Genomic DNA, 227,101 nt, shown 5'->3' on the forward strand with positions numbered 1-227,101 from the left:
GGACGGTGACGGTGAGATTGTCGTCCCGGCGGCCGAACACCGGGTGACTGCCGACGTGCACGACGACGTACAGGTCGCCCGCCGGACCGCCGCGCTCGCCCGGTGCGCCCTTGCCGCGCAGCCGGATCCGCTGGCCGTCGCTGACACCCGCCGGGATGCGCACCTGCATCGTCCGCGAGGACTTGGCCCGGCCGCTGCCCTTGCAGATGTCGCAGGGGTTCTCCGCGATCAGGCCCCGGCCCTTGCAGTCCGGGCACGGGTCGGTGAGCGAGAAGCCCCCGCCGCTGCCCCGGGCGACCTGCCCGGTGCCGACGCAGGTCGGGCACACGCGCGGTGTGCCGTTCTTGTCGCCGGTGCCCGAACAGCCCTTGCAGGCCTGCTGGGAGGACATCCGCAGCGGGACCGTCGCCCCCTCGATGGCCTCGGTGAAGCTCAGGGTGACCTCGGACTCGATGTCCTGGCCGCGCCGGGGCTGGGTGCGCGTGGTGCCGGTGCCGCCGCGGTTGAACAGCCCGCCGAAGACGTCACCTATCCCGCCGCCGAACCCGCCGGCGCCGGCCTGGCCGCCCTGCCCGCCCTGGCCGCCTCCGAAGAGGTCACCCAGGTCGAAGTTGAACGACCCGGCGCCGCCCGCCCCCGGACCCGGCCGGAAGCCTCCGCCGCCGAAGAGCGACCGCGCCTCGTCGTACTCCTTGCGCTTCTTGGGGTCGCCGAGGACGTCGTTCGCCTCGGAGATCTCCTTGAACCGCTCCTCCGCCTTGGCGTTGCCCTTGTTGGCGTCCGGGTGGTACTCGCGGGCGAGCTTCCGGTACGCCTTCTTGATCTCGGCCTCGGTGGCGTCCTGAGGCACGCCGAGGACCTTGTAGTAGTCCTTCTCGATGAAGTCCTTGGTACTCATCCCCGACGTCCCTCCTTCCTTGCCCGCCGGGGCGGCCCGGCAGGTCCTGCCTGCCCGGCCCGCCCCGGCTTCCTCACGCCCGCTGAGGCGTCAGCCCTCCTGGGGGCCACCGGTCTCCTTTTCGTCCGCAGCCGCCTCGGTCTCCTCCTCGGCCGGCTTGCCCGGCTGGGCACCCGGCTGCGGCTCGGCCACGGCCACCCGCGCGGGGCGGATGGTGCGCTCACCGATGCGGTACCCGGGCTGCAGAATCGCCACGCACGTCGTCTCGGTGACGTCCGGGGCGTAGGAGTGCATCAGGGCCTCGTGGATCGTCGGGTCGAAGGGCTCGCCCTCCTTGCCGAACTGCTGCAGGCCCATCTTCGCCACGGTCGCCTCCAGCGACTCGGCGACGGACTTGAACCCGCCGACCAGTTCGCCGTGCTCCCGTGCGCGACCGACGTCGTCGAGCACGGGCAGGAGCTCGGTCATGAGGTTCACCACGGCGACCTCCTTGACCGCGATCCGGTCGCGCTCGACCCGGCGGCGGTAGTTCTGGTACTCGGCCTGGAGCCGCTGGAGGTCCGCGGTGCGCTCACCGAGCGCCGTACGCACCTGGTCCAGCTGGGCCACCAGCCCGGCATCGGGACCCGAGTCCCCGGCCGGGGCCGCCGCCTCCTCCGCGGAGGGGGTGGCGGCCTTCGGCTCGGCGTCGTCGGCCGGAACGCCTGAGGGGACGTCGGGCTGCTGCGACTGTTCGTCGAAGCCCGGGGTCTCCTCGGTCACGCCGCACCGTCCTTACGCTCGTCGTCCACGATCTCGGCGTCGACCACGTCGTCGTCCGCCCTGGCCCCGCCGGCACCCGCGTCGGCTCCGGCGCCGCCCGCGGCCTGGGAGGCCTGCGCGTCGGCGTACATGGCCTGGCCCAGCTTCTGCGAGACGGCGGCGACCTTCTCCGTGGCGGTGCGGATCTCGGCGGCGTCGTCGCCCTTGAGCTTCTCCTTCAGCTCGGCGACGGCGGCCTCGACCTCGGTCTTGATCTCGCCGGGAACCTTGTCCGCGTTGTCCGCGAGGAACTTCTCGGTCTGGTAGACGAGCTGCTCGCCCTGGTTGCGGGACTCGGCGGCCTCGCGGCGCTGGTGGTCCTCCTCCGCGTACCGCTCGGCCTCCTCACGCATGCGGTCGACCTCGTCCTTCGGGAGCGAGGAGCCGCCGGTGACGGTCATCTTCTGCTCCTTGCCGGTGCCGAGGTCCTTCGCCGTGACGTGCATGATGCCGTTGGCGTCGATGTCGAAGGAGACCTCGATCTGCGGGACGCCGCGCGGCGCCGGGGGCAGACCGGTCAGCTCGAACATACCGAGCTTCTTGTTGTACGCCGCGATCTCGCGCTCGCCCTGGTAGACCTGGATCTGCACCGACGGCTGGTTGTCCTCGGCCGTGGTGAAGATCTCGGAGCGCTTGGTCGGGATCGTGGTGTTGCGTTCGATCAGCTTGGTCATGATGCCGCCCTTGGTCTCGATACCGAGGGACAGCGGGGTGACGTCGAGCAGCAGGACGTCCTTGACCTCGCCCTTGAGGACACCGGCCTGGAGCGCGGCACCGATCGAGACGACCTCGTCCGGGTTGACGCCCTTGTTGGCCTCCTTGCCGCCGGTCATCTCCTTGACGAGCTCGGCGACGGCGGGCATCCGGGTGGAACCACCGACGAGAACGACGTGGTCGATCTCGGACAGCGCGATGCCGGCGTCCTTGACGACGTTGTTGAACGGCGTCTTGCAGCGCTCCAGCAGGTCCGCGGTCAGCTGCTGGAACTGGGCGCGGGTCAGCTTCTCGTCGAGGTGCAGGGGGCCCTCGGCGGAGGCGGTGATGTAGGGCAGGTTGATCGTGGTCTCGGTGGACGCGGACAGCTCGATCTTGGCCTTCTCGGCGGCCTCACGGAGGCGCTGGAGCGCCATCTTGTCCTTGCCCAGGTCCACACCGTGCCCGGCCTGGAACTGCTTGACCAGGTAGTCGACGACGCGCTGGTCCCAGTCGTCACCACCGAGGTTGTTGTCACCGTTGGTGGCCTTCACCTCGACGACGCCGTCACCGATCTCCAGCAGCGAGACGTCGAACGTACCGCCACCGAGGTCGAAGACCAGGATGACCTGCTCGTCCTTGTCGAGGCCGTACGCCAGGGCGGCGGCCGTCGGCTCGTTGACGATGCGCAGCACCTTCAGGCCGGCGATCTCGCCGGCCTCCTTGGTCGCCTGGCGCTCCGCGTCGTTGAAGTACGCCGGGACGGTGATGACCGCGTCGGTCACCTTCTCGCCCAGGTACGCCTCGGCGTCCCGCTTCAGCTTCTGGAGCACGAAGGCGCTCATCTGCTGCGGGTTGAAGTCCTTGCCGTCCAGGTTGATCTTCCAGTCGGTGCCCATGTGGCGCTTGACCGACCGGATGGTCCTGTCGACGTTGGTCACGGCCTGGCGCTTGGCCACCTCACCGACCAGCACCTCGCCGTTCTTCGCGAAGGCGACGACGGAAGGCGTGGTCCTGGCGCCCTCAGCGTTGGTGATGACGGTGGGCTCACCGCCTTCCAGAACGCTGACGACGGAGTTAGTCGTGCCCAGGTCGATGCCGACCGCACGTGCCATTTCGATTCCTCCAGCTGACTTGAGTGGAACAGACTCAAGCATGCCTGACGTCCGGCGCGGGGTCAACAGAGCTGAGTCGGGCAGACTCAACTCTTATCCGCTCCTTACGCGCAAGGAAGAGCCGGCCTGCACACCCGGGACATCGGCACCCGCACGGGAACGGCGCCGAGGCGGGCGGACACGGGGCCTCGAGCCGGCGGCCCACGAACACAGGCCTACGGACACAAGTGTGCGGCACGGATATAAGTTAGTGACGTATGCCCCGATTTACGGGGCGTGATGCGGTCACCTCCAGGGCACCTCCCAAGGCAACCCTCAGCGACTCAGATCACCCCGCGCCCGACTACAGTGCGGCCGGAGATAGGGGTAGTCTCAGACGGACTGCATAAGTTACCGCTTAGTAATGTCGGGAATCCCGTGGCAGGAGCCCCCCGACCAAACCCTCGCAGGCCCGAGGAGCCCCCATGCAACTCGCCGCGATCATCGTGTCGCTGGCCCTGGCCGTGGTCGGCGCTGCCCTGCTCGCACGCGCGACCGGCCAGTTCGTCCGGTACTTCAAGCTGGGCCAGCCGGTCCCGGCCGGCACCCGGACCGACAACCCCTACCAGCGCAGCGTGACCCTGGTGCGGGAGTTCCTCGGCCACACGCGCATGAACCGGTGGGGCGTCGTCGGCATCGCCCACTGGTTCGTGGCCGTCGGATTCCTGACGCTGCCGCCGACCCTCGCCCAGGCGTTCGGCCAGCTCTTCCGGGCCGACTGGACGCTGCCGGTGCTCGGCGGCTTCCTGCCGTTCGAGATGTACATCGAGTTCATCGGCGTGATGACGGTCCTGGGCATCCTCGTGCTCATGGCGATCCGGCTGCTCAGCCTGCCCGGCCGCCCCGGCCGCAAGTCCCGGTTCACCGGCTCGAAGATGGGCCAGGCCTACTTCGTCGAGTACGTCATCCTCACCATCGGCCTCGCCATCTACGTGCTGCGCGGCCTGGAGGGCGCCCTGCACCACGTGGACGGCTACGAGGCGGCGTACTTCGCCTCGTACCCGCTGGTGCTCGCCTTCAAGAACCTCGACGTCGGCACCCTGCAGAACCTGGTCTACCTGACCGCCATGATCAAGATCGGGACCTCGTTCGTCTGGATGATCGTGGTCTCGCTCAACACGAACATGGGTGTGGCCTGGCACCGCTTCCTGGCCTTCCCCAACATCTGGTTCAAGCGCGAGGCCACCGGCGGCACCGCGCTGGGCGCCCTGCAGCCGATGACCTCGGGCGGCAAGCCGATCGACTTCACCGACCCCGGTGACGACGACGTCTTCGGCGTCTCCCAGGTCGAGCAGTTCTCCTGGAAGGGCCTGCTGGACTTCTCCACCTGCACCGAGTGCGGCCGCTGCCAGTCACAGTGCCCCGCCTGGAACACCGGCAAGCCGCTCTCCCCCAAGCTGCTGATGATGTCGCTGCGCGACCACGCGCACGCCAAGGCCCCCTACCTGCTGGCCGGCGGCGGCAAGACGATGGAGGGCGAGGAGAAGGCGTCCGCCGAGCAGCTCAAGGACGTGCCCGCGGCGGCCCTCGCGGAGGCCGAGCGCCCGCTGATCGGCACCCTCGAGGAGAACGGCGTCATCGACCCCGACGTCCTGTGGTCCTGCACCACCTGCGGCGCCTGCGTCGAGCAGTGCCCCGTCGACATCGAGCACATCGACCACATCGTCGACATGCGCCGCTACCAGGTCATGATCGAGTCCAGCTTCCCCTCCGAGGCGGGCACGATGCTCAAGAACCTGGAGAAGAAGGGCAACCCCTGGGGCCTGGCCAAGAAGCAGCGCCTTCAGTGGCTCAAGGAGCTCGACTTCGAGGTCCCGGTCGTCGGCAAGGACATCGAGGACCTCACGGAGGTCGAGTACCTGTACTGGGTCGGCTGCGCCGGCGCCCTCGAGGACCGCGCCAAGAAGACCACCAAGGCCTTCGCCGAACTCCTGCACATCGCGGGCGTCACGTTCGCGATCATGGGCGGCGACGAGAAGTGCACCGGTGACTCCGCCCGTCGCCTGGGCAACGAGCCCCTGTTCCAGGAGCTCGGCATGGAGAACGTCTCCGCGCTGAACCTGGCCTTCGGCGAGGAGACGGACGACGAGGGCAACGTCACCGAGGAGTCGAGGAAGCCCAGGTCGGCGAAGAAGATCGTCGCCACCTGCCCGCACTGCCTCAACACCCTCGGCAACGAGTACCCGCAGCTCGGCGGCGACTACGAGGTCATCCACCACACCCAGCTGCTCCAGCACCTGATCGACGAGGGCAAGCTGATCCCGGTGACCCCGGTCGAGGGCCTCGTCACCTACCACGACCCGTGCTACCTGGGCCGGCACAACAAGATCTACACGCCGCCGCGCGAGATCATCGCCAACGTCCCGGGCCTCAGGAACGAGGAGATGCACCGCCACAAGGAGCGCGGCTTCTGCTGCGGCGCCGGCGGCGCGCGGATGTGGATGGAGGAGCGGATCGGCAAGCGCGTCAACGACGAGCGCGTCGACGAGGCCCTCGCCCTGAACCCCGACATCATCTCCACTGCCTGCCCGTTCTGCCTGGTCATGCTGACCGACTCGGTCAACGGCAAGAAGAACGACGGCAAGGCGAAGGAGTCCGTCCAGGTCGTCGACGTCGCCCAGCTGCTGCTGGAGTCGGTCAAGACGCCGCTCGACCCGGCCGGCGAGTCGGAGACGGAGAACGCCCCGGAGCCGGAGCCGGTGAAGTAGGCGCGAAGCACGTACGCGCGTAAGCGCGGAGCAGGCACGAAGCAGGCACGAAGGGGCCGCCCGGCAGGGCGGCCCCTTCGTCATGTTCACGTACGCTCCGTCCTGCGGAGGACCGCACCCCTCCGCAGGACGGAGAACGGAGCTGACCGCCCCTTAGGGGATGTCACATCTCGGCCGCAAAGGGGGCCCCGAAACCCCGGGCCCGGCCCACCACACCCCCGGAGCAGGTACGTTCGACGACGTGGCTGGATTCAGGATCGGACGCGGCCGGGACAACAACGGCGCTCCTCACGCGCAACCGCAACAACCCCCGTACGGACAGCAGACGCCGCCGGGGCCGTCGTACGGCTCCCCGCAGGCGCCTCAGCCGTACCCGCCCCAGCAGCCGCCCTACGGCAGAGGCGGCCACAGCGGCGGCGGCAACGGCGGCGGCTGGCCACAGGTGAACCGCGGTCCGGGCGGTCCGGGCGGCTACGGCGGCCATCACCGCCCCGGCGCCGGCGGCGGCCACGGCGAACCCGAGTACTTCGGCGACGGCGGCGCGTACCCTCCCGGCCCGCACGCCCCGCACTCCCCCCACGCCCCGCACGACCCGTACGCGGCCAACAACCCGGGCCACACCCAGGCCTTCTCGGTCAGCGGGGACCCCTACCTGCAGGGCGGCGGGACGCACCACGGCGGTGCCCCCGAGCCCGTGCCCGGCCCGGTCGGCCCGCCCCTGCCCTGGAAGGCCCTGCTCAAGGGCATCGTCACCGCCCCCGACCAGACCTTCCTGAGGATGCGCGACTACACGATGTGGGGCCCCGCCCTCACCGTGACCTTCCTCTACGGTCTGCTGGCGATCTTCGGCTTCGACGGCGCCCGCGAAGAGGCGATCGACGCCACCCTCACCACCGCCATACCCGTCGTGCTGATGACCGGTGTGGCCATGGTGATCAGCTTCCTCATCCTGGGCGTGGTCACCCACTCCCTGGCCCGCCAGCTCGGCGGCAACGGCGCCTGGCAGCCCACCGTCGGCCTGTCCATGCTGATCGTGGCCCTCACGGACGCCCCCCGCCTGGTCCTCGCGATGTTCGCGAGCGGCGACGCCACCTTCGTCCAGATCGTCGGCTGGATCACCTGGGTCGCGGGCGGCGCGCTCCTCACCATGATGGTCAGCCGCTCCCACGACCTCCCCTGGCCGAAGGCCCTGGGCGCCTCCGCGATCCAGCTCCTGGCCCTGCTCTCCCTGGTGAAGCTGGGCACGCTGTAACAGCGAACGGCACCCACGACACGGCACGAAGGGGCTCCCGACCCGGGAGCCCCTTCTTCGTCCCGGCCCGAGCACATGGCGGGTCCGGGCAAGCGAGCCCGCCCGCGACGAAGACACCACCGCGCGCGATACCGAGCACGACGTCCGGCCGGTACCCGTCGTCCACGACGGCCTGGGCGAGCTCACGCACGGCCACCCCGAACTGCTCGTGACCGAGGGGTCCTCCCGCCGCGGAGGGCTCTCTGTCCGCCCGCGCCTACACCTGGGTGCGGTGGAAGTTGAGGAAGGCCCGCGAGGCCGTGGGCCCGCGCTGCCCCTGGTACCGGGAGCCGTACCGCTCACTGCCGTACGGGGCCTCGGCCGGCGAGCTGAGCCGGAACAGGCACAGCTGGCCGATCTTCATCCCGGGCCACAGCTTGATCGGCAGCGTCGCGAGGTTCGACAGCTCCAGGGTCACGTGCCCGGAGAACCCAGGGTCGATGAACCCGGCGGTCGAGTGCGTGACCAGCCCGAGCCGCCCCAGCGAACTCTTCCCCTCCAGCCGCGACGCGAGATCGTCGGGCAGCGAGATGATCTCGTACGTACTGGCCAGCACGAACTCGCCCGGATGCAGGATGAACGGTTCGTCCCCCTCCGGCTCCACGAGCCGGGTCAGCTCCGCCTGCTCGACGGACGGGTCGATATGCGGGTACCGGTGGTTCTCGAACACCCGGAAGAAGCGGTCGAGGCGCACGTCGACACTGGACGGCTGCACCATGGATTCGTCGTAGGGATCGATCCGTACCCGCCCGGAATCGATCTCGGCCCGGATGTCCCTGTCTGAGAGAAGCACGCCCCGAGGATACGCAAGGCGCGCGGACCGGCCACCATCGCCGTCCCACGCGCCCACGTCCTGTTGACCCTGGCGGTCCCCCGTGCCCTCGCTTACCGCTTCTGGTACGCGACCGGCACGACGCTGCGAAGCCGCGCACAGCGCGGACACCGCAAGAGCCGGCCGGGGCCGAGTCGCTCGGCCTGCTGCATCGGGAACGAGGCGGCGGTAAACACGTGCCCATCGGCACAGCGGACGACGGTGCGCTCCATCAAGTCCAAGAGTCCCTTCCCCAAGAGCCGCGCCTGGCTTCCTGCCCTGACGCCAAAGGCACATTACGGGATCAAAGGGACGACCCTCCAGGCGGCACTCCGACCCCGCCCGGCCCTCACCACACCCCCACCGTACGCCCCAACTCCGGCCCCCCGTACCCACTTCCGCACCTCGAACGCCACCAGGCCCCCGGGACCTGAAACACCGGGGACCTGCCATGGGGTAGAGTGACCGAGCATCCGGTCACCGGTCGATTCCGGTGGTCTGGATCACGCGCGGGTGTAGTTTAATGGTAGAACATCAGCTTCCCAAGCTGAGAGCGCGAGTTCGATTCTCGTCACCCGCTCCACGCAAAACCCCCAGGTCAGCGACCCGGGGGTTCTTTGTTGTCCAGACCGGTGGGCAACTGCCGCACCACAACCGAACCATTAGCCCGCCGACGGCTCCTCCTTATGGTGCGTACGGTCGTCGTTGTGGTGCTTCGCACGTTCGGCCCGTACGAGGTCGTCGAGCCCGGCGGTGACCCTCACGGCCGGGCCTCGTACCAGTGGATCAGCGCCGCCTGACCGGGGTCGTCCGGCGTCTCCGCCGACTCGACGGTGAGCGGCTCAGCGACCGGTCGTCCCGTCGGCCGTCATCCGGTGCCAGATCTCTTCCACCCGTTGCCGCAGAGTGGGGACCAGTTCCACGTTGTCTCCGCGTTCGGCACTCTGCAGGAGTTCGGTGATGACCACCAGCTCCGCGAAGCGTCCGCCCTCACTGTCGAGAACGGTGGAAAGTTCCCGGCGGACGCGCTCGGCGGTCTCCGGCATCGTGAGGCTGTAGGCGTGCAGGAGGGCTGCATCGTAGCCGGCCGGGGCGGTGCCCCAGCCTTCCCAGTCCAGGATGCCGAGTTCGGGACCGGCGAGGTTGGCCCAGTGCAGGTCACCGTGTGCGGTGGACCATGCGGGAGGCGTCGTGGGGACGGGCCCGCCGAGGAAGGCGAGGTACTTCGGCATGGCGCGGTCCAGGTATGCCTGGCGTACGGCCGTACGGTCGGTGCGGACCATCGGGAGACAGGCCAGGGCCGTGCGCAGATCGTTCCACCAGGCGGTCGTCAGGGAGGGCACTGCGGTGACGAGTGCGGGGGTGGGCGACACGGTTTCGCCAGCGACGTGGTCGTACAGCTCTGCCTTGTACGCGTTTCCTCCCTCCTTCCACTGTCGTACGAGACGCAGACGAGGGCGTGGCACCTGTCGGGGCACCAGCCGTTCGGCGTCCTCCGGCCCTGTCCACAACTTGCCGCTCGCCTTGTCCACCGGGCTGTGGACGACACGCAGCCACCCTGGCCCGTGAGCCCCGGTGACGGGTCGGCCCAGCGTGCGTCCCCTCCACCCCCACGCCTCCTGCGGCCCTTCGTCGGACGGCCGTGTGCCAGGAACCGCCCCAAGGAGGCCGCACGCCACGGTATGGGCCCTCCGCATGCGCGCGGCGACCTCGAGGTCGTCAGGTTCCGAGGACATCGATGACCTTTCTCAGGCGATCGGGCGACAAGGGCTCGCAGACCGCAGCCCCCAGGGCATCGGCCCAGTGTGCCGGTGTGCTCGACGACAGCAGGACACGCGACACCCCGGGGGCCGACAGGGCGACCAGGAGCGCGGCCTGCGCTGCGGATGCGGCAGGGGCGATGAAGCGCACCAGTTCCTCCGTCATCGCTCCGAGGAGTTCACCGCCTCCGAGCGGGGCCGACGCGAAGACGTCGAGCCCCGCTTCCCGTGCCTCCACCAGTGCTCCGCACCCGGCGAGCGCGTCCGCCACCACGGCGAGTCGAATGAGTGAAACCGGGAACTGCACGGCTCGGAAGTGATGCTGTGGCCCGCCCACGGTTTCCGCAAGTGCCGTGAGTTCCGGGATGGTGAACATGCCGCTCGACAGGCCCGCCCAGGTGGCGACGCCGTAGCCGCCGACCCTGCCGGCGTCCGCCATGCTCTCCAGTTCCTCGAATGCCTCGGCCAGCGTCCGCGACAGATCGGCCCGGTCCGTCCGGCCGTGCTCCGGATTGTGGACGAAGACCAGGTCCGGGACGCGACCGAGGCAGGCACGACTGCGGGCGAGCTGCCAGGCGATGCAGGGACGTGCCAGGCAGTGGCCTTGATCGCGGTCGTACAACGGCACCCCGGCGTTCCGAGCGGCCCGCCGGTCGGCGTCGGGCACGAAGCCGACCTTGGTCGAGACACGTACCTGTGGACACGCCTTGAGGACCAGCCGCAGAGATGCCTCGGCCGTACCGGACGCGTAGTTCGGCGCCGTGTCGATCCATGTCACCCCGGCGTCCACGGCCGCACCCACCGACTGCGACACGTCACGACACCGATACGTCCCGGCCGCCAGACGGGCGCTCATCCGGCCCGTCCCACGGCCGCGACCTCGCCGTCCACCAGCTCGCTCACGAGGTGCGCCACCTGCCCGACGCGAAGTCCGGCCGCTCGGGCGAGTGTGTCCAGGCGGTGGTGGCCTCCGTCCAGAAGGAGGGACAGCACAGGTGCGGCCTGCGGGGAGAAGGCCCATTCCTCTCCCCCTGCCGTCAGCACCGGGTGGCCCTCCCCGTCGCTGTGCAGCCGGGCGCGAGCGGTTACCAGGTGTACGACGAGAGCGGGGTCGGGCGGTACGCCCTCGACGTACGGCAGTGAGGGCACCAGGCGGGCCCGGTCGGTGGCGTCCCGCATGCCGAGGAAGCGGTCGAGCAGCGTCCCGTCCTCGAACTCCTTCATGACGAGGTCGCCGAGGGACCGTACGAAGTCCGCCTTCTCTTCCTCGGTCCCGAAGCGTGGCAGGTCGCTGCGCACGGTCGTTTCACGGCACAGGTTCTCGGAGAGCCACTGGAGAAGGTCGGCGCCGGTAGTCGTCTGCATGCCGCAGGTGAGGTGGAGGGAGTGGACGCCTTCGGAAGCGGCGACCGCGTGCCACCAACCGCGCGGCAGGTACAGCATGTCTCCTGCTTGCAAGACCAGTTCGACGAGCGGCTCGTTCGGCGGCGGTTCGGGGACGTCCGTGTCACGGTGGAGCGGAGCTCGCCTCGTGGGGCCGTGGATGCGCCATCGTTTGGCGCCGTCGAGCTGGAGGACGAGCACATCGTGGTCGTCCCAGTGGACTCCGAAGCCTTCCTCGGGGGTCCAGGAGGCGTAAGCATTGACCTGGATGCCGGTACGCAGATGTCGTTCCAGTTCCTGGGCGAGGTGGCCGACGGCCGGGTGCAACTCGTCGATCGCGTCCAGGACGAGAGTGGCGCCCTCGGCAAGGTGGCGGTGCAGTTCGGCGGGCTTGAGCCGGTGCCACACGGTGCTGCGACGAGTGGTGACCGGCACCGAGTAGGCGTGTTGAGGCAACGCCTCGCCGCCCGCCGAGAGGCGCAGGCGGGGCGGTTCGAGCCGGTGGTGGGTGAGCAGGGCGTTCAGGTCGTCCCAGCCGAGCAGGCCGGCGAAGCGGCCCGGCTCACCGGGGAAGTGGCGGTAGGTGCGGCCGTACACCTGGGCGAGGAAGTCCTCGCCCAGGCGCGCGACCACCGCGGATACGTCGGTGGTCATCGGTTGCGGCCCTTCTCAGTCGTTGCCGTCGGAGCGGCCGGTGGAACCGCCGTCCGAGGGCTGTTCGGCCCGCGAACGGGCGGCGGCAATCCGGCGACGGGCGACCAGCAGGCCGTGGTCCTCCTGAGCACCGTTCGTGGTCACGTTCTGCTCGGGCATGGTTGTGTCTCCTTCGGTGTTGGCGGAAGCGAGCCGGTTGCCCGCTCCCTGGATGTGGCGTCTCCGGCTGCCCCACCAGACGGTGGAGTCCCAGTCGGAGGCGTCTGTAGCTGATGGAGGACACGCGCGTCCCAAATCAGCTGGTCAGGTGGTCAGGTGGCGGTGACATGCGCGCGGGAGCCGCTGAGCACGCCGCATCCCGGTTCGGCAACCGCCACCGGCCGCGGTGCGCCCTCGAACGAGGGATCGTTTACACATGCGGCGGGAGACGGACGGGAAGGCGAGGTTGAGCAGCCGCCGATCTCGAACCAGACCACTTTTCCGTCCGTGGTCGGCCGGGAGCCCCACGCCTGGGCAAGACCGTCGACCAACTGCAGTCCGCGCCCACTCTCCTCGTCCAGGTCGGCCGGCGCCCGCTGCGGGAGAAGGCCGCTTTCCGCATCCTCGGCTTCCAGGCGCACACAAGTCCCGTTCCAGCTCACCGTGACCCGGCAGCCCTCCCCCGTGTGCACCACGGCGTTCGCGATCACCTCACCGGCCAGCAGCTCCAGCGTCTCGACTGCCTCCTCCGCAAGTGGCAAGTCCCAGTCACGGACGATCGCGACAACCCTGCAACGAGCGGAAGACACAGCGCCGGTGTCGGACGGGACATGGAGGGACGAGGACTTCGGGGCGAGTGTTCGGAACGTCATGGAGGGCGAACCTTCCTGGCTGTGTGCGTCGGAGTTCCACACAACCGCCCCCGGCCGACAACGCCCAGAGCACAATGGACGCACCAATGCGGCATCCGTGCGTCACTCTCACGCCTCACCTGGGAAGCCGCGCAGTCGTACGTCCCTGGCAGGGCAGGCGAAACGGGGAGACAGCGTCATGGCGCACCACCGCAACGGCCTCGCAGCACGCCGCCGGACCGTGGGCCTCACCCAGGAGGCTCTCGCCGAGCACATGCAGGTGGACCGCTCCACCATCACCCGCTGGGAATCAGGCCGCACCGCCCCACAACCCTGGATGCGCCCACGACTGGCCCGCCTTCTGCGCGTCGACGCCGAGGGCCTGAACGACCTGCTGACCGCACGGTTGCCAGGCCGCACGCAGGAACAAGAAGCTCTCGAATACGTGATGCTTCACCCGGGCCGCATCGACCTGCCGGCCGTCGCCGCACTTCGCACGCGCTTCTACGACTGCGCCGCTCGCTACGACCGTGTGCCTTCGGCCGGCCTCATCGCAGAAGCAGCAGCACAGCTCAACCGCATCGACCAGCTTGCCGCCGGCTCCGCCCGCGGACGCGTCCAGAGGGAACTCCACGCTCTGCACGCCGATGCGTGCACTCTCATGGGGCAGTTGGTCTGGGACGCCTCCCAGCGCCGCGACCACACCACCGCGAAGACGTACTACGAGCAGAGCGCCGACCTCGCCCGCCACCTACGGGACACCACGCTCGAAGCCCACGCCTTACTGCGCACCTGCTACGTCGCGCTGTACGGCGCACACGACGCACAGGCCGGGCTCGCGCTCGCGGAGCAAGCAGCCGAAACCGCCGAGCGCACGAGTCCCGCCCTGACCGGACTGGCACTCCTGCACGTCGCCGAGGCACACGCCATACTGCGGTCGGCCTCGGACTGCGAACGCGCTCTCTCCAGCGCAGAACGTCAACTCGCCCATGCGGACGGCAGCGACGCCGCCGCCGACCTGGTATCACCCACCCAGTTCGGCCGCCTCGCAGGCTCCTGCTACCTCTCCCTCGGAGACCACCGACGGGCCGAAACCCTGCTGACCAGCACTGCGGAGAAGCTACGGGACAGGCGAAAGTCACGCGCGATCGTGCTGGGGAACCTTACGCTCGCCCGTATCCGTCAACACGATGTCGAGGCGGGGGTGGCCAGCCTCACCGAAGCCATCACCGAGCTGGAGACCACACGCGGAGGCGGAGGCATGAACATCGTCTTCGGAGCCGCTCGCGAACTGCGCCCCTGGCGCCAGGAACCCCTTGTCGCAGAGGTCCACGACAGACTGCTCGGCCTGATGACGGCAGCGTAGGAGAGAGAAGGAGACACCGGTGGCAGCCAACTCCCTGGACCACGCCAAGCAGGCGGTACGCACGCAGGTCTGGGACGCCCTGACCGCCGCGGACGCCGTCCACGACCCTTCCGTCCACGGCCGCATCCCCCACTTCAAGGGTGCCGAGGAAGCCGCTGCCCGACTCGCGGGGCTTCCGGCCTGGCAGCGTGCGGGGGTCGTCAAGGCAGTACCGGACAAGGCCCAGCTTCCGGTCCGGGCACGGGCCCTGAAGGAGGGCAAAACCCTCTACATGGCGGTACCGAGGTTAGCCACCCCCAAGCCCTTCTACCTCCTGGACCCGGCCACCCTCACCGTCCCACCCGCCGAGGCCGCAGCAAGCCGCACCGCCGCCACGATCGCCCCCACCGTCGAGGTCGACGCCCTCCGACCACTGGACCTGATCGTCCTCGGCAGCGTCGCCGTCCACCGCGACGGCGCCCGCATCGGCAAAGGCGCCGGCTACTCCGACATCGAGTTCGCCCTGCTCACCGAGGCCGGCCTGGTGACGCCGGAGACCCTCGTCGTCACCACCGTCCACACCCTCCAGGTGACCGACACCCCGATCCCCACCACCGAGCACGACGTCGGCGTCGACCTGATCGTGACCCCCGACGAAACCATCACCTGCCCGAACCCCCACCGCCCCTCAGGGATCGACTGGTCGGCCCTCACGGCAGAGAAGATCGCTGCAATCCCGGCGCTCACGGCTCGACAGGGCACCTGACGACCTGAGCGGATAGCGCCCGATCCCTGTGCCACAACCTCCCATCCAACGACTGAGTTACAACCTTCTTCACGAGTTCAAGGCCCGCGCACGGCGCGGGCGCGCGCCGCCTTGTCGGCGGGGCCACCGCCCTGTCTTCGCCAGCGGCGGCCCCGCCCGGCGGCGCGCTACGTGCAAGCGGGCAAGGGCGGGACGTCATCCGCGGGCACAAGATGTGCCTCCGGCGGGGGATCGGCCGACACCGGGATGGAGGGGGCGCCGTACGCGGGTGCGGGTCCGTAGGGGTGTGCGCGGGGATCTCCCATCCCGTCCACCGTCGCCCCAGGCGAAGCCGAGCAGACGCGGCCCCTGGCGTCCAGGTCGTTCGTACAGTGGCGCGCTCCACCTGGACGCCAGGAACCACGCCCGCTCCACATGCGTGTGGGTCGACGGCGGACGGGATGGGAGCCGGGGAGAGTGGTGGGTGAGGAAGTGGGCGGCTAATTAGTCGCGCTTGGGCCAGATCGGGCCCTGGTCGGTCCAGATGACGCCTTTGTTGCGGCACAGGCAGAAGGGGTGGCCGATCGGGTCGGTGTAGACCTGCCAGCCGTAGCCGTTGGGGCCGATGAAGTCCTGCCTTAGCGTCGCGCCGAGGTCGAGGACGCGGCGCTGCTCGGGCTCGATCTCGTCCACTTCGAAGTCGAGGTGGAACTGCTTGGGGTGCTCGCTGTCGGGCCACTGCGGAGCGCGGTAGTCGTCCACCCGGATGAATGCCAGCTCGATCTCGCCGAACTGGATGCCAGCCCAGTCCTCGGAGCTGCCTTCCTTGATCGGGCGGCCCGTCACCTCGGAGTAGAAAGCCGCCAGCTTCATCGTGTCCGGGCAGTCGATAATGAAATCGGTGAGTCGCAGCATCCCGCGATCTTCTCAGAGACTCTGTACTGGGGAGTGCGGTACCGCAGAGAAGTACAGCAACCGTGCCGACCGCAGGCAGTCGTCTCAAACCGCTGACGGCCGAGTGACCAGGCCGGATGACCTCAGCGACCGCCCCGCCCGTAGTTCGCATCGAGGGGGCCGTGCCAGTCCCGTGCCAGATCGGGCGGGGCACCGCGGGGAACACCGGGGACCAAGACAGAAGCCGGCTACAGGTCGAGACCGCCCCACCCCAGGTCAGGCGAGCAATCGCCCCTGGGGCACCCAGGCTTCCCGAGCTGAGAGCGCAAGTTCGATTCTCGTCACCCGCTCCACGCGAAACCCCCAGGTCAGCGACCCGGGGGTTCTTTGTTGTCCAGACCGGTGAGCGGGTGCCGCACCACAACCGCACCGTCAGCCCGCCGACGGCTCCCCCCTGTGGTGCGCACGGTCGTCGGTGTGGCGCTTCGCACGCCCGGCGCGCACGAGGTCGTCGAGCCCGGCGGCGGCCTCCCGCTGCTGCTCCTCGTCGGAGTCCCGGTAGATCAGCGCCGCCTTCTCGGAGGACTGGCCGGCGCGCCATCGTGTCCCGGAGGGTGGCGCCCGAACGGGTCGACAGGGTGTGTCCGGTATGACGGAGGTTGTAGAAGCGGAAGCCGTCCGGGAGACCGGCGACCGCACGAGCCCGGCGCCACTTCCGCCGGAACGGGGTGCGAGCGGGTTCGAGGGTGGTGGCGAACCGGCTCGTGTTCCTCGGTGTCCGCGTGGGGTCGGGGTGTGGCGTCCCACTGCTGCCCGGCCGGCGTGGTGCTCCGGCGGGCCGACAGGGCGGCGTGGCCGGCCTGCCACCGCGCGGTCAGGCGGGTGGCCGTGGCCGGAAGGCCTCCGGTCCTGGGCGGGGGCCGGTGGTCAGCCGGAGGGCTCCTGCGGGGTCAGTGCTTCCGGTTGCGCCCGTGGCTGGGGCACGACGGGGCACGCGTGGTCCGACTGCGTCATCGCCCATCCGTCCCCGAACACATGGAGGCTGCTGGGCGCGGCGGAACGGCGCGCGGTGTCGCCGTCGGCTTCCGCGTCGGCGCGGGGGACGGCGGTGGGGACCGGCGAAGCCGCGTGGTTCACCGTGCACGTCAGCTGGAGCATGGCCCGACGGCTCAGCGGAGCCGTCTCACCGGGGAGTCTGACGAAGAGGATGCCGCTGTCGATCGCCACCCGTGGCGCGTCCGTCAGGCGGGGCAGCTCCGTGGTGGCCGTCGCGGTCTCGTTCGCAGCCGACGCCTCGAACAGCAGGTGTACGACGGCCTCGAGGTCCCCGGCGTCGTCGATCCGGTGGGGATAGGACATCAACTCCCCGTCGCGCAGGAAGAAGAGGGAGATGGTGGCGGGCGTCGAGGGTGGTGTCGGACTGGGGGAGAACATGCCGCTCGCCGGCGCACCGGTCTCGATGACACCGGACGGGGGGACTCCGCACGCCGTGAGCGCGACCGCGGCCACGGCCGTGAGCCCGGACAGCAGCGCTGCCGTCCGCGAGCCCCTCAACGGGTGCCCCCGTCGGCCTCGGTGTCGGTGTCGTCGCGGTGCAGCGGGAGTTCGACCGTGAACACCGCGCCGCCCCGGGGCAGGTTCGCCGCCCGGATGCGCCCCCCGTGCAGGCGCACGTTCTCCGCCGTGATGGCCAGACCCAGCCCGTTGCTCTCGCTCCTGGCCCGTGAGGTGCTCGCCTTGTAGAACCGCTCGAAGATGTGCGGCATGGCCTCCTCGGCGATCCCCGGTCCGTTGTCGGTCACCTCGATGACGGCCCACGCCATGCCCGCCCCGTCCACCCGTACCCCCATGGTCAGCCGCACGGGCGGCTCTCCGTGCCGCAGCGCGTTGCCGATCAGATTGGCCGTCACCACGTCGAGTCTGCGCGGATCGACGCGCGCGCGGAGCTCACCCGGTCCGGGCAGCCGGGTCTCCACCTGCTCCTGCCGCCACCGGGAGGCGACGGTGCGCCGTACGGACTCGGCCAGGTCGATCTCGTCCCGGTTGAGTTCGGCCGCCCCCGCGTCGAAACGGGAGATCTCCATCAGGTCGTTCACCAGTCCGCTCAGCCGGTTCGTTCCCTCGCTGATGAGCCGCAGCGCCTCACCGGTCTCCCCTTCCCCCTCCAGGTCCAGCACGTCGGTGACCGCCGACATCGCCGCCAGCGGCGTGCGCAGTTCGTGGGAGACGTCCGCCACGAAGCGGCGTCCCTGGGCCTCCAGGCGACGCAGCTCCCGTACGGTTCGCTCCAGTTCGGCCGCCGTCTCGTTGAAGGACTGGGAGAGATCGGCCAGTTCGTCGGAACCGGTGACGTCCAGCCGTACGTCGAGGTGCCCCGCGGCCATCCGGCGCGTTGCCCGGCGCAACGCCCGTACGGGTCGCAGTACGCCGCTCGCGGCGAGCAACGCCAGGACGACGGCGAGGCACAGGGCCACCAGGGTGGCTCGCTCGATGCCGCTGACCATGGCCTCGACGTACCCCTCCTCGGTGGTCTGCGGGACCTCCAGATACATCACGAACCCGGAGAGCCTGGGCTCCGTGCCCTCGCCCGAGGTGTACGTGACGGGCATGCCGACGACGAGACGAGGACGCCCGTCGACGTTCATCCGCTGGAACACCGCGACACGTCGGTCCCGGACGGACCGGAGCATTTCGGGGCTCAGCTCGACGAAACCGGCGCTCGGCGCGTAGGCGCGGTGGCCACCGTACGTGGCCATGATCCGCCAGTCCGACGAACGGTTCGCGTACAGCACCTGGTCCACCGCGAACTGGAGGTCCGACCGGTCCGGGGCCAGGGGGATGCTGGGCGCGACGGCGTCGACGCTCGTACGGAACCGGTTGATGACGGAGTCCTGGCTCTGCTGGAGCACCCCCGTGCGCGCCTCGCGGAAGGCGAGGGCCCCGGTGCCCAGGGCGCTGGCCACGGCCACCAGGACGAAGGACGCCAGCAGGCGGGGGCGCAGGCCGCGCAGGGGGAGCGGGATGCGCGCCAGGGCCGCCCGGAGGAACCGCCGGGGGCCGGCCCCCGGGCCGGCGGCGGGGGTCTCGTCGGCCGTGGGGGCCTCGGGCACGGCTCTCCGCGTCCCGGCGACCTTCCGCATCCGCGCGGTCCTCCACGTCCGCGTGGACATCCGGTCGCTCATGAGGTGCCGAAGCGGTAACCGAATCCGCGTACGGTCTGCACGTAACGGGGATTCCTGCCCTCGCCGAGCTTGTTGCGCAGTCGCTTCACGCAGGCGTCCACGAGCCGTATGTCGCCGTGGTAGCTGTGTTCCCAGACCGCTTCCAGCAGTTGCTGTCGGCTGAACACCTGGCCGGGCGAGGCCGACAGGGTCAGCAGCAGCCGCAGTTCGGAGGGGGCGAGGGTGACGGGTTCGCCGCGGTGCGTCACCACGAGCCCGGCACGGTCGACGACCAGCTCGCCGTGCGTCTCCGCCCGGGGACGGGTGCCGTCCGGCAGTGACGCGTCCTGTCTGCGCAGTACGGCCCGTATCCGTGCGTCGAGCACCCGGGCCTGCACGGGCTTCACCACGTAGTCGTCCGCACCGGTCTCCAGTCCCACGACCACGTCGATGTCGTCTCCCCGGGCCGTCACCATGATGATCGGCACCTGGTCGCGGTCCCTGATCCGGCGGCACACGTCCAGGCCGGAGATGCCGGGCAGCATGAGATCGAGCACGACGACGTCCGGCCGGAAGGGGAGGAGCTGTTCCAGCCCTTCCTCCCCCGTTTCCACGGCGAAGACCTCATGCCCCTGGTGCCGCAGACCCAGTTGGACGGCCCTGCGGACATCTTGGTCGTCTTCGACGATCAGGACCCGTGGCATTTCGGCAGTGTAAGCAGGCCGGACGAGGTGACCGTCCCGAGGAAGGCCCCTCTCCGCCCGCCGTTACACAACGATCACACGGGCCGGGGAGCGCGGGGCACCGTTACCCTTCCGTGACAGTGCCGGCTCATCGCGATCATCTGGAATCACCAGATTGAGCTGCCATGCATTCGGCACGACAGCGGCAGTCCGCACCCCCCACCGGCAGCACCGCGGCCGGTCACCGCGCCGGCCGCCGGCGCCGGTCCTCCCGTCGCCGGGGACGGCCGCGCCACCGGGGCCGGAACCTGCTGATCGGCCTGCTGGTGGCCGCCGGCCTACTGGGCCCGGCGGCGTATTTCCTGGGAGGCGGGCGGAGCGACGCGCCGAGCGGTGCGCCGCAACCGCGGAGCACGCACGTCACCTCCACTCCCACTCCAACTCCCACACCCACCCCCACACCCACACCGACCCCCTCCCCCTCCGCGAGCCGGACCGAGATCGACGTCCCCCCGACGGGCAGCGGGACGTTCGTCACCGCGCAGGCCGGTGGGGAGGCGGTGGGCAGCGGCTCCCGCCTGGTGCGCTACGTCGTGGAGGTCGAGATCGGCCTCGACATCTCGCCGTCCCAGGCGGCGAACGAGATCGCCGACATACTCACCGCCCCGCGGGGCTGGACCCACGACCCGGACAACGCGTTCCAGCTGGTGAGCGCGGGATCGCCGCACGACATCACGATAAGGATCGCGACACCGGCGACGGCGGACGCCCTGTGCTGGGCGGGCATCCAGCAGGACACCGGAGGCGAGTACAACTGCGAGGTTCCCGGAGGGGTGGTGGTGAACCTCAAGCGCTGGGTCAAGGGCTCGCCCACCTTCGACGGACCGATCCATGACTACCGGGCGCTGATCATCAACCACGAGATGGGGCACTTCCTCGGTCACTCGCACGTGACCTGCGGGGGCGCCGGGCAACTGGCCCCCGTGATGATGCAGCAGATCAAGGGCCTGCACGGCTGCGTCGCCAACGCCTGGCCCTACGACGAGAAGGGTGACCTCGTCACCGGGCCGCCCGTATGACCGGCGCCGGTCCCCGAGCCGGCCGTCACGGCGGTCGGCCGTTACAGCTCGGTCATGTACCGACCCCAGCTCCATGAACTGCCGGCACCACCGTGGACTCCGCGTTCTCCCACGCCCGCAGAATCCCCCGCCCTCCCGATCGGACGGAAGTAAACGACTCGCTCCCGCACTGCCCGGAGACTGGCCGCGACGGCGGCGGTGAGCCTGCTGCCGCTGCTGGCGGCCTGTGGCACCGGAACCGACACCGACACCGGCTCGGAGTCCCACGCGTCGGACGGTGAGAAGACCACGGCCGGATCGTCGGGGCAGCTCGACATTCCCGCCGACGCGAACGCCGACCTCAAGAAGCAGTACCTCTTGGAGAACGCGATCGCGGCCTGCATGAAGAAGCAGGGGTTCACCTACACCCCCGTGGCCCCCGAGGACCCCACCGCCTCCTGGACCACCGACGGGGCGGACTACGCGCTGACGAAGGAGTACCGGCGGAAGTACGGCGAGGGCGTTCCGCAGCGTCGGTGTGCTGACCATGTATTGCTCCGCCAAATGCGCCTCAGAAGGCAGGCGTTCACCGGGCTTGAGCCGACCGGTGGCGATCCGGTTCCGGAGGTCATCGGCGATGGCGTCGCGTCGTGAGGGCACGGGCGGGGTCACCGCCTCTCACTCGCACGAGCCGCAGGGCGACGAGCCAGGTCCCCGTGTGGATGGTCAGCAACTCGCCCGAGTCGAAAACGAGTCGTTTGGCTCCGCCGGGCAGTTGGAAGAGGTCGGTCACCCGGCACTGCTGGCCCCCGACCTGGATGACGTCGCCGAGCTGCACGCTGGTCGAGGTGATCTCGACCGGGGAGAGCACCGCGCCGCTGAGTGCCGGCCCCCTCACCGTGCCGCCTCTGTCGGTACTGGGCACTCGGCGATGGTGTGGCACGAGCAGTCGCAGGCTTCGTAGATCACCGGCACGTCGACCGGTGCGGCGACCGGGGACGACTCCGCGCAGGCGTGGTGTGTGCCGATGCGGCAGGAGGCCGACCGGTAGGAGTCGGGCCCCGGTTGGGTGGTGTGGGGCTGTTGGCGGGACGGCATCAGCGGTCACCCGCCGAGGCGTACCAAGGGCCGGCGAGGGGAGCGCGGCTCATGGCCGCCGAGCGGTGCCGTGCTCGCGCCTCACTGGCCAGTACGTACGGGCGGACGAGCGCCGTTTCCTCCCCCACGAGAACGCCCGTGTGCTCGCGGTGCCGACGCAGGAACAGCACCGCGCCGTAAGCGACTTCCGGGGACACAGCCACCGGCCACGCAGGTGTTTCGGAGCGGCGGTGCCGACCCTTGTGGCGGTACCGCTCCCTGAGGCGCGAGGCGGTACGGCGGATACGATTGAGCACGGTGTTCAGCCCCTATCGCTGATGACCCGGTCCCCCGACGTCGCCCGTCGCGGGGACCGTTTTGTGTACGACCGCCCAGAGGGTGCGGTCGTTCGAACTGGTGGCGAGAAGGCCGAAGCGGTCGGTATCGGCCAGCGCTTCCAGGACCTCCCGCCATGACTCCGCGGAGAGTGGTTCCGGCACCTCCGCCTCGATGGCCGTGCAGTCATCGCGCTCCTCCACGCGCGTGGCGAGCCCGACGGCCGATAACCGGGCTGCGATGGCCTCCGCGCGCTCCTTGGAAGCAGGCACAGGGCAGCCCTCCGGTTAGCGACGATCACTTTGAGTAAAGCTAGTTAACTAGGTTAGAGCTAGTGGACTAGATTTTCCATATGTCTGAGCAACCGCCCTATCTCCGCATCGCCGACGAGCTGCGGCGGCGGATCGCAGAACACGAGTGGGAGCCGGGGGACCGACTTCCCTCCCGCGCCCAGATCGGCCAGGAGTACGGCGTCGGCGACAACGTGGTACGCCGGGCACAGGAATTGCTGATCTCCCAAGGTGTGCTGGAGGGCCGCGCCGGTTCCGGCACCTACGTCGCCGAGCCACGGCAGCGCGTACGGGTGGTCCGGTCATCGGCGCGCGAGCAGCCCAGCGGCTCGCCGTTCCGGGCGGACATGAAGGCCGTGGGCAGGCAAGGCGACTGGGAGAGCCGGACCGAGGCCAAGGTCCCGGCGCCGGCGGAGATCGCCACGCGTCTCGGTATCGCCGAAGGCGAGCTGTGCGTGCGGACGACGTACGAGTTCCTGGCGGACGGCAGGCCGGTGCAGCTGTCGACGAGTTGGGAGCCGTACGACCTCACCGCCGGCACTCTCGTCGTTCTGCCCGAGGGAGGCCCGCACGCAGGAGCGGGCGTCGTGAACCGCATGGCCGCGATCGGCATCACGGTCAGCCACGCCGTGGAGCAGCCGGAGCCGAGGCAGGCGACCGCCGAGGAGGCGCCGTTGCTCGGCGTCCAGAAGGCTGCCCTGGTCACGCACATCCGGCGGACGTACTACAGCGACGACGGTCGCCCAGTGGAGACGGCGGACATCGTGGTGCCCGCGGCTCACTGCGAGATCGTCTACGAGATCCCGATCAACCGGTGATGGCGCCATACGCGAAGGGAGCGGTAGATGGGCCGCCGCAGAGGGCCCCGTAAGGACACCGCAGTCGTGACCGCGACGGTGCGCGAGTGGAGCGACGAGGAGGGTTGGGGTGTCCAGCGTTTGGCTGCAGTCGCCTACCGTGCCGACTGGCCGGGTCAGCGCGTGGGCTTCGCGACGTGCCCCAGCGCGACGATCCCGATTCCGACCACGAGTAGCGACGGCGAGCCGAGATTCCAGCTCACCAGCATGAGCAGGGCTCCCGCTCCCCACAGCCTCGGTTGCCGCACCAGCCCAGGGAGCCACTGCCCCGGCATACGGCCGAGAAGCAAGGCGTGCACTCCCAGGACTGCCCATGCGATGGCCGCAACGACCATCACCAGGCCAGCGATCATGAACAACATCCCCACCCCTTGGGCTGTCCCCGTCTCGTCGGCAGCTTCTCAGGCTGCCGGAACAGGCGCCGTCGCTGTGCCGGCGACCCCCAAGGGACGCGTTCTCTGTACGTGTTGCATCTGCCGGATGCCGCTAGTGGGTTGGCACGGGTGCGACCGGGCGGACCGCGGTGAAGTCCTGGAGTTCGTCGCGGGTGGCGGAGAGCAACAGCAGCCACTCGTCGCAGCCCTGCCACGGAGAGAGGTCGCCGCCGCCTCCGCGCACCACCCGCGGGCCGTCCCCGGTGCGGGAGCGTGCGTCCGCGGGCGCGTCCGTGAAATGCGGGATCCACACGTCGGCGCAGATTTCGTTCGCCGACCCCATCGCCGCCAGCCCGAAGGCGTTCTCGGCCGCAGCGGTGCGCTCCTCGTCGGAGAAGTCGTCGAGCACCTGGTCCTCGTCCGGCCTCCCGTCCCCCCGGAAGGTCAGGGTGGTCGTACCTGCCCGGGCCGCGTACTCCCACTCCGCCTCACTGGGCAGCCGGAACGGCAATACTTCGAGCAGGTCGTCCAGGTCGTCCTCAAGCCGGGCCGTTCTCGAATCCGATTCGGCGAAGCTGTCCTCGTACTCGGGCAGCCAGTGCCGTACTTGCGCCACCGTGAGCGGATGCCGGGCGATCAGGAACGGCTCGACCCGCACTTCCCGCACCGGCCGGGCCCGGTCAGCGCTGGTGAAGAACGCGTCGAGGTCGTCATCGGCGCCGTCGACCCGCTCGATGGCACGAACCGCGTCCAGTTCCGCGTCGGACAGGCCCATCCGGAACGTCCCACCGGGAACAGCCCGGAAGACCACTCCGGAAGGGGTGTGCCGCCAGGCCGGTCGGCCGGCCACGATCTCTTGAGCCCACATGGTGCCGGACGCTAGCAGCCGGGCATCCCGGTTGAAGGAGGGGATCAGGAAGGGAGTGTGGACGACTGGTCCCCTCCTGGGCGCCGCAGCGCTGCACCACTACCGCACCAGATCGATCGGGGAACAGCGGGGAACCACGGTGAAGACGGTCGAGCCCAGAAGGAGTGAGGGCCGTACGTTCGTCCAGCTCAGCGCTCGAACCGTCCACGAACGATCGCAGCTTCCCGAGCTGAGAGCGCGGGTTCTGTTCCCGTCACCCGCTCCATGGAGAAGGCCCAGGTCATGCGACCCGGGCCTTCTTGCCGTCTGCTGTGGTCAGTGGTCGCGTGCCGGATCCGTGCCGGGAGGATCGGCGGACGCCTCCGTCGCGGCCGTGGTCCTGGCCTTCCGAACCGTGGCGTCAGTGAGCCGGTGCCTCACCAGGCCAGGGCGTCGGCCATGGTCGACTGCCAGTACGTGACTCCGATCGAGTCGTCCACGTACACGCCCTTCGCGGGGAGTGACGGGCGGGCGGTGCCCGCGCCGTCGTTGAAGAAGACCTGGAGGGACTTGGTCGTGTAGCCGTGGGAGCCGCTGCCGTCCGCGGCCGAGAGGAGGACGCCCGCATAGCCCGACTCGCCGGGGGCCAGCGTGACCACCGCCTGCGGCTTGGAGTCCTCGAAGGCCGGCGGGACGGACTGGGCCTCGCCGAACCGGACCGCCGGATAGCCGATGAGGTCGCAGTTCTTCGAACCGGTGTTGGTGACCGTGAGGAGAAGGTGGTTCAGGGGGCGGGAGACCTCCGTGGCGGTCATCCGGGTGGAGGTGCTGGAGCAGGGGGTCGAGGCGGACACCGGGTCCTTGGAGCCCGCGGAACCCGACGAGCCCGTGGCACCCGTGGTGCCGCTCGAACCGGCCGCGCCGCCCGCCGAGTCTCCGGAGACCCAGCCCGCCGGTTCGGTCTGCCCCGCCCCGGTGGAGGTTCCCCCGCTCGCCGCGGGCGAGGACGTGGGCGCCGACGTGGATGCGGATCCCGCCGCTGCCCCCTCGTCGTGGACGCCCTCTCCGTTGCTGCACGCCGTCAGCGTCAGCGCGGCGGCCGCGAACGCGGCGGCGGCGAACACACGGGTGCGGTGGGTGCGTGTGGACATGTGGTCCCCCTTGGGCAGTACGTGTCGTGGCAGGGGCCGTTCGCCCGGATTCGGGGAGCGGCGTGCTTGGATGGCCCCAGCTTGTGCGGTGATCCGTCCCGACTGCCACGACTGCCGGGGAATCCGGGACGCTGGAACGCTTGCAACGGCTCTGACCTGGGGGAATGACCTCCCCCTGGGACGGGGGTCCGGGATGTGGGGAGGGAACGGAAGCATGGCGGGAGACGAATTCTCCGAGCTGTTAGGGCGGTTGAAGGAGCGGTCCGGGCTCAGTTACGGGGTGCTCGGGAAGCGGCTGCACACGAGCGCGTCCACACTTCACCGGTACGTCAACGGGGACGCGGTGCCGACGGACTACGCGCCCGTGGAACGGTTCGCGCGGGTGTGCAAGGCGACGCCCGAGGAACTGGTGGAACTGCATCGGCGGTGGGTACTCGCGGATGCCCGGCGGAGGCAGAAGGCGGGCGGGGCCCCTGCCGAGAAGGAACCGCGGGCACGGACAGCGGCGGAGGCCGGAACCGGGGCAGCGGAGGCCGGGGCGGCGGCCGGGGCCGGTCCCGAGGGTGAGCGGCGATCCGCGGCGAAGGCTCCCGTGGCGCGGCGGCGTACCGTCGTCCTCGCCGGGGCCGCCGCCGTCGTGTCGACCGCGCTCGTGGTGAGTCTCGTGCTCAGCGACGGTGGTGACGACCCGGGCGGGAAGCGGCCGGTGGGAGCTGCCTCCCGGTCCGTCGGCTCCGGCGGCGAAAGCCCCGGCGCCCCCGAGTCGGCCGACGCGAAGGGCCGGTCGGCCTCGCCGTCCGCCTCGCACAGTGCCACTCCCACGACGTCCGGCTCCGCCTCCGCCTCCGCCTCCGCCTCTGCCTCTGCCTCTGCCCCCGCCTCCCGGAACGGTGCGGCCGGGGCGGCCCGGGGCGGCGATTCCGAGGACGGGGCCACCGCGCCGACCGTCGCCGTCAATCCGTACAAGTGGGAAGGGCCGTGCAGCCAGCACTACCTGATCGACCGGAAGCCCGAGCAGGTGCCTCCGCCGCCGGGTGAGCCGGACGCGCGTGGGTGGGTCACCGCGCTGGGCGGGGTCGCCGGCGGGCAGCAGATGCTCGCGCTGACCGTGCAGGGCACCGGGAGGGCCACCGTCGTCCTGGAGGAACTGCACGTGCGGGTGGTGGAGAAGAGCGCGCCCCTCGCCTGGAACGACTTCACGATGGGCGTCGGGTGCGGTGGTGACGTGGAGACGGCGGCCTTCGGGGTGGACCTCGACGCCGGGCGGCCCGTGCTCTCCCCCCGGGCCGGTCAGCGGGACTTCCCGTACAAGGTGAGTGAGTCCGATCCCGAAGTCTTCTACGTCTTCGCGGACGCGCGGGCGCACCATGTGAGCTGGTACCTGGAACTGGCCTGGTCCAGCGGTGACCGGCGGGGCACCGTACGCGTCGACGACCACGGCAACCCCTTCCGGACGAGCGGGAACGCGGGACGGCCCGCGTACACCCATCCGCTCGGTTCCTCCGAGTGGGGGCGGGACGAGGAGAACCGTTCCTAGAAACCGAGCGGGAGTGAGTCCTGGTGCCAGGGCTCGTCCTCACCCGCCGACGATGCCCGACCGCCAGGCCCACGCGGCGATCTCGACGCGGTTACGGGCGGGGAGCTTGGTCTGCACGTTGCCCAGGTGGGTCTTCACCGTGCCCACGGAGATGGACAGTTCGGCGGCGATCTCCGCGTTGGTGAGACCGGTGGCCACGAGCCGGACCACGTCCGTCTCGCGCGCCGACAGACCGGACCGGCGAGCGGATCAGGGCCGCGCTCGCCTCCTCCGCCCAACCGGCCAAGAGCCTCCCCGTGTTCGCGCAGGGCACGAGCCGTACGGACCTGAAGCAGGCCATCGACCGGCAGGTGACCGCCGGCCCTGCACTGAGCTTCGGCACCACGCAGTGGCCACACACCGACGACAAGCCTGTCACCAGGGAGATCACCTACCGCGACGACGGCGACCGGCCGGACAGCCTCACCCTGGCCACCGAGGCGTCCGGTGAGAACGGAAAGCGCGCCCGCAGAGGGCATGTTCGAGGTCCCGCCGAAGCGACTCACCGTCCCGGCGGGCAGTGGCTCGTCGGAGCCTTCCAGGACCCGCTCACCTCGGAGTGCCTCGACGACGACCGCTCTCCGGTCGCACAAGGTGGCCCCGTGCCGAGGCATGACAGGCACAGCCCGACGCCGTGGAACGACCCCGAGCAGGACAGAGGTCAGCCATCCATGTGCAGTCGCGATGACTCTCCTCAGTCGACCTACGCGTCGACGAGCCCCAAGCGCGGAGAAGGCGACACGAGCACGGCGCTTGTCCACCCCGCGACGTCGTGCCCACAGCGTGCCCTTCAGAGCGGACAACCACGGTCAACAGCGGTGCCGGCAGGCCCTCACACCTGCCGCAGTACAACGAATCTTCCCAGGGCAGCAGCCATGCGGCCGCGCAAGCGCCGTCGCTTCCCGAGCTGAGAGCGCGAGTTCGATTCTCGTCACCCGCTCCATGCTCAAGGTCCAGGTCAGAGACCTGGACCTTGTTGTCGTGCGCGGTGATCACTTGCCGCGTGCCGGATTCGTGCCGGAAGACTTCTCGGTTGCCTTCTTGACGGCCTGGAACCGGGACGCCGACGCCTACACGCCGCTGCGCTTTCCCGGCCAGGACGTCGCCCCCGAGACCCGGCCGCCCTACAACGCCCACCGGCACTACGCCCCGGAGACCGTCCGCTACGTCACGCCCGCCCCCCTGGGCCTACGTGCACAACCCGCTGCAGTGGGCGGGCCCGATCGCGGCCGGCCACCGCGCATGGCACACCCGCCAGGTCTTCCGTGGTGCTCCGCGCCCTGCCGTGCCGTTCTGACGGATCCGCCACCACACCTGGCTCATCCTCTGGACGTCAGTGCCTCGTGCGACGCAACAGCACACCTAGCCGTAGACCACCGACCACGGGCGGGGGGCCTCGTCCGGGAGGCGCGGGAGGCCCTCGCGTCTCGAGGTTGCCGTGTGGTCGCGGGCCAGGACGTCGGCCGCGAGTTCCGCGAAGCGGCGGGCGGCCGGGTGGGCTCCGCGGCCGACGGGCCAGGCGCCGCTGATGCGCAGGGTGAGGGGTCGGTCGGCCAGTGGCCGCCAGGCGACGCGGGGCTCCTTGCGGGCCATCGGCCCCTGATCGAAGGCGACTCCGCGGCCCGCTGTCACGAGGGCGAGCAGGAACTCGGGGTTGGACGCATGCCGAAGGCGGCCGGGTACGAAGCCTTCGGTGCGGCACACGTCGAGGATCCTGTCGTACCAGCCGGGTGCGTGTGCCCGTGGGAAGAGCACCAGGTCGTGGCCCGAGAGGTCACCGAGCGTCACCTCCGGCATCTGAACCAGCGGCGAGGTACGCGGCAGGACGATGCCCAGGTCCAGCAAGATCTCGGGGCCGAGTCGCAGTTCGGTGGCGTCGACGGGGTGGTGCACGAGCCCGACGTCCAGCCCTCCGGAGGAGAGCAGCCGCACCTGCTCCTCGGTGGTGACCTCCTGCAGGTCGACGGAGAGCCCCGGAGCGTGCTCCGCGCAGGCGGTCAGCAGTGCGGACAGCACGGCGGCCGTGGTGTCGGGCGGTACGCCCGCGCGGAATGTGCCGAGGCCACCGTCGGTGGCACGGCGGGCCAGCGCGCGCAGCCTCTCCTCCCGGGCGAGGAGTTCGTGGGCCTCCTCCAGCAGTGCCGCCCCGGCGGCGCTCAACCGGACGCCGCGCTGCGAGCGGTCGAACAGCTCTGCACCGAGCTCCTTCTCCAGCCGACGTATCGCCTGGCTGAGCGGCGGCTGCGCCATGCCCAGCCGCTCGGCGGCCCGGCTGAAGTGCAGCTCGTCGGCCACGGTGACGAAAAGACGCAGGTGGCGCAAGAGATCCACGGTCAGGATCGTATGCGAGGCCGCGGTGAGAGGGCTCCATGATGATGTGTTCGCCATCACCGGGGACTCCCATGATCGTCCGGACAACACCTGGCCGGCCAGGCCGACCACAATCCGGTGATCGGAACGAATCGACGGCAAGGGGTAAACAGTGATCGAGGAACGGATCCGGCAGGTCTTCACCGGTGCGGGCGCCGAAGGGCAGCTGCACGTCCTCCCCCTTCACGTGCGCGCGGGGGCCGCTGGGGAGGCCGACGCGGAGCCGGGTGCCCATGAAGTCGCCGTGGGCGCCGACGCCCCCGTCGTGATCGCCTCGATCTTCAAGGTGCTGCTGGCACTGGAGTTCGCCCGGCAGGTTGTCGCCGGCCAGCTCGACCCGCGGGAGCGGGTGCGGGTGACCGCGGCCGACCGGCTCGGCGGCTGGGGCACCGCCGGCTGTCTGGACGACGTCGAACTGTCACTGCGCGACCTGGCCCACTTCGCGATGTCGGTCAGCGACAACACGGCGGCCGACCTGTTGCTGGCCCGCATCGGCCTGGACACCGTACGACTGCTCGCGAAGGAACTCGGGATGGAACGGACCCGGATCGTGGGCGGCCCGCGCGACCTGCTGGAGTCGATGCTCGCGGAGGTCGGAGCGCGCGACGAGCGCGAGTTCGCCGTCCGCTACCCCGCCCTGCCGGATGACCGCAAGAGACGGCTGGCCGTACTGGACCCCCGCCACACCACGGCGAGCACACCCCGCGAGATCACCCGGTTGCTCCAGCTCATCTGGAGCAATGCCGCCGGTCCGCCAGAAGCCTGCGCGTTCGTAAGGGACTTGATGGGACGCCAAGTATTCCGGCACCGTCTGGTGTCGGGCTTCCCGGACGACGTCACGGTCGCGGCCAAAACCGGAACCCTGCCGGGGCTGCACATGGAGGCGGGCGTCGCCCGCTACCCCGACGGCGCGCACTACGCGATCGCCGTCTTCGCCCGCACCCACGACCTGGCCGCCTCCCGCCCCACGGTGGACACCGCGATGGGTAGAGCCGCAGGAATCGCGGTCGGCTACCTCCGGGAAAGCGGCAACAGCCGGTGACCAGGCCACATATGCGTTCGCGTATCACTCAAGCCGAATTCTGGTCTTGGACAAGGGAGTTCACGCCCTGATCTCCTGACGCCATGACCCAGAACACACATGTCACGGACAGGTTGGACGTACCCTCCCACCGCGGGCTCGACCGTCGTACGGTGCTGCGCGGTGCCGCGCTCGGCGCGGCCTCCCCGTTGATCCCGGCCACGACCGCCACCGCCTCGGCCGGGAACAGCGGCCGGGGCCGTGGCCCAGCCGCCGGTTCGGTGTCGTTCCGCTGGCTCGGCACCGCCGGCTGGCGTATCGACGTGGGCGACCGGACCGTACTCTTCGATCCGTATCTCACCCGCTTCCCCACGGGCCTGTTCAACGGGGCTTTCGACCCGCGGACCCCCCTGCGGACCCGGCCGGAGATCGTGGACGCGCACATCGGCCGCCCCGAACTCGTCCTGGTCAGCCACTCCCACTGGGACCACCTCGCCGACGTGCCTCACATCGCCAGGACCACCGGCGCCCGCGTGGTCGGCACCGAGACCACGTACCACCTGCTGGTCTCCCTGGGGGTGGACGCGGGACAGATCTCCGTGGTGAAGGGCGGCGAGGTGCTGGACTTCGGGGGGATCACCGTCGAGGTCGTGCCGAGCCTGCACAGCCGCAACAAAAAGTTCTCCTACTTCGCCCCGGGCACGCTGAACGCCCCGCCCACGACGGTCCCGAGCACCATCGCGGACCTGCCCGAGGGCGACACCCTCGCCTTCCAGGTGACCGCCGGGGTCGGCGGCCCGTCGGCGTTCCTCATGGGAGCCAGTGACTTCTCCGAGCGGGCAGTGCGTGGCCTGTGCCCCGACCTCGCGATGATCGCCGTGCCCTCCAGCACGGTCACTCCCCGCTACGTGCCCCGACTGCTGCGTGCGCTGGACACTCCCGGCGTCGTCGTACCCGTCCACTGGGACAACTTCGAAGTGCCTCTGAGTAGTTCACCCGTACGGGACCCGGCGATGGATCTGGACGCGTTTCTCACCCAGGTCGAGAAGGTGTCCCCGGCAGCGCGAGTTGTCCTCCCGGACTACCGGACCGTGTACGACAGCGACATGCGCCCCGCAGGGGAACAGCAGGCCGGTACGCCATGAATGCGTACCGTTGCAACGGCACCGCTCAGCCGGTCTGCGAGCCGAGATGCTCCGAGCACGGTGAGGACCACACCGACACCGTGCTCCTCAACTTCGCGGCGCCGTGCCCACAGCGTGCCCGTAAGAGCGGACAACCACGGTCAACAGCGGCGCGATCGGCTTGAGCGACCGCACCAAGAAGAGACATAGGGGCAGGTCAGAACCACTGAACCCCTGGAAGCGCCATCGTTTCCCAAGCTGAGAGCGCGAGTTCGATTCTCGTCACCCGCTCCACGAAAACCCCCACGTCAGCGGCCTGGGGTTCGTTTTTGAGGGCGGTGTGCCCTCTACGTCCCCGCGTGGACATACGCCGCCCAGATGTGCGGGCGGTCGGGGATGCGGCGGCGCAGTTGTCGGACCCTGTCGTGCAGGGCGGAGGCGGCGCTGGGGGTGTCGGTGGCTGTTGCACGACGGTAGAAGTCGCGGGTCATGTGGTTCGCGTGGGTGCTGTCGATCTTCCACAGGGTGCCGACCGCGGTGGGGAAGCCGGCCACCACCGACTCGCGTGCCGACATGATGGAGATACGCGATCACAGTCACACGGGTGTCAACCCATGCAACCGCCGGGCCGGCCGAGTCGGACACGAACCTCAGCGGGATGACAGGGAGCGGCCCACTGATGCACGCGTGGGCCGCTCCCGGCTCCTCAGGCGGGCCCGGGATCGAAGATCTCGTGTCCACCGACCCGGCGCCAGATGACGTGCGGCTCACCTTCGCGGAGTTCATCTCCGTACTGCCAGGTGGCACGCCCGTCGGGAGCCCAGGTCATTTCCATGACCGGGCGCTCTCCGTCAGGGAGCCTGACTCCCTGAACCGGCTTGATCCGGAGGCCGGGCCGAAACTGCCCCGTCGCACCGTCCGGTACGAACTTGTTCCGGACGGTGTCCGCGAACCTCTCTCGCTCCTGCGGAAGGAGCTTCTTGAAGTCGCGGTCGAAGCGGGCAGTCGTCGCGAAAGTCGGCAATGGGCCTCCCAGGGGGTCGAGGTCAGCTCTCCTTGTCGAGGTGCGCGAACATGTCGTCCACGTCCTCGTGGCGGGTCGTGCGCCCAGCCGCGATGTCCTCGCTGGCCTCGCGCTCACCGGCCTGCCACCGCTCCGTCCAGAACCATGCCTGGTCGGTGCGGATCTTCCTCAGTCCGTGAACCTCGACGACGCCGGCGTCGTTGATCTCGAACTCGATCTCGTCACCCGGGGAGACCCCCAGCGCCTCGCGCACGCCTGCGGGCAGCGTCAACTGCCCCTTGTCACGCACGCTGGCCTGGAATGTAGCCGCAGCCATGGATGACCTCCCACTCTCACCTTCCATGTCTCCTTCGCTACCCAGGCTACCCAGGATTTAGCCAAATCACGACTCTCCGACTTTCCAACTTTCCCACATTCTGCCATCGCTGGCAGTAGTCAGGCAAACACGCCCCCTGTGGGCCGGCTCCTGTTTCGAGGCTTGGCTCCGCTCCTGATGACGGACGGTTCGCGTGCGCCGGCTAACGGTCCCAGGCGTGCTGTCCAGAGACGGTGACAGGCCCTGAACCCCTCACCCCCGTGAGAAGCCCGCACGCCACACAAGTGACAGCCCACGTCCAGCAGAAGCGCTCGCACCTGGCGGAGCAGCACACGCATCAGGCTGCCCGCCGGTGGAGATCAAAGTCAGCCTCACACATGAGGCTTCCTGTGATCTTCCGAACCAGTACAGAGGTCAGTCATCCCTGTGCAGTCGCGACCACTCCACTCGGTCGACCTGTGCGTCGACGAGACCCGAGCAGGGAAACGGCGACACAAGCACAGCACTCGTCCTGCGGTGTCCGGGTGAGTGCCGGCGTGGCCGCGGAGCGCGTCGTGGCCCTGGCGTGGGCGGGGCTGTCGTGGGCGGGGCTGTCGGGTACTGCGGTCGTGGTAGCCGGGAATTGCTGCGCGGGGACGATGCGCGGGGGGCCGTTGCCGGGCGATGGTGAGGTCATGGAACGGAGCCGTGTACCGGTTGTGCCGGCCGGACACCGGCCCCGTGGACGGGGTGATCGCCACCCCTGCACGAAGGGACCTGCCATGTTCACTGCCTCCCGGGATTGCCGCATCATCGGTGACCTGCTGGAAGGACACGCCCTCAACGTCCTGGACCCCGGTGAGACGAGCGCGGTCCGCGCCCATCTGGCGGCCTGTGCCGAGTGCCGGGACGAGCATCACTGTCTCGCGGCCGTGGCCGCGCACCTGTCCTGTCTTCGCAGGGCCCTGGCGGACGGCCCGGGCCGGCCGCGGGCGTCGTCCCCGTCCGGGGCGGCCGGCTGCGGCCGTGGTTCGCGGCATCGTCGCCGCCGACACGGTGCGGCCCGAGGGGCTCCGGCCGCTTCGCTCACGCTGTCCCAGTGGGTGAGCCGGCTTGCCTGTGTCAGGTGAGCGGCCGGGCCGTGGGCGGGTCCGTCCGGGCGGCGTACTTGCGGTGTGCCGCCCGGGCGGGCCGGGGGAGGGGGTTCACCGCGGACCGCGGCGGACGCCGGCGGTCCCTGGTGGTGTACCCGTCCAGGGGGATCCTGTGTGTGCCCGGTGCGGGGCCTCCCGCGCCGGGCACCGCCGTCTCGTCGGGGCTGCCCGGTGCGGTGGTGGTCGCCCTGTCTCACGGGTGGCCGAGGACGCGCTGCGAGCGGCCGGCAGCACTGCCGGGCGATCAAGGTCGGCTCCGGCTCGGGCGTAGGGCGGTGGGTCTGGTGCCGAGGGCTTCGGTGAGGAGGTCGGCGGGCGGCTTCCGCGGCCGCCCGCCGAGGTCTACGACAGCATGCCGCCCGCCGTCGACGACGTGGAGGGCGGGATGTCCACGCCCTCCGCTCGGACCGGTGCAGATGCCGGTGAAGGGGGCGGATGGGTGAGCAGAAAAACACGAAGGGGCCTGGCACCGGACACGCCACCCCATGTGCCCGCGATCGGCCCGCGGCGACAGGCATCATGTCCCTGGCCTGCTCGCGCGGTGGCGCGTGGGACCTGTTGACCAGAAATCGAGCACGGGATGGATCATGCTGGACAGTCCTGCCTCCACTCCGCGCGGCCGTGCGGAGCACGGCGGGGCGCGCGTTGTGGCCGGAGCTCTTCTCCCGGCCGATGCCGGGATCCACGTCTATGAGGCCACCGACGCGGACGTGCCCTTCCTCTTGCCCCGCGGACCGCGGCTGGGCTGGGTCGTGGGAGGACTCACCGCGTTGCTGACCACCATCGGCTACATCGTCACCCGTGCCACTCCCATCCCCACCGACGAGGCCGACTACGGCAACTGGCTGGAACCCCTGGGCGTCTGCTCGTTGGTCATCCAGGGCATCATCGTCGTCATGGCCGCCGTGGCTCTGAGCGGGCCCGCCCCGGTACGGCCGGGCCACCTCGCCCAGGAGGCGAGGTCGATGACACCCGGCCTCCGGCCCGATGACCCAGGTTCCGGTCCGCCGGACGAGCCGCCCACATCACCATGAACAGAGCCCGCTACGGGCGGCGGACACGTCTCCAGGACGCTCGCACGGACCCGCCGACCGGCCTCAGGTGCACAGTGATGCCCGCCTGAGGCCAACGTCAGGTCTTCGCCTTCATCGAGACGTTCTGCAGGAACGTCACCCTGCGGACGGCAACACGGCACGTCACGGGCCCGCCCACGCGCTCGAGCGTCCCGTCCGTCACCCGGCAGTACGACGGGAATACCGGTCTGACCTGATATGTCAACGAACGACACGCTGCGACCGAGGGTGAGCAAGTGTCGGAAAAGTCCCCCGGACGGCGTATCGGCGCATCAAGTCCACTACAGAAAAAGCAATCTGATTACACGTCAGCACACCATGACACGGCATACGAGCACCCCCTGTGACCTGATCGGAGTCAATCTGCCGACTTTCCCCCATGTCCCGATATGACAGATATGAGGAGCAGTCAGTACGTTCATCACAAGTCGGCCGCCCGGCCGATCCACCGAGATCAGGAGAAACACGTGATGATCACCCGTCCCACCGTCGTCACCGCGGCCGTCGCGGCCGCCGCGGCCCTGGCCGCCACCGGTATCACCTACGCCTCGGCGTCCGCCTACGAGCCGGCCCAGGCCGTCCCCGCGGTCCAGCAGGCGGCCGCCCCCGCTGCGGCCCCCCTGGGCGGCGACTCCGGCAAGGGCAACGAAGGCAAGGACAACGAGGACCGGGACTACGAAGGCAAGGACTACGAAGGCAAGGACCACGGAGACCGGGGCTTCGAAGGCCGGATCCACATCAACGAGCGTTCCTACTCGGCCCACCCGGGCGACTGCATCACCGTCGTGAGCGGCCTGGGCTCCCGCAGCCTGAACATCCGCAACGACAGCAAGAGGACCGTCGAGGTCTTCCGCGGAGCCACCTGCGACAACGGCGCCCCCATCGCCACCGTCGGACCGCACAGCTCCAGCGACGGCGTGCACCCCCGCCGGGTCAAGGACAGCGTCTTCGTCAAGAACGGAGTGGTGGGCAGCTTCCGGGTCATCGGCCACCACTTCGGTGGACACGGCGGACGCTGACCCAACCGCCACCCCGGCACCACACAAGGACCCCGGCCCGCTGGAATCGGGCCGGGGTCCCTTTGCAGCATCCCACCCCGAACCCACGCTTTCACACCCGCCCGGGCACCCCATCGTAAAACCGGACAGCAACGCCCTGCCAGCCCAGCCCCACCACACCGACGCACTCGAAACGGCCCCGAAGAAGTCGGAGCGACCCTGCAGGCGCGCAGGTCACGGCGGGGTGACGACGCCGGCTGGGTACACGACCGTACGCAACGAAGCTCCGTCGTGCAGGCGGCCTTCCCAAGCCCCCCGCACGCAACGGAGCTTCGATGTGCCCTCACTCCTCCACCATCCGCCCGGCCAGATCGCCCGCTCATCAGCACCGCGCGACCGGCCGCCGACGCGGCCGGCCCGCGGCACAGACACACCAAGCCTCACCCGTTCGTGGTAGTCCTGCTGATCGCGTGCTCCGCCGTCGTCACCGGAGCGAAGACGTTCACGGCGATCGGTGGGCGGCGACAAAGGCCCCGCAGGACGTCCTGGCCCGACTCGGCGCCCGCACCACGGTGGCCCCGGCCGTACGTACCCCCTCCAGTGGTGCGACCACCCACCGAGTCATCAAGGACACCTGCCCCGGCGGCCTGGCCGACCTCCTCGAGTACGATCCGGCCGGGCCCGACACCCGCGCGTCGACCGCCTTCAGCGACACACCGAAGGCCGCTGTCACGTCCTCACAGCCCCGCCCCGCCACCGACGCGGCCACCGCCCTCAGCCGCAGGGCCTCCTGCGCCGACGGCGACAGATGCCGCGCGTCCCCCGCCAGGTCGCTCACACCCGTCCGACGCCCCGGAACCCGAACCGTTTCTGATCAAACTGCCGAAACTGGCTGCATGAGGCGTGGCTCCCGCTGGACGAACACGTCGTCCAGCTCTGGATCCCGCAGATCAAAGCTCTGGACGACCGGTACAAGGCCGCGACCGTCGACGACGGCCAAGCACTCGACCAGTTCCACAGGTTGCCCGGCCCCGACATGCGGGGGTGGCGCCACCCCCGCATCCTCACCGGAGACCTCGGACATTCGCTTCGCTCGGCCGGTGCCATCGGCACCGGTCCGGACACGGCATGACCCTCAGCTTCGCGGGATCACGGGACAGCGCTTACCGGGTTCCTCGCAGAAAGTCCCGGGGTTCACGCCGGGGATGAATGCATCTCGTGACTGCTCTGACGTGCACCGTGGAGACGCCTTTGCGGCTGTTACCCAGAGGGAGACGCCGGTACAACGTGCCTGTCAGCCTTTTGGTCGTTCCGCTCCTTGATGAGATGGAATCGCAGTAGCGTCACGGTTTGTGCAGCTTCGCTACAACTACCGCGCCTACCCCGACGCCGCCCAGCGCCATGCGCTGGCGCGTGCCTTCGGGTGCGCCCGGGTGGTGTGGAACGACTGCCTGCGCGACCGCAAGGAAGCGCACGCGGCCAGGCTGCCGTACGTGACGTCGGCCGAGCTGTCCCGGCTGCGCATCACGCAGGCCAAGCGCACCGGGGAACGCACCTGGCTCGCCGACGTCTCCGCGGTCGTCCTGCAGCAGTCCCTGCGGGACCTCGATGCCGCCTACCAGAACTTCTTCGACTCGCTCACCGGTAAGCGGCGGGGCCGCAAGGCCGGGCCGCCCCGCTACAAGTCGAAGAAGGACACCCGGCAGTCGATCCGCCTCACCACCAGGCCTCCACCCGGATCATCCGCGACAACCAAGCGGTGTATGTGGAGGACCTCGCGGTGTCCGGCCTCGGCCGCACCCGGCTGGCCAAGTCGGTGCACGACGCGGGATGGTCCGCGTTCACCCGGATGCTGCAGTACAAGGCGGCCCGGCAGGGCCGCACCTTCGCCAGGGTGGGCCGGGCTTTCCCGTCCTCCCAAGTCTGCTCGGCCTGCGGATTCCGGGACGGGCCCAAGCCGCTGCACGTCCGGGAGTGGGCGTGCGGGGCGTGCGGGACGGTGCACGACCGCGACCACAACGCGGCCCGCAACGTCCTGGTCGAGGGACGCCGGATCGTCGCCGCCGGACGGGCGGAGACACCAAACGCCTGTGGAGCGCCGGTCAGACGGGCACCCGTGCCCGCACAGCGCGGTGAAGCAGGAAGCCCCCCGGAAGGGTCGGACGAGCCAGGCCGGAATCCCTGGACCTCAGGCCAGGGAGCACGTCAAGAGCTCTGAGACTGTCCGAGCCGGCGTCTTCCGCTTCATCGAGGTCGAGTACAACCACACCCGTCTGCGCAAGCACCCCGTCCACGGGTACGCCACCCCCGCTCGAAACCAGGGAACTGACGACGCAAAACCTCGCCCCCGCAGCGTCACCACCCGTTGTCCGTGACCAGGGGGAACGTCACCCTGCGGACGGCAACACGTCACGTCACGGGCCCGCCCACGCGCTCGAGCGCCCCGTCCGTCACCCGGCAGCACACCGGGAATACCGGTCTGACCTGATCTGTCAACGAACGACACGCTGCGACCGAGGGTGAGCAAGTGTCGGAAAAGCCCCCCGGACGGCGTATCGGCGCATCAAGTCCACTACAGAAAAAGAGATCTGATTACACGTCAGCACGCCATGACACGGCATAAGAGCACCCCCTGTGACCTGATCGGAGTCAATCTGCCGGCTTTCCCCCATGTCCCGATATGACAGACATAAGAACCGGTCAGTACGTTCATCACGAGTCGGCTGGCCGGCCGATCCCCCGAGATCAGGAGAAGCGCGTGATGAATACCCGTCCCACCGTAGTCACCGCGGCCGTCGCGGTTGCCGCGGGCCTGGCCGTCACCGGTATCACCTACGCCTCGGCGTCCGCCTACGGGCCGACCCAGGCCGCCCCCGCGGTCCAGCAGGCAGCCGCCCCCATGATCCAGCAGGCGGCCGTCCCCGCCATGGCCCCCCTGGGCGGCGAATCCGGCAAGGGCAACGAAGGCCGGGGCAACGAAGGCCGGGGCTTCGAAGACCGAGGCTTCGGAGACCGGGGCTTCGAAGGCCGGATCCACATCAACGAGCGTTCCTACTCGGCCGCCCCGGGCGACTGCATCACCGTCGTGAGCGGCCTGGGCTCCCGCAGCCTGAACATCCGCAACGACAGCCGGAGGAGCGTCGAGGTCTTCCGCGGAGCCACCTGCGACAACGGCGCCCCCATCGCCACCGTCGGACCGCACAGCTCCAGCAACGGCGTGGTCCCCTGCCCCGTCGAGGACGGCATCTTCGTCGAAAACGGAGTGGTGGGCAGCTTCCGGGTCATCGGCCACCACTTCGGCGGACACGGCGGGAACGAAGGATTCGGCGGAAACAACGGATTCGGTGGACACGGCGGACGCTGACCCAACCGCCACCCCGGCACCACACAAGGACCCCGGCCCGCTGGAATCGGGCCGGGGTCCCTTTGCAGCATCCCACCCCGAACCCACGCTTTCACACCCGCCCGGGCACCCCATCGTAAAACCGGACAGCAACGCCCTGCCAGCCCAGCCCCACCACACCGACGCACTCGAAACGGCCCCGAAGAAGTCGGAGCGACCCTGCAGGCGTGCAGGTCACGGCGGGGTGACGACGCCGGCTGGGTACACGACCGCACGCAACCAAGCTCCGTCATGCCGGCGGCCTTCCCAAGCCTCCCAGCACGCAACGGAGCTTCGATGTGCCCTCACTCCTCCACCATCCGCCCGGCCAGATCGCCCGCTCATCAGCACCGCGCGACCGGCCGGCCGACCGGCCGCCGACGCGGCCGGCCCGCGGCACCGACACACCAAGCCTCACCCGTTCGTGGTCGACATCGTCCAGGTTTTCCCCAACCCCGACGCTCTCGAACGCCTCACCACCGCCGTCCTCATCGAGATGCACGACGAATGGACCGCCTTCCCCCGCCGCCACCTCCCCGAAGGCAGCATGGACAAGATCTGTCCCGACGAAGATCAACCCGGCGCCTTTACACCCCCCAGGGACATGACCAAGCCTCCCGCAGGCCCGCACGTCAGCTCGCCGTCCAGACTTCGGACGCTTTCAGGGGTTCCGCCGCCTCGAAGAACGGATGTCAACGGCGTCCTTGGCCGGCCAAGGGCCGCGACGTATGAGGCGTAGGCATCGACGCGTCGACCGAGTTCGCCGAGGAGGTCCACGCACCGCCGCTGCTGCCCGATCGTCGGATAGCGCACGGGAAGGTGGCCCAGAGCCGCAGAGCTCAGTGAGGGGGCCGCCGTGGCTGCGGCGCGGTGGGACATCCACTCGCGCGCGTGCCGAAGGCCCAGGTAGGCGTGGAGGTACAGAGGATCGATACCGGCATCCGCGCGCACCCGCAGACGCGTCACGTTCGAGCTGAGCAGCCATCCGGTCTGCGGGCCGGAGACCAGCGCGGGTTGTTGCTGCGCACCCGTGCGCACGCAGACGATGTCGTTCGGGAGCAGCTCGAACTTCTTGAAGCGCTCAGCCGTCCTCCACGACACGCGGTCCCGGGGTTCGTCCGCGATCTTCCCTCCGGCGAGGTCCTGCGGGAAGACGAGCGGAACACCGACGTCCGCTGTGCGTTCCCCCGCTGGAATGCGGGTGTACGACGGACCGGCCTGGATCTCGCACAGGTCCTCGAGAACTGCCTCGTTCCAGTCGCTGGGCCCCGGACCCGTGCGGTAGCCGCTGTTCGTTCCCACCGCCCGCTGCTCCGGCAGGCGAAGCATGTCCGTATTCCTTGCCGCCGCATCACTGGCTTCGCGCAGCTGGGCCGCAACGGGAGCAGCGCCGTAATTCCCGCCCCCCAGGTAATCGGCGGGGCGCAGCGAACACTCCTCGCCAAGGACTTCCGCACGTGCCGCGACGACAGCCGAGAAGCCCCGGTCGAGAGCACGCACCGCGTACTCCTCACCGTCCGGGCACTGCTCTCCGTCGAGCCACGGGCGGACCACAGCCGTGATCGCGTCGCGATCCGTGTCCCGCAGCACGCGCCGACGCCGGCCTTTCACCCCCAGCTCCTGGGCATCGACGAACAAGATGTCTTCTCGCACCGGATGCTCGGCGCGTCGCGGCACCCACGGAGGAAACCGGCACGGGTGTCGCGGAGAACAGATACGACGGCAGCGTGATGACGCATTCCACGGCCCCCCTGCGGACCAGGGCGCGGCGGATCCCGCGCTCGGCGATGTTCACCGAGTTGCCCGCCTTCACCGGCATGACCATCACTGCGCGACTGCCGGGTACCAGCGCACCGAGGACGTACTGCACCCAGGCGAAATCGTCATTGCCCTGGGGTGGTGGTCCGTACGGCCGGTCTCCCGTACGGCGCCCGGGGCCAGGCACGTCGCTCATATTGGACGGAGGGTTCGTCAGCACGACGTCAGCGCCGTGCTCGTGGTGCGGCGGCCATCGGCCGGACCGGGCGCTGGTCAGCTTCGGCCGCACGCCGAGGTGGAGAAGGTACGGACTCGCGACCGCCTGCAGCCGACCGTCGAGAGTCTCGCCGTACACGGTCCCGCGTGCGTCTCCGATGTGCCGGTACGCAGAGGACTCACCTCACCGTCACCCTGCCCGGCACCCAGGTGACGGAGCTCCGCAGGCTGGTGCGGGTCGCGTCCGTATCCCGTTCGCGTCGGAACGCCGACATGTGGGCCGAGCGGCCGTGCCGGGAACAGCCGGTCCGGGCGGCGCTGTTGCATCGACCGGGGCGCCGGCGCCGCGCGGGCGGGGGACACGGAGACCACGAGGTCGTCCGCCCCACCAGGATCCGGGCCCCGGAATCGCGGTACGCCCGCCGCGCTCCTTGGACCAAGACGTATCTCCGCAGGAGGACTGTTCCATGACTGACCGGCCCTTGACGCTCATGGCAGTACACGCCCACCCCGACGACGAGGCCACCGGAACCGGAGGGGTCCTCGCGCGGTACGCGGCGGAAGGCATCCGCACGGTTCTCGTGACGTGTACCGACGGCGGTTGCGGTGACGGGCCGGGGGGTGTCAAGCCGGGCGATCCCGGGCATGATCCGGCGGCCGTCGCCTTGCTGCGCCGTCAAGAACTCGAGGCGAGCTGTGCCGTCCTGAAGGTCAGCGAGCTGGAGACGCTGGACTACGCCGACTCCGGGATGATGGGCTGGCCGGGCAACGACGCCCCCGGATCCTTCTGGCGGACCCCCGTCGAGGAAGGCGCCGCCCGGCTTGCGGAACTCATGCGGCACTACCGACCCGACGTGGTCGTCACCTACGACGAGAACGGCTTCTACGGCCACCCCGACCACATCCAGGCCCACCGCATCACGATGGCGGCGCTGGAGATGACCACGCTGACACCGAAGGTGTACTGGACCACGATGCCCCGCTCGGGGATGCAGCGGTTCGGCGACATCATGCGCGAGTTCCATGAGGACGTGCCGGAGCCGGATCCTGCCGAGGCCGCCGCGATGGCCGAGATCGGCCTCCCCGACGACGAGATCACCACGTGGGTGGACACCGCCGCGTTCAGCGGTCAGAAGTTCGATGCGCTGGCCGCGCACTCCAGTCAGGGCGAGAACATCTTCTTCCTCAAGATGGGCAGGGAGAGGTTCGGTGAGTTGATGGGCACGGAGACCTTCGTACGGGTCAAGGACGCCACCGGCGCCGCCGTACCCGAGAACGATCTCTTCGCCGGACTGCGCTGATCCACCCGTCCGACCGGCGGCCGGGAAAGCCCATCGGCCGCCGACACCGCACGGCGCGATCGAGCGGGACACACGGAGTCGCCGTCCGTCGCGAGCTTTCCGGCGCGGTCGGTCTCGGTGACCGAGCTGTCACCCGTGACCTCGGCGACGAGCGGCGCCCCGTACGGCTCGTCGCCGCACCACGCGGTCGTCGTGACGTCGCGCCGACGCCGGCACCACTTCGAGCGTCGTGGGACTCGGACGTACTTCTCCGACAGCGCCTCCGCGCGACCCCAGCCGGGCCACTCGTCCGCAGCCGCAACGTCACATCGACAGCTGGTCCCCGTACGAGGCGGCCCGTGCGCGGTGTCTGGAGCTCGTGATCCCGACACTGCGGGCCGGGAGCTTCTTCCCTCTCCGTCCGGCCCACCGCGGACGCGGTCCGTGGCCCTCCCTCAGCGCATACGTCCCAGCACCTCCCGTACCCGCCGGGCGTCCCGGATCCGCTGCTCGTACGTCGCGCCCAGCACCAGCAGCAGCAGCCCGGCGAGCGCGGGAGGCAGCCAGCGGGGGAGCGCGCCCGCCAACGGCATCAGGTAGGGGGCGAGTTGGTGCAGCGCGTCCAGTAGGAGCACGCTCCCGCCGAGGACGAGCGGCGCCTGGAGCCGGTGGCGGGCACCCAGCAGGGTGAGGACGAGGGCCGCCGTGCCGAGCAGCAGGGGGCGCGGCCAGTCCGTGTCGGTCCACGCCGCAAGCAGGCTCGGCACGAGCGTCACCGAGAGCCCGGGACCGTAGGCCGTCCACGACGAGGCCTCGGGGTCCCGGCGGCGCCGGACGAAGCCCACGACCAGCGCCGGGACGGTCACCGGCAGGGTGTACGCCTCCGGGGTGCCCACGTCCCACGACCCGAGCCGCACCCAGGTGGCCAGCACGAACAGCGCGGCGGCCGCGTACCCGGCCGGCCGGCGGTCCGCGCGCACGGCGGTGCCCGCGGCGATCACCCCGCACAGGGCCAGTACGAGGGCCAGCACGGGTGCGTCGGTGACGGCCAGTCCGATGGCCAGGAGCCCCGCTACGGCGCCCGTGGCCTCGACCGGAACGGCGGCCCGCGGGACCCGCGCCGCGAGCAGGGCCGCGGCGGCCGGGACGATCAGGACCAGCAGCGCCGTGTGCGCGGGCGGCCGGCCCGCGGCGGCGCCCACCGCACACGCCAGGCCCGCCGCACCGGCCAGGGACGCGCTCGCGCAGACGGCGGTCAGACGCCGGTGCGCGGCGGCCACCGCGAAGATCCCCGTCAGCGCGGCGAGCACGGCCAGGGTCGCGCCCTGGGAGGCGAGCGAGAGGAGCACGAGGCCGGCCGCGGTGAGCAGGGAGAGGAGGACGGCGGTGCGGGACGTCGGCGTCCGGCGCGTGCAGGCCGCCACGGCCAGCGCCGCCACAGCCGTCAGACCCTGCGCGAACAGCCCTGCCGGGTAAGGCAGTTTCAATGTGACCGGGAGGATGAGCGCACTCGCCCAGACCAGGACCACGGCACCGGCCGCGGCCTGGTCGCGCCAGGCCGTGGTGGCGCGGGCCGTCCCGGCCAGAACCGCCGCGACGACCGCGAGCACCAGCGGCGCGGCCGCCGCGTCCGCCGGCCAGGGCGCCCAGACCGTCACCGCGGCGCGCAGGTCCGAGGGCGCCCCGGACCAGACCCGTCCCGTCCACCCGACCGGTCCCAGCAGCGCCACGACGACCAGGGGCAGTGCCCACACCACCGCCAGGGCCTGGACGGAGGCCGACGCCCGGGCGACACCGCGCCGCACGGGTTCGGGGAGCGGAGCGCGGACGGCCCACAGCAGCCCGACCCCGCAGGCCAGATAGCCGGGCACCGTCCACACCCCGGGCAGCGACGCGCGCGGGACGCCACCGAGCGCCGCGACCAGGAGCAACCCGCCGGTCACCGCGGCGCCAATGGCATGGCCCTGCTGCGGGACGCGCCATGCGGCGTACAGCGCGATCGCCGCCGCAAGGGCGAGCAGCGCCCCCGCACGGGCGGCGACGCTCAGGCCGTCGGCCTCCCAGGAGAGCACGCAGGCCGCCGCCACACCCCAGCCGCCCGTCCCGTACGCGCCGACGGCGGCGGCGATACGCAGGGACCTCGCGGACGTCCGGAGCGCGACGACCGTGTCGAACGCGGCCGTCAGCAACAGCGCGGCCGTGATCGCGTACGGACCCGCGCCGGCTGCCACCACCCCCAGCAGCAGGGGGAACTGGGCGGCGGCCAGCGCCGCGGGGAAGGGGATGCGCAGGGAGCCGAGTCCCCTGCCGTATCCCCACCACACCCCGGCCAGAAGCGCCGCCGCAACTGCTGCGTACCCCGTGCCGTCGGTGGCCGTCAGCGCGACCTCGTGCAGCGCGTACGCGTCGAGCACCGTCAGCGCCAGACCGAGGCCCGCCAGCGCCTCCGCCGTCGAGCGCAGCCCGCGCTTCAGCAGGGGCACGGGAGCGCCGAGCACCGCCACCGTCACCGTGGCCAGCACCGCGGACCGCCCGGCGATCCCCAGGTGCCCCCAGCTGACCAGGGTGAACGCGATCGCGGCGACGGTCAGCAGGACGCCACCGAGGACGAGGAGCACGTTCTGCACACGGGGCGCGGTGGTCTCGGGCCGCCGCGGTACCGGTGGAGCGGGCGGGAGGGCCGGCTGGAGGAGACCGATCAGCTGGGCACGGCGGGCCAGCAACTGGGCCCGGCGGGCGTCGAGTTGCCACAACTCCGCGTCGAGGGTCCGCAACTCCTCGGCCGGTGGTGGTAGGTGGGTCATGCCGTGGAGTGTGGCGCGCGCCATGCCGCGGAGCATGAGTGAGCGTACTCAGGTCCGTACTCAGGTCCCGCGCGGCGAAGGCCCCGGCCTGCGGGTTCGCCGCATGGACCGGGAGCACCACCGCTACCGCTTCCGCGGCGTGGGGACGCTGCCCGTACCGGCCGCCCGCGCGTACGCCGCGCTGGAGCGGGCTGAGAACCGTCCCCACTGCTGACCGCCGCCTTCGCCCGGCTGGGACCGGGAATCGGCGCATGCGCGAAAGTGCTCCCCGACGGGCTGTCCTGTCGAAGCCCCGGTTCAGTGGCCTGGGGCTTGTGCTCTGCCGGAGGTCCTCCACCGGTCTCCAGCCCGCCGGGTACACGCAGGCCGGACGTGTCGGCGATGGTGATCACTCGGCCGCTCCGGCATGCGGATCGGAGCCTGTCCCCGCGACGGTCCGCGTCGGTTCGTGCGGCGGAAGGGCGCCGGTTCACCTCGTGAGGGGGAGCGGAAGTGCGTCGGTGTACGCGTTCGCCGGCTTGGCGATCTTCTCCACGGAACGGGCGTCGAGCGCGGCGGGTGCGGAGTTCGTGCCCAGGGTTCCGCCGGGGTGCCAGGTGCCCGTGACGGCCACCCAGGTGTTGGCCGGCGGGGCCGGGGTGCGGTGGATCCGCACCTTCACGGACTGGGCGTCCGCCGCGCAGCAGGAGATGACGAGCCGGTTCAGGTACCAGCTGTCGCCCCGCTTGTCGGAGGTGACGAAACCGGTCAACCGGACCGTACGCCCGTCGATGGCCTGGGTGCGGTCCTGCTGCACGCGGCGGATGAAGTCCGAAAGGGTCATCGGAAGCGGCGAGGTCGCGGGCAGCGGGTCGAGGTCGTCCTCGTGCGTGATGGCCTTGGGCGGTTGGCGGGCGGCGGTGTACGCGCCGAGAGCGGGCGGAGCGTAGAACAGCAGGCTCAACGCCGGAAGGAACAGCAGCCACGCGGCACGAGGTGCGCCGGAGTGGCTGTGCCCGTGGCCGCTGTCGTCGTGGTCCGCGTGTTCGTCGTCCTCGCGCCGTCGCACGTAGGACACCGCGTCCGCCACGCCGAGCAGGATCAGCAGGACGCCGGAGGCGATGAGCAACGGGCGCATCCCCTCCTTGACGTACCGCAGGTACAGGTCGGTGAACAGGGACACGCGCAGCAGGCCGATGCCGCTGAGGACGAGCAGGGTCGTCTGGAGCGGACGTCTCACAGCAGTGCTCCTCCGATCAGCCCGCTGAACAGAACCGCCACGACCGCGGTGGCGGCGGAGAACCGGATCGCGAAGGCCCTGCCGAAGGTACCCGCCTGCAGGGCGATCAGCTTCATGTCGACCACCGGACCGACGACCATGAACGCCAGCTGCGCGACCGGCGAGAACCCGCTCAGCGAGGCCGCCACGAACGCGTCCGCCTCCGAGCACACCGCCAGCACGATCGCCAGCCCGGCCAGGAACAGCACCGACAGCCAGAGCGAACCGGAGAACGCGTCCAGCACGGAACGGGGCACCGTCACGTTGAACGTGGCCGCCGCCATCGCACCCACCACCAGGAAACCGCCCGCATGCAGGAAGTCGTGCTGGAAGCCGACCCGGAACTCCCGCCACCGGCTGCCACCCGCCTGATGCCCGCTGTGCCGCACGACCGGCTTCAGCCACTCGGCCCGCCCCAGCCACAACCACAGCCAGCCCATCACCCACGCCGTCCCCAGCGAGGCCAGCAACCGGGCGGCGACCATGGCCGGGCTCCCCGGGAAGGCCACCGCTGTGGCCGTCAGCACCACCGGGTTGATCGCGGGCGCCGACAGCAGGAACGCGAACGCGGCCGCGGGCGTGACGCCCCGCCCGATCAGACGGTTCGCCACCGGAACCGACGCGCACTCGCAGCCCGGCAGCACGACTCCCGCCGCACCGGCCACCGGCACGGCGAACACCGGCCGCCGCGGCAGCACACGGCTGAACACCCGTGCCGGCACGAACGCGTTGATGGCGCCGGACAGGGCCGTACCCAGCAGGAGGAAGGGCAGCGCCTGGACGGTCACGGCAAGACAGACGGTCCGCCACGCCTGCATCACAGGCGTCTCCAGCCACCGGCCCCCGAGGTAGAGCACCACGCCGGGAACGGTGGCCGCTCCCAGCAACAGAAGCGGCCAGAACCGGAGCCAGCCGGGAACGGCGTCGTCCCCCACCGCTCCGCCCGCCTCGGCGGCCTCGGCCTCCCCGGCCCGTTCTTCTGTTCCCTGCACGCCCACCCTGCCTGCCAGATGTTCCGATCAACATAACGGGCGCCGCCGCACACGGAATCCGAACGCGCCAAGCCCAGCGAGGACACACCCCGCCGTGTGGCCGGTGCGGGCAGGCTCGGCGGTTCCGTCTCACTTCAGTCGGCATACCAGGGCTTGCCCACTCCTCCTGAACGCCCGCTACGCTGAACCGACTTGGGCACGCCGACCGTGACCTGGCGGCACGTCCGGCCAGGTGTGGGCCGAGGTTGGTCCGCGTCGGCGGGCGGCGGGCGGCGGGCGGCGGGCGGCGGGCGGCGGCAGTCAACGCGGCACGAGATGCCCGAGCCCGGGTCGAGGCGTGGGTTCGGCCGGGACTCTCCATCTGCGGAAGGCAGTGATGGTGGACGGTGGTTGGGCGGGGTTGGTGGTTGCCGTCGTGGGCGTGGTGGGCACGCTGGGAGCGGCTTTGCTGACGCAGAACCGCGCAGATCGCACAAAACGCCTGGAACTGCAGGCCGCTGCGGAACAGCGACGAGAAGAACGCCGGCACGCCGAAGCGCTGCTGCAGACGGAGCAGGCTCAGGCACGCCGGCGCGAGAACCTCGAGCTGAGGCGCAGGTGCTACATCGGCCTGAACACCGCTTCCCGGCAATTCCTGACGGCGATGACCAACTACCTGCACGCGCTACGGCACGACGTCGACGAGGACGTCGACGCGTCGCTGGCACAACTGGAGACCAGCCGAGCTGCCTATCGGGACAGCTACTCGGAAGCCCAGATGATCGTTCCGCGCCCGGTGCTCGATGCGTCCAGCGTCGCCAAGACCCGGTTGAACACCGCATACGGAAAGATCAAGCAGCTCGGGCCCTCCCTGTCCGGACGTACGGCCGAGCTGCAAGCCCTGGAGGACGAGCTGCACCAAAAGGTCTGGCCCTACGTGGGGGAGCAGAAAGGTGCCATGCGAGCCGACTTGGGTATCGAATCCGACAATTAGCGCAGACATCGAGGGCGAGGCACCGAGCGGGTACGTCCCGGCCGTCTCCGCGACCGGGCCGGACGCGGCGGTGCGGGGGCTCCCCGCCGGCCGGGGCCGAACCGGCCATGACGCACACGGGTGGGGGTGGCCCGCGACCGCGCGGCACGTGGTGGCGGGAGGGAGCGATCACGGCGGTGGCGTTCGCGCTCTGTCTGCTCGGCGGGGAGCCACTCCCCTGCCCTGGTGCGTACGCACCACAGGCCGAACCACACCGGGGCTCGACCTGAAGTCCGGTGACCCGGGTGGCCGGGGATTCCGGTCCGCCGACCACGTCGGACTCACCTTCCGGCGCCCCGGGTGAGGGAGGTCGCCGGAGACGGCTCGAGAGCTGATTCCCAGCCGCACGCGCAGGGCCTCGCGGCCCCCGCGAGTCGGCACCACGTACGCGCAGGGCCCGGCTGCTCGCGGGCACCCGTGCCCACAGCGTGCCCGTACGAACGGACAACCACGGTCGGCGGCGGTGCGGCACACCCCTCCCCACCGCCTCGGAGGGACGACATCCGCGCAGGTCAAAGGCGTGGACCCCGTCCGGGAGCCGTCGCTTCCCCGGCTGAGAGCGCGAATGCGGTTCTCGTCACCCGCTCCGGAGAGCAACTCCAGGTCAGCGGCCTGGGGTGCGTTGTCGTCCAGCCCGGTCGAGGGCGGCGCCCCTTTACGTGCCCCAGGCCGGCGGCCGTCCTGGGCCGCCCGGATGACGGAACCCTTGCGCCCGCCAGGGAGCGGTCAGCGGTGCTCGGGGTTGTCCGCGTCCGGGCGGCAGCCGGCGTCCCACTGCGAGCGCTGGTTGCCGTGGGCGGGGACGCCTCCGGCGCGCTTCAGCAGGGCGGCGAGGTGCATCAGGTTCCAGGTCATGAAGGAGGTGTTGCGGTTGGTGAAGTCGTTCTCCGGGCCGCCCGAGTCCGGGTCGAGGTACGAGGGACCGGGGCCGGCCGCGCCGATCCAGCCGGCGTCCGCCTGGGGCGGGATCGTGTAGCCGAGGTGCTGGAGGCTGTAGAGGATGTTCATGGCGCAGTGCTTCACGCCGTCCTCGTTGCCGGTGATCAGACAGCCGCCGACGCGGCCGTAGTAGGCGTACTGGCCCTGGGAGTTGAGCAGCGAGGAGCAGGCGTAGAGACGCTCGACGACCTGCTTGGTGACGGAGCTGTTGTCGCCCAGCCAGATCGGGCCGGCGAGCACCAGGATGTCGGCGGCCATCACCTTCTCGTACAGCCCGGGCCAGGCGTCGGTGGCGAAGCCGTGCTCGGTCATGTCCGGGTAGACGCCGGGGGCGATGTCGTGGTCCACGGCGCGGATCAGGTCCGTGGTCACGCCGGCGGCGTCCATGACGGCCCGGCTCCTGTCGATCAGGCCCTGGGTGTGGCTGAGCTGCGGGGACGGTTTGAGGCTGCAGTTGACGTAGAGGGCGGTCAGGTCGTCGTAGCGGTACGGGGTGTCGGTGGAGGGTGAGGCCGTCATGGGTGACAGCCTCTCGCACGGTTTCCGGTTCGCCCCGGTTTGACGCACCCGCGTACGCCTTGCGGAGTCGTGGCGTACGGGCGCGCTCCCGTGGTGCGGCGCCGGTGCGGACCTAGCGTGGCCGTATGCGCGTACTGGTCACCGGCGGTGCCGGGTTCATCGGGTCCCATGTCGTCGCCGCGCTCCGGGAACGCGGACACGAGCCGCTCGTGTTCGACGTGCGGGAGGATCCCGGCGCCGACGTGCGGGACCCGGCAGCCGTCGGCCGTGCCCTGTCCGGTGTGGACGCCGTGTGCCACCAGGCCGCGAGGGTCGGGCTCGGCGACGGGGTCGCCGACGCGGCGGAGTACGTCTCGCGCAACGACCTGGGCACCGCCGTGCTGCTCGCCGCCATGGCGGAGGCCGGCGTCGGGCGCCTCGTGCTGGCCGGGTCGATGGTCGTCTACGGGGAGGGGCGGTACGCGTGCCCGCGGCACGGAGCCGTACGGCCCGGGCCGCGGGCCGTCGCCGACCTCGACGCGGGCCGGTTCGAGCCCGCCTGCCCGGTGTGCGGGGGCGACCTCTCCCCCGGCCTGGTCGGCGAGGACGCCCCGGCCGACCCCCGGAACGTGTACGCGGCGACCAAGCTCGCCCAGGAGCACCTGGCCGCCGCGTGGGCCCGCTGCACCGGCGGGTCGGCGGTGTCGCTGCGCTACCACAACGTGTACGGCCCCGGGATGCCCCGCGACACCCCGTATGCCGGTGTCGCCTCCTTCTTCCGCTCGGCGCTCGCCCGGGGTGAGGCACCGCGCGTGTTCGAGGACGGGCGGCAGCTGAGGGACTTCGTGCACGTCCGGGACGTGGCGGCGGCCAACGCGGTGGCGCTGGAGGCGGAGGCCGCCCGGGGCGTGCTCACGGCATACAACACCGGCAGCGGTGAACCGCACACCGTCGGCGAGACGGCACGGGCGCTGGCCGCCGCGTACGGCGGGCCCGAGCCGGTCGTCACCGGTGAGTACCGGCTCGGGGACGTACGGCACATCACCGCGGACTCGTCGCGGCTGCGGGCCGGGCTGGGGTGGAGGCCGGAGGTCGGTTTCGAGGAAGGCATGGCGGAGTTCGCGCGGGCCGGAGCGCGAAGGGCGTAGGACCGCGGTGGGCCGGTGGCGCCGCCCGCGCTCAGGGAGCGGCGGCGGAGGGCACCGCCTCGAAGCGGCACCCGCCGGGAGCATGGCGCGCGGTGGCCCGGCCCTGGTGCGCCTCGACGATCCCGCCCCGGTGCGCCTGAGCGATCCCCCGAACACCACCCTGACTCCGGAAACCCTCGTTCCGTACGGAGCGGAAGTCCGGTATGCCCGGTTCGCTTTCGTAGGGTGAGGCCGTGACGACGCCTCCTGCGGACGTCGACGTGGTGCTGCCCTGCCTGAACGAGGCCGAGGCCCTTCCCTGGGTGCTCGAACGGATCCCGCCGGGCTGGCGCGCGCTCGTCGTCGACAACGGTTCCACCGACGGCTCGGCCGAGGTCGCCCGCGCGTGCGGCGCGACCGTCGTGCACGAGCCGCTCCGGGGCTTCGGCGCCGCCTGCCACGCCGGGTTGACCGCCGCCACCGCCGACGTGGTGTGCTTCTGCGACGGCGACGCCTCCCTCGACCCGTCGCTCCTCGTCCCCTTCGTCCGCGAAGTCCGGGCCGGCGAGGCCGACCTGGTGCTCGGCCGACGGCGTCCGCGGGGCCGGGGCGCGTGGCCCGCGCACGCCCGCGCCGGCAATCTGGCGCTCGCACGGATGCTGCGCCGCCGCACCGGGCTGCGCCTGCACGACCTCGGACCCCTGCGCGCCGCGCGCCGCGCACCCCTGCTCGCCCTCGGCCTCACCGACCGGCGCAGCGGCTATCCGCTCCAGATGGTCGTCCGCGCGGCCGACGCCGGCTGGCGGATCGCCGAGCACGACGTGCCCTATCTGCCGCGCACCGGTGCCTCGAAGGTGACGGGCACCTGGCGCGGCACCTGGCAGGCCGTACGGGACATGAGCCGCGTGTTGAACGAACCCCCCGGGCGCGGGGAGCCCCCCGCGCCCGGAGGAGGAACCGTCCGTTGACCACGCTCCTCGTCATCGCCAAGGAGCCGCGGCCGGGCCGGGTCAAGACCCGGCTCACCCCGCCGTTCACGCCCGGTCAGGCGGCTCAGCTGGCCGAGGCGGCCCTCGCGGACACCCTGTACGCCGTGGCGGCCGCACCCGCCTCCCGGCGCGTCCTCGTCCTCGACGGCGCCCCCGGTCCCTGGCTGCCGCCCGGCTTCGACGTCGTACCGCAGTGCGCGGGCGGGCTGGACGAGCGGCTGGCGGACGCCTTCGCGCGCTGCGACGGTCCGGCGCTGCTCATCGGCATGGACACCCCGCAGGTGACGCCGGAGCTGCTCACCGTGGACTTCGCCGACTGCGACGCCCACTTCGGCCCGGCCGAGGACGGCGGTTTCTGGGCCCTCGGGCTGGCCCGCCCCGATCCCGCCCTGCTGCGGGGCGTGCCCATGTCGACCTCGGTGACGGGAGCGGTCCAGCGGGACCGGCTCCTCACCGCCGGCCTGCGGGTGCGCGACCTGCCGCCCCTGCGCGACGTCGACACCGCCGCCGACGCCCACGCCGTCGCCGCCCTGGCCCCGCACGGCCGCTTCGCCGCACGGCTGGCCCGATGCACTGCGGCCGCGGGACCGGATGCGCGGCCGGTCACGGGGTTCGGCTCGCCGCCGGCCACGGGGCCGGACTCCCCACCGGCCGGCCGACCGGACTCCCCACCGGACTCCTGACCCGCCGCGAAGTCGGCTCCGCCCCCGGCCGCACCCCGATGAGCGCCCCGCCCGCCAGCGCCCGAGCGGCCGCCGCCCCGCACGCCGACCGCGGCCCGCTGTTCCCGCACCGCGCCGACGTCCGGCTGCTGCCGCTGAAGAGGGAACGCCGACGCTCCGGGGCCGACGTGGTCGACCGGGACGTGCTGAGCTCCGGGACCGCCCCGGTGGACGTCGAGGAGCACCCCCCAGGTACAGGTCGTCGGCCTCACCGACGCCGGCGGAACCGACGCCCTCTCCCCCTGGGTGAGGCTCGGCACACGGGTGCTGCTCCGGTCCCCACAGGACTGGTCCGGCCGGTCAGTGGACGGCCGGCGGACGGCGCTGCGCCGCCCTGCGCAGTCGCCGCAGCCGCAGCGCCAGCAGCAGCGCCGAGCCGCCGAAGAGGACGGCGGTGAGCAGCAGCCAGCGGGGGAGGAACACGTCCACCGACAGCCCGGTGCCGAGCCGGTAGCGCCGCTCCACCCTGCCGCTGATCAGCGGGAACCACACCAGAAGGAGCAGCCCGGAAAGGGCCGCCGGTACGCGCACGTACAGCACCCACTCCCGGCGCCGGACCGCACCGAGCCCCCGTACGGCCGCCCGGTCCGCGGCCGTGTACAAGGGCAGCAGCACGAGGTCGTGCAGCAGCGCCACCCCCACGAACCACAGCGCCACGCCGAACCAGTCGTCCGCGAGCAGCCGCACCCCCGCGTAGGCGGCGAGCGCGAACGAGCAGGCGAGCAGCAGGAGTTGCAGGGGGCTGCCGATCGGAACGCGCGGAAGCCGCCGAAGTCGTGGCCGAAGCCGTAGCCGAAGCCGTGGAGGCATCACAGGTCTCCGAACGTCATCCGGGCCACCCACTTGGTGTTGAGCACACCGGGCGCGGCGGGCACGATGATCCGCGCCGGGTGGCCGTGGTCGAGGGACAACTCCTCGCCGTTGACGTACAGGGCGAGCAGGGAACGCGGGTCGGCCACCTGGTTGGCGCGCAGGGCGGCTTTCCGGAAGGCGCCGCTTCGCTGGAGGGACTCGACGAACACGTCCGGCGGATCGTCGTACCCGACGAGCGCCGCGAGATCGCGCAGCCGCACCCCGCGCCACCACTGGTCCGACGTCGACCAGCCCTCCACACAGGCGATGGGCAACGCCGCGCTGTACAGGGGGAGCCGGAGCAGCTCGTCCCGGCGGAGGCGGACGGTCCCCGTACGTCCCGTGACGACGAGCCGCCACGCGTCCCGGCCCGTCTCCGCCGCGTCGATCCCGGCGTACGCGGCGGTCTTGTTGATCTGGAAGCCGTTCGGGCCGCTGCCGGGATCGCCGCCGCCGTGCGGTGCGAGGAGGGCGGTGCGCCGCAGCGGACCGTCGAAGTTCTGCCCCACCGTGGTGGCGAACAGCAGCAGCGAGCCGCCCCCGACGCACCACAGGGCGCCCCGCCGGGAGACGGTCGGCTCGGCGGGGCGCGGGGACACCAGGTCGTCCCTCTCCTCCCGCAGGTGCCGCAGATTGCGCAGCGCCATGGGCATCCTCAGCAGCACGTGGACGACGAACGCGGCGAAGAACACCCACGCCCCGTAGAAGTGCAGCGTGTAGAAGGAGCCGGGGAAGACGTAGTCGAGCTGGATGTTGAGCACACCGGTCACGAACTGGAACAGTGCGCCGCCCACCAGGAGCAGCAGCGAGATCCGCTCCAGGGCGTGCGCGAGCGAGCGGGCCGGCGGCAGCGTGAACAGCCTCGGCACCACGGACCACAGCTTGGCGAGCAGGACGGGGATCAGGGTGATGCCGAGGGTGACGTGGACGCCCTGGTTGAGCCGGTACAGCCAGTGCGGGTCCGTCGGCCAGGCGAAGAGGTAGAAGCCGAGGATCCCCTTGCTCGGCGTCTTGTCGTTCACGGGCGACAGGTCGGGGTTGTAGGCGGCGTACGAGACCAGGCCCGTCACGAACAGCACGGTGATGCCGGCGAGCAGGACCAGGCCCAGCACCGAGGTGAACCGGGGACCGCGCAGGGGACTGCGCCAGAAACCGGGCGAGGAGGGAAGCCGTGGGGCGTCGGGGTCGCGCATGTCCCGACGGTAGGCCGGAACCATCCCGCGAAAGGCGTGCGACTCGGGACGAAACGCCGACATCGGGCCCGGTCGGCGGTCCGTGACCGGCCGCGCGGCCTAGCGTTCCGGTGTGAACCGCACCCCGCCCTCCGCCGAGCCCGGCGCAGCGCACTCCGGCGTGCCCCGCGGCCCGAGCCGTGACCTGTACGCGGCCGGGGCCGCCGTGCTGCTCGTGACGGCGGCCGTGCTGGTCGGCCGCCACATCCAGGGGACCAGCCGTACGCTGTTCGCCGACTGGCCCCCACTGCTGGCGTCCTGGGAACCCCACCTCGGCCCCGGCACTCCGGCGGCCGTCCTGGTGGCGATCACCACCGTGGCGTACGGCCCCGCCCTCGCGGCCCGTCTTCCCTGGCGGGCCCTGGTCCCCCTGACGTGGGGCACGGCCACGGCGTGGACCTCCTCCCTCGCCCTGGTCGACGGCTGGCAGCGGGGCATCGCCGGCCGGCTCACCACCCCCCACGAGTACCTCCAGGTCATCGACCGCTTCCACGACATCCCGGCGGCGCTGCGGGGCTTCACCCGGCACATCCTGCTCGGCTCCCCCGACCACTGGCCCGCCCACATCGCCGGCCACCCGCCCGCGGCCCCGCTCACCTTCGTCCTGCTCGACCGGATCGGGCTGCGGGGCGGGGGCTGGGCCGGGGTGTGGTGCATCACCGTCGGGGCGACGGCCTGCGCGGCCGTGCTGGTCACGGTCCGCGCCCTGGCCGACGAGGAACTCGCGCGACGGGCGGCGCCCTTCCTCGTCCTGGCCCCGGCCGCCGTGTGGATGGGCACCTCGGCCGACGCGTACTTCGCGGCGGTGGCCGCGTGGGCGGTGGCGCTGCTCGCCCTGGCGGTCACCGGACGGTCCCTGTGGCGGGCGGGGGCGTCCGGGCTGCTGTTCGGCCTGGCCTGCTACCTGTCGTACGGCCTCACGCTCGTCGCGCTGATCGCGGCGGCGGTCCTGGTGCTCGGCCGGCACGGGATCCGGGGACGCCCCGCCCTGCTGGTGCCCCTGCTCGCCGGACTGGCGGTGGTCCCGACGGCGTTCACGCTCGCCGGGTTCGACTGGTGGGAGGCGTACCGCCTGCTGGTCACGCGCTACCACCAGGGCGTGGGCGACATCCGCCCCTACGGCTACTGGGTGTGGGCCAACCTCGCCTGCACGGTGCTCGTCACGGGCCTGGCGACGGCGGCGGGCCTGCGGCGGACCGGTGCGGTGCTCGTCCGCCACCGCCGCGGCGCCCCCGGCCGGGCAGCCGAGGCCCGCCTCGCACTCCTCGTGTCCGCCGCCCTCCTCGCCCTGCTGGTCGCCGACCTGTCCGGCATGAGCAAGGCGGAGACGGAACGCATCTGGCTTCCCTTCGCACTGTGGCTGCTCCCGGCGTGCGCGTTCCTCGCCCTCCCCCGAGGTCCCGGCTCCTCCCCCAAGTCCTCGACTTCTCCCCCAAGTTCTCGACTTCTCCCCCAAGTTCTCGACTTCTCCCCCAAGTTCTCGACTTCGCTCGAGCAGGGGGGACCCCCGCGAGCAGGGGGGACCCCCACGAGCAGGGGGGACCCCCACGAACAGGGGGGACCCCCACGAACAGGAGGGGCCCCCGTCCGCGCCTGGCTCACCGCCCAGGCGCTGCTCGCCCTGCTCCTCAACCACCTGCTGCTCACCCGGTGGTGACCGCCTCCGAGGAGCCGGAAGCCCGAGGCCATGACGATCACCGTGACGGCCCGGGACGACTGTCGAGGCCGTGCCCCGTCCGTGCCCGTCAGGGCGGACAACCACGGTCGGCAGCGGTGCGACCAGACTCATGAAACAGCGGCAACGCAGGTCAGCGCTCATCCGGCCGTCCAAGCCCCGTCGCTTCCCGGGCCGAGGGTTCCGAAGCCGGCGTCACGGGCCGGACGCCGCGGTTGATTCCGGTCGACGGCACACGGCGGCAGCGCGGCCGAGGCCGGTGAGGGTGCGGTGGAGGCAGCCCGTATGCACGGCATCCCTCACCGGTCCCTGAGACAGCCGACGTACTCCACGCCCGGACCGGCCTCGATGACACCCGCAGCCACGCCGCGCAACTCCTCCAAACGCTGCACGATGCTCACCGGGAAGAGTGGCGTGGACAGGCCATCGCACCAGGAGTCCCGGGGGGGGTGTCGCACGACATGGCGGCACGGGGCAGGTGTACAGGGCCACGGGAGACGGGCCTTCGCTTCATCTCCAAGGGCCCGTCAGGTGGCGTCCGCAGTGAGCGTGTTGCGCCTTTAGGGGGAAACCGCCCCGGGATGCGGCGCGCCTCGCCCCGGAAAAAACTGTGGGCGTGGTGCTCTCTCCGGCTTTCTCCCGCTTGTGCGATCGAGGTTCCCGATGAATCCGAGTCATGCTGCCCGCCCACCCCACGGAACGGGGCACCGGCCTGCCCCGCCCGGCCCGAGCGGACACGGCAAGGCCTGCGCGCGGCGGGGGCGGATACGGCTGGTGCTGGCCTGCTCAACAGTGAGCATGCTGCTCACGGGCTGCTTCGCCGCCGGCCACACCGCAACCGGTGACCGGTCCGGACGCCCCCTGACGCAGAACCAGACACCCGTGACGCCGGTCAACAGCAAGCCGGCCCAAGCACCGCCGGGCCTCCCCGGCACGCGGACGCCGGCCCCGACGGATGTGGGCAACGCACTCACCCGTCTGCTCGAACCGATTCGAGCACAGAGCGGCACTCAGGTGTCGGTCGCCGTTCTGGAGCCCAGGACCGGCCGACGGACGGTGTACGGCTCACAGACACACGTCACCGCGAGCCTGGTGAAGGTGGACATCCTGGCGGCACTGCTGCTGCGTGCCCAGCACGAAAGACGGTCGCTCACCCCGTGGGAGACGTCCACCGCCGCCTCGATGATCCAGAGCAGCGACAACGACTCCGCGGGCGCCCTGTGGCGACGTATCGGCGGCGGCCCAGGACTCACTGACGCCAACAAGACCCTGGGGCTGACCTCCACCCAAGCAGGACCGGATGTCCACTGGGGCCTCACCCGCACCACCGCGGCAGACCAACTAACCCTGTTGAACGCCGTGTTCGCCGACACTTCACCGCTCAGCACATCCTCACGCCGGCTGATCCGGACCTTCATGGGGCACATCGACGCCGACCAGGACTGGGGAGTCTCCGCGGAAGGCAGCCGTTGGCAGCTCAAGAACGGCTGGCTGCAGCGCTCCCACTCGAAACGCTGGGTGATCAACAGCATGGGACGAGTAGAGGCACACGGGAGCACGTTCTACATCGTCGTCCTCTCGCACGGCAGCCCGAGCATGTCCCACGGCATCTCCACGGTGGAGCGAGCGGCGCGAACAGCCGTACACGCCCTGTACAGCACCGCCCCTCCTGCGCCCCCGATCATCCACTGACCGTCCAGGGGGGTGCGGGAATTCGCGGGGTCTGCCGCGGTACGGCGAACGCCGGGCACCCGGCACGGCGGCAGGATCAGCAGGCCTGCCACCTCCTGGGCGCGGGCGGCGACGACGCCGTGGGATCGAAGGTGCGCTGTATCGCTGACCTGTCTTGGCGCGTATGCAGGCATACACGATCGGTCAGGCGGCCCGGCTGCTCGGCGTGAGTGCGGACACCGCGCGACGGCGGGCGGACGCGGGCCGGGTGGCGACCCGTCGGGACGAGGGCGGCAAGCGGCTCATCGACGGGAAGGACCTCGCCGCCTTCTCCGTGGAACTCGCCCGGAGCGGGAGCGGCGAGGAGGACGTGTCCTGCACATCGGTCCGCACCGGCTGGTGTCACTGCTGACGCGGGAGGCCGTGGAGGAACTGGCACTGGAGGTGGGGGTGGAAGCCACCGCCCGGGTGAAGTCCACGAACGTGCACATCGACCGCGTCTGAGCGAAGCCTCCCCGGCCCACCTGCCCACCGAGTCGGACGCTCTGCGTCCATTCGACGAGGGATACGGCGGGGCCGGGGACGTGGTGGAGCAGACCCGCGCCGAAGACGCTGTCCACCGTGCCGTCGGCTGCGCGGGACTGACTCACGGGCTACCACCGCACCCGGCCACCCTTCCCCTGTAAACGCACATGCCAAGCCAGGTGATGAAGTGCCCGGCTCATGCAAAGCGACAAGAGGCTTTCGCCTGGCATTTGCGGCATTATCATCCACGTGTGCACAGCTACCGGATCGGGGACGCGGCCGCCCTGCTCGGCGTCAGCGCCAGCGCCAGCGCCGTGAGGCGTCCGGCCGACGGCGGAGCACCCGCCGTCGCACGCGACGGGACGGGTCACCGGATCCTCACCGGCGCGGCCCCCGCGGCGTACGTCCGGCAGCAGCACCCCGCCGAGCGGGAGTCCGCCGGTTCCCCCGCCCGCAACCGGTTCACCGGCATCGTCACCGAGGTGCTCCTCGACGACGTGTCGGCCCGGGTGGTGGCGCCGGTCAGCCGCGAACCGGTGGAGGAACTCGGGCTGGAGCCCGGTGTTCCGGCAGCCGCCGTGATCAAGTCGACCGACGTGGTCGTCGAGAGACCGTGGACAAGTCCGTTCAGGACATGAGGAAGTGGGACCCGTGATGATCCGTTCCGCGCGCCGGACCCGCCGGATGCTTCAGGTGACCGGCGCGGGCGCCGCCGCCCTGCTGGCCCTGAGCGCCTGCTCGTCGTCCGGCTCGGACTCCGGCGGGAAGCCCGAGAGCTCCGCCGCGGCCGGCGGTGCGGACAAGGTGTCCGGGACCGTGAACGTCTTCGCCGCGGCCTCGCTGACCGAGAGCTTCACCAGGATCGGAGAGGCGTTCGAGAAGGAGCACCCCGGCACGAAGGTCGTCTTCAACTTCGGCGGCAGTGACTCACTCGCCGCGGGCCTCACCAGCGGGGCCCCGGCCGACGTGTTCGCCTCGGCCAGCCCGAAGACGATGCAGGTGGTCACGGACGCCGGGGACGCCGCCGGAACCCCTGCCACCTTCGTCCGCAACCAGCTGGAGATCGCCACCCTGCCCGGCAACCCGGACAGGATCTCCTCCCTCAAGGACCTCACCGGGGACGATCTGAAGGTCGTGCTGTGCGACAAGGCGGTGCCGTGCGGCGCCGCGGCCCAGAAGGCGCTGACCGCGGCCGGTCTCGAGCTCACCCCGGTCTCCTACGAGGAGGACGTCAAGGCCGCCCTGAACAAGGTGGTGCTCAAGGAGGCCGACGCCGCCGTCGTCTACAGGACCGATGTGAAGGCGGCCGGTGAGAAGGTGGAGGGCGTGGAGTTCCCCGAGTCGGCCGAGGCCGTCAACGACTACCCGATCACCCTGCTCAAGGACGCACCGAACGGCGAGGCCGGCAAGGCGTTCATCGCACTGGTGCAGTCCGCCGCGGGCCAGAAGGTCCTGACCGAGGCCGGGTTCACCGCGCCGTGACCTCGCCGCGCAAGGCCGGTGCGGTGGCCCGACTCCGCACGGGCGGGCCGCGGCGCCGTCCTCGGGCAGGTGCGCAGGTCCGGGGTGGTGTTCCCCTGCCGCTGCTCGTGCCCGCACTGATCGGGCTGGCGTTCCTGCTCGTCCCCCTGATCGCCCTGCTGATCAGGGCCCCCTGGCCGAGCATGCCCGAGCTGCTGGCCAGTACCGCGGTGTGGCAGGCCCTGCGGCTGTCCCTCGTCTGCGCCACGGCGGCGACCGTGGTGAGCATGCTGTTCGGCGTACCGCTGGCCTGGCTGCTGGCCCGGGTCGAGTTCCCCGGACGCGGTCTCGTACGGGCCCTGGTGACGCTGCCGTTGGTGCTGCCGCCGGTGGTGGGCGGTGTCGCCCTGCTGATGGCGCTGGGCCGCAACGGGGTCGTGGGGCAGTGGCTGGACTCCTGGTTCGGGATCACCCTGCCGTTCACCACCGCGGGCGTCGTCGTGGCCGAGGCGTTCGTGGCGATGCCGTTCCTGGTCATCAGCGTCGAAGGCACCCTGCGGGCCGCCGACCCCCGCTTCGAGGAGGCGGCGGCCACCCTGGGCGCCTCCCGCTTCACCGCGTTCCGCCGGGTCACGCTGCCGCTGATCGCGCCCGGCATCGCGGCCGGTGCCGTCCTGGCCTGGGCACGGGCGCTCGGCGAGTTCGGTGCGACGATCACCTTCGCCGGCAACTTCCCCGGCCGTACCCAGACCATGCCGCTGGCCGTCTACCTCGCCCTGCAGAACGACCCGGAGGCGGCCATCGCCCTCAGCCTGGTCCTGCTCGCCGTCTCCATCGCCGTACTGGCCGGACTGCGCGACCGCTGGATGACCGCCTCATGACCGGCACCGAGAAGACGACCGCGCACCCTGCCACGGGTACCGTCGCCCAGGGACTCGACGCGCGGCTCGTCGTCGAGCGCGGCGCCTTCCGCCTCGACGTGGCACTGACCGCGGCCCCCGGCGACGTGGTCGCCCTGCTCGGACCCAACGGCGCCGGCAAGACGACCGCCCTGCGGGCCCTGGCCGGTCTCGTCCCGCTCACCGGCGGACACCTCAGGCTCGACGGCCGGGAGCTGGAGCGGACACCGCCGGAAGCCCGTCCGGTCGGGGTCGTCTTCCAGGACTACCTGCTCTTCCCCCACCTGTCCGCGCTGGACAACGTGGCCTTCGGCCCGCGCTGCCGGGGCGCGAGCAAGGCACAGGCCCGCGCCCAGGCCGCCGAGTGGCTGGACCGCATGGACCTCACCGACCACGCCGCCGTCAAGCCCCGCCGGCTCTCCGGTGGCCAGGCCCAGCGCGTCGCCCTCGCCCGCGCCCTGGCCACCCGCCCCCGGCTGCTGCTCCTCGACGAACCGCTCGCCGCCCTCGACGCCCGCACCCGCCTCGACGTCCGCGCCCAGCTCCGACGCCACCTGGCCGGCTTCGAGGCCGTCGCCGTACTCGTCACCCATGACCCGCTGGACGCCATGGTCCTCGCCGACCGCCTCGTCGTCGTCGAGAACGGACACGTCGTCCAGGAAGGCACCCCCGCCCACATCTCCCGCCACCCGCGCACCGACTACATCGCCCACCTGGTCGGCCTCAACCTCTACCGGGGCCAGGCACGGGGACACACCGTCCGCCTCGACGACGGGCCCCCCGTCGCCACGTCCGAGAGCCTCACCGGACCGGTCTTCGTCGCCTTCCCGCCCAGCGCGGTGACCCTGCACCGGGAGCGTCCCACCGGCTCCAGCGCCCGCAACGTCTGGCGCTGCGAGGTGGCCGGACTGGAGACCCACGGCGACCAGATCCGCGCCGACCTCACCGGCGAACTCCCGCTGGCGGCCGACCTGACCGCGGTCGCCGCCGCCGAACTCGACCTGCACCACGGCGCCACCGTCTGGGCCACGGTGAAGGCCACCCAGACCCACGCCTACCACGCCTGACGCATCGGGCCGAGCGGGAGCCCGGAACACGTCAGCACGCACCGGCGAGGTCGGAGCAGCGGGCAACCCGGTGCACCACGGTTCAGCTCGGTTCCGGCTCCGGCTGTGGTTCCGGCTGCCGTTCCGGCTCCGGCTGCGGATCCGGTTCCGGTTCCGGTTCCGGTTCCGGTTCCGGCTGCGGCTGTCGCGCCGGTGTGTCCCTCGGTTCCCACGCCGCGGTGGTCCGTACGTAGCCGTGGACCACGGAGGCCATCGCCAGCATGAGCAGAGGGCCTGACACCCACGGATACTCGGCCATCCGCGACGGCAGGAAGCGATAGGACAGCAGCAGCGCGGCGAAGACCGTCGCTCCGTAAGCGGCCAGTCGGACCCCTGCCCGGTCCCAGCCCCGGTCGAACGACCGCAGAGCCGCCTCGATCGTGAGCACGAACACCACGCCGGCGATGAGGTCCACGCCGTAGTGGTAGCCGAAGCCCAGCGTCGCGGTGAGCGTGGCGATCAGCCAGAACGTTCCTGCGTACCGCAGGGCGCGCGGGCCCTGCCGGGTGTGGAGGAAGAGCGCGACGGCCCACGCCGTGTGCAGGCTGGGCATGCAGTTCCGCGGGGTGATCCCGTCGAACGGCATGGGGTGCGGGGTGTCGATCGGCGGCGGCGTCCGCGGCCACAGGTCGGCCACCGCCCAGTGCTCGCTGGACGGGATGTCCGGCGCCCACAGGCTGACCGCCGCCCAGTACTCGGTGCCGGTGCCGTAGGCGAAGAGCGGTCCGACCACCGGGAAGACCATGTAGAAGGCCGGCCCGAGGAGGCCGATCACCAGGAAGGTGCGTACCAGGTGGTGGCCCGGGAAGCGGCGCTCGGCCGCCACCCCGCGCAGTTGGTACAGCGCGACGACGACCGCGGCCACCGCGAGCTGGCCGTAGACCACGTCGAGGACGTTGAAGCCGATGGGGCCGGTGGCGGTGACGATCCGGCCCACCAGCCACGACGGATCGCCCAACGCGTGATCGGCCGTCGCCACGTACTGGTCGAGCACCATGGGGCGGGTCTTCGAGGTGAGGAGCAGCCAGGTGTCACCGGTCTTGCGGCCGGCCACCAGCAGCAGACCCAGCCCGACGCCCTTCAGCAGCAGGACACGTTCCCGGCCGGTGCGGCGGGTGACCGCGATGACCGCGTGACCCAGGATCACCCACAACGCGCCGTTGCCGAAGGGATGGCCACCGGTCGTCCCGGCGTCCACCGCCCACCGGACCAGTGAGAAGGCGATGTCGATACCGATCGCCGCGCCCACCGCGATGAACCGCTGCCGCCAGGTGAGGACCACCGCCGTCAACGCCATGGCGGCGTACAGCAGGCCGCCCGACTTGGGGGCGACCACCACTTCTCGCACCTGGGTGGTGATCGGCCCCGGCAGGCCGTGGCGACGCGCGGCGAACTCCAGCAGGATGAGGAATCCGAGGGCCGCGACACCCGCCACGGCCCAGAGTCTCGCCCGTGGTCGACGCCCCGCGGAAAGCGCGGCCCTCCGGCTTATTCGAGAAACGTCCTGCGGTGGCATGTGTCTCACTTCTTGGCTGGTCCGTCAGATGTCGGTCATGTCAGGGCGGGTTTCGCTCGTCGTCTTCCGGCCGGAACCGCTTTCCCTTCACGAAGCGCTGCCCGTCGAAGCAAGACGGAAAGATCACAGCCCGGGTTGCGACGGGTCCGTCGTCACCGTCGCCCCACCTCTCGGTCCGACGCGATCGCGCCGGTCAGGCCCTCGACGGGGGTTCCGGTCTCGTCCCGGATCGGGCGGACGGCCTCGACACGGCGACGCCGGGACACACGTCCACGCCCCGGGGAGGACACACCATCCCAAAGGTGTGAGCACTTCGGCCACTACTGTCCTGATGCCGCTCATCTGAGCGCTTGAGTGACACCTGCCCGCCGACTGCTCACGGTTTTCGGCACGGTACCCGTATCGGGGCCCACAGCCTCAGGCCGCGGGAACCTCCCCCCACCACCCGGAGGGACACCGTCCCCCTCCCCACCCGATCCTGCGGGAACCACGGTGACGAGCGGGTGAGCGCAGCCCGTAGCCGTAGCCCGCAGCCCGCGCGCGTCCTCGAAGAGCATGTCGATGGTGGAGCTCATCCGCTCCTGCGCACGCCCGGTGTCGCCTCCACCGTTTCCTCGGTCACGGACCGGGGCGGAGAGCGGTGGTGGGTACAGGGGAGCCGGGGGCAGGGAGCCGGGGCAGGGAAGTCGGGGGCGGGGGTGCCGGGCGGGCGGCCTACGACGTCGTCGGTCACCCGGTTCGCCTCGTCACCGTGTGCCGGTGACCGGGAGGGCGAAGCTCAGTCGGTAGCCGCCGTCCGGGGTGGGGCCGCAGGTGACGGTGCCGCCGAGCAGCTCGGCACGCTGGCGCAGGCCGACCAGGCCGTGGTGGGCGCCGGGAAGGGAGAGAGCGGGACGCGTCGGCGGTGAGTTGGTGACGGTGACACGGACCGTTGCGTGCTCGTGGCGGATGCGAACGACCGCTGTCGCGCCGGGGGCGTGCTTCCGCACGTTGGTCAGCGCCTCCTGGACGGTGCGGTAGACGGCGCGCTGGACCGGCGGTGGCAGACCGTCCGGCAGGTCCGTCCGCAGCTCGGTCTCGATACCGCTGTTGTCGACCAGCCGCCGGAGATCGGCGAGCGAGGGCTGCGGGACCAGTTCCACGGGATCGCCCCCGGCGGTGCGCAGGACGCTGACCATGTGCCGCAGCTCTTCCAGCGTCTGCACACTCAGCTTCCGGATCGTGGCCGCGGCCTGCCGGACGTCGGTGTCGCGGCTGCCGACCTGGAGTGCCCCGGCCCGCACCGCGATGAGGCTGACCTGGTGGGCGACGACGTCGTGCATCTCGCGGGCGAGGGTCGTGCGTTCCCTGGCCAGCACGGTCTGGGCGGTCAGCTGCCGCTCGTGGTCGCGGGCCCGGGAGATCTCCGCGAGCCGCAACGACAGATCGCGCCGGGCCTGCACGAGCTGACCGAGGAAGACCGGGGCGGCCGCCGTCGCCGCCGTGTAGCCCATGGCGATGAAGGTCGACGGTGCCGAGAAGTCGAATCCCGGCGAGGGCAACGAGACCAGATCGCTGAAGGTGAACGCCACGGCGCAGACGACCAGCAGAGTGCGGCCACGGGTGAGCGAGGCGAGCGTGTACAGCGCGGCCAGGGCGGCGAAGACCGAGTCGGAGAGGAGAACGGCGGGAAGGGTGAGCAGGAACGTCAGCCTCGGCAGGCGCCGGCGCAGGAGAAGGACGAACGCGGCGACCAGGGCGCAGACCAAGCGCAGCGGCTCGGAGGCGTCGGCATGGACCCAGACATCGAGCAACGCCACCGCGACGAGGGCGGCGTCCAGCAGGGGGGCGGGCGGGCGGCGGGTGCTCATGCTCCCTCCCGGTCCCGCGGGGTCCTGAGGAAGCCGGCGCGTTCCGCGAGCAGGGCGGCCTGGACGCGGCTGCCCACCTCCAGCTTGGTGAGGACGGCGCTCACATGGTCCTTGACCGTGCCGGTGCTCAGATGCATCCGTGCGGCGATGTCGGCGTTGGTCAGGCCCTCGGCGACGGCTGCGAGTACGGCACGCTCGCGGTCGGTGAGCCGGTCGAGGCTGCGGACGGCCGCCTGCTGCGGGCCGGCGTTCAGGTAGCCGTCCACGACGGTTCGGGTGACCTCCGACGACAGGACGGTGCCGCCGGCTGCCAGAGTCCGCACCAGGGAGGGCAGCTGCTCCGGGTCGGTGTCCTTGAGCAGGAAGCCGGCGGCGCCCGAGCGCAGTGCCGCGGTGACGTACTCGTCCATGCCGAACGTCGTGAGCATGGCCACCACCGGAGGGTGCGGCAGCGCGCGCAGGTCGGCCAGGACGGTGAGGCCGTCCACGTCGGGCATGCGGATGTCCAGCAGTACGACGGCGGGGCGTCGCTCCTGTGCCGTTCGGACCGCCCGACCGCCGGAAACCGCCGCCACGACCTCGATGTCGTCCGCCGCCTCGAGGATGTGCTGGAAACCGGTACGGATCAGCGCCTCGTCGTCGACCACCATCACCCGGATCATGCGTGCTCCACTCGCCGTCGGGCCCCACTGTCCGATGCGTACCCACCACCGGGCGCGCTTCCCGGTGCCGGGACCGACAGCCGCCGGGTGGCGGGGGTGTTCCAGCCGGTCGGCGGGACGGCTCTGGACAGGTGCCGGATGGGTTCACCGGCGGCGGTGCCCGACTGTGGAGGCAGCGGGCAGTACCTCGTCGCAGAAGGGAGAGCAGCCGGATGTCGATCAGTCTGACGTTCCTCTGTCCGGTCGCCGGGGACGACACGGGCCGGCCGATCTTCGATGACCTTGCGGCGCGCGAGCGCGGCCCGGTCGGCACAGACGTCGTCGGAGCGGTCCCGACCCGGTACTCGACGGCCGTCCGGGCGCCTTCCCTCCGCTGCGCGCGGACCGCTCACGCTCTCGCCCTCACGACCGAGGTGGAGCCCGCGCTACGCGACTTCGACTACGGCGAATGGCGCGGCCGCAGCGCCGCCGAAGTCGCCGTCACCGATCCCTACGGGCTCTCCGCCCTGCTGACGGACCCGGATGCCGTACCCCACGGGGGCGAATCCGTGCGCCGATTCTGCCGACGGATCGCGGACTGGATCGACGGCCTGCCGCCGCACGCGGGACACGTGGTGGCCGTCACCGAGCCGGCCGTGGCCCGGGCCGCGCTGGTCCACGCCCTGTCGGCTCCGGTGACCGCGTTCTGGCACATCACGGTGGGGGCGTCGGTCACGGTGTGCCTGTCCTCCCGGAACGGCCGTCGGCACGTGCGCCCCGGCCCCACGCCGCGGGTCGAGCCGGGTGGTTTTCGGGCAGCCCCCGCGGCAAGGCGTCGGCATCGCCGCAATCCGCTGAGCGTCGCGCTCGGCTCGGCGACTCCCGACTCGTACCCGTAGCCCGCCCACAGCCCGCCCACAGCCCGCCCACAGCCCGCCCGTGAGGCGATACCCGGCTCCGGGCCCGGCAGCTCACGGGCAAGCGCCCTCGCAGGTCAGGAAGTACGTCCGAGCAAGTTCATCCGTCCGTACCCGTGCACGATCACCGGTTCCGACCGTCGCCCACATGCCCCCGGTGCTGACGTGAGAACCGGTCGCCCGCGGGTACTCGGGGGTGAGCGGCGGTGAGCGTACCGCCCACGCCACACGGAAGGGTGGTTCCACGGCGCAGCAGGTCCCCGAGACCAGCGAGGCCATGACGAGCGCCCCGGCGACCGTCGAACTCAGGCCTCGGTGACGGCTGTGACCCGGATGACGCGGGACCAGGACGTCGGTGCCGTCCTGGTCACCGAGGGCGAGTGGTCGCACCGGCCCGCAGGCACATGGCAGACGAGCACCGAGAGGAGCGTGCGCCATGACGACTCCTGATCCCGATCCCAGGCGGACCCCGGGAATCAAGCCGGGCGGCGGTGTGTCCCCCGGTGAGACACCACCCGCCGAAGGTGGCATCTCCGGTATCTCGTATCCGGAGCCGCACGAACTGCGCAAGGGGTGGGGGCCGATGGCGCTCGTCCTGATCATGGTGGTGGTGGCGCTGGTGGCGATCGGACTGATCGCCATGGTGGTGTCCCTGGTCACGTAGCACTTCGGTTGCCGGTCGGCCCCGGCGGCCGAGCCGCTCGGCCGCCGGGGTCGACGGATCTGTCCGCTTCAGGAAGCCGGCTGAACGCCGAAACCGGAAGCCGGGGCCCGAGCGGCCGGAGACCCGCCGCCCGGCGCCCCCGATCTCCGCACGTACCCGCGCCGCCGTCGGCCCTACGCCATGGTTCAGCTTCCGACGGGTGAATCCAGCCGCTCGGTGGCCGACTGTCGGCCTGACAGCGGGAAGGTCATTCTGCACACCGATCATCGATGAGCACGGAGCGTCCCCATGCCGAAGTTCCTCATCCAGGCCACCTACACGTCCGAGGGTGCGAAGGGCCTGCTCAAGGACGGCGCGAGCAGCCGCCGCGCCGCCGTCGACCAGGTCGTCACCGGCCTCGGCGGGGAGGTCGAGGCCATGTACTTCGCCTTCGGGGAGAGCGACACCGTGATCGTCGTCGACTTCCCCGACGCGGTCTCCATGGCCGCCGTCAGTCTCGCCGTCAAGGCCAGCGGCGCCCTTCAGACCCGGGCCACCCCGCTCCTCACCCTCGACGAGGTCGACGAGGCCACCCGCCGAGAGGTCACCTTCCGCGCCCCGGGCAGGTAGCCGGAAGCCACGGGTGTTTCCGGTGAGACCCGGTCCCTCCCTCGGCGACCGAGCGCCCGGGTAATTCGCCGGCGCGCGTCGGGCGGATTCCGCACGCTGTCACCGTGGGAGAACCTCAGCATCAGATCCGCGCCCGCTCCACCGGCTCCACAGTCGTCGTCTACCAGGCGTACCGACCGGAGATCGGCCTGCCCGCAGCCCGCGAGGGCCGCTTCCCGGCGGCCTGGAAGCGGGACCGGATGACGTGGATCAAGCCGTCCTTCCTCTGGATGATGTACCGCTGCGGGTGGGGGACCAAGGAGGGGCAGGAGGTCGTGCTCGCGGTCGAGATCACCCGTGAGGGCTTCGAGTGGGCGCTGGAGCATGCCTGCCTGTCCCACTACGAGCGTGGGCTGCACGCCGACCGGGCCGCCTGGAGGCGGGAGTTGAAGCGGGCTCCGGCGCGGGTCCAGTGGGACCCCGAGCGCGATGTGCACCTGCGGCCGCTCGCCCACCGCTCGCTGCAGCTCGGACTCGCCGGTGAGGCGGCACGCCGTTACGCGGACGAGTGGACGGTCTCCGTCACCGACACCACCGCCCTCGCGCACGAGATCCACGGGCTCGTGCGGGACGGCGACCTGGAAGCCACCCGGCGGCTTCTTCCCCACGAGCCGCCCTACCCCGTTCCCGAAGGGCTCCTGGAACACCTGCGGCCATGCGTGCGGTCGTCGGCCGAGACGTCCGTCATGGTCCGGAGCCGGGTGGTGTCGTAGGAGCCCCGCTCGTTACGTCCGGTGTCGCGGGGTACTCGTGGGGCACCGCTGCCGGTGGATGTGCGTGCAGCGGGCCACCCGCCCCCGATGCCGGAGCGATCGTGAAAGCACTCGTCGTCAACCGCACTCTCAAGCGGTCCCCCGAGCCTTCCCACACCGAGGCACCGGCCTCCGTGGTCGCGGAGCGGCTCTCCGAACAGAACGTGCAGGTCACATCCGTACGGGCCGTCGACCTGGCCATCGCCCCCGGTGTGGCCACCGATGCCGGCGACGGCGACGAGTGGCCCCGGGTCCACTCGAAGCTCCTGGATTCCGAGATCCTGGTCATCGCCTCGCCCACCTGGCCGGGCCGGCCGTCCTCGGTGGCGCAGCGCGTCCTCGAACGCATGAACGCGATGATGTCCGGGACGGACGACGCGGACCGCCCCGTCGCCTACCACCGCGTGGCCGGTGTGGTGGTCACCGGGAACGAGGACGGCGCGCACCACGTCATCAGCGAGATCTCCGGGGGCCTCGCCCACATCGGTGACACGATCCCCGGCCAGGCCTGGACGTACTGGCACCTCGGCCCCGGTCCGGGGCCCGACTACCTGGACGAACAGCGGGGCCGCGACTGGGCGCACAGCATTGGTCACGCCATGGCCGACAACCTCCTCGGTGTCGCGCGGGCCCTGTCGGCGCTGCCCCTGCGGGCAGGTGGCTGAGGGAGGCACCCATGACAGTCCCCGTGCCGGCCTCCGTGTCGGCCGAATCCCGCACCGCCGCCCCCCGTCTGCGCCACTGGGTCCCCAGAGGCGTGTACGCCCCGCAGACCGACACCGGGCTCCTGAGGCGGGCGTTGCGTCGCGAGCGGATCACGGGAGAGACGGACGTGCTGGACCTCGGCACCGGAAGCGGCCTGCTCGCGGTGGAGGCGGCCCGGCTCGGCGGCCGGGTCACCGCGGTCGACATCTCGTGGAGGGCGCTCGCCACCACCTGGTGGAACGCCCGGCTGAACGGCCAGTCCCTGCGGGTGCGCCACGGCGACCTGGCGACGGCCGTGCCCGGCCGCCGCTTCGACCTGGTGATCACCAACCCGCCCTACGTGCCCACCCCGGGCACCGCGCCGCCGCGGGGCCCCGCCCGGGCCTGGGACGCCGGTTCGGACGGCCGGCTGCTGATCGACCGCATCTGCGACAGCGCGCCGACGGTCCTGCGGCCGGCCGGGACGCTCCTGCTCGTGCACTCGCACCTGTGCGGTGTCGACGACACCCTGACCCGGCTGGAGGGGGCCGGTCTGCGCCCGGAGGTGGTCGACCGGACCCGGCTGCCCTTCGGCCGGGTGCTGCGCTCACGGCTCGCCTGGCTGCGCGAGCAGGGTCTGGCGGCCGACGGAACGACGGAGGAGCTGGTGGTCATCCGTGCCGAACACGCCTGAACGCCCCCGCCGCGTCCGCGTCCAGCGCGACGGGCCGCTGCTCATCGAGGGGCCGGTCGAAGTGGTGGGCGAGGACGGCGAGGTGATGGTCTCCCAGCGCTTCACCGTGGCCGTCTGCACCTGTCGCCGGAGCCGCATCTTTCCCTGGTGCGACACCAGTCATCGGCGCCGCTGCAAGCCCTCCGGCCCGGGCTCCCGTACCGAGCGGAAGGAGGGCGAGGCCCCGTGACCGGCTCCGCGTCCCGGCGCCGGCTCCGGCTGCTGTCTCCGCCGCTGCCCGAGCCGCGCGGCCCGCTCTCCGCCGCGGTGACGGCCCTGCTGCGGGGCGCGGACTCCGGGAGTCCGGCCCCTGGGAGTACGGCCCCCGGGAGTGTGCCGTCTCCCGAGCGGTGTTCCGCCTACGGCGACGACCTGCAACTCGCCCTCTACATCCTCTACGAACTGCACTACCAGGGCTTCCAGGGCGTTCCCGACAGCCTGGAGTGGGACGGTGGCCTGCTGGCCTGGCGGGGTGCGCTCGAGCGTCGCTTCCTGGGCGCGCTGCGCGCGGACGTGCCGGTGGACGCCACGGACACGGCCCGGCAGGCGCTGGACGAGCTCCAGCTCGAACCGGTCGGCGACGACGGCGGTGTCTCCCACTTCCTCCGCGACGAGGGCGGCCTCGGCCACCTGCGTGAGTACGCCGCGCTGCGCTCGCTGTACCACCTCAAGGAGGCGGACCCGCACGCCTGGGTCCTCCCGCGGCTCCACGGGCGGGCCAAGGCCGCCATGGTCGCCGTCGAGTTCGACGAGTTCGGTGCGGGCCGCGCCGACGAGATCCACGCGGAACTGTTCGCCGACCTCATGGAGGACCTGCGGCTGGACACGGCGTACGGCCACTACGTCGACGCCGCGCCGGCCGAGGCGCTCGCCACCGTCAACCTGATGTCCCTGTTCGGTCTGCACCGCGCCCTGCGCGCGGCGCTCGTCGGGCACTTCGCCGCCGTCGAGACGACCTCGTCCCCGGGCTCGCGCCGTCTCGCCGAGGCGCTGCGCCGCGTGGGCGCGGGCCCGGCGGCCGTCCGGTTCTACGCCGAGCACGTGGAGGCGGACGCGGTGCACGAGCAGGTCGTACGGCACGACGTGGTCGGCGGGCTCCTGGAGGGCGAACCGCACCTGGATCCCGAGGTGGTGTTCGGGATCCGCGCGACCTCCCACCTGGAGGACCGCCTGGCGGCCAGGCTGCTCGGCGCCTGGCGCGAGGGCGCCACGGCACTGCGCGGGAACAGACCGCTGGAAGCCGGCATCCGCTCTTCGGTTTAGCGGCCCAGGCCCAGTCCCAGTCCCAGGCCCAGACTCGAGTTCAGGCTCAGGCTCAGGAAAGGCGGTTCCTCCGATGCCTCGCACTCCTTTCGACGCTTTTGGCCCCGAGGGCTCCGGTTCCGTGTTCTCCGGCGCCGACGCGGCCCGGCTGGTGACGGCGCTCGGCGAGGAGGTGGACGCCGAGGTCAGGTTCGACGCGGGCAGCAGAGGCGCGTACTCCACCGACGGCTCGAACTACCGCCAGGTCCCGATCGGTGTCGTGGTGCCCCGCACGGTGGAGGCCGGGGCGCGGGCCGTGCGGGTGTGCGCCCGTCTCGGCGCCCCGGTGCTGTCGCGGGGTGGCGGCACCAGCCTCGCGGGCCAGTCGACGAACACGGCCGTCGTGATCGACTGGAGCAAGCACTGCCACGGGCTGGTCTCCGTCGATCCCGACGCGCGGACCTGCGTGGTCGAACCGGGGATCGTCCTGGACGCGCTCAACCGGCGGCTGTCGGACCACCGGCTCCAGTTCGGGCCGAAGCCCTCCACGCACAGCCACTGCGCCCTGGGCGGCATGATCGGCAACAACTCGTGCGGCGCGTCCGCGCAGGCGTACGGCAAGACCGTGGACAACGTGCGCCGCCTGGAGGTGCTCACCTACGACGGCGTCCGGATGTGGGTGGGGCCGACGTCCGCGGCCGAGCGGGCGCGGATCGCCGCGGAGGGCGGCCGCCGCGCCGAGCTGTACGCCGGTCTGGACCGCATCGTCACCGAGAACCTCGCCGACATCCGGCACGGCTACCCGAAGATCCCGCGCCGGGTCTCCGGCTACAACCTCGACTCCCTGCTGCCGGAGAACGGCTTCGACGTGGCCGGAGCGCTGGTCGGCAGCGAGGGCACCCTGGTGACCGTGCTGCACGCCGAGCTCGATCTGGTGCCGGTGCCGGCGTACCGGTCGCTGCTGGTCCTCGGCTACGACGACATCCGCGCCGCCGCCGACGACGTCCCCCGCCTGCTGGAGCACTGCGCCCCGAACCAACTGGAGGCCCTGGACGGGCGGATGGCCCAGCTGATGCGCGAGGAGCACGCCTACCTGGAGTCGCTGGACACCCTGCCGGAGGGCGACAGCTGGCTGCTGGTGCAGTTCGGCGGCGACAGCCAGGACGACGTCGACGAGCAGGCGCACGCCCTGCTGCGCGCCCTCGGCCGGTCCGAGAAGGGCGGCGACGTCGCCTTCTCCGACGACCCGGAACGCGAGCAGCGCATGCTCAGGGCGCGCGAGGCCGGACTCGGCGTCACCGCGCGCCCGCCCGACGACCGGGAGACCTGGGAGGGCTGGGAGGACTCGGCGGTCCCGCCCGACCGGCTCGGCGACTATCTGCGGGACCTGGAGGAGCTGTTCGAGGAGTTCGACTACGACCACCCGTCCCTGTACGGGCACTTCGGGCAGGGCTGCGTCCACACCCGCATCCCGTTCGGGCTCAGGACCGCCGGGGGCGTGGCCGACTTCCGCCGCTTCCTGGAGCGGGCCGCCGACCTCGTCGTCTCCTACGGCGGCTCCCTGTCGGGCGAGCACGGCGACGGCCAGTCCCGCGGTGAGCTGCTCACCCGTATGTTCGGCGAGCGGCTGGTGACCGCGTTCGGCGAGCTGAAGGCGCTGTTCGACCCCGGCAACCGGATGAACCCGGGCAAGATCGTCCACCCCCACCCCGTCGACGGGCAGTTGCGGCTGGGCTCCTCCTGGCGTCCGGCCACCCCCGCGACGCACTTCGACTTCCCCGAGGACGACCACTCCTTCAACCGCGCGGTGCTGCGCTGCGTCGGCATCGGCAACTGCCGCAGCCACTCCGGCGGCGTCATGTGCCCCTCCTACCGGGCCACCCGGGAGGAGGAGCACTCCACCCGCGGTCGGGCCCGGCTGCTGTTCGAGATGCTCGACGGCCACGCCGACTCGGCCGTCACCGACGGCTGGCGCTCCACGGAGGTACGCGACGCGCTGGACCTGTGCCTGGCCTGCAAGGGCTGCAAGTCGGACTGTCCGACCGGTGTCGACATGGCCACCCTCAAGGCGGAGTTCCTCTCCCACCACTACGAGGGCCGGACGCGTCCCGCGACCCACTACTCGATGGGCTGGCTGCCCGTGTGGGCGCGCCTGTCCCGCGTCGCCCCCTCACTGGTCAACTCGGCGCTCCATGCGCCCGGTCTCGCCCGCGCGGGCAAGCGGCTGGCCGGCGTCGACGCGGCCCGCCCGGCGCCCGTGCTCGCCGAGCGGTCCTTCCTCCAGTGGTGGCGGGACCGCGCCGGCGAGGAACCCGACCCGGCCGACCCGCACACCGTCGTGCTGTGGCCCGACACGTTCAGCACCTACTTCCACCCCGCCGTCGCCGTCTCGGCCGTACGCGTCCTGGAGGACGCCGGCTTCCGCGTCACCGTGCCCACCGAGCCGGTGTGCTGCGGCCTGACCTGGATCTCCACCGGCCAGCTCACCGTCGCGCGCAAGGTGCTGCGCCGCACCCTCCGCGTCCTGCGGCCCCACCTCGAGGCGGGCACCCCGGTCATCGGTCTCGAACCGTCCTGCACCGCCGTCCTGCGCTCCGACGCCACCGAGCTGATGTCCACCGACCAGGACGTACGGCGGCTGGCCGGACAGGTCCGCACCTTCGCCGAACACCTCGTCCACCACGCGCCCGACGACTGGCGGCCGCCCGGGCTCGCGCGGCACGCGACCGTGCAGACCCACTGCCACCAGCACGCGATCATGAAGTTCGACGCCGACCGGGAGCTGATGCGCCGCGCCCACCTGGACGCCGACGTCCTGGACGAGGGCTGCTGCGGGCTGGCCGGCGACTTCGGCTTCACCCGCGGCCACCACGAGGTCTCGATGGCGATCGCGGAGCAGGGCGTCCTGCCCGCCGTCCGCGCGGCGGCACCCGACCGCCTGCTGCTCGCCGACGGCTTCAGCTGCCGCACCCAGATCGAACAGGGCGGCACCGGGCGGCGGGCCCTGCACCTGGCGGAGGCCCTGGCCCTCGGCCTGGAGGGGACCCTCCCGAGCGAGCACCCCGAACGCCTGGCCGTGCGCCCCGGCCCGCCCTCCCGCGCGGCCCGGTGGGCGGCCACCGCGGGCGCCGCCGCCCTCACCTCGGCCGCCGCGACGACGGCCGGCCGGGCCGCCCTGCGCTCGCTGCACCGCACCTGACCCTGCTCCCGGTGCCGCCCCCGGTACCGCTCACCACGCACTACGGAAAGGTCCTCGAACATGTCGCAGAAGGTCTCCGACCACCTCCTCGAGCGCCTGCGCGAGTGGGGAGTGGAGCATGTCTTCGCCTACGCCGGCGACGGCATCAACGGTCTGCTCGCGGCCTGGGGCCGCGCCGACGACGATCCCCGGTTCATCCAGGCCCGTCACGAGGAGATGGCCGCCTTCGAAGCCGTCGGCTACGCCAAGTTCTCCGGCCGGGTCGGCGTGTGCGCCGCCACCTCCGGGCCCGGCGCCATCCACCTCCTCAACGGCCTGTACGACGCGAAGCTGGACCACGTGCCCGTCGTCGCGATCGTCGGCCAGACCAACCGCAGCGCGATGGGCGGCTCCTACCAGCAGGAGATCGACCTCGTCAGCCTCTACAAGGACGTCGCCTCCGACTTCTGCGAGATGGTCACCGTCCCCGAGCAACTGCCCAACGTGCTGGACCGGGCGATGCGCACCGCCGTCGCCCGGCGCTCGGTGACCGCCGTGATCGTCCCGGCCGACGTGCAGGAGCTGGAGTACTCGCCGCCCGGGCACGCCTTCAAGATGGTCCCCTCCAGCCTCGGCATGCCGCACTACGCGCCGGTGCCGAGCGACGAGGACCTGCGGCGGGCCGCCGACGTCCTCGACGCGGGCGAGAAGGTGGCGGTCCTCGTCGGGCAGGGGGCCCGCGGGGCCCGTCAGGAGGTCATGGCGCTCGCCGACCGGCTCCACGCCGGGGTGGCCAAGGCGCTGCTGGGCAAGGACGTCCTCGACGACGACCTGCCGTACGTCACCGGCTCCATCGGCCTGCTCGGCACCCGGCCGTCGTACGAGCTGATGACCGGCTGCGACACCCTCCTCGTCATCGGCTCGTCCTTCCCCTACACCCAGTTCCTGCCGGAGTTCGGGCAGGCCCGGGCCGTGCAGATCGACATCGACCCGCACATGGTCGGCCTGCGCTACCCCTTCGAGGTCAACCTGGTCGGCGACGCCCGCGAGACCCTGACCCGGCTGCTGCCGCTGCTCTCCGCGTCGAAGCACCGGGGCTGGCGCAAGAAGATCGAGAAGGACACCGCCCGCTGGTGGCAGGTGATGGAACGGCGCGCCGCGGTCGACGCCGACCCGGTCAATCCCGAGTACGTCGTCCACGCGCTGAACGACCTGCTGCCGGAGAACGTGATCCTGTCCTCCGACTCCGGCTCCGCCGCCAACTGGTACGCCCGGCACCTGAAGCTGCGCGGCGCCATGCGCGGCTCGCTCTCCGGCACCCTCGCCACCATGGGCCCCGGAGTGCCGTACGCCATCGGCGCGAAGTTCGCGCACGGCGACCGCCCGGCCATCGCGCTCGTCGGCGACGGGGCGATGCAGATGAACGGCATGGCCGAGCTGATCACCGCCGCCAAGTACTACCGGGAGTGGGCCGACCCCCGGCTCGTCGTGGCGGTGCTGAACAACCAGGACCTCAACCAGGTCACCTGGGAGATGCGCGCCATGTCGGGCGCCCCGCAGTTCCTGCCCTCCCAGTCGATCCCCGACGTCCCCTACGCCGACGTCGCCCGCCTGCTGGGCCTGAAGGGCCTGCGGGTCGAGAAGCCGGGCGAGGTCGTGGGCGCCTGGGAGGCCGCGCTGGCCGCCGACCGGCCCTGCGTACTGGACTTCGTCACCGACCCCGCCGTACCGCCCGTCCCGCCGCACGCCACCCTCGACCAGATAGAGGCCGCCGCGGCCTCCGTCCTCAAGGGCGACAGCGACCGCGCGGGCATGGTCCGCCAGGGCTTCAAGGCCAAGGTGCAGGAATTCCTGCCCGGCCACCGGGACCGCGAGGACCGGCCCGGTGCGAAGGACACCACGTGACCGACACCCCGGTCGTGGAACGGGTGGACACCGCCGTCTACACGGTGCCCACCGACGCCCCCGAGGCGGACGGCACCCTCGGCTGGGACAGCACCACCCTGGTCCTGGCCACCGTCCGCTGCGGGAACGTCACCGGCCTCGGCTACACCTACGCGCCCGCCGCCGCGGCACACGTCATCGAGGACCTGCTCACCGACGTGGTCACCGGCTCCCCGGCGCTCGACGTGCCGCGCGTCAACGAGGCCATGCGGCGCGCGGTGCGCAACGCCGGGCTGCCGGGCGTCGCCGCACAGGCGATCGCGGCCGTGGACATCGCGCTGTGGGACGGCAAGGCCCGCCTGCTCGGCCTGCCCCTCGTGCACCTGCTGGGCGCGGCCCGCGACGAGGTGCCCGTCTACGGCAGCGGCGGCTTCACCACCTACGACGACGACCGGCAGGAGCGTCAACTGCGCGGCTGGGTCGAGGAGGAGGACGTTCCCCGCGTCAAGATCAAGATCGCGGAGTCGTGGGGCAGCCGCGAGGAACGGGACCGGCGGCGCGTCGCCAGGGCCCGTGCCGTCATCGGCGACGCCGCCGAACTGTACGTCGACGCCAACGGCGGCTACCGCGCCGAACAGGCCGTACGCGTGAGCCGGGCACTCGACGACGAGGGGGTGACCTGGTTCGAGGAACCCGTCTCCGCCGACCACCCGGCCACCCTCGCCGCGATCCGCGCCCGCGTCACCCCGGAGGTGGCGGCCGGCGAGTACGGCTACACCCTGCCGTACTTCGAGCACCTGCTCGCCGCCGGCGCCGTGGGCTGCCTGCAGGCCGACGTCACCCGCTGCGGGGGCATCACCGTCTGGCTGCGCGCCGCCGCCCTCGCGCAGGCCCGCGGTGTCGACATCTCCGGGCACTGCGCCCCGCACGCCCACGCGCACGCCGCCGCCACGGTGCCCAACCTGCGCCACCTGGAGTGGTTCCACGACCACGTCCGCGTCGAACGCCTCCTCTTCGACGGCGTCCTCGCCCCCACCGGCGGCACCCTCACCCCCGGCGCCGGCGGCGCGCCCGGCCTCGGCCTCACCCTCGCCACGGAGCGGGCGCGGCCCTACCGGGTGGACTGACAGAAGGACAGGACATGACGGAACAGGACGGGAACAGGAGCAGCACCCATGACCACCACGGCGTTCCCGCCGCACCCCCTGCACGACTACGCGCTCCTGGCCGACGGCGAGCGCGGCGCCCTCGTCGGACCCGACGGCGCCATCACCTGGCTGTGCGCTCCCACCTGGCACGACGAGGCGGTCTTCGCCGCCCTCATCGGTGGCCGCGGTGCCTACGCCGTCACCCCCCGCGCCCGCTGTGTCCCCGGCGGCTACTACGAGGAGGGCACGCTGATCCGGCGCAGCCGCTGGGTCACCGCCGAAGGCGTCCTCGAGTGCCGCGAGGCACTCGCCTTCCCCGGCGAGCCGGACCGGCTGGTCCTGCTGCGGCGGCTGATCGCCGTCGACGGACCGGCCCACGTCCGCGTCGTCCTCGACCCGCGCGCCGACTACGGCCGCGCACCGGCCGCCTCCCCGCACCGCGGCGAGGACGGCGTGTGGCACCTCACCTCCGGCCGCCACCGGCTGCGCTGGCAGGGCGCCGCCGAAGCCGCGGCCGGCGCGGAGGGCCTGAGCACCGACCTGCTCCTCGGGCCCGGCGAGACGCACGACCTGGTCCTGGAATGCTCCACCTCCCCGCTCCCCCGTCACCTCCCGCGGGCCGGGCCGGCCTGGGCCGCGACCGAGCGGGCCTGGCGGGAGGCGGTGCCCCCGCTGCGGAACACCGTCGCCACCCTCGACAGCCGGCTCTCCTACGCGGTGCTGCGCGGCCTGACCGGTCACGGCGGCGGCATGGTCGCCGCGGTCACCACCAGCCTCCCCGAACGCGCGGAAGCAGGCCGCAACTACGACTACCGGTACGTGTGGATCCGCGACCAGAGCTACGCGGGGCAGGCGGCGGCCGCAGCCGGCTGTCCCGAACTGCTCGACGCGGCCGTCCGGTTCGTCGGCGAGCGGCTCCTCGCCGACGGCCCGCGGCTGGCCCCCGCCTACACCGTGCACGGCCACGCGGTGCCGGGACAACGGGAGTTGGACCTGCCCGGCTATCCCGGCGGCTTCAGCCAGGTGGGCAACCACGTGTCGGACCAGTTCCAGCTGGACTGCTTCGGGGAGGCACTGCTGTTGTTCGCCGCCGCCCACCGCGCGGACCGCCTGGACGCCGACGCCTGGAAGGCCGCCGGCCTCGCGGTGCGGGCCATCGCCGAACGCCGAAGTGAACCGGACGCCGGTATCTGGGAGTTGGAGGCCAGGCCGTGGACCCACAGCCGGCTCATCTGCGTCGCCGGACTCCGCGCCCTGGCTGGCGCGGCTCCCCGCCACCCCCTCGCCGACCCCTGCACCCGGCTCGCCGACACCCTGCTCGCCGCCGTGTCCGCCGACTGCGTGCACCCCGACGGCCACTGGCAGCGCGCCCCCGACGACCCGGCGGTCGACGCGGCTCTGCTGCTGCCCGCCGTCCGCGGCGCCCCGGCCGCCGACGATCCGCGCACCCGCGCCACCCTCGCCGCCTGCCGTGACCGACTGGCCCAGGACCACTTCGTCTACCGCTTCCGCCACGACGACCGGCCGCTGGCGGAAGCGGAGGGAGCGTTCCTGCTGTGCGGGTTCGCCATGGCACTGGCCGAACACCAGCAGGGCCACCCGGTCGACGCGTACCGCTGGTTCGAACGGAACCGTGGCGCCTGCGGCGCGTCCGGCCTGTACGCCGAGGAGTTCGACATCGCCCAGCGGCAGCTGCGCGGCAACCTCCCGCAGGCCTTCGTGCACGCCCTGCTGCTGGAATCCGCCGCCCGCCTCTCCCACGATCCCGGCGCCGCACGGCGCCGAGAACGGAGCTGACCATGCCCGAGACCGTCGTCATCACCGGATCCAGCGCCGGCGTCGGCCGCGCCACCGCCCGCCTCTACGCCGAGCGCGGCGCCAACGTGGTGCTGGTCGCCCGCGGCCGGGCCGGTCTGGAGGCCGCCGCACAGGAGGTCGAGTCCCTCGGCGGCCACCCGCTCGTCCACCTCGCCGACACCGCCGACGCGCACCAGGTCGAGACGGCCGCCGAGGCCGCCGAGCGGTCCTTCGGCCCCATCGACGTCTGGATCAACTGCGCGTTCACCGGTGTCTTCGCCCCCTTCGACGAGATCACCGCCGACGAGTACGAGCGTGCCACCCAGGTGACCTACCTCGGCTTCGTCAACGGCACCCGGGCCGCGCTGAAGCGGATGCTGCCCCGCGACCGCGGCACCGTCGTACAGGTCGGCTCCGCACTGGGCGAACGGGCCATCCCGCTGCAGTCGGCGTACTGCGGCGCGAAACACGCCATCAACGGCTTCACGTCCTCGCTGCGCACCGAACTGCTGCACCGCGGCAGCAACGTACACGTCACGGTCGCCCAGCTGCCCGGCGTCAACACCCCGCAGTTCTCCTGGGTGCACTCACGCCTGCCCCGGCATCCACAGCCCGTTCCGCCCGTCTACCAGCCGGAGGTGGCCGCGCGAGGCGTGGTGTACGCCGCCGACCACCCGCGCCGCAAGCAGTACTACGTCGGAGCCACCACGGTGGCGACCGTCTGGGCCAACCGCCTGGCCCCCGCCCTGCTCGACCGCTACCTCGCCCGCACCGGCTTCGACTCCCAGCAGACCGACCGGCGGCCGCCGAGCGACGAGAGCAACCTCTTCGCACCGGTCGACGAGACGAAGGGCTCCGACCACGGTGCCCACGGCGTGTTCGACGACATGGCGCACGGCCGTTCGTTCCAGGCCGCTCTGTCCCGTCACCCCGCCGCGGCCGCCTCGGCCCTCACGGCGGGCATCGCCACCGCGGCAGCGGCCGTACTGACCAGGCGCGCCCGCACCGCGACGGCACATCGCGCGTGAAGCGCGGCGCGGTCGACCGCGAGGACGGGGGACGGGACGAGAGCCGGGCGGGACCGGGACCGGGGTCACAGGCTTGTCAGGATCTGCGGGGCGAGGGTCTTGATCAGGGTGTTGGTCCAGCGCATCTGGCGCAGGGTCTGCGGGTGGCACGCGGAGACCACGGCGAGCAGCTCCTCGTCCCTGGTGGCCTGCGCGAGCTGGGCGAGCATCTCCCAGTGCAGGGAGTTCTCCGCGGCGCTCAGGTGCAGCTCCCGGAGGTCCCGCAGGAGCAGCAGCCCGGGCTCGGGGCGCCGCGGCGCGCCCGGGTGTCTTGTCGTCCGGGCCGTGTCCGGCCTCGGTGTCCCAGTAGCCGTATTGACATCCTCCCCCTCTAAGCGAGGGGGATTCCGACCCGGGTGGGTCGAGGTTCACGGGCGCTCGAGCGGCCGGTGGCCGCTGTCACCCCTCCGGCACCGGCTGCCCGCCGGGGGCGGAGGATCCCGCCCTGTCCTGCCGCGACGTTGATCGCTGCGTTCTCATCCGCGTTGCAGGTGAACCCGCAGGAGATGCAGACGAACTCGGCTTGGCTCTTGCGCGAGTCCTTTTCGATCCAGCCGCAGGCACTGCACCGCAGCGAGGTGTAGGGGGCGGGCACGTCCTCCACCCGGCCCGGGGCCTTCTCCCCGGTCCGGCGGCGCAGCAGGCCCCAGCCCTGGGCCAGGATCGCCCGGTTCAGCCCGGCCTTCTGGCAGACGTTCCTGCCCGGCTGTGCGACGGTTCCCTTCGCCGAGCGGGTCATGGTGGTGATGTTCAGTTTCTCGAACCGGATCAGACCGTAGGTGCGGGCGAGCATGGTGGAGGTCTTCTCGCACCAGTCCTTGCGCCGGTCCGCCTCCCGGGCCTTGATCCTGGCCACCTTCGCGTACTCCTCCCGCCTGCGGTCGCTGCCCTTGGGGGCGCGGGCCGCGCGCCGCTGGTGCTTGCGGACCCGGGCCCGCTCCCGGGGGGTGAGCTGCGGGCAGTTCAGCCTCCGCCCGTCGGACAGGGCAGCGGTGATCTTCACGCCCCGGTCGATGCCGATGACCTCCCCCGTACCCGGTGCGCCGGTCGGCTCGGGGATCACGGTGAAGGCGATGTGCCACTGCTGGTTGCGGAAGGTGACCAGGAACGTCTTCGCCTGCGGCAGCCCGGCGCGGGTGAGGCGAAAGCGCACCCAGCCGCAGCCCGGCACCTTCACCCGCGCCCAGCGCCGGTTGAGTTTCTGCACCACCACCGAGCGGCCCATCACCTGCCGGCCCGTGGCGTTCAGCTTCGGGGTGCCGTCCGGATGGGACTCCGGGACCCGGTCGGTGCCGATCACCCGGAAGCCCTCATGCCGGTGCTTTTTGCGCCAGGTCGGCTCACCGAACCCGGAGGCGAACCGGGCCGTCTTGGCCCTGGCGAAGTCCTGCAGGGCCTGCTGCTGCACGTCCGCGTTCCCGGCCCGCAGCCAGGCACTCTCCCGCCGGGCCTCGGTGAGCTGACGGCACTGCTCCGCGAAACCCGGCGCGGACCTGCTGCCCGGCCGCCAGTGCGCGTGCTGCTCGACGGCCAGGTTCCACACGTACCGGGCGTGCGCGCAGTGCAGCAGCATCCGCTGCTCCTGCGCGGTGGTCGGGTACATCCGGAACCGTGACATGCCGTCCAACGTAGCTCCGCCACTCGCCCCTCTCTTCGCATCCGGCCGGGCTCACCCGAACGAGCGACCGACCCCCACCGTCACCGCTCCCGCTCCCAGCAACGCACCATCACGCCCTTCCCATGACCAAGCCCGCCACCGTCCTCTTCCGGGACGCTGCATCGCCCCGAAGGCATGCGGCTCCTCCTGTCCCGCTCCGCGGGAACGGGCATGCACCCCGGCCCTGAAGGGCCGGGGTGCATGCCCGGCAAGAGAGGTGGAGCAGCGCGTTGAGCAGGGCCACGTTGGTGCCGATCCGCGGGGCCAGGTGTACGGCCGCCCCAGGGGTGGGCGATCCGGTCCACCGAAGCCTCCGCGGTCTCCGAAGCCTCCATGCAAGCCTCCCAGCACACACCGGCGGCGTCCGCCGCCGCGTTCCCGGTACCCCCCTCGCCCCACTCCTGTAACGCCGTCAGGGACGTCCCGGGCGCCTGCCGGCTTCCCGGATCCGCGGCTCCCCGGTGACCGGATCCGCCGACGACCGGATCCGCCGGCGACGGTGTGGGGAGCGGACTCCGCCGGGTACCCGGCAGGCCGAGCGGCGGTGAGCGCACCCGTCCCCACCGCACGGAAGGGTGGTTCCATGACTCAGCGTGTCCGCGAGGTCATGACGAGTGTCCCGGCGACCGTCGCACCTCAGGCCTCGGTGACGTCCGTGGCCCGGATGATGCGGGACGAGGACGTCGGTGCCGTCCTGGTCACCGAGGGCGAGCGGTTGCGCGGGCTGGTCAGCGACCGTGACCTGGTGGTGCGCGCCCTGGCCGACGGCGACCCCCACCGGACCACGGTGGCCGAGACGTGCAGCGAGGACCTGGTCACCGTGGGCCCCGACGACGACCTGCCCCTCGTGGTGCGGGTGATGCGCGAGCACGCGGTCCGCCGGGTCCCGGTCGTCGACGACGGCCAGCACGCGGTGGGCATCGTCTCCCTCGGAGACCTGGCCGTCGAACGCGACCCCGAGTCGGCTCTCGGCGACATCAGCGCCGCGGAGCCCGACAGGCAGGCCGCCTCGTTCGGGGGAGGGCTCCCGGCGGCATGGGGCCGGGCCGCGGGAACCCGGCTCCCCGCACGCCGCGCCCGCGCGCGCTGTTAGGCCCCGTACCACCGGGTACTCGGCGGTGCGTTCCCCATCACCACGCGCTCCATCTGGGAGACGGGAGAGACGATGGCCGACTTCGGATACTTCCTGTCGTGCGAGGAGCACAGCCCGGCTGAACTCGTCGAGCAGGCCAGAATGGCCGAACAGGCCGGCTTCGACTCCCTCTGGATCTCGGACCACTACCATCCGTGGAACGACCGGCAGGGCCAGAGCCCGTTCGTGTGGACGGTGATCGGCGCCCTGTCCCAGGCCGTCTCGCTGCCCGTCGAAACGGCGGTGACCTGCCCCCTCGTACGGACCCATCCCGCGGTGATCGCCCAGGCGGCCGCCACCTCCGCCGCCCAGCTGGGTGGCCGTTTCCGACTGGGGGTGGGGACCGGCGAGGCGCTCAACGAGCACATCCTGGGCACCCCCTGGCCCGAGGCGCCGGTGCGCCTGGAGATGCTGGAGGAGGCGCTCCAGATCATCCGGCAGCTCTTCACCGGCGAGCAGACGAGCCACCGCGGCAAGCACTACACCGTGGAGAACGCCCGGCTGTACACCCTGCCCGACGAGCCGGTGCCCATCGACGTCTCCGCCTTCGGCCCGCAGGCCGCCGAGGTCGCGGCACGCATCGGCGACGGTCTGATCACGATGGCGCCCGACGCCGCCATGGTCGAGCGCTTCCGCCGCGGTGGCGGCGGCACCAAGCCGGTGTACGGCGGACTGAAGGTGTGCTGGGGCGCGGACCGGGAGGAGGCGCTGCGCACCGCACACCGCCTGTGGGCCAACGAGCAGCTGCCCGGGGAGCTTCCGCAGATCCTGCCGACCCCCCGCCATTTCGAGCAGGCGTCCGAGTTGGTCACCGAGGAGCGGGTGGCGTCCGCCGTACCGTGCGGCGACCACCCGAAGACGCACCTCGAGGCTCTGTCGGCGTTCGTCGACGCGGGATTCGACACCGTGTACGTCAACCAGATCGGCAAGGACCAGCAGGGCTTCTTCGACTTCTACCGCACGAAGGTCCTGCCGCAGCTGCGCGGCTGACCCGCACGAGGACGGCGGTGGAGCCATGGAGCGACCCGCGGACACGACGCATCCCGCTCTCGTCGTGATCGACATGATCAACACCTATGAACACGAGGACGCCGAGCTGCTCGTACCGTCCGCCCGACGGGTCGTGCCCGTCCTGGCGGAGCTGATCCGGCGGGCCCGCGGAGCGGACGTACCGGTGGTCTACGCGAACGACAACTTCGGCCTGTGGCGCTCCCACCAGGGAGAACTCGTGGACACCGCGCTGGCCGGTCCCCATGCCGACCTGATCGAACCGATCACGCCCGACGACGAGTCGCTCTTCGTGGTGAAGGCCCGCCACTCCGTCTTCTACGAGACCCCCCTGTCCTACCTCCTGTGGCGGCTGGGCGTCGGACACGTGGTGCTGAGCGGTCAGGTCACCGAGCAGTGCGTCCTGTACTCCGCCCTGGACGCGCACATCCGCCACCTGGAGGTCACCGTGCCCAGGGACGCCGTCGCCTCCATCCATCCCCATCTGGAGTCCGCCGCCCTGGAGATGATGGAGCGCAACATGGGCGCCCGGGTCGCCACGGCGAAGGAGATCGACTTCTCGTGACGGGGCCGTGTTCCCCGCCGTACCCCCGCGCTCCGGGACCGTCCGTCCCGCGGCCGCGGGGGCCGGTCAGCCGAGGGGGCGGCAGTACAGCGCGTCCGGGGTCCGGGAGGAGCCGAGGCGGCCGGTGTAGGCGATGCCGGCCGCGTACTCGCCGTCCGCGCACTGGCCCTTGTAGTGGCCGTGCCCGAAGTCGCCGCCGGCGGGGGCCGGCCCCCTGTTGTCGCCCCGGTCGAACCAGACCGTACGGCCGGCCGTGGCGGTGATCGCGCCGGGCCGGGCGGCCGTGCACAGGGCGGCCGAGACGGCGGAGCCGCGGACGCTGTAGCCGCTGAGGAAGTGCCCGCCGGGGCACTGGAGTTTGGTGTAGCCGGACGCCCAGTCGCCGCCCGGGGCGACGTACCGCTCGTCGGTGACCACCCGGTGTCCGCCGGCCGGGTCCCCCAGGGGCCCGGCGGTCACGTCGGAGCACAGGCCCCGGTTGCCCGTGTGGCTGAGGCCGAGGAGGCGCTGGCCGTCGGGGCAGACGGCCTTGCGGGCGCCGGAGTCCCAGTCGGGGAGCGCGCGCATGCGCCGCGAGGCGACGAAGTCGGCGTGGTCGGGGCTGAGCATCGACCAGTCGGCCACGGGGCCGATGCGGCCGGTGCGGCCGGGGGCCCCGACGAGCCGGGTCCAGGCGGCGGCGCGCCAGTCGTCCCCGTCGTGGAGGCCCATGCGGTGGCCCGCGGCGTCCCAGTGCAGCAGCGCCCAGCCGTTGCCCGCGCGATGGTCGTGCCAGCCGACGAGCGGCCAGTACGCGAAGTCGGCGTCGGTGCGGATCAGGTGGTCGACGAAGTTCTCGAACCAGGCGCGCTGCCCGGCGCCCGTCTCGCCGCGGCCTCCGACACCGAACTCACTGATCCAGACGGGGGCGGTGAAGTGCCGGTCCTGTTCGGCCGAGACGTAGAAGGCCTGGCGGTTCAGCACGTCGATCAGTTCGGCGGGGGTGAGGTCCTGGTAGCGGGGGTCGCTGGTCTCGCCGATGCCGGTGGCACCGCTGTGGTTCGGGCCGGTGTAGCCGTAGAAGTGGGCGGAGTACACGAGCTTGCCGGAGTCGACGAGGGTGTGCGAGAGCCGGCGTACGGGTTCCAGCGTGGGGCGTCCGTGCGCGAAGCCGTCCACGGGGATGCCGGTCCAGTTGATGCCCTCGACGATGATGAGGAGGTCGGCGTTCGCCTCCGTCAGGATGCGGTCGCCCAGGCGCTGGGAGGCGGTGAACCAGTCGTGGTGGTCGCCCAGGCCCCAGTTGGGGTCGTCCCAGACGGTGCGGCGGACCTCGTTGTACAGGTCGGCGCCCACCACCCGTCGGTTGTCCCGGTAGCGGCGGGCCATGAACAGCCAGTCGTTCTCCCACTCCTCGGTGGACCGGCTCGCGTTCCAGCGTTCGTTGCCGTCGACGCCGCAGCACCAACGGGTGGTGTTGGTGTGGTTGTTGAGGATCACCGCGAGTCCGGAGGCGGTGAGTTCGCGGACCACGACGTCGTAGACCTGGAGCGGGGTCCTCCCGCGCAGGGCGGGGTTCGCGGCGACCGCGTCGTCCGTGACGGGGCGGCCGTCGTGGATCATCTCGTTGGAGAAGGGCAGCCGGATGCTGTTGAGCCCGAGCTCCCGGAAGCCGGCGATGATCTCGGCCATGGGGGCGCGGTCCAGGCCGAGGGGCATCCGGCCGGAGTTCTCCCCGGCGTGGTGGTTCGCGTCCTCGTCCCTGCTTCCCGAGCCGTTCCAGGTGCCGCTGGCTCCGTGCCAGTTGCCGGACCGCAGCTTGAAACGGTCGCCGTCCGCGTCGACGATCCAGCGGCCCCGGGTGCTGAGGGGCGCCGTCCAGTCCTCGGCGGAGGCGGAGGCCGAGACGGAGGCCGGCTCGGTGGCGGGTTCCTGCGGTGCCGCGGCAGCGGCGGCGGGTGTCAGGGGCACCAGGGGCGCCAGGAGGAGTACGGCGGCCAGAGCCGCCCTGCCGAAGAGTCCGCGCACGGTCACCACCCGGAGAAGAGAATTGTCATGCCCATTCTCGCTTCGCGACCATCATGGGGGCCGGTACGGCATTGGTCCAGTCCTGCACGCGGCCGAGTCGGCGCACACCGGGGGCCGTGCTACCGTGAAGAGTTGCAGTTTCGGTTACCAGAGGCCCAGAGACTTCGAGACGTCGAGCGAGACCGAGCAAGACGTCGAGTGAAGCTTCGAGTGCTCTTCCGACCTTCCGTCGACGAGCACTCTTTTTTGTTGCTGGAAAGCTTCGCGGCTCACCAGGAATACAGCCGGGTGGACCGTTGCTGCAACGACGGGCCCACAAGGTGTGGGCCCCGAGCACTGCCCTCAAGGGAGATCGAATATGGCATCTGGCACCGTGAAGTGGTTCAACGCGGAAAAGGGCTTCGGCTTCATCGAGCAGGACGGCGGCGGCCCCGACGTCTTCGCCCACTACTCGAACATCGCCACCTCGGGCTTCCGCGAGCTTCAGGAAGGCCAGAAGGTGACCTTCGACGTCACGCAGGGCCAGAAGGGCCCGCAGGCCGAGAACATCGTTCCCGCCTGACCCCGACGTCGACGCCGACGCGCGCCGCGTGGCCGGGACCCGCACTTCTGTGATGCGGGCCCCGGCCCACTGCGTTCCCCCTCTTTCCCCTCTTTCCCCGGCTCTCGGTCCGGCAACGAAGCCGGCTCCGTTCCCGCACCCCCGGCGCGCCCCGCTCTCGCTCTCGCGATCCGACGCTTCCGGCCGCCGGCCGGTCCTCCGTCTCACTGTCATTTCGGCTCATTCTTGCGAATCCTCGTGCGGCCGTGCAGGTCCCCGCCGAGAGGAATTCCTCGATACGTGCCGCATCGAGGAAGGTTCCGCATGAACCGCAACCACACAGCCCGTTCGAACAACAGCTCCTCCCGCTCCCGTACGGAGAAGGCCTCCACGGGCTCCGGCCGGGGCGGCCGCGTCCGCTCTCAGGGGTCGGGCCGCCAGGGCGCCGCCCCCCGTTCGGGCAAGGCCGGGCGCGGTGGCGGCCGCGGAGGCCGTCCCGCCGTGTCCGGTGGGGAGTTCGCCCCGCCGGTCACCCTCACCCCGGCACTGGAGCCGGTCGAGTCCTTCTCCGAACTCGACATGCCCGAGCGGCTGTTGACCGCCCTCGGGACCGAGGGCGTGACCACCCCGTTCCCGATCCAGGCCGCTACGCTGCCGAACTCGCTGGCCGGCCGGGACGTGCTGGGCCGCGGGCGCACCGGCTCGGGCAAGACGCTCGCCTTCGGCCTCGCCCTGCTGGCCCGCACCGACGGGCAGCGGGCCGAGCCCCGGCAGCCGCTGGCCCTCGTCCTCGTGCCCACCCGGGAACTCGCCCAGCAGGTCACCGACGCCCTCACCCCCTACGCACGCGCGCTGCGCCTGCGCATCGCCACCGTGGTCGGCGGGGTGTCGATCGGCCGGCAGGTGAGCGCCCTGCGCGCCGGGGCCGAGGTCGTCGTCGCGACGCCCGGCCGGCTCAAGGACCTCATCGACCGGGACGACTGCCGCCTGGACCAGGTCGCCGTCACCGTCCTGGACGAGGCGGACCAGATGGCCGACATGGGCTTCATGCCGCAGGTGACCGCCCTGCTCGACCAGGTGCGCCCCGGGGGCCAGCGCATGCTGTTCTCCGCGACGCTGGACCGCAACGTCGACCGTCTGGTGCGCACCTACCTCCACGATCCCGTGGTCCACTCGGTCGACCCGTCCGCGGGCGCGGTCACCACGATGGAGCACCACCTGCTGCACGTGGACGACGACGACAAGCACGCCACCACCACGGAGATCGCCGCCCGCGACGGGCGCGTGATCATGTTCCTGGACACCAAGCACGCCGCCGACCGGCTGGCCAAGAAGCTCCTCGCCGTCGGGGTGCGCGCCTCGGCCCTGCACGGCGGGAAGTCCCAGTCCCAGCGCACCCGGACCCTGACCCAGTTCAAGGACGGCCACGTCACGGTCCTGGTGGCCACCAACGTCGCGGCCCGCGGCATCCACGTGGACAACCTGGACCTCGTCGTCAACGTCGATCCGCCCAGCGACCACAAGGACTACCTGCACCGCGGCGGGCGCACCGCCCGGGCCGGTGAGTCCGGCACCGTCGTCACCCTGGTCCTGCCGCACCAGCGCCGCGACATGACCCGTCTGATGGGGGACGCCGGCATCACCCCGCAGACCACCCGGGTACGTCCCGGCGGGACCGAGCTGAACCGCATCACCGGAGCCCAGGCGCCCTCGGGTGTGCCCGTCGTCATCGCTCCGCCGCCCGCCCAGAACAAGCCCGCGCGTTCCGGCTCCTCCTCCCGCGGCCGACGCGGCCGCCCCGGCCAGGGACGCCGCCGCCCGGCCGCCAAGGGGTAGGCAGGCTCCGGCCGCCCGCCGAGGGGTGGGCAGGCTCCGGCCGCCTGTCGGCCGCCGCCCGCCGAGGGACCGGGCGGGCGGCTGCCCCGGGCAGGGCGGGTCAGTCGCAGGGGGCGACCAGGCCCACCCGGTGGGCGAGTACGACCGCCTGGACCCGGTCGCGCAGGCCGAGCTTGGTCAGGATGCGTGACACGTACGTCTTGACGGTCTCGCGGCTGATGACCATCCGGTCGGCGATCTCGGCGTTCGACAGGCCCTCGGCGATGAGTCTCAGCACCTCGGTCTCGCGGGGCGCCAGGGCGGACAGCGCCTCGGTGGCGGGGGCCCGGGGCCGGCGGATGCGGTCGGCGAACCTGCCGACGAGCCTGCGGGTGACGGCGGGCGCCAGCAGCGACTCGCCGGCGGCGACCGTGCGGATGCCGTCCACCAGGTCGCGCGGCGGTGCGTCCTTGAGCAGGAATCCACTCGCGCCGGCCCGCAGCGCCTCGTACACGTACTCGTCGAGGTTGAAGGTGGTGACCACCAGGACCCTCACCGGCTCGGCGACACCCGGGCCGGCCAGCAGACGGGTCGCCTCGATTCCGTCCAGGAGCGGCATCCGGATGTCCATCACCACCACGTCCGGGCGCAGCCGCCGCGCCGCCTCCACCGTGGCGCGGCCGTCGCCCGCCTCGCCGACGACCTCGAGGTCCGGCTGCGCGCCGAAGATGGTGACGTAGCCGGTGCGTACGAGTTCCTGGTCGTCGCCGACCAGGACACGGATCGGGGCGCCGGAATCGGGGGCGGGGGCGAGCGCGGTCATCCGTGGCCTCCGGAGGGGATGCGGGCGGGCGCGCCGTACGGACGCGTCGTCAGGTCACCGGGCTCCGGGCGGTGTTGACACCACGACGTCGGCCACGTGCCGGGCCCAGGGCCCGGGAGCACATTACCGAACCGTGACCCCCCGACTGCTACCACGAGTAACTTACTTCTGGGTAATTTCGGTCCGGACCACCCCCCGAGCGGCGCGGAGGCCGCTTCCCACCTGTTGCTCCACAGGAGGTTCGCCATGCCCCCACGCTCGCGCACCGGACTTCTGGCCGCGGTGGTCACCGCCGCCTGCCTCGGCGCCCACGTGGTCGCCGCCGCCCCCGCCGCGGCGACGGACGAGACCGTGTCCCGGGGTGTCACCATCCCCGCGTTCTACCACCCGCCCGCCCACCTGCCCGCCGCCGACGGCGCCCTCGTCCGGAGCGAGCCCCTCCCGCTGGCCCTGCGCCTGCCCGGCCTCACGGGTCCGCTGCCGGGAAGCGCGACCCGGCTGATGTACAAGTCCACCGACTCCACCGGGCAACCGGTCGCCGTCACCGGCGCCTACCTCGAACCGGCCGCCCGCTGGAAGGCCGGCGGTCCCCGGCCCCTGGTCGCGGTGGCACCCGGCACCATGGGGCAGGGCGACCAGTGCGCCGCCTCCCTGGGGCTCGAGCACCCGCTGAGGCTCAACGGCCAGACGGTGTCCGTCGGTTACGAGAACCTGGCGGTCCACCGCCTCCTCGCGAAGGGCATCGCCGTGGTCGTCACCGACTACGCGGGTCTGGGCACGACCGACCGGCTGCACACCTACGTGAACCGGGTCGACGAGGCCCACGCGGTCCTGGACGCCGTCCGCGCCGCCCGCTCGGTGCGCGGCACCTCGGTCACCGCCGACTCCCCGGTCGGGCTCTTCGGATACAGCCAGGGCGGCGGGGCGAGTGCGGCGGCCGCCGAACTCCAGCCCTCCTACGCCCCCGACGTCCCCCTCGCCGGAACGTACGCCGGAGCACCGCCCGCCGACCTGGCCTCGGTCACCGAGGCCATCGACGGCAGTGAACTGGCGGGTGCGCTGGGCTGGTCGCTGAACGGCTTCCTCCAGTCCGACCCGTCCCTGAGACCCATCGCCGAGGCGCACCTGAACGCCGCCGGCAGGGCGGCCCTCACCGACCTGTCGACGATGTGCGTCGGCGACGCCCTCTTCGGCCACGGCTTCACCGAGAGCACCGGGTGGACCCGCGACGGGCGCTCCCTCAGCGACATCATCGCCACCACGCCGGCCCTCCGGGCGTTCCTGGAGAGCCAGCGCATCGGCACGCTGAAACCGTCCGGCCCCGTCCGCGTGGCGACGGGCGTCAGCGACGACCTCGTACCGCACGGACAGGCCCGCGGCCTCGCCGTCGACTGGTGCCGCAAGGGCGCCGACGTCACCTACAAGGCCGTCCTCCTGCCCGACGTCGGCAGCTCACTGCTCAACCACTTCGCACCGCTGCTGACCGACCAGGGCAGCGCCGTCGACTGGCTGACCGACCGGCTGTCCGGCAAACGGGCCGCCTCCGACTGCCGGAGCATGCCCGTACAGCCCTGACGGCGACGACCGGTCCTGGTGCCCGGCTCCCGAAAGCCGGGCACCACCACCGCGAAGCGCCGCCACGTCGAAGTGATCCGGGCCGCCGACGCCCGGCCGGGCCGGGGCTCGGCTACGCTCTTCGACCATGTCGCACCCTGACGATCTGCTCGTCGCCGTCGCCGCGATGGTCGAGGCCGATCGGGACAGCCAGATGTCACTCACCGTGGTGGTTCCCGGTGCCGTCATCACCGGACGGCTGGCCCCCGAGGCCCTGTGGAGGGAGCGGGTGGCCGAGGTGCTGCGCGACTCCGCGCGGCTGACCCACTTCGCCGTCCCGTTCACAGAGGCCGGCGGAGGCGGGGACCCGGCACGCCCCACCCACCTCCACTTCCACGTCGCCCGCATCCTCCAGGGGAGCTACGGCATCCCCGACACCGGGGGGATGTACCGCGTCGACCTCGCCGAGGTGAGCGCCTGGACGGTGGGGGACATCCGCTACGCGGACCAGTCGACGTAGTACGCGGACGAGGCCGGTCGACCGGGCGGCCGGTGGTCCACGGGGTTACGGGTTCACGGGGTTACGGGGTGAGGCCGATCGAGGCGCAGGCCGCCCGGTACTCGGCGGTGCAGATGTCCTTGACCTCGTAGACGTCGTCCCGGATCACCGTGTCCTGGATGTTGTCCCGCGTCAGGGCGACCACCGGGATCAGCATCGTCGGGATGTCCTTCCGCGTCGCACTGTCGACGCGGTCGACGGTCAGCGAGTCGAACTGGATGTCCCGCCCCTGGACCCGGGCCACCGCGATCTCCGCGGCGCCGCCCGCCGCGAGCCGGAACGACTTGTACACCGTCATGTGCTGCGTGCCCGCGACGATCCGCTGCACGGCCGCCAGGTCGGCGTCCTGCCCGGTCACCGGCGGGAGGTCGGAGATGCCCGCCTCCTCCAGCGCCTCGATGACGGCTCCGGCCATGCTGTCGTTCGCCGAGTAGACGGCGTCGACGTTGCCGGCTCCGATGGCGTCGATCGCCTTCTCCATGTTCGCCTTGGCGACCTCGGGCCTCCACTTGTCGGTGTCGTACGCCTTGGCTATCTCCACGTTCCCGTTCAACTCGTTGAGCGCGCCCTTCTTGAACAGGGCCGCGTTCGGGTCGGCGGGCGCGCCGTTCATCACGACGACCTTGCCCTTCTCCCCCTTGCCGCTGAGCTCGTCGACGATCGCGCGGCCCTGCACCTCGCCGACGAGCTCGTTGTCGTGCGACACGTACGCGTCGATCGGGCCCTCGGCGAGCCGGTCGTAGGCGATGACGGGAATGCCCGCCGCCTTGGCCTTCTTCACGTCCGGCCCGACGGCCCTGGAGTCCACCGCGGTCACCAGGATCACGTCGACCTCGTCGGCGATCATCCGGTCGAACTGCCGGCTCTGCTCGGCCGTGCTCCCCCCGGCGTTCGCGTAGACGACCTTGCCCTCCTTGCCGGTGAGAACGCCGACCCGCTCCGCGATGAGGGGACGGTCGAACTTCTCGTAGCGCGTCGCGTCGTCGTCGGGCAGGAGGAGACCCACCGTGATGTCGTTGCGCTTGCTCGGCGAGGCGGAGTCACCGCTCCCGTCACTGCCGCCGAACGCGCCGCACGCGGAGAGCGAGAGGAGCGAGAGGGCCGTGAGACCGGCCGTCACGAGGGTGGTGCGGGTGGTGCGAGGAGTACAGGGGTTCACATCAGGTGCCTTCCGGGCGAGGGTGCAGCGTGGCGACCGGTGGAAGCCGCCAACGCCGCGCGGCCCGTCGACGTCAAACCGTGCCCGCCCTGCGGTCCCACCCGCCGGTTCCACGCCCTGAACGGCCGTCACCGGTCCGATTTGTGACTGCGACGACCCGAATGGGCTGTGTGCTCCGCTCCGGAACCGCCGCCGCGCCAGGGGATTCTCACTGAACATCATTCAGCCCGGGGCGTTCCGGGCACCGCGTGCCGCGCATGCTCACGGCATTCACGCGAGGCGGGCAGAGAACGTGCGCAGGAGTGGCACACGGACTGCACACAGCGGCTCGCGAAGGTCGTTAGCGTGGCTGTTCCTGCTCCACCCGCTCTCGCGTGCGAACGCGAACGGGCCGTCTCCGGCTCGGCGGGTGCGTGCATGTCGACTCAGGAAGACAACGGATGGACTACTGCTCCACGTGTCGCCGGCATCTGAACGGCGCCCTGGTGTGCCCCGGATGCGGCGCCTACGCTCCCGACATCGCGCCGAGCGTCATGGGCGGGCGCACGGTTCCCGGCCCGTCGACGACGACCGCGCCCCCGGGCACGGAGGCCACCGGAGGCACCCGGGGCACGGAACGTGTCGACACGGGTGCCGGTACGCTCCCCGACGCCGACCTCGCCTCCACCGACGCCGAAGCCGACGCCGAAGTCGACCCCGCGGCGGAGCCCGCATCCGCGTCCGCGTCCGCGATGTCCGCGCCCACGGGGCGGGCGGCGCGGCGACGGCAGCTGGCGCGGTGGAAGAAGACCCAGCGCCGCGCCCTGGTCGCCACGGCGGTGGCGCTCGTCGGCGGTGGTCTCACCGTCGCCTCGATGGACCGGGGTTCCGGCGACCGCACCCAGGCCGCGACGGCACCCGAGGTCACCGGTATGGGCGGCGTAAAGGAGCCCGCGGGGCCCGCGGAGCAGTACGGCGACCCCGCGCCCGCGGCGACCCCGCCCGGCACGCACCGGCCCTCCCCGGACCGGCCCGCGCAGCCGGCCTCGGACGACGCCCCGGACCCGCGGTCGACCGGCACCGCGTCGGCACCCGGCACCACCTCGGACACCCGGCCGGACGGCGCCACCGGAGCGCCCACGACGGCACCGCCCCCACCGCGGACCGCCTCGGGCGCGGAAGCCGGATCCGGATCCGGTTCCGTATCCGGTGCTGGTTCCGCCGAGGGCCCCGGTGCGGCGACCCGCCCGGCGAACCCGCCCGCGGAAGCCTCCGGCAGCGGCGGCGGGAACAGCGGAAACGGCGGGGACGGCAGAAACAAGGAGCCGATGGACCGGGGCGGCTCGCAGCCCGCCGCGCCGGACCCCTCGACGCCCCCGCCCGACTCACCGAGCACGCCCCGCTCCGAGCTGTGCCTGCTGGTGATCTGCCTCGGCTGACCGCCCCCGCACGTGTTCCGCGCCGTGCTGCGGAACAATCGGAACATGAGCATCGTCAAGATCAACGTACTCACGGTCCCGGAAGAGCAGCGGGAGACACTGGAGCAGCGGTTCGCCGCGCGGGCGGGCGCGGTGGAGGGGTCGGACGGCTTCGAGTGGTTCGAGCTGCTGCGCCCGGTGGAGGGAACCGACACCTATCTCGTCTACACCCGCTGGCGGTCCGAGGAGGACTTCCAGCGCTGGATGGAGGGCCGCGCCCAGACCGCGCACGGCGGTGAGGGCGCACAGGGCGACCGTCCGAAGCCCGCGGCCACGGGGGCGACCCTGTGGTCCTTCGAGGTGGTCCAGCAGACCGGCCCCCAGCAGGCCTGACCCACCCCCTACGGCGTCCCCGCGTTCACCCGAACCGCGCAGACGGCAGCCACCCGTCCGGCGGAGAAGCACACGAGCCGACGAGCGGGCGATCGGGCGATCGGGCGATCCACGGAAAGGGCCGGGCCGGATCAGCCGGCCCTTTCCCTCCCGGGGAGCGGAAACACGTACGGGAGCCCGGAAAAACGGAGCAGGGGCCCCGCACCGATGTGCGGGGCCCCTGCTGAAATCCCTGTGTACTCGCGTACGTACGGGTCAGGCGGGAACGATGTTCTCGGCCTGCGGGCCCTTCTGGCCCTGCGTGACGTCGAAGGTCACCTTCTGGCCTTCCTGGAGCTCACGGAAGCCCGAGGTGGCGATGTTCGAGTAGTGGGCGAAGACGTCGGCGCCGCCGCCGTCCTGCTCGATGAAGCCGAAGCCCTTTTCCGAGTTGAACCACTTCACCGTACCGGTGGCCATATCAAATCTCCTGAGACAGTGCTGGGAAAACGCACTTTACGAATTCCCTCATCGTCGCGATGATCACCTGCCCGGAGAACCGGTAGCAAACTGGCAACCACAACTGCAACTGACGTCAGCCTAGCATGGACCATATCGACGGCAAGCGAGGAAAATCACCGAGAAATAATGCCGGCAACACGTTTAGGGAAATAGATTTCCGTGACGGACACTGGATTTCTGGTCCGGCGGGAACAGATTTTCAGTGGTGCTGGTGCACGGCGGTGTCCGCGTCCCGTCGGCGCAGCTCCTCGTTGAGCCGCTCGACCTGCTCCAGCCGCTCCTCCAGGCCGATGATGCGGCACGCGGCGTCGACCGGAGTCCCCTGGTCGACGAGCTCGCGGGCCCTGGCGGCGAGCTTCAGCTGGTGGCGCGAGTAGCGGCGGTGGCCGCCCTCCGAGCGCGTCGGGGTGATCAGTTCCGCCTCGCCCAGGGCGCGGAGGAAGGCGGGTGTCGCTCCGACCAGTTCGGCGGCCCTGCCCATGGTGTAGGCCGGGAAGTGGTCGTCGTCGAGCCGGTCGGCGACGGGCGGCCGGGCGTCGTCCGGCCGCCCGTCGGCATACGGCTGCCTCTCCGGGGGCATGCGCACCTTTCTGCGGACCGCAGGGGACACGGACCGCTACGGGACGGGTTCCCCACACCGGAACTCTAATCGCCTCGGCGGAAAAACTGCCACGGCGCACACAGATATCCGCGCCTGCCCCTGCTTCCGCTCGCGGAGGGGGAACGGACACGGATCCCCCTCTCGCGAGGGGGTCGCTCAGACGTGCCCGGGACCTCCACTGCCGAAGCCGCCGCTGGAACCGGGCAGCCAGCGCCGCCGCTGCTGGTCCTTCCCCGTTCTGGTCGCGGCGTGACGGAGCTGGTAGGGCATGAGCCGTTCGCCGTCCCTGGACACCTTCGCGATCTCGTCCGGCTCCCGCATCTCCCGCATCTCGTGGACCGCACCGGTCTCCGGCAGCTTCGGCTGGTCCTCGGGGGCGGGGCGGGGCTCCTCCTGATCCATGACCTTCATGCCGACACGTACGGCCCAGACCAGCGCGCCGGCTATCACCAGCCCGCCGACGAAGGCCGCGAGCAGACTCAGCACTTGCTGGCTCGCGGCCAGCAGTTCATACGATGCCGTGTTCATGGTCCGATTATGGACGAGAAAGTGAGATAAAGCACTCGAATGCCCCACTTGTCCGTTCGGGGGCCCCGGCGGGCGTCCACGCTCATTCGGCCGCTCCGGCAGGCGGCGGCCTCCGCGCCATGACAAGTTACCGACGGAGGGAAGGCCGGAACGGGCCGTCGCGTCCCCACGTGTGCAGCTCGGGGCCCACCCCCGGCCTTCCCCCCTCACCCCGCCCCGTCCCGCAGACACATCGACGGGACCGGCGGCGCCGGCGCCTTCCCAGAGCAACGGCTTCCGGAGAGCCGGCCCGGCTCTCCGGTCAGCCCAGGCGCAGCGGTAGTTCCCTCAGGCCGCGCAGCAGGGTGCTCGTTCGCCAGGTGAGGGTCGTCGGGTCGGTGGCGAAGGCGAGGGAGGGGTAGCGGTCGAGGAGGAGGCGGAGGGCGATCACTGCCTCCGCGCGGGCCAGAGGGGCGCCGAGGCAGTGATGGAGGCCGTGGCCGAAGCCCAGGTGGCCCCGGGGGCGGCGGGTGATGTCGAAACGGTCGGGGTCCGGGAAGGCCAGCGGGTCACGGGAGGCCGCCGCCAGCGACACCAGCACCGCGTCTCCCGCGTCGACGCGGGTGCCGGCCAGGTCCAGCCCTTCGGCCGCGAAGCGGAACGCGCCCGCGTGGACGGGAGAGTTGTAGCGCAGCGACTCCTCGATCGTCCCGTCGACGAGTGACGGGTCGGCGCGGAGCCGGGCGAGCTGGTCCGGGTGGGCCAGCAGGCTGTGCAGGGTCGCCGAGATCAGGTTGACCGTCGTCTCGTGACCGGCGACGAGGAGGAGGAAGGCCGTTCCGAGCAGTTCCTCCGGAGTGAGGCCGCCGGCTGTGGATCCGGGTTCGGGGGCGGGGCCCGCACTCGCGTCGTCGGTCGCCGTGGCCAGGGCCGCGAGCAGGGAGCCGTCCGGGGTCCGGGCCTTCTCGGCGGTCAGGTCGGTGAGGTAGCCGGCCAGGGCGCCCGCCGAAGCGGCGGCGTCCTCCTCACCGGTGGGCATGACCAGCTCGTTCGACCAGGTGTGGAAGGCCGTGCGATCCGCCGCGGGCACGCCCAGCACCTCACAGATCACCGTGACGGGCAGCGGCAGTGCGTAACCGCCCACCAGGTCGGCGGTGCCCTGCCCGGGCAGTTCCGCGAGCAGTTCCCGCGCGATGTCCTCGATGCGCGGACGCAGCCCGGCGATCCGTCCCGGTGCGAAGTGGCCCGCCACCAGTCGCCGCAGGCGCGTGTGCTGCGGTGGGTCGCTCTGGAGCATGTTGCGGCCGATGGCGTGACCGCCGTCGGTCCCCCAGGTCGCGGAGTGCCGGATGTCGTTGCGCAGCCGGGGGTCGGTCAGCGCACGGCGGACCGCCTCGTGCGTGACCACCAGCCAGCTGTCCCCGCTGCCGGGGACGTGGACGCGGTGCACAGGGCCCTTGGCGCGCAGCGCCGCGTGGACGGCGTACGGGTCGGCCGCCGGGTCGAGGTCCTCGGGGACCGGTTCCTTCGGGGTGGGCGCTCGCATGCCACCGTCCTTTCCCTGTCTGCTCCGTGTCTGCGGTGTCGTACCTCGGTCCACCGGGCTCACCTCACCGACCGGGCCATACGTCGGCCGTCGCGTCCGCCACGGCAACCCCCTGGGCGCGTCCCGCGCGGGCGGCGGCCGGGCGACGGACGCCGGCCGTCATGTCACGGCCCATGGCGCGGCGGGCCGCGGCGTTCGGCGTGACGAGGGTGACCTCGGTGCCCTCGGCCCTGAGAGCGGCCGCCTGCCGCCGGGCGTCGGGATGCGGGCCGACGGCCGAGGGAATCGGCGTGAGGGCCAGCACCCGCTCGTCACCGCGGGCCAGTTGGAGGTTGCCGGTGGAACGGGTGCCGCCGTCGATCCAGCGCCGTCCGGCAGCCGTGATCGGCGGCCACACCACCGGCACCGCACAGCCGGCGGCGACCGCCTCAAGGAGCGTGAGCCCGGAGTCGGCGTCGAAAGCGTGCACCTCTCCGGTCACGGCGTCGACCGCGGTGATCCGCAGCCTCCCTCCGGCCGGCCAGTCGACGGCGCCCCGCAGCAGGGGGCGCAGGGCGTCGAACACCTCGGACTCGGGGCCGGTGCGCGCGGCGAGGGCGGTCCGTCCCAGACGCCGTACCGAACGGTCGGGGTCGCGGGAGCCGAGCGCGGCCCAGAGGAAGCGGAGCGTCGTGGGCAGGCCGGAGCCGATGTCGATCCGGTCGGCGCCGGTGAGCTGACGCTCGTACATCTCGGCCGGCGGCTCTCCCCCGAGCAGCCGGGAGCCGAAGATCGCGCCGGCCGAGGTGCCGATGACGACGTCCGCCCGGTCCAGGTCGATTCCGGCTTCCGCGAGACCGGCGAGCACCCCGGTCAGCCAGGCTCCGCCGACCGGGCCCCCGCCCCCGAGCACCAGCGCGGTTCCGCCCATCAGGTGTCCCTTCCGACGCTTCGAAGCAGCCTAAACGGGGAGTACTCCCCGTTTACTGTCCCGACGATAACATCCTCACCGGGGAGCACTCCCCGGTTCACGCGGAGACGGAGGGACGGATGGACGGAGGGACGGACAGAAGCGTCGGCCAGGACTCCACGGCCCCGGAGTCGCAGCCCGCGCCCCGGCAGCGGCGCGACGCCCGGCGCAACCGGGACCGGTTGGTGGCGGCGGCCCGCGAGGTGTTCGCCGAGCAGGGGCTCGACGCGCCGCTCGACGTGATCGCCCGCCGGGCAGGCGTCGGCAACGCGACGCTCTACCGGCACTTCCCCGCCCGCGCGGCACTCGTCGACGCCGTCTTCCGCGACCAGTTGACGGACACGATGGCGGCAGGCGAGCGGGCCCGGACCGCCCCCGACGCCTGGACGGGTCTGCACGACTACCTCGACGTCGTCTTCGGCACCCTGGCCGCCGACCGCGGCACCAACGACCTCATGACCACCCACCTGCCGGACGTCGAGTCCCTGCGGTCCGTGCACGCCCACAACCGCCGGACGGTGGAACTGCTGCTCGACCGGGGCCGGGAGGAGGGCACCGTGCGTCCCGACGTCACCACGGAGGACGTCCTGTTCGCCCTCGCCGCCCTGGGACGCGCCGTGCCGCCCCTCACCACGGCCGCCGGCCCCGACGCCTGGCGCCGCCCCCTCGCCCTGTTCCTCGACGGCCTGCGCACCGCCCCGGCGTCACCGCTGCCGGGTCGCGCCCTCACCGGTGCCGAACTCGGTGACGTGCTTCAGGAGATGGGTCCGCACCGGCCACGGGCCGGGGGAGCCGGGTGAGCACCCCCGGCCGGGGCGGGGGCGGGGTCAGGCGGCGGGGTGAGGGCTCGGGGTGGGGGGTGTTTCGGGGAGCAGCCATGCCGTGGTGTCCGGGTGCAGGCTGCCGTCGGTCAGGGGTGCGCTGGACAGCAGGACCTCGCCCGCGGGGAGGGGGACCGGGTCGGGGGACAGGTTGGCCACGCAGCGCCAGCCGTCGTTGCGGTCGAACCGCAGCACCCCGGCGGGGGTGTCCTCCGCCCAGGTCAGCGTCTCGCCCTCCTGGAGCTTGCGGCGCAGGCGCAGGGCCGCGCGGTACAGCTCCAGGGTCGAGCCCGGCACCCCCTCCCGCGCCTGCACCCCGTCCTGCGCCTCGACGGCGTACGCGCCGAAGTCCGGCGGCTGCGGCAACCAGGCGCCACCCGGGCCGAACCCGTACGACGGTCCGGTCCTCGTCCAGGGCAGCGGTACCCGGCAGCCGTCGCGGCCCTTGCGGACGTGGCCGGTCTGCTCCCAGACCGGGTCCTGGAGGACCTCGGTGGGCAGGTCGGCCACCTCGGGCAGGCCGAGTTCCTCGCCCTGGTAGACATAGGCCGAGCCGGGCAGCGCCAGCATCAGCAGGGTCGCCGCGTGGGCCCGGCGCAGCCCGGCGGCGGTGTCGACGGCCGGGGCGTGTCCGCCGGACAGCAGCCAGGCGTCGTCGTCCGTGCCCGGCGGCAGCATCAGGCGCGAGGCGTGGCGTACGACGTCGTGGTTGGAGAGCACCCAGGTCGCCGGGGCGCCGGCCGCACGGGCGGTCGCCAGCGAGTCGGTGATGACCCGGCGGAGCGCCTCCGCGTCCCAGGGGGCCTGCAGGTACTCGAAGTTGAAGGCCTGGCCCAGTTCGTCCGGCCGGGCGTACAGGGCGCGCCGGGCGCCGGGGACCCAGGCCTCCGCGACGGCCGTGCGGGGCGGGGAGTAGGCGTCGAGGATCTTGCGCCAGTCGCGGTAGATCTCGTGCACCTCGTCCCGGTCGTAGAACGGGTGGGTGCCGGGCGGGAACTCGGCGAGGGCGGCCTCGCCGGCCGGTCCAAAGGCCCCGAGGTCGCGCAGCGGCTCGCTCAGGTCCTTGGCGAGGGCGTGCGCGACGTCGACGCGGAAGCCGTCCACGCCCCGGTCGGCCCAGAACCGCAGGGTGGTGCGGAAGTCGGCGCGGACGTCCTCGTTCGCCCAGTTCAGGTCGGGCTGTTCGGCGGCGAAGAGGTGCAGGTACCACTGCCCGTCGGACACCCGCCGCCAGGCGCTGCCACCGAAGACGGACTGCCAGTCGGTGGGCGGGAGTTCACCCCGCGGGCCACGCCCGTCGCGGAAGACGTAGCGCTCGCGGGCCGGGGAGCCGGGACCGGCGCGCAGCGCCTCCTGGAACCAGACGTGCCGGTGGGAGGTGTGGTTGGGGACGATGTCGACGATCACCTTGAGGCCCAGGCGGTGTGCCTCGGCGACCAGCGCGCCGAAGTCGTCGAGGGTGCCGAGGCGCGGGTCGACGTCCCGCGGGTCGGCGACGTCGTAGCCGCCGTCGGCGAGTTCGGAGGGGTAGAACGGGCTCAGCCAGAGGGCGTCCACGCCCAGGGCGGCGAGGTGGGTGAGGCGCCGGGTGACGCCGCGCAGGTCGCCCAGGCCGTCGCCGTCGGCGTCGGCGAAGCTGCGGGGATAGACCTGGTAGACGACGGACTGCCGCCACCAGTCGGGGTTGCGCGAGGAGAGGTCGGGCGCGGAGAGGTCGGGCGCGGCGCCGGACGGAACGCCCGGGGCGGGGGCCGGCGGGGCGGGCGGATCGGTGTGGTCGGTCACGCGGTCTCCTCCGGGTGGACGCGGATGACTGCATGAATCTGTCTAGAACGCCGCAAACATGAACACAGGGGCGGAGCGGAGGCATTCCCTCCTTGTGTGACGGGGACGTGAAGAATGCACAACTTCCCTTGCTTCGCCGCAGGTTGACAGGGTGATGCGACACGGCCACCATGAAGGCGCACTGAGGCACATGTGACCAATGAGCCTCGTGTTCCTTCGACCACTCATGCCCGGGACGGCCGGCCGCCGCGTGCTGCCCTGCCGCCCTGCCGCCGTGCCCCGGTCTCCGGCCCACGCCAAGAATGGGATCCGCATGTCCATAGCGAGACGTGTCCTCACCCGCCGCCTGCTGGGGACGGGCGCCGCGACCCTCGCCCTCTGCGCGGCCACCGCCGTCGCCGCGGCCTCCGCCTCCGCCCACAGCGCTCCCGGCGGGGACGGCTGGAAGTCGGGCGGCGACTACCGGCCGGGCACCGGTGCCGGCACGGTCACCGAGACCGACCGCTGCCAGTTCTCCCTCGACGGCAAGAACTTCTTCGACTCCGTCAAGGTCGACGACCAGAGCCTGCGGCCCAGTGAGGACGGCAAGGTCCGCATCGAGGTCCGCGCCGCCGGTGACGCGACCACCTGCACCGCCTCGCTCGCCTCCTACCTGGCGCACGGTGCCACCTTCGCCTCCTCCGGCGAGCAGGTCTTCGTCGACTTCGACACGGTGACGGTCAAGCCCGGCGCGACCGACTCCCTCGACATCTCCGTCCCGGACAAGGGCTGCTTCGCGCAGATCGACCTCTACCGGGGCGCCGTGAAGTTCGACGGCAAGCTGGACGCCGACGACGGCTTCGAGCACGGTGAGCTGCCGAAGGGGCCGGACCGTCCGGTCATCAAGGACAAGCTGATCGCGGCCTGGAACGGCGGCACCAGGGACTGCACCGCCGACACCCCGGCCGAGGAGCCGACTCCCGAGCCGTCCACCTCCGCGCCGGAGCCGGCAAAGCCGTCGGAGCCCGCCGAGGACACCGCTCCGCCGGCCTCAGAGACGCCGGGCGAGCCGTCCACGACGCCCGGCACCGACGCGCCCGACGAGTCCCCCTCCGAGCCGGCCACCGAGCCGGGCGCCTCGCCGAACGGCGGCAGCGACAACCTCGCGGAGACCGGCGCCGACGGCAACACCGGTCCATTCGCGATCGGCGCGGCGGTTCTGCTGGCGGGCGGCGCGGCGCTCGTCGTGGTCACCCGCCGCAAGCGCGCCGGCGCGGGCGCGGGCACCGAGAGCCATTGACGTCCTCTCCTGCCCGAGGGCAGGAGATTCCGGTCGGTACCGCTTCGCGGTACCACCTCGGGTTCCTGTTTCACAGGCCACTGCCGACCGGTGAGGGTCGGTCTTACACGGCCTCCGCAGGCCTGACTTCCCGCCCGTCCGGCGGTAGGTCCGACAACTCCGTCGTCGGACAAGGCGATCTCAGCCATGCCGCCGCGCCCCTTCGGGCCACTACGGGCAGGATGCCCTACACCTCCACCCTGAAGGGTGGAGCACTGGGCAAGCGTTCGGTAGCACCCCCGTACACGCCCGGCCCGTTCCCCCGCGGGCCGGGCGTTCGCGGCTCCGGGGGCGGACAGCCGGCCTACCGCTGTGCTCCGGACCCTCCGTCCGCCGCGGTGGGCCGGCTGTGCGCCACGGTCGCCACGGTCTCCAGGTAGAGCCGCACATAGCGCTGTACGTCCACGTCCAGCCCGACGTCCACCAGGCACTGCTCGCGCGTGCCCTCGTGCAGTTCGGACTCGCCGATCCGGGGGCGGCGGTCGACCACGGTCTGGCCGCGGGCCGGTCCGGGACCCAGGGAGACCTCGACGGGGAGCCGGTGGGTGGTCAGGCCCTCCGGATCGACGACCGCGCACAGCGCACCCGCGTCGCCGAGCCCGCCCACGTCCTCGGTGGGGTCGTCGGGGGCGCTGCCGGGTGTCGTGGGCCGGTGGGCCAGCAGGTCACCGGCGAGCCGGGCGCCCGGTTCGGTGCTCGCGCGCAGCCCGCGCACCTCGGCCGCCGGGACGACGACCCGGCGGAACACGTCCAGGCCGTACATCGTGATCGGCACCCCCGCGGTGAGCAGGATCGCGGCGGCCTCCGGATCGTGCCAGACGTTGAACTCGGCCACCGGGGTGGCGTTGCCGGCGCCCACGGCGCCGCCCATGAACACGATCCGCTCGATGTTCCGGGTGACCTCGGGATGCGTCCGCAGCAGCAGCGCGATGTTGGTCAGCGGGGCGGTGGGCACCAGGGTGACCGGGAGCGGGGAGGCGAGGATCTCGCGGCGCAGCAGGGCCACCGCGTCCAGGTCCGCCGGGAGGCGCCGCGGGGCGGGCAGGCCGAGGTCGCCCATCCCGTCGTGGCCGTGGACGTGACGTGCGGAACGCGGCGCCTCGATCAGCGGGCGCTCGGCGCCTCTGGCGACCGGAATGCCGGGCGCGCCCGCCTGTTCCAGCACGGTGAGCGTGTTGTGGACGACGCCGTCCACGTCCGTGTTGCCGGCCACACAGGTCACCGCGCGCAGGTCGATTCCCGGGTGGCGGACGGCGAACAGCAGGGCCAGGGCGTCGTCGACACCCGTGTCGCAGTCGATGATCACCGGGATGGGCAGACCGTTCGGCACGGCGCGGACTCCTTCGGGGCGGGGACCGGGGGCAGGGGCCAAGGGCGGGAACCACGGGCGGAAATCACGGACGGGCGGGGAACACAAAGATGACACGGAGGAGCCGCGAAGGGGGCGGGGACGGTTCCTCCCGAGCGCTCACCCGGACGGACCGCCGCGCTGGTGGGGCGGGCGGCTCGGTGGTGCCGTAAGAGCACGTCCCGACCCTGGGCGAGCAGAACACAGCCGCAGCCCGGCTCCACCAGGAGGCACCCCCGATGACGCACGCCCAGGCCGTCGCCCGCGCCCTTCTCGCCTCCGCGCTGTCGGTGTCCGCGCTGCTGACCACGGCCGCCTGTTCCGTCGGCGGGCGGGACGTGACCGGGACGGTGCTGCCGTCGCCCGTCTCCACCCGGGCCCCGGCCGCCTCGCCGTCCTCCGCCGCGCCGGCCGTCGAGCAGCCCTCCGCGTCACCGCCCGACGCCGGGCTGAGCGAGGACCAGGTCCGGGCCGCGCTGATCACGGAGACGGACCTGGGACAGCCCTGGGTGCCGACGCGGGGCGCGGCGACCTGGCGGGACGGGCTGCTCAAGGCGAGCACGAAGAACGCCGACTGCCGGCGTCTGCTCGACGTCCTCTACACCGAGGAGCTGTTCGGCACGCCGACCGGACCGCGGGCCGTGGTCGCCCTGGACGACGCCTACAACGGCGCCCAACTGCGCTACCAGGTCGCCGCGTACCGGCCCGCCGACGTGGACCGCACTCTGAAGTGGCTCGGCGGACTGCCTCAGAAGTGCGGGGAGTTCAAGGCGACGACCAAGCGGGACGGCGTGCAGGCGGCCGAGGTCGACGCGTTGCGGCTGCCGGAGATCGGGGACGCGCGGCAGGCGTTGCGGGTCAGCATGACCGGCAAGGCGGCCGACGGGGAGTCGACGCATCTCACCCTGGACGTCGCGGTGGTCCGCATCGGTGAGGACACCCTCACCCTCACCAACGGCGGCTTCGGCGAGGTCCTGTCCGAACTCACCCAGGTGATCGCGGAGTTCGGGGCGGACCGGCTGACGGAGATCAGGAAGCAGGGGCGCGCGGAGATCTGACCGCGGGGCCGCTCGCCGGTGCCGCCCACCCGGTACCACTCAGCCCAGGCGGTCCACGGCCTCCTTGGCCTCGGCCAGGCCCGCTCCGGTGACCTCGCGGTAGGTCTTGACCGCCTGGATCCTCTTGCCCTCCCGCACGAGCGCGACGATCTCGTCCCGGCGCGGAACCTCCTCGTGCAGGTCCAGGTGCTCGAGCACCAGGTCGAGCTTGCGCTCGAGACGGGCGGCACGGCGGTCGGCCCGGGAGATCTCGAACTTGATGGTCATGATGCCGAGGAACACGATGAGGAAGGCGACTGCGTCCATTCCGGCATCCTAGGCAACCGGAGCGGCACTCACCCGGAGGGTTTCGCCCTCGGCGCCCCTGCTCAGACCGGGGGCTGGGCCGGGGCCGGCCCCAGGGTCGTGGTGCCCGGGGCCGTGCGGTGGCCGAGACCGGTGCGGTAGGCGTCCAGGGCGGCCTCGACGCGGCCGGTGCGGCGGAGCAGGTCGCCGAGGAGGCGGCACAGGTCGGCCAGGTCACCGGCCGCACCCGCCCGCTCCAGCAGGCTCATCGCGCGGACGTAGTGCTCCTCGGCCTGCTCGGTGTCGCGCACGTCCTCGGCGATGATGCCGAGCAGCCGGTGCGCCGCCGCCGCGTGCACCGCGCCCCGTTCGGGGGAGAGGCCGCCGAGCACGTCCCGCAGCAGGCCGGCCGCCTCCCGCGAACTCCCGCGCCGGTGCAGTACGTCGGCCAGCTCCACGGTGACCTGACTGCTGTAGAGGACGGCACGGGTGGCCGACAGCATCTCCAACGCCCGACGCAACTCACCTTCCGCCAGATCGAGTTCGCCGTTCTGCGCGTACACGTACCCGCGCATCCAGTGGCAGTTGGCGAGCTCCGTACGCAGGTGCAGTCCGCGGTACAGCTCGGCCGCCTTGGCCAGCGAGGCGTCGGCCTCGGCGATCCGGCCCTCGGCGAGCAGGGTGCGGGCGACCGACCGGTGCATGCGCGCCACCAGTGCCGGGTCGCCGGCCTGCGGGGCGAGCGCCAGTGCGAGCTCCGCCGCCTGGGCGGCACGCGCGTGTGCGCCCATGTCCATGTACGGGCCGATCGCGCTGGCGTAGAGCAGCAGCAGCGCGTCCGGGTCGTGCAGCCCGGACCGGTTCAGCTCGTCGATGGTGGACTCCAGCAGGTAGACCGCGTACCGGAGTTCGCCCGCGAGGTAGTGCGCGACGGCCCGGCCGCGCAGCGCCGGCACCCGGGCCTGCAGCGGGGCGTCGGCGAGACGTTTCTCCGCCCGTTCGAAGTACTCGCGTCCGGGCTCCAGTTCACCGGTGTCCAGTGCGCACTCGCCGAGCCCGAGCAGCGCGGCGGCCTGCTCCTCGGCGAGGTCCTGCTCCTCGGCCTCGGCGAGCAGCCCGGAGTACTGCCGCACCGCCGTCGCGGCCTCGCCGAGGGCGAGGGAGCGCTGGGCCTCGGTCAGCCGGAGCCGTAACTCGGTGACGAGTCGCGCCGAACGCCCGGTCGCCAGCTCGTCGAACGTGACTCCGAGCCGGTCGGCGAGATGCCGCAGGGCGTCGTCGGAGGGCCGCACCCGCCCGGCCTCCAGCGTGGAGACGTAAGCAGGGGTGTACACCGGCTCGGCCAGCTGTTTCTGGGTCAGCCCGCACTGCACGCGCAGCCGCTGCACCCGGCGCCCGATGGTGTCCGGATCGTCACGCTCCCCCACTGCCAACTCCCCCTGTGCCTCTTGCTGTTCGAGACTGACACCCTCTAGGTTAAACGCCGGATTAAACCCGCTTAACCCGTTGCTGTTGCGAGGTCGTCGTGCTGGAACGCATTCGCACCACCAGGCGTTACGCCAGAGGCTTCGTCGCGGCCGTCGCCGCGGTCGCCGCACTGGTCCTGGCAGCCAACGCGGGCCCGGCCGAGGACACCCACGCCGAGGACTCGGAGCAGCACACCACGGCCCCGGTGGAGGCCTCGGTCCGCTAGGGCCTGTCCGGCGGCTCGAGCCCCGGAGGCTCCTCAGCTCTGTGTCTGCAACTGGCTGAGCTGCCGCCGTACGTGGTCCAGGGCCCCCTGCTGCCGTCCGGGCACGCGGGCACGCAACTCCGCCAGCAGCGGGCCGAGTTCACGGGCCCGTGCCGGGTCTGCGATCCGGCCCCACTGGTGGTGCGCCCGGTCCACGGCCGTCTCGACGACGGAGGCGTCCACCGCCTGGCCGGTGTTCAGCCGTGCGGCGGCCACCGTCAGCCAGGTACGGCAGCTGAGCACCGCGTCCCCGGCCAGCATCGCCAGATCGGCACGGACCTCGGCCCAGTGCAGCGCCTCCTCGGAGGCGGGCCCGTACGCGAGGACGGCACTGTGCTCGTGCCGCGCGGCGAGCGCGTCGGCGTCCGCGTGACGGCCGGACCGCACGGCCGCCGTGATGGCCGCGTGCGGGTCCCCCGGGGCGGGCCCGGAGCCGCGCCGGGCCAGTACGAGACCGGGGTGCTCGCTCTCCGCGGCGACCCGGGTCAGCGCCTGCCGGTGCAGTTCCTCGTTCGACGGGCGCCGTCCGCTGCGCAGCAGCGTCGCGACCGCCTTCATGTACGCCGGCACCGCGACCGTACGGCGGGAGGACGGCGGCGCGACACGGCCGTACACGGCGGTGTCGCGGCCGGAGTCCAGCACGAGCGGCGCCGGGACCGGCGCCGGGGTCTGCGGGACGGGCTGCTGGCGGGGCAGCAGCCGGGGCGTCCGCGGGGAGCACAGTGCCTGCCAGCTCTCCGGGTCCGCGTACAGGTCGAGGATCAACGTCGTGGCGCCCGGCGGCCGCAGCCGCAGCTCCTCCCGGAACCAGTGCCACGGGAACGCCGTGTAGCGCGCGGTCGACGCGGTGGTGCGGGCCAGCGCAAGATGGGGCAGGCGCTGGCGGCGGTCGAGCAGCAACTGCCCGGTGACGTACACGGTGAGCGGTCCGGGAGCGGTCGCGGCGGCACGCAGCCGGGTCAGGACGGCCTGCGGCTCGAGCGGGTCGGCGAGTTCGACGACGTTCGCGGTGTCCGTGCCGGACAGCACGGCGGGCGGTACGGCCGCGAGGACGGGGAGCACCGACGCCGCGTCCACCAGCCGCCCCCGCCCCAGCGGCGAGGCCGCCAGCAGCAGCACGGTCCCGGGCGTGGTTCCTGACACGGTTCCCTCCCTCTGTCGAGCACCCGGTCGATCGGCCCGTCGACCGACCTGTCGATCGGCCCGTCGACCGACCTGCAGACCGGCCCGTCGATCACCCAGACCAGCACCGTAACCGCTGTGGTTCCCGTCGGGGGGCTCAGATCCGTGAACGTCCCCCTTCGGGGCGTTCGCCCTCGGGCGCGCGGATCCGGCGGACGGCGAAGACGGTCGTGTCGTCGGACAGCCGGCCGCCACTGTGCCGGAGCGTCCCCTCCCGCACGAAGGCGGCCAGCCGGTCCGGTTCGGCGAGGCCCGGGTCCCGCGTGACCGCCCGCGCCACCTCCTCGGCGAGCCGGTAGAACGCCCCGTGGGCGTCCCGCGCCTCGGTCACCCCGTCGGTGACCACCAGCAGCGTCTCGTCGGCGGCCAGCGACAGCCGGTGCACGCGCACCGGGGCGGGGTCCAGCTCGCGCAGACCCAGCGGAAGACCACCGGTCACGGGCAGCGAGCGGACGCTGCCGGGCCTCACGGCCAGCGGCGGTTCGTGGCCGAAGACGACGACCTCCACCGTGTCGGAGGGAGCCACGGGAAAGCCCAGCAGCACGGCGGTGGCGAAGCGGTCGGCATCGGTCCGGCCGAGGGCCCTGACGTAGTCCCGGTGCCGCAGCATCCGCTGCTCCAGGCGCTCGGCGACGGCCGCCAGCTCCGGCTCGTGGGGGGCCGCCTCACGGAACGTGCCGAGCAGTACCAACGCCGTCTCGACCGCGCCCAGCCCCTTGCCCTGGACGTCCCCGAAGAGGACCCGGGTGCCGTACGGACCCGGCTGGATGTCGTAGAAGTCACCGCCGACCCGGGCGCGGGCCTCCGCGCTGAGGTAGACGCCCGCGTGCTCCAGGCCGCCCCAGAACGGCGGCAGGGGGCGCAGCACCGTGCGGCGGACCGTGTCGGCCACGTCCCGCATGTACAGCGCGCGCCGCTCACCGCGCACCCGGACCGCGCACGCCAGTGTCGCCAGGACACCGCCGACGGTGACGAGGATGAAATCGGGCAGCCCCGTCTGGAACTCGTGCAGCCAGACGCTGTCGACGACCCAGAAGGTGCCGATCGCGAGCACCGCGAACACGGCCGTGCCCCACACCCCGCAGATCGCGGCGGCGATGCCCGGCACCAGCACGATCCAGGAGATGATCCGGAACACTCCGCCGGTGTGGTAATCGACCGCCGCGATGACGACCAGCAGCAGGAGCGGCGGCACCCAGGCGACACTGCGTCCTCGTACCCGCAGCAGTTCGTACCGGTGCAGGGCGTCCCCGCGACCGGCCCGGGAGTACCGGTCGTCTCCCTTGCTGCCCTGACGCACCGCCCCAGCGAAGCACGCGGCCGCACGGCACGCATCCGGTCGGTACGCCGACTTGCCGACGGCCCCGTACCGGTGTGCTCTGGAGGAGCAAGCGAGGAGAAACCCGTTCAGGGGAAGCCGAGAGGGAGGAGCGCTCTCATGGCTCATGCGGCACCCAGACCCAGGACCGTGAGCAGGCGGCCCGGCACTATCCGCGTCTTCAGCGACCGGACCCACAGCGTCGCCAAGCTGGCGGTGCCCGTCGTCCTCGGGCTCGTCTACGGCTACTGGGCGGCGGCCAACGCCCGCTACGGCGGGCCCATCACCGGCTGGAACCTCCTGTTCGGGTTCCTCACCGCGCTGGTGTTCGCCGTCCTGTGCGCGGCCCTGCTGAACATCGCGCCGAAGCTGCGCCGCGAAGTGCACGCGGTGCTGTGGGCCGCCTTCTCCGGCATCGCGATCGGCTTCCTCGTCAACCAGTCCCACACCAGCGTGCTGCGGTCGACGGTGCTGGGGCTGGCGACCGCGGCGGCCGTCTTCGCGTTCCTGTTCTACCGCTACTACACGCACGAGGACGCGAAGGGCCACCGCATCGAGTGACACGGCCTCCTCGTCCGCCCCCGCGGCCTCCTTCACGGCGGCCGCGACGGCTCCTTCGCAGCGGCCGCCGGCTCCTCCGCTGCGGATGCCGGCTTCTTCACGGCGGCCGCCGGTCCGGCGTCGTGGGCGCCGGGCAGGTGAACGCGGGGCGGGCGATCCGGGTGATCCGGGAGCCTCAGGCATCCCGGCACTCCGGATACCCGCCCCACGTTCACCTGTCCGGCCCCGGCACCTCGGCCGGGGAGATGCCTCCCGCCGCCGAACCGCCCCGCCACGAGCCGACCCCCGCACGCCTGCGCGACGCCCCGCCGGTGGCGCCCGTCGCCCCGGTGTGCCTGCTCGCACCCCGCGGCACGCTCGCGTCCTGGCCGTCGCCCGCGCCGGGCGCGGGCCCGAGCGCGGATCGCCGCAACCTCCCGTCGTGCGCCCTCGTCCTTGAGGGAGGATCTCCGTGCATCCCACCCGCGAGCGGAAGGCCGGACGTTGGACACTGCGACTGTCGAGGGGGCGGCCGCCCAGGACGACACCGGACGCCACGACGCCGGACACCGCGGCGGCGGGCGACGGTTCGGTGCGTGGTGTGCGGCGCTGCTCTTCGCCGGGGTGAGCGCCGTCGTCGGCTGCCGGACCCTCGGCACCGACGGCGTCACCCCGGTGCCCCAACTGCTCGCGTTCCTGCCCTGGCTGCTGGTGCCCACCGCCGCCGGGCTGCTGTGCACGGTGCTCGCCCGGTGGTGGACCGGCGCGGTGTGGGGCGTCGCCCTGCTCGGGCTGCTGGCCTGGTTCGTCGAGCCGTACGGGAAGACCGGCGCGCCCGCCGGACCCCCCGTCGCCGAGCTGCGGGTCATGACCTCCAACGTCGAGTTCGGCCGAGCCGCCGAAGGGCTGGTCGACGCCGTGCTCCGGGAGAAACCCGACCTGGTGTTCGTCCAGGAGTGCGAGTACACCTGCGACGCGGTGCTGAAGCGGGAGCTGGCGGCCGCCTATCCGCACCGGCGGGCCGTGGCGGGCGGCGGCTCCGAGGGCTCCGTCATCCTCAGCCGCTTCCCGCTCCGGGGCACCGACGGCGTCCCCGGCACCATGGGCATGCCCGGCGCCGTCGCCGACGTCGACGGACACGCGGTACGGCTCCAGCTCGCCCACCCCATGCCGCCGCTCCCCGGCCAGGTGGACCTCTGGCAGCGCGAGCTCGGCAGGCTGCGCGACGCGGCCGCCGCGGACCGGACGACCCCGACGGTGCTCGCCGGGGACTTCAACGCCTCCCAGGACCACGCCGCCTTCCGGCGCATCCTCGACACCGGCCTCAGCGACGCCGCCCGGCTGGACGGCTCGTACCGGATCCCGACCTGGCCGGCCAGGACCACTCCGAGGTTCGGCGCCCAGATCGACCACGTGCTGGTGTCCGAGCGGTTCGCCGCGGACCGGGCCCGCTTCCTCGACCTCGCCGACACCGACCACCGCGCGCTGGTCGTCGACCTGACCCTGCACCGCGGCGGCTGACCCGGGCCCGGCCCGCGCCGCACCGCACCGCACCCGGAGACGGACGGGGTGCGGGCCCCCTCGGGAGCCCGCACCCCGTCCGTGTGCGTATCGGCAGCCGCCGACTCGGTCTCCGCCGATGCCGGCGTCGACTCAGGCGCAGGCGTCAGACGCCGATGTCCTGCCCGTCGGCACGCCACACGGCGACCACGGACGGCCGGACGTACGTGCCGGGTCCGTCGGGCCAGGTGCTGCCCGGATTGTCGACCGACGCCCCGTCCACCTCGCCCGGGTGCTGCACGGCGACCAGCACCCGCCGGTCCTGGATGATCGGGCCGCAGGTCTCCGCGCCCCTCGGCACGGTCAGGAACTGCTTCAGCTCACCGCGCCGCTCTCCGCGCGTGGCGACACCGAAGAGCCCGTCGTGCGAGCCAAGGGCGGCACCGTCGGTGGAGATCCACAGGTTGCCGTGGTCGTCGAAGGCGACGTTGTCCGGGCAGGAAATGGGGCTGACGGAGTCCTTGGGGAAACCGGCGAAGTACGTCGCCGGGTCCTGCGGGTCGCCCGCCACCAGGAACAGCGACCAGGCGAACTTCGTGCTCTCCGGCCGGTTCCAGCGCTCGGTCAGCTCCAGGATGTGGCCGTGCTTGTTCGCGTTGCGGGGGTTGGCCTCGTCCGCCTTGGGGTTCGAGCCGACACCGCGGTGGGAGTTGTTGGTCAGGGCGACGTAGACCTTGCCGGTGACCGGGTTGGGCTCGACGTCCTCGGGCCGGTCCATCTTGGTGGCGCCCACCTTGTCGCCGGCGAGGCGCGTGAAGACGAAGACCTCCTCGGCGGTCATGCCCTCGACGTGCGAGACGGCACCGCGGGCGGTGGCGGTGGCCAGCGGGATCCACTGACCGCTGCCGTCGAACTCGCCGTCCTTCGGGAGCTTGCCGGTGCCGTCGATCTCGAGGGCCGGCGAGTCACCGGTCAGCTTGGCGACGTACAGGGTGCCCTCGTCGAGCAGCGTGAGGTTGTGCTCGCGCGCGGCCCGGCTGTTGCCGTGCCTCATCCGCTTGCTGCCGACGAACTTGTAGATGTAGTCGAACCGCTCGTCGTCACCGGAGTAGATGACCGGACGCCCGTCGTGCGTCAGCCGCACGGTCGCGGCCTCGTGCTTGAACCGGCCGAGCGCGGTGCGCTTGCGCGGGGTGGAGTCCGGGTCGTACGGGTCGAGTTCGACGACGTACCCGAAGCGGTGCACCTCGTTGGGCTCCCGCGCGAGGTCGAAGCGCTGATCGAAGCGCTCCCACTTGCGGCCGGAGGCACCGGTGCCGACCCCGTAGCGCTTGTCGGTGGCGCTGCTGCCGTTGGCGAAGTACTGGTTGAAGTTCTCCTCGGCGTGCAGCGTGGTGCCCCACGGGGTCGTGCCGCCGGCGCAGTTGTTGAGGGTGCCGAGCACCTTGCGGCCGGTCGGGTCGGCGGAGGTCTTCACCAGGTCGGACCCGGCGACGGGGCCGGTCAGGCGGAACTCGGAGGTGACCGTGAGACGCCGGTTGAGGTGGTGCCGGGTGACGGGCGTCAGCTTGCCGCTCTTCTTGTCCTCCTCGACGACGACCGCCGCGAGCCCGTGCGCGGCCCAGGCGATCTCCACCTGCTCACGGGTGGGGTTCTCGGAGTCGTAGTCGCGGAACATGAGGATCTCGTCGGTGTACTCGTGGTTGGCCACGAGCACCTGCCGGCCACGCTCGCCCTTGAGGGGGAGCAGCGCGAGGAAGTCGACGTTGTACCCGAACTGCCCGGCCTGCGCGGCGGCGGTCTGGTTCTCGGGGTCGAAGGCAGGCGCTCCGCGCAGGATGGGCTCGCCCCAGCGGACGACGACGTTCTGGCGGTAGCCCTCCGGCACGGTGACGGCGTCGGCGGTGTTGGGCGCGACCGGCGTGAACCGCAGACCGCGGGCACCCTTCGCCTTGTTGTTGCCGTGGCCCTGGCCCTTCCCCGCCGCGGGCACCGCCTGGGCCTCGGGGGCACCGGCGAGGTTGACGGCGCCGGCCGCGACGACCGTGACGGCGGCGGCGGCCCGCATCATCGAACGGCGGCTGAGGGCGTCGGAGATCACGTCACCGACGTACTCGTTGGAGCTGGTGTTGGGCACCTCGTGGAAGCAGGCGTCACCACACCGGAAACGACAGGTCATGGCGGACCGGCCGCCGGGGTGCGAACCGGACGGCGTTCCGATCAACGGCAGCAGCTTGCGCACGTTTTCTCTCCTTGGAAACCCGGGGTGTCAGCGTGACCGTAGGAGCACATACGTGCGGCAGCCGGGCGCCGGGGTGAACGGAGAGTGAACCTGCGGAAGCATGAAGGGAGTTGCCGAAAGCACGGTGCGTCGGCGCGCGCGGGCCGGATAACGGCCTTGACAAGCGCGGCGCCCGATACCCGACCCTACCCAAGATCGCCCACAAGGGCCGCTAACCTTACGTGTCCGTCCTGGCCAGGGATTGACGGGCTACAACTCACGCGAAGGGTTGCGCACATGGGCATTCTCACTCTCCTGCGGAACGCGTTCGGTCGGTCACGCAGGGCGAACACCGCAGAGGCGGAGGGTGCGACGCCGGTCGCCGAAACGGACGGTGCGGAACAATCCGCCCGTGCGGACGAGGCGACCGCGGCCACCCCGACGCCGCCCGACCGGACCGACGAGCCCGCCGCGGCCGCACCGGCGGCCCCGAGGCTTCCGTCCCCCTCCCCCGAACCGACACCCACGCCGACGCCGACGGCCGAGGTCTCCGTCCCGGAACCCCGTTCCGACGAACACGACCTCGTCTCGGCGGCCTTCGACAACGCAACGCCCCCGACCCCCACCACCCCGGAGCCCAAGGCAGCCGAGCCCGAGGTCGCACCCGAGCCCGAGGCGAAGGCCGAGACCGAGGTCAAGGCCGAACCTGAGACCACCCCCGAAGCCGAGGTCCCCTCCGAAGCTGAGGCCACCCCCGAAGCCAAGGCGGATCCCGAGCCCGAAACTGAGGCCGAGCCCGAAGCCAAGGCGGATCCCGAGCCCGAAACTGAGGCCGAGCCCGAAGCCAAGACCGAGGCCAAGCCCGAGCCCGAGGCCACCCCCGAAGCCGAGGTCCCCTCCGAAACTGAGGCCACCCCCGAAGCCAAGGCGGATCCCGAGCCCGAAGCCGAGGCCGAGCCTGAGGCGAAGCCCGAGGCCAAGCCTGAGCCCGCACCCGAAGCTGAGGTCACCCCCGAGGCGGAGGCGGATGCCGAGCCCGAGGTGGAGGCCGGGGTGGAGGCGAAGGCCGAGGTCGAATCCGTACTCGAGCCCGAGGCCAAGCCCGTACTCGAGCCCCGGACCGAGGTCGCACCCGAGCCGGAAGCGAAGCCTGAGGTCGCGGCCGAGGCAGAAAACTCGCCCGAGACCCCCGAGCCCTCGGCGGCCCCCGAGCCCGAGCCGAAGCCCGAGGCCGCAGCAGAGCCCAAGGCCGTAGCCGAGCCGGAGGCGGAGGCGGAGGCGAAGCCGATGACGGCTGCCGCCCCGGAAGCACAGCCGGAGCCTGAGACCGCACCCGCACCCGCACCCGCCGACGGCGACGGCGAGGACACCCCGCAGGGGCCACCCGCACCCGACAACGAAAGCCGCACGGGTGGTGCGGGTGGGAACCCCACCGAAGGCGAAGCCGAGGCCGAGCCGACCACCACCCCCTCGCTGCCGCAGGCACTCACCACCGCCCACACCACCGCCGCCGCCACCCTCGCGGAGCACAACCTCACCGGCACCCGCGCCGCCGTCTACCTCGTACTCGACCGCTCCGCGTCCATGCGCCCGTACTACAAGGACGGCTCCGCACAGGCCCTCGCCGAGCAGACCCTCGCCCTCGCCGCCCACCTCACCGCCGACCCCGAGGCCACCACGGTCAAGGTCGTCTTCTTCTCGACCGAGGTCGACGGCACCGGCGAGCTCACCCTCACCGACCACGAGAACAAGATCGACACCCTGCACGCCTCCCTCGGCCGCATGGGCCGGACCAGCTACCACGCGGCCGTGGCCGAGGTCCTCGCCCTGCACGACAAGGCCGCCCCCGCGGGCACCCCCGCCCTGGTGGTCTTCCAGACGGACGGCGCCCCCGACGCGAAGACCCCCGCCACCCAGGCCCTCACCGAGGCGGCGAAGACCCACCCCGCGGTCTTCTTCTCCTTCGTCGCCTTCGGTGACCCGGAGAACAAGGCCTTCGACTACCTCCGCAAGCTCAAGACACCGAACACCGCCCACTTCCTCGCCGGCCCGTCCCCCCTGGAACTCACCGACAAGGAGCTCTACGAGGCCGTCCTGGAGTCCTGGCGCCCGTAGCCCCACGGGGGGCACCCCCAGCACGTCCCGCGCCGCCCGCTTCTCAGCACGTAGAACGAGAAGCGGGCGGCGCACCCGTGTCGGCTACGATTTGGAGATTCCGTACGTTTCAACCTGGGAGCAGCCTCCGATGGCTCGACACCTCATCACCAGCGCCCTTCCGTACATCAACGGGATCAAGCACCTGGGCAACATGGTGGGGTCCATGCTCCCGGCGGACGTCTACTCCCGTTACCTGCGCCAGCGCGGCCACGAGGTCCTGTACATCTGCGCGACCGACGAGCACGGCACCCCCGCCGAACTGGCGGCGAAGGAGCAGGGCCTCCCGGTCGACACGTTCTGCGCGCAGGCGCACGACGCGCAGAAGGCGGTCTACGACGGCTTCGACCTCGCCTTCGACCACTTCGGCCGCAGTTCGTCACCGCAGAACGTCGAGATCACCCAGCACTTCGCCCGCCGCCTGAACGAGAACGGTTTCATCGAGGAACGCTCGATCCGGCAGGTCTACAGCCCGGCCGACGGCCGCTTCCTCCCGGACCGCTACGTGGAGGGCACCTGCCCCCACTGCGGCTACGACAAGGCCCGCGGCGACCAGTGCGAGAACTGCACGCGCGTACTCGACCCGACCGACCTGCTCGACCCGCGTTCGGCGATCTCCGGTTCCACGGACCTGGAGGTCCGCGAGACCAAGCACCTCTTCCTCCTCCAGTCGAAGCTCCAGCACGAGGTCGAGGAGTGGGTCGCCCGGCACGAGGAGGAGTGGCCCCACCTGGCGGCCTCCATCGCCCGCAAGTGGCTGACCGAGGGCCTGCACGACCGTTCGATCACCCGTGACCTGGACTGGGGCGTCCCGGTGCCGGCCGACACCTGGCCGGAGCTGGCGGCCGAGGGCAAGGTCTTCTACGTCTGGTTCGACGCCCCGATCGAGTACATCGCCGCGACGAAGGAGTGGGCGGACTCCGCTCCCGAGGGCGAGACCCGGGACTGGAAGTCCTGGTGGTACGAGGTGGACGACACCGTCCGTTACACGGAGTTCATGGCGAAGGACAACGTCCCCTTCCACACGGTGATGTTCCCGGCCACCCAGCTGGGAGTCCGCGAGCCGTGGAAGAAGGTCGACTACGTCAAGGCCTTCAACTGGCTGACGTACTACGGCGGCAAGTTCTCCACCTCCCAGAAGCGGGGCGTCTTCACCGACCAGGCGCTGGACATCCTCCCGGCGGACTACTGGCGGTACTTCCTCATCGCCAACGCGCCCGAGTCGGACGACTCGTCCTTCACCTGGGAGCACTTCACCGCCACGGTGAACAAGGACCTGGCCGACACCCTCGGCAACTTCGTCAACCGCGTCCTGTCCTTCTCGAAGAAGCGCTTCGGCGAGGCGGTCCCGGCGGGCGGCGAGCCCGGCGAGGCGGAGACCCGGCTCGGCGAGGAGATCGCCGGGCTCCTCGCGGAGTACGAGTCCCAGATGGAGGCCAAGCAGTTCCGCAAGTCGGCGGCCGCTCTGCGCGCCCTGTGGTCCGCGGGCAACTCCTACCTGGAGGAGAAGGCCCCCTGGCTGGAGATCAAGACCGACCAGGACGCCGCCGCCCTCACCCTGCGCACGGCGATGAACCTGATCCGCCTGTACGCGGTGGTGTCGGAACCGTTCATCCCGACGGCCGCGGCCGCGATGCGCCGGACGTTCTCCCTCACCGACGACACGGCGACCTGGGTCACCGCCGAGGAGGCCCGTACGCTCACGTCGCTCCCCGCCGGCACCCCCTTCACCGTCCCGCCGGTCCTCTTCGCCAAGCTGACGGACGAGGACCTGGAGGCGTACAAGGAGCGCTTCGGCGGCGAGCCGGAGTCCGCGTAACGACCGCGCACCACCGACGTCAGGGCCCGGGAACAAAGGTTCCCGGGCCCTGACGCGTCCGTTAGCGTCGCGGTACGACCACGCCACTCAGGGGGAGCACTCATGGCACTGTTCGGCAACGCACACAGCATCGACCCGGCATCGGCGCAGCAGGACTACGCCCGTCTCCTGGGCCACGGCGAACAGGTGCACGCCGCCTACCTGCTGATCCGCGACACCATCCTCTTCACCGACCGCCGGCTGATCCTGATCGACAAGCAGGGCATCACCGGCAAGAAGACCGAGTACCACTCGATCCCGTACCGCAGCATCAGCCACTTCGCCGTCGAGACCGCCGGCCACTTCGACCTCGACGCCGAACTGAAGATCTGGCTCTCGGGCTCCCCGACCCCCGTCCAGAAGACCTTCACCAAGGGCGTCGACATCTACGAGGTCCAGGCCATCCTCACCCAGTTCGTGACCCGCTGACCCGGACGAAGCCCACCGCCCCCACCACGACCACAACCGGGTCTCGGAAACCGACGTCACGCACAGCCCCGGATCGACCAACAACATCCCACGGGGCGATGCGCAGTCGAAGGGTCAGCTTCCCGACGCGTGTGCCACGAAGTCGGCCCACGCGCCGGGCGTGAGCACCAGGCGGGGGCCGTCGACGCTCTTGGAGTCGCGGACGTGCACGGTGCCGGGGGTGAGAGCAAACTCGACGCAGGAGTTGCCGTCGTTGCCGCTGCTGTAACTGCTCTTGAACCACGCCAGCTCGGAGGCGTCCCCGGCAGCGGTCTTGCGGATCATGTCTCCCCCAGCAGTTGTCCGACGAAGGCCAGCGACTCCCGTGGCGAGAGAGCCTGAGCCCGGATGGTGCCATACCGCAGCTCAAGAACGCGCAGGTGTTTGGGTTCCGAAGTCGGCCGACCGTTGAACGCGCCGTCCGAGCGGCCCACTGCCGATCCGTCTGCGAACTTCAGCAGCTCGATCTTGCCGTCCATGCCGGAGTGCGTCTCGCAGTTCAGCGGCATCACCTGAAGAACAACGTTGTGCAGCCGACCCACCTCCAACAGACGTTCGAGCTGCTGGCGCAACACCATTGTGCCCCCGATCGGACGGCGCAGGGCCGCCTCTTCCAGGACGAAGCTGAGCGCGGGCGCGGGTGACCGCTCGTAGATCGACGAACGAGCCGCGCGTGCGGCCACCATCCGCTCCACCTCATCCGGGGAGTAGGGAGGCTGCATGGCTTCGAACAGGGCGCGTGCGTGGCCGGGGACCTGCAGAAGTCCGTTGATGCCGTTGCTCTCGTAGATGCCGATCTCTACCGCCTGGGCCTCCAGCTTGGCCAGCTCCCGAACTGTTTTCGGATACCGGACCTTCTTCACGTCCTCCCAGGCCGCCGCGATGAGTCCGCCCGCGTCCAGCACCTCGTCGGCCCTGTCCAGGTACTCCTGTCGGGGGATCCGCTTGCCGCCCTCAACCTTGTGGACGAGGTCGTCCCCGTACCCGACCGCCGCCGCGAAGTCGGCGACCCGCATCCCCACGGCCTCCCGCCGCAGCCTCAACTGCCGACCCACCGTGGCGAGAACGGCCACGCCCCACTCGTCGTCCGGGTCCACCTCCCACCCCGGTTCGTCCGCCTCGGTCCGGAGCCGTACCGCCTCGCCGTCCACCGACATACCGCACCCCTCTGCCGTACCGCCGTGCCGTAACGCCCTTGCCGGCAGGCCGGTTTCCGACGGTCCGGACAGCGGCCGACAAGCCCCGACAGTCACCCTACGTGTCGATACTGTCACTGTTCACAGTAAGCACGTCCGGCCACTCTCGGTGAGGTGAACAGCGAAAAGTCCACCCAACTCGTGTCGGCCACCGACCACTTCAGCGTGCTCCTGTCACCCACACCCCGAGGCGCCCGCCTCGCCCGGCTGCTCGCCACGGACTGGATGCGCGACCGGGACCTGCCCCACCCCACCGCCGAGGCCGCCGAACACCTCGTCGCCGAACTCGCCGCGAACGCGGCCACCCACGGCCGGCTCGCCGGACGCGACTTCCGCCTCGCACTCCTGGACCGCGACGCGACCCTCCGCATCGAGGTCACGGACACCCGCGGTGACGACCTCCCGAGCCGCCGCGTGCCCGCCCCCGACGCCGAGTCCGGACGCGGCCTGCTCCTCGCCGAGGCGCTCGCCGACCGCTGGGGCGTGCGGCTCGGACCGGTCCCCCGCAAGACCGTATGGGCAGAACTCGATCTACCGCACCCCTGACCAGCGGAAACGGCTCAGGCACCGGAACCCGAGCGCGTGTGTTCCGGTGCCGTCGGCCGTCTTTTCCAAGGACCACGAGAGGGAAAGAACCCCCACCAAGCCCCACCCCTCCCGCCCACGGCGCACGCTCACTCTCGCGAGTGAACATCACCGACTGAGCTGGATATGCGACGGGTTGTCTGCCCTACGCTCAGCGCAGCACGGCACAACAACCCCAGACACACGACGGCCCCCGCTCGGCTTGCACCCGATGCGAGGGCCTGACCACCAAGGAAGAAGAGAGCTTCCCGATGGACACCCAAAACACTAGCGTGCCCCCGCACGCCCAGTCCCGTAACGACGGGAAAAACCACCCCTCTCGCCGCGCCCGCGCGAAGGGGCACCCCGGCGGCGTCACCCACGACAACTCCCGCCACGCCACCCGCTTCACGGTGATCGGCAACCACCTCGCCCAGCACCCGGACCTCTCCCTGCTGGCGATCGGACTGGGCTGCCACATCCAGTCCCTCCCCACCGGCGCCCCCGTCGGCATCAAGTCCCTGGCCGCCCGCTTCCCGGAGGGCACGACCCGGATCGCCGACGCCCTGCGCAAGCTGGAGACGCATGGCTACCTGCGCCGTATCCGCGAACGCACCCCGACCGGCCGGATCGTCACTCGCACCGTCTCCTGCAACCAGCCCGGCCGACGCGACGCCCCGTCCGAAACGGGCGAGGCGCCCGAACCCCCGGCCCGCCGCGCGGCCACCGCCCCGCAGCAGGAACCCGCACGCCGCCGCGCCCTCCCCGCCGTACCGAAGCCCGGGTACACCTCCCCGGACCTCCTCCAGGCAGCCACCGACGTCCTCACCGGCCTGCGCCGCGAGGACCCCCGCCTGCTGCTCTCCGCCACCGACGCCGAACACCTCGCCCCCGGCGTCGCCGCCTGGCTGGAACGGGACCTGACCCCCGCCGCCGTACGCAGGGCCCTGGCCGGCGACCTGCCCCTGGAGCCCCTGGTCCGGCCCGCCGCCTTCCTGGCCCACCGCCTGACGGCCAAACTGCCGCCCCTCCCGCCGTTCCGCGCCCCCGAACCGCCCGCGCCCGTCCGGTACCCCCTGCGCAACTGCGACACCTGCGACCACGCGTACCGCGGCCCCGACCCCCACCACTGCCAGGGCTGCGCCTCAGCGGGTGTCGGTTCCGGTGTCCCCGACACCGGAACCGACGAGCCGTCCCTCGTTGAACAGAGCCGACCGTGACAGGCCGCTCGCGGCCTGCCCGGTTCCCGGTCCGGCTCCTCCACGGCCCCGTCCGGATACTCTGGCCAGGGCACCCTGTGGAGGACACCATGAGTACTCAGGCCGATCACGGGCACGAGCTGATCCCGCGTCCCGAACAGACCCCTGACGCCCTGTGCACGGCTCTCGCCGTGGTCGACCCGGGGCGCCTGGACGAGATGCAGGCCACAAAGGACGACGCCTTCACCAAAGCCGTGGAGTGGCAGTCCCTGAGCCCCGTGCGGAGCTGGGTCCTCACCTGGGCCCGAGACATCGAGATCGCCCGGCGCCCTGCTCTGTCCTCCCGCTTCACACAGGCACAGAGCAGGCTGGAGCACGAAAATCCCGCCATCGCCGAGGAGGCTCTGCGGGAGCTGAGCGCCGTCCTGGACGAAGCCATGAAAGCAGTGCGCGGTTGAGCTGGAAGTGGGAGTACGCCTTCGGTGCGGAGGAAACCGCCCGCACCGCACCCGCCGACTTCCTCGCCGGTGTGAAGAGGAAGGCGGACGAGCTGGTCAGAGCCGCCGAAGCCGTCCACATTCACGGCCGGGCCCACGAGGGCATCGACCCGAAAGGGGGCGACGTCATCGTCCCCGGCGGCATGTTCAGATACCAGGTCGTCGTACGCAGCGAGCGTGTCTACATCGTCCAGATCACCTACCTGGGGCACTGAAATCAACGACGACCGTTCTGCTGTGACCGGCGACAGCTGGCGCGAGCGCAGGCGCGCGCTCCTTCGGGACGACCCGGCCGAGGCCGAGCGCGCCGCACGTCTCCTTGATCAGTTGGGCACCGAGGACCGGGACGACGAGGAGATCGAGGCGGACCACCGCGCGAGCCGGCCGGCGGCGGCACGGGAGTACGCTCCGGGCGCCCGGCTCGACGAAGAGCTGCGGCTCCGACTGACCGGACCGGACACCGACGGTGGGGCTCTCCGCTTCCAGTGGGGCGACGCGCTGCTGCAACCCGTCGAGCACATGGTCTCGGTGGCCGCGGGCACTCCGGTCCAGCTGGAACTCACCGGGATCTCGGCGGGCAGCATCGTGGTGCACGCCCGCCCGGTCACCGCCCCCGGTGACGCCGACTCCGAGGCTCTGGACGCCCCCGCCACATCCGCCGCCTCCACGGGCCTCGGAACCCTCACCACGCTGCTCGACGCCCTGGAGTCGGAGCACGACGTCCGCGAATGGGCGCGGCTCTTCGATGCGGTCGAATCCGTGTCCCGGGCGCTGAACCGGTACGCACTGGATCTGGGTGTGACCTGGTACGACGCCGAGGGCCACGTGCGTCGCGCACGATTGACCGAGCGGGGCCGGAACTATGTGAGACGGCTCCGGGAGACCAAGGACCGCGATCAGGAGATCATCATCTCCGGTCGCATCACGGAGCTGCGGGAGAGCGGCCTCGTGAAGGTGAAGACGGGCACGGCCAAGAACGCTCCCGCCTACGACGTCCGTTTCGAGGAGCCCGAGGAACTGCTGCGCATGCGTCCCGGTCTCGGGGACAACGTCCACTTCCGGGTCTGCTTCCGCCAGCAACTGGACTCCATGGGCATCGCGCGGTCCACGGAGTACACGTACCTCGGACCGGCAGCCGAACAGACATCGCTGCCGCTCGAACCCTAGGCTCACTCGCACTGCCGGGCTGCCGCCCGCAGCGGCCCGGCAAGGTACGTGTCCGGCATCGTGCGGGCGGTACGGGGGTCCTGCATGCCAAACTGATCGCCGCCGACCGGCACACGGCCTTCCTGGGCAGCGCCAACCTCACCGACCGGGCTCTGTCCCACAACATCGAGCTCGGAGTGCTGCCACGCGACCCGAGCACCGTGGAACCGCTGGTCGACCACTTCTGCTGGCTTCTGGCTCCGGAGAACAACGCCATGCGCTTCGCATGAAGCGACATGTCAGGCGGGCTGTTCCTGCTTGCCCTGACAGGAGTTCGGTCACCCGGTCCGTATGAGACGGCGGCCGGCCGACACCTCATCTGATCGGCAAGCAGGGCATCATCGGCAAGAAGACCGAGTACCACTCGATCCCGTACCGCAGCATCAGCCACTTCGCCGTCGAGACCGCCGGCCACTTCGACCTCGACGCCGAGCTGAAGATCTGGATCTACGAGGTCCAGGCCATCCTCGCCCAGTTCGTGGCCCGCTGACCCGATCGGGTGAATGCTGCACATATGCCGGATGCATGAACCATGAGTGCGCCAGGCTCACACTCATGGTCACAGCGACACACGAGGCCTCCCACCGGCTCTTCCAGGACCACCCGGAAGCCCTCGCACCCGTCTTCGAAGCACTGGGCCTGCCGCTGCCAGAGAAGACGGACTTCCACGGGCTCTCCACCGACGTCACCGAGATCCGTCCGATGGAGCGCCGCGCGGACACGGTCCTCATGTTCGAGCCCGACATGGGTGAGCACTTCGTCCTGGCTGTGGAGGCCCAGACGAAGAAGGACCCGGACAAGGCGAAGAGCTGGGCATACTACGTCGCCTACCTGCGTGCCAAGTACGACCTTCCCGTCCTGCTGGTCGCCGTCTGCCGCGACCGCTCGACGGCGGCCTGGGCGATGGGCCCCTTCGAGTGCACCGTGGGCCCCTGGACCACCCAGGTCACCCGCCCGTTCGTCCTGGGCCCGCAGACCGTCCCGGAGGTCACCGACGAGTCAGTGGTGGTCCAGCAGCCGGCCATGGCGGCACTGTCGGCCATCGTTCACAGCCAAGGCCGGAGGGCGGCCGCCATACTGGAAACGGTCGCCCGCGGACTCGTGTCCTTCGAGCCGGACATCACGAAGTACTGGTTCGAGGTGGTGGAGGTCGGTCTGGAGTCCACTCCGGCCAAGGAGAACTGGAGGAAGCTGATGCAGAACGTCGTCACCCACTTCCCGGGGCACGGAACGCTCTTCGAGGAGAAATACCTGGAGGGAAGGGCCGAGGGAAAGGCCGAGGGAAAGGCCGAGGACATCCTGCGCGCACTGCAGGTACGCGGGCTCACGATCTCCGACGGCGTCCACGAGCGCATCACCACCTGCACCGACCTCGACACGCTCACCGCCTGGTTCGATCGCTCCTTGACGGCCACCACGGCCGAGGACGTTCTCGAGGAGGGCTCGGACGTGCCGACGGACGACGCCTCCGAACAGCCATGAAGAGGTAACGTCAGACGCCGCTCACATCCGTCGTGAACGACGGCGAGGGCCCGGGACCGATGTCGGACATCGGTCCCGGGCCCTCGTCGCTGTGTGACTACTTCGGCTGCGGCTTGCGGACCGTCAGGTGGAGTTCCTTCAGGCGGGCCTCGTCCAGCTCCGTCGGCGCGCCCATCATCAGGTCCTGGGCGTTGCCGTTGAGCGGGAAGGCGATGGTCTCGCGGATGTTGGGCTCGTCGGCGAGGAGCATCACGATGCGGTCGACGCCGGGCGCGATGCCACCGTGCGGCGGGGCGCCGAAGCGGAGCGCGCGCAGCATGCCGGCGAACTGCTCCTCGACGGTGTCGCGGTCGTAGCCCGCGATCTCGAAGGCCTTGAGCATGATCTCCGGCTCGTGGTTCCGGATCGCGCCGGAGGACAGTTCGACGCCGTTGCAGACGATGTCGTACTGCCAGCCCAGGATGTCCAGCGGGTCCTGGGTCTCCAGGGCCTCCAGACCGCCCTGCGGCATGGAGAAGGGGTTGTGGGAGAAGTCGATCTTCCCCGTCTCCTCGTCCTTCTCGTACATCGGGAAGTCGACGATCCAGCAGAAGCGGAAGACGCCCTCCTCGAAGTGGCCGGCCCGCTTCGCGGCCTCCACCCGGACGGCGCCCATGATCTTGGAGACCTCGTCGAACTCACCCGCGCCGAAGAACACCGCGTGCCCGGCGGCGAGCCCCAGCCGCTTGGTCAGCTCCGTGACGTTCGCCTCGGTCAGGAACTTCGCGATGGGGCCGGTGAGCGAACCGTCCTCGGCCACCCGCACCCAGGCCAGGCCCTTCGCGCCCTGCGCGACGGCGTAGTCACCGAGCTGGTCGAAGAACTTGCGCGGCTGGCCGGAGACGTCCGGCACCGGCAGCGCGCGGACGTGCTTGCCGGCGAACGCCTTGAACTCCGAGCCCTCGAAGACGTCGGTGATGTCGACGAGCTCCAGCTGGGCACGCAGGTCCGGCTTGTCGGAGCCGTACTTCAGCATCGCCTCGCGGAACGGGATCCGCGGGAACGGCGAGGTCACGTGCCGTCCGTTGCCGAACTCCTCGAAGAGCTCGGTCATGAGCTTCTCGATGGGCTGGAAGACGTCCTCCTGCTCGACGAACGACATCTCCACGTCGAGCTGGTAGAACTCGCCCGGCGAGCGGTCGGCGCGAGCGTCCTCGTCGCGGAAGCAGGGCGCGATCTGGAAGTAGCGGTCGAAGCCGGAGATCATCAGCAGCTGCTTGAACTGCTGCGGGGCCTGCGGCAGCGCGTAGAACCTGCCCGGGTTGAGACGCGACGGGACCACGAAGTCGCGGGCACCCTCGGGGGAGGTGGCGCTGAGGATCGGCGTCGCCATCTCGTTGAAGCCCAGTGCCGTCATCTTGTGGCGGATGGCCGAGATCACCGACGTGCGCAGCAGGATGTTGCGGTGCATGCGCTCGCGGCGCAGGTCCAGGAAGCGGTACTCCAGGCGTCGCTCCTCGTTGACCCCGTCCTCGGTGTTGATCGTGAAGGGGAGGGGGGCCGCCGCGCCCAGCACCTCGACCTCGCCGACCTCGACCTCGATCTCGCCGGTCGGCAGCTCGGCGTTGACGTTCTCCGTGCCGCGGGAGACGACCTTGCCGTCGATCCGGACGACGGTTTCCTTGGAGAGCCGGTCGAGGGTCTCGTAGGAGGGCGTCCCCGGGCGGGCCACGAGCTGCGTGATGCCGTAGTGATCGCGCAGATCGATGAAGAGAATGCCGCCCAGGTCGCGCCGATTGTGCAGCCAGCCGCTCAACCGGACGTCGGTGCCGACGTCAGAGGCGCGGAGCTCGCCGCAGGTGTGGGACCTGTACCGATGCATCGTCGTTCATCCAGCCTTCGCGGATCGGGATCTTGGTGTCGGGGCCTTTGTTTCACGTGAAACTCCCCCAAGCCTACCGGCCACCCCAAGATCACTTACCCCGGACGATCCGTCGGTCGTGCGAACAGCACCGGTGGCTTTTTTCCGTCGAATCTTCATAAAGTGGGGCAATGCGAACTGGTGAACCCCTGCCGTCCATGGGGGATGTCCTCTCCCTCCTCGACACCGGCAGGTGGCACTGGGACACGGCCACCGGACTGGTCGTGGTCGACGAGGTGGCGGCACGACTGCTGGGGCTGCCCGCCGAGGAGACCACCCTCACGGAGCCCCAGGTGCGTTCCCGGCTGCACCCGGCCGACTGGAACGAGATCGTCGGGGTGGTCCAGCTCGCCGTCGCCGAGGGCACGCTCGCCGAGGTGCGCATCCGGATCATGGACGACCAGGGGCAGGTCGTGCGGGTGGTGCGCAGCCGCTCCAAGCCGGCCTTCGACCCCCTGCGCAAGGCCTACCTCCTGACCGGCACCCTTCAGGAGGTCACCGAGCCGACGCCGGGCACCCCCGCGGCGCGCAGGGCGGTCATCGGCGACTGGCGCCGGTCACGGGAGGCGTTCCTGCTGGACGCCGGCCGGGCGCTGGCCGAGGCGCGCTCGACGCGGGAGGTCCTGCGGGTCGCGGCCAACCTGGCGATGCCGGGCTTCTCACCGGACGGATTCGCGCTGTTCGGCGTCGCGGGCGACCAGCTCACCATCATCGGCCACCACGGGCACGAGCCCGGCGCCGAGAGCCCGTTCCACATGCCGCTGAACACCCCCTACCCAGCCGCCGAAGTGATACGAACGGGCCGCGCCGTCTATCTGTCCAGCCCGGAACAGTACAAAGCCCGCTACCCCCTCACCTGGCCGCTCGCCGAGCAGTTCGGTCGCCAGTCCTGGGCGTTCCTGCCGCTGGTCGTGTCCGGCCGCACGATGGGCGCCTGGATGGCGGCCTTCGCCCACCCGGTCGCCTTCACCCCCGACGAGCGGTCGGTGCTGACCACCGTGGCGCGCATGCTGGCCCAGGCCCTGTCCCGCGCGGGGACCGCCGAGAACGAGCGGGCCCTGACCGACGGTCTGCAGCGCTCGATGCTGCCGAAGCTCGGCCCGCAGCGCATCCCGGGAATGAGCGTCGCCGCCCGGTACGTCCCCACCGGTGGCGGCCTCCAGGTCGGCGGCGACTGGTACGACGTCATCCCCCTGCCGAGCGGACGGTTCGCCCTGGTCATCGGGGATGTGCAGGGCCATGACGTCCAGGCGGCCGGGATCATGGGCCAGCTGCGCATAGCCCTGCGGGCGTACGCCTCCGAGGGGCACCGGCCCGACGCCGTGCTCTCCCGCGCCTCCCGCTTCCTGTACGGCATCGGCGAGTCCGACCCCTACGAGCTGCGCTTCGCGACCTGCCTGTACATCGCGGTCGATCCCGGCAACGGGGTACTGGAGGTCGCCCGCGCGGGGCACCCCGACCCGGCGGTCCGCACGCCCGACGCGACCGTGCTGACCCGGCCGACGGCCGGCGGGCTCCCGCTGGGCATCGACCCGGACGCCGACTACCCCACCACCCGGATCGTCCTGGAGCCCGGCGAGACCCTGCTGGTCTGCACGGACGGTCTGATCGAGACCGGCGGCCATGACCTGGACACCGGCTGGCAGCGCCTGCGCGGCATCCTCGAACACCACCGGGGCGGCCTGGAGGAACTGGCCGACGCCCTGGTGCAGGCCGTCCACGGCCCCTCCTCGCACCACACCACCGGGCCCCTGATCGACCGCCGCGAGGACGACATCGCCCTGCTGCTGCTCTCCCGGCAGGGCTACGACCGCGACTCCGAACAGGAGCCGGCGGGGCCGTCGGTGCGCCGCACCATGCTGACGGTGGAGCAGGCCGAGCCGGAACGGATCTCGGAGGCCCGGCGGCACCTGCGCGAACTGCTGCACGACTGGTGCTCACCGGACCAGGTCGACTCGGCGGTGCTGCTGCTGTCGGAGATGCTCACCAACGTCCTCGTGCACACCGACACCGACGCGCTGCTCGTCGCCGAGGTCATCGCCGGGCGGGAGGGACGCCGGATGCGGATCGAGGTCACCGACGCGGGCGACGACCTCCCGCACCGGCGCTCCCCCGGCGAGCTGGCGTCGTCCGGCCGCGGCCTCCTCCTGATCGAGCTCCTGGCCCACACCTGGGGCGTCGATCCCCGGGGCAAGGGGAAGAGCATCTGGTTCGAGCTGCACGAACCACACGACCCACACGACCCACGCACCCCGCACCAGCCCGCCGCCGTGCCGGACACCGCCGCTCGGGCGAGGGGCGGGCCCTCACGGTGACGCCGGCGGAGCCTGTTCCTCCGGTGCGGTGTGGCGTCGGCGCAGTTCGCTCAGGACGCCGACGGCCGCCGCCGTCAGCGGTACCGCCAGCAGCATGCCGACGATCCCGGCGACCGAGGCACCCGCGGTGATGGCGATCATCACGACCGCCGGATGCATCTGCACGGTGCGGCTCTGGATCATCGGCTGGAGCACATGCCCCTCCAGCAACTGCACCGCGAGCACCACGCCGAGCACCCACAGCGCGATGAGGAACCCCCGGTCGGCCAGCGCCACCAGCACGGCCACCGCCCCGGAGATGAACGCCCCGAGGTAGGGGATGTACGCCCCGACGAAGACCAGCGCGCCCAGTCCGACGGCGCCCGGCACCTTGAGGACGAGCAGCCCGACGGTGATGCAGAGGGCGTCGATGAGCGCGATGAAGGTGGTCCCGCGCATGAACCCCTCGACCGCCTGGAAGGCCCGGCGGGCCATGGCCGTCGCCGTGTCCCCGGAGCCGCGCGGCGCCAGCGCGCGCAGGGTCTCGGCGGCGCGGTCGGAATCACGCAGGAAGAAGAAGACCAGCAGCAGCGCGAGCACCGCCATGGCGAGCGCCTGGCCCACCACACTGACCCCGCTGAGGACACCCGACGCGGCCGTACCGCCGAACTTGGACAGCAGTTCGCGCGCGTTCCCCGCGATGTCGTCCAGCGAGGTACCGGCCGCCCCGAAGTGCCGGCTGAGATCCCGCGCCGCGATCCTGAGCGAGGCGATGATCTGGTCCCCGGAGTCGATCAGCGCGGACACGACGATGTACACCGCGCCGCCGACCACGGCGACGACCGCGACACAGGTGAGCCCCGCCGACAGGGAGCGCTGCACCCCGGCCCGCACCAGCCGCCGGTGCAGGGGCAGCAACAGCGCCGTACCGAGAAGGGCCAGCAGGACGGGGATCACGGCCGCCCGGAACTGCACGCACAACAGGATCCCGACGTAGCCGACCCCGGAGACGAGCAGGGCGACGGTGCACCAGGCGGCGAGGCGCCGGACGGGTTCGGGCAGCAGCGGAGACGGAGAGGAGTCCTGCACACCCCCACACGATCACGCCCGGCACCCCCTGTCCAACTCCGCCGCCCCGCCCATGTCCCGCCCGGGGAACGGCGAGTGGCCCCGTCCGGAACCGGACGGGGCCACTCCACGCGCTCGGCCGGTCAGGACTCGCGCGGTCCCGAGGCCTCCATCCCGTGCACCGCCGGGATCGTGCCCAGGCGGCCCTTCTGGAAGTCCTCGAACGCCTGCTGGAGCTCCTCGCGGGTGTTCATCACGAACGGGCCGTAGTGCGCCATCGGCTCACGGATCGGACGGCCGCCGAGGAGGACGACCTCCAGGTCCGGCGTGTTCGAGTCCTGCTTCTCGTCCGCGCGGACGGTCAGCGTGCCACCGGCGCCGAAGACGGCCGTCTGCCCCACGTGCACCGGACGGCGCTCGGTGCCGACCGCACCGCGCCCGGCCATGACGTACGCCAGCCCGTTGAAGTCCTCGCGCCACGGCAGGGTCAGCTCCGCGCCCGGCGCGAGTGTCGCGTGGATCATCGTGATCGGCGTGTGCGTGATGCCGGGACCCTCGTGGCCGTCCAGCTCACCGGCGATGACCCGCAGCAGCGCGCCGCCGTCGGGGGAGGTGAGCAGCTGGACGCTGCCGCCGCGGATGTCCTGGTAGCGCGGCGCCATCATCTTGTCCTTGGCCGGCAGGTTCACCCACAGCTGCAGACCGTGGAACAGCCCGCCCGACATGACCAGCTGCTCCGGCGGCGCCTCGATGTGCAGCAGACCCGCGCCGGCCGTCATCCACTGGGTGTCGCCGTTGGTGATGGAACCGCCGCCACCGTTGGAGTCCTGGTGGTCGAAGGTGCCGTCGATGATGTAGGTGACGGTCTCGAACCCGCGGTGCGGGTGCCAGGGGGTGCCCTTGGGCTCGCCCGGCGCGTAGTCCACCTCACCCATCTGGTCCATCATGATGAACGGGTCGAGATGGCGGTAGTTGATCCCGGCGAACGCCCGGCGCACCGGGAAGCCCTCACCCTCGAAACCGCTCGGCGCGGTCGTGACGGTGAGCACGGGTCGGGCCACGGCGTCGGCGGGCGCGGCCACACGGGGCAGCGTCAGCGGGTTCTCGACGGTCACTGCAGGCATGTCGGTACCTCCTCTTGTACGGCCATCTTAGTTGAACGTTGAACTTCTTGCCACCCCAACGAGGAAAGCCCGGAGGGAATTCCCTCCGGGCTGCAGAGACTCCGGGGCGGGCGAAAACACCCGCCCGGCACGTGGCGACCGCGACCGTGGCCGCGGTGACGGTGGCGGTCGCGGTCGCGGCGATCACGACGGCGGTGACGGCTACGGCGGCGACGGCTACGACCGAGGCGCTCAGCCGTACATGCGGCGCATCGCGAACTCGACCATCTGCTCGACCGCCTTCGCGTCGAACACCATCCGGTGCTCGCCCTCCATGTCGAGCACGAAGCCGTAGCCGGTCGGCAGCAGGTCGATCACCTCGGCGCCGGTGATCACGAAGTACTTGGACTCCTTGCCCGCGTACCGCCGCAGCTCCTTCAGCGAGGTGAACATCGGGATCACCGGCTGCTGGGTGTTGTGCAGGGCGAGGAACCCGGGGTTGTCGCCGCGCGGGCAGTACACCTTGGACGTCGCGAAGACCTGCTGGAAGTCCTCGGCGGTCACCTGGCCCGTGGTGAACGCGCGCACCGCGTCCGCGAGCGAGGGCGGGGACGGCTCCGGGTACAGCGGCGGCTGCTGCTGCCCGTAGCCGCCCGGCATCTGCTGTTGCTGTTGCTGCTGTTGCTGCGGCGGGACGTACCCCTGCTGTGCCCCTACGTTCTGGTCGTAGCCGTACATGCGCGCAAGAGTACCGAGCGCGCCGGAGCCCCGGGCCGGTACGGGCGGTTACGCGCTCCGCCGGCCGCCGCCGGAGCGCGTAACGCGTCACAGATGACCGGATCAGGCTTGCGTCTTATTACCGACGGGTAGCATAGTCGTAGCTACTTGCTGGTATGCAAACCCGTGCGAGGAACGAAGTGCCTCGCCGATCTCTCTACGGAGCCGGGAGCCGTCACATGGGGCACTACAAGTCCAATCTCCGCGACATCGAGTTCAACCTCTTCGAAGTACTCGGACGCGACAAGCTGTACGGCACCGGGCCGTTCGAGGAGATGGACGTCGAGACCGCCAAGAGCGTCCTCGAGGAACTGACCCGCCTCGCGGAGAACGAGCTGGCCGAGTCCTTCACCGACGCCGACCGCAACCCGCCGGTCTTCGACCCGGAGACCAACACCGCGCCGGTCCCGGCGTCCTTCAAGAAGAGCTACCAGGCCTTCATGGACTCCGAGTACTGGCGCCTGGGCGTGTCCGAGGCCATCGGCGGCACGACGGCTCCCCCCTCGCTGATCTGGTCGTACGCCGAGCTGATCCTGGGCGCCAACCCGGCCGTGTGGATGTACTCGTCCGGCCCCGCCTTCGCCGGGATCCTGTACGACGAGGGCAACGACACCCAGAAGAAGATGGCCCAGATCGCCGTCGAGAAGCAGTGGGGCTCCACCATGGTCCTCACCGAGCCGGACGCCGGCTCGGACGTGGGCGCCGGCCGCACCAAGGCCGTGCGGCAGGAGGACGGCTCCTGGCACATCGAGGGCGTGAAGCGCTTCATCACCTCCGGTGAGCACGACATGTCGGAGAACATCCTCCACTACGTGCTCGCGCGTCCCGAGGGCGCCGGACCCGGCACCAAGGGCCTGTCGCTCTTCCTCGTCCCGAAGTACCTCTTCGACGCCGAGACCGGCGAGCTGGGCGAGCGCAACGGCGTCTACGCCACGAACGTCGAGCACAAGATGGGCCTGAAGGCGTCCAACACCTGCGAGATGACGTTCGGCGACCGGCACCCCGCCAAGGGCTGGCTGATCGGCGACAAGCACGACGGCATCCGCCAGATGTTCCGCATCATCGAGTTCGCCCGCATGATGGTCGGCACGAAGGCGATCTCCACCCTCTCCACCGGCTACCTCAACGCGCTGGAGTACGCCAAGGAGCGCGTCCAGGGCCCGGACCTCGCGAACTTCATGGACAAGGCCGCGCCCAAGGTCACCATCACCCACCACCCCGACGTGCGCCGCTCGCTGATGACGCAGAAGGCGTACGCGGAGGGCATGCGCGCGCTCGTCCTCTACACCGCCTCGGTGCAGGACGGCATCGCGGTCAAGGAGGCGGCGGGCGAGGACGTGTCGGCGGAGCACGCGCTCAACGACCTCCTCCTGCCCATCGTCAAGGGCTACGGCTCCGAGAAGGGCTACGAGCAGCTCGCCCAGTCGCTGCAGACCTTCGGCGGCTCCGGCTTCCTGCAGGAGTACCCGATCGAGCAGTACATCCGCGACGCCAAGATCGACACCCTGTACGAGGGCACCACGGCGATCCAGGGCCAGGACTTCTTCTTCCGGAAGATCGTCCGCAACCAGGGCGCGGCCCTGAACTCGCTCGCCGAGGACATCAAGCAGTTCCTCGCCCTCGGCACCGGCGGCGAGCAGCTGGCGGGCGCCCGCGAGCACCTGGCGAAGGCCGCCGTCGAGCTGGAGGCCATCGTCGGCCTGATGCTCACGGACCTCGCGGCCACCGAGCAGGACGTCAAGAACATCTACAAGGTGGGCCTGAACACCACCCGCCTGCTGATGGCCTCCGGTGACGTGATCGTCGGCTACCTGCTGCTCAAGGGTGCCGCGGTCGCCGCCGACAAGCTCCAGACGGCCTCCGCCAAGGACGTCGCCTTCTACACCGGCAAGATCGCCGCGGCGAGGTTCTTCGCGGCCGAGGTCCTGCCCGGCGTCACGCTGGCCCGCAAGGTCGCCGAGGGCGTCGAGCTGGACCTGATGGAACTGGACGAGGCCGCCTTCTAGAGCCTCCCGCAGGAGGTCCCGCGCCAGACGGCGCGAACCCGAACAGGCCCGAACAGGCCCGAACGGGAACGCCCGGGTCCGCACGCGACCGTCGGAGCCCGCACGAGGGCCCGCTTCCACACCGGGGAAGCGGGCCCTCGCCCTCGTTAAGGTGGCCCCATGAGCGAACCCTCCCCCTTCGACCGCAGCCACACCGACGACCTCATGTCCTTCCTCGCCGCCTCCCCCACGCCGTACCACGCGGTGGCGAACGCCGCCGAGCGGCTGGAGAAGGCGGGCTTCCGGCAGGTCGCGGAGACGGACGCCTGGGACGGGACGTCGGGCGGCAGGTACGTGCTGCGCGGCGGCGCCATCGTCGCCTGGTACGTCCCCGAGGGCGCGGACCCGCACACCCCGTTCCGGATCGTCGGCGCCCACACCGACTCCCCCAACCTGCGGGTGAAGCCGCGGCCCGACAGCGGGGCGCAGGGCTGGCGCCAGGTGGCGGTGGAGATCTACGGCGGTCCGCTGCTCAACTCCTGGCTCGACCGCGACCTGGGCCTGGCCGGCCGGCTCTCCCTGCGGGACGGCTCCACCCGGCTGGTGAACGTCGACCGGCCGCTGCTGCGTGTCCCGCAGCTCGCCATCCACCTGGACCGCTCGGTCAACGCCGACGGCCTCAAGCTCGACAAGCAGCGCCACATGCAGCCCGTCTGGGGCCTGGGCGACGACGTGCGCGACGGCGACCTCATCGCCTTTCTGGAGGAGACCGCGGGCATCCCGTCCGGCGAGGTCACCGGCTGGGACCTGATGGTGCACTCGGTGGAGCCGCCGGCGTACCTGGGCCGCGACAAGGAGCTGCTGGCCGGCCCGCGCATGGACAACCTGCTGTCCGTGCACGCCGGTACGGCCGCACTGACGGCGGTGGCCGGGCACGGTGCGGACCTGCCGTACATCCCCGTCCTCGCCGCCTTCGACCACGAGGAGAACGGCTCCCAGTCCGACACCGGCGCGGACGGGCCGCTGCTCGGCAGTGTGCTGGAGCGCTCGGTGTTCGCCCGCGGCGGCTCGTACGAGGACCGGGCGCGCGCCTTCGCCGGCACCGTCTGCCTCTCCTCGGACACCGGTCACGCCGTCCACCCCAACTACGCGGAGCGGCACGACCCGACGCACCACCCGCGCATCGACGGCGGCCCCATCCTCAAGGTCAACGTGAACAACCGTTACGCCACGGACGGTTCGGGCCGGGCGGTGTTCGCCGCCGCCTGCGAGAAGGCGGGCGTGCCCTTCCAGTCCTTCGTCTCGAACAACGCCATGCCGTGCGGCACCACCATCGGCCCGATCACCGCGGCCCGGCACGGCATCCGGACCGTGGACATCGGCGTGGCCATCCTGTCGATGCACAGCGCGCGCGAACTGTGCGGCGCCCAGGACCCGTTCCTGCTGGCGAACGCGCTGGTGGCGTTCCTGGAGTCGTAGTCGCCGACTGCCGACGGGTGGTCAACCCGCCGGTGCTGCATGAGTGATGGCCGACCGGGTACCCGGATGCAACCGGAAGGACCGGGCAGGAAGGCGGCACTCATGGGCCTCGGCGGATGCATCATCCTCATCGCCGTGGGAGCGATTCTCACGTTCGCGACCGACTGGGACATGCAGGGCGTCAACGTGAACCTGGTCGGCGTCATCTTCATGGTCGTCGGGCTGATCGGTGTGGCGGTCTTCAGCAGCATCGCCCGGCGCCGGCGCGTCGTCGTACCGCCCGCCACACCGGTCGTCGACGACACCCGCCCGCACGGCCGCGACGGCTACAGCGACGGGTACGGAGTCTGACGGGTACGGAGTCCGGCAGGACCTCGGCGGCCGGCTCCGGCAATCGGCCCAGCGGCGGCGTCGGAGAACGGGAGAGAGGGCACCCCTGGTGTCATGAGATTCCTCGTACGCGACCGGATCCTCGGGATCGGTGACGACTACTGGATCGAGGACGACCGGGGCAACAAGGTCTTCCTCGTCGACGGCAAGGCCATGCGGCTGCGGGACACCTTCGAGCTGAAGGACCTCCGGGGCCGCGTCCTCATCGACATCCGCAAGAAGATGTTCGCCCTGCGGGACACGATGGTGATCGAGCGGGACGGTGAGACGCTGGCGACGATCCGGCGCAAGCGGCTGTCCCTGCTGCGCAACCACTACCGGGTCGCCCTGGCCGACGGCTCCGAGCTGGACGTCAGCGGCAGGATCCTCGACCGCGAGTTCGCCGTCGAGTACGACGGCGAACTGCTCGCCGTGGTCTCACGGCGCTGGCTGCACATCCGGGAGACCTACGGCGTCGACGTCGTGCGCGAGGACGCGGACCCGGCCCTGCTGATCGCGGTGGCGGTGTGCGTGATCCACCTGGCGGAGAAGGAGCGGGAGGACTGAAGGCCAGGTCCCGGGACCGGTTCCGGTCCCGGTCCCGGTCTTGGTTCCGGTCCCGGTCCCGTGCGGGTCAAGGTCGCGGGGTCGGGGTCGGCAGCCCCAGCAGCCGGTCCTTCAGGGCCGGGAACTGTTCGCGGGTCTTCGCGACCTTCGCCGGGTCGAGATCGACCGTGAGGACCTGCTCGTCGGGGCCGGCCTCCGCGAGGACCTCGCCCCACGGGTCGACCACGATCGAGTGCCCCGCCTGCGGCACCCCGGCGTGTGTCCCGGCCGTCCCGCACGCGAGGACGAACGCCTGGTTCTCCACCGCCCGGGCCCGGGCCAGCAGCGTCCAGTGGGAGCGGCGGCGCTCCGGCCAGCCCGCCGGGACGACGAGCGTCTCGGCACCGGCGTCGACGAGACCGCGGAAGAGTTCGGGGAAGCGGAGGTCGTAGCAGGTCGCCAGCCCGAGCGTGGTGTGCGGCAGCGGCACCGTCACCAGGGCGTCGCCCGCGCTCATCAGCACGGCCTCGCCCTCGTCGAAGCCGAAGCGGTGGATCTTGCGGTAGACGGCGGCCAGCTCACCGGAGGGGGAGAAGACGAGCGAGGTGTTGTAGAGCGGCCCCTCGCCCGCGTCGGCACCGCCGCCGGAGCCGCCGTCCGGGGCGCCCCGCTCCGGGACGGAGCCCGCGTGCAGCCATACGCCGGCCTCGCGCGCGGCCTCGGCCATCGCCTGGCGGGTGGGCCCGTCGAGGGGTTCCGCCTCGCGCCCGAAGTCCTCGTGGGCGAAGGCGCCCGTGGTCCACAGCTCCGGCAGGACGACGAGATCGGCTCCGGCCTGTTCCCGTACCAGATCGGCGACCCGACGCCGACGCGATTCGACCGTTTCGTCCCCGTTCACGGCGACTTGGAGCAAAGAAGCGCGCACAATACCACCGTCCTGGCATTCGACTTGTCGGCACGGCCTACGATCGTCACACGAAAGCACTGCCGGGGTGCCTCACGACAGCGTAACTTGGGGCCCTCCCGGTTCGAGCGAAGCCGAGAACCTGGGGAGTCCCGAGACGCCCGCCGAGTGCAGCCACCACCCACTGGCACCGCCGCCACCACCTGCCCGTGTACCGACCGCCGAGGGGTCCCGTTCCGTGAGCCTGCATCCCACCCTCCAGCCCTACGCCGACGCCTGGAACCACTCCGTCGAGGCGATATCCGAGCTGGTGCAGCCCCTCGTGGAGGCCGACTGGAACCGGCGGACGCCGTGCCCGGGGTGGTCGGTCCGTGACGTGGTCTCCCATGTCATCGGGCTGGACTCCGAGATGCTGGGCGACCCCCGCCCCATCCACGCGCTGCCGCGCGACCTGTTCCACGTCACCAACGACCAGCAGCGCTACACGGAGATGCAGGTCGACGTGCGCCGCCACCACACGGCGCCGGAGATGACCTCCGAGCTGGAGTACATGATCATCCGCCGCAACCGTCAGCTGCGGAACGAGTCGCGTGAACCGGCCGCGAAGGTGCGTGGCCCGCTCGGTACGGAACTCACGCTGGAGGAGTCCATGCGCCGGCACGCGTTCGACGTGTGGGTGCACGAGCAGGACCTGCGCGCGGCCCTCGGCCGCCCCGGCAACCTCGACTCCCCCGGCGCGCACATCGCCCGCGACGTGCTGCTCGCCGAGCTGCCCCGGGTGGTGGCCGAGCTGGCGCAGGCGCCGCGCAGCTCGGCCGTGGTCATCGACGTCCACGGGCCCGTGGAGTTCCTGCGCACCATCCGCGTCGACTACCAGGGCCGCGGCACGCTGGAGACCGCTCCCGCGCTCGGCCCCGCCGTCACCCTCACCCTCGACTGGGAGACGTACGTGCGCACGGCCTGCGGCCGGGTGACGCCGGAGGCGGTGTCGGACCGGGTGAAGACGGAGGGCGACCCGGACCTGGCGGCGGCGATCCTGCGGCACTTCGCGGTGACTCCGTAGGGTCCGGGCGGACCCGGCGCGCCGGGCCCGGGAGGTCGTTGCCGGGCCCGGCGCGCCGCGTCCGCGGCCGCATCCGGCCTCACACCGGCACGTGCACGTTCTCCACCCGGGCGGCGACGAGCCGCTCCCGTTCCCTGCGCGCCGCCTGCCCGCGCAGCCGCAGGATCTGGGTGACCCCGAGGGCCTGGAGGACGAAGACGGCGGAGAAGGCGACGGCGTAGTCGTCGCCGGTGGCGTCCAGCAGGACGCCGACGGCCAGCAGGGTCGTGATCGAGGCGGTGAAACCGCCCATGTTGGTGATGCCTGCCGCGGTTCCCTGCCGCTCCGGCGGATTCACCGGGCGGGAGAAGTCGAAGCCGATCATCGAGGCCGGACCGCAGGCGCCCAGCCCCGTGCACAGCACCACCAGCAGCCACATCGGCGCCGTCTCGGCGGGGTGGAGCAGCGCGGCCGCCCACAGCAGCGCCGTCGCGCCCACGGTGATGAGCACCAGCGGCATCCGCGCGCCGTGGTTCCGGGCGATGACCTGGCCGTATACGACCCCGAGGACCATGTTGGACAGCACCACGAGGGTGAGGAGCTCACCGGCCGTGGCCCGGGACAGCCCCTGTGCCTCGACGAGGAACGGCATGCCCCACAGCAGCAGGAACACCATCCCCGGGAACTGGGTGGAGAAGTGCACCCACATCCCGAGCCGGGTTCCCGGTTCCCGCCAGGAGGCCGCGATCTGACGGCGCATGGAGGCGGCGCCCTGGTGCGGGGCGGGCTCCGGTCCGTGGCCCTCGGGGTGGTCCTTGAGGAACAGCACGAGCAGGACGAGCACCACGACCCCGGCGAGCGCACTGCCCGCGAAGGCGGCCGTCCAGCCGATGCCGTGCAGCAGCCGGGCCAGGACCAGCGTGGAGACGAGATTGCCCGCCATCCCGGCCAGCGCGGCGAACTGCGCGATCAGCGGACCGCGCCGGGCCGGGAACCACCGGCTGCCCAGCCTCAGCACGCTGATGAACGTCATGGCGTCCCCGCAGCCGAGCAGGGCGCGGGAGGCGAGCGCCATGCCGTACGTCGGGGAGAACGCGAACCCGAGTTGCCCGACCGTGAACAGCACGGCACCGATGCCCAGCACCTTCTTGGTGCCGAGCCGGTCGACCAGCAGGCCGACGGGTATCTGCATGCCCGCGTAGACCAGCAGCTGGAGGATGGAGAAGGTGGACAGGGCGGAGGCGTTGACGTCGAACCGGTCGGCCGCGTCGAGACCGGCCACGCCCAAGGACGTACGGAAGATGACCGCGACGAAGTAGACCGCCACACCCACCCCCCACACCGCGAGGGCGCGTCGTCCGCCCAGGGGGTCCCCGGGCGGACGGGTGCTCGGGGCACCTCCGTTCGCGCGGGTCATCGCACTTCCCCCCGGGCCAGGTGGGAGAACCAGCCGACATGCCGGTTGACCACGCCGGCGGCCGCCTCCGGGTCCCCCGAGCGCAGCGCGTCGAGGATCTCCCGGTGCTCGGCGAGGGTCTTGGCGACGCGGTCGGGGTGCGACTGCATGACGGCGACGCCCATGCGCAGTTGGCGGTCGCGGAGCTGGTCGTAGAGGCGGGAGAGGATCTCGTTGCCGCCGCTGCGGACGATCTCCGCGTGGAAGCAGCGGTCGGTGACGGACGCGGCGGCGAAGTCACCGGCGGCGGCCTCTTCCCGCTGCCGGGCGAGCAGTTCCTCCAGGCGCTCGAGGAGCCCGGGGGGCGCGGGCACGGCCTTGCGCACCGCGTGTTCCTCGACGAGCAGCCGGGTCTCGACGACGTCGGCGATCTCCTGCGCGGAGACGGGCAGGACGAGGGCGCCCTTCTTCGGGTAGAGCCGGATCAGCCCTTCGGCCTCCAGCCGCAGCAGCGCCTCGCGCACCGGTGTGCGCGAGACCCCGACGGCCTCGGCCAGCTCACCCTCGGTCAGGAGGACGCCGCCCTCGTAACGGCGGTCGAGGACGCCCTGTTTGACATGGGTGTAGACGCGATCGGCGGCAGGGGGTTGCTTCACCGGGGTCAGACTCATGCCGACAGGATAGATACAACACGTACCCATGGGATTGTCCGTCCAGGATGCGGACCCGGACCCCGAAGCCGCCCGCCCCCCGCGCACAACCATCCGCGCCAGGTATGCGTCAGAATTGTGCGGCCCCTGCCGGCCGCGCCTCAACTCGGCCGCACCACTAGGGCATTCAACGCAATCGGGGTACCTTACTTGAATACCGTCATTCAGGGCATCCGTATCCGCAGAGCCGTCGGCGTCGCCGTGACCACTGGCGCCGTGCTGGCCTCCGGAGCCCTCTACGCGGCGCCCGCGCAGGCCGCCGCCAAGCCCACGATCGCCGCCAAGGGCGGCTACGTGATGAACAACGGGACCGGCAAGTCCCTCTACACCAAGGCCGCCGACACCCGTCTCTCGACCGGTTCCACGACGAAGATCATGACCGCGAAGGTCGTGCTCGCGCAGAAGAACCTGAACCTCGACGCCAAGGTCACGATCCAGATGGCGTACAGCGACTACATCGTCGCGAACAACGCGTCGTCCGCCCGGCTGATCGTCGGCGACAAGGTCACCGTGCGCCAGCTGCTGTACGGGCTGATGCTGCCGTCCGGCTGCGACGCCGCGTACGCCCTGGCGGACAAGTTCGGCACCGGCACGACGCGGTCCGCGCGCGTGAAGTCCTTCATCGGCAAGATGAACGCCGACGCGAAGAAACTGGGCCTGAAGAACACCCACTTCGACTCGTTCGACGGCATCGGCAAGGGCAACAACTACTCCACGCCGCGCGATCTGACGAAGATCACGAGCAGCGCGCTGAAGAGCGCCAACTTCCGCGCGATCGTCAAGACGAAGAGTTACACGGCGAAGACCACCACGAAGACGGGCGGCACCCGCACGATGGCGCCGTGGACCAACACCAACGGTCTGCTCAGCAGCTACAGCGGCACGATCGGCGTGAAGACCGGCTCGGGCCCGACGGCCAAGTACTGCCTGGTCTTCGCCGCGACGCGGAACGGCAAGACCGTCATCGGCACGGTCCTCGCCTCCACCTCGTCCGCCCAGCGCGAGACGGACGCCAAGAAGCTCCTGAACTACGGCTTCAGCGCCTGACCCACTGGAACACGCAAGGGGTCCACGATTCCGCGTGGGCCCCTTCTCCATGCCTCGCACCGCCGTCGGCCATGCACACTCCCGTCGGCCGGAACAGCGGTTTCGACCTCATTCGCTCGCAGTCGTGAACATCCTCGAACCGGCTGGCATATTCGCTCCGCCCCGCTCTACGTTCCGCGGCGGAGGTGGTTCGCATGAACGAACCCGGCAAACGACCGAAGCACGTCGAGCAGCACGAGGCGATCGACGTCAGCGACTTCGTCTACGCGGCGACCGGCGCCCGGGTCCGGAGGCTGACGCTGCCGGACGGAAGCCACTGGTTCCCGGCGGTGGACGTCTGCAAGGAACTCGGACACACCAACTCTCGGAAGGCTCTCGCCGACCATGTCCCCGACGAGCACCGAGAAATGCTCGAGACCGTAACTGGAGGTTACGGTCTCAGCATTCCCGCAGGTAGAGGGTGGCGTCGAGACTTGCACGTCATCTCTCTCCAAGGACTCATCCTGCTCGTCAACGCCTGCACCAAACCGGCCTGCGCACCCTTCAAGCAGTGGGTCGCCGAAGTCATCGAGACCGTGCAGCGCGAGGGGTACTACTCCCTCGACGAGGCCGAGGTGCAGTCACCCGAGCCGGGTGCCCCCATCGCCTACGCCATGCCGGAACAGGTCGCCGAGGCCATCGTCCGGCTGGAAGCGCACAACCTTCAGCTGGACGAGGAGCTGGCCGACGGGCAGCGCGAATCGATCGCTTTGCACAAGGAGACGCTGGCCCTGCAGAGGGAGGTGCTGGCCGCACAGCAGGGCACGCTCGCCGTGCAACAGGCCACCCTCGCCGTGCAGCAGGCCATGGTCCGGGCGATGGAACGGATCGCGGACCGGTTCGACTCCCTCGTCCTCGACCGCCGGCCGCCCCAGGCCCACCTCACCGCGCCGCCCACCACCGAAACGGTCCTGGCCGGCTGGCGGCAGCGGCTGTCCGTGACGGAGGACGTGTGGACGGTGGCCGTGGTGATCGCCCCGGTACTCGTCGAGCAGGGTGAACTGCGCGAGCCGCTGGAGTCGATCGCCGCCCGTACGGGACTTTCCGTGCACCGCGTCAACGAATGCCTCCGGCTGCTGCGCAAGCACGCCTGCATCCGCTCGCGGGGCGGGACCGAGGACGGGGCTCCGGTGTACGTGCTCCATCAGGACTGAGGGACCGGTACGGCAGGAGGGGCGTCGCAATCCGAAGTTGCGGCGCCCCTCCTGTGGTGAACCTAGTGGTTCGTGGGCGTCAGGCCCAGCTGATCAACCGTTTCGGCTGTTCCAGGATCGCGGCCACGTCGGCCAGGAACTTGGAGCCGAGTTCGCCGTCGATCAGGCGGTGGTCGAAGCTCAGGGCGAGGGTGGTGACCTGACGGGGCTTCACCTTGCCCTTGTGGACCCACGGCTGGAGCTTGATCGTGCCGACGGCGAGGATCGCGGACTCACCGGGGTTGAGGATCGGCGTGCCCGTGTCGACGCCGAAGACGCCGACGTTGGTGATCGTCACCGTGCCGTTCTGCATCGCGGACGGGGAGGTCCTGCCCTCCCTGGCCGTGGACACCAGCTCGCCCAGGGACTCGGCGAGCTGCGGCAGCGTCTTGGCGTGGGCGTCCTTGACGTTCGGGACGATCAGGCCGCGCGGGGTGGCCGCCGCGATGCCCAGGTTGACGTAGTGCTTGACCACGATCTCCTGGGCCGCCTCGTCCCACGAGGCGTTGACCTCGGGGTTGCGTCTGATCGCGACCAGCAGGGCCTTGGCGATCAGCAGCAGGGGGCTCACCCGCAGGCCGGTGAACTCCTTGTCCTGCTTGAGCTCCTCGACCAGTTTCATCGTGCGCGTCACGTCGACCGTCACGAACTCCGTGACATGCGGTGCGGTGAACGCCGAGCCGACCATCGCGGCCGCCGTCGCCTTGCGGACGCCCTTGACCGGGATGCGGGTCTCGCGCGCCGTGTCGTACGACACCGGGGCTGGCGCCGGAGCCGGGACCGGGGCGGCCGGGGTGGCTGCCGGGACCGCGGGTGCCGGGACCGCGGCCACCGCCGCATGGACGTCCTCGCGGGTGATGATGCCGTCCGGACCGGTCGGGGTGACCGTCGTCAGGTCGACGCCGAGGTCCTTCGCCAGCTTGCGCACCGGCGGCTTGGCCAGCGGGCGTTCCCGAGGAGCGGCGGGGGCGCCGTAGCCGTTCAGTTCCGTCTGGACGGGTGCCGCCTCCTGCTGGGCGTGGGCGGCGGCGGTGTCCGGAGCCGTCTTGCGCGGGCGGCGGCGCGTCGAGGACGTCGCCACGCCGTAGCCGACCAGGACCGGCTGACGGGCCGGGGGCTCGGCCGCCGGCTCCTCCGGCGCCTGCTCCGGCTCGGCGGCCGGGGCGGGTGCCTCCACCGCCGGTGCCGCGCCGCCCGAGACGTCCACCGCGATGATGGACGTGCCCACGTCCACCGTGGTGCCCTCGGGGAAGTGCAGATCGCGGACCACGCCGGTGTAGGGGATGGGGAGTTCGACGGCGGCCTTCGCCGTCTCGACCTCGCACACCACCTGCCCGTCGGTGACCGTGTCACCGGGCTGGACGTACCACTTGAGGATCTCGGCCTCGGTGAGGCCCTCGCCCACGTCCGGCATCTTGAACTCGCGTACGGACGCGTTCGTCATCGTCGTCACGACCCTCTCCCTCAGTACGCCATCGAGCGGTCGACGGCGTCCAGCACCCGGTCCAGGTCCGGGAGGTAGGACTCCTCCAGGCGGGCCGGCGGGTACGGGGCGTGGTAGCCGCCCACCCGCAGGACCGGAGCCTCCAGGTGGTAGAAGCAGCGCTCCGTGATCCGCGCGGCGATCTCCGCGCCCGAACCGAAGAACACCGGCGCCTCGTGGACGACGACCAGACGGCGGGTCTTCTCCACCGACGCCTGGATCGAGTCGAAGTCGAGCGGGGAGACCGAGCGCAGGTCCAGCACCTCCAGGGAGCGGCCCTCCTCGGCGGCGGCGTCCGCGACCTCCTGACAGAGCTTGACCATCGGCCCGTAGGCCACCAGCGTCAGGTCGGTGCCCTCGCGGACCACGCGCGCGGTGTGCAGCGGTCCGGGGATCGCCTCGGTGTTGACCTCGGCCTTGTCCCAGTAGCGCCGCTTGGGCTCGAAGAAGATCACCGGGTCGTCGCTCTGGATGGCCTGCTGCATCATCCAGTACGCGTCCGACGCGTTGGACGGGGAGACCACCTTCAGGCCCGCCACGTGGGCGAACAGGGACTCCGGGGACTCGGAGTGGTGCTCGACCGCGCCGATGCCGCCGCCGTAGGGGATGCGCACCACGACGGGGAGCTTCACCTTGCCCAGCGACCGGGCGTGCATCTTCGCCAGCTGCGTGACGATCTGGTCGTACGCCGGGAAGACGAAACCGTCGAACTGGATCTCGACCACCGGGCGGTAGCCGCGCAGGGCGAGGCCGATCGCCGTGCCGACGATGCCCGACTCGGCGAGCGGGGTGTCGATGACGCGGCTCTCACCGAAGTCCTTCTGCAGCCCGTCCGTCACCCGGAACACGCCGCCGAGCTTGCCGACGTCCTCACCCATGACGAGGACCTTGGGGTCGGTGTCCAGGGCACGGCGCAGCGACTCGTTGATCGCCTTGGCCAGGGCCATGTTCTTGGATGTCACGGTCTCCGCCATGTCACTTGCCCCCGTCCGTGTCGTCGAACGACGCCTGGTAGGCGGCGAACTGCGCCCGCTCCTCGTCGACGAGGGCGTGGCCGTCCGCGTACGCGTTCTCGAAGATGGCGAAGTGGTCCGGGTCCGGCATGGCACGGACCACTTCGCGCACTCGTTTGCCCAACGTCTCGCTCTCGCTCTCCAGTTCCGCGAAGAATCCCTCGTCCGTGTGGTGTGCGGACTCCAGGTAGCGGCGAAGGCGCAGGATCGGGTCCTTGGCCTCCCAGGCGGCCCGCTCGTCGTCGTGGCGGTAGCGGGTGGGATCGTCGGAGGTGGTGTGGGCACCCATGCGGTAGGTGAACGCCTCGATCAGCGTCGGCCCCTCACCGCCGCGGGCCCGCTCCAGGGCCCACCGGGTGACGGCGAGGCTCGCCAGCACGTCGTTGCCGTCCACCCGCACGCCCGGGAAGCCGAAGCCCTGCGCGCGCTGGTACAGCGGGACGCGGGACTGTTTCTCGGTCGGCTCGGAGATCGCCCACTGGTTGTTCTGGCAGAAGAACACCACCGGGGCGTTGTAGACCGCGGAGAAGGTGAACGCCTCGGCCACGTCGCCCTGGCTGGAGGCGCCGTCGCCGAAGTAGGCGATCACCGCGCTGTCCGCGCCGTCCTTGGCGATGCCCATCGCGTAGCCCGTGGCGTGCAGCGCCTGGGAGCCGATGACGATCGTGTACAGGTGGAAGTTGTTGCCGTTCGGGTCCCAGCCGCCGTTGTTGACGCCGCGGAACATGCCGAGCAGGTTGGTCGGGTCCACACCCCGGCACCAGGCGACGCCGTGCTCCCGGTAGGTGGGGAAGACGTAGTCGTCGTCGCGCAGCGCCCGGCCGGAGCCGATCTGCGCCGCCTCCTGGCCCAGCAGCGAGGCCCACAGGCCCAGCTCGCCCTGGCGCTGCAGCGAGGTCGCCTCGGCGTCGAAGCGGCGGGTGAGCACCATGTCGCGGTACAGGCCGCGGAGGTCCTCGACGGTGATGCCCTCGACGTACTGGTCGAACTCGGCGTTCTTGACGCGCTCGCCCTCGGGCGTCAGCAGTTGCACGAGGTGGGGCTCGGCACTCTTCACCGCGCCGCCGGCCTTCTTCGCCGCGGTGGCCTTCTTGGCGGTGACGGGCTTCCTGGCCGTGGTGGCCTTCTTCGCCGCGGTGGTCTTCTTGCCAGTGGTACTGGTGGTGCGTTTGGTGCCGGTGGCGCCGGTGTTGCTTCCGGCGCTGCGTCGCGGTGCGTGCGCGGCAGTGCTCTCCACGGTCACGTGTGCTCCTCCGTCGGTCCGACCCCCGGGGTTGCCGGTAGGTCTGGGGTCCTCCTCCAGCTCGTCGAAGCCTGGGGAAGGCTCACCTCTTCTCGACCACGGGCACGGGGTGGGTGCCGCTCGGCCGGGAACAGGCGTGACAGGTGCCCCGGCGAGCGACCTGCAACAAGCACGTTACCCAGTGCGCCACATTTCTGTGAAACCCTCCCTGACCTGGGATTTTGCTTGGATTTCCAAGTAAATCGGAAAGGCCGGGAAGGCGCGCTGGTCACAGCCTTGCAGGAGGCCGGAGCAACGGCACGTTATCCCGGGGACCCCGGGCTCGGGAAGGGCTGGGTGTCGCGCCCCGCTCCAGAATGAGCATGTAATGCGACTAATGGGTACCGAGCGAGACGATTCCCAGCTCACAGGGGTGTGTGAGGGGCGGTCGTCCGGCGGGGTGCCGCGCTCACGTGGACCGCCCCGCGCTTCACGCGCCCCCCATCGGGCGCAGCGGCACGCCGAGCGGCGCCCGCCGCGCGGGGCACGTGGGGCGGGTGCGGCGGTGTCCACCCGTTCAGCCCGCTCGACCGGGGCGGGGTGGGGCTCCACTGCACTGCGGTGCGCCGTGTGGAGTGGGGGCCGTCTCGGCGGCTCCCGGAGGCGCTCACGGGGCGGGGCGGGCACGAGGCCCGCCCCCAGAGTCAGCCGCCGGTCAGCCGCCGGTCACGGCGCCGATGTCTCCGCCACCCTCCGTACCACCGCTGACCGGGCCGCCGTCCGCGCCGCCCGCCCCCGGGTCGGTCTCCGGCGGTGGCGGCGGTTCCTCGTTCGTCTCCGTCTCCGTCGGCGTGGTCGGGTCGTTCGTCGGGTCGTTCGTCGGGTCCTCGGGCTGCGACTGGTCCTGCGACGGCGTCGGGTTGTACGACGGGGGCCAGTTGTTGTTGTTACCGCCGGACCCGTTGCCGTTGCCGTAGCCGTTGCCGGTGCCGGTGTCCGTGTTGCCCGGCACCTGCGGCTCCTCGGTGGCGTCGTCGCTCGGCGACTCGCTGGGCTTCTTCTCCTTCTCCTCGCTGGACTGCGAGGAGCTCGGGGACTTGGTCGGCGGGTCGGATTCCTTGTCCGCGCCATCGTTGCTCAGTGCCAGGGCGACACCCGCCGTGATGGCGATCACCGCGAGCACCGCGAGGATCCACAGCTTGCCGCGGCCGCTGCCCTGGCTGCCGCCGCCCTCGAAGCCGCCGTCGTCCCCGCTCCCGTACCGGTTGGGCAGGATCGGCTGCGGGATGGCCGCGGTGCCGGTGGTGTCCGGGTGCGGCATCGCCGTCGTACCGGCGAAACCGGCCGACGGGGTGTGCCGGCCGTCGTGCACGTCGACCACGCCGGTGTTCCAGGTGCCGGTGTGTCCGCCCTGGTCGTAGAGCATCTGCAGCCCGTACTGGATCAGCCCGCGCATCTCCTCGGCCGTCTGGAACCGGTCGTCCGGCTCCTTGGCGAGTGAGCGCATGACAAGCCCGTCCAGCTCCGGCGGGCTGGCGTCCGAGACCTCCGACGGGGGCGTGGGGATGTCCTGCACGTGCTGGTAGACCACGGACAGCGGCGTCTCACCGGTGAACGGGGGCCGCAGCGCCAGGAGTTCGTACAGCATGCAGCCGGTCGCGTACAGGTCGGACCGGTGGTCGACGGCCTTGCCGAGCGCCTGCTCCGGCGAGAGGTACTGCGGGGTGCCCATGACCATGCCGGTCTGCGTCATCGTCGTGGACGCGCCGTGCATCGCGCGGGCGATGCCGAAGTCCATCACCTTCACGGCACCGTTGTGGGTGATGATGACGTTGGCGGGCTTGATGTCGCGGTGCACGATGCCGTGCTGGTGCGAGTAGGCCAGCGCCTCCAGCACACCGGAGACGATGATCAGCGCCTGTTCGGGGCCGGGCGCCTCGGCGTTGAGCAGGAGATCACGGATCGTGCGGCCCTCGACGATCTCCATGCCGATGTACGGCACGGCCTGGCCGCCCACCGTGTCCTCACCGGAGTCGTACACGGCGACGATCGCGTGGTGGTTGAGACCGGCCACCGACTGCGCCTCACGCGTGAAACGCGCTTTGGCGATCGGGTCCTCGGCGAGGTCGGCACGCATGAGTTTGACCGCGACCGTACGCCCGAGGCGCACGTCCTCGGCGGCGAACACCTCGGCCATGCCGCCCCGGCCGAGTCGGTGCGTCAGCCGATAACGGCCGTCGCCGATGAGCCCGCCGTTACCCCAGTTGTCCGGCGCGTCCGACATTCCGCCGCCAGTCGCCTCGGGGTCGGACGGGCCCTGAGCGCGCTGCTGCTGTGCCATCGGTCCTCGCCGTCGTTTCTGCCCGCGGTGCGCGCGGTGTTGTCACGGTCTCCGTCGGCCACGCTACAGCCTCTGCAGGGGCCTCCGGTCCGAGACGGGTTTGCCAGGACCAGCACGGGACGGACCGGCCATGAAACCCTTTCTCCGTACCGTCATGCAAATTCTGCGTACCAGGTGGCGCTTCGGCCACACGTCCCCGGTAACGCTTCCGCGACGCTTCTTTTCCGTACCGTCACGGAACGGGCCCCCTGCTTGACGTGTCAGTGGCCTGCGGCAGACTTGGCCGGGAATAGCGCATTCGATCTACCTGGATCCACAAGGCATCGGTCGACGACGGCAGCGCCGGAGAGGCTACGGGGGACGCGGAACATGAGCCAGGACGGCGCACAGGGCCACAACGCGGGGCGGGCGCTCGCCGGCGGCCGCTACCGACTGCGGGACCTGCTCGGCCGGGGCGGCATGGCCTCGGTCCACCTCGCGTACGACAGTGTGCTCGACCGCCAGGTCGCCATCAAGACCTTGCACACGGAACTCGGCCGGGAGCAGGCCTTCCGCGAACGCTTCCGCCGCGAGGCCCAGGCCGTGGCGAAGCTCACGCACACCAACATCGTCTCGGTCTTCGACACCGGCGAGGACGAGGTGGACGGCATGACGATGCCGTACATCGTCATGGAGTACGTCGAGGGCCGCCCGCTCGGCTCCGTGCTCGACGAGGACGTACGGCAGCAGGGCGCGATGCCCGCCGACAAGGCGCTGAAGATCACCGCCGACGTGCTGGCCGCCCTGGAGATCAGCCACGAGAAGGGCCTGGTCCACCGGGACATCAAGCCGGGCAACGTGATGATCGACAAGCGCGGCGTGGTCAAGGTGATGGACTTCGGCATCGCCCGCGCCATGCAGTCCGGCGTGACGTCGATGACGCAGACCGGCATGGTCGTCGGCACCCCGCAGTACCTCTCGCCGGAGCAGGCGCTCGGCCGGGGCGTCGACGCGCGCTCCGACCTGTACTCGGTCGGCATCATGCTCTTCCAGCTGGTCACCGGGCGGCTCCCGTTCGACGCGGACTCGCCGCTGGCCATCGCGTACGCGCACGTGCAGGAGGAACCGCCGCTCGCCTCCTCGGTCAACCGCGCACTTCCCCCGGCCGTCGACGCGCTGATCACCCGCGCGCTGAAGAAGAACCCGAACGAGCGTTTCCCCAGCGCCGAGGCCATGCGCGGCGAGTGCCTGCGGGTGAGCCAGTCCGTCCAGGCGGCCCCGCCGAGCATCGTCCCCGGTCCCCAGGGGCAGAGCGGCTCGGGCGTCGGCTCCGCGGTGTTCCCGCCGGTCGACCAGTCGTCGGCGCCGGGGGTCCAGGGCAGCGTCCAGACGCCGTACCAGCCGGCCCCGCACCCGAACCCGTACGGCACTCCGGCCCCCGCGCCGTCCCCTCCGTCTGTGGGGTACGGCTATCCGCAGCAGAGCGGCTACCAGACGCCCCACCCGTCGCCGTACGCCCCGCAGCAGGGCGGCCCGTCGACCCCGCCGCCGTACAGCCTGACACCCCAGAACCCGACTTCGGGCGGTTCGGGCCGCGGCAGGAACAACAAACCGGTGATCATCGGCTCGATCGCCGTGTCCGTGCTCGCCGTCGGCGGCCTGGTCGCGGCACTGCTGTCCAACGGCGGGGGGAACGGCGGCAACCGGGGCGGCGGGGGCAGCTCCCCGTCGGTGTCCGCGCCCGCCGAGAAGGAAGCCGGCCACCGGGGGCCCGACCCGTCCAGGACGATCGACCCGGACGAGTGCACGGAGCCGAAGGAGTCGTACAACGACCCCGACAAGATCGAGATCCCGAAGCTGAAGTTCAAGTACATCAAGTCGGTCAAGGAGTGCTTCCAGGAAGCCGGCTGGGACCTGGACGTGCGCGACGTCAACGAGAACACCTACGGCGAAGGAACGGTCATGAACCAGTTCCCCGCCGCGGGCACGGCCGTCGACCCCGCGGACATGCCCAAGATCCAGCTCTACGTCTCCACGGGCAACCCGCCGTCCGCCTGACCGGGCACCCCCGGGTACGGCTCGGGTGAAACAGGTGAGAACAGGTGAAAGGGGCCCGGCCTCCGGGCCGGACCCCTTTTGTGTCCATGTGCTGTGTTCATGTACCGCGGGGTTCATGTACCGCGGGGTTCATGTGCCGCGGCGGGGCGGCTACAGGTACGGGCCGCCTACGCGGCCGCCCATCGGGGGTTCCTCCTGGCCGCCGTCGCCCATGCCCGGCGGGAGGGCGCGACGCATCTGCTCCAGCTGGGCACGCGCGGCCATCTGCTGGGCGAAGAGCGTGGTCTGGATGCCGTGGAAGAGGCCCTCCAGCCAGCCCACCAGCTGGGCCTGCGCGATCCGCAGTTCGGCGTCGCTCGGGGTCGCCTCGTCCGTGAAGGGCAGGGAGAGCCGCTCCAGCTCCTCGACCAGCTGCGGCGCGAGCCCGTCCTCCAGCTCCTTCACCGAGCTGGCGTGGATCTCCTTGAGCCTCGCCCGGCTGGCCTCGTCCAGAGGGGCCGCGCGCACCTCCTCCAGCAGCTGCTTGATCATGCTGCCGATCCGCATGACCTTCGCGGGCTGCTCCACCTGCTCCGTCACCGGAACCTCGCGGGAGTCCTCGTCCCCGGTGCCGCCACCGAGCGCCATGCCGTCCTGGCCGACGACCAGTACCTGCGGATTGTCCGGCGACCGTTCGTTCCTCGGCATCTCCATACGGCCATTCTCTCGCACGCCCACCGCACACTTCCGGGCCCCCCTGACGGGGGTATCCGTAATGCCGGGTGCGCGGCGGAATGGGAACCTGTGGGAGTCCATCCGGCTCATCTAGCCGACGGTGCGAACGGGCACCGGCCCGGCGCGGGAGGTCACGGCCGTGACTCCATGGCTGCGTGTAGTGGGGGCGGGGGTCGCCCTGCGAGCGGGCATCGCGCTCGGGGTGACGGCAGGAGCGGGGGTGATGATGCCGTACGGTCCTGCCCTGGCGCCTTTCGGTACGACCGCGGCCTTCGGGGCCGAGAGAGCGGTCACCGGACACCAGGAGGCGCCGGACGAGCACACCGGCGCGCCGCACCGCGAGCCCCTGTCCTCTCCTCTCCCCGCACCCCTCTCCCCGCTCTCGCCCCTCTCCTCCTTCTCGCCCTTCTCCCCTTTCTCCCCTTTCTCGCCCCTCTCGCCCCTCTCTCCCCCCTCGTCTGCGGAGTCGCCGTCGCCGACGCCCTCCGCCGAGCCCTCCAGGGCCGGAAGCCGGCCGGGAGAAGGACGGAGTCGGCCGGGGCGGGAGGTGCCCGAGACGACGGAGTCGAGCGAGGAGACGGGGAAGACCGGCGGGCACCGGAAACCCGGGGAGCCCGGGACGCCTGAGGAATCCGGGAGGTCCGGGAAAGCGGATCCGCGGGGCGGACACGACGGCGGACCACGGGACAGCGGAGGCGGGGCCGACCGCGGCGGTGTGGGCGTGGTGCCGAAGGAGGCGGGCCTCGGGGACGGCACGCACGCCGGGGAGCCGAAGGAGGCGGGCACCGGTGTTCTGCCCGAAGCCTCGGGCGCCGCGAACACCGCAGCCGGTACGCGCGTGCCCGAGGAAGGCGACGTCGGCGCCACCCGCCGGGCGCCGGAGTCGGGGGAGGCCGTTCCGCTGCCCTCCGGGGCCTCGCAGAGTCCCGCGTCGAACACCACCACCGGCGCGGAGCCCAAGGTGCGCATCCTGCCGCTGGGGAGCGGGCTGGTCCTCATGGGGCTCGGGCTGGGGCTGGCGTTCGTGGGCCTGAGACTCCGGCGGAGCTGAAGCCCCGGGCCCACGCATCCAGTGGTCCGGCGGCCCTACGGCGCGACCAGCAGCACCTTGCCGACGTGGCCGCTCTCCTCCACGACACGGTGGGCCTCGGCCGCCTCCGGCATCGGGAGCTCACGGTCGACGACGGGACGGACATGGCCGTCGGCGATCAGGGGCCACACGTGTTCCCGGACGGCCGCGACGATCGCCGCCTTCTCCTCCAGCGGCCGGGCGCGCAGTGACGTCGCGCTGATCGCGGCGCGCTTGCGCAGGAGGGCGCCGATGTTCAGTTCGCCCTTGACGCCGCCCTGCATGCCGATGATCGCGAGCCGGCCGTTGACCGCGAGGGCCTGGACGTTACGGTCCAGGTACTTGGCGCCCATGATGTCGAGGATGACGTCCGCGCCCGCGCCGCCGGTCGCCTCCTTCAGCTCGGCGACGAAGTCCTGTTCGCGGTAGTCGATCAGGATGTCGGCACCCAGTTCGGCGCAGCGGTCCAGCTTCTCCTTGGTTCCGGCGGTGACGGCGATCCTGGCGCCGACGGCCTTGGCGAGCTGGATGGCCATGGTGCCGATGCCGCTGGACCCACCGTGCACGAGCAGGGTCTCGCCGGGGCGGAGATGGGCCACCATGAAGACGTTCGACCAGACCGTGCAGACCACCTCCGGGAGCGCCGCCGCCTGCTTGACGTCGAGCCCCTCCGGGACGGGGAGCAGCTGTCCGATGGGGACGGCGACCTGCTGGGCGTAGCCACCGCCGGCGAGCAGCGCGCAGACCTCGTCACCGACCGCCCACCCGGTCACACCGGGTCCGAGCGCGGTGATCCGCCCGGAACACTCCAGGCCGGGGTAGGGGGAGGCGCCGGGCGGGGGGTCGTAGAAGCCCTGCCGTTGGATGATGTCGGCGCGGTTGACGGCACCGGCCACCACCTCGACGAGCACCTCGCCCGGTCCGGGGACGGGATCGGGGACCTGCTCCCACACCAGCGCCTCGGGTCCACCGGGTTCGGGAATCGTGATCGCATACATGGGTGCGACGCTACCGGGGTTCACGCGTAGTGCGCCGACGTTCACCCCGGTGGTGTGGCGAATCCGGCGGGTGCGACGCAGAGCTCCGGCGGATCGTTCCGGCGGAGCCGGAATTCGGCCCATCGCGTCGGTCGTGATGCTCACCGTGGGCGTGGTCCTCGGCTACCGCCCGGACGGTGGGGCCTGCGGTCAGTCCCGGGGGAGCGGGCGCATGTCGGGCGCCACCTGCCTGGCCGGCGTCCTCCGCACGATCGTGATCAGCCGGTCGGTCAGCTCGAGCGTCCCGACGTTCGCGTCGTCGTAGCCGAGCAACCGGTGCCCGCGCAGGACGCTCACCACCAGATCGTCGACCTCTCGCGGCGTCTTGCCCACCTCGGCCTTTATGACCGGCCGTTCGACCATGTCGAGCCCGGTGCCCTGCTGGATGAGGTCCTCCATCACCACGCCGGCCGCGGGGCTGAGCAGCGACAGCCCGAGCAGCCGGCCGGCCGCGCTGGCGCTGGTGATGACCGCGTCGGCGCCGGACTGCTTCAGCAGCGGAGCGTTCTCCTCCTCGCGCACCGCGACCGCGATCTTCGCGCCGCGGTTGAGCTGTCGGGCCGTCAGCGTCACCAGCACAGCGGTGTCGTCGCGCTGTGTGGCGATGATGATCTGCTTCGCCCGGTACACCTCGGCCCGCTTCAGCACCTCGCTGCGCGTCGCGTCCCCTATGACGCCCGCGTATCCGTCGGCCGCGGCGGCTTCGATCGCCTTGTCGCTGGGGTCGACCACCACGACCTGCTCCTTGCGGAGCCCCGTCTTGCAGATGGTCCGGATCGCGGACCTGCCCTTCGTGCCGAATCCGACGACAACGGTGTGATCACGCAACGTGGACCTCCAGCGGTTCAGTCGCCACTCCTCCCGGGTGCGTTCGGTGAGGGCTTCGAGGGTGGTGCCGACCAGGATGATCAGGAACATCACGCGCAACGGTGTGACGACGAGGATATTGGTCAGCCGGGCACTGTCGCTGACCGGCGTGATGTCGCCGTATCCCGTGGTGGAGAGGGTGACGGTCGCGTAGTAGAAGGCATCGAGGAAGTCGAGGGTGCCGTCGGCGCCGTCGTTGTAGCCGCCGCGGTCGAGGTACACGATCAACGCCGTCACCACGAGGATCAGCAAAGCCATGGACAGCCGTTTGGTGACCTGGCGGATCGGGTGCTCGAGCACCTTCCTCGGCAGCTTCACCCGATGTGTCACCAAGTGCTCGTCCGCCTGGCGAGCAATGGCGTCCTGACCCGAAAGTTTCACGTGAAACACACCCCGATTCCCCCGGACGCCCAGGGGAGGTCGAGCAGTTCCGCCTCCTGCCGGGGCCGCGTACCGCCCGGCGGTACGACGGCGAGGGCATCGGCCGCCGCGATGCCGCGCAGCATGGCGGGACCGTTGTAGTGCAGCGGCAGGGCGATGTCCCCGCGCAGCGCGACGGGGATGAGCCGGGTGTCGTGCGGATGCCCGTGGACCGCGTCCCGCAGCGGCATCGTGTACGGCTCGGGAGCCGGGCGGGCCGCGAGGGTACGCAGCAGGGGTTCGGCGAGCGTGAGCAGCCCGGAGACGGCGGCGAGGGGGTTGCCCGGCAGACCGACGAGGTGCTGGTTCTCCTTGGTGCGGGCCAGGAGCATGGGGTGCCCGGGGCGCACCTCGACCCCGTCCACCAGGAGTTCGGCCCCGATACGGCTCAGCGTCGGGTGGACGTGGTCGACCGGGCCTGCGGCGGTGCCGCCGGTGGTGACGACGAGATCGGCATCGGATTTCGTGATCGCCTTGTGCAGCGTGTGCGCGTCGTCGCGGACCCGGCGGACCGCGGTGACCTCGGCGCCGAGTGCGCGCAGCCAGGGCGGCAGCATCGGACCGAGCGCGTCCCGGATCAGCCCGTCGTGCGGAAGGCCCGCCGTGAGCAGCTCGTCGCCGAGGACCAGGACCTCGACGCGGGGCCGGGGGAATGCGCTGAGGGTGTCGTATCCGGCGGCCGCGGCGAGGCCCAGCACGGCGGGCGTCACCAGGGTGCCGGCCGACAGCAACTGGTCGCCGCTGCGGCATTCCTGGCCGCGGGGACGGATGTCCTGACCGTGCGCGACCGTGGCGGCGTGCCCGGCCTGGGCCGTGCCGCCGCTCCGGGGCGCGGCGGCGTGCAGGCGGCCCTTGGCGTCGGTGCGACCATGTTCGCTGCGGAGGACGGCGGTGGTCTCCGGGGGGACCCGGGCGCCGGTGGCGATCCGGGCGGCTTCGCCGTCGGTGAGCGGCGTGTGCGCGGCGTGCCCGGCGAGGACGCCTTCCTCCCGCACGGTCCAGGGGCCCGGGCCGGAGACCGCCCAGCCGTCCATGGCCGAGGTGTCGAAGGAGGGCAGGTCGGTGAGGGCCGTGAGGGGGGCGGCCAGGGTGAGGCCGAGGGCGGCGTCGAGCGGCACGGAGACCGGGGCGGCCCGGGCGCGGTGGGCGGCACGGCTTCCGGTGCCGTTGCGGGCGGTGCCGTTGCGGCCTGCGCGCTCGGCGATGGCGCGGGCGTCGGTCCAGGGGACGCCGTGGCGGCGTGGGCGGTGCGCGGAGGGGGCGTGCCCGGGGGTGCGGCCGGGGGTGCGGCCGGAAGCTTCGTTCACGAGGGCGAGAGCCTCCTCCACGTCGAGATCATCGGCGTCCTCGGCGTCCTCGGTTTTCCTGGTGCTCTCGGCGCTCTCGGCGCTCTCGGTGTCCTCGTCGGCTCGGGCGTCGGGCGCGGTCATCGGGCGTCCGGACTCGTGCCGGGAGCGGCGTCGGGGGCGGCAGGGGTGACGTCGGGGGTGTCCTCGTCGGCCCAGCGGGTGGCGAGGGCCGCGGCCTTGCGGACGGCCTCGGCCACGGCTTCCCGGTCACCGCCCGCGCGGGCCGCCGCGTAACCGACGAGGAAGGTGGTCAGCGGCGCCGCCGGCCTGGCCACACCGTGGGCGGCGTCACGGGCGAGGTCGAGGAGTACGCCGGTGTCGACGTCCAGATCGATGCCCAGCTCGTCCTTGACTGCGGTAATCCATTCATCCAACACGTGTCCATGCTCCCTGATGCGTGCTCTGGCGGCGGCGATGTCGTCCCAGGTGTCGCAGTCGAAGGACGCCACCGGGCCGAAGATCCGGGTGAGGTCGAGCGAGCCGGTCAGCCGGCGCAGCGGCAGTCCGGCCAGTCGGCCGTGCCGTTCGCCGAGTGCGGCGAGTTCGCGGCGCAGGGCCGCTGTGCGGTACGCGGCCACGAGTGGCTGGTCCCGGCCGTCGGCGTCGGTCAGTACGACCCCGTCGGCCGGGCTCGTACGGAGGGTGGTCAGCAGCTCGTCGACCGTGCGGTCGTCGAGGAAGGGCAGGTCGGCGGAGAGCAGCACGACGTACGCCGCGGTGCTGAGCCGGATCCCGGCGTCGAGCGCGGCGAGCGGGCCGCCGCCCGTCGGCTCCTCGCGCGCCCAGAGCACGGGCCGGGGGGTGGGGCGGGGGTCGGCCACGACCACGGTGGTGCGGGCGTCGGCGCAGGCCGCGAGCACCCGGTCGAGCAACGCCCGGCCGCCCACCCGCACACCGGGCTTGTCCGCGCCCCCGAGCCGTCGGGCACCGCCACCGGCGAGCACGAGGGCGTCGTACGCGGCGGGCTCGAGCGGCACCGCCGCATCCGGCACGGGGTCACGGCCCCGGTCCCGCTCGCGGTCTCGGTCCCGCTCTCGGTCACCAACGGCATCGGGTCCGGTACCAGGAGCACCCGGGAGCTCGTACTCGGTCACCCCTCGAGTATGCGTGCCCCCGCGATCACGGGGAACGCGGGGGCACGGTGTCCGGGAACGGACACGGCAGGGAGAACCGGACCTCACAGCGTCCGCAGCAGCACCGCCGGTTGCTCCACGCAGTCCGCCACATGGCGCAGGAAACCACCCGCCGTGCCGCCGTCGCAGACCCGGTGGTCGAAGGTGAGCGAGAGCTGCACGACCTGTCGCACCGCCAACTCGCCCTCATGGACCCAGGGCTTGGGGACGATGCGGCCGACGCCGAGCATGGCGGCCTCGGGGTGGTTGATGATCGGGGTGGAGCCGTCGACGCCGAAGACGCCGTAGTTGTTCAACGTGAAGGTTCCGCCCGTGAGTTCGGCGGGGGTCAGTGTCCCGGACCGGGCCGCCCCGGTCAGCCGGGCGAACTCCGCGGTGAGCGACTCCGCGTCCCGCGTGTGCGCGTCCCGGACGACGGGGACGACCAGCCCCCGCTCGGTCTGCGCGGCGAAACCGAGATGTACGGCCGCGTACCGGACTACCTCCCTGGCCTCCCTGTCCACGGAGGAGTTGAGCTCGGGGAAGCGGGCCAGCGCGGCGGTGCAGATCCGGGCCAGCAGGGCGAGCACGGAGATCTTCGGACCGCCCGAGGCGTTCATCGCGGCCCGTGCCCGCATCAGCTCGGTCGCGTCGGCGTCCACCCAGCAGGTCGCGTCCGGTATCTCGGTGCGGCTGCGGGAGAGCTTGTCGGCCACGGCACCGCGGATGCCCTTGAGGGGGACTCGGACGTCACCATCGGCATCCGGGACCGCGGTACCGGCGGCCGGCGTGGGGGCCTGCGCCGTCCGCGCGTGCGGCTCGGTGGCGGCTGTCCGGTCCTTGCGGACCTGCTGCACGCCGACGGCCCGGAGCGCGTGCTCCACGTCCGCCCGCAGGATCAGCCCCTCGGGCCCTGAGCCCGTCATCTCCCTCAGGTCCAGGCCGTTCTGCCGGGCCAGCCTGCGCACCAGGGGTGAGATCACGGGGACCGGGCCGTCCAGCACCCCGGCCGCGGGCGTGGTGCGTGGGGCAGGCGTGGTGCGTGGGGCGGACACCGGCTGTCCCGGCCGCACCCTGCGGCGCCGGGCCGGGGCCTTCGAGGTGCCGTACCCCACCAGGACGTTGCCGGAGGCCTCGCTCGAAGCGGTGGGCCGGCGGTCCTCACCCGGTGTCCGGTCGGCGTCCGGTCCGCCCACGGCCACCGTGAGCAGCGGGGCGCCCACCGGCAGTTCGGTGCCCTCCTCGCCGAAGCGGGCGGTGACCACCCCCCCGTACGGGCAGGGCACGTCCACCATCGCCTTGGCCGTCTCGACCTCGACGACCGGCTGGTCGATGGTGACGACATCGCCCACCTCGACCAGCCAGCGCACGATTTCCGCCCCGGTGAGCCCCTCACCGAGGTCGGGGAGCTTGAACTCCAGCACCTGTGCCATCAGTTCTCGGCCTCCCACTGCAGACGCCCCACGGCGTCCAGGATCCGGTCCACGCCGGGCAGGTGGTGACGCTCCAGCATCGGCGGCGGATACGGGAGGTCGAACCCGGCCACCCGCAGCACCGGTGCCTCCAGATGGTGGAAGCAGCGCTCCGTGACCCGGGCCGCGATCTCCCCGCCGGGACCGCCGAAGCCGCCCGACTCATGGACGACGACCGCGCGTCCCGTCCGCCGCACCGAGGCGCACACCGTCTCGTCGTCGAACGGCACCAGGGAGCGCAGATCGACGACTTCCAGGTCCCAGCCCTCGGCCCGGGCCGCCTCGGCCGCCTCCAGGCAGACGGGAACGGACGGCCCGTACGTGACGAGCGTGGCGCTCCGACCGGAGCGCCGCACCACCGCACGGCCTATCGGTTCGACGGATGCCGGCTCCTCGGGGTCCCAGGAGTCCTTCGACCAGTACAGCCGCTTGGGCTCGAGCAGGACGACCGGGTCGTCGGAGGCGATGGCGGCGCGCAGCAGTCCGTAGGCGTCCGGGACGGTCGCGGGCGTGACGACATGGAGCCCCGGAGTCGCCATGTAGTACGCCTCGGAGGAGTCGCTGTGGTGCTCGACGCCGCCGATGCCACCACCGTAGGGGACACGGATGGTGAGCGGCAGGGGCATCCTGCCGCGCGTGCGGTTGCGCATTCTGGCGACGTGCGACACCAGCTGCTCGAACGCCGGGTAGGCGAACGCGTCGAACTGCATCTCCACGACCGGCCGCAGACCGTACATCGCCATGCCGACGGCCGTGCCGAGGATGCCCGCCTCGGCCAGCGGAGTGTCCGTGCAGCGGTCCTCGCCGAACTCCTGGGCGAGTCCGTCGGTGATACGGAAGACACCGCCGAGGGTGCCCACGTCCTCGCCCAGGACGTGCACGGACGGGTCCTCGGCCATGGCGTCGCGCAGCGCGCGGGTGAGTGCCTGCGCCATGGTGGCCGGTGTGGTGGCGACGGTGGTCATCGCTGCCTCTCTTCCGGCTCGGCCCCGGCCTCGGCCGCCAGCTCGGCCCGCAGCTGCTCCCGCTGCTCCAGCAGCTGGGGGGTGGGCTCGGCGTAGACGTGGGCGAACAGGTCCATGGGGTCGAGCGCGGGGTCCTGGTTCATGCGTTCCCGCAGGTCGGCGGCCATGGCTTCGGCGTCCTGGCGGGCGGCGGCGACACAGTCGTCGTCGAGCAGGCCGCGCCGGGTCAGCTCCTGTTCCAGGAGCACGACGGGGTCGTGCTTCTTCCATGCCTCCACCTCGGCGTCGCCGCGGTAGCGGGTCGCGTCGTCGGCGTTGGTGTGGGCCTCCACGCGGTAGGTGATCGCCTCGACCAGGGTCGGGCCGCCGCCTCCGCGCGCGTGGCGGACGGCGTCGGCCAGGACCTCGTGGACGGCGGCGGCGTCGTTGCCGTCGACCAGCCGGCCGGGCATGCCGTAGCCGACGGCCTTGTGGGCCAGCGACGGGGCCGCGGTCTGCTTGGCGAGCGGAACGGAGATCGCGAAGCCGTTGTTCTGGACGAAAAAGACCACCGGGGCCCGCCACACGGCGGCGAAGTTCAGCGCCTCGTGGAAGTCGCCCTCGCTGGTGCCGCCGTCGCCGACCATGGCCAGCGCGACCACGTCGTCGCCCTTGAGGCGGGCGGCGTGCGCGAGTCCGACGGCGTGCGGCAGCTGGGTGGCGAGCGGGGTGCTCAGCGGCGCGACCCGGTGCTCGTAGGGGTCGTAACCGGTGTGCCAGTCGCCGCGCAGCAGGGTGAGCGCCTGCACGGGGTCCACTCCGCGTGCGACGACGGCGAGCGTGTCGCGGTAGCTCGGGAAGAGCCAGTCCTGCTCCTGCAGGACCAGCGCGGCGGCGACCTCACAGGCCTCCTGGCCGGTGCTGGAGGGGTAGACCGCGAGACGGCCCTGCTTGGTGAGGGCGGTGGCCTGCGCGTTGTAGCGGCGGCCCCTCACCAGTTCCGCGTACAGCCGGCGCAACAGCTCCGGGTCGGCCCGGTCGGCCTCCTCGGTGCCGAGCACCCGGTACGGCTCCGCGTCGGGCAGCAGCGGCGCGGGGTCGGTACGGGGCTGCCAGGCGGGCGGCGGGGTCGGCTGATAAGCGCCCCGCTGCTCCATGACCGTCATGACGGCACCTCCTCGTGGGAGCGGCTGTGGAGGCGCGGCGTCTGTGACGCGCCTCACCAACCGATTGTTCGGTCGCCGGTGCATTTTGGCTACGGGTGGCACCAGGCTGTGGACAAACGGTTCTCCACAGCCTGAGATGGACGCAGTACGTCCATGACGGAGAGGCGGGGGCGCGTGTCGTCTGAACAAATGGCCGAAGGACCGGGGGGCACCGGACCGCTGCCGCCCGCACGCCCCCTGGACGCCATAGACCAGGACATCCTGCGCATGCTCCAGGCGGACGGCCGCGCCTCGGTCCGGTCGGTCGCCGAACGGGTCCACGTCTCGCGCGCCAACGCCTACGCCCGGATCAACCGGCTCGTGGAGGACGGCGTCATCCGCGGCTTCGGCGCCCGCGTCGACCACGAACGCGCCGGCCACGGCACGTCCGCGTACATCACCCTGAAAATCGTCCAGAACACCTGGCGCACGGTCCGCGAGCAGCTCAGACAGCTCCCCGGCGCCTCCCACATCGCCCTGGTGGGCGGCGACTTCGACGTGCTGCTCCTGGTGCACACGCCGGACAACCGGACGTTGCGCGAGCTGGTGCTGACCCGGCTCCAGGCGATCCCCGAGGTGCTCAGCACCCGCACCCTGCTGGTGTTCGAGGAGGAGGACCTGGAACCGCAGGGGTGAAGCGGGACCGGCCGCGGGGCGACGGCCCGGTCAGGCGGCCCTGCGCAGTCCCGAGAAGGCCAACTGGACCACCGCGTCGGCCACTTCGCGCTCGCTGGTGCCGCGCCCGTCGGGCCGGTACCACTCGACGAGCGAGTTGACCATCCCGAAGACCAGCCGGGTCGCCAGGCGCACCTCTATGTCGCCGCGCACGTCCCCCTCCGCCGCCGCGGCCCTCAGCAGGCCCGCCACCCGGTGGTCGAACTCGCGCCGCCGCTCCAGGGCCCACCGCTCGGTGTCCGTGTTGCCGCGCACCCGCAGCAGCAGCGTCACGTAAGGGAGTTCCGCGATCAGGACCTCGACCGTGCGCCGCACCACGTACTCCAGCCGCTCGGCGGCCCGCCCCACGCACGCGTGCTCCTCGTCGAGGATGCCGAAGAGACCGTCCAGCGCCCGGCTCACCGCACGCCGCAGCAGTTCCTCCTTGCCCGCCACGTGGTGGTATATCGACGACTTGGAGATGCCCGCCGCCTTGGAGAGGTGCTCCATCGAGGTGCCGTCGTAGCCACGCTCGTTGAACACCCGCACGGCGACGGACAGCAGGGTCTCCGGGGTGTACGTGTCACGCCTGGCGGTGGTCATGGGGTGCCCTCCCGCTTGTCGGCGGCGCACGCGTACCGGTAGAGCGCGAGGGACGGCGCGTAGCGGCCGGACGGATCGATCTCGTGCAGTTCGTCCAGAAGGGAGCCGGCCCAGCCGCGGCCGAGGCGGCGGCTCCACTCGAAGGGCCCGAGAGGGTAGTTCACACCCGACCGCATCGCGGTGTCGACGTCCTCCTCGGTGGTCACCCCCTTGGCGACGGCCTCGACCGCCAGGTCGATGATCCGCGCCACCGTGCGGGCGACGATCATGCCGGGGACGTCGCCGATGACGCTGACCTTCTTGCCGAGCGCCTGGAACAGGCCGATGGCCTCGGCGACGGTCCGCGGGGAGGTGTCCTGGGAGTGGGACAGGGCGATCCGGCCGGCTTCGCGGTAGTCGAGGGCGAGATCGAAGTAGACGACGTCGCGGAACTCCACCGACGTCTGACCGTCCGCGAGCACCAGCTGACCACCGCCGGGCAGCACCAGCCAGGTGCCGTTGTCCTCGTCCTCCGCGCGGACCTCGATGCCCGCCTCCCGGATCAGTGCGAGCAGGTCCGAGGCCGGGCCCAGATCCCCCTCGGCGACCACGTACGCGGGTGGCGCCGCCTGCTCCGCGGTGTGCGGCTCGGGACGCCCGGCACCGTCCGCGCGGTCGGAGTGATCGGAATAGTCGTACCATCCCCGGCCGCTCTTGCGGCCGAGACGGCCGGACTCGACCAGCCGGCGCTGGGCCAGGGAGGGCGTGAAGCGCACGTCCTGGAAGAAGGCCTGCCACACCGAGTGGGTGACGGACTCGTTGACGTCCTGCCCGATGAGGTCGGTCAGTTCGAAGGCGCCCATGCGGAAGCCTCCGGACTCGCGCAGCACCGCGTCGATCGTGGCCGGGTCGGCCCCCTGGGACTCGTACACCGCGAAGGCCTCGGCGTAGAAGGGCCGGGCGACCCGGTTGACGATGAAGCCGGGGGTGTCGGCGCAGGCCACCGGCGTCTTGCCCCAGGCGCGGGCCGTCTCGTACGCGCGCGTGGCGTGCGCGACCTCGGTGGCGAAGCCGGAGACGACCTCGACGAGCGGCAGCAGCGGGGCCGGGTTGAAGAAGTGCAGGCCCACGAAGCGCCCGGGGGCTCTCAGCGCGCCACCGATGGCGGTGACCGACAGGGACGAGGTGTTGGTGGCGAGCAGGCAGTCGTCGCCGACGACGTCCTCCAGCGCGCGGAACAGCCCCTGCTTGACGTCCAGACGCTCCAGGACGGCCTCGACCACCAGGGCACAGTCCGCGAGCCCCGCGAGGTCGTCGACGGGCCGCAGACGGGCACGGGCCGCGTCCCGGTCGGCGGCGGTGAGCCGCTCCTTGGCCACCAGCCGGTCGAGCCGGGCCACGATCCCGTCGGCCGCTTCCCGGGCCCGGCCGGGAACGGCGTCGTACAGCCGCACGGGATGACCCGCGACCAGGGCGACCTGGGCGATGCCCTGGCCCATGGTGCCGGTGCCGACGACGGCCACGGGGCTGCTGAGGTCGAGTGCTGTCATGTGCGCGATCCTTCCGCACGAGCCGGTCCACAGATGCGGCGGACCCCTTGTCCCGACCGATCGTTCGGTTACTCTAACTCTGACCGCCCGTGTTCCGACATCCCCCGCCCATGCCTGGGCCCGGCCCACGAACTCGACGAGGAGTTGGTCCCCGATGGCCGCCGAACTCACCGCGCAGCAGTTGATCGACCAGCACCGGCCCACCCTGGACCGAGCGCTGGAAGCGATCCGTACCCGCGCGTACTGGTCCCCGCACCCCGAGCACCCCAAGGCCTACGGGGAGCACGGCAGCCTGGACCTGGCCGCGGGCAGGGCCGCCTTCGACGCCCTGCTCGGCGCCCGCCTCGACCTCGGCCAGCCCGGCACGGACGACTGGGTGGGCGGCGAGACCTCCCCGTACGGCGTCGAGCTGGGCGTGAGCTACCCGCACGCGGACCTCGACGTGCTGCTGCCCGCCATGCGGGCCGGGATGCGGGCCTGGCGGGACGCGGGCGCCGAGACCCGCGCGGTGGTCTGCCTCGAGATCCTCCGGCGGATCAGCGACCGGACGACGGAGTTCGCCCACGCGGTCATGCACACCTCCGGCCAGGCGTTCATGATGGCGTTCCAGGCCGGCGGCCCGCACGCGCAGGACCGCGGCATGGAGGCGGTGGCGTACGCGTACGCCGAGCAGACGCGCACCCCCGACACCGCCCAGTGGACCAAGCCGCAGGGCAAGCGCGACCCGCTGACGCTGACCAAGCGGTTCACCCCGGTCCCGCGCGGCATCGGCCTGGTCATCGGCTGCAACACCTTCCCGACGTGGAACGGCTATCCCGGTCTGTTCGCCTCCCTCGCCACCGGCAACGCGGTCCTGGTCAAGCCGCACCCGCGCGCGGTGCTGCCGCTCGCTCTCACCGTTCAGGTCGCGCGCCAGGTGCTCACCGAGGCCGGTTTCGACCCGAACCTGGTGGCCCTGGCCGCCGAGAGGCCCGGCGAAGGCATCGCCAAGACGCTCGCCACACGCCCGGAGATCCGGATCATCGACTACACCGGCTCCACGGAGTTCGGCGACTGGCTGGAGGCCAACGCCCGCCAGGCGCAGGTCCACACCGAGAAGGCCGGCGTCAACACGGTGATCGTGGAGTCGACCGGCGACTACCAGGGCATGCTCGCCAACCTGGCGTTCTCCCTCTCGCTCTACAGCGGCCAGATGTGCACCACCCCGCAGAACCTGCTGATCCCGCGCGGCGGCATCACCACCGACCAGGGCCCCAGGTCCTTCGACGAGGTCGTCGCCGATCTGGCGAAGGCGGTCGACGGCCTGCTCGGCGACGACGCACGCGCGAACGCGCTGCTCGGCGCGATCGTCAACCCGGATGTCAAGGCCCGCCTGGAGGCCGCCGCCGGTCTCGGCGAGGTCGCCCTCGCCTCCCGGGAGATCGCCAACCCGGAGTTCCCGGACGCGGTGGTCCGCACGCCGGTGATCGTGACGCTGGACGGCTCGAAGCCGGACGCCGAGGCCGCCTACCTGAGCGAGTGCTTCGGACCGGTCTCCTTCGCCGTCGCGGTCGACTCCGCCTCGGACGCGGCGGAGCTGCTGCGGCGCACCGTCCGTGAGAAGGGCGCGATGACCGTCGGCGCGTACACGACCTCCCCCGAGGTCGAGGAGACCGTGCGGGAGGTGTGCCTGGAGGAGGCGGCCCAGCTCTCCCTCAACCTCACCGGCGGGGTGTACGTCAACCAGACCGCCGCGTTCTCCGACTTCCACGGCTCCGGCGGCAACCCGGCGGCCAACGCGACCCTCACCGACGCGGCGTTCGTGGCCAACCGCTTCCGGGTGATCGAGGTACGCCGGGAGGCGTGACGGACCGGTGCGGCGGACGCAGGCGCGCGGAGCCCATCGGCCCCACCGGCCGCCCTGCTAGGACGCGTCCCCCGTGGCGCTCCAGTGGTACAGCGTCATGGCCACACTGGTCGCGAGGTTGTAGCTGGAGACCTGGGGGCGCATCGGCAGCGCCACCAGGTGGTCGGCCCGCGCGCGCAGCTCCGCCGAGAGCCCGCTGCGCTCCGAGCCGAAGGCGAGCAGCGCGTCGTCCGGCAGCTTCAGCGCGCGGATGTCGTCCCCCTCCGGGTCGAGCGCGAACACCGGGCCGGCGGGCAGTTCGTCGACGGGAAGCCGCTCCACGGCGGTCGCGAAGTGCAGCCCGGCCCCGCCCCGCACGACCGTGGGGTGCCAGGGGTCGAGGGTTCCGGTGGTGACGACACCGGTCGCCCCGAAACCGGCGGCCAGCCGGATCACGGCCCCCGCGTTGCCCAGGTTGCGCGGGAGGTCCAGGACCACCACGGGGGCGGTGCGCGGGGTGTGCGCCAGCTTCTCGAGGTTGCCCGCGCGGGAGGGCCGTACGGCGAGGGCGGCGACGGCGGTCGGATGCGGGCGCGGGACCAGCGAGGCGTACGTCTCGTACGGCACCTCGGCCAGCAGCGCCGCCAGCGCGTCCCGGACGTCCGGGGCCAGCTCGTCCGCGAGGGCGAGCGCGGCGGCCCGGTCCGCGGTGACCGCCACCTCGACCTTCGCCCCGAAGCGCACGGCGTGCTTGAGGGCGTGGAAACCGTCGAGCAGGACGGCGGTACCGTTCCGCCGGTGCCAGCGGGTCACGGGACCGGCATCCCGGTCGGGGACGGGGGTGCCGGGCACGAGGGCGGAGGCGGGATCGGGGGCGGAGGCGGGATCGGGGGCGGCCATGACGTGCAGCCTACGTGCGGGGGCCGAGCGCCTTCCCCGGCGTGGGGGTGGCCGGCCGGCCACCCCCACGCGGTTCCGGGTCGGCGGGCCGGGGCCCCGGGACGGACGGACCGCCTGTACGGGTGCGGGGCCACCGTCCGCGGGCCCGCACCCACTCGTACGCCCGGGTGGAGCCGTTGCCCAGACGGCGCAGGAACGTCGTCGGCAGGAAGACGGCGTCGGCCGCGATCATCGCCAGGGAGAAGAAGGGCAGTCCCAGGACCACGGCGATCACGGCGTGCTCCGTGATCATGAGTACCAGGAACACGTTCTTGACCCGCCGGTTGAACAGGGTGAACGGGAAGGCGACCTGCACGGCGACCGTCCCGTACGTCACCAGCATCACCAGGGTGCCGCTGGCGGTCAGCAGGTCGCCGAGGGCCGGCCAGGGGGAGAAGTACTCCAGGTGGAGCGGATAGTGGACCGCGGTGCCGTCCTGCCAGCGGGAGCCCTGGATCTTGTACCAGCCGGCCGTGGCGTAGATCAGACAGGCCTCGGCCATGATCACCAGCAGGGCCCCGTTGTGCACGACGTTGGCGACGACGTCCAGCAGGATGCGTGGCTGCGGGGTCCTCGCGCGCCGCCCCACCAGCCACCACAGTGCCTGCACCACCCAGACGGCCCACAGCAGCGCCGGTATGAACCAGTCGCCGTCCAGCCGGCCGGCCAGGGTCGCCGCCAGCAGCAGGAAGCCCAGCACGCTCCACAGCGCGGGACCCACCCGGTCCCGCGGCCGCTCCCCACGCGCGCGGGCCCGCTGCTCGCGCCGGGCGCGCCGCGCGTCCAGCGACCACACCTGGCCGCAGCGGGTGAACACGAGGTAGATCGACATCAGGTGCAGGACGTTGTCGCCGCCGTCGCCCATGAAGACACTGCGGTTCTGCAGCGACAGCACACCCACCATGAACAGCACCGACATGGTGCGGGTGCGCCAGCCCAGCAACAGCAGCACGCTCCACACCACCGCGAGCGCGTAGCCGGCCTCGAACCAGCCCTGGCCGTCCGACCACAGCAGCACGGTGAAGGCACCGTTGGACCCGACCAGCTGATCGGCGAGATCCCAGTCCCACGGACCGTCGGGACCGTACAGCTCCTGGCGGTGGGGGAACTCCCGGAGCAGGAACAGCAGCCAGGTCGCGCTGAAGCCGATCCGGATCACTGCGGTCTGGTACGGGCCGAGAGCGGCGTCGGTGACCCGTGCGACGGCGCCAAAGACCCGTGCGCCGGCAGCGGAGACCCGTGCGCCGGCAGCGAAGACCAGGAGAGAGAAGCGGTTCACCCGATGCCTTCCCGTGCCTCGTCCTCCGGTACCGGCCACCAGGGCAGGGTGCGGTGCACCGGCTTCGTCGAGACCTGCTCCTCGCTCCACCGGGGCGGCGGCACGTTGACGGTGCGGGACCGGACCTGGATCCGGTCGACGACGCCGCCCGGCCCGGCAGCGTCCGACCGTGCGAGCCGCATCACCATGATCCGGCGCAGATACGACTCGGCCAGCGCGCCCCGCATGCCCACCGGACGATCGTCCCCGTCGTGCGTGGCGACGAAGAAGTCCCAGGCGCGGCGGAGCTCGTTCTGCTGGGTGTGGCTGGGCAGGAGGTTGCCGTCGATGGCCCGGCCGTCCTGGGCGGACAGGTCGTACCAGCCGGTGGTCCGCACTCCCCCGTCCGCCGTCAGGATCTCGGCGCGGACCTGGACGGAGATGTTCTGCTGCAGCGGATTGGGCGCGAACAGCTTCCAGTTCTGCTCGAACTCCGGGTAGATCCAGTCCTCGATCGCCGTGCCGTGCTCCTTGGAGACCGTGTTCGCGGGCGCGACGTGCAGGAACGTCATCCCGAGGTGCACGCAGACCACGACCACGACGACCCCGAGGGCCACCGCGGCGGCGATCCGGTGCCGCAGGGAGAGGGCGGCCACGCCGGTGGCCGGCTCGGGCGGCGGGGCGAGGACGCCCGGTTCCTCCGGTCCGTCCGGCCCGGCCCGCTCCTGCCGGGCGTGCGAGCCCTCGTCGTACGCGTTCATCCCGCCCCGTTCCCACATTCCCGGTCCGTGTCCCGGCCGCGGCGCCGTCGTACCGCCCGCACACCGCTTCGCGGCTTCACCGTGTCGCACGGAACGGTACTCAGCACCGGCCTCCGGGGCACAGCCCCGGAGGTCATCCACAGCTGTTGACACCTTGCGGCGGCCGTCTCACCATGGAATCGCACGAACCGAACGATCGGTCGGGAGCGTGTTCCGGGAAGAACCCAGAGCGGGAAGACCCAGAGCAAGAAGAATCAAGGTCGAGAAGAACCAAGGTCGAGGGGGACCTCATGGCGACAGCAGCCGCTCGCGGCACGGTCGGCGGCCGTACGCATGACGCACCGGACGGCGCCGGCGACCGTGCCGGTGACCCGCTCCTCGACGGCGCGGGACACGAGCGTGCCTTCGACGCGACCGTCGCCGCCGACGAGAGGATCGAACCACGCGACTGGATGCCCGACGCCTACCGGGCCACACTCGTCCGGCAGATCGCCCAGCACGCGCACTCCGAGATCATCGGCATGCAGCCGGAGGCCAACTGGATCACCCGCGCGCCGTCGCTGCGCCGCAAGGCGATCCTGATGGCCAAGGTGCAGGACGAGGCCGGACACGGCCTGTACCTCTACAGCGCCGCCGAGACCCTCGGCACCAGCCGCGAGGAGCTGCTGGACAAGCTGCACTCCGGCCGCCAGAAGTACTCCTCGATCTTCAACTACCCCACGCTGACCTGGGCCGACGTCGGTGCGATCGGCTGGCTGGTGGACGGCGCCGCGATCACCAACCAGGTGCCCCTGTGCCGCTGCTCGTACGGTCCGTACGCGCGCGCCATGGTGCGCATCTGCAAGGAGGAGTCCTTCCACCAGCGCCAGGGCTACGAGCTGCTGCTGGCCCTGAGCCGCGGCACCCCCGAGCAGCACGCGATGGCCCAGGACGCGGTGGACCGCTGGTGGTGGCCGTCCCTGATGATGTTCGGCCCGCCCGACGACGAGTCGCAGCACTCCGCGCAGTCGATGGCCTGGAAGATCAAGCGGCACTCCAACGACGAGCTGCGCCAGCGCTTCGTCGACATCTGCGTCCCCCAGGCCGAGTCGCTCGGCCTCACCCTCCCCGACCCGGACCTGCGGTGGAACGAGGAGCGGGGGCACCACGACTTCGGCCCGATCGACTGGGCCGAGTTCCGGGACGTCCTCAAGGGCAACGGCCCGTGCAACGAGGAGCGGCTGACCCGGCGCAGGCGCGCCCACGAGGAGGGTGCCTGGGTCAGGGAGGCGGCAGCGGCCCACGCGGCCAAGCACGCGAACGGCGAGACAGGAGCACCCCGTACATGACCGACACCGACTGGCCCCTGTGGGAGGTCTTCGTGCGCTCCCGCCGGGGGCTCTCCCACACCCACGCCGGCAGCCTGCACGCCCCGGACGCGGAGTTCGCCCTGCGCAACGCCCGCGATCTGTACACCCGGCGCGGCGAGGGCGTCTCGATCTGGGTCGTGCCGTCGTCCGCGGTCACCGCCTCCTCGCCGGACGAGAAGGACCCGTTCTTCGAACCCGCCGCCGACAAGCCCTACCGGCACCCGACGTTCTACGAGATCCCCGAGGGAGTGCGGCACCTGTGACGACACCACCCGGCGCCCCCGCACAGACGGCCGCCGAGGACGACACCGCCCGCACGACGGCCGCGCTCGCCCTCGGCGACGACGCCCTGGTGCTCTCCCACCGCCTGGGCGAGTGGGCGGGCAACGCCCCGGTGCTGGAGGAGGAGGTGGCCCTCGCCAACATCGCGCTGGACCTGCTGGGCCAGGCCCGGGTGCTGCTGTCGACGGCCGGGGACGAGGACGAGCTGGCGTTCCTCCGCGAGGAGCGCGCCTTCCGCAACCTCCAGCTGGTGGAACAGCCGAACGGCGACTTCGCCCACACCATCGTCCGCCAGCTGTACTTCTCCACCTACCAGCATCTCCTGCACGCCGAACTCGCCGCGGGGGACGGCCCGTTCGCGCCGCTGGCCGGAAAGGCCGTCAAGGAGGTCGCCTACCACCGCGACCACGCCGAGCAGTGGACCCTGCGGCTCGGCGACGGCACGGACACCAGCCGGGCCCGGACCCAGCGTGCCGTGGACGCCCTGTGGCGGTACACCGGCGAGATGTTCCAGCCGGTCGAGGGCCTCGACATCTACTGGCCGGCCCTGGAGGCGGCCTGGCTGGAGCAGATCGCCCGGATACTGCGCCGGGCCACCCTCACCTTGCCCGAGGGACCGCGCACCGGGGCCTGGACGGCCGGTGCCGGCCGCCAGGGACTGCACACCGAGCCCTTCGGCCGGATGCTCGCCGAGATGCAGCACCTGCACCGCAGCCACCCGGGGGCGACATGGTGACCACGGCGCCCACCACCCCGCTGGAGGCCGAACTCCTGGAACTGGCCGGTTCGGTGCCCGACCCCGAGCTGCCCGTGCTGACCCTGCGCGAGCTGGGCGTGGTGCGCGCGGTGCACGCGCGCGGAACGGACTCCGTCGAGGTCGAGCTGACCCCCACGTACACGGGGTGCCCGGCCGTCGAGGCGATGTCGGCGGACATAGAGCGGGTCCTGCGCGGACACGGCGTGCGTGAGGTCACCGTCCGCAGGGTGCTCGCGCCCGCCTGGTCGACCGACGACATCACCGAGGAGGGGCGGCGCAAGCTGCGGGAGTTCGGCATCGCCCCGCCTCGTGTACGGCCGCCGTCCGGAGCGGTCCCGGTGGGCCTCGGCCCGACCCGCACCCGCGACCCGCTGGCCGGCGCTCCACCGGCCGGCGAGGCGTCCGCCGCTCCGGAGCCGGTGCGGTGCCCGCGCTGCGATTCCGCCGACACCGAACTGCTCAGCCGTTTCTCGTCCACGGCGTGCAAGGCGCTGCGCCGGTGCCTGTCCTGCCTCGAACCGTTCGACCACTTCAAGGAGCTGTGATGGCGCGCTTCCACCGGCTCCGGGTGGCCGCGGTCGAGCGGCTCACCGACGACTCCGTCGCCCTCACCCTCGCCGTTCCCCCGGAACTGCGCGAGCAGTACCGCCACGCCCCGGGCCAGCACCTCACCCTGCGGCGCAGGGCCGACGGCGAGGACATCCGGCGCACCTACTCCATCTGCTCCCCGGCGCCCGACGGCCAAGGGCCCGGCACGCTGCGGGTGGGGGTGCGGCTGGTCGACGGCGGGGCCTTCTCGACGTACGCCCTGAAGGAGATCGGCGTCGGGGACGAGCTGGAGGTGATGCCCCCGGCGGGCCGGTTCATCCTCCGGCCCGCGCCCGGCCGGTACGCGGCGATCGTCGGCGGAAGCGGCATCACACCGGTGCTGTCCATCGTCTCGACCCTGCTGGGACGCGAGCCCGAGGCCCGGTTCTGCCTGATCCGCAGTGACCGCACGGCCTCCTCCACGATGTTCCTGGAGGAGGTGGCCGATCTGAAGGACCGCTACACCGAGCGGCTCCAGCTGGTGACGGTGCTGTCACGGGAGGAGCAGCAGGCGGGGCTGCCGTCCGGGCGGCTCGACCAGGAGCGGCTCACCGCACTGCTGCCGGCGCTGCTGCCCGTGGAGCAGGTGGGCGGCTGGTTCCTGTGCGGCCCGTACGGGCTGGTGGAGGGGGCGGAGCGGGCGCTGCGCGGCCTGGGCGTGGCCCGCTCCCGCATCCATGAGGAGATCTTCCACGTGGACACCGGCACACCGGTCGCTCCCGCGGCACCGGCCCCCGCCCACAGCACGGTCACCGCCCTGCTCGACGGGCGCGGCGGCACCTGGCCCGTCCAGGACGGCGAGTCCCTGCTGGAGACGGTGCTGCGCAACCGCCCCGACGCCCCCTACGCCTGCAAGGGCGGGGTGTGCGGAACCTGCCGTGCCTTCCTCGTCTCGGGCGAGGTCCGGATGAACCGCAACTTCGCACTGGAGTCGGAGGAGACCGAGGCGGGCTACGTGCTGGCCTGCCAGTCGCATCCGGTGACGGAGGGGGTGGAGCTGGACTTCGACCGCTGAGGCCCGTTGCCCGCTTCCAGAGCCTGTTCCGGCACCCGGACTACAGCACGTGTCCGGGCTGCCCCTCATCCGTGACCACGGGGCGTCCCGCCGACTCCCACACCTGCATCCCGCCTGCCACGTTCACGGCGTCGATGCCCTGCTGGACCAGATACACGGTGACCTGGGCGGAGCGCCCGCCGGAACGGCAGATCACATGCACCCGGCCGTCCTGCGGGGCCGCCTCGGTCAGCTCGCCGTACCGGGCGACGAACTCGCTGATCGGGATGTGCAGCGCCCCTTCGGCATGGCCGGACTTCCACTCGTCGTCCTCGCGGACGTCCAACAGGAAGTCGCCGTCCTTGAGGTCCGTGACCTCGACCGTGGGCACTCCAGTCGCAAAACTCATGCCCCCGACGCTACCGGAAGCAACCGAGCCGGACGCCCCACCGCGGGGTGGCCGGGATTCCGGCCGCTCCACGGCTCAGCCCTGCAGGGCCGCCAGCTCCGCCTCGCGTTCGGCCACCTGGGCGCGCAGCTGTTCGGCTATCTCCTCCAGGAGACGGTCCGGGTCGTCCGGGGCCAGCCGGAGCATCGAGCCGATGGCACCCTCCTCGAGTTCCTTCGCGACCAGCGTGAGCAGTTCCTTGCGCTGGGCGAGCCACTCGAGCCGGGTGTAGAGCTCGTCGACGGCGCTCGGGGCCTGCTCCTTCGGCTTCGGGCCCGCGGCCCACTCCTCGGTGAGCTCACGCAGCTCCGCCTCGCTGCCGCGGGCGTAGGCGGCGTTGACGCGGGTGATGAAGTCCTCGCGGCGGCGGCGTTCCGGCTCCTCCTGCGCCAGGTCCGGGTGCGCCTTGCGGGCGAGGTCGCGGTAGAGCTTGCGGGCCTCCTCGCTGGGCCGCACCCGCTCCGGGGTCCGGACCGGCTGGTCCGTGAGCATGGCCGAGGCCTCCGGGAAGAGGCCGTCGCCGTCCATCCAGCCGTTCAGCAGCTGCTCCACACCGGGGATCGGCAGCAACCGGGAGCGCGCGTCCTCGGCCAGCCGACGGTCCTCGGGATCACCGGTGCGGTCGGCCTTGGCCTCCAGGATCCGGGCATCCAGTTCCTCGAGGCGCAGATACACGGGGCCGAGCCGCTGCTCGTGCAGCCGGGAGAAGTTCTCGACCTCGATGCGGAAGGTGTCCACCGCGATCTCGAACTCGATCAGCGCCTGCTCGGCAGCCCGCACGGCCTGCTCCAGCCGCGCCTCGGGCCGCTGCGCACCACCTTCGGCCGTCACCTGCTGCTCCGCACCGGCGCCGCCACCACCCTGCTCACCCTCCGAGGTCGTCACCCGCACAGCGTAGGCCACCGCCGCCGCCCCCGGAGCCCACCCGGCCCGCTCCCCACACCGGCCCGGCCCGCCGAACCGCAGGCCGGACCACCCGCCGAACCACCCGCCGAACCACCTGTCGGATCGTCTGCAGCACCCCCGAGGAGACACCGCACACGACACACAGACATCCGGTCATCCGGCCCGGCCCCCTGCCGAGCGACCCCGCTGCTCAGACCCCCGTCTCCGCCGCGATCCGGCCCGACCGCACCGCCGCCACCAGATCCGCGTGGTCGGCCTCCGTACGGTCGGCGTAGCGGAGCGCGAAGTCGGCCATCGCCTCGTCGAGCTCGTCGCTCTTGCCGCAGTAGCCGGCGATCCGGCGGGGGTCGGCGCTGTGGGAGTGGGCGCGGGCCAGGAGGGCGCCGGTCATCCGGGCGTAGTCGTCGACCTGGTCGGCGGCCAGGGCCGTCGGGTCGACGCTGCCCTTGCGGTTGCGGAACTGCCGGACCTGGAAGGGCCGCCCCTCGACGGTCGTCCAGCCCAGCAGGTTGTCGCTGACCACCTGCATCCTCTTCTGGCCCAGGACCACGCGCCGGCCCTCGTGGTCGGCGTCGGGGACGTCGAAGCCGGCCGTCAGCAGATGCGGGACCAGCGCCGAGGCCCGGGCCTCCTTCACCTGGAGGACCAGGGGCTCGCCCCGGTGGTCCAGGAGCAGCACGACATACGAGCGGGTGCCCACGCTGCCCGTGCCGACGACGCGGAACGCCACGTCCTGCACCGCGTGCCGGGCCAGCAGCGGAAGCCGGTCCGGCTGGAGGGTGCCGACGTACTCCTCCAGGGAGTGGGCCACCGCGGCGGCCTCGGCGTCGTCGACGCGCCGCAGTACCGGCGGGGCGTCGACGAAACGGCGTCCGCCGTCCGCCGTCGCCTCGGTGGACTTGGCCGCGAAACGGCCGCTGGTGTTGGCGCGGGCCTTCGCGTAGACCCGCTCCAGGGTGCCCAGCAGATCGTGCGCGTCGGTGTGGGAGACCAGTTCCTCGTCGGCGATGGCGTTCCAGGCGTCCAGCACCGGCAGCTTGGCCAGCAGCCGCATCGTGCGGCGGTAGGCGCCCACCACGTCATGGGCGGCCTTGCGGCAGATGTCCTCGTCCGCGCCGACCACCCGGCCCGCGAGCACCAGCGAGGTGGCGAGCCGCTTGACGTCCCACTCCCAGGGGCCCCACACCGTCTCGTCGAAGTCGTTCAGGTCGATGACCAGTCCGCCGCGCGCGTCGCCGTACAGGCCGAAGTTGGCCGCGTGCGCGTCGCCGCATATCTGCGCGCGGATCCGCGTCATGGGGGTACGGGCCAGGTCATGGCCCATGAGGCCCGCCGCGCCGCGCAGGAAGGCGAACGGTGTCGCCGCCATCCTGCCCACCCGTATCGGCGTCAGCTCGGGCAGCCGGCCGCGGCTGGACTCCTCGACCGCGCTCACCGCGTCGGGGCGGGAGGGGTCCAGGTCGAGAGCGGCGTGGGCGCTGCGGGGGACCAGCCGGCGCAGGGCCTTGCCGTCCTCCTTGGCCGAATCCTGGGGCGGCCATGCGGCGAAGCCCCGTACACGCGGCAGCCGCACCTCACCGGCCGCCCGACCGTCCGGCCCCGTCCACGCCGGCACCTCTTCCGTGCCGGCCCCACCGGCAACGATCTCGGTCACAGCAACCACCTCCCCGTACGCCCACACGTACGTCCGTACACACGCTCGACCACGCGCACGCGTCGACGACCGACGCGAACGGCCCTCGGCCCGACGTCGACACAGGTATCGGCGCAGGCCAAGACATCAACCGTGCCGACCGTACAACCCGGTGGACGAAACGCGTCAGGTCTTGTGGACAACTCCGGTGCTGTGGACACCCCTCTCCCCCACACGCGCACCTGTGACCACCCGCCACAACTGCTGCCCCAGCCTCACCACGCCCACGCCCATCCCCACACCGACATCCACCCCCGTGCCCACACCCGCCCACTCCGCCTACCCCACCTACCCCGCCTCGGCGACATCTCCCCCCACCGGTTCCAGCCGTCCCTCCGCGAGGGCCCGCTGGGCGCGGTCCGCCGAGATGTCCAGCCGGGCCAGCACCGCCGGAACCGCGATGCCCGGCAGCATGTGCTGGAACAGCACGACGACCCGGTGCTCCAGATCCTGCCGCTGGCAGCGCAGCTGCGAGAGGAGCTGCACCCCCGAGTAACTCGCGACCAACAGCTCAGCCGTCTCCGTCACTTCGACGTGCGGCAGCAGTTCGCCCCCGGCCTTCGCCTCGGCCAGGGTCCGGATGGTCTGGTCGATCCACATACGGAACGCCGGGGTCCGGTCCAGCCCCAACGCCCCCTGATCCAGGGCAAGTCCGACACTGGCCCGCACCAGCGGATCGGTCCGCAGCCGCAGGGCCAGCACCAGACCGGAGTCGACGAGTTCCTGGAGCTTGCTCGCCTGGGGCGGCAGGGTGACCGCCAGCTGCTCCTCGAAGATGCCGAGCGCGAGCTCCTCCTTGGAGCCGAAGTGGAAGTACAGGGCACCCTTGGTCACCCCGGCCCGGTCCAGGATCTCCCCGATGGTCGCGGAGGTGTAGCCGCGTTCGTCGAAGACGGCCGCGGCCGCGTCCAGAATGGTCCGCCGTGTGCGGATCGCGCGCTCCTGTCGCGCCATCGGGTGCCTCCTGATCTCCGTGCATCTCGTGGATCGCCGTGAAGTCGCCGCGCGGGCGCCATGCGTGATCGTGATGCCGTGCGGGCGCGTGGGCTCGTCTCCAACGGTATGGATCACCCTTGAAAAAAACCGGCTCGTCCGTATCTTAGTGCGAAAGTCGACCGGATCCAGGCCGTCCACTCGGGGGGTTCCCATGCCGCAGTCAGGTCCTTCAAGTACATCCACGGAGGATCAGACCGGACAGGGGGGCGGGCCCGCAAACGTGGCCGGACAGGCTGCCGGTGCCCGCACCGGCCCCGGCGCCACCCGGGTCACCGAGCGACTCGCGCACCGCACCCGCGCGGCGGACGTCTTCCCCACGGACTGGACACGCCTCTCCGACCTCGCTTTCCGCGTCACCGCGCACTGGCCCGCCGACCACTCCTTCTTCGGCCCCGCCGACGATCGTCACCAGGACCCGATGATCATCGGCGAGACCCTGCGCCAGACCTCGATGGCTCTCGCCCACGCCGAGTTCGGCGCCCCACTCGACACCCACTTCGTCATGTGGGACCTGTCGGTCACCGCGGACCCCTCCGGGCTGTTACTCGTGGACGCCGCCGAGCCGGTCACCATCGACGTCGTCTGCTCCGAGGTGCGCCGCCGGGGGCGTGGACTGAGCAGCATGCGGACGACCATGGAGTTCCGCCGCGCGGGACGGCTCGTCGCCCGGGGCACCGGCAGCACCGGCTGCACCTCACCGGCCGCCTACCGGCGCCTGCGGGCCCGGCAACTGGACGCCATGGACAGCGCGATACCCCTGCCACCCCCCGTGGCCCCCGAACTGGTCGGCCGCGACCGCGCGGAGGACGTCGTCCTCGCCCCCGCCGACCGCCCCGGCACCTGGCTCCTGCGGGCCGACACCGGCCACCCCGTGCTCTTCCCCCGGCCCAACGACCACGTCCCCGGCATGGTCCTGTTCGAGGCGGCCCGCCAGGCCGCGACCGCGGCATCCGGCGGACGGCCCTTCCTGCCGACCGACATGGCCGCCTCCTTCAGCCGCTACGCCGAACTGGACAGCCCCTGCCTGCTCGAAGCCGAAGTCCTCGACAAGGCCGACACCGACACCGCTGACGCCACCGAGCACGGCGAGGTGACCGTACAGATCTCCGGCCGGCAGAACGACAAGCCCGTCTTCACCGCCACCCTCACCTCGGCACCTCACGGCCGCACCCCTGACCACGCCCCGGTACGTTCGCCGCTGTGACGCCGAAAACAGTGAACCTTCTGATCACGGGCGGCACCGGCTTCATCGGCAGCCGGGTCGCGGCGGCCGCACACCGGCACCCGGACACCCACGTCCGTCTGCTGTCCCGCCACGCCCTTCACACACCCACCGAGGCCGAAGCCGAGACCGTACCCGGCGACCTCGCCGATCCCGCTTCCCTGTACGGCAGTTGCACCGGCATCGACGTACTCGTCCACTGCGCCTCACGCGTGAGCGGCGACCCGGAATCGCTCGCGGCGGTCAACGACCGGGGCACGAAAGCCCTGGTGGAGGAGGCGGTACGCGGCGGGGTGCGCCGCATCCTCTACGTGAGCACCGCCGCCGTCCACGGCCGGGGCCCCTTCCACGGCGTACGGCCGGGCGAGGCCCCCGTCGTCCCCGCCTCCGCCACCAGCCGCGCCCGTGCCGCCGCCGAGCGGCACGTCCTGGACGCGGGCGGCCTGGTGCTGCGCCCCCACCTGGTGTACGGCGAGGGCGACCGCTGGGTGGTGCCCGGACTGGTCGGACTCCTGCGGGAGTTGTCGGCGACCGTGACGGACTGCGAAGCCCTGCACTCGATGATCGACGTGGACACGCTGGGCCGCGCCGCCGTCGCCGCGGCACTCTCCCCGGCCCTCGAGCCCGGGGTCCACTACGTCAACCACCCGGCCCCCGTCTCCGCGTCCGAGCTGCTCGGGGCCGTGTGCGCGCATGTGGAACAGCCCGCCGAGGGCGCTTCGGTGGACGTCACGACCGCCTACGCGCGAGCCGCCGACTCACCGCGCGCCCTGCACCACCTCGGCATGCTCACCGTCGACCACTGGTTCAGGGACGACTCCTTCTGGAGCACCCTGGACTGCTCCCCGGGCGACGCCTTCGCCCACACCTTCCCCCGTGCGGCCTCTTGGTACCGGTCGTTCCTCGACACTCCCTGACCGACTCCCCGCACACCGGCCCGCGCTTGCGCCCATCCACCCCCAGGAACAAACCAATTCGTCGGTTTACCCCCTGGAGCAGAAGCTCGAATCCCTACCCGGAACGCGATGAGATGCTCATCACACCCCCTGGACCGCACCCACTCCGCCCGCACCCACTCCGCCCGCACCCGGTCGTACTCGCCGAGATCCGTCAGCGGGCGTGACAGCAGGACCGCCACGGCCTCCTCGCCGCAGCGGTCCGCCTGGCCACAGTGGACCAGCCGCCGATCACCCTGCCTGTCAGCTCGGCTCAGGTCGGCTCAGGCCGGCTCGGTCCGCGTCGAGGGCCGGTACCAACAGCGTGCCGCTCGGTTCCTGCTCCTGCTGATGGAGGAGGGCCGTCTCGGCGAGGGTGTTGACGGCGGTGTTGAACCGCTCCATCGAGGTGGGCTGGTCGGGACCGAGGACGTACTCCTTGAGCGTGTGCCGGTCGAGTGCCATCGGGTCATGACGCGGCTCTCGCACCGACCGCAGGATCTCCGGCAGTCGGGTGCAGGCCCGGTCGAGGAGATAGGCCCCGCCCGCGGTGGTGTAGGCGGCGCGGAATTCCTCGTCGAGCAGATCATTGGCGTTGGTCAGGACATACGGCTTGAGGCTTGCGACGAAGTCGGCGACGACCGATGAGACGTCGCTGATGAGGATGTCCGCCTGGTTGAAGCACTCGTACAGGGTGGGCAGCTGACCGGTGATCACCTGGTGGCGGGAGGGGCCGGTGCGGCTCCAGAAGAGGCGGTGCCATTCGGCTTCCAGTGCGTGCCACTCGTCGGAGCCGGTGTGCTCCGGCATCCGCGCGTCGCGCGTCTGCTGGGCGTCGTCGCCTATTCGGTTGCGGCCGGCGAGCTCGTCGAGCCGCTCCCTGATCTCCTGCATCCGCGACTCCGGATCGACGGCGGAGTCGGGCAGGGCGTCGGCGGACTGGCGTCGGTGGTTGTCGGCGTCGAGCATCTCCCGGATGGCCTGGTCGGCGGCCGCGGCTTCCTCGGAGCGCCTGCCGGTCAGCGGATGCGGTTTGTACAGCACCCGTACGCCCTCGTCGAGCAGGGCCCTGACCAGTTCCGTCCCCATGGGGATCAGGGAGGTGTGGCAGTCGTCGTCGCTCCAGCCTTCCCAGGTCGGCGCGTACAGCACGGTGGGCAGCGGACCGGGTACGTGCTCGGTGTGCAGTCGGATCGGAGCCAGCTGAGGACGGCCGACCTCCACGATCGCGGCGTCGTCGATGGCGTGCCGGATCCGCTGGTAGCGGTCGCGGCCCGCGCGTCCGGCCACCCAGATCTCGTCGTACACCTTGCTGACCCGGTTGCTGCTGGCGAGCTTGTCGCTGTCGCCGTGGCCGATGAAGACGTGCTTGGCCTCGGCGACGCGCAGCATGTGGACGTTCTTGCCCGCGTTGCCCGGGTACAGCACCACCTTCAGGTCGGGCAGTTCGAGCTGGGCCAGGTCGTCGGCCCTGGGCACGCACACGACCGGGAGACGGGTGCGGCTGAGGTAGGCGAAGGAGGCACGTTCCCGCAGGATGATCAGCGGGCGGCGGTCGAGGTTCTCCAGGGTTTCGATCCACATGTTGACCTGGTACATGAAGTCCCGGGAAACCGCGGCGAAGCTGAAGTACAGGGCCACCTCCGGCCGGTAGTCGGCCAGCTGCCGGTTGAGTGTGGCGATGATCTCCTCCCGCTCCGGCGTCCGGCGGGCCCTTCGCACCTGGGCGGCCAGGGCCAGCAGCAGGAGAGCGGACAGACCGAGACTCACCGCGTATCCGGCCTTGGTGAAGGTCCAGCCGGCGGTCGCCAGACCGGCGAGCAGCCCCGCGTGCATCGGCAGGTCGAGGTGGAGCATCCGGCGCAGGTAACGGCGGAACAGCATGGCCGGCGGAGCCTTGGGGATACCCGCGTCGCCCATGTCCATGTTGCGCACGGCGACCGGCAGCGCCCGCTCCCGGCGGATGACGCGGTGCAGCGCGGTGTAGAGCACGAGCATCCCGAACTGGGCGCCCAGGACGAACAGCCCGGCGGCCAGCACGGGCTCGGGCGCCTCCATGCGTACCGCCAGCATGAGAAGCAGCACGTCACGGGCCAGGAATCGGGTGACCCGGTCGACCCTGAGCGCGGCCAGCCGGCGGATGAAGGCGGGCTCGACGCGGTGCAGCCGCGCATCCACGACATAGCTGACGGCTGACGCGGCGATGAACCCCCACAGATGGGGGAGCAGAGCGAACAACGGTAGCGCCGCATAGCTCGCCCCGAGCAGAAGCGCCAGCGCAAATCCGCCCCATGTATGTATGCGCAGCGCGGCACGCAGCGGTTGGAGCATGGTTGCTCGATGTCCCTTCCAGGATGCGGCTCGGAAGCCGGCCGAGAGTTGGGTAATACATGTGTTCGACATGTAGATGGGGTGAATGGTTGTGTAACGAGAGGTAACTTTCTCGGCGTGCGAATCGGGCGGCCTCGACGCACCTGATTCAGGGCCCGCTCGACGCCCGCTCGGCCCTCAGGCGTACGCCCTCGTGTCCACCGCCTGTGCGCGGACACGAGGGAGAACGACCCACCGGGCCCGGGCCTCTCTTCGGCAGAGACCGGATCTGCATCCATGACGGACTCGGAGACCACTGCACCCCGGCGGCCCGCGGAAGCCCGCCGCACTCCGCCCACCGGCACCGGGCGATCCCCGGACCGTGCCGCCGGCGACCTCCCCGGTCGGGCGGGCCGATCAGGAGGGCGGTGCGATGCGTCTCAGCAGGATCGGTGCGTCTCGGCGACGTCTGAACTCTGACCCCCTGCCGACGGAATCCGGGTGGGCCGGCCCACCGGCACGTTCACGAAACCGACCGAAAAGATCCAGCCGTATCTGGAGTAGTCACGAACCGGCCGGTTCAGCGCACCTTAGCTCTGACGAACCGGCAGACCGGTCTCCGGGGGTGGCTTCCAGGCGCGAGCCCGCAAGCCGTGAAGAGCGAACGAGGACGCGACCGCGAACAGGGCGGACACCGACGAACCACGGGCAGACGAAGCAGGGGCCCCGCCCGTGAGATACCTCACGGGCGGGGCCCCTGCGCGCTTCAGCCAGGCCGTGCATCACCGCACCGCCCTCAGCAAACGAGAAACGGGCCCCTGCGGTGACTTTCGTCACTCGCAGCGACCCGTTCCGTCGTTTTCTCGATGTGCGCGAGGGGGGAGTTGAACCCCCACGCCCTTGCGGGCACTGGAACCTGAATCCAGCGCGTCTGCCTATTCCGCCACCCGCGCATTGGGTGTGTCCTCAGCCCCGCCCCGTAGTGGTTCGGCGCCTTCCGACACCAGAACATTAGCACGCTGATCGAGGTGGATTCACATCCCTTTCCCTCGCCCCGGACCCCACCCGCCCGGGCGGCATCGCCGCACGGGGACGTCACACCTCGAACAGAAACGGCGCCCCGTCCCGGACACGCCCGCCCGCACGCACGGACAGGTGCCGACGGGCACGTACGGGCACGGATGCGCTTGGATGTGTCCCCGCCCCCTCCACGAGAACCACTTCACGTATCAACCTCGTACCGGTAGCCCTCGTCTCCCCAGGTGCCGGGCGGAGTGCACAGCCGCGTACGGGACACTGGTCCACAACCCCCTCTACGATCCATGGCAGGGCGGCTCGCACGAACACGGCCGAAGGAGTTCGAAGATGCCTCCCGGAGGGAACCCCGAGAGAACTCCGTCAGGCATCGACACCGGTCGGCCGGGCAGGCAGGGGGAACCAGCCGATCGACCGGGGCGTGGATACGATCAGTAAGCAGTACCAGGTAGACGGTGCGCGGATCGGCGCACCGGGCAGTAGACCCGGTGGACAGGGCAGTACACAGGACGGCGACGACGGAGGAGGTGCCCCATGGGAGTCCTGAAGAAATTCGAGCAACGGCTCGAAGGCCTGGTCAACGGCACCTTTGCCAAGGTGTTCAAGTCCGAGGTGCAGCCCGTGGAGATCGCGGGAGCACTCCAGCGGGAGTGCGACAACAACGCGACCATCTGGAACCGCGACCGCACCGTCGTCCCCAACGACTTCATCGTCGAACTGAGCACCCCCGACTACGAGCGGCTCAGCCCGTACTCCGGGCAGCTCGGCGACGAACTCGCCGGCATGGTGCGCGACTACGCCAAGCAGCAGCGCTACACCTTCATGGGCCCCATCAAGGTGCACCTGGAGAAGGCCGAGGACCTCGACACCGGCCTGTACCGGGTGCGCAGCCGTACGCTCGCCTCCTCCAGCAGCCAGGCGGGCCCCACCGGCCCCGGCCCGGGCTCCCCGCCCGCCGGCCGCCCCGGCGGCTACGGATACCCGCCTGCCGCTCCCGCGGGAGCCCCGCCCATGCCGGCCGCGCCGCCGCCCGGCGGTTACGGATACCCGCCTGCCGCAGGCGGCCAGCGGCCCCCCGCAGCGCCCCCGTCCGCCGGCCGCACCCGCTACTGGGTCGAGATCAACGGCAACCGCCACCAGATCTCCGACGCGACGCTGGTACTGGGCCGCAGCACCGAGGCCGACGTACGGATCGACGACCCCGGCGTCTCCCGCCGGCACTGCGAGATCCGGACCGGAACACCCTCGACGATCCAGGACCTCGGGTCCACCAACGGCATCGTGGTGGACGGACAGCACACCACCCGCGCTACGCTCCGCGACGGCTCGCGGATCGTCGTGGGCAGCACCACCATCATTTACCGGCAAGCCGAAGGGTGAAGCGGGGGCAATGTCAGAGCTGACCCTCACGGTCATGCGGCTGGGTTTCCTGGCCGTACTGTGGCTGTTCGTGATCGTGGCCGTGCAGGTCATCCGCAGTGACCTCTTCGGCACGCGGGTCACCCAGCGCGGCGCACGCCGGGAGGCCACCCGGCCGCACCAGAGCGCCCGGCAGGCCGCACCGCCGCCGCAGCGCCAGCAGTCCGGGGGCGGCCGCCGCGGCCGCAACGCCCCCACCAAGCTGGTCGTGACCGAGGGCACCCTCACCGGCACCACCGTCGCGCTCCAGGGCCAGACCATCACGCTGGGCCGGGCGCACGACAGCACGATCGTGCTGGACGACGACTACGCCTCCAGCCGCCATGCCAGGATCTACCCGGACCGCGACGGCCAGTGGATCGTCGAGGACCTGGGCTCCACGAACGGCACGTACCTGGACCGGTCCCGGCTCACGACACCCACACCGATTGGACCGGGTGCGCCGATCCGCATCGGCAAGACCGTCATCGAGCTGCGGAAGTAGTGCTACACCAATGACAGAACGCGAGCGGAGCGAGCACGCGGTGGGGGTCCCGACCCAAGACCCCGGCGCGCTCCCGACCGGAGGGTGGGCAGTGTGGCTCGACACGACCGGCTGTACCCGGAGCCGACGGGCGAGGTGCGCATGAGCCTGTCCCTGCGCTTCGCCGCCGGATCACACAAGGGGATGATCCGGGAGGGCAACGAGGACTCCGGTTACGCCGGTCCCCGCCTGCTCGCCATCGCCGACGGCATGGGCGGCGCCGCGGCCGGCGAGGTCGCCTCCTCCGAGGCCATCTCCACCATCGTCGCGCTCGACGACGACGTTCCCGGCTCCGACCTGCTCACCTCCCTCGGCACGGCAGTGCAGCGCGCCAACGACCAGCTGCGCATGATGGTCGAGGAGGACCCCCAGCTCGAGGGCATGGGCACCACCCTGACCGCCCTGCTGTGGACCGGCCAGCGCCTCGGCATGGTGCACGTCGGCGACTCCCGGGCCTACCTCCTGCGCGACGGCGTCCTCACCCAGATCACCCAGGACCACACCTGGGTGCAGCGGCTGGTGGACGAGGGCCGGATCACCGAGGAGGAGGCGACCACCCACCCGCAGCGGTCCCTGCTCATGCGGGCCCTCGGCAGCGGCGAGCACGTCGAACCCGACCTCTCCATCCGCGAGGTCCGGGCCGGTGACCGGTACCTGATCTGCTCCGACGGCCTGTCCGGCGTGGTCTCCCACCAGACCCTGGAAGAGGCCCTGGCGGGCTACCAGGGCCCCGAGGACACCGTGCAGACCCTGATCGAGCTGGCGCTGCGCGGCGGCGGCCCGGACAACATCACCGTGATCGTCGCCGACGTCCTCGACCTCGACACCGGTGACACCCTGGCCGGCCAGCTGTCCGACACCCCGGTCGTGGTCGGCGCCGTCGCCGAGAACCAGAACCAGCCGCACGACAGCAGCGCCATGCAGACCCCGGCAGGCCGCGCCGCCGGTCTCGGCCGCAGGCGCGGCCAGGGCGGCGGCGGGGGCGAGTTCGGCCCGCCCGGCAGCGGCGACGTCACCGGCTTCATCCAGACCGACGGCTTCGACTACGACGAGAACGACTTCGTCAAGCCCCGCAAGAGCCGGAAGTGGATCAAGCGCTCCTTCTTCAGCCTGCTCACCCTCGCCGTCCTCGGCGGCAGCGTGTACGGCGGCTGGCGCTGGACGCAGACCCAGTACTACGTCGGCACCAACGGCGAGCACGTCGCGCTCTACCAGGGCATCAACCAGGACCTGGCCTGGGTCTCGCTGTCGAAGGTCGAGAAGGACCACCCCGAGATCGAACTCAAGTACCTGCCGCCCTACCAGCGGAAGCTGGTCGAGGCGACCATCGCCGAGGGCGACCTGCACGGCGCCCGGTCGAAGATCGACGAACTCGCGGTACAGGCTTCCGCATGCCGGAAGGAGGCCGAGCGACGCACCGCCGAGAGCAAGAGCAACGCGAAGACCGGCGAGGGCGAGGCCGGAGGCACCACGGGAACCACACCCGCCTCCTTCACGTCCAACACGCCGACGCCGAACCCCTCGGGTTCGACCGAGGCTCCGCAGAAGTCCACGCCCCAGTCCACGACCGCACCTACTCCCAGCCCCGGCCCCAGCCTCTCGGAGGAAGAGCAGAAGGTCGTCTCGCTGTGCGGTAAGCAGTAGGCAAGCCGTGAGAGGCCCTGTCACACGATGAGCAGTACTACCAACCCATCGGCGCAGCACACGTCCACGATCGGCGCGATCGGGGCGCCGAGCCGGCGCAACACCGAGCTCGCGCTGCTGGCGTTCGCCGTCGTCATCCCGGTCTTCGCCTACGCCAACGTCGGACTGGCTCTCAACGGCGAGGTCCCGACCGGCCTGCTGAGCTACGGCCTCGGCCTCGGTCTGCTGGCGGGCATCGGCCACATCGTCGTACGGAAGTTCGCGCCGTACGCGGACCCGCTGATGCTGCCGCTGGCCACCCTGCTCAACGGACTCGGGCTCGTCGCCATCTGGCGGCTGGACCAGTCGGAACTGCTGCAGCAGATCTACCAGGCGGGCACCGCCGCCCCCCGGCAGCTGCTCTACACCGCCCTGGGCATCGCACTGTTCGTCGCCGTGCTGATCTTCCTCAAGGACCACCGCGTCCTGCAGCGCTACACCTACATCTCCATGCTCGGCGCACTGGTCCTGCTGCTGCTGCCGCTGGTGCCCGGCCTCGGCCGGAACATCTACGGCGCCAAGATCTGGATCCAGATCGGCAGCTTCAGCATCCAGCCCGGTGAGTTCGCCAAGATCGTCCTGGCGATCTTCTTCGCCGGCTACCTGATGGTGAAGCGCGACGCGCTCGCCCTGGCCAGTCGCCGCTTCATGGGCCTCTACCTGCCCCGCGGACGCGACCTCGGCCCGATCCTCGTCGTCTGGGCGATCTCGATCCTCATCCTGGTCTTCGAGACCGACCTCGGCACCTCACTGCTCTTCTTCGGCATGTTCGTGATCATGCTGTACGTCGCCACCGAGCGGACCAGCTGGATCGTCTTCGGTCTGCTGATGTCCGGCGCCGGCGCCGTCGGCGTGGCCAGCTTCGAACCGCACGTCCAGCAGCGCGTCCAGGCCTGGCTCGACCCGATGAAGGAGTACACGCTCAGCCGGGCAGGCCAGGGGGGCCACTCCGAGCAGGCCATGCAGGCACTGTGGGCCTTCGGCTCCGGCGGCACCCTCGGCACCGGCTGGGGCCAGGGCCACTCCGACCTCATCCGGTTCGCCGCCAACTCCGACTTCATCCTCGCCACCTTCGGCGAGGAACTGGGCCTGGCCGGCACCATGGCGCTGCTGCTGCTCTACGCGCTGATCGTGGAACGCGGCGTGCGCACCGCCCTCGCCGCCCGCGACCCCTTCGGCAAGCTGCTCGCCATCGGCCTGTCCGGTGCCTTCGCCCTCCAGGTCTTCGTCGTCGCCGGCGGCGTCATGGGCCTGATCCCGCTGACCGGCATGACGATGCCCTTCCTGGCGTACGGCGGTTCGTCCGTCATCGCCAACTGGGCACTGATCGGCATCCTGCTCAGAATCAGCGACACCGCCCGCCGCCCGGCCCCCGCGCCCGCCACCAACCCCGACATCGAGATGACCCAGGTGGTCCGCCCGTGAACAAGCCCCTGCGCCGAATCGCGATCTTCTGCGGCCTCCTCATCCTCACCCTCCTCCTCCGCGACAACTGGCTGCAGTACGTCAAGGCCGACGAGCTGAGGACCGACAAGAACAACCGCCGGGTCGCCATCGAGCGGTACGCGTCACCGCGCGGCAACATCATCGTCAACGGCGAGCCGATCACCGGACACACCACCACCAAGGGCGAATTCAAGTACAAACGCACCTACAAGGACGGCGCCATGTGGGCGCCGGTCACCGGCTTCGTCTCGCAGGCCTTCGGCGCCAACCAGCTGGAGTCCATCGAGGACGGCATCCTGACCGGAAACGACGACCGCCTGTTCTTCCGCAACACGCTCGACATGCTGACGGGCAAGAACAAGGAGGGCGGCAATGTCGTCACCACCCTCAACGCCGACGCGCAGAAGGCCGCTTACGAGGGCCTGAAGAAGCAGGGCGGCAAGGGCTCGGTCGTCGCCCTCGAACCCTCCACCGGCAAGATCCTCGCGCTCGCCTCCTTCCCCTCGTACGACCCGTCCGTGATCGCCGGCGGCAGCGACAAGGACGCCGAGGCGTGGAAGAAGCTGCAGAAGAAGGAGAACCCCGCCGACCCGATGCTGAACCGGGCGCTGCGTGAGGTCTACCCGCCCGGCTCCACCTTCAAGGTCCTCACCGCCGCCGCCGCCCTGGAGGAGGGGCTGTACAAGAGCGCGGACGAGAAGACCGACACGCCCCTGCCGTGGATCATGCCCGGCACCACGACCGCGCTGCCGAACGACGGCGACATCCCCTGCGAGGACGCCACCCTGCGCGAGGCGCTCCGGGTCTCCTGCAATACCGTCTTCGGCAAGATCGGCGCGGACCTCGGCAATGACACGATGCTCGAGTACGCCAAGAAGTTCGGCTTCACCGAGGAACAGTTCGTCCCGGTCCGCTCCAGCGCCTCGGTCTTCTCCGACGACATGAACGAGTCGCAGACCGCGCTTTCCTCCATCGGCCAGTTCAACACCGCCACCACCCCGCTGCAGATGGCCATGGTCACCGCCGCCATTGCCAACAACGGCACCCTGATGAAGCCGTACATGGTCGACGAACTCCAGGCCCCGAGCCTCGACACCATCGAGAAGACGGACCCGGAGCAGCTGAGCGAGCCGATGTCGGCGGAGAACGCGCAGATACTCCAGTCGATGATGGAGACCGTCGTCTCCGAGGGCACCGGCAGCAACGCGAAGATCGACGGCGTCACCGTCGGCGGCAAGACGGGTACCGCCCAGCACGGCGTGGACAACAGCGAGAACCCCTACGCGTGGTTCATCTCCTACGCCAAGGGCGAGGACGGCAGCTCACCGGTGGCCGTAGCCGTGATCATCGAGGACGACGACGCCGTACGCGGCGACATCTCCGGCGGTGGTCTCGCGGCCCCGATCGCGAAGAGCGTGATGGAGGCGGTCGTCAAGGGCAGGTAGTGACCCCGGTCACGTCCGCTTCACATCGGTGCACGTTGTGGTACCGGTCCTGTATCGGCTGACGTACTTGGCCAGGTCACACAAAGCGAGCCGGGTACGGTAGGGCCCGGACGGCAGCCTCCGGCCGCACGAACGTGCCGACCGGGACCGACGGAGAGGGCTGGTAGTTAGCTATGGAAGAGCCGCGTCGCCTCGGCGGCCGGTACGAACTGGGCCACGTGCTCGGCCGCGGTGGCATGGCGGAGGTCTACCTCGCGCACGACACCCGCCTCGGCCGCACCGTTGCTGTGAAGACGCTCCGCGCCGACCTCGCGCGCGACCCGTCCTTCCAGGCCCGGTTCCGCCGGGAGGCCCAGTCGGCCGCCTCGCTCAACCATCCCGCGATCGTCGCGGTCTACGACACGGGCGAGGACTACATCGACGGGGTCTCCATCCCGTACATCGTCATGGAGTACGTCGACGGCTCCACGCTCCGGGAACTCCTGCACAGCGGCCGCAAGCTGCTGCCGGAGCGGACGCTGGAGATGACCATCGGCATCCTCCAGGCCCTGGAGTACTCGCACCGGGCCGGCATCGTCCACCGCGACATCAAGCCGGCGAACGTCATGCTGACGCGCAACGGCCAGGTCAAGGTCATGGACTTCGGCATCGCCCGCGCGATGGGCGACTCCGGTATGACGATGACCCAGACCTCCGCGGTCATCGGCACCGCACAGTACCTCTCGCCCGAGCAGGCCAAAGGCGAACAGGTCGACGCCCGCTCCGACCTCTACTCCACCGGCTGCCTGCTCTACGAACTGCTGACCGTCCGTCCCCCGTTCGTCGGCGACTCCCCCGTCGCGGTCGCCTACCAGCACGTCCGCGAGGAACCGCAGGCACCCAGCGTCTTCGACCCCGAGGTCACACCGGAGATAGACGCGATCACGCTGAAGGCGCTCGTCAAGGACCCCGACTACCGCTACCAGTCGGCCGACGAGATGCGCATCGACATCGAGGCCTACCTCGACGGCCAGCCGGTCGCGGCCACCGCGTCGATGGGCGCGGTCGGCTACGGCGGCTACCCCGACAACCAGGCGACGACGGCTCTGCGCACGGACGCCGGCGCCGCCACCTCGATGCTGCCGCCCATGAACCCGGACGACGGCGGCTACGGCTACGACGACCGCCCCGGCAGGCGCCGCCAGCAGCAGAAGAAGAACAACACCTCGACGATACTGCTGGTCGCGGCGGGCGTCCTGGTCCTGATCGGCGCGATCCTGCTCGGCCACTCGATCTTCAACGGCAACGGCGGCGTGAGCAACGACAAGGTCGACGTCCCGAACTTCGTCGGCCAGACGGAAGCCGGCGCCGAGAAGCTGGCCACCAACTCCGACCTGGTCCTCAAGTTCACCTCCGAGCCCTGCGAGAAGCAGCCCAAGGGCAAGATCTGCGAGCAGGACCCCCTGCCGAACAAGGAGGTCGAGAAGGGGGACACCGTCAACCTGGTGGTGTCCACGGGCGCGCCCAAGGTGGCGGTGCCGAGCGTCGTCGGCGACAGCCTCGACGACGCCAAGGCGGAGCTCGAGGGCGACAAGTACGAGTTCGTCGTGGAGACGAAGGAGAAGGAGTCCTCGGAGGCCGTGGGCACCGTCCTCGAGCAGGACCCGGGCCTCGGCGACGAGGTGGAGAAGGGCACCACCATCACCCTCACCGTCGCCAAAGCGGTCGCAAGGTCGACCGTTCCGAACGTCCTCGGCAGGACGTGCGACGAGGCCAGGGCGCAGATCACCGCCAACGACCTGGTGCCGAGCAGCTGCGAAGAGCGGGATGTCGACGACCCGAACCAGGTCGGCAAGGTCATCGAGACCACACCGCAGAACGGCCAGCAGGTCGACAAGAACTCCCCGGTGCAGATCGTCGTCGGCAAGGCCAAGGAGGCCGAGAAGGTCGCCGTCCCGAACATCCTCGGCGACACCCTGGCGGACGCTCAGAGAAAGCTCGGGGAAGCCGGGCTGGCGGTCGGCGACATCAAGGGCTCGCAGGACCCCAACTCCCGCGTCTTCCGCGCCGACCCCGGCCAGGGCAACCCGGTCGACAAGGGAACGGCGGTCACCCTGTTCACCACGGACCAGGGCGGCGACAACGGCGGTAACAACGGCGGCGGCCCCGGCGGCTTCTTCGGCGGCCTCACCGGCGGCGACAGGGACTAGGCACCCTCCGGAACGCCCCGAAACACGCCAGAGCCCCGGCCCCCTCTCCGGAGGGCGCCGGGGCTCTGGCATACCCATGTACGGGCCTGTACAGAACTGACCCCCTCCAAGGGGGCCAGTGGGATCCAGTCCCGTTCCCGATTCTCCCTCTGCGGTGTCCTCAACACGTTGACCTGCGGCAACCCAGGAGTGACAACGTGTCACTCCAGCTGGCTGGTTATCCACAGGCCCACCGAGCCCCCTCTCACCCACCCACAGCGGAGCCCCGGCCCTTGCACACACGTCCTCACCTCGCTCGTGCCTTCGCGTGCCACGGCTCGTTAAACGGGTGGGGTGGCGCAATGAGTTCTGCCCCGACTACGAGATCCGAAGGGGCAGAAGATGATCAAGGAATCAGTCCTGCTGGAATCACCGTCGCTGCGCAGCAGCGTGCTGGACCGCACGGACGTGCTCGACAGGGTCAAGGCCCTGTCGCTGCTGCCGGACGGCATGCACGTGACGACGGCGATGGTGGCGACGTACTTCGAGGTGAGCCACAAGGCCATCGAGTCGCTGGTGTTCGATCACCGAAAGGAACTGGCCGCCAGCGGGTACCGCGTATTGGCAGGTACAGAACTGACCTCCTTCAAGGAGGTCAGTGGGATCCAATCGCGCTCCCGGGCCCTCGCCCTCTACTCCCGCCGCGCCGTCCTCAACGCAGCCATGCTCCTCCGGGACAGCGAAGTCGCACGTCAGGTACGTGTGTATCTCCTGGACATGGAGTACCTGGCGCGCACACAGCCTGTGGATAACGTGGCACCGACAGCCCCCGACGGCCTCGATGCCCGCATCGACCAGCGCATCACCCACATCCTCGGCAGGACGGTCGTGCCGATGTTCAACGCCCTGATCGCCACGTCCGGTGAGCACCGCCGCGAGCTCCTCGAACTCCGCGAGGACATCGAGAACGTCGAACGCAGGCTGTGCTGGCACCACAAGCGCCTCGCCACCCTGGAAGGAGAGGCTCCCGCGGAGAACGTCAGGTCGACACTCAAGGCGATGGCCTGGCAGGCGTTCGAACAGCATGTCGCCGAACTGCTGCGGCGCGACGGTTGCACCGATGTCGTCGTACGTCAGGCCCGCAGCGACAGGGGCATCGACATCACCGGCCGCACCGCGGACGGGCGGACCGTGGCCGTCCAGTGCAAGAACCGGTCCGGCCGCTGGACCGTTCCCAGTGCCGACATGCAGAAGTTCGCGGGCGCGACGTGTGCCATCGACCGTGTGGACCTCGCGCTCTTCGTCGCCACCTGCAACTTCAGCCACGAGTCCCAGGCGATCGCCGACCTGACCGGAGTCGTCACGGTCAATCGGGAGGAAGTGGAGGCCTGGACCGCCGGAGTGCGTCTCAAGGCTCTGCGGTAACGACGAATCACGGAAGCCCGAAGCCGCAAAGGCAAGTTGCGGCTTCGGGCCTTCGTCATGGTAGGGGACCGAGGTCCTCGGAGGGCTTCGGTCAGCGCAGTTCCTTCGGCGGGGTCCGGTCCTTGTCGACCTTCTCCGTGCGCTCCAGTTCGCCCCAGACGATGTAGCGGTACGTGCTGGTGTACACCGGAGTGCAGGTCGTCAGGGTGATGTAGTGGCCGGCCTTCTCGCGGCCGGACTCCTCGGGGATCTTGGAGAGGACCTCGATGTTGTACTTCGAGGTCTCGGGAAGGATCGCGTACGTCTTGTAGACGTACCAGGTGTCCTTCGTCTCGAAGACGATCGGGTCGCCTTCCTTGATCTTGTGGATGTCGTGGAACTTGGCCCCGTGGCCGTCCCGGTGCGCGGCCAGCGAGAAGTTGCCCTTCTTGCCGGAGGTCGGCAGGGTCGCCTTCACGGGGTCGGTGTAGTAGCCGGCGACGCCGTCGTTGAGCACCTCCATCGTGGTGCCCTTCTCGACCAGGATGTCGTTGCCCATCGCGGGCACGTGCAGGAAGCCGATCCCGTCCTTGCTGTCGTAGGAGGCGGGGTCGTCCCCGGCGCCGGCGCCGGGTCCCTGGGCCCAGTTGTCGCGCACCTTGTCCGCCTGCTGGCCCGCCGCGCGGTCGGCGAGCACGTTCGTCCACCACAGCGAGTAGACGACGAACAGGCCGAGCAGCAGGCCCACGGTGATGAGAAGTTCCCCGAGCGCGCTCACCACGATCGCGACCGGTCCCATGCGGCGGCGCGCCGGAGGCGGCGGTGACGCGGACATGGCGGTGTGCTCTTCGGTGTCGTCGGCGGTCACTGCCACGTTTCCTCTGCCCTTAACTGACGAGCGCATCCGGCTTGCCCTTGCTGCGCGGCCGTTCCTCGTCCATCTTGCCCCAGACGATCATGCGGTACGTGCTGGTGAACTCCGGCGTGCAGGTGGTCAGCGTGATGTAGCGGCCGGGCTCCTTGAAACCCGACTGCTTCGGGACCGGTTCGAGCACGCTGATGTTGCTCGGCGAGGTCACCGGCAGGATCGACGCCATCTTGTAGACGAAGTACGTGTCCTGCGTCTCCACCACGATCGGGTCGCCCGGCTCCAGCCGGTTGATGTACCGGAACGGCTCCCCGTGCGTGTTGCGGTGGCCCGCGACCCCGAAGTTGCCCTCCTTCGCTTCGGGCATCGCCGTCTTCAGCGCGCCCTCCGCGTAGTGGCCCACCATGCCCCGGTCGAGCACCTTCTTGCTGTCGATCCCCTCGGCGATCGGCACGACCACGTCCAGCCGGGGAATGTGCAGCAGCGCGAAACCCTTCCCCGGTTCGAACGCCCCCGGACTGCGCTTGCCGCTGGCCCAGTCGCTCTGCAGGTCGCTCGCCTCCCGGCCGGCCTGTGCCTGCGCGCGCACATTCGTCCACCACAACTGGTAGGTGACGAACAGCAGCATCAGCACGCCGCAGGTGATGAACACCTCGCCGATCCCCCGGCTCGCGACGACGGCGGCACTCGGCTTCCGCTCCCGTGCCCGCCGCCGCGCCTCCACGCGCGAGAGCGGCGCCCGGGGCTCCTGTGGCGCGTCGTGGCCGTGGGGTGCGTCCAGGTCCTCGGCGGGCCGATTCGCGCCGCCACGGCGCCCCTGACGCTTCTTGGCGGCCTTCCTGCGCGCCGCCCGGCCTCCGGAATCCGCGGAAGCCGCCGAGGACTCCCCGCGCGAGCCGTACGTCGCGGACCCCGTGTCCTCGTCGTACCCCGTGCCCGCGTCGTACCCCGTGCGCTCCGGCGGATCGGGGATCCGCAGCGCCACCGTCTCCTCGTCGACGGGAGGCAGATACGCGGTGCCGCCGTCGACCCCGGCAGCACCGCCCCCGCCGACACCGCCCCCGGCAGCACCGCCGTAGGAGTAGGCACCCTGCTGGGTGGTGTCGTACCAGCCGCCGTCCCCGAACGCGCCGGGCTCCCCGTACGGCTGCTGCCCGTACGGGGTCCCCTGCCCGCCGCCGGCGCCGTACGGGGAACCGTCCGTGAAGGACTGCCCGTATCCGGCACCGGACTCGCGCTCGGGGCGCAGCGCGGTCACGCCGACGACCTGCCCACCACCGGGGTCAGCCCCGCCGATCTCGCCACCGCCCCGGCGTCCCCGCACTCCGCCAGCCAGTTGGCGAGCATCCGGTGCCCGTGCTCGGTGAGCACCGACTCGGGATGGAACTGCACGCCCTCGACGAGCAGTTCACGGTGGCGCAGACCCATCACGATGCCGTCCGGCGTCCGGGCCGTCACCTCCAGCTCCGCCGGTACGGTGGCCGGTTCGGCCGCCAGGGAGTGGTAGCGCGTCGCCGTGAACGGTGAGGGCAGACCCGCGAAAACGCCCTTGCCCTCGTGCTCGACCGGCGAGGTCTTCCCGTGCAGCAACTCGGGCGCACGGCCCACCACACCGCCGTGGGCCACCTGCACGGCCTGCATACCGAGGCAGACGCCGAAGACGGGCACTCCGGCCGACGCGCAGTGCCGCACCATGTCCACACAGACACCGGCCTGTTCGGGAGTACCCGGCCCCGGGGACAGCAGCACGCCGTCGAAACCCTCCTGCGCATGCGCCGTCGACACCTCGTCGTTGCGCAGGACCTCGCACTCGGCACCCAGTTGGTACAGGTACTGGACCAGGTTGAAGACGAAGCTGTCGTAGTTGTCGACGACGAGAATGCGCGCGCTCACTGGTTGTCCACCGTCACATCGTTGAAGGGCAGCAGCGGCTCGGCCCAGGGGAAGACGTACTGGAAGAGGACATAGACCACAGCGATGATCAGCACGAGTGAGATGAGCGCCTTCGCCCATCCGTTCCCCGGCAGATGCCGCCAGATCCAGCTGTACATGCCGTCCCTTCCGTCGCACCACGGCACCGGACCCACGCCGTTCGTCACCAGACTAACGGCGTAACGCCTCCGGTTTCCCGGCCTCCACAGGCTGCGTGGAGTCCGGATGCGCCCGGACGGTCAGCCGACGACCGCGCCCCCGTTCCGGTTCGCACGTCGTCAGCGTCGGCCAGCGGCCGGGACGCGTGTATCCGGAAGTACGTGGCGCAGGGCCGATCACCTCGATACCCGAGGACACGGTTTCGTACGGACGGGGTGCGCCGTCGGCCCGCGCCCCCGCGCCCCCCCGCCCGGAGCCCCTCCGGCCCGGGGACCGCCCCGTGGGCTCTACCGCACCGGCTTCGCGTAGTGCAGGTCCACTGTGCCCGAGTAGCCGGGCAGGGTCACCGCCCCCTCGTCCTCGACCTTCCAGCCGAGCCCGTAGACGTTGACGTACACCATGTAGTTCTGGATCGACGGGGAGGCCGCGAGCGCGTTCTTCAGCTTCTCCGGATCTCCGACCGCCGTGATCTTGTACGGCGGTGAGTAGACACGGCCCTGGAGGATCAGGGTGTTGCCCACACAGCGCACCGCGCTGGTGGAGATCAGCCGCTGGTCCATGACCTTGATGCCCTCGGCGCCGCCCTGCCACATCGCGTTCACCACGGCCTGGAGGTCCTGCTGGTGGATGACCAGGTAGTCGGGCTGCGGCTCGGGATACCCGGGAAGCCTGGCGGTGGCGTCCGGCGGGGCGTCGTCGAGCGTGACCGTGACGGCCTCGCCCTTGAGCTTCCGCGTGCCCGCACGGCCCTCCAGGTCGGCGAGCTGGTCGTCCTCCGCCTCGGTCCTGCCGCCGTCCTGCTCGGCGAGGGACTCAATGTCCCCCCGGAGCGCCCCGTTGGTCTCCTCCAGTGCGCCGTTCTTGTGGCTGCGCTCATGGATGAGGTCGGACAGCTTCAGCAGGGAGTCGTCCGTGCGGATGTTGGTGCCCTTCGCCGTGTCGAAGCTGGTGAAGAAGATGAGACCCGCGAGGGCGAACACGCCCGCGGTGAGCATCCGGACGGGCCGGAAGCCGCGTCGGCGGACAGGACTGGATTCCGTCCCTGGGGAGTCGGCAGAATTGCTCAACGTACCCTTATCTCCTTCGGCGCCACGGAAGCACTACGCTAACTGACGCCCAAAGGAGCGCTCGGAGTCCCCTTGCAACCGCCCCGAGCACGACCCAGTGCCCTGCGCGGTCACGCAGCGCATCGACAGGAGAGACCCTCGTGCCGAAGTCACGTATCCGCAAGAAGGCCGACTACACGCCCCCGCCGGCGAAGCAGACGACCAACCTCAAGCTGACCAGCAGCTCCTGGGTCGCACCGGTGATGCTGGCCCTGTTCCTGATCGGCCTGGCCTGGATCGTCGTGTTCTACGTCACCGACGGCCAGCTGCCCGTCAAGGAGCTGGGCAACTGGAACATCGTGGTGGGCTTCGGATTCATCGCTGCGGGCTTCGGCGTCTCGACGCAGTGGAAGTAGCGCTGAGCAGTACGGCCCCGCCCCAGCCCTGCCCTGAACCGCCCGGCGGTTCAGGGCAGAGTTGTCCACCGGATCCGGGCAGGGCTGTCCACCGAGTTATCCACAGGCATGTCCACAGCATGGGGAAAAGAAACGACGATCTGTGGATAACCTGTTGGAGATTGACGCCGGTGTGACAGAAGCACCAGTAACCGAAAGCGCGTTCGCACGATGCTGACCTGCGGAAACACGGGTCAGCGACAACGGGTACAGATGTTCCTGCACACTGTGCACAAGATCCGGCACGGACTGTGGACAACCGGTGCTCAGGCGAGCTGGGCCGTCCTCAGCAGGGTCATCAACACGACCACGGCAAGAACCAGTGCACAGGTTCCATACTGGATCAGAGCCCGCCGCTCGCGCGAGGCGTGGACCATGGCGTACCCGATCACCACACCGGCGACGAGCCCTCCGACATGGGCCTGCCAGGCGATGTCGAAGCCTGGGCTGAAGGTGAAGACCAGGTTGATCACCAGCAGGACGATGATCGGCCGTATGTCGTAATTGAGCCGGCGCACCAGGACGGCCGTCGCACCGAACAGCCCGAAAATGGCGCCGGAGGCACCGAGTGAGGCCGTGGTCCCCGGGGCCAGCAGATAGGTCAGCGCACTGCCCGCCAGGCCCGAGATCAGGTACAGCGCGAGATAACGGGACCGGCCCAGGGCCTGCTCGAGCGGCCCGCCGAGCCACCACAGGCCGAGCATGTTGAAGCCCATGTGCCAGATCGCCTCGTGCGTGAACATCGAGGTGACCAGGCGGTACCACTCGCCCTCGGCGACGCCCTCGACGGGGCCGAGCGGCGGCCAGGTCCCGATCAGCACGAGGCGGCCCAGCAGCGACGGCCAGACATGCACCGCGACGAACACCGCGGCGTTGATCCCGAGCAGGATCTTGGTGATCAGCCGGGGGTCCCCGGCGACGGTGCCGCCGGCGATCGTGCGGGGCATCGAGGCGGCTGGTGCGGGCCCGGCGCCCGGGCCTCCCCCACGGACGCATTCGGGGCACTGGAAACCGACCGAGGCGCTGACCATGCACTCGGGGCAGATCGGGCGCTCGCAGCGGGTGCAGCGGATGCCGGTCTCGCGGTCCGGGTGGCGATAGCAGACCGGGAGACCGCGGGCGTCCTGCGGGCTGCCTGCAGCCTGGTCGTCCATGGGATCCCCTAGGTCGTGTGGAAAAAGCCCCGCCCCGCCCATCCTTACGGATGAGCGGGGCGATTGGTTCCCTCTGGGGGCTTTTCGCACTCCTGGGAGGGGGCAGGGCCGTACGCGGCCCTTGCGGTGCGCTCAGCCCTCGCGGATCTCGACCGACTCGATGACGACGTCGTTGACCGGACGGTCGGTCCGGGGGTTGGTCTGCGTGGCCGCGATGGTGTCGATCACCTTCTGGCTCGCGGCGTCGGTGACCTCGCCGAAGATGGTGTGCTTGCGGTTCAGCCACGCCGTCGGGGAGACGGTGATGAAGAACTGCGAGCCGTTGGTGCCCGGACCCGCGTTGGCCATGGCCAGCAGGTAAGGCTTGTCGAAGCGCAGGTCCGGGTGGAACTCGTCCTCGAACTGGTAGCCGGGGCCGCCGGTGCCGTTGCCCAGCGGGTCACCGCCCTGGATCATGAAGCCGCTGATCACCCGGTGGAAGACCGTGCCGTCGTAGAGCTTGTCCGTGGACTTGGCGCCCGTCTCCGGGTGAGTCCACTCCCGCTCGCCCTTGGCGAGCTCGACGAAGTTCTTGACGGTGATCGGCGCCTGGTTCGGGAAGAGCCGGACCTCGATGTCGCCGTTGTTGGTCTTCAGGGTGGCGTAGAGCTGATCAGCCACGATGTACCTTCCGTCGTCTTTCCGTAACTCCCCGATCCTCGCACGGACGGGGCGTGCAGTCGCCCGCCGCCCGTTCGCAGGAGGGCAACAGGGCCGAACCGCTTGCAGAAAACCGGGTGAGTCCTTCCGTGACGGGGGCACTCGGGAACGATCCGTGGCACTGTCGACGACAAGCTCCCGTTCTCCCGTATTCATCCGCTATTGCACTCGATCAGCGCCATCAGCACCCGTATGCCCCTCCGCACATGCCCGGCAGCGAGGCGGAAGGCATGATCCGTAAATGGGTGGACAGTCGAAGAACGTACGCCACCGAGGAGGAGGAACCGTGACCCGCATCGACAGCGTGCGCGCCGCGACTGATTCGGCGAAGGACAGCATGCTCCATGCCGCGGAAGTGGTGGCGCCCTACGCCGACACGGCCAAGCTGAAGGCCGCGCACTACGCACAGGAGGCGCGCGTACGGCTGGCGCCCAAAGTGACCCAGGCCGCGGGGCAGGCCCTCGTTCAGTACGGCGCCCATGTGCAGCCGTATCTGGAGCAGGCCCGGAGCCATGTACCGCCGAAGGTCGATCTGGCTGCTCACGAGGCCGCCGTCCGGACCCGTAAGGCCGCTCAGCAGGCGGCGGACTATTCCCGGCCGAGGATCGAGCAGGCCCGGGCCGCCGCCGGTCCGGCACGGGACGAGGCCGCGGCCCGCAGTGCGGCGGTACTGGCCGCACTGCGCGGTCAGGTCTCGGCCGAACAGATCAACAAGCTCGTCCGCAAGCAGCGGCGGCGCGCGAAGGCCGGCCGGGCCGCGAAGGTGATCGTGGTTCTGGGCGCCGTCGCCGGCGGCGCGTTCGCCGCCTGGAAGTGGTGGGACAAGCAGGCCAACCCGGACTGGCTGGTGGAACCACCGGCCGCGACCGACGTCGGGGAGCCGGGCACGCTGTCGTCCGTGGACGGCAGCCGCGGTTCCAGCCTCGACCCCGAGGTCCGGGTGAAGGAGGCCGAGGAGGAGGCCGCCAAGCGCGACGAGCAGCCCTGACGCTCGGGCGGCATCGAAAGATCTCGGTGCCGGCGGTCTGTGGCATCCCTCGTCTGCGGTATCAACAGCCTGGCGGGGCGGGAGACTTCAGCGTCTTCTGCCGTGCCGGGCTGTTTCACGTGAAACAGCCCGGTGAGCCTGGAGCCCCGGCCCTGGAGCCAGGACCCCGAAGGCTCCCCGGAGCCGTGACGCCAGGCTCCCGGAGCTACTGAGCAAGAACCCCTCCCATCTGCTTTCCGCAGGTGGGAGGGGTTTCCTTGTGGAGCCTAGGGGAGTCGAACCCCTGACATCTGCCATGCAAAGACAGCGCTCTACCAACTGAGCTAAGGCCCCGTGTGGGAAGCGTCCGCCAGGAACAAGCACATCCGGGTGGGCGCCGGAAACAAGAGTACCGGGTCCCCGGGGGGGTTCCGCAAAAAGATTGGGGGTCCCCGTGACCAACCACTCTCCGTAAGATGCTCGGCGTGGTTCGCTACAGCGAACCACGGTTCTCGGGGAAGCGATGGGGAGACGCCATGGACGCCGCACAGCAGGAAGCCACCGCAAGAGCGCGGGAACTGCAGCGGAACTGGTACGGGGAGCCGCTGGGGACGCTCTTCCGTAAGCTCATAGACGACCTGGGCCTCAATCAGGCTCGTCTCGCCGGGGTGCTGGGACTGTCCGCACCGATGCTGTCGCAGCTGATGAGCGGTCAGCGGGCGAAGATCGGCAACCCCGCGGTGGTCCAGCGGGTGCAGCTGCTGCAGGACCTGGCGGGCCAGGTCGCGGACGGCAGTGTCAGCGCGGCCGAGGCGACCGAGCGCATGGAGGAGATCAAGAAGTCGCAGGGGGGTTCGGTGCTCAGCAACACCACGCAGACGACGAGCAGTTCGGGCGCCCCCACGGTCAAGCGGGTGGTGCGGGAGATCCAGTCACTGCTGCGTTCGGTGGCCGCTGCCGGCGACATCATCGACGCCGCCGACGTCCTCGCCCCGACCCACCCCGAGCTGGCGGAGTTCCTCCGGGTCTACGGCGCCGGCCGTACCTCCGACGCGGTCGCGCACTACCAGTCCCACCAGAACTGATCCCCCGGCCGTAGTCGCGGCAGGGGCAGAAGGGGTAAGCACACAGGGGTAAGGCAAGGGGAGATCCCGCCGGGGGAGGAGCGACGCACAGCCATGGGTGAGGTCTTTGCCGGCCGGTACGAACTGGTCGACCCGATCGGGCGCGGGGGTGTCGGTGCCGTCTGGCGTGCCTGGGACCACCGCCGTCGCCGCTATGTGGCGGCCAAGGTCCTGCTGCAGAGCGACGCCCACTCCCTGCTCCGTTTCGTGCGCGAGCAGGCCCTGCGAATCGATCACCCCCATGTGCTCGCCCCCAGCAGCTGGGCCGCCGACGACGACAAGGTCCTGTTCACCATGGACCTGGTCGCCGGCGGTTCGCTGGCGCACCTCATCGGCGACTACGGGCCCCTGCCGCCGACGTTCGTCAGTATCCTGCTCGACCAGCTGCTGGCGGGTCTCACCGCGGTGCACACGGAAGGCGTCGTGCACCGCGACATCAAGCCCGCCAACCTGCTCCTGGAAGCCACCGGTACGGGCAGACCACGTCTGCGGGTGTCCGACTTCGGTATCGCCATGCGGCTCGGCGAACCGCGCCTGACCGAGACCGACCTGGTGGTGGGCACGCCCGGCTATCTCGCGCCGGAGCAGCTGATGGGCTCCGAACCGGACTTCCCCGCGGACCTGTTCGCGGTGGGACTGGTCGCGCTGTATCTGCTGGAGGGCGCCAAACCGGACGCCAAGGCGCTCATCCAGCACTTCGCCGAGCACGGTACGCCCGGGGCGCCCCAGGGCATCCCCGACCCGCTGTGGCAGGTCGTGGCCACCCTGCTGCAGCCGGCACCGCAGGCACGGTTCCGTACGGCCACGGGGGCGCGCAAGGCCCTGGCCTCGGCCAGGGAACTCCTCCCGGCGCCCGGCCCCGACGACGAGTTGATCGAGATCTTCGACCAACTCGGCCCGCTCCCACCGGGTTTCGGCCCGGAAGGCCCGCTGAGGGCGGCTTCGGGCGTGCGCTCGGCCACAAGTCGTCCTGGAGCGGAGGGCGGGGAGACGGGCCGTCCGCCCGGGGCAGGAGCGGCAGGCGCCCTGCCCGGAGACCCCTGGCAGGGCGACCCACCCTCCCGCTCCGAACCGGACCACGGCGGCGCCTCCCCTCACGGCGGCGAGGGCGGCCGTCCGGTTCCCGCGAGCCGATCCACCGCGGACGATGTCGCCGGCACCGGTCCGGCACCGTCCGCTCCGCCGCGTCAGCCCTCCATGTCGGACACCGGCAGCTTTCATCTGCCACCGCCCCAGGCCACGGTCACGTCCTCCCCCGCCCCCGCTCGCCCGTCCCACGCACCCACCCCACCGGGTCAGGGGCAGGGGCGGGTACCGGAGCAGGCGCACGTCCGGGCACAGCCCCAGAGCCTCACACCGTCCCAGCCCCCGTACGGCGCACAGCGGGTGGCCCACGCCGACCCCACTCACCCGCTGCGCTCCCCCCTGTCCCCGCCCTCGTTCCCGCCGTCGGCGTGTCCCGGCCCCGCCTCGCATCGCGCCGATGCCTCCACTGCCGAGTACACCGCCCGCGACCCGCAGGCTCCGTCTTCGGACTCTGCGGTGTCACGGCACAGGGCGACCGGTCGGCGCCGGCGGCGCCGCCCCGGCCCTCCCGCCCGGGTGGCCGTCCCTCTCCTGTTCCTGGCATTGGCCTGCTATGCCGTGGGGTTATGGGCCCTCACGCGGATCTGATGCCCGGATCGTTCCCGGACCGTCCGGGGAGACGGTTCTCCGTCGAGCGGCCACCGTCCACACGGCGAGTCCCACCAGCAGTGCACTGCCGGTTCCGATACCGCCCACCGCGAGCGCCGTCATCGCGGTGCCGTCGTCCGTGGACCGGCCCCGGGCCGCCGCCTCGCGGTCCTGCGCGGTGACCGCGAAGATGCCCGCCGGGGCGGACTCCCCGGCGTACTCCGGCCCGTCCTGCGCCGCACCGCCGACCCGTACCCGCAGCGTCAGCGGGACGGGTCCGTCACCGAAGTCGTCCGCCACCTCCGCCCTGAGGTGGGCGACGAGGTAGTAGGAGCCTGCGAAGCGCATCGCGCCGACCTGAGCGCCGGTGGCATGGCGATTGGCGTACGCGACGCGGGGGAGCGGGGGGAGGCTGCCCGACTTCTGTCTGCCGTCGTAGCCGAGACCCACGTCCGCGACATGCCCGCGTACGGGGTTGTAGAGGTCCAGGTCCAGGGCGGCGGGGACGAACCCGGTGCCGTCGAAGCGCGCACTGCCCAGTTCGGCGGTGGCGTGGAACTGCCGGCCCCAGTCGACGGGAACCTTGTAGAAGAGCGTTTGGCCGGGCCGGATGTCGTCCCGCCAGACTCCCTCATCGAGCGGGGTGGCCTCGGTGAAACCGGCGCCGCCCGAGCGCCGCTGTGCCTTCCCGGTGACGGGCCGGGGCGAGGCGGAGTCCCACTCCTCGGGCGCGGTCGTCGCGCCGGTCCGTTCCAGCCGCGGTTCCGACGCGGTGGTGAGTTCCAGCTCCCAGGCGTCGGGGGAGGCGCCCTTTCCGTCCGGATCGGCGCGTTCGACGGTCACGTAGTACGTACCGGCGTCCTGGCAGAGGGATTTCCTGGGGGAGATCTCGCGCACGGCCGACGCGGCGACCGGGTGCGGGCCGGCGGCGGCACCGAAGGTCGCGGTGTCCACGTCGCAGGAGCGGCCGTCCGCGTCCTGCAGGGACACCTTGACGCCGTCGATGACGGCGGCGCTGCCGTCGCCCGGGGGGACGGCGGTGGCGGAGACGTAGACGTTCGAGCCGGCGTCGAGTTCCAGGAGGTAGTGGATCCTGCCGCTCGCCGGAAGGGTGCTCCGGTAGGCCCGACCGGCTTCCAGCCGTAAGGCGTCGGCGGTGCTCCCCGCCCCGTCGATCCGTTGCGCGCCCTCGGTGAAGGCATACCCCTCAGGAGTTCCAGGAGCCCCGGAAGCAGCCCGGACGGCCTCGGGGACCCCGACAGTGCCGGAAGCCCGGGTGACCGCCTCGGCGGCCCTGGTCCCCGGGAAGACCGCAGAGGCACTGGAGGCGACAGACACCCCCGGCGCCCCCAGCAGCATCACCGACGCGAGCGTCACCACGCCCGAGCGCACGGCAGCCGGTGCTGCCCGACCACGTCCCGCCCGGACGTGCCGCCCCCACGCCCTGCACCGCCGTCCCCTCACGCGCCACCCCTCGTCGTCGCCCGGACGTCGCACCGTGCCCCATCCTGCCCCGCGGACAAGGCCCGTCGGCAAGGCCTCACGACACACAAAACCCCGACCGCGAGCGCGGCCGGGGTCTGTTCAGCGTCGTATGTCGGTACTCACGAACCCGTGGGCACGGAGTCAGTCGCCTCCGTCCACAGATCCTGCTCGGCGCGATCCGCCTGGATCTGGCGGTACACGAGGAGCCCGCCGATGGCGGCCAGTGCGACCAGGAGAAGCTTCTTCACCGCGCGACCTCGTCTTTCTTGACGTAGGGGACCTCTGGCGCCCGACTATACACACCGACCGATACCGATCAGTGACCTGTGTCGGCCGGGCAACTCCCCATCTTTACTGTGCAGTAGGGGCGGAACACATCGACCGGATCAGAGGGTGACCACCCCCGCACAGCCGGTTAATTTGACCATCTCCCTCCGCACTCTTTCACTTTTCTCCCCTCTTGCGACCATCCGGGTGGTGTTCATCTGAACATCGACGCGCCACGGGCGTTGGTCCACCACTTCGCGGCCCACATACACATCATGAGGAAAGTACGCAAATCGCCCGACCCGAAAGTGAGGGGCCATGGCCCGGAACAAGGTCATGAAGCTGTGGACCGCCATCGTCACCGCCCTCCTCGCGCTGTGCACGGCGCTCGGACTCATCACCACCACCGCTTCCGCCGCGGTATCCCAGACCGAGACGACCCGCAACAGCAAGAGCGCCCCGGACATGACGACGCAGGCCGCGTCCGTCCGGCCCTGGTCCCCTACCAGTGCCCTGCCCCCCACGATGAAACAGCGCATCCGCGCGGAGGCCCACGGAGGATCCCCCAGGTGCCGTCACCGCCCGCTCGCGACCCCGGCCCCTGACTCGTCCTCCGCCCCCTGCTCCGACGACACGACGTCCCCCGCAGCGCCCCGCACCGGCCACCTCCCGCTCCAGCGCTGAGCCGCTGGGCCCGCCTGAGCCCACTGAGCCGCTGGGCCCGTGGAGGCCCACCCGCCTCACCACACCCCACCCGTGCCGTTTCCGGCTCCCCCCGAAGTCCCGGCGAACTCGCGTACAGCCCCGACGGCACGCGAAAGGCCCGGTTGCTCGGCAACGAGCAACCGGGCTTTCCCCCTGCCCACACCCGTCGAACGCGTCAGGGCCCGGCCGCCACCGCACCGCACCCCGCCGGCGAACGGTCCGGAGGGAGCGGAGCCCCACCCCTCCCCGCACGCACACAGCACCAGCACTCCCACCCCGCGCAAGGGCACGGAGCAGACCTGGTGAGACGAGATGAGGGTCGGCGGGCCGAGACCGGGCGCACCACACGACGGACGCAGAAGACCCCCCGGCCATACTGGCCAGGGGGTCTCATGATGATGTGGGGCTAACAGGATTTGAACCTGTGGCCTCATCCTTATCAGGGATGCGCTCTAACCAACTGAGCTATAGCCCCGCCGCGCTCTGCGGTACATGTCCCGCGCGCTGACTCCTGAAGATTAGCGCACGACCCGGGCAGTCCCAAAATCGGTTGCCGGAGGACCGTCAGAGCAGGCCGGGAAGCTGCCGGGCGTCGCTCACTCGTCCTCGGCCAGCGTGAGCTCGACGCCGCCCACGAAGCCCGCGGAGAGGTTGTAGATGAACGCGCCGAGAGTCGCCAGAGCCGTTGCCAGGACGACGTCGATGACCGCGATGACCGTCGTGAACAGCAGCACGTTGGGCAGCGACAGGAACGACTGGAGGTCGAAGCCGTTCGACTCGTTGGAGCCCGTCGCCTCGGAGATCGTGCCGCCGACCGTCGAGAAGACACCCATCGCGTCCATGACCATCCACAGCACCGCGGACGCGACGATCGTGCAGATGCCCAGGGCGATGGAGAGCAGGAAGCTGACCTTCATCACCGACCAGGGATCGGCCTTGGCCACCCGCAGGCGCGCCTTGCGCACGCGCGGTGTGGTGCGCGCCCCGGTGCGTGGGCGGCGTACCGCGCCGCCCGGGCCCTCTGCCGCACCGGTCTGCGCCTGGTAGGCCTGCGGCGGGTGGTACGGCCCCGCCTGCTGCTGCGACTGCCGTTCCCCCGGCAGCGGTGAGGCCGTACGATCAGCGGCGCCCTGTCCGGGCGTGCTCTGCTGATGGCCTCGGGTGTCCGTCACAGTTCCCCCCTGGGATCCATGTCTGTCGGACGAAGGCGAGTCCTTGCCGGGCGACTTGATCGCTTTCAGGTTGGTCGTGTGCGGATCTGTCGCCCGCGTGGCAGAGCCACGGCCACCGCCGTCCGTCCCCATACTGGTACCGGTCGGCCCGGTGCCCGTGGCTCCGCTCACGCTGACTCACTCCTCGTGCTACTCGGACGAGGGCGCCTCACCCTCGTCCGTGCCGGTGGTCACGGCACCTTCGTCGGTCTCGTCCACGGCCACGTCGCCGTCGACTTCCTCCGCCTCGCGTCCCGCTTCGGCGTTACGCGCGATGCCGACCACGGCATCGCGCTTGCCCAGATTGATCAGTTGGACGCCCATGGTGTCACGGCCCGTCTCCCTGACTCCGCTGACCCGCGTGCGGATCACACCGCCCGACAGCGTGATGGCGAGGATCTCGTCGGTCTCCTCGACCACCAGCGCGCCGACGAGAGTTCCACGGTCCTCGACGATCTTGGCAGCCTTGATGCCGAGGCCGCCGCGACCCTGGACGCGGTACTCGTCGACGGCGGTCCGCTTCGCGTACCCGCCGTCTGTGGCAGTGAACACGAACGTACCGGGTCGAACAACATTCATCGAGAGCAGCTCGTCCCCTTCGCGGAAACTCATGCCCTTCACGCCCGAGGTCGCACGGCCCATGGGCCGCAGCGTCTCGTCCGTCGCGGTGAACCTGATCGACTGTGCCTTCTTGCTGATCAGCAGTAGATCATCATCTGCCGAGACGAGTTCGGCCCCGATCAGTTCGTCGTCGGAACCGTCCTCCTGCTCCCGCAGGTTGATCGCGATCACACCACCCGAGCGGGGTGAATCGTAATCCTTCAGCGACGTCTTCTTGACCAAGCCCGCCTTGGTGGCCAGCACCAGGTAGGGCGCCGCCTCGTAGTCGCGGATCGCGAGGATCTCGGCGATCGCCTCGTCCGGCTGGAAGGCCAGCAGGTTGGCCACGTGCTGGCCGCGTGCGTCCCGGCCGGCGTCGGGCAGCTCGTACGCCTTCGCCCGGTAGACCCGGCCCTTGTTGGTGAAGAACAGCAGCCAGTGGTGCGTGGTGGACACGAAGAAGTGGTTGACGATGTCGTCTTCCTTGAGCTTCGCTCCGCGTACGCCCTTGCCGCCGCGCTTCTGGGCCCGGTAGTCGTCGGTCTTGGTGCGCTTGATGTAGCCGCCGCGTGTGACCGTGACGACGATGTCCTCCTCGGCGATCAGGTCCTCGATGGACATGTCGCCCTCATAGGGCACCAGCTTGGTCTTGCGGTCGTCACCGTACTTCTCGACGAGCGCGGCCAGCTCCGCGCTGACGATCCCCCGCTGACGGATCGGGGAGGCGAGGATCTCGTTGTACTCGTTGATCTTCGCCTGGAGTTCGTCGTGCTCCTGGACGATCTTCTGACGCTCCAGTGCCGCCAGCCGGCGGAGCTGCATCTCCAGGATCGCGTTGGCCTGGATCTCGTCGATCTCCAGGAGGCCCATCAGGCCCCCGCGTGCGATCTCGACGGTGTCGCTGCGCCGGATCAGTGCGATGACCTCGTCGATGGCGTCCAGGGCCTTCAGCAGGCCGCGCAGGATGTGCGCGCGCTCCTCGGCCTTGCGCAGCCGGAACCGCGTACGGCGGACGATGACCTCGATCTGGTGGTTCACCCAGTGGCGGATGAACGCGTCCAGGGAGAGCGTGCGCGGGACACCGTCGACCAGCGCCAGCATGTTGGCGCCGAAGTTGGTCTGCAGCTCGGTGTGCTTGTAGAGGTTGTTCAGGACGACCTTGGCGACCGCGTCCCGCTTGAGCACGATGACCAGACGCTGGCCGGTACGGGACGACGTCTCGTCGCGGACGTCCGCGATGCCGCCGATCTTTCCGTCCTTCACCAGGTCGGCGATCTTCTGCGCGAGGTTGTCGGGGTTGGTCTGGTAGGGCAGCTCGGTGACCACCAGGCACTGGCGGTTCTGGATCTCCTCGACCTCGACCACCGCACGCATGGTGACCGAGCCGCGGCCCGTCCGGTACGCCTCCTCGATGCCCTTGCGGCCCACCACCAGGGCGCCGGTCGGGAAGTCGGGGCCCTTGATGCGCTCGATGAGCGCGTCGAGCAGCTCCTCGTTCGACGCCTCGTGGTTCTCCAGGTACCACTGGGCCCCGGACGCGACCTCACGCAGGTTGTGCGGCGGGATGTTGGTCGCCATACCGACCGCGATACCGGCCGATCCGTTGATCAGCAGGTTCGGGAAGCGTGCGGGCAGGACGGTCGGCTCCTGCGAGCGGCCGTCGTAGTTGTCCTTGAAATCGACGGTCTCCTCGTCGATGTCGCGGACCATCTCCATCGACAGCTGTGCCAACTTGCACTCGGTGTACCGCATGGCTGCCGCGGGGTCGTTGCCCGGGGAGCCGAAGTTGCCGTTGGAGTCCACCAGCGGCATCCGCATCGACCACGGCTGCGCGAGGCGGACCAGCGCGTCGTAGATCGAGGAGTCGCCGTGCGGGTGGTAGTTGCCCATGACGTCGCCGACGACGCGGGCGCACTTGTAGAAGCCCCGCTCGGGGCGGTAGCCGCCGTCGTACATGGCGTACAGCACACGGCGGTGGACGGGCTTGAGGCCGTCACGGACGTCGGGCAGCGCACGCGAGACGATGACGGACATCGCGTAGTCGAGGTACGAGCGCTGCATCTCCGTCTCGAGCCCGACGGGCTCGACGCGCATGCCGGTCGCGTCCGCGTCCTCGAGAGGCGTGACGGGAGTGTTCTCGTCGGTCATTGCTGGTGAAGGTCCTTCCTGGTGCGGTCAGCTGAGACCGACTCAGATGTCGAGGAAGCGGACGTCCTTGGCGTTGCGCTGGATGAACGCGCGGCGGGCTTCGACGTCCTCGCCCATCAGGACCGAGAACAGGTCGTCGGCCTGGGCGGCGTCGTCGAGGGTGACCTGGCCGAGGACGCGGTGCTCCTGGTCCATCGTGGTGATGCGCAGCTCCTCGGCGTTCATCTCGCCGAGGCCCTTGAATCGCTGGACGGAGTCCTCGCGGATGCGCTTGCCGGCCTGGCGGCCCATCTCGATCAGTGCGTCGCGCTCGCGGTCGGAGTAGGCGTACTCGAAGTCGTCCCGGCCCCACTTGATCTTGTAGAGCGGGGGACGGGAGAGGTACACGTGCCCCGCCTCGACCAGCGGCCGCATGAACCGGAACAGGAACGTCAGCAGCAGGGTGTTGATGTGCTGGCCGTCGACGTCGGCGTCCGCCATCAGGATGATCTTGTGATAGCGGAGCTTCTCGATGTCGAAGTCCTCGTGCACCCCGGTGCCGAACGCGGAGATCATCGCCTGGATCTCCTGGTTCTGCAGGATCCGGTCGATGCGCGCCTTCTCGACGTTGAGGATCTTGCCCCGGATCGGGAGGATCGCCTGGTACTGCGGGTTCCGGCCGGACTTGGCCGAACCGCCGGCGGAGTCACCCTCGACGATGAAGATCTCGCACTTGGTGGGGTCGTTGGACTGGCAGTCGGAGAGCTTGCCCGGCAGGGACGCCGACTCCAGCAGGCCCTTGCGGCGGGTCAGGTCGCGGGCCTTGCGGGCCGCCACGCGCGCGGTGGCCGCCGCGATGCCCTTGCGGACGATGTCCGCGGCCTCGTTGGGGTTGCGGTCCAACCAGTCGTTGAGGTGTTCGTAGACGACCTTCTGGACGAAGGTCTTCACCTCGGTGTTGCCCAGTTTGGTCTTGGTCTGGCCCTCGAACTGGGGCTCGCTCAGCTTGACCGAGATGATCGCGGTCAGTCCCTCGCGGATGTCGTCACCCGTGAGGTTGTCGTCCTTCTCACGCAGCAGCTTCTTCTCGCGCGCGTACTTGTTCACCAGGTTGGTGAGCGCCGCGCGGAAGCCCTCTTCGTGCGTACCGCCCTCGTGGGTGTGGATGATGTTGGCGAAGGAGTACACGCCCTCGGTGTAGCCGCCGTTCCACTGCATGGCGAGCTCGAGGGACAGCTGCTTGTCCTTGTCGTCGGCCTCGAGATCGATCACGGTGGGGTGCACCGGATCTCCCTTGCGGGAGTTGAGGTACTTCACGAAGTCGACGATGCCGCCCTCGTAGTGGTACGAGACGCTCTTGACCTCGTACTTCTCGTCCTCACCCGCCTCGTCCGCCCCGGCGGTGGCCTTCGCCGACTCGCGCTCGTCGACGAGGTTGATCCGCAGCCCCTTGTTGAGGAACGCCATCTCCTGGAAACGCCGGGAGAGCGTCTCGAAGGAGTAGTCGGTGGTCTCGAAGATGTCCGGGTCGGCCCAGAAGGTGACCGTCGTCCCGGTCTCCTCCACCTCCTCGTGCCGGACCAGCGGGGCCGTGGGGACGCCCATCTTGTAGTCCTGCGTCCAGCGGTGGCCGTCACGCTTGATCTCGACGGAGATCCTGCTCGACAGGGCGTTCACCACGGACACACCGACGCCGTGCAGACCACCGGAGACCGCGTAGCCGCCGCCGCCGAACTTGCCGCCCGCGTGCAGCACGGTCAGCACGACCTCGACGGCCGGCTTGTTCTCCGAGGGGACGATGTCCACCGGAATGCCCCGGCCGTTGTCGACGACCCGGACGCCGCCGTCGGCCAGGATCGTCACATCGATCGTGTCCGCGTGCCCGGCCAGCGCCTCGTCGACGGAGTTGTCGACGACCTCCTGCACCAGGTGGTGCAGGCCTCGCTCACCGGTCGAACCGATGTACATACCGGGTCGCTTGCGGACCGCGTCCAGGCCCTCGAGGACGGTGATGGCACTGGCGTCGTACGAGGCGGTGACCTCGCTGTCGAGGGCGGTCGCCTCGCTGTTCACGCCGGTGTCGGTGGACGGGATGTTCTCGTTGGGGTTGCCGGAATCGGCCACGAAGCGCCCTTTCTGGCACACCACGAGCCAGGCTCGGCGGCGGGTTGCCGGAGCGGCTGCGGCATGTTGCGTTGGTAAGCCTTGATCAGCGTTGCTCAGCTTTTCCCGGGCGGTCCCCACGGTCGGGGCGGGATTGCTCCCAGTCTACCGGTAGCTCGGACATTGATGGGGGTTTGCCGGTGCCTGAGTCCGCATGTGCCGCCCTCAACCGGTCTCGTCCGACTCCCGGTATACGGATGGGGGCTCCAAGAGGCTCACGAGGGCACCCAGCGCTTCCGACCGTCACCCCTTGGCTACTTAGGAGTCAGGTGGCGATCGCGCACCTCGCCCGGTCGTACGACGAAAGGGGCACCGGCGGACCGAACGCACTCCCGAAAAGCCCCGATGTGACGTCGATCACCTTGTCCCGGGCGGCCCGGAAGAGGGCTCCGGGTCACCCGTACGTGTCCCCGGGACCGGTGCTCCCGGGAGCCCGCAGCAGGCCGTAGCGGCGTGCGGGGCCACCCGGTCCGTTGACCTTGATCAGCCTCACCGTGCCGTGGCCCAGGTCCTCGTTCAGCCGGGCGACCAGGGTCGGGGCGAGCAGCCGCAGGTTCGTCGCCCAGGCCGTGGAGTCGCAGCGCACGAACAGCACCCGCTCGTCCTCGTCGTAGCGCTCCGGCTCACAGTGCTTGGCCACGTCCTCACCGACGATTTCGGGCCAGCGCCCCATCACCCCGCCCACCGCGGCCGGGGCCTCCCAGCCACGCTCGGTGAGCAGCCGGTTGATCGCCGCACCGAGTGCCATGGGATCGCGCCGGTCGCCGCGCGCGCCGGAGCGCAGGCCACCGCGCCGTGCCTGCTTCTTCTGCTGCGCCGCATCCCCACGCGCGCGTGCCGCCTCCTTGGCCGCGCGCAACGCCACGCGCGCCAGGTCGACCCCCGAGGGCTCAGCAGCTGCCCCGGGCACCCCCGCGGGGGGTCCGTCGGGCCGGTCGGGCTCGCTCATACCCGCCGCACCGTTCCCTCGGCCACGACGCACCGCGTCCCCGCCAGCGCACGGGGAACGTCGTCGTCGACGGCCGCGGTCACCAGGACCTGCTCCCCCGGCGCGACGAGCTCGGCGAGGCGCTCGCGGCGGCGCGCGTCCAGCTCGGCGAAGACGTCGTCGAGCACCAGCACCGGCTCGTTGCCCTCGGCCCGCAGCAGGTCGTAGGAGGCCAGGCGCAGCGCCAGGGCATAGGACCAGGACTCGCCGTGGGAGGCGTAGCCCTTGGCCGGCAGCTGGCCGAGCTTGAGCAGCAGATCGTCCCGGTGCGGGCCGACCAGGGTGACGCCCCGGTCGACCTCCTGCTTGCGCGCCTCGGCGAGAGCCGCCGACACCTGCTCGAACAGGTCCTCGCGGGTGTGCGCCTCACCGGGCGCCGACGGCTTGTACTCCAGGGCGACGGGCCCGCCGCCCGGTGCGAGCTGTTCGTACGCCTTGTCGGCGAGCGGCTGGATCGCGGCGATCAGATCCAGCCGCTGAGCCAGCAGTTCGGCACCCGCACGCGCGAGATGCTGGTCCCAGACGTCCAGAGTGGACAGATCCATGGTGCGCCCGCCGTGCCGACGGGCCAGCGCGGCCGACTTCAGCAGCGTGTTGCGCTGCTTGAGGATCCGGTCGTAATCGGAACGGACACCCGCCATCCGCGGGGAACGGGCCGTGATCAGATCGTCCAGGAAGCGGCGCCGCTCGCCGGGATCACCCTTCACCAGGGCGAGATCCTCGGGCGCGAACAGCACGGTGCGGACGATCCCCAGCACGTCCCGGGGCCTGACCTGTGAGGATCTGTTGATACGGGCACGATTGGCGCGGCCCGGGTTCAGCTCGAGCTCGACGAGCTGCTGCCGCTCGCCCTGCCGGACCTGGGCCCGGATGATCGCTCGGTCGGCGCCCATGCGCACCAGCGGGGCGTCGGAGGAGACACGGTGGCTGCCGAGTGTGGCGAGATAGCCGACCGCCTCGACGAGATTCGTCTTGCCCTGCCCGTTGGGGCCGACGAAGGCCGTCACCCCCGGGTCGAGCGGGACCTCGACCCGGGGATAGGAGCGAAAATCGGCCAGCGACAGATGCGTGACGTGCATGATCGTGCGCCGACCTCCCCCGGCGTTGTGGACCGTCGTGCGGTCCTGCGGACGACAGCCAGGGATGCCCCGTGGCTGCTGCTGTGGCCTCTCTCGGCCGCTCTGTGGACTACTTCTTCTCGACCGCGTGCCCGCCGAACTGATTGCGCAGCGCCGCGATCATCTTCATCTGCGGCGAGTCCTCCTGGCGGGAGGCGAACCGCGCGAACAGCGACGCGGTGATCGCCGGCAGCGGGACCGCGTGGTCGATCGCGGCCTCCACAGTCCAGCGTCCCTCACCGGAGTCCTGTGCATAACCCCGGAGGTTGTCCAGGTGCTCGTCCTCGTGCAGCGCGTTCACCGCGAGATCGAGGAGCCAGGAGCGGATGACGGTGCCCTCCTGCCAGGAACGGAAGACCTCCCGGACGTCGGTCACCGAGTCGACCTTCTCCAGGAGCTCCCAGCCCTCGGCATAGGCCTGCATCATCGCGTACTCGATGCCGTTGTGGACCATCTTGGCGAAGTGGCCCGCGCCGACCTTGCCCGCGTGCACCGAGCCGAAGTCGCCCTCCGGCTTGAGGGCGTCGAAGACCGGCTGCACCTTGGCGACGTTCTCCTTGTCGCCGCCGTACATCAGCGCGTAGCCGTTCTCCAGGCCCCAGACGCCGCCGGAGACACCGCAGTCGACGAAACCTATGCCCCTGGCCGCCAGTTCCTCGGCGTGCTTCTCGTCGTCCGTCCAGCGGGAGTTCCCGCCGTCCACGACGACATCGCCGGGCTGGAGCAGCTCTGCGAGCTCATCGACGGTCGACTGCGTCGCCCGGCCGGCCGGGACCATCACCCAGACCACGCGCGGGCCCTCGAGCTTGCCCACAAGTTCTTCCAGGCTGTGGACATCGGCGAGGTCCGGGTTGCGGTCGTATCCGACGACGGTGTGGCCCGCGCGGCGGATCCGCTCCCGCATGTTGCCGCCCATCTTGCCGAGGCCGACGAGACCGAGCTCCATCAGTTGTGTTCCTTAGGTTGCGACGTGGCATGGCGGCACGGACGTGCCGCGGCACTTACGTACCGACACGACCCTAAACCCGGGCGCTCACGCACATCTGTGGGCATACGCGCTCATGCGCACGCCCTCACCTGCGGCTTCGCTCACGGCCACTTCCGGGCCCGGCTCTGGCCGGTATCCACGATCCGGTGTCCACCGGGCCCGGAAGGACTGTGCACAACTGTGGACTGCCGGGGGCAGCCGCGGACGGGTGGTACGACGTCAGCCGCTGAGCCGCACCGGCATGATCAGGTACTTGTAGGCGTCGTCCGCCTCCGCGTCCACCGCGGGCCTGCCGCTGAGCAGCGCGGGCTTGGTGGACGTGGTGAACGACAGCTGCGCCACCGGGGAGTCGATGGCGCTCAGACCGTCCAGCAGGAACGTCGGGTTGAAGGCGATCGAGATGTCATCGCCCTCCAGCTGGGCGTCGACCCTTTCCACAGCCTGTGCGTCGTCACTGGAGCCGGCCTCCAGGATGAGCACACCCTGCTCGAAGCTGAGCCGCACCGGGGTGTTGCGCTCGGCGACCAGGGCCACGCGCTTGACGGCCTCCACGAAGGGGGCGGTCTCGATGACGGCGACGCTGTTGAACTCGGTCGGGAACAGCGTGCGGTACTTCGGGAGGTCGCCCTCCAGCAGCCGTGTGGTGGTGCGGCGGCCCGCTCCTTCGAAGCCGATCAGGCCCTCGCCCGCGCCCGAGCCGGACAGCGCGAGGATCACCTGGTCGCCACTGGTCAGCGCCTTGGCGGTGTCCAGGAGCGTCTTCGCGGGCACCAGGGCGACCGCCGAGGCCTCCGGGTCCTCCGGCTTCCACAGGAACTCGCGGACCGCGAAGCGGTAGCGGTCGGTGGAGGCCAGCGTCACCGTGTCGCCCTCGATCTCGATGCGCACACCGGTCAGGACGGGAAGGGTGTCGTCCCGGCCGGCCGCGATGGCGACCTGCTGCACGGCGGAGGCGAAGACCTCACCGGGGACGGTGCCCGTCGCGTTCGGCATCTGGGGCAGGGCCGGGTACTCCTCCACCGGCAGGGTGTGGAGTGTGAATCGCGAGGAGCCGCACACCACGGTCGCCCGTACACCGTCTGTGGAGATCTCCACCGGCCGGTTGGGGAGCGCGCGGGAGATGTCGGCGAGCAGACGGCCCGAGACGAGGACGGTGCCCTCTTCCTCGACCTCCGCCTCCACCGAGACCCGTGCGGAGACCTCGTAGTCGAAGCTGGACAGGCTCAGCTGCCCCTCCTCGGCCTTCAGCAGCAAGCCGGCGAGGACCGGCGCCGGCGGACGGGCCGGGAGGCTGCGCGCAGCCCAGGCCACTGCCTCCGCGAGTACGTCGCGTTCCACCCGGATCTTCACCGTAAGCCGCCTCCTGCTGTTGCCGGCGTTCTCACGCCCTGCTTCGCCTTCGTCGTCTGCCTCGGTGTCGTCGGCCTCTGTGAGGGAAGGACACCGGGGACCAGTCTGACGCACTGCACTGACAGTAGGTGCCCCTCGGGGTCAAGTCATGACGAGCGGCAGTCGGCGTCGAACCGGCAAGTTGTGCACAGGACCCTCTTCGAAGCGGATTCCTCACTCTCTCTAGTTGGGAGTAGTAGTAGGGCCTGTGGATACCGTGGATAACCTCGTTTTCCCAGCTCAGGGCCAAGATTTTGTCCACCGGGCCTGTGGGCGGAGGCGGTGGACAACTCGGGGTTTCTGTGGAGAACAAAAAGTTCTGCACACTCCGTCCCCAGGGAGGGGCGAGTTCTCCCCAGCTCCGTCCCCAGGTTTGCCGGGCTTTCCCACAGGCAGCCGCGGCACCCTGCTGTGACGCCTTTCACTCGACCCGGTGAGGAGGCGGGCGGCGTTGCCGAACAGTGGACAGGCGTGTGGAGAAGTGCCTGATCACTGGGGACAACCGGCCTCACCCTGTGGGTTGCCGGTGGAAAACTTTATCCACAGCCTGTGGATCACCGTCTCGTCCACAGCCTGTGGAGATCGTTTGTCCACGAATCCACAGCCGGTTGACCTGGCTCGATGGTGCCCCAACAGGCAGGGCTGTGGATAGTTTCGGGACAACTTCGCAGTCCCCAGGATGTGGACGGGAGAAAGTTGCCACATCTGTGGAGGACAGCCGTAACCCGGTGCCGAAATCGAACAGTGGACGGGACCCCGAGGGACGGGACACTGCCGACCGCGAGGGTCGGCTCTCGGCGGCCGACGGGCGAGCGCAGGTCGGCGGCGGGCGCACAAGGGCGGGTCGGCAGGCGCACGAAGAAGGGCGTTCCCGGAGGTGGTCCGGGGACGCCCTTCTTCGTGCGCCTGCGGGCGCTCAGCCGGCCTTGATGCGGTTGGTGAGCTCGGTGACCTGGTTGTAGATGGAGCGTCGCTCCGCCATCAGATTGCGGATCTTGCGGTCCGCGTGCATCACCGTCGTGTGGTCGCGGCCGCCGAACAGCGCACCGATCTTCGGCAGCGACAGGTCCGTCAGCTCACGGCACAGGTACATCGCGATCTGCCGTGCGGTCACCAGGGCGCGGCCGCGCGAGGTGCCGCACAGGTCCTCGACCGTGAGCCCGAAGTAGTCGGCGGTCGCGCTCATGATGGCCGTCGAGGTGATCTCCGGCGCGGAGTCGTCGCCGCCGGGGATCAGATCCTTCAGGACGACCTCCGTCAGCCCGAGGTCCACCGGCTGCCGGTTGAGCGAGGCGAACGCCGTCACCCGGATCAGCGCGCCCTCCAGCTCGCGGATGTTGCGCGAGATCCGGGAGGCGATGAACTCCAGCACCTCGGGCGGGGCGTTGAGCTGCTCCTGCACCGCCTTCTTGCGCAGGATCGCGATCCGCGTCTCCAGCTCCGGAGGCTGGACGTCGGTGATCAGACCCCACTCGAAACGGTTCCGCAGCCGGTCCTCCAGCGTCACCAGCTGCTTGGGCGGCCGGTCGCTGGAGAGCACGATCTGCTTGTTGGCGTTGTGCAGCGTGTTGAAGGTGTGGAAGAACTCCTCCTGCGTCGACTCCTTGTCCGCGAGGAACTGGATGTCGTCGACGAGCAGGATGTCCATCTCCCGGTACCGCTTGCGGAAGCTGTCGCCCTTGCCGTCGCGGATGGAGTTGATGAACTCGTTGGTGAACTCCTCCGAGCTCACGTACCGCACCCGCGTGCCGGGGTAGAGACTGCGCGCGTAGTGCCCGATCGCGTGCAGCAGGTGGGTCTTGCCGAGTCCGGACTCCCCGTAGATGAACAGGGGGTTGTACGCCTTCGCGGGTGCCTCGGCGACCGCCACCGCCGCCGCGTGCGCGAAGCGGTTGGAGGCGCCGATGACGAACGTGTCGAAGAGGTACTTCGGGTTCAGCCGCGCGGTCGGCTCACCGGGGCCGGCCGCCGGCGCGGGCTGTGCGGCCAGCGGGCCGGGTGCCCCGCTCGTGGGCAGGTTCGGGCCGACGGGGCCACCGCGGTGGACGTGCCCCGAGCCGGACGGGGGCTCGGGAAGCTCGCGGCGGGCGGCGTCGCGCTGGTCGTAGTCACCGCGGTCGTAGCCGCCACGGTCGTAGTTACTGCGGTCGTACTCCGCGCGTGACGATTCGTAGTCGGAACGCTGCTGTTCGTAGGAGGAGCGTTCCGGCGGCTGCGGGCGGTAGTCCGGTGAGGGCGCGCCGCCGTAGCCGTCCTGGGGGCCGTAGGCGTTCTGCGAAGGCGAGGCGTACGGGTCGCGGTCGGGGAAGCCGAGGCGCTGCTGCTGCCAGCCGTACTCGTCCTGACCCGGTCGCGGCCAGGAGCTGGGCTCCGGGCGCTGGTACTCCGAGGGGTAGGCGGGGCGGGCGGTGGGCAGCTGGTCACCGGGCGGCCCGGGGTCCTGGTCGGCGCGGCGCCGGCCGTAGCCCTCGTACTGCTCGTGCCCTTGACGGTCCGGCCGGTCCTGCCGGGCGGAAGGGAGCTCGGGCTCCTCGTAGCGCGGCTGGGGGCGGGCGACCGGCGGAGCCGGGGGCTCTCCCGCGGAGTCGTCGACGGTGATGGCGATGCGGATGGGACGCCCGCACTCGCGGCTCAGGCTTTCGCTGACGATCGGCGCGAGGCGACCCTCGAGCACGCCCTTGGCGAACTCGTTCGGCACGGCGAGCAGCGCGGTGTCGGCGACCAGCGCCAGCGGCTGGCAGCGCCGGATCCAGTGCTCGTCCTTCCCCTCGACTCCCTGGCTCCGGCCCTCACCGAGCAGTTCTTCCAGTACGCGTGGCCACACTGCGGCAAGATCGGCAGGTACGTCAGCCACAGGGCACGCTCTCTCACAGGTCCCTCGAACGTGTGATTCGGGGACGGGTCGGGGGTGGTAAAGGGGGTGGTCGAGGGACAAAGGAACGAATCGGAGTTCCGTCACGGTAGTCAGGGCGGACGGTACGGTTCAAGTCGTTGTCCCCAGCCTGTGGACAAGTGTCCCCCCGCGGCCGCTGGTTTGACCGAAGGAGGCAGCCGCGCGTACCGTGACGAGGTCGAGTTGTCGATGGCTGCTGCCGCCTGCCTCCGATGGGCACAGATCACGCAAGTTGATCGGTCAGCGGTGCACTCGGGCGTAACGCGAGCTACTCGTGGGCGCACGGTGACAGCCAGGACGGCACCCCGCAATCAACGACATCTTTCTGGAGCCCCCGAGTGAGCAAGCGCACCTTCCAGCCGAACAACCGTCGTCGCGCGAAGACCCACGGCTTCCGGCTGCGTATGCGCACCCGTGCCGGCCGCGCGATTCTCGCGTCCCGCCGTGGCAAGGGTCGCGCCCGCCTGTCCGCCTGATCCCGATCAGGTCATGACGTCGTGCTGCCCACCGACAACCGGCTGAGGCGGCGCGAGGACTTCGCGACCGCGGTACGACGAGGACGCCGGGCCGGACGCAGGCACCTCGTCGTACACCTTCGCAGCGGTGCTACGGACCCGCACGTGCCGGGGGAGAGCGCTCCCCCGGCACGTGCGGGTTTCGTCGTGAGCAAGGCTGTGGGGGGAGCGGTCGTGCGGAACAAGGTGAAGCGCAGACTTCGCCACCTGATGCGCGACCGAATGGCCCTGCTGCCCCCCGGTAGCCTGGTAGTCGTACGCGCGCTGCCCGAAGCGGGTGACGCCGACCATGCACAACTGGCCCAAGACCTGGATGCCGCTCTGCAGCGGCTGCTGGGAGGGGGCACGCGATGAAGTACCCGCTGCTGGTTCTGATCAAGCTCTATCAGTGGACGATCAGTCCGCTGCTCGGGCCTGTATGCAAGTACTACCCGTCGTGTTCCCACTACGGCTACACGGCCATCGACCGGCACGGTGCCATCAAGGGCACAGCACTCACGGCCTGGCGCATCCTGCGGTGCAATCCGTGGTCGCTGGGCGGTGTGGACCATGTCCCGCCGCGCAAGCGCCCGCGGTGGCACGAAATGCTGCGTGACGCCTGGCGTGCACGCAAGGGCGGGCCTGCCTCCGCCGAACCGGCCACCGAAGGACAGACTTCTTCCGTAAGTCCGACAAGCCCTTCGAGCCCGGCCGCAGAGACCTCGCCCCATGCCCAAGGAGCATGATTAGTGGACACGATTGCCAGCCTCTTCAGCTTCATCACGACACCTGTCTCCTGGGTCATCGTCCAGTTCCACTCCGTGTACGGGGCCATCTTCGGCCCCGACACCGGGTGGGCCTGGGGCCTGTCCATCGTGTCTCTGGTGATCCTGATCCGTATCTGCCTGATCCCGCTCTTCGTGAAGCAGATCAAGGCGACGCGCGCGATGCAGACGCTCCAGCCGGAGATGAAGAAGATCCAGGAGCGCTACAAGAACGACAAGCAGCGTCAGTCCGAAGAGATGATGAAGCTGTACAAGGACGCGGGCACCAACCCGCTCTCCTCGTGCCTTCCCATCCTGGCGCAGTCCCCGTTCTTCTTCGCTCTGTACCACGTGCTCAACAGCATCGCGTCCAACGACACCGTCGGCGTGATCAACGAGCGTCTGCTGGAGAGTGCGCAGAAGGCGCACATCTTCGGTGCCCCGCTCGCGGCGAAGTTCACGGACAATGCGGACAAGGTCGAGGCCCTCAACGCCTCCCTGACCGATGTACGCGTCGTCACGGCGCTCATGATCGTGCTGATGTCGCTGTCGCAGTTCTACACGCAGCGCCAGCTGATGACGAAGAACGTCGACACCACGGTGAAGACGCCGTTCATGCAGCAGCAGAAGATGCTGATGTACGTCTTCCCCGTCATCTTCGCCGTCTTCGGTATCAACTTCCCGGTCGGTGTCCTCGTCTACTGGCTGACCACCAACGTGTGGACCATGGGCCAGCAGATGTACGTCATCCACAACAACCCGACGCCGGGTTCCAAGGCGCAGGCCGCGTACCTGGAGCGCCTTGTCAAGCACGTCACCCACCACGGCAAGACCCGTAACCGCCGTGATCGTGCCGTCGTCAAGGCCATCGTCGCCAAGGGCCGGGACCGTAACGAGTACGAGCGCAAGTTCGTCAACGGTCTGAACAAGGCGGGCCTCGCGGCTCAGGCCGACGGTGCCGTGATCAAGAGCGACGCCACGGCCGCCGCGCAGGCTGAGGACGGCTCTCCGGCCACGACCCAGACCGCGAAGCGTCAGCAGCCCAAGCGGCAGAGCAAGTCCCAGCGTCAGGGCGGTGCAGCGAAGGCGGCTGGTGAGCCCACCTCGCTGACCAAGACCGAAACGCCCCAGGACGACGTCAAGCCCGCCGCCGCTGCCCAGAAGGGCAACGCGAAGTCCGGCGGAAGCACCCGCAGCAGGGCCCAGTCCGGACAGCGCAAGGGTCCGCAGCGGCCCAAGTCCCCGTCCAAGAAGTAAGAAGGAGTCCATCCCGTGACGGAAGGCACCACCTCCACCGCTGCCGAGGGCGCAGACACCCTGACCCGCCTGGAGCAGGAAGGCGAGATCGCAGCGGACTACCTGGAGGGTCTGCTCGACATCGCCGACCTCGACGGTGACATCGACATGGACGTCGAGGCCGACCGTGCCTCTGTCTCGATCATCAGCGACTCGGCCGGCCGTGACTTGCAGAAGCTGGTCGGTCGGGACGGTGAGGTGCTGGAGGCGCTCCAGGAGCTCACGCGTCTGGCCGTGCACCGGGAGACCGGGGACCGCAGTCGGCTCATGCTCGACATCGCGGAGTACCGCGCCAAGAAGCGGGCCGAGTTGTCCGAGCTGGGCGCGAAGGCCGCCGCAGAGGCCAAGAGCAGCGGTGAGCCCGTGAAGCTCGACCCGATGACGCCGTTCGAGCGCAAGGTCGTGCACGACGCGGTCAAGGCCGCCGGCTTGAACAGTGAGTCCGAGGGCGAGGAGCCGCAGCGCTTCGTCGTCGTGCTTCCCGCCTGAACGGTTCCACGTTCCACCGGCCCCGTCTGTTGCGCAGGCGGGGCCGAATTTTGTCAGCCTGATAGTTCTGTGGTGCCGGCTCCCGAGGCCGGCACGCTACGGAAGGACGGTCCCCCGTGACGGAGGCAGCGGAGCTTCCCCCCGCGCCCGAGCAGGCCCGCGAGGTGTTCGGCGATCGTTTCGCGGACGCGGTGCGTTACGCTGAGCTGCTTGCTGAGGCGGGAGTTCAGCGTGGTCTGATCGGCCCGCGGGAGGTGCCGCGCCTGTGGGAGCGGCACCTGCTGAACTGCGCGGTGCTCTCGGAGGTCGTGCCCGAAGGTGTCACGGTGTGCGATGTCGGTTCGGGTGCCGGTCTGCCGGGCATCCCCTTGGCGCTGGTCCGCGAGGACCTCAAGATCACACTGCTGGAGCCACTGCTGCGGCGTACCACTTTCTTGACCGAAGTCGTGGAGCTGCTGGGGCTGGACCATGTGACGGTCGTGCGCGGCCGGGCCGAGGAGGTCATGGGCACGATGTCTCCGGTGCACGTGGTGACCGCACGAGCCGTGGCGCCGCTCGACCGTCTCGCCACCTGGGGCATCCCCCTCCTTCGGCCGTACGGAGAGATGCTCGCGCTCAAGGGTGACACTGCCGAGGAGGAGCTGAAGAACGCGACCTCGGCGCTGAACAAGCTCGGCGCCGTGGCGACCTCGGTCGTGCATGTGGGTGAGGGGGTGGTGGATCCGATGTCCACGGTGGTGCGGGTCGAGGTGGGGGAAAGCCCCGGCGGTGTGCGTTTCGCGGCGAAGCGCGCGAAGGCTGCTCGCGCCGGGCGTGCGCGGCGCCGGCGCGGATAGGGGCGTAGGGGCGCGGTCTGCCGGGCAGCAGGACATCTGACGGGCAGGCTTGCGTCCTGAAGGGGCAGATGTACTCCACACAAGCTGCCGAACCTTCGTAGGCCGGAGTGTCGCGGCAGCGCGGCCCCGGCTGCTGTGCATCGTGTTTCACGTGAAACGTCGCTCCCTGCTGCACGGCATCATCAGTCGCGGTCGCGCCGCGGCCGAACCCCGCGATCGTAAGCCTCTCGGTTCACGCAGAGAGGGTCCTGTTCCCCGCGAGGCTTCGCCCCCCTCAGGGGGTACGGAGTTGTCCACAGAAGTGGATTTCTCCACAGAACGCCAGGCCTCACTGGTTCACGACCCCGAAGACATGGGAGGCTCTGTTCATTGCGAGCCTGAAGTCGAGGAGAGTGAATCCACCTTGCGGTCCGACGCCAACATCGCGGGACCGATGACCGACCCGGTCCCCGGTCCCCGTGCCGAATCGATGGGGGCAGATGTTTCACGTGAAACACCGCCCCCTATGGACGACACTCCCATCGGTCGCTCTGCCCAGCTGGCGGTGGATGTACTGGGCCGCGCAGGCGAGGGCCTGCCACGGCCCGAGCAGACACGCCTCATGGTGGTCGCCAACCAGAAGGGTGGCGTGGGCAAGACGACGACGACCGTCAACCTCGCCGCGTCGCTTGCGCTCCATGGCGCTCGGGTCTTGGTGATCGACCTCGACCCTCAGGGCAACGCCTCTACAGCCCTGGGGATCGACCACCACGCCGAAGTTCCTTCCATCTATGACGTGTTGGTCGAGAGCAGACCACTGGCGGAGGTTGTCCAGCCGGTTCCCGACGTGGAGGGTCTCTTTTGCGCACCCGCCACGATCGATCTCGCCGGCGCGGAGATCGAGCTGGTGTCACTGGTGGCGCGGGAGAGCCGGTTGCAGCGTGCCATCCAGGCGTACGAGCAACCGCTGGACTACATCCTCATCGACTGCCCTCCGTCCCTCGGCCTGCTGACGGTCAACGCGATGGTGGCGGGGCAGGAGGTCCTGATCCCGATCCAGTGCGAGTACTACGCCCTGGAGGGCTTGGGGCAGCTGCTCCGCAATGTCGATCTGGTGCGGGGCCACCTCAACCCCTCCCTGCACGTATCGACGATCCTGCTCACCATGTACGACGGCCGGACGCGCCTCGCGTCCCAGGTTGCGGACGAGGTGCGTAGTCACTTCGGTGACGAGGTACTGCGGACAAGTATTCCTCGCTCTGTGCGTATCTCGGAGGCGCCGAGTTATGGGCAGACGGTGCTGACCTACGATCCTGGATCGAGCGGTGCCCTCTCCTACCTCGAGGCGGCACGCGAGATCGCGCTGAGGGGCGTGGGTGTCAGCTATGACGCGTCGAGCGCACACAACGGTGCACAGCAGAACGATCCGAGCATGGTGGAGGGCGTCCAGTGAGTGAGCGACGGAGAGGGCTGGGCCGTGGTCTTGGCGCACTTATCCCTGCTGCCCCGACAGAGAAGGCGGTCGCCCCGGCTGTGACGGGAGGCGTAGCTTCCTCCTCTCCCTCTGCGCCGCAGGTGCTGCCGAACGAGCGCGGGGTGGCTGTGGCCAAACTGGCCGCACTTCCTTCTGTTCCACGTGAAACAGAGGAGCCGTCGACGCGTGGTGCGGCGGAGATGCCCATGCCTCCTCTGGGGGCACACTTCGCGGAGATTCCTCTCGATTCCATCAAGCCGAACCCGCGTCAGCCGCGCGGGGTCTTCGATGAGGATGCGCTGGCAGAACTTGTCACCTCCATCAAGGAGGTCGGTCTCCTCCAGCCCGTCGTCGTACGGCAGGTCGGGCCCGCGCACTACGAGCTCATCATGGGTGAGCGCCGCTGGCGGGCGTGCCGTATCGCGGGGCTCGAAGCCATCCCGGCGATCGTGCGGGCCACGGAGGACGAGAAGCTCCTCCTGGACGCCCTTCTGGAGAATCTGCACCGGGCCCAGCTGAATCCGCTGGAAGAGGCAGCCGCCTACGACCAGCTGCTGAAGGACTTCAACTGCACGCATGATCAGCTGGCGGACCGTATCGGCCGTTCCCGCCCGCAGGTTTCCAATACCCTGCGTCTGCTGAAGCTCTCGCCGAGGGTGCAGAGCCGGGTGGCTGCCGGAGTGCTCTCCGCCGGGCACGCGCGGGCCCTGCTCTCCGTGGAGGACTCCGAGGAGCAGGACCGGCTGGCGCATCGGATCGTGGCCGAAGCGCTCTCGGTGCGGGCCGTCGAGGAGATCGTGACCCTGATGGGGTCCGGGCCGCAGAAGTCGCCGCGATCCAAGGGGCCGAGGGCGGGTGCCCTGGTCTCTCCGGCGCTGTCCGATCTGGCCACTCGTCTTTCGGATCGTTTCGAGACGCGGGTGAAGGTCGACCTGGGGCAGAAGAAGGGAAAGATCACCGTCGAGTTTGCCTCCATGGAGGACCTCGAGCGCATTCTCGGCACCCTCGCTCCTGATGAGGGGCCGGTTCTGCAGAAGAGTCTTGTGGACGACGACTCAGTGGAAGATTCCTGAGCTTCGGCCAGGTCAGCCGAACAGCCGACCGCGGGCGGATCGTGTCCGATATATCCCGGAAACGATCCGCCCTTTGCTTTCTGGCGGTATCGGTGGAATCGCTTCATGGATACGATGCAGTGAGACAGGGTGTGTCCACCGCCAGTACCTGAACCTCTGAGCGCAAGGCAGGGCCATGCGAATGATGAGCCGCACCGGATGGGTGGGAGCAGGGCTGGCGATTTCCGCCTTCGGAGGGTTCATCGGCAGCCTGTTCAAGGAGCGGCACGCTCTGGCAGCCGCCCGCGAGGCAGCAGGCGGAGGAAGCGAGGAACAGGCTTCATGGGGCGTCGGCTCGTACCGCTCACGCTGGACAACCTTCAGGACCTTCCCCGGCGCTGTCGTTCGTGTGTCTTCTGGGAGCTCGACCCCGTCAGTGGTGAGGCAGCAGTAACGGCGGGAACGTCAGCGGTCGAGAAGGAGTCGTGGATCTCGGCTGTGCTGCTGGACTGGGGGTCCTGCGGAAGGGTCGTCTATGTCGATGACGTCCCCGTGGGCTTCGTTCTCTACGCCCCTCCTGCCTATGTGCCGCGTGCCATGGCGTTTCCCACGAGCCCTGTGTCGTCCGATGCCGTGCAACTGATGACCGCGTTTATCGTGCCGGGCTACCAGGGGCAGGGTTTGGGGAGAGTGATGGTGCAGACGGTGGCGAAGGATCTGCTGCGTCGAGGGGTCAAGGCGATCGAGGCCTTCGGCGACGCGCGTTGGAAAGAACCGGCCTGTGTTCTCCCTGCTGACCACCTCTTGGCCGTGGGGTTCAAGACGGTTCGTCAACATCCCGCGTATCCCCGGCTCAGACTGGAGCTGAGGACAACACTGTCGTGGAAGGACGATGTCGAGATGGCGTTGGACCGGTTGCTCGGAGCCGTCCAGAAGGAGCCGGTATTGCGTCCCCTCTGATGCGTCGCCGTTCTGGTGTACGTCATGCGAATGGGCCGACCCGTCCGGGTCGGCCCATTCGTGTTTCACGTGAAACGTGTGCCGCCGACGAGGCGGTCGACGTTCACTCGCTGATGAACTCCTCGAGGTCGCGGACGATCGCGGCCTTCGGCTTGGCACCGACGATGGTCTTGGCGACCTCGCCACCCTGGTAGACATTCAGGGTCGGGATGGACATGACGCCGTACTTGGCGGCTGTACCCGGGTTCTCGTCGATGTTCAGCTTGACGACCTCGATCTTGTCCCCGTACTCCGAGGCAATCGCTTCGAGGGAAGGGGCGATCTGGCGGCAGGGACCGCACCAGGCGGCCCAGAAGTCCACCAGGACGGGCTTGTCGCTCTTGAGGACGTCCTGGTCGAAGGAGTCGTCAGTCACATTCTTCAGGGTGCCGGCCA

The 227,101-nt window shown here is 71.0% G+C and carries 200 protein-coding genes, 4 tRNA genes and 12 pseudogenes (2 of these 216 running past the window's edge); 109 read left to right on the top strand and 107 right to left on the bottom strand.

Annotated features, from left to right (window positions below; genetic code table 11):
• The 3 genes from dnaJ to dnaK all read right to left on the bottom strand — a co-directional run.
• A protein-coding gene (gene dnaJ / locus ACTWJ9_RS15455) for a molecular chaperone DnaJ (RefSeq protein ID WP_279334815.1) crosses the window boundary here: on the bottom strand, positions 1-898 show its 5' portion. The gene continues 293 nt to the left of window position 1, outside the view; the window shows 898 of its 1,191 coding nt (coding positions 1-898); the start codon lies at positions 896-898; its stop codon lies off the left edge, out of view.
• Between the two features lie 90 nt (positions 899-988).
• Positions 989-1,660, bottom strand: coding sequence for a nucleotide exchange factor GrpE (gene grpE / locus ACTWJ9_RS15460; protein WP_443294324.1), 672 nt, complete (start codon positions 1,658-1,660; stop codon positions 989-991).
• Positions 1,657-3,507: a molecular chaperone DnaK gene (gene dnaK / locus ACTWJ9_RS15465; protein WP_279334817.1), complete on the bottom strand. Its 1,851-nt coding sequence runs from the start codon at positions 3,505-3,507 to the stop codon at positions 1,657-1,659. The genes grpE and dnaK overlap by 4 nt, the downstream gene beginning before the upstream one ends.
• Before the next feature lie 464 nt (positions 3,508-3,971).
• Here dnaK and ACTWJ9_RS15470 point away from each other — a divergent pair, with 464 nt between their 5' ends.
• Complete coding sequence (locus ACTWJ9_RS15470; RefSeq protein WP_443294325.1) at positions 3,972-6,254, top strand: heterodisulfide reductase-related iron-sulfur binding cluster; 2,283 nt, start codon at positions 3,972-3,974, stop codon at positions 6,252-6,254.
• 160 nt (positions 6,255-6,414) lie between these two features.
• Positions 6,415-7,506 carry a Yip1 family protein gene (locus tag ACTWJ9_RS15475; protein ID WP_443294326.1) on the top strand — a complete coding sequence of 364 codons (1,092 nt, stop codon included), beginning with the start codon at positions 6,415-6,417 and terminating at the stop codon, positions 7,504-7,506.
• 91 nt (positions 7,507-7,597) lie between these two features.
• Here the strand turns inward: ACTWJ9_RS15475 and ACTWJ9_RS15480 are convergent.
• Positions 7,598-7,702, bottom strand: a pseudogene (locus ACTWJ9_RS15480) (phosphoribosyltransferase family protein); the annotation flags it as partial.
• Positions 7,703-7,762: 60 nt separating this feature from the next.
• Positions 7,763-8,338, bottom strand: a complete 576-nt coding sequence (gene dcd, locus ACTWJ9_RS15485) for a dCTP deaminase (RefSeq protein WP_279334820.1) — start codon at positions 8,336-8,338, stop codon at positions 7,763-7,765.
• Positions 8,339-8,865: 527 nt separating this feature from the next.
• Here dcd and ACTWJ9_RS15490 point away from each other — a divergent pair.
• Positions 8,866-8,939 (top strand) — tRNA-Gly (locus tag ACTWJ9_RS15490).
• A 259-nt stretch (positions 8,940-9,198) separates the two neighbouring features.
• Here ACTWJ9_RS15490 and ACTWJ9_RS15495 read toward each other — a convergent pair.
• The 5 genes from ACTWJ9_RS15495 to ACTWJ9_RS15515 all read right to left on the bottom strand — a co-directional run bounded on the left by ACTWJ9_RS15495 (position 9,199) and on the right by ACTWJ9_RS15515 (position 13,004).
• Complete coding sequence (locus tag ACTWJ9_RS15495) at positions 9,199-9,888, bottom strand: phosphotransferase (RefSeq protein WP_279334821.1); 690 nt, start codon at positions 9,886-9,888, stop codon at positions 9,199-9,201.
• A 187-nt stretch (positions 9,889-10,075) separates the two neighbouring features.
• Positions 10,076-10,930, bottom strand: coding sequence for an aldo/keto reductase (locus ACTWJ9_RS15500; RefSeq protein WP_341483689.1), 855 nt, complete (start codon positions 10,928-10,930; stop codon positions 10,076-10,078).
• A gap of 38 nt (positions 10,931-10,968) precedes the next feature.
• On the bottom strand, positions 10,969-12,153 hold the full coding sequence (locus ACTWJ9_RS15505) for a cupin domain-containing protein (RefSeq protein WP_443294327.1): 1,185 nt from the start codon (positions 12,151-12,153) through the stop codon (positions 10,969-10,971).
• Positions 12,154-12,168: 15 nt separating this feature from the next.
• Positions 12,169-12,312: a hypothetical protein gene (locus ACTWJ9_RS15510; RefSeq protein WP_279334824.1), complete on the bottom strand. Its 144-nt coding sequence runs from the start codon at positions 12,310-12,312 to the stop codon at positions 12,169-12,171.
• A 152-nt stretch (positions 12,313-12,464) separates the two neighbouring features.
• Positions 12,465-13,004, bottom strand: a complete 540-nt coding sequence (locus tag ACTWJ9_RS15515; protein ID WP_388704048.1) for an ATP-binding protein — start codon at positions 13,002-13,004, stop codon at positions 12,465-12,467.
• 178 nt (positions 13,005-13,182) lie between these two features.
• Between ACTWJ9_RS15515 and ACTWJ9_RS15520 the strand changes: the two genes are divergently transcribed.
• Together ACTWJ9_RS15520 and ACTWJ9_RS15525 are read left to right on the top strand one after the other, a co-directional pair.
• On the top strand, positions 13,183-14,349 hold the full coding sequence (locus tag ACTWJ9_RS15520) for a helix-turn-helix transcriptional regulator (protein ID WP_279334826.1): 1,167 nt from the start codon (positions 13,183-13,185) through the stop codon (positions 14,347-14,349).
• Positions 14,350-14,368: 19 nt separating this feature from the next.
• Positions 14,369-15,094 (top strand): 5-formyltetrahydrofolate cyclo-ligase, encoded by a 726-nt coding sequence (locus ACTWJ9_RS15525; protein ID WP_279334827.1) that lies wholly within the window; start codon positions 14,369-14,371, stop codon positions 15,092-15,094.
• Between the two features lie 483 nt (positions 15,095-15,577).
• Here ACTWJ9_RS15525 and ACTWJ9_RS15530 read toward each other — a convergent pair whose 3' ends face one another.
• The 5 genes and pseudogenes from ACTWJ9_RS15530 to ACTWJ9_RS15550 form a co-directional block, all read right to left on the bottom strand.
• Positions 15,578-15,988 carry a VOC family protein gene (locus ACTWJ9_RS15530; RefSeq protein ID WP_279334828.1) on the bottom strand — a complete coding sequence of 137 codons (411 nt, stop codon included), beginning with the start codon at positions 15,986-15,988 and terminating at the stop codon, positions 15,578-15,580.
• Between the two features lie 411 nt (positions 15,989-16,399).
• A pseudogene (locus tag ACTWJ9_RS15535) lies at positions 16,400-16,700 on the bottom strand (tyrosine-type recombinase/integrase); the annotation flags it as partial.
• 194 nt (positions 16,701-16,894) lie between these two features.
• Positions 16,895-17,521 carry a hypothetical protein gene (locus tag ACTWJ9_RS15540; RefSeq protein ID WP_387038953.1) on the bottom strand — a complete coding sequence of 209 codons (627 nt, stop codon included), beginning with the start codon at positions 17,519-17,521 and terminating at the stop codon, positions 16,895-16,897.
• A complete protein-coding gene (locus ACTWJ9_RS15545; RefSeq protein ID WP_443294328.1) occupies positions 17,518-19,107 on the bottom strand; it encodes an ATP-binding protein in 1,590 nt (529 codons plus the stop codon). The genes ACTWJ9_RS15540 and ACTWJ9_RS15545 overlap by 4 nt, the downstream gene beginning before the upstream one ends.
• A gap of 38 nt (positions 19,108-19,145) precedes the next feature.
• Entirely contained in the window at positions 19,146-19,832 is a 687-nt protein-coding gene (locus ACTWJ9_RS15550) for a response regulator transcription factor (protein ID WP_279334831.1), read from the bottom strand.
• 164 nt (positions 19,833-19,996) lie between these two features.
• Here ACTWJ9_RS15550 and ACTWJ9_RS15555 point away from each other — a divergent pair, with 164 nt between their 5' ends.
• Entirely contained in the window at positions 19,997-20,890 is an 894-nt protein-coding gene (locus ACTWJ9_RS15555) for a DUF3152 domain-containing protein (protein ID WP_443294329.1), read from the top strand.
• A 546-nt stretch (positions 20,891-21,436) separates the two neighbouring features.
• Here the strand turns inward: ACTWJ9_RS15555 and ACTWJ9_RS15560 are convergent.
• The 4 genes and pseudogenes from ACTWJ9_RS15560 to ACTWJ9_RS15575 all read right to left on the bottom strand — a co-directional run.
• A pseudogene (locus ACTWJ9_RS15560) lies at positions 21,437-21,541 on the bottom strand (GntR family transcriptional regulator); the annotation flags it as partial.
• Positions 21,498-21,794, bottom strand: coding sequence for a hypothetical protein (locus ACTWJ9_RS15565; protein WP_341483690.1), 297 nt, complete (start codon positions 21,792-21,794; stop codon positions 21,498-21,500). The pseudogene ACTWJ9_RS15560 and the gene ACTWJ9_RS15565, both read right to left, overlap by 44 nt.
• A gap of 172 nt (positions 21,795-21,966) precedes the next feature.
• Positions 21,967-22,170: a hypothetical protein gene (locus ACTWJ9_RS15570; protein ID WP_279334833.1), complete on the bottom strand. Its 204-nt coding sequence runs from the start codon at positions 22,168-22,170 to the stop codon at positions 21,967-21,969.
• Positions 22,171-22,275: 105 nt separating this feature from the next.
• Positions 22,276-22,554 carry a hypothetical protein gene (locus ACTWJ9_RS15575; protein ID WP_443294330.1) on the bottom strand — a complete coding sequence of 93 codons (279 nt, stop codon included), beginning with the start codon at positions 22,552-22,554 and terminating at the stop codon, positions 22,276-22,278.
• 80 nt (positions 22,555-22,634) lie between these two features.
• Here ACTWJ9_RS15575 and ACTWJ9_RS15580 point away from each other — a divergent pair, with 80 nt between their 5' ends.
• The gene (locus ACTWJ9_RS15580; protein ID WP_279334835.1) at positions 22,635-23,390 is read left to right on the top strand and encodes a GntR family transcriptional regulator; all 756 of its coding nucleotides are present in this window, start codon (positions 22,635-22,637) and stop codon (positions 23,388-23,390) included.
• 155 nt (positions 23,391-23,545) lie between these two features.
• Here the strand turns inward: ACTWJ9_RS15580 and ACTWJ9_RS15585 are convergent, their stop codons facing one another.
• The 3 genes from ACTWJ9_RS15585 to ACTWJ9_RS15595 form a co-directional block, all read right to left on the bottom strand.
• Positions 23,546-23,791, bottom strand: coding sequence for a hypothetical protein (locus ACTWJ9_RS15585; protein WP_279334836.1), 246 nt, complete (start codon positions 23,789-23,791; stop codon positions 23,546-23,548).
• 124 nt (positions 23,792-23,915) lie between these two features.
• On the bottom strand, positions 23,916-24,671 hold the full coding sequence (locus tag ACTWJ9_RS15590; protein ID WP_279334837.1) for a formylglycine-generating enzyme family protein: 756 nt from the start codon (positions 24,669-24,671) through the stop codon (positions 23,916-23,918).
• Between the two features lie 416 nt (positions 24,672-25,087).
• Positions 25,088-25,801 (bottom strand): DUF4232 domain-containing protein, encoded by a 714-nt coding sequence (locus ACTWJ9_RS15595; RefSeq protein ID WP_443294331.1) that lies wholly within the window; start codon positions 25,799-25,801, stop codon positions 25,088-25,090.
• A gap of 214 nt (positions 25,802-26,015) precedes the next feature.
• On the opposite strand from ACTWJ9_RS15595, the gene ACTWJ9_RS15600 reads away from it, so the two are divergent.
• Positions 26,016-27,338 (top strand): helix-turn-helix domain-containing protein, encoded by a 1,323-nt coding sequence (locus ACTWJ9_RS15600; protein WP_443294332.1) that lies wholly within the window; start codon positions 26,016-26,018, stop codon positions 27,336-27,338.
• Positions 27,339-27,377: 39 nt separating this feature from the next.
• On the opposite strand, the pseudogene ACTWJ9_RS15605 reads toward ACTWJ9_RS15600, so the two are convergent.
• Positions 27,378-27,569: pseudogene (locus ACTWJ9_RS15605) on the bottom strand (response regulator transcription factor); the annotation flags it as partial.
• A gap of 1,170 nt (positions 27,570-28,739) precedes the next feature.
• Entirely contained in the window at positions 28,740-29,699 is a 960-nt protein-coding gene (locus ACTWJ9_RS15610) for a LysR family transcriptional regulator (RefSeq protein WP_387038977.1), read from the bottom strand.
• A 160-nt stretch (positions 29,700-29,859) separates the two neighbouring features.
• Between ACTWJ9_RS15610 and ACTWJ9_RS15615 the strand changes: the two genes are divergently transcribed.
• Both ACTWJ9_RS15615 and ACTWJ9_RS15620 read left to right on the top strand, forming a co-directional pair.
• Positions 29,860-30,789, top strand: a complete 930-nt coding sequence (locus ACTWJ9_RS15615; protein WP_387038969.1) for a serine hydrolase — start codon at positions 29,860-29,862, stop codon at positions 30,787-30,789.
• 83 nt (positions 30,790-30,872) lie between these two features.
• Entirely contained in the window at positions 30,873-31,913 is a 1,041-nt protein-coding gene (locus ACTWJ9_RS15620; protein WP_387038971.1) for an MBL fold metallo-hydrolase, read from the top strand.
• Between the two features lie 326 nt (positions 31,914-32,239).
• Here the strand turns inward: ACTWJ9_RS15620 and ACTWJ9_RS15625 are convergent, their stop codons facing one another.
• Both ACTWJ9_RS15625 and ACTWJ9_RS15630 read right to left on the bottom strand, forming a co-directional pair.
• Complete coding sequence (locus ACTWJ9_RS15625; protein WP_279334843.1) at positions 32,240-32,467, bottom strand: CHAT domain-containing protein; 228 nt, start codon at positions 32,465-32,467, stop codon at positions 32,240-32,242.
• A 471-nt stretch (positions 32,468-32,938) separates the two neighbouring features.
• A complete protein-coding gene (locus ACTWJ9_RS15630) occupies positions 32,939-33,232 on the bottom strand; it encodes an AbrB/MazE/SpoVT family DNA-binding domain-containing protein (protein ID WP_387038974.1) in 294 nt (97 codons plus the stop codon).
• A gap of 761 nt (positions 33,233-33,993) precedes the next feature.
• Here ACTWJ9_RS15630 and ACTWJ9_RS15635 point away from each other — a divergent pair.
• The 6 genes and pseudogenes from ACTWJ9_RS15635 to ACTWJ9_RS15660 form a co-directional block, all read left to right on the top strand.
• Entirely contained in the window at positions 33,994-34,341 is a 348-nt protein-coding gene (locus tag ACTWJ9_RS15635) for a zf-HC2 domain-containing protein (RefSeq protein WP_279331636.1), read from the top strand.
• 611 nt (positions 34,342-34,952) lie between these two features.
• Positions 34,953-35,399 carry a hypothetical protein gene (locus tag ACTWJ9_RS15640; protein ID WP_388704072.1) on the top strand — a complete coding sequence of 149 codons (447 nt, stop codon included), beginning with the start codon at positions 34,953-34,955 and terminating at the stop codon, positions 35,397-35,399.
• A gap of 509 nt (positions 35,400-35,908) precedes the next feature.
• Complete coding sequence (locus ACTWJ9_RS15645; protein WP_279334846.1) at positions 35,909-36,457, top strand: hypothetical protein; 549 nt, start codon at positions 35,909-35,911, stop codon at positions 36,455-36,457.
• Positions 36,458-37,788: 1,331 nt separating this feature from the next.
• Positions 37,789-38,625, top strand: a pseudogene (locus tag ACTWJ9_RS15650) (RNA-guided endonuclease InsQ/TnpB family protein); the annotation flags it as partial.
• Between the two features lie 572 nt (positions 38,626-39,197).
• Positions 39,198-39,800, top strand: coding sequence for a hypothetical protein (locus ACTWJ9_RS15655; protein ID WP_279334847.1), 603 nt, complete (start codon positions 39,198-39,200; stop codon positions 39,798-39,800).
• A 448-nt stretch (positions 39,801-40,248) separates the two neighbouring features.
• Positions 40,249-40,389: pseudogene (locus tag ACTWJ9_RS15660) on the top strand (IS256 family transposase); the annotation flags it as partial.
• 2 nt (positions 40,390-40,391) lie between these two features.
• On the opposite strand, the gene ACTWJ9_RS15665 reads toward ACTWJ9_RS15660, so the two are convergent.
• A complete protein-coding gene (locus ACTWJ9_RS15665; RefSeq protein ID WP_279334848.1) occupies positions 40,392-41,456 on the bottom strand; it encodes a restriction endonuclease subunit S in 1,065 nt (354 codons plus the stop codon).
• A gap of 58 nt (positions 41,457-41,514) precedes the next feature.
• Positions 41,515-41,931: pseudogene (locus tag ACTWJ9_RS15670) on the bottom strand (N-6 DNA methylase); the annotation flags it as partial.
• Positions 41,932-42,259: 328 nt separating this feature from the next.
• Here ACTWJ9_RS15670 and ACTWJ9_RS15675 point away from each other — a divergent pair.
• Positions 42,260-43,093: a PIG-L family deacetylase gene (locus ACTWJ9_RS15675; protein WP_279334849.1), complete on the top strand. Its 834-nt coding sequence runs from the start codon at positions 42,260-42,262 to the stop codon at positions 43,091-43,093.
• Positions 43,094-43,527: 434 nt separating this feature from the next.
• Here ACTWJ9_RS15675 and ACTWJ9_RS15680 read toward each other — a convergent pair whose 3' ends face one another.
• Positions 43,528-45,912, bottom strand: a complete 2,385-nt coding sequence (locus tag ACTWJ9_RS15680; RefSeq protein WP_423836099.1) for an SCO7613 C-terminal domain-containing membrane protein — start codon at positions 45,910-45,912, stop codon at positions 43,528-43,530.
• On the opposite strand from ACTWJ9_RS15680, the gene ACTWJ9_RS15685 reads away from it, so the two are divergent.
• Entirely contained in the window at positions 45,911-46,090 is a 180-nt protein-coding gene (locus ACTWJ9_RS15685; RefSeq protein WP_279334851.1) for a hypothetical protein, read from the top strand. The two genes, ACTWJ9_RS15680 and ACTWJ9_RS15685, sit on opposite strands and share 2 nt — an antisense overlap.
• 255 nt (positions 46,091-46,345) lie before the next feature.
• Here ACTWJ9_RS15685 and ACTWJ9_RS15690 read toward each other — a convergent pair whose 3' ends face one another.
• Entirely contained in the window at positions 46,346-47,095 is a 750-nt protein-coding gene (locus ACTWJ9_RS15690; protein ID WP_279334852.1) for a TIGR03943 family putative permease subunit, read from the bottom strand.
• Positions 47,092-48,126, bottom strand: coding sequence for a permease (locus tag ACTWJ9_RS15695; RefSeq protein WP_387039021.1), 1,035 nt, complete (start codon positions 48,124-48,126; stop codon positions 47,092-47,094). The genes ACTWJ9_RS15690 and ACTWJ9_RS15695 overlap by 4 nt, the downstream gene beginning before the upstream one ends.
• Positions 48,127-48,502: 376 nt before the next feature.
• Between ACTWJ9_RS15695 and ACTWJ9_RS15700 the strand changes: the two genes are divergently transcribed.
• Entirely contained in the window at positions 48,503-49,099 is a 597-nt protein-coding gene (locus ACTWJ9_RS15700; RefSeq protein WP_387039023.1) for a hypothetical protein, read from the top strand.
• Between the two features lie 765 nt (positions 49,100-49,864).
• Here ACTWJ9_RS15700 and ACTWJ9_RS15705 read toward each other — a convergent pair.
• Positions 49,865-50,596, bottom strand: coding sequence for a flavodoxin family protein (locus ACTWJ9_RS15705; RefSeq protein ID WP_443294333.1), 732 nt, complete (start codon positions 50,594-50,596; stop codon positions 49,865-49,867).
• Positions 50,597-50,721: 125 nt separating this feature from the next.
• Between ACTWJ9_RS15705 and ACTWJ9_RS15710 the strand changes: the two genes are divergently transcribed.
• The 3 genes from ACTWJ9_RS15710 (at position 50,722) to ACTWJ9_RS15720 (ending at position 53,374) form a co-directional block, all read left to right on the top strand.
• A complete protein-coding gene (locus tag ACTWJ9_RS15710; RefSeq protein WP_279334855.1) occupies positions 50,722-51,723 on the top strand; it encodes an NAD-dependent epimerase/dehydratase family protein in 1,002 nt (333 codons plus the stop codon).
• Positions 51,724-51,956: 233 nt separating this feature from the next.
• Positions 51,957-52,670, top strand: coding sequence for a glycosyltransferase family 2 protein (locus tag ACTWJ9_RS15715; protein WP_279334856.1), 714 nt, complete (start codon positions 51,957-51,959; stop codon positions 52,668-52,670).
• Positions 52,667-53,374, top strand: coding sequence for a TIGR04282 family arsenosugar biosynthesis glycosyltransferase (locus ACTWJ9_RS15720; protein WP_443294334.1), 708 nt, complete (start codon positions 52,667-52,669; stop codon positions 53,372-53,374). Before ACTWJ9_RS15715 ends, ACTWJ9_RS15720 begins: the two co-directional genes overlap by 4 nt.
• Positions 53,375-53,713: 339 nt before the next feature.
• Here the strand turns inward: ACTWJ9_RS15720 and ACTWJ9_RS15725 are convergent, their stop codons facing one another.
• Together ACTWJ9_RS15725 and ACTWJ9_RS15730 are read right to left on the bottom strand one after the other, a co-directional pair.
• Positions 53,714-54,223: a hypothetical protein gene (locus ACTWJ9_RS15725; protein ID WP_279334858.1), complete on the bottom strand. Its 510-nt coding sequence runs from the start codon at positions 54,221-54,223 to the stop codon at positions 53,714-53,716.
• A complete protein-coding gene (locus tag ACTWJ9_RS15730) occupies positions 54,223-55,458 on the bottom strand; it encodes a molybdopterin-dependent oxidoreductase (RefSeq protein WP_443294335.1) in 1,236 nt (411 codons plus the stop codon). Before ACTWJ9_RS15730 ends, ACTWJ9_RS15725 begins: the two co-directional genes overlap by 1 nt.
• A 112-nt stretch (positions 55,459-55,570) precedes the next feature.
• Between ACTWJ9_RS15730 and ACTWJ9_RS15735 the strand changes: the two genes are divergently transcribed.
• The 7 genes and pseudogenes from ACTWJ9_RS15735 (at position 55,571) to ACTWJ9_RS15765 (ending at position 62,795) form a co-directional block, all read left to right on the top strand.
• The gene (locus tag ACTWJ9_RS15735) at positions 55,571-57,154 is read left to right on the top strand and encodes a hypothetical protein (protein WP_443294336.1); all 1,584 of its coding nucleotides are present in this window, start codon (positions 55,571-55,573) and stop codon (positions 57,152-57,154) included.
• Positions 57,155-57,970: 816 nt separating this feature from the next.
• Complete coding sequence (locus ACTWJ9_RS15740; protein ID WP_387040169.1) at positions 57,971-58,864, top strand: serine hydrolase; 894 nt, start codon at positions 57,971-57,973, stop codon at positions 58,862-58,864.
• Between the two features lie 163 nt (positions 58,865-59,027).
• A pseudogene (locus ACTWJ9_RS15745) lies at positions 59,028-59,347 on the top strand (TOBE domain-containing protein).
• A gap of 272 nt (positions 59,348-59,619) precedes the next feature.
• Entirely contained in the window at positions 59,620-60,006 is a 387-nt protein-coding gene (locus tag ACTWJ9_RS15750) for a TOBE domain-containing protein (protein ID WP_443294337.1), read from the top strand.
• Positions 60,007-60,022: 16 nt separating this feature from the next.
• Positions 60,023-60,850: a molybdate ABC transporter substrate-binding protein gene (gene modA / locus ACTWJ9_RS15755; protein WP_443294338.1), complete on the top strand. Its 828-nt coding sequence runs from the start codon at positions 60,023-60,025 to the stop codon at positions 60,848-60,850.
• Entirely contained in the window at positions 60,847-61,710 is an 864-nt protein-coding gene (gene modB / locus ACTWJ9_RS15760) for a molybdate ABC transporter permease subunit (protein WP_279334861.1), read from the top strand. The genes modA and modB overlap by 4 nt, the downstream gene beginning before the upstream one ends.
• Positions 61,707-62,795, top strand: coding sequence for an ABC transporter ATP-binding protein (locus ACTWJ9_RS15765; protein ID WP_387040165.1), 1,089 nt, complete (start codon positions 61,707-61,709; stop codon positions 62,793-62,795). Before modB ends, ACTWJ9_RS15765 begins: the two co-directional genes overlap by 4 nt.
• Positions 62,796-62,877: 82 nt before the next feature.
• On the opposite strand, the gene ACTWJ9_RS15770 is transcribed toward ACTWJ9_RS15765, so the two are convergent.
• From ACTWJ9_RS15770 to ACTWJ9_RS15780, 3 genes are all read right to left on the bottom strand, one after another.
• The gene (locus tag ACTWJ9_RS15770; RefSeq protein ID WP_443294339.1) at positions 62,878-64,269 is read right to left on the bottom strand and encodes a phosphatase PAP2 family protein; all 1,392 of its coding nucleotides are present in this window, start codon (positions 64,267-64,269) and stop codon (positions 62,878-62,880) included.
• An 827-nt stretch (positions 64,270-65,096) separates the two neighbouring features.
• Positions 65,097-66,200: a sensor histidine kinase gene (locus ACTWJ9_RS15775; RefSeq protein ID WP_279334864.1), complete on the bottom strand. Its 1,104-nt coding sequence runs from the start codon at positions 66,198-66,200 to the stop codon at positions 65,097-65,099.
• The gene (locus ACTWJ9_RS15780) at positions 66,197-66,862 is read right to left on the bottom strand and encodes a response regulator (RefSeq protein ID WP_387040161.1); all 666 of its coding nucleotides are present in this window, start codon (positions 66,860-66,862) and stop codon (positions 66,197-66,199) included. Before ACTWJ9_RS15780 ends, ACTWJ9_RS15775 begins: the two co-directional genes overlap by 4 nt.
• Before the next feature lie 212 nt (positions 66,863-67,074).
• Here ACTWJ9_RS15780 and ACTWJ9_RS15785 point away from each other — a divergent pair, with 212 nt between their 5' ends.
• The 14 genes from ACTWJ9_RS15785 (at position 67,075) to ACTWJ9_RS15850 (ending at position 81,516) form a co-directional block, all read left to right on the top strand.
• Positions 67,075-67,740, top strand: a complete 666-nt coding sequence (locus ACTWJ9_RS15785; RefSeq protein WP_388704117.1) for a histidine phosphatase family protein — start codon at positions 67,075-67,077, stop codon at positions 67,738-67,740.
• A 333-nt stretch (positions 67,741-68,073) separates the two neighbouring features.
• The gene (locus ACTWJ9_RS15790) at positions 68,074-68,208 is read left to right on the top strand and encodes a hypothetical protein (protein ID WP_279334867.1); all 135 of its coding nucleotides are present in this window, start codon (positions 68,074-68,076) and stop codon (positions 68,206-68,208) included.
• Positions 68,195-68,422: a DUF6480 family protein gene (locus tag ACTWJ9_RS15795; protein WP_279334868.1), complete on the top strand. Its 228-nt coding sequence runs from the start codon at positions 68,195-68,197 to the stop codon at positions 68,420-68,422. Before ACTWJ9_RS15790 ends, ACTWJ9_RS15795 begins: the two co-directional genes overlap by 14 nt.
• 288 nt (positions 68,423-68,710) lie before the next feature.
• Positions 68,711-69,031, top strand: coding sequence for a GYD domain-containing protein (locus ACTWJ9_RS15800; RefSeq protein ID WP_387040378.1), 321 nt, complete (start codon positions 68,711-68,713; stop codon positions 69,029-69,031).
• Positions 69,032-69,135: 104 nt separating this feature from the next.
• Positions 69,136-69,783 carry a DUF4291 domain-containing protein gene (locus ACTWJ9_RS15805; RefSeq protein WP_388704122.1) on the top strand — a complete coding sequence of 216 codons (648 nt, stop codon included), beginning with the start codon at positions 69,136-69,138 and terminating at the stop codon, positions 69,781-69,783.
• A gap of 101 nt (positions 69,784-69,884) precedes the next feature.
• Positions 69,885-70,487: a flavodoxin family protein gene (locus ACTWJ9_RS15810; RefSeq protein ID WP_443294340.1), complete on the top strand. Its 603-nt coding sequence runs from the start codon at positions 69,885-69,887 to the stop codon at positions 70,485-70,487.
• A gap of 11 nt (positions 70,488-70,498) precedes the next feature.
• Positions 70,499-71,200, top strand: coding sequence for a HemK2/MTQ2 family protein methyltransferase (locus ACTWJ9_RS15815; RefSeq protein ID WP_279334872.1), 702 nt, complete (start codon positions 70,499-70,501; stop codon positions 71,198-71,200).
• On the top strand, positions 71,184-71,429 hold the full coding sequence (locus ACTWJ9_RS15820; protein ID WP_279334873.1) for a CDGSH iron-sulfur domain-containing protein: 246 nt from the start codon (positions 71,184-71,186) through the stop codon (positions 71,427-71,429). The genes ACTWJ9_RS15815 and ACTWJ9_RS15820 overlap by 17 nt, the downstream gene beginning before the upstream one ends.
• A complete protein-coding gene (locus tag ACTWJ9_RS15825; protein ID WP_279334874.1) occupies positions 71,426-72,502 on the top strand; it encodes an iron-containing redox enzyme family protein in 1,077 nt (358 codons plus the stop codon). The genes ACTWJ9_RS15820 and ACTWJ9_RS15825 overlap by 4 nt, the downstream gene beginning before the upstream one ends.
• A 73-nt stretch (positions 72,503-72,575) precedes the next feature.
• The gene (locus ACTWJ9_RS15830) at positions 72,576-75,680 is read left to right on the top strand and encodes an FAD-binding and (Fe-S)-binding domain-containing protein (RefSeq protein WP_443294341.1); all 3,105 of its coding nucleotides are present in this window, start codon (positions 72,576-72,578) and stop codon (positions 75,678-75,680) included.
• A 60-nt stretch (positions 75,681-75,740) separates the two neighbouring features.
• Entirely contained in the window at positions 75,741-77,564 is a 1,824-nt protein-coding gene (locus ACTWJ9_RS15835) for a thiamine pyrophosphate-requiring protein (protein ID WP_443294342.1), read from the top strand.
• Positions 77,561-78,670 carry an enolase C-terminal domain-like protein gene (locus ACTWJ9_RS15840; protein ID WP_443294343.1) on the top strand — a complete coding sequence of 370 codons (1,110 nt, stop codon included), beginning with the start codon at positions 77,561-77,563 and terminating at the stop codon, positions 78,668-78,670. The genes ACTWJ9_RS15835 and ACTWJ9_RS15840 overlap by 4 nt, the downstream gene beginning before the upstream one ends.
• A gap of 48 nt (positions 78,671-78,718) precedes the next feature.
• The gene (locus ACTWJ9_RS15845; RefSeq protein ID WP_279334878.1) at positions 78,719-80,488 is read left to right on the top strand and encodes a glycoside hydrolase family 15 protein; all 1,770 of its coding nucleotides are present in this window, start codon (positions 78,719-78,721) and stop codon (positions 80,486-80,488) included.
• 2 nt (positions 80,489-80,490) lie between these two features.
• Positions 80,491-81,516: an SDR family oxidoreductase gene (locus ACTWJ9_RS15850; RefSeq protein ID WP_279334879.1), complete on the top strand. Its 1,026-nt coding sequence runs from the start codon at positions 80,491-80,493 to the stop codon at positions 81,514-81,516.
• Between the two features lie 65 nt (positions 81,517-81,581).
• Here the strand turns inward: ACTWJ9_RS15850 and ACTWJ9_RS15855 are convergent.
• Positions 81,582-81,809, bottom strand: a pseudogene (locus tag ACTWJ9_RS15855) (hypothetical protein); the annotation flags it as partial.
• A 77-nt stretch (positions 81,810-81,886) separates the two neighbouring features.
• The gene (locus ACTWJ9_RS15860) at positions 81,887-83,173 is read right to left on the bottom strand and encodes an RNA-guided endonuclease InsQ/TnpB family protein (protein WP_443294344.1); all 1,287 of its coding nucleotides are present in this window, start codon (positions 83,171-83,173) and stop codon (positions 81,887-81,889) included.
• 622 nt (positions 83,174-83,795) lie between these two features.
• Between ACTWJ9_RS15860 and ACTWJ9_RS15865 the strand changes: the two are divergent.
• The 3 genes and pseudogenes from ACTWJ9_RS15865 to ACTWJ9_RS15875 form a co-directional block, all read left to right on the top strand.
• Positions 83,796-84,209 (top strand): annotated as a pseudogene (locus ACTWJ9_RS15865) (CBS domain-containing protein); the annotation flags it as partial.
• 168 nt (positions 84,210-84,377) lie between these two features.
• A complete protein-coding gene (locus ACTWJ9_RS15870) occupies positions 84,378-85,334 on the top strand; it encodes an LLM class F420-dependent oxidoreductase (protein WP_387042494.1) in 957 nt (318 codons plus the stop codon).
• A gap of 25 nt (positions 85,335-85,359) precedes the next feature.
• A complete protein-coding gene (locus tag ACTWJ9_RS15875) occupies positions 85,360-85,917 on the top strand; it encodes a cysteine hydrolase family protein (protein WP_279334882.1) in 558 nt (185 codons plus the stop codon).
• 66 nt (positions 85,918-85,983) lie between these two features.
• Here the strand turns inward: ACTWJ9_RS15875 and ACTWJ9_RS15880 are convergent, their stop codons facing one another.
• Entirely contained in the window at positions 85,984-87,924 is a 1,941-nt protein-coding gene (locus ACTWJ9_RS15880) for a glycoside hydrolase family 5 protein (protein ID WP_423836100.1), read from the bottom strand.
• Between the two features lie 358 nt (positions 87,925-88,282).
• Here ACTWJ9_RS15880 and ACTWJ9_RS15885 point away from each other — a divergent pair, with 358 nt between their 5' ends.
• Together ACTWJ9_RS15885 and ACTWJ9_RS15890 are read left to right on the top strand one after the other, a co-directional pair.
• Positions 88,283-88,486, top strand: a complete 204-nt coding sequence (locus tag ACTWJ9_RS15885; protein ID WP_109379033.1) for a cold-shock protein — start codon at positions 88,283-88,285, stop codon at positions 88,484-88,486.
• Between the two features lie 303 nt (positions 88,487-88,789).
• The gene (locus ACTWJ9_RS15890) at positions 88,790-90,301 is read left to right on the top strand and encodes a DEAD/DEAH box helicase (RefSeq protein WP_279334884.1); all 1,512 of its coding nucleotides are present in this window, start codon (positions 88,790-88,792) and stop codon (positions 90,299-90,301) included.
• 100 nt (positions 90,302-90,401) lie between these two features.
• On the opposite strand, the gene ACTWJ9_RS15895 is transcribed toward ACTWJ9_RS15890, so the two are convergent.
• The gene (locus tag ACTWJ9_RS15895; protein ID WP_279334885.1) at positions 90,402-91,103 is read right to left on the bottom strand and encodes a response regulator transcription factor; all 702 of its coding nucleotides are present in this window, start codon (positions 91,101-91,103) and stop codon (positions 90,402-90,404) included.
• Between the two features lie 246 nt (positions 91,104-91,349).
• On the opposite strand from ACTWJ9_RS15895, the gene ACTWJ9_RS15900 reads away from it, so the two are divergent.
• Positions 91,350-92,678 (top strand): lipase family protein, encoded by a 1,329-nt coding sequence (locus ACTWJ9_RS15900; protein WP_279334886.1) that lies wholly within the window; start codon positions 91,350-91,352, stop codon positions 92,676-92,678.
• 127 nt (positions 92,679-92,805) lie between these two features.
• A complete protein-coding gene (locus ACTWJ9_RS15905) occupies positions 92,806-93,177 on the top strand; it encodes a hypothetical protein (protein ID WP_279334887.1) in 372 nt (123 codons plus the stop codon).
• Positions 93,178-93,238: 61 nt separating this feature from the next.
• On the opposite strand, the gene ACTWJ9_RS15910 is transcribed toward ACTWJ9_RS15905, so the two are convergent.
• Positions 93,239-94,375 carry a sugar ABC transporter substrate-binding protein gene (locus ACTWJ9_RS15910; RefSeq protein ID WP_443294345.1) on the bottom strand — a complete coding sequence of 379 codons (1,137 nt, stop codon included), beginning with the start codon at positions 94,373-94,375 and terminating at the stop codon, positions 93,239-93,241.
• Between the two features lie 440 nt (positions 94,376-94,815).
• Between ACTWJ9_RS15910 and ACTWJ9_RS15915 the strand changes: the two genes are divergently transcribed.
• Together ACTWJ9_RS15915 and ACTWJ9_RS15920 are read left to right on the top strand one after the other, a co-directional pair.
• Positions 94,816-95,793 carry an SCO2400 family protein gene (locus ACTWJ9_RS15915; RefSeq protein WP_443294346.1) on the top strand — a complete coding sequence of 326 codons (978 nt, stop codon included), beginning with the start codon at positions 94,816-94,818 and terminating at the stop codon, positions 95,791-95,793.
• A gap of 45 nt (positions 95,794-95,838) precedes the next feature.
• Positions 95,839-96,165: an antibiotic biosynthesis monooxygenase family protein gene (locus tag ACTWJ9_RS15920; protein ID WP_279334890.1), complete on the top strand. Its 327-nt coding sequence runs from the start codon at positions 95,839-95,841 to the stop codon at positions 96,163-96,165.
• Between the two features lie 255 nt (positions 96,166-96,420).
• Here ACTWJ9_RS15920 and ACTWJ9_RS15925 read toward each other — a convergent pair whose 3' ends face one another.
• The 5 genes from ACTWJ9_RS15925 to ACTWJ9_RS15945 form a co-directional block, all read right to left on the bottom strand.
• A complete protein-coding gene (locus ACTWJ9_RS15925) occupies positions 96,421-96,624 on the bottom strand; it encodes a cold-shock protein (RefSeq protein ID WP_004985680.1) in 204 nt (67 codons plus the stop codon).
• A gap of 241 nt (positions 96,625-96,865) precedes the next feature.
• Positions 96,866-97,246: a MerR family transcriptional regulator gene (locus ACTWJ9_RS15930; protein WP_279334891.1), complete on the bottom strand. Its 381-nt coding sequence runs from the start codon at positions 97,244-97,246 to the stop codon at positions 96,866-96,868.
• A gap of 177 nt (positions 97,247-97,423) precedes the next feature.
• Complete coding sequence (locus ACTWJ9_RS15935) at positions 97,424-97,795, bottom strand: DUF6479 family protein (RefSeq protein WP_279334892.1); 372 nt, start codon at positions 97,793-97,795, stop codon at positions 97,424-97,426.
• Positions 97,796-98,096: 301 nt separating this feature from the next.
• Positions 98,097-99,320, bottom strand: a complete 1,224-nt coding sequence (locus ACTWJ9_RS15940) for a cytochrome P450 family protein (protein ID WP_279334893.1) — start codon at positions 99,318-99,320, stop codon at positions 98,097-98,099.
• 64 nt (positions 99,321-99,384) lie between these two features.
• Positions 99,385-100,230: a patatin-like phospholipase family protein gene (locus ACTWJ9_RS15945; RefSeq protein ID WP_443294347.1), complete on the bottom strand. Its 846-nt coding sequence runs from the start codon at positions 100,228-100,230 to the stop codon at positions 99,385-99,387.
• A 119-nt stretch (positions 100,231-100,349) separates the two neighbouring features.
• On the opposite strand from ACTWJ9_RS15945, the gene ACTWJ9_RS15950 reads away from it, so the two are divergent.
• On the top strand, positions 100,350-101,069 hold the full coding sequence (locus ACTWJ9_RS15950; RefSeq protein ID WP_279334895.1) for a TetR/AcrR family transcriptional regulator: 720 nt from the start codon (positions 100,350-100,352) through the stop codon (positions 101,067-101,069).
• Between the two features lie 27 nt (positions 101,070-101,096).
• On the opposite strand, the gene ACTWJ9_RS15955 is transcribed toward ACTWJ9_RS15950, so the two are convergent.
• The gene (locus ACTWJ9_RS15955) at positions 101,097-102,875 is read right to left on the bottom strand and encodes a glycoside hydrolase family 13 protein (RefSeq protein WP_387037382.1); all 1,779 of its coding nucleotides are present in this window, start codon (positions 102,873-102,875) and stop codon (positions 101,097-101,099) included.
• 313 nt (positions 102,876-103,188) lie between these two features.
• Between ACTWJ9_RS15955 and ACTWJ9_RS15960 the strand changes: the two genes are divergently transcribed.
• Complete coding sequence (locus ACTWJ9_RS15960; protein WP_279334897.1) at positions 103,189-104,154, top strand: LAETG motif-containing sortase-dependent surface protein; 966 nt, start codon at positions 103,189-103,191, stop codon at positions 104,152-104,154.
• A 343-nt stretch (positions 104,155-104,497) separates the two neighbouring features.
• On the opposite strand, the gene ACTWJ9_RS15965 is transcribed toward ACTWJ9_RS15960, so the two are convergent.
• Complete coding sequence (locus ACTWJ9_RS15965) at positions 104,498-105,523, bottom strand: nucleoside hydrolase (protein ID WP_443294348.1); 1,026 nt, start codon at positions 105,521-105,523, stop codon at positions 104,498-104,500.
• A gap of 257 nt (positions 105,524-105,780) precedes the next feature.
• Here ACTWJ9_RS15965 and ACTWJ9_RS15970 point away from each other — a divergent pair, with 257 nt between their 5' ends.
• On the top strand, positions 105,781-106,599 hold the full coding sequence (locus ACTWJ9_RS15970) for a hypothetical protein (protein WP_443294349.1): 819 nt from the start codon (positions 105,781-105,783) through the stop codon (positions 106,597-106,599).
• 39 nt (positions 106,600-106,638) lie between these two features.
• On the opposite strand, the gene ACTWJ9_RS15975 is transcribed toward ACTWJ9_RS15970, so the two are convergent.
• Together ACTWJ9_RS15975 and ACTWJ9_RS15980 are read right to left on the bottom strand one after the other, a co-directional pair.
• Positions 106,639-106,905, bottom strand: coding sequence for a ribosomal protein L7/L12 (locus tag ACTWJ9_RS15975; protein ID WP_279334900.1), 267 nt, complete (start codon positions 106,903-106,905; stop codon positions 106,639-106,641).
• Between the two features lie 62 nt (positions 106,906-106,967).
• Entirely contained in the window at positions 106,968-108,311 is a 1,344-nt protein-coding gene (locus tag ACTWJ9_RS15980; RefSeq protein WP_387041833.1) for a helix-turn-helix domain-containing protein, read from the bottom strand.
• Positions 108,312-108,409: 98 nt separating this feature from the next.
• On the opposite strand from ACTWJ9_RS15980, the gene ACTWJ9_RS15985 reads away from it, so the two are divergent.
• Positions 108,410-108,577 carry a hypothetical protein gene (locus tag ACTWJ9_RS15985; RefSeq protein WP_388704178.1) on the top strand — a complete coding sequence of 56 codons (168 nt, stop codon included), beginning with the start codon at positions 108,410-108,412 and terminating at the stop codon, positions 108,575-108,577.
• A 33-nt stretch (positions 108,578-108,610) separates the two neighbouring features.
• Here ACTWJ9_RS15985 and ACTWJ9_RS15990 read toward each other — a convergent pair whose 3' ends face one another.
• Positions 108,611-109,759 carry a hypothetical protein gene (locus ACTWJ9_RS15990; RefSeq protein WP_443294350.1) on the bottom strand — a complete coding sequence of 383 codons (1,149 nt, stop codon included), beginning with the start codon at positions 109,757-109,759 and terminating at the stop codon, positions 108,611-108,613.
• A 136-nt stretch (positions 109,760-109,895) separates the two neighbouring features.
• The gene (locus ACTWJ9_RS15995) at positions 109,896-111,098 is read right to left on the bottom strand and encodes a PP2C family protein-serine/threonine phosphatase (protein ID WP_387041838.1); all 1,203 of its coding nucleotides are present in this window, start codon (positions 111,096-111,098) and stop codon (positions 109,896-109,898) included.
• Between the two features lie 138 nt (positions 111,099-111,236).
• On the opposite strand from ACTWJ9_RS15995, the gene ACTWJ9_RS16000 reads away from it, so the two are divergent.
• Together ACTWJ9_RS16000 and ACTWJ9_RS16005 are read left to right on the top strand one after the other, a co-directional pair.
• Positions 111,237-111,677 (top strand): hypothetical protein, encoded by a 441-nt coding sequence (locus ACTWJ9_RS16000; protein ID WP_279334905.1) that lies wholly within the window; start codon positions 111,237-111,239, stop codon positions 111,675-111,677.
• 483 nt (positions 111,678-112,160) lie between these two features.
• The gene (locus ACTWJ9_RS16005; RefSeq protein WP_388704186.1) at positions 112,161-113,177 is read left to right on the top strand and encodes an endonuclease/exonuclease/phosphatase family protein; all 1,017 of its coding nucleotides are present in this window, start codon (positions 112,161-112,163) and stop codon (positions 113,175-113,177) included.
• 145 nt (positions 113,178-113,322) lie between these two features.
• Here the strand turns inward: ACTWJ9_RS16005 and ACTWJ9_RS16010 are convergent, their stop codons facing one another.
• Complete coding sequence (locus ACTWJ9_RS16010) at positions 113,323-115,398, bottom strand: PhoX family protein (RefSeq protein ID WP_443294351.1); 2,076 nt, start codon at positions 115,396-115,398, stop codon at positions 113,323-113,325.
• Positions 115,399-115,674: 276 nt separating this feature from the next.
• Here ACTWJ9_RS16010 and ACTWJ9_RS16015 point away from each other — a divergent pair, with 276 nt between their 5' ends.
• The 3 genes from ACTWJ9_RS16015 to ACTWJ9_RS16025 all read left to right on the top strand — a co-directional run bounded on the left by ACTWJ9_RS16015 (position 115,675) and on the right by ACTWJ9_RS16025 (position 119,818).
• Positions 115,675-117,492, top strand: a complete 1,818-nt coding sequence (locus ACTWJ9_RS16015; protein WP_443294352.1) for a VWA domain-containing protein — start codon at positions 115,675-115,677, stop codon at positions 117,490-117,492.
• 130 nt (positions 117,493-117,622) lie between these two features.
• The gene (gene metG, locus ACTWJ9_RS16020) at positions 117,623-119,350 is read left to right on the top strand and encodes a methionine--tRNA ligase (RefSeq protein ID WP_279334909.1); all 1,728 of its coding nucleotides are present in this window, start codon (positions 117,623-117,625) and stop codon (positions 119,348-119,350) included.
• Positions 119,351-119,452: 102 nt separating this feature from the next.
• A complete protein-coding gene (locus ACTWJ9_RS16025; protein WP_279334910.1) occupies positions 119,453-119,818 on the top strand; it encodes a PH domain-containing protein in 366 nt (121 codons plus the stop codon).
• Between the two features lie 114 nt (positions 119,819-119,932).
• On the opposite strand, the gene ACTWJ9_RS16030 is transcribed toward ACTWJ9_RS16025, so the two are convergent.
• Positions 119,933-120,142 (bottom strand): DUF397 domain-containing protein, encoded by a 210-nt coding sequence (locus ACTWJ9_RS16030; protein WP_279334911.1) that lies wholly within the window; start codon positions 120,140-120,142, stop codon positions 119,933-119,935.
• Complete coding sequence (locus ACTWJ9_RS16035; RefSeq protein ID WP_279334912.1) at positions 120,139-121,014, bottom strand: helix-turn-helix domain-containing protein; 876 nt, start codon at positions 121,012-121,014, stop codon at positions 120,139-120,141. Before ACTWJ9_RS16035 ends, ACTWJ9_RS16030 begins: the two co-directional genes overlap by 4 nt.
• Positions 121,015-121,167: 153 nt before the next feature.
• Between ACTWJ9_RS16035 and ACTWJ9_RS16040 the strand changes: the two genes are divergently transcribed.
• The 8 genes and pseudogenes from ACTWJ9_RS16040 to ACTWJ9_RS16075 all read left to right on the top strand — a co-directional run bounded on the left by ACTWJ9_RS16040 (position 121,168) and on the right by ACTWJ9_RS16075 (position 126,001).
• Positions 121,168-121,599: an ATP-binding protein gene (locus ACTWJ9_RS16040; RefSeq protein WP_279334913.1), complete on the top strand. Its 432-nt coding sequence runs from the start codon at positions 121,168-121,170 to the stop codon at positions 121,597-121,599.
• Between the two features lie 290 nt (positions 121,600-121,889).
• Entirely contained in the window at positions 121,890-122,837 is a 948-nt protein-coding gene (locus tag ACTWJ9_RS16045) for a helix-turn-helix domain-containing protein (protein WP_279334914.1), read from the top strand.
• 89 nt (positions 122,838-122,926) lie between these two features.
• Positions 122,927-123,274 carry a hypothetical protein gene (locus ACTWJ9_RS16050; protein WP_443294353.1) on the top strand — a complete coding sequence of 116 codons (348 nt, stop codon included), beginning with the start codon at positions 122,927-122,929 and terminating at the stop codon, positions 123,272-123,274.
• Positions 123,271-123,528 (top strand): hypothetical protein, encoded by a 258-nt coding sequence (locus tag ACTWJ9_RS16055; protein ID WP_279334916.1) that lies wholly within the window; start codon positions 123,271-123,273, stop codon positions 123,526-123,528. The genes ACTWJ9_RS16050 and ACTWJ9_RS16055 overlap by 4 nt, the downstream gene beginning before the upstream one ends.
• A 22-nt stretch (positions 123,529-123,550) precedes the next feature.
• Entirely contained in the window at positions 123,551-124,480 is a 930-nt protein-coding gene (locus ACTWJ9_RS16060; RefSeq protein ID WP_279334917.1) for a hypothetical protein, read from the top strand.
• 11 nt (positions 124,481-124,491) lie between these two features.
• The gene (locus tag ACTWJ9_RS16065; RefSeq protein ID WP_388704393.1) at positions 124,492-124,749 is read left to right on the top strand and encodes a phospholipase D-like domain-containing protein; all 258 of its coding nucleotides are present in this window, start codon (positions 124,492-124,494) and stop codon (positions 124,747-124,749) included.
• Positions 124,750-124,838: 89 nt separating this feature from the next.
• Positions 124,839-125,009, top strand: a pseudogene (locus ACTWJ9_RS16070) (PH domain-containing protein); the annotation flags it as partial.
• Between the two features lie 65 nt (positions 125,010-125,074).
• Positions 125,075-126,001 carry a hypothetical protein gene (locus tag ACTWJ9_RS16075; RefSeq protein WP_443294354.1) on the top strand — a complete coding sequence of 309 codons (927 nt, stop codon included), beginning with the start codon at positions 125,075-125,077 and terminating at the stop codon, positions 125,999-126,001.
• Positions 126,002-126,098: 97 nt separating this feature from the next.
• On the opposite strand, the gene aspS is transcribed toward ACTWJ9_RS16075, so the two are convergent.
• On the bottom strand, positions 126,099-127,862 hold the full coding sequence (gene aspS / locus ACTWJ9_RS16080) for an aspartate--tRNA ligase (RefSeq protein WP_443294355.1): 1,764 nt from the start codon (positions 127,860-127,862) through the stop codon (positions 126,099-126,101).
• A 170-nt stretch (positions 127,863-128,032) separates the two neighbouring features.
• Between aspS and ACTWJ9_RS16085 the strand changes: the two genes are divergently transcribed.
• The gene (locus ACTWJ9_RS16085; protein ID WP_443294356.1) at positions 128,033-130,216 is read left to right on the top strand and encodes a SpoIIE family protein phosphatase; all 2,184 of its coding nucleotides are present in this window, start codon (positions 128,033-128,035) and stop codon (positions 130,214-130,216) included.
• Here the strand turns inward: ACTWJ9_RS16085 and ACTWJ9_RS16090 are convergent.
• From ACTWJ9_RS16090 to ACTWJ9_RS16100, 3 genes are all read right to left on the bottom strand, one after another.
• Positions 130,208-131,284, bottom strand: a complete 1,077-nt coding sequence (locus tag ACTWJ9_RS16090) for an AI-2E family transporter (protein ID WP_443294357.1) — start codon at positions 131,282-131,284, stop codon at positions 130,208-130,210. The genes ACTWJ9_RS16085 and ACTWJ9_RS16090 overlap by 9 nt on opposite strands.
• Positions 131,285-131,406: 122 nt before the next feature.
• Complete coding sequence (locus ACTWJ9_RS16095) at positions 131,407-132,387, bottom strand: pirin family protein (protein WP_279334922.1); 981 nt, start codon at positions 132,385-132,387, stop codon at positions 131,407-131,409.
• A 231-nt stretch (positions 132,388-132,618) separates the two neighbouring features.
• Positions 132,619-133,104 (bottom strand): SseB family protein, encoded by a 486-nt coding sequence (locus ACTWJ9_RS16100; protein WP_279334923.1) that lies wholly within the window; start codon positions 133,102-133,104, stop codon positions 132,619-132,621.
• A 218-nt stretch (positions 133,105-133,322) separates the two neighbouring features.
• On the opposite strand from ACTWJ9_RS16100, the gene ACTWJ9_RS16105 reads away from it, so the two are divergent.
• The 4 genes from ACTWJ9_RS16105 (at position 133,323) to ACTWJ9_RS16120 (ending at position 137,543) form a co-directional block, all read left to right on the top strand.
• Complete coding sequence (locus tag ACTWJ9_RS16105; protein WP_279334924.1) at positions 133,323-135,149, top strand: acyl-CoA dehydrogenase; 1,827 nt, start codon at positions 133,323-133,325, stop codon at positions 135,147-135,149.
• A 159-nt stretch (positions 135,150-135,308) separates the two neighbouring features.
• Complete coding sequence (locus ACTWJ9_RS16110; RefSeq protein ID WP_279334925.1) at positions 135,309-136,607, top strand: M18 family aminopeptidase; 1,299 nt, start codon at positions 135,309-135,311, stop codon at positions 136,605-136,607.
• 102 nt (positions 136,608-136,709) lie between these two features.
• A complete protein-coding gene (locus ACTWJ9_RS16115) occupies positions 136,710-136,958 on the top strand; it encodes a DUF6458 family protein (protein ID WP_109381478.1) in 249 nt (82 codons plus the stop codon).
• A gap of 93 nt (positions 136,959-137,051) precedes the next feature.
• Complete coding sequence (locus ACTWJ9_RS16120) at positions 137,052-137,543, top strand: LURP-one-related/scramblase family protein (RefSeq protein WP_443294358.1); 492 nt, start codon at positions 137,052-137,054, stop codon at positions 137,541-137,543.
• A 67-nt stretch (positions 137,544-137,610) separates the two neighbouring features.
• Here the strand turns inward: ACTWJ9_RS16120 and ACTWJ9_RS16125 are convergent, their stop codons facing one another.
• On the bottom strand, positions 137,611-138,447 hold the full coding sequence (locus tag ACTWJ9_RS16125; protein ID WP_279334927.1) for a carbon-nitrogen family hydrolase: 837 nt from the start codon (positions 138,445-138,447) through the stop codon (positions 137,611-137,613).
• 217 nt (positions 138,448-138,664) lie between these two features.
• Here ACTWJ9_RS16125 and ACTWJ9_RS16130 point away from each other — a divergent pair, with 217 nt between their 5' ends.
• Positions 138,665-139,489 (top strand): maleylpyruvate isomerase family mycothiol-dependent enzyme, encoded by an 825-nt coding sequence (locus ACTWJ9_RS16130; protein ID WP_279334928.1) that lies wholly within the window; start codon positions 138,665-138,667, stop codon positions 139,487-139,489.
• A 79-nt stretch (positions 139,490-139,568) separates the two neighbouring features.
• On the opposite strand, the gene ACTWJ9_RS16135 is transcribed toward ACTWJ9_RS16130, so the two are convergent.
• Together ACTWJ9_RS16135 and ACTWJ9_RS16140 are read right to left on the bottom strand one after the other, a co-directional pair.
• Entirely contained in the window at positions 139,569-140,885 is a 1,317-nt protein-coding gene (locus tag ACTWJ9_RS16135) for an MFS transporter (protein ID WP_279334929.1), read from the bottom strand.
• A complete protein-coding gene (locus tag ACTWJ9_RS16140; RefSeq protein ID WP_279334930.1) occupies positions 140,882-141,535 on the bottom strand; it encodes a GntR family transcriptional regulator in 654 nt (217 codons plus the stop codon). The genes ACTWJ9_RS16135 and ACTWJ9_RS16140 overlap by 4 nt, the downstream gene beginning before the upstream one ends.
• Before the next feature lie 189 nt (positions 141,536-141,724).
• Here ACTWJ9_RS16140 and ACTWJ9_RS16145 point away from each other — a divergent pair, with 189 nt between their 5' ends.
• Both ACTWJ9_RS16145 and ACTWJ9_RS16150 read left to right on the top strand, forming a co-directional pair.
• Positions 141,725-142,621 (top strand): D-alanyl-D-alanine carboxypeptidase family protein, encoded by an 897-nt coding sequence (locus tag ACTWJ9_RS16145; RefSeq protein WP_279334931.1) that lies wholly within the window; start codon positions 141,725-141,727, stop codon positions 142,619-142,621.
• A gap of 194 nt (positions 142,622-142,815) precedes the next feature.
• Positions 142,816-143,814, top strand: a complete 999-nt coding sequence (locus tag ACTWJ9_RS16150) for a BRO-N domain-containing protein (protein ID WP_387037266.1) — start codon at positions 142,816-142,818, stop codon at positions 143,812-143,814.
• Positions 143,815-143,893: 79 nt separating this feature from the next.
• On the opposite strand, the gene ACTWJ9_RS16155 is transcribed toward ACTWJ9_RS16150, so the two are convergent.
• The 4 genes from ACTWJ9_RS16155 to ACTWJ9_RS16170 all read right to left on the bottom strand — a co-directional run bounded on the left by ACTWJ9_RS16155 (position 143,894) and on the right by ACTWJ9_RS16170 (position 149,912).
• Entirely contained in the window at positions 143,894-145,306 is a 1,413-nt protein-coding gene (locus tag ACTWJ9_RS16155) for a dihydrolipoamide acetyltransferase family protein (RefSeq protein WP_388704223.1), read from the bottom strand.
• Between the two features lie 11 nt (positions 145,307-145,317).
• Complete coding sequence (locus ACTWJ9_RS16160) at positions 145,318-146,310, bottom strand: alpha-ketoacid dehydrogenase subunit beta (RefSeq protein ID WP_279334934.1); 993 nt, start codon at positions 146,308-146,310, stop codon at positions 145,318-145,320.
• A gap of 1 nt (position 146,311) precedes the next feature.
• On the bottom strand, positions 146,312-147,592 hold the full coding sequence (pdhA, locus tag ACTWJ9_RS16165) for a pyruvate dehydrogenase (acetyl-transferring) E1 component subunit alpha (protein WP_279334935.1): 1,281 nt from the start codon (positions 147,590-147,592) through the stop codon (positions 146,312-146,314).
• Positions 147,593-148,286: 694 nt separating this feature from the next.
• On the bottom strand, positions 148,287-149,912 hold the full coding sequence (locus tag ACTWJ9_RS16170; RefSeq protein WP_443294359.1) for a protein kinase domain-containing protein: 1,626 nt from the start codon (positions 149,910-149,912) through the stop codon (positions 148,287-148,289).
• A gap of 369 nt (positions 149,913-150,281) precedes the next feature.
• On the opposite strand from ACTWJ9_RS16170, the gene ACTWJ9_RS16175 reads away from it, so the two are divergent.
• Entirely contained in the window at positions 150,282-151,949 is a 1,668-nt protein-coding gene (locus ACTWJ9_RS16175; protein ID WP_279334937.1) for a protein kinase domain-containing protein, read from the top strand.
• A 150-nt stretch (positions 151,950-152,099) separates the two neighbouring features.
• On the opposite strand, the gene ACTWJ9_RS16180 is transcribed toward ACTWJ9_RS16175, so the two are convergent.
• Positions 152,100-152,642: a bacterial proteasome activator family protein gene (locus ACTWJ9_RS16180; protein WP_279334938.1), complete on the bottom strand. Its 543-nt coding sequence runs from the start codon at positions 152,640-152,642 to the stop codon at positions 152,100-152,102.
• A gap of 742 nt (positions 152,643-153,384) precedes the next feature.
• Here ACTWJ9_RS16180 and ACTWJ9_RS16185 point away from each other — a divergent pair.
• A complete protein-coding gene (locus tag ACTWJ9_RS16185) occupies positions 153,385-153,714 on the top strand; it encodes a hypothetical protein (RefSeq protein WP_387037271.1) in 330 nt (109 codons plus the stop codon).
• 35 nt (positions 153,715-153,749) lie between these two features.
• On the opposite strand, the gene ACTWJ9_RS16190 is transcribed toward ACTWJ9_RS16185, so the two are convergent.
• The 7 genes from ACTWJ9_RS16190 to pdhA (ACTWJ9_RS16220) form a co-directional block, all read right to left on the bottom strand.
• On the bottom strand, positions 153,750-154,730 hold the full coding sequence (locus tag ACTWJ9_RS16190) for an NAD(P)H-quinone oxidoreductase (protein WP_279334940.1): 981 nt from the start codon (positions 154,728-154,730) through the stop codon (positions 153,750-153,752).
• A gap of 189 nt (positions 154,731-154,919) precedes the next feature.
• On the bottom strand, positions 154,920-156,017 hold the full coding sequence (locus tag ACTWJ9_RS16195) for a potassium channel family protein (RefSeq protein WP_279334941.1): 1,098 nt from the start codon (positions 156,015-156,017) through the stop codon (positions 154,920-154,922).
• Positions 156,014-157,486, bottom strand: a complete 1,473-nt coding sequence (locus ACTWJ9_RS16200; protein WP_388704230.1) for a molybdopterin molybdotransferase MoeA — start codon at positions 157,484-157,486, stop codon at positions 156,014-156,016. The genes ACTWJ9_RS16195 and ACTWJ9_RS16200 overlap by 4 nt, the downstream gene beginning before the upstream one ends.
• Positions 157,483-158,382, bottom strand: a complete 900-nt coding sequence (locus ACTWJ9_RS16205; RefSeq protein WP_443294360.1) for a DUF6457 domain-containing protein — start codon at positions 158,380-158,382, stop codon at positions 157,483-157,485. Before ACTWJ9_RS16205 ends, ACTWJ9_RS16200 begins: the two co-directional genes overlap by 4 nt.
• A gap of 200 nt (positions 158,383-158,582) precedes the next feature.
• The gene (locus ACTWJ9_RS16210; protein ID WP_443294361.1) at positions 158,583-159,950 is read right to left on the bottom strand and encodes a dihydrolipoamide acetyltransferase family protein; all 1,368 of its coding nucleotides are present in this window, start codon (positions 159,948-159,950) and stop codon (positions 158,583-158,585) included.
• Complete coding sequence (locus ACTWJ9_RS16215; RefSeq protein ID WP_443294362.1) at positions 159,950-160,954, bottom strand: alpha-ketoacid dehydrogenase subunit beta; 1,005 nt, start codon at positions 160,952-160,954, stop codon at positions 159,950-159,952. Before ACTWJ9_RS16215 ends, ACTWJ9_RS16210 begins: the two co-directional genes overlap by 1 nt.
• A complete protein-coding gene (gene pdhA, locus ACTWJ9_RS16220) occupies positions 160,951-162,099 on the bottom strand; it encodes a pyruvate dehydrogenase (acetyl-transferring) E1 component subunit alpha (protein ID WP_443294363.1) in 1,149 nt (382 codons plus the stop codon). The genes ACTWJ9_RS16215 and pdhA (ACTWJ9_RS16220) overlap by 4 nt, the downstream gene beginning before the upstream one ends.
• Before the next feature lie 189 nt (positions 162,100-162,288).
• Here pdhA (ACTWJ9_RS16220) and ACTWJ9_RS16225 point away from each other — a divergent pair, with 189 nt between their 5' ends.
• A complete protein-coding gene (locus ACTWJ9_RS16225; protein WP_279334947.1) occupies positions 162,289-162,774 on the top strand; it encodes an Lrp/AsnC family transcriptional regulator in 486 nt (161 codons plus the stop codon).
• A gap of 30 nt (positions 162,775-162,804) precedes the next feature.
• Here ACTWJ9_RS16225 and ACTWJ9_RS16230 read toward each other — a convergent pair whose 3' ends face one another.
• Together ACTWJ9_RS16230 and ACTWJ9_RS16235 are read right to left on the bottom strand one after the other, a co-directional pair.
• Positions 162,805-163,395: a TetR/AcrR family transcriptional regulator gene (locus tag ACTWJ9_RS16230; RefSeq protein ID WP_279334948.1), complete on the bottom strand. Its 591-nt coding sequence runs from the start codon at positions 163,393-163,395 to the stop codon at positions 162,805-162,807.
• Positions 163,392-164,924 carry a 3-hydroxyacyl-CoA dehydrogenase gene (locus ACTWJ9_RS16235; protein ID WP_443294364.1) on the bottom strand — a complete coding sequence of 511 codons (1,533 nt, stop codon included), beginning with the start codon at positions 164,922-164,924 and terminating at the stop codon, positions 163,392-163,394. The genes ACTWJ9_RS16230 and ACTWJ9_RS16235 overlap by 4 nt, the downstream gene beginning before the upstream one ends.
• Before the next feature lie 154 nt (positions 164,925-165,078).
• Between ACTWJ9_RS16235 and paaN the strand changes: the two genes are divergently transcribed.
• A complete protein-coding gene (paaN, locus tag ACTWJ9_RS16240; RefSeq protein WP_443294365.1) occupies positions 165,079-166,770 on the top strand; it encodes a phenylacetic acid degradation protein PaaN in 1,692 nt (563 codons plus the stop codon).
• A gap of 57 nt (positions 166,771-166,827) precedes the next feature.
• Here paaN and ACTWJ9_RS16245 read toward each other — a convergent pair whose 3' ends face one another.
• From ACTWJ9_RS16245 to ACTWJ9_RS16255, 3 genes are read right to left on the bottom strand one after another with little or no spacing between them, the layout of a single operon-like run.
• Positions 166,828-167,649: a TrmH family RNA methyltransferase gene (locus ACTWJ9_RS16245; protein WP_443294366.1), complete on the bottom strand. Its 822-nt coding sequence runs from the start codon at positions 167,647-167,649 to the stop codon at positions 166,828-166,830.
• Between the two features lie 10 nt (positions 167,650-167,659).
• Positions 167,660-168,967 (bottom strand): HTTM domain-containing protein, encoded by a 1,308-nt coding sequence (locus ACTWJ9_RS16250; RefSeq protein WP_443294367.1) that lies wholly within the window; start codon positions 168,965-168,967, stop codon positions 167,660-167,662.
• Positions 168,964-169,707, bottom strand: coding sequence for a DUF5819 family protein (locus tag ACTWJ9_RS16255; RefSeq protein WP_443294368.1), 744 nt, complete (start codon positions 169,705-169,707; stop codon positions 168,964-168,966). Before ACTWJ9_RS16255 ends, ACTWJ9_RS16250 begins: the two co-directional genes overlap by 4 nt.
• Before the next feature lie 290 nt (positions 169,708-169,997).
• On the opposite strand from ACTWJ9_RS16255, the gene paaA reads away from it, so the two are divergent.
• The 5 genes from paaA to ACTWJ9_RS16280 are packed head-to-tail and all read left to right on the top strand — an operon-like array spanning position 169,998 to position 173,698.
• Positions 169,998-171,035, top strand: a complete 1,038-nt coding sequence (paaA, locus tag ACTWJ9_RS16260; protein ID WP_279334953.1) for a 1,2-phenylacetyl-CoA epoxidase subunit PaaA — start codon at positions 169,998-170,000, stop codon at positions 171,033-171,035.
• Positions 171,032-171,319, top strand: a complete 288-nt coding sequence (paaB, locus tag ACTWJ9_RS16265; RefSeq protein WP_279334954.1) for a 1,2-phenylacetyl-CoA epoxidase subunit PaaB — start codon at positions 171,032-171,034, stop codon at positions 171,317-171,319. Before paaA ends, paaB begins: the two co-directional genes overlap by 4 nt.
• Positions 171,316-172,074: a 1,2-phenylacetyl-CoA epoxidase subunit PaaC gene (paaC, locus tag ACTWJ9_RS16270; RefSeq protein WP_279334955.1), complete on the top strand. Its 759-nt coding sequence runs from the start codon at positions 171,316-171,318 to the stop codon at positions 172,072-172,074. Before paaB ends, paaC begins: the two co-directional genes overlap by 4 nt.
• Complete coding sequence (paaD, locus tag ACTWJ9_RS16275; RefSeq protein WP_279334956.1) at positions 172,068-172,640, top strand: 1,2-phenylacetyl-CoA epoxidase subunit PaaD; 573 nt, start codon at positions 172,068-172,070, stop codon at positions 172,638-172,640. Before paaC ends, paaD begins: the two co-directional genes overlap by 7 nt.
• Positions 172,640-173,698 (top strand): 2Fe-2S iron-sulfur cluster-binding protein, encoded by a 1,059-nt coding sequence (locus ACTWJ9_RS16280; RefSeq protein WP_279334957.1) that lies wholly within the window; start codon positions 172,640-172,642, stop codon positions 173,696-173,698. The genes paaD and ACTWJ9_RS16280 overlap by 1 nt, the downstream gene beginning before the upstream one ends.
• Before the next feature lie 40 nt (positions 173,699-173,738).
• Here ACTWJ9_RS16280 and ACTWJ9_RS16285 read toward each other — a convergent pair whose 3' ends face one another.
• The 4 genes from ACTWJ9_RS16285 to ACTWJ9_RS16300 form a co-directional block, all read right to left on the bottom strand.
• On the bottom strand, positions 173,739-174,068 hold the full coding sequence (locus tag ACTWJ9_RS16285; protein ID WP_279337984.1) for a rhodanese-like domain-containing protein: 330 nt from the start codon (positions 174,066-174,068) through the stop codon (positions 173,739-173,741).
• 93 nt (positions 174,069-174,161) lie between these two features.
• Complete coding sequence (locus tag ACTWJ9_RS16290; protein WP_279334958.1) at positions 174,162-175,010, bottom strand: hypothetical protein; 849 nt, start codon at positions 175,008-175,010, stop codon at positions 174,162-174,164.
• A 211-nt stretch (positions 175,011-175,221) separates the two neighbouring features.
• Complete coding sequence (locus tag ACTWJ9_RS16295; protein ID WP_443295890.1) at positions 175,222-176,646, bottom strand: DUF2252 domain-containing protein; 1,425 nt, start codon at positions 176,644-176,646, stop codon at positions 175,222-175,224.
• Between the two features lie 366 nt (positions 176,647-177,012).
• On the bottom strand, positions 177,013-177,678 hold the full coding sequence (locus ACTWJ9_RS16300) for a ScbR family autoregulator-binding transcription factor (RefSeq protein ID WP_279334959.1): 666 nt from the start codon (positions 177,676-177,678) through the stop codon (positions 177,013-177,015).
• Between the two features lie 262 nt (positions 177,679-177,940).
• On the opposite strand from ACTWJ9_RS16300, the gene ACTWJ9_RS16305 reads away from it, so the two are divergent.
• Both ACTWJ9_RS16305 and ACTWJ9_RS16310 read left to right on the top strand, forming a co-directional pair.
• Positions 177,941-178,924 carry a ScbA/BarX family gamma-butyrolactone biosynthesis protein gene (locus ACTWJ9_RS16305; protein WP_387037295.1) on the top strand — a complete coding sequence of 328 codons (984 nt, stop codon included), beginning with the start codon at positions 177,941-177,943 and terminating at the stop codon, positions 178,922-178,924.
• An 11-nt stretch (positions 178,925-178,935) separates the two neighbouring features.
• Entirely contained in the window at positions 178,936-179,859 is a 924-nt protein-coding gene (locus tag ACTWJ9_RS16310) for an NAD-dependent epimerase/dehydratase family protein (protein WP_387037297.1), read from the top strand.
• A gap of 282 nt (positions 179,860-180,141) precedes the next feature.
• Here ACTWJ9_RS16310 and ACTWJ9_RS16315 read toward each other — a convergent pair whose 3' ends face one another.
• Together ACTWJ9_RS16315 and ACTWJ9_RS16320 are read right to left on the bottom strand one after the other, a co-directional pair.
• Complete coding sequence (locus ACTWJ9_RS16315) at positions 180,142-182,208, bottom strand: hypothetical protein (RefSeq protein WP_387037300.1); 2,067 nt, start codon at positions 182,206-182,208, stop codon at positions 180,142-180,144.
• 848 nt (positions 182,209-183,056) lie between these two features.
• A tRNA-Leu gene (locus ACTWJ9_RS16320) sits at positions 183,057-183,140 on the bottom strand.
• Between the two features lie 616 nt (positions 183,141-183,756).
• Between ACTWJ9_RS16320 and ACTWJ9_RS16325 the strand changes: the two genes are divergently transcribed.
• From ACTWJ9_RS16325 to ACTWJ9_RS16355, 7 genes are all read left to right on the top strand, one after another.
• Positions 183,757-184,602, top strand: a complete 846-nt coding sequence (locus ACTWJ9_RS16325; RefSeq protein WP_387038060.1) for an FhaA domain-containing protein — start codon at positions 183,757-183,759, stop codon at positions 184,600-184,602.
• Positions 184,603-184,612: 10 nt separating this feature from the next.
• Complete coding sequence (locus ACTWJ9_RS16330) at positions 184,613-185,125, top strand: FHA domain-containing protein FhaB/FipA (protein WP_443294369.1); 513 nt, start codon at positions 184,613-184,615, stop codon at positions 185,123-185,125.
• Positions 185,126-185,266: 141 nt separating this feature from the next.
• Positions 185,267-186,808 carry a Stp1/IreP family PP2C-type Ser/Thr phosphatase gene (locus tag ACTWJ9_RS16335; RefSeq protein ID WP_279337986.1) on the top strand — a complete coding sequence of 514 codons (1,542 nt, stop codon included), beginning with the start codon at positions 185,267-185,269 and terminating at the stop codon, positions 186,806-186,808.
• Positions 186,809-186,835: 27 nt separating this feature from the next.
• The gene (locus ACTWJ9_RS16340) at positions 186,836-188,272 is read left to right on the top strand and encodes an FtsW/RodA/SpoVE family cell cycle protein (RefSeq protein ID WP_279334965.1); all 1,437 of its coding nucleotides are present in this window, start codon (positions 186,836-186,838) and stop codon (positions 188,270-188,272) included.
• Positions 188,269-189,738, top strand: a complete 1,470-nt coding sequence (locus ACTWJ9_RS16345) for a peptidoglycan D,D-transpeptidase FtsI family protein (RefSeq protein ID WP_387038057.1) — start codon at positions 188,269-188,271, stop codon at positions 189,736-189,738. The genes ACTWJ9_RS16340 and ACTWJ9_RS16345 overlap by 4 nt, the downstream gene beginning before the upstream one ends.
• A gap of 173 nt (positions 189,739-189,911) precedes the next feature.
• Entirely contained in the window at positions 189,912-191,927 is a 2,016-nt protein-coding gene (pknB, locus tag ACTWJ9_RS16350; RefSeq protein WP_387038055.1) for a Stk1 family PASTA domain-containing Ser/Thr kinase, read from the top strand.
• A gap of 381 nt (positions 191,928-192,308) precedes the next feature.
• A complete protein-coding gene (locus ACTWJ9_RS16355; protein WP_387038053.1) occupies positions 192,309-193,331 on the top strand; it encodes a restriction endonuclease in 1,023 nt (340 codons plus the stop codon).
• Positions 193,332-193,422: 91 nt separating this feature from the next.
• Here the strand turns inward: ACTWJ9_RS16355 and ACTWJ9_RS16360 are convergent, their stop codons facing one another.
• From ACTWJ9_RS16360 to ACTWJ9_RS16385, 6 genes and pseudogenes are all read right to left on the bottom strand, one after another.
• Positions 193,423-194,184 (bottom strand): class E sortase, encoded by a 762-nt coding sequence (locus tag ACTWJ9_RS16360; protein ID WP_279334969.1) that lies wholly within the window; start codon positions 194,182-194,184, stop codon positions 193,423-193,425.
• A gap of 13 nt (positions 194,185-194,197) precedes the next feature.
• Positions 194,198-195,436 (bottom strand): class E sortase, encoded by a 1,239-nt coding sequence (locus ACTWJ9_RS16365; protein WP_279334970.1) that lies wholly within the window; start codon positions 195,434-195,436, stop codon positions 194,198-194,200.
• Positions 195,433-196,071, bottom strand: a complete 639-nt coding sequence (locus ACTWJ9_RS16370; protein WP_279334971.1) for an aminodeoxychorismate/anthranilate synthase component II — start codon at positions 196,069-196,071, stop codon at positions 195,433-195,435. Before ACTWJ9_RS16370 ends, ACTWJ9_RS16365 begins: the two co-directional genes overlap by 4 nt.
• Positions 196,068-196,229: a hypothetical protein gene (locus ACTWJ9_RS16375; RefSeq protein ID WP_109376615.1), complete on the bottom strand. Its 162-nt coding sequence runs from the start codon at positions 196,227-196,229 to the stop codon at positions 196,068-196,070. The genes ACTWJ9_RS16370 and ACTWJ9_RS16375 overlap by 4 nt, the downstream gene beginning before the upstream one ends.
• 52 nt (positions 196,230-196,281) lie before the next feature.
• A pseudogene (locus ACTWJ9_RS16380) lies at positions 196,282-196,479 on the bottom strand (class E sortase); the annotation flags it as partial.
• A gap of 77 nt (positions 196,480-196,556) precedes the next feature.
• Complete coding sequence (locus ACTWJ9_RS16385; RefSeq protein WP_279334972.1) at positions 196,557-197,336, bottom strand: DUF881 domain-containing protein; 780 nt, start codon at positions 197,334-197,336, stop codon at positions 196,557-196,559.
• A 140-nt stretch (positions 197,337-197,476) separates the two neighbouring features.
• Between ACTWJ9_RS16385 and crgA the strand changes: the two genes are divergently transcribed.
• A complete protein-coding gene (gene crgA, locus ACTWJ9_RS16390) occupies positions 197,477-197,731 on the top strand; it encodes a cell division protein CrgA (RefSeq protein WP_279334973.1) in 255 nt (84 codons plus the stop codon).
• A gap of 305 nt (positions 197,732-198,036) precedes the next feature.
• Here crgA and ACTWJ9_RS16395 read toward each other — a convergent pair whose 3' ends face one another.
• The gene (locus tag ACTWJ9_RS16395; protein ID WP_279334974.1) at positions 198,037-198,924 is read right to left on the bottom strand and encodes a rhomboid family intramembrane serine protease; all 888 of its coding nucleotides are present in this window, start codon (positions 198,922-198,924) and stop codon (positions 198,037-198,039) included.
• A gap of 132 nt (positions 198,925-199,056) precedes the next feature.
• Positions 199,057-199,584, bottom strand: a complete 528-nt coding sequence (locus tag ACTWJ9_RS16400; protein WP_109376611.1) for a peptidylprolyl isomerase — start codon at positions 199,582-199,584, stop codon at positions 199,057-199,059.
• 325 nt (positions 199,585-199,909) lie between these two features.
• Here ACTWJ9_RS16400 and ACTWJ9_RS16405 point away from each other — a divergent pair, with 325 nt between their 5' ends.
• Complete coding sequence (locus ACTWJ9_RS16405; RefSeq protein WP_279334975.1) at positions 199,910-200,611, top strand: DUF5324 family protein; 702 nt, start codon at positions 199,910-199,912, stop codon at positions 200,609-200,611.
• Between the two features lie 260 nt (positions 200,612-200,871).
• Here ACTWJ9_RS16405 and ACTWJ9_RS16410 read toward each other — a convergent pair.
• Positions 200,872-200,944 (bottom strand) — tRNA-Ala (locus ACTWJ9_RS16410).
• A gap of 182 nt (positions 200,945-201,126) precedes the next feature.
• Between ACTWJ9_RS16410 and ACTWJ9_RS16415 the strand changes: the two genes are divergently transcribed.
• Both ACTWJ9_RS16415 and ACTWJ9_RS16420 read left to right on the top strand, forming a co-directional pair.
• Entirely contained in the window at positions 201,127-201,675 is a 549-nt protein-coding gene (locus tag ACTWJ9_RS16415) for a DNA-binding protein (RefSeq protein WP_279334976.1), read from the top strand.
• A gap of 93 nt (positions 201,676-201,768) precedes the next feature.
• Positions 201,769-203,388, top strand: coding sequence for a serine/threonine protein kinase (locus ACTWJ9_RS16420; RefSeq protein WP_387038048.1), 1,620 nt, complete (start codon positions 201,769-201,771; stop codon positions 203,386-203,388).
• On the opposite strand, the gene ACTWJ9_RS16425 is transcribed toward ACTWJ9_RS16420, so the two are convergent.
• Positions 203,365-204,747, bottom strand: coding sequence for a hypothetical protein (locus tag ACTWJ9_RS16425; RefSeq protein WP_443295891.1), 1,383 nt, complete (start codon positions 204,745-204,747; stop codon positions 203,365-203,367). The genes ACTWJ9_RS16420 and ACTWJ9_RS16425 overlap by 24 nt on opposite strands.
• A 245-nt stretch (positions 204,748-204,992) precedes the next feature.
• Complete coding sequence (locus ACTWJ9_RS16430; RefSeq protein WP_003999697.1) at positions 204,993-205,121, bottom strand: DLW-39 family protein; 129 nt, start codon at positions 205,119-205,121, stop codon at positions 204,993-204,995.
• A 337-nt stretch (positions 205,122-205,458) separates the two neighbouring features.
• Between ACTWJ9_RS16430 and ACTWJ9_RS16435 the strand changes: the two genes are divergently transcribed.
• Positions 205,459-205,824, top strand: coding sequence for a DUF6344 domain-containing protein (locus tag ACTWJ9_RS16435; protein ID WP_387038046.1), 366 nt, complete (start codon positions 205,459-205,461; stop codon positions 205,822-205,824).
• Positions 205,825-206,246: 422 nt separating this feature from the next.
• Here ACTWJ9_RS16435 and ACTWJ9_RS16440 read toward each other — a convergent pair.
• From ACTWJ9_RS16440 to dnaA, 9 genes are all read right to left on the bottom strand, one after another.
• Positions 206,247-206,320 (bottom strand) — tRNA-Ile (locus ACTWJ9_RS16440).
• Between the two features lie 121 nt (positions 206,321-206,441).
• A complete protein-coding gene (locus tag ACTWJ9_RS16445) occupies positions 206,442-207,188 on the bottom strand; it encodes a DUF3566 domain-containing protein (RefSeq protein ID WP_279334979.1) in 747 nt (248 codons plus the stop codon).
• Between the two features lie 18 nt (positions 207,189-207,206).
• On the bottom strand, positions 207,207-209,804 hold the full coding sequence (gyrA, locus tag ACTWJ9_RS16450) for a DNA gyrase subunit A (protein ID WP_279334980.1): 2,598 nt from the start codon (positions 209,802-209,804) through the stop codon (positions 207,207-207,209).
• A gap of 42 nt (positions 209,805-209,846) precedes the next feature.
• Positions 209,847-211,907 carry a DNA topoisomerase (ATP-hydrolyzing) subunit B gene (gene gyrB, locus ACTWJ9_RS16455; RefSeq protein WP_279334981.1) on the bottom strand — a complete coding sequence of 687 codons (2,061 nt, stop codon included), beginning with the start codon at positions 211,905-211,907 and terminating at the stop codon, positions 209,847-209,849.
• A gap of 433 nt (positions 211,908-212,340) precedes the next feature.
• Positions 212,341-212,895: a DUF721 domain-containing protein gene (locus ACTWJ9_RS16460; protein ID WP_279334982.1), complete on the bottom strand. Its 555-nt coding sequence runs from the start codon at positions 212,893-212,895 to the stop codon at positions 212,341-212,343.
• Positions 212,892-214,013 (bottom strand): DNA replication/repair protein RecF, encoded by a 1,122-nt coding sequence (recF, locus tag ACTWJ9_RS16465; RefSeq protein WP_279334983.1) that lies wholly within the window; start codon positions 214,011-214,013, stop codon positions 212,892-212,894. Before recF ends, ACTWJ9_RS16460 begins: the two co-directional genes overlap by 4 nt.
• 109 nt (positions 214,014-214,122) lie before the next feature.
• Positions 214,123-214,998, bottom strand: a complete 876-nt coding sequence (gene gnd / locus ACTWJ9_RS16470; protein ID WP_279334984.1) for a phosphogluconate dehydrogenase (NAD(+)-dependent, decarboxylating) — start codon at positions 214,996-214,998, stop codon at positions 214,123-214,125.
• Between the two features lie 261 nt (positions 214,999-215,259).
• A complete protein-coding gene (gene dnaN / locus ACTWJ9_RS16475; RefSeq protein ID WP_109376586.1) occupies positions 215,260-216,390 on the bottom strand; it encodes a DNA polymerase III subunit beta in 1,131 nt (376 codons plus the stop codon).
• Positions 216,391-217,345: 955 nt separating this feature from the next.
• A complete protein-coding gene (gene dnaA, locus ACTWJ9_RS16480; protein WP_279334985.1) occupies positions 217,346-219,283 on the bottom strand; it encodes a chromosomal replication initiator protein DnaA in 1,938 nt (645 codons plus the stop codon).
• A 377-nt stretch (positions 219,284-219,660) separates the two neighbouring features.
• Between dnaA and rpmH the strand changes: the two genes are divergently transcribed.
• The 9 genes from rpmH to ACTWJ9_RS16525 all read left to right on the top strand — a co-directional run bounded on the left by rpmH (position 219,661) and on the right by ACTWJ9_RS16525 (position 226,666).
• Positions 219,661-219,798, top strand: a complete 138-nt coding sequence (gene rpmH / locus ACTWJ9_RS16485; protein ID WP_003949374.1) for a 50S ribosomal protein L34 — start codon at positions 219,661-219,663, stop codon at positions 219,796-219,798.
• 21 nt (positions 219,799-219,819) lie between these two features.
• The gene (gene rnpA / locus ACTWJ9_RS16490) at positions 219,820-220,191 is read left to right on the top strand and encodes a ribonuclease P protein component (protein WP_279334986.1); all 372 of its coding nucleotides are present in this window, start codon (positions 219,820-219,822) and stop codon (positions 220,189-220,191) included.
• Positions 220,188-220,562, top strand: a complete 375-nt coding sequence (gene yidD / locus ACTWJ9_RS16495; RefSeq protein WP_279334987.1) for a membrane protein insertion efficiency factor YidD — start codon at positions 220,188-220,190, stop codon at positions 220,560-220,562. Before rnpA ends, yidD begins: the two co-directional genes overlap by 4 nt.
• A gap of 3 nt (positions 220,563-220,565) precedes the next feature.
• Entirely contained in the window at positions 220,566-221,837 is a 1,272-nt protein-coding gene (gene yidC / locus ACTWJ9_RS16500; RefSeq protein WP_279334988.1) for a membrane protein insertase YidC, read from the top strand.
• A 15-nt stretch (positions 221,838-221,852) separates the two neighbouring features.
• Positions 221,853-222,365 carry a Jag family protein gene (locus tag ACTWJ9_RS16505; RefSeq protein ID WP_279334989.1) on the top strand — a complete coding sequence of 171 codons (513 nt, stop codon included), beginning with the start codon at positions 221,853-221,855 and terminating at the stop codon, positions 222,363-222,365.
• 116 nt (positions 222,366-222,481) lie between these two features.
• Complete coding sequence (gene rsmG / locus ACTWJ9_RS16510) at positions 222,482-223,201, top strand: 16S rRNA (guanine(527)-N(7))-methyltransferase RsmG (RefSeq protein WP_279334990.1); 720 nt, start codon at positions 222,482-222,484, stop codon at positions 223,199-223,201.
• 352 nt (positions 223,202-223,553) lie between these two features.
• Positions 223,554-224,633, top strand: coding sequence for a ParA family protein (locus ACTWJ9_RS16515; RefSeq protein ID WP_279337988.1), 1,080 nt, complete (start codon positions 223,554-223,556; stop codon positions 224,631-224,633).
• Entirely contained in the window at positions 224,630-225,727 is a 1,098-nt protein-coding gene (locus ACTWJ9_RS16520; protein ID WP_279334991.1) for a ParB/RepB/Spo0J family partition protein, read from the top strand. Before ACTWJ9_RS16515 ends, ACTWJ9_RS16520 begins: the two co-directional genes overlap by 4 nt.
• A gap of 321 nt (positions 225,728-226,048) precedes the next feature.
• The gene (locus ACTWJ9_RS16525; RefSeq protein ID WP_279334992.1) at positions 226,049-226,666 is read left to right on the top strand and encodes a GNAT family N-acetyltransferase; all 618 of its coding nucleotides are present in this window, start codon (positions 226,049-226,051) and stop codon (positions 226,664-226,666) included.
• 103 nt (positions 226,667-226,769) lie between these two features.
• On the opposite strand, the gene trxA is transcribed toward ACTWJ9_RS16525, so the two are convergent.
• Positions 226,770-227,101, bottom strand: partial view of a thioredoxin gene (trxA, locus tag ACTWJ9_RS16530; protein WP_202275015.1) — the 3' portion only. The gene runs 1 nt beyond the window's last position; 332 of the gene's 333 nt are visible here — the last part of the coding sequence; its start codon straddles the right edge of the window (only 2 of its three bases are visible, at positions 227,100-227,101); the stop codon is at positions 226,770-226,772.

Origin of the sequence: Streptomyces sp. GDS52, from assembly GCF_052246875.1 — a bacterium.
GTDB classification, from domain to species: Bacteria; Actinomycetota; Actinomycetes; order Streptomycetales; family Streptomycetaceae; genus Streptomyces; species Streptomyces cathayae.

Bases quoted from the DNA above. Each gene is read 5' to 3' on its own strand.
- dnaK (WP_279334817.1), bottom strand. From the start codon at position 3,507: ATGGCACGTGCGGTCGGCATCGACCTGGGCACGACTAACTCCGTCGTC.
- ACTWJ9_RS15470 (WP_443294325.1), top strand. From the start codon at position 3,972: ATGCAACTCGCCGCGATCATCGTGTCGCTGGCCCTGGCCGTGGTCGGC.
- ACTWJ9_RS15475 (WP_443294326.1), top strand. From the start codon at position 6,415: ATGTCACATCTCGGCCGCAAAGGGGGCCCCGAAACCCCGGGCCCGGCC.
- ACTWJ9_RS15505 (WP_443294327.1), bottom strand. From the start codon at position 12,153: ATGACCACCGACGTATCCGCGGTGGTCGCGCGCCTGGGCGAGGACTTC.
- ACTWJ9_RS15510 (WP_279334824.1), bottom strand. From the start codon at position 12,312: ATGCCCGAGCAGAACGTGACCACGAACGGTGCTCAGGAGGACCACGGC.
- ACTWJ9_RS15515 (WP_388704048.1), bottom strand. From the start codon at position 13,004: ATGACGTTCCGAACACTCGCCCCGAAGTCCTCGTCCCTCCATGTCCCG.
- ACTWJ9_RS15520 (WP_279334826.1), top strand. From the start codon at position 13,183: ATGGCGCACCACCGCAACGGCCTCGCAGCACGCCGCCGGACCGTGGGC.
- ACTWJ9_RS15530 (WP_279334828.1), bottom strand. From the start codon at position 15,988: ATGCTGCGACTCACCGATTTCATTATCGACTGCCCGGACACGATGAAG.
- ACTWJ9_RS15545 (WP_443294328.1), bottom strand. From the start codon at position 19,107: ATGCGGAAGGTCGCCGGGACGCGGAGAGCCGTGCCCGAGGCCCCCACG.
- ACTWJ9_RS15550 (WP_279334831.1), bottom strand. From the start codon at position 19,832: ATGCCACGGGTCCTGATCGTCGAAGACGACCAAGATGTCCGCAGGGCC.
- ACTWJ9_RS15555 (WP_443294329.1), top strand. From the start codon at position 19,997: ATGCATTCGGCACGACAGCGGCAGTCCGCACCCCCCACCGGCAGCACC.
- ACTWJ9_RS15580 (WP_279334835.1), top strand. From the start codon at position 22,635: ATGTCTGAGCAACCGCCCTATCTCCGCATCGCCGACGAGCTGCGGCGG.
- ACTWJ9_RS15585 (WP_279334836.1), bottom strand. From the start codon at position 23,791: ATGTTGTTCATGATCGCTGGCCTGGTGATGGTCGTTGCGGCCATCGCA.
- ACTWJ9_RS15590 (WP_279334837.1), bottom strand. From the start codon at position 24,671: ATGTGGGCTCAAGAGATCGTGGCCGGCCGACCGGCCTGGCGGCACACC.
- ACTWJ9_RS15595 (WP_443294331.1), bottom strand. From the start codon at position 25,801: ATGTCCACACGCACCCACCGCACCCGTGTGTTCGCCGCCGCCGCGTTC.
- ACTWJ9_RS15600 (WP_443294332.1), top strand. From the start codon at position 26,016: ATGGCGGGAGACGAATTCTCCGAGCTGTTAGGGCGGTTGAAGGAGCGG.
- ACTWJ9_RS15620 (WP_387038971.1), top strand. From the start codon at position 30,873: ATGACCCAGAACACACATGTCACGGACAGGTTGGACGTACCCTCCCAC.
- ACTWJ9_RS15625 (WP_279334843.1), bottom strand. From the start codon at position 32,467: ATGTCGGCACGCGAGTCGGTGGTGGCCGGCTTCCCCACCGCGGTCGGC.
- ACTWJ9_RS15630 (WP_387038974.1), bottom strand. From the start codon at position 33,232: ATGGCTGCGGCTACATTCCAGGCCAGCGTGCGTGACAAGGGGCAGTTG.
- ACTWJ9_RS15635 (WP_279331636.1), top strand. From the start codon at position 33,994: ATGTTCACTGCCTCCCGGGATTGCCGCATCATCGGTGACCTGCTGGAA.
- ACTWJ9_RS15640 (WP_388704072.1), top strand. From the start codon at position 34,953: ATGCTGGACAGTCCTGCCTCCACTCCGCGCGGCCGTGCGGAGCACGGC.
- ACTWJ9_RS15645 (WP_279334846.1), top strand. From the start codon at position 35,909: ATGATCACCCGTCCCACCGTCGTCACCGCGGCCGTCGCGGCCGCCGCG.
- ACTWJ9_RS15655 (WP_279334847.1), top strand. From the start codon at position 39,198: ATGAATACCCGTCCCACCGTAGTCACCGCGGCCGTCGCGGTTGCCGCG.
- ACTWJ9_RS15675 (WP_279334849.1), top strand. From the start codon at position 42,260: ATGACTGACCGGCCCTTGACGCTCATGGCAGTACACGCCCACCCCGAC.
- ACTWJ9_RS15685 (WP_279334851.1), top strand. From the start codon at position 45,911: ATGAGTGAGCGTACTCAGGTCCGTACTCAGGTCCCGCGCGGCGAAGGC.
- ACTWJ9_RS15680 (WP_423836099.1), bottom strand. From the start codon at position 45,912: ATGCTCCGCGGCATGGCGCGCGCCACACTCCACGGCATGACCCACCTA.
- ACTWJ9_RS15700 (WP_387039023.1), top strand. From the start codon at position 48,503: ATGGTGGACGGTGGTTGGGCGGGGTTGGTGGTTGCCGTCGTGGGCGTG.
- ACTWJ9_RS15705 (WP_443294333.1), bottom strand. From the start codon at position 50,596: ATGACGGCCTCACCCTCCACCGACACCCCGTACCGCTACGACGACCTG.
- ACTWJ9_RS15710 (WP_279334855.1), top strand. From the start codon at position 50,722: ATGCGCGTACTGGTCACCGGCGGTGCCGGGTTCATCGGGTCCCATGTC.
- ACTWJ9_RS15725 (WP_279334858.1), bottom strand. From the start codon at position 54,223: ATGCCTCCACGGCTTCGGCTACGGCTTCGGCCACGACTTCGGCGGCTT.
- ACTWJ9_RS15730 (WP_443294335.1), bottom strand. From the start codon at position 55,458: ATGCGCGACCCCGACGCCCCACGGCTTCCCTCCTCGCCCGGTTTCTGG.
- ACTWJ9_RS15740 (WP_387040169.1), top strand. From the start codon at position 57,971: ATGCTGCTCACGGGCTGCTTCGCCGCCGGCCACACCGCAACCGGTGAC.
- modA (WP_443294338.1), top strand. From the start codon at position 60,023: ATGATCCGTTCCGCGCGCCGGACCCGCCGGATGCTTCAGGTGACCGGC.
- ACTWJ9_RS15765 (WP_387040165.1), top strand. From the start codon at position 61,707: ATGACCGGCACCGAGAAGACGACCGCGCACCCTGCCACGGGTACCGTC.
- ACTWJ9_RS15775 (WP_279334864.1), bottom strand. From the start codon at position 66,200: ATGAGCACCCGCCGCCCGCCCGCCCCCCTGCTGGACGCCGCCCTCGTC.
- ACTWJ9_RS15780 (WP_387040161.1), bottom strand. From the start codon at position 66,862: ATGATCCGGGTGATGGTGGTCGACGACGAGGCGCTGATCCGTACCGGT.
- ACTWJ9_RS15785 (WP_388704117.1), top strand. From the start codon at position 67,075: ATGTCGATCAGTCTGACGTTCCTCTGTCCGGTCGCCGGGGACGACACG.
- ACTWJ9_RS15795 (WP_279334868.1), top strand. From the start codon at position 68,195: ATGACGACTCCTGATCCCGATCCCAGGCGGACCCCGGGAATCAAGCCG.
- ACTWJ9_RS15800 (WP_387040378.1), top strand. From the start codon at position 68,711: ATGCCGAAGTTCCTCATCCAGGCCACCTACACGTCCGAGGGTGCGAAG.
- ACTWJ9_RS15815 (WP_279334872.1), top strand. From the start codon at position 70,499: ATGACAGTCCCCGTGCCGGCCTCCGTGTCGGCCGAATCCCGCACCGCC.
- ACTWJ9_RS15830 (WP_443294341.1), top strand. From the start codon at position 72,576: ATGCCTCGCACTCCTTTCGACGCTTTTGGCCCCGAGGGCTCCGGTTCC.
- ACTWJ9_RS15835 (WP_443294342.1), top strand. From the start codon at position 75,741: ATGTCGCAGAAGGTCTCCGACCACCTCCTCGAGCGCCTGCGCGAGTGG.
- ACTWJ9_RS15845 (WP_279334878.1), top strand. From the start codon at position 78,719: ATGACCACCACGGCGTTCCCGCCGCACCCCCTGCACGACTACGCGCTC.
- ACTWJ9_RS15850 (WP_279334879.1), top strand. From the start codon at position 80,491: ATGCCCGAGACCGTCGTCATCACCGGATCCAGCGCCGGCGTCGGCCGC.
- ACTWJ9_RS15860 (WP_443294344.1), bottom strand. From the start codon at position 83,173: ATGTCACGGTTCCGGATGTACCCGACCACCGCGCAGGAGCAGCGGATG.
- ACTWJ9_RS15870 (WP_387042494.1), top strand. From the start codon at position 84,378: ATGGCCGACTTCGGATACTTCCTGTCGTGCGAGGAGCACAGCCCGGCT.
- ACTWJ9_RS15875 (WP_279334882.1), top strand. From the start codon at position 85,360: ATGGAGCGACCCGCGGACACGACGCATCCCGCTCTCGTCGTGATCGAC.
- ACTWJ9_RS15885 (WP_109379033.1), top strand. From the start codon at position 88,283: ATGGCATCTGGCACCGTGAAGTGGTTCAACGCGGAAAAGGGCTTCGGC.
- ACTWJ9_RS15890 (WP_279334884.1), top strand. From the start codon at position 88,790: ATGAACCGCAACCACACAGCCCGTTCGAACAACAGCTCCTCCCGCTCC.
- ACTWJ9_RS15895 (WP_279334885.1), bottom strand. From the start codon at position 91,103: ATGACCGCGCTCGCCCCCGCCCCCGATTCCGGCGCCCCGATCCGTGTC.
- ACTWJ9_RS15900 (WP_279334886.1), top strand. From the start codon at position 91,350: ATGCCCCCACGCTCGCGCACCGGACTTCTGGCCGCGGTGGTCACCGCC.
- ACTWJ9_RS15905 (WP_279334887.1), top strand. From the start codon at position 92,806: ATGTCGCACCCTGACGATCTGCTCGTCGCCGTCGCCGCGATGGTCGAG.
- ACTWJ9_RS15915 (WP_443294346.1), top strand. From the start codon at position 94,816: ATGGACTACTGCTCCACGTGTCGCCGGCATCTGAACGGCGCCCTGGTG.
- ACTWJ9_RS15920 (WP_279334890.1), top strand. From the start codon at position 95,839: ATGAGCATCGTCAAGATCAACGTACTCACGGTCCCGGAAGAGCAGCGG.
- ACTWJ9_RS15925 (WP_004985680.1), bottom strand. From the start codon at position 96,624: ATGGCCACCGGTACGGTGAAGTGGTTCAACTCGGAAAAGGGCTTCGGC.
- ACTWJ9_RS15930 (WP_279334891.1), bottom strand. From the start codon at position 97,246: ATGCCCCCGGAGAGGCAGCCGTATGCCGACGGGCGGCCGGACGACGCC.
- ACTWJ9_RS15935 (WP_279334892.1), bottom strand. From the start codon at position 97,795: ATGAACACGGCATCGTATGAACTGCTGGCCGCGAGCCAGCAAGTGCTG.
- ACTWJ9_RS15940 (WP_279334893.1), bottom strand. From the start codon at position 99,320: ATGCGAGCGCCCACCCCGAAGGAACCGGTCCCCGAGGACCTCGACCCG.
- ACTWJ9_RS15945 (WP_443294347.1), bottom strand. From the start codon at position 100,230: ATGGGCGGAACCGCGCTGGTGCTCGGGGGCGGGGGCCCGGTCGGCGGA.
- ACTWJ9_RS15950 (WP_279334895.1), top strand. From the start codon at position 100,350: ATGGACGGAGGGACGGACAGAAGCGTCGGCCAGGACTCCACGGCCCCG.
- ACTWJ9_RS15960 (WP_279334897.1), top strand. From the start codon at position 103,189: ATGTCCATAGCGAGACGTGTCCTCACCCGCCGCCTGCTGGGGACGGGC.
- ACTWJ9_RS15970 (WP_443294349.1), top strand. From the start codon at position 105,781: ATGACGCACGCCCAGGCCGTCGCCCGCGCCCTTCTCGCCTCCGCGCTG.
- ACTWJ9_RS15975 (WP_279334900.1), bottom strand. From the start codon at position 106,905: ATGGACGCAGTCGCCTTCCTCATCGTGTTCCTCGGCATCATGACCATC.
- ACTWJ9_RS16000 (WP_279334905.1), top strand. From the start codon at position 111,237: ATGGCTCATGCGGCACCCAGACCCAGGACCGTGAGCAGGCGGCCCGGC.
- ACTWJ9_RS16015 (WP_443294352.1), top strand. From the start codon at position 115,675: ATGGGCATTCTCACTCTCCTGCGGAACGCGTTCGGTCGGTCACGCAGG.
- metG (WP_279334909.1), top strand. From the start codon at position 117,623: ATGGCTCGACACCTCATCACCAGCGCCCTTCCGTACATCAACGGGATC.
- ACTWJ9_RS16025 (WP_279334910.1), top strand. From the start codon at position 119,453: ATGGCACTGTTCGGCAACGCACACAGCATCGACCCGGCATCGGCGCAG.
- ACTWJ9_RS16030 (WP_279334911.1), bottom strand. From the start codon at position 120,142: ATGATCCGCAAGACCGCTGCCGGGGACGCCTCCGAGCTGGCGTGGTTC.
- ACTWJ9_RS16035 (WP_279334912.1), bottom strand. From the start codon at position 121,014: ATGTCGGTGGACGGCGAGGCGGTACGGCTCCGGACCGAGGCGGACGAA.
- ACTWJ9_RS16045 (WP_279334914.1), top strand. From the start codon at position 121,890: ATGGACACCCAAAACACTAGCGTGCCCCCGCACGCCCAGTCCCGTAAC.
- ACTWJ9_RS16050 (WP_443294353.1), top strand. From the start codon at position 122,927: ATGAGTACTCAGGCCGATCACGGGCACGAGCTGATCCCGCGTCCCGAA.
- ACTWJ9_RS16075 (WP_443294354.1), top strand. From the start codon at position 125,075: ATGGTCACAGCGACACACGAGGCCTCCCACCGGCTCTTCCAGGACCAC.
- aspS (WP_443294355.1), bottom strand. From the start codon at position 127,862: ATGCATCGGTACAGGTCCCACACCTGCGGCGAGCTCCGCGCCTCTGAC.
- ACTWJ9_RS16085 (WP_443294356.1), top strand. From the start codon at position 128,033: ATGCGAACTGGTGAACCCCTGCCGTCCATGGGGGATGTCCTCTCCCTC.
- ACTWJ9_RS16095 (WP_279334922.1), bottom strand. From the start codon at position 132,387: ATGCCTGCAGTGACCGTCGAGAACCCGCTGACGCTGCCCCGTGTGGCC.
- ACTWJ9_RS16100 (WP_279334923.1), bottom strand. From the start codon at position 133,104: ATGTACGGCTACGACCAGAACGTAGGGGCACAGCAGGGGTACGTCCCG.
- ACTWJ9_RS16105 (WP_279334924.1), top strand. From the start codon at position 133,323: ATGGGGCACTACAAGTCCAATCTCCGCGACATCGAGTTCAACCTCTTC.
- ACTWJ9_RS16110 (WP_279334925.1), top strand. From the start codon at position 135,309: ATGAGCGAACCCTCCCCCTTCGACCGCAGCCACACCGACGACCTCATG.
- ACTWJ9_RS16115 (WP_109381478.1), top strand. From the start codon at position 136,710: ATGGGCCTCGGCGGATGCATCATCCTCATCGCCGTGGGAGCGATTCTC.
- ACTWJ9_RS16120 (WP_443294358.1), top strand. From the start codon at position 137,052: ATGAGATTCCTCGTACGCGACCGGATCCTCGGGATCGGTGACGACTAC.
- ACTWJ9_RS16135 (WP_279334929.1), bottom strand. From the start codon at position 140,885: ATGACCCGCGCGAACGGAGGTGCCCCGAGCACCCGTCCGCCCGGGGAC.
- ACTWJ9_RS16140 (WP_279334930.1), bottom strand. From the start codon at position 141,535: ATGAGTCTGACCCCGGTGAAGCAACCCCCTGCCGCCGATCGCGTCTAC.
- ACTWJ9_RS16150 (WP_387037266.1), top strand. From the start codon at position 142,816: ATGAACGAACCCGGCAAACGACCGAAGCACGTCGAGCAGCACGAGGCG.
- ACTWJ9_RS16160 (WP_279334934.1), bottom strand. From the start codon at position 146,310: ATGGCGGAGACCGTGACATCCAAGAACATGGCCCTGGCCAAGGCGATC.
- ACTWJ9_RS16170 (WP_443294359.1), bottom strand. From the start codon at position 149,912: ATGGCACAGCAGCAGCGCGCTCAGGGCCCGTCCGACCCCGAGGCGACT.
- ACTWJ9_RS16175 (WP_279334937.1), top strand. From the start codon at position 150,282: ATGAGCCAGGACGGCGCACAGGGCCACAACGCGGGGCGGGCGCTCGCC.
- ACTWJ9_RS16180 (WP_279334938.1), bottom strand. From the start codon at position 152,642: ATGGAGATGCCGAGGAACGAACGGTCGCCGGACAATCCGCAGGTACTG.
- ACTWJ9_RS16190 (WP_279334940.1), bottom strand. From the start codon at position 154,730: ATGTATGCGATCACGATTCCCGAACCCGGTGGACCCGAGGCGCTGGTG.
- ACTWJ9_RS16200 (WP_388704230.1), bottom strand. From the start codon at position 157,486: ATGACCGCGCCCGACGCCCGAGCCGACGAGGACACCGAGAGCGCCGAG.
- ACTWJ9_RS16210 (WP_443294361.1), bottom strand. From the start codon at position 159,950: ATGGCACAGGTGCTGGAGTTCAAGCTCCCCGACCTCGGTGAGGGGCTC.
- ACTWJ9_RS16215 (WP_443294362.1), bottom strand. From the start codon at position 160,954: ATGACCACCGTCGCCACCACACCGGCCACCATGGCGCAGGCACTCACC.
- pdhA (WP_443294363.1), bottom strand. From the start codon at position 162,099: ATGACGGTCATGGAGCAGCGGGGCGCTTATCAGCCGACCCCGCCGCCC.
- ACTWJ9_RS16225 (WP_279334947.1), top strand. From the start codon at position 162,289: ATGGCCGAAGGACCGGGGGGCACCGGACCGCTGCCGCCCGCACGCCCC.
- ACTWJ9_RS16230 (WP_279334948.1), bottom strand. From the start codon at position 163,395: ATGACCACCGCCAGGCGTGACACGTACACCCCGGAGACCCTGCTGTCC.
- ACTWJ9_RS16235 (WP_443294364.1), bottom strand. From the start codon at position 164,924: ATGACAGCACTCGACCTCAGCAGCCCCGTGGCCGTCGTCGGCACCGGC.
- paaN (WP_443294365.1), top strand. From the start codon at position 165,079: ATGGCCGCCGAACTCACCGCGCAGCAGTTGATCGACCAGCACCGGCCC.
- ACTWJ9_RS16245 (WP_443294366.1), bottom strand. From the start codon at position 167,649: ATGGCCGCCCCCGATCCCGCCTCCGCCCCCGATCCCGCCTCCGCCCTC.
- ACTWJ9_RS16255 (WP_443294368.1), bottom strand. From the start codon at position 169,707: ATGAACGCGTACGACGAGGGCTCGCACGCCCGGCAGGAGCGGGCCGGG.
- paaA (WP_279334953.1), top strand. From the start codon at position 169,998: ATGGCGACAGCAGCCGCTCGCGGCACGGTCGGCGGCCGTACGCATGAC.
- paaB (WP_279334954.1), top strand. From the start codon at position 171,032: ATGACCGACACCGACTGGCCCCTGTGGGAGGTCTTCGTGCGCTCCCGC.
- paaD (WP_279334956.1), top strand. From the start codon at position 172,068: ATGGTGACCACGGCGCCCACCACCCCGCTGGAGGCCGAACTCCTGGAA.
- ACTWJ9_RS16280 (WP_279334957.1), top strand. From the start codon at position 172,640: ATGGCGCGCTTCCACCGGCTCCGGGTGGCCGCGGTCGAGCGGCTCACC.
- ACTWJ9_RS16300 (WP_279334959.1), bottom strand. From the start codon at position 177,678: ATGGCGCGACAGGAGCGCGCGATCCGCACACGGCGGACCATTCTGGAC.
- ACTWJ9_RS16315 (WP_387037300.1), bottom strand. From the start codon at position 182,208: ATGCTCCAACCGCTGCGTGCCGCGCTGCGCATACATACATGGGGCGGA.
- ACTWJ9_RS16325 (WP_387038060.1), top strand. From the start codon at position 183,757: ATGGGAGTCCTGAAGAAATTCGAGCAACGGCTCGAAGGCCTGGTCAAC.
- ACTWJ9_RS16330 (WP_443294369.1), top strand. From the start codon at position 184,613: ATGTCAGAGCTGACCCTCACGGTCATGCGGCTGGGTTTCCTGGCCGTA.
- ACTWJ9_RS16335 (WP_279337986.1), top strand. From the start codon at position 185,267: ATGAGCCTGTCCCTGCGCTTCGCCGCCGGATCACACAAGGGGATGATC.
- ACTWJ9_RS16340 (WP_279334965.1), top strand. From the start codon at position 186,836: ATGAGCAGTACTACCAACCCATCGGCGCAGCACACGTCCACGATCGGC.
- pknB (WP_387038055.1), top strand. From the start codon at position 189,912: ATGGAAGAGCCGCGTCGCCTCGGCGGCCGGTACGAACTGGGCCACGTG.
- ACTWJ9_RS16355 (WP_387038053.1), top strand. From the start codon at position 192,309: ATGATCAAGGAATCAGTCCTGCTGGAATCACCGTCGCTGCGCAGCAGC.
- ACTWJ9_RS16375 (WP_109376615.1), bottom strand. From the start codon at position 196,229: ATGTACAGCTGGATCTGGCGGCATCTGCCGGGGAACGGATGGGCGAAG.
- ACTWJ9_RS16395 (WP_279334974.1), bottom strand. From the start codon at position 198,924: ATGGACGACCAGGCTGCAGGCAGCCCGCAGGACGCCCGCGGTCTCCCG.
- ACTWJ9_RS16415 (WP_279334976.1), top strand. From the start codon at position 201,127: ATGGACGCCGCACAGCAGGAAGCCACCGCAAGAGCGCGGGAACTGCAG.
- ACTWJ9_RS16420 (WP_387038048.1), top strand. From the start codon at position 201,769: ATGGGTGAGGTCTTTGCCGGCCGGTACGAACTGGTCGACCCGATCGGG.
- ACTWJ9_RS16425 (WP_443295891.1), bottom strand. From the start codon at position 204,747: ATGCTGCTGGGGGCGCCGGGGGTGTCTGTCGCCTCCAGTGCCTCTGCG.
- ACTWJ9_RS16435 (WP_387038046.1), top strand. From the start codon at position 205,459: ATGGCCCGGAACAAGGTCATGAAGCTGTGGACCGCCATCGTCACCGCC.
- gyrA (WP_279334980.1), bottom strand. From the start codon at position 209,804: ATGACCGACGAGAACACTCCCGTCACGCCTCTCGAGGACGCGGACGCG.
- ACTWJ9_RS16460 (WP_279334982.1), bottom strand. From the start codon at position 212,895: ATGAGCGAGCCCGACCGGCCCGACGGACCCCCCGCGGGGGTGCCCGGG.
- recF (WP_279334983.1), bottom strand. From the start codon at position 214,013: ATGCACGTCACGCATCTGTCGCTGGCCGATTTTCGCTCCTATCCCCGG.
- gnd (WP_279334984.1), bottom strand. From the start codon at position 214,998: ATGGAGCTCGGTCTCGTCGGCCTCGGCAAGATGGGCGGCAACATGCGG.
- yidD (WP_279334987.1), top strand. From the start codon at position 220,188: ATGAAGTACCCGCTGCTGGTTCTGATCAAGCTCTATCAGTGGACGATC.
- ACTWJ9_RS16515 (WP_279337988.1), top strand. From the start codon at position 223,554: ATGGGAGGCTCTGTTCATTGCGAGCCTGAAGTCGAGGAGAGTGAATCC.
- ACTWJ9_RS16525 (WP_279334992.1), top strand. From the start codon at position 226,049: ATGGGGCGTCGGCTCGTACCGCTCACGCTGGACAACCTTCAGGACCTT.